The organism is Streptomyces sp. CA-135486, assembly GCF_050936555.1.
In the GTDB taxonomy this organism is placed as follows: domain Bacteria; phylum Actinomycetota; class Actinomycetes; order Streptomycetales; family Streptomycetaceae; genus Streptomyces.
In genome coordinates this window covers 2,052,332-2,279,025 of sequence record NZ_JBNJMM010000001.1, presented here as the reverse complement: position 1 = coordinate 2,279,025, position 226,694 = coordinate 2,052,332, and the positions used below count along the sequence as shown (strand labels likewise).

The window sequence follows — 226,694 nt, the reverse complement described above, 5'->3', positions numbered from 1 at the left end:
CTGCCGAGCACCGCGCTCGGCGGGCCCGTCAGCCATGCCGTCTCCCGGGTCGCCCGGCTGCACCGCATGGCCGCCGGCAGAGTGCTCAAGGGCCTCGGGCTCTACCCCGGCCAGGAATTCGTGATGATGCATCTGTGGGACGCGGGCCCGGTGCGCCAGTCGGAGCTGATCAAGGCCGTCGAGCTCGACCCGTCCACCGTGACCAAGATGCTCCAGCGCCTGGAGCAGGCCGGGCACGTCCGCCGCCGCCCCGACCCGGCCGACGGGCGCGCGGTTCTCGTCGAGGCCACGGACGAGAGCTGCGCGCTGCACTCGGCGGTGGAGGCGGCGTGGGCGGAGCTGGAGGAACACACGCTGACCGGGCTGGACGCGGACGAGCGCCGTGAGCTCACCAGACTGCTCGCCAAGGTCGAGGCGAGTCTGTGCACCCGGACGGCGGACTGCCCGGAGCTGGCCCGCCGGGCCGCGGCCGAGGTCTGACGGGACGGCGGGCCGGGATCAGCGGGACAGGAGTTCCAGCACCCGGTCCACGTCCGCCGACGAGTTGTAGAGGTGGAACGCGGCCCGCAGATTGCCCGCACGGTCCGAGAGGATGACCCCCGCAGCGGCCAGTTCCGGGGCGCGATGGCCAAGCTCCGGCACGGCGACGATGGCCGAATCGCCCGGCACCGGCGCGTACCCCAGCTCCGTCAGGCCCGCCCTGAACCGCGCGGCGAGCGCCGTGTCATGCGCGTGCACCGCGCCGATGCCGATCTCTTCGAGCAGCGCGAGCGACTCCTTGGCCCCGTGGTACGAGGGGAAGGCCGGGGGTTCGTCGTACCGGGTGGCCGAGCGCGCCAGTTCCTCGATCGGACCGTACGTGCTCGCCCACAGATCCCGCGCGGCGAAGGTACCGGCGTGGATCGGCGCCACGGACGCCTGCGCCTCCTCGCTCAGCGTGAGGAACGAGACGCCGCGCGGGCAGAGCAGAAACTTGAAGCCGCCGGTGACCGTGAAGTCCCACGCGCCCGCGTCCAGCGGCAGCCAGCCCGCCGACTGGCTGGCGTCGACGAGCGTACGGGCCCCGTGCGCGGCCGCCGCGGCGCGCACCGCCGCCAGATCGGCGATCCGGCCGTCCGCGGACTGCACCGACGAGAACGCCACCAGCGCGGTGCCCGGACGCACCGCGTCGGCCAGGCGCTCCAGTGGCGCGTACCGCAGCTTCAGATCGCCGCGCACGAGGAAGGGCGTGATGACCGAGGCGTACTCCCCCTCCGGAAAGAGGACTTCCGCGCCCGGAGGCAGTGAGGTCGCGATCAGTCCGACATGCACCGAGACCGAACCGCCGACGGCGACCCGTCCCTCGCCCACGCCGGTCAGCCGGGCGAAGGACTGCCGGGCGGCAGTCACCGTCGAGTAGTCGCCGGCGCCGCCCGGTCGCCCTGCGGCGAGCTCGTCGGCAAGCAGCTTCACTGCCGCGACGGCCCGGCGGGGCAGCAGCCCGCAGCTGGACGTGTTCAGATACGTCATCTCCGGCGCGAACTCCGCGCCGCCCAGGGTCTCCATATGATCACCCTGCGGTGCCCTCAACGGCAGGTCAATCGAGAATCGTTGAGGGACACCTCTCAGCAACGCTTATGCATGGGCCCCGGGCGGGACCTCGCAGGCTCCGTCGGCGTCACAGGCGGCGGCATCCGCGCCGATGGGAGCCAGGACCCGGCCCTGCCACGCCTGCTGCAGCGCCTGGGTGAACAGCTCGGCCGGCTGCCCGCCCGAGACCCCGTACCGCCGGTCGAGCACGAAGAACGGCACCCCGGTCGCGCCCAGCTCGGCGGCCTCGCGCTCGTCGGCCCGCACCTCGTCGGCGTACGCGTCCTCGTCGGCGAGCACCGCGCGCGCCTCGTCCGCGTCCAGACCCGCCTCGACGGCGAGATCCACCAGGATCTCGGCGTCGAAGACGGACCGCTCCTCGGCGAAGTTTGCCCGGTAGGCGAGGTCCAGCAGCTCGTTCTGGCGGCCGCGGGCCCTGGCCAGGTGCAGCAGCCGGTGGATGTCGAAGGTGTTGCCGTGGTCACGGCCCTCGGTGCGGTAGTCGAGCCCCTCGGAGCGCGCGTTGGAGGCGACGTGCTCCTCCATCGACCGGGCTTCCTCGATGGTGCGCCCGTACTTCTTCGCCAGCATGGGGACCACCGGGCCGGTCTCGCCCTTGGCGCGGTTCGGGTCGAGCTCGAAGGAGCGGTGCACGACCTCGACCTCGTCGCGGTGGGCGAAGGCGGCGAGCCCCTTCTCGAAGCGCGCCTTGCCGATGTAGCACCAGGGGCAGGCGATATCGCTCCAGATCTCGACGCGCATGATCATTCTCTCCAGTGGTTCGTATGATGCCGGATTGCGGAGGCAACCTCCGCAATGAGTCAACACGGTCGCGGGCCCCGTCATTCCGCCGGGACGCGGCGAGGTCGGCCCGAGGTGGCGATCGCGGCCGGTGGTGGCGACGGCGCGGCTGCGGCTCAGCCGTTCAGGCGACGGTACTGGCCCGGTGCCATCCCGTACTCCCGCTTGAACGCCTTGGCGAAGGCGAACTCCGAGGTGTAGCCCGCGCGCTCGGCCACCGTGCGCAGCGGGGCGTCGCCCGCCCTGAGCAGCCTCCCGGCGCACGTCATGCGCCACCAGGTGACATAGGCCAGCGGGGGCCGGCCGACGAGCGAGGTGAACCGGCGGGCGAAGGCGGCGCGCGACAGACCGGCCGCGGCGCCCAGCTCCCCGACGGACCAGGGCCTCGCCGGATCGCGGTGGATGGCGTGCAGCGCGGCGGTGACGGCGGGATCGTTGAGGGCCCCGGCCCAGCCCGTCCGCTCGTCGGCGCGCTCCCGGAGCCACCAGGCGCGCAGCAGATACAGCAGCAGGGTGTCGAGGAGGGCGGGCACGATCGCGTCGGATCCCGGCTGCGGGTCGGCGAGTTCGGCGCCGAGCAGCTCGACGGCGGAGCGCAGCGATGCATGCCGGCCGACCCGGGCCGGGAAGTGGATCACCGGGGGCAGATCGGTGAGCAGCGGATGGGCCCGCGCCTTGCTCAACTGGTAGGCGCCGCAGAGCATCACGGTCGCCGGGCGCCCATTGCCGGATCGCGGCTCAGGGGCGGCGGGCCAGCTCCCGTCGGGCTCCAGCTCCACAGGGTCGAGCGGCGAGTCGGGGTGGTCGGCGAGGGCATGGTGGCAGCCGTGGGCGAGGAAGACCACATCGCCGGGGCCGAGCAGGAGGGGATCGGCGCCTTCCGGGGGCAGCAACCACGCCGAGCCCTGGAGTACGACATGGAAGCCCGCACCCTCGCCGGCCGGGAACCGGTCGCCCCAGGGCGCGTACTTGACGGTCCGCGCGGAGTGGGGTCGCCCGGTGCGCATCGCGGCGATCGCATCGCTGAGTACGTCCATGTCCGCACCGTACACAGGCAAGACGATCGGACATGAACCCGATGGTCTGAGACATGGATCGTCCCGGAACTGCTCCATAGCGTCGTACCCATGACAACCACCCCCTTGACCAGGGCAGTTCTTTTCCATGAGCTCGGCGGCCCCGACGTTCTGACGATCGAGGACGTCGCACTGCGCGAGCCCGGCCCGGGCGAAGTCCGCTTCCGTGTAGAGGCGATCGGTCTCAACAGGGCCGAGGCACTCTTCCGCGCGGGCACCTACTACTACCCGGCGACCCTGCCCGGCTCCCGGCTCGGCTACGAGGCGGCCGGTGTCGTCGACGCGGTCGGTGCAGGCGTGACCGGGTTCGCCTCGGGCGACCTTGTGATGGCCGTCGCCAACTTCGACTTCGGTGTGCACGGCGTGTACGGGGAGCGGGTCGTCCTGCCCGTCGATTCGGTGGTCCGCCGTCCCGAGGGGGTGGATGCGGTGACATCGGCGGCCGTGTGGCTGACGTACTCCACCGCCTACGGCGGCCTGCTGGAAACCGGCGGACTGCGCCCCGGCGACCATGTGGTGATCACCGGCGCCTCCAGCGGCGTCGGCACGGCGGCGATCCAGACCGCCGCCCGGATCGGCGCGATCCCCATCGCCACCACCCGTACCGAGGCCAAGAAGCAGCAGCTGCTCGACCTGGGCGCGGCCCATGTCATCACCACCGGGAGCGAGGACCTGGTGAAGGAGGTCAAACGGATCACCGGCGGGCGCGGTGCCGATCTGGCCTTCGACGCGATCGGCGGGCCGGGCTTCCGGGCGGTGGGCGACGCGGTCGTGCCCGGTGGCACGGTGGTGCTCTACGGCTGGCTGGACCCGCGGCCGATCGAGTTGTCGTTGAACTGGCCGCTCACGGTGCACACCTACAACAACGGCGTGCCCGCCGGCACCGAGGGGTACAGGCGCCGGGCCTCGGCCTTCATCGGCTCGGGTCTGCGCGACGGTTCACTGGCTCCGGTGATCGCCGAGACCTTCGACGGTCTGGAGCGGATCGTGGACGCCCACCGGCTGATGGAGACCTGCACCCATACCGGCAAGATCGTGGTGCGTCTCTGATCCTCAGCTGCCGTCGCGCAGCCCTTGTGGCCAGCCCGGCCGGAACTCGATCCGGTCGAACGTCACCACACAGCCCTCGCCCACCGGCGACTGCGCCAGGAAGCCGACCAGCGCGGCCCCGGCCTGCTCCTCGGTACCCAGCGCGAAGATCCGTACGAAGGTCCACCGCTCGCCGTCCGTCGACGCGTGGAAGGCGAAGGCCTTGCCGGTGCGGCTGATCCGCAGCCACACGCTGTCGCCGTCGACCACAAAGGAGTTGGCGTCGTCGGAGTGGCCACGGGTGACGACCGTGCAGATGGTCGGCGTGTCCGGGGAGAGCTCCAGGCAGAGCTTGGCCCACTCCCGCTCACCGACCTGCAGATAGAGCACGCCCGCGTCGAAAGCCGCGGCGAAGCCCACCGTGACCCGCGCGATGAGCTGGAAGTCGCCCTCCGGCGCGCCGAGCAGGCGCGGCGCGTCGGAGGCGGGATCCAGGGCCTCGCCCGCGGGCGGCACAAAGCGGTCCTGCCGGGCGCCGGCCCAGCCGGTCAGCACGCCCTCGTCGTACGACCAGTTGGCCTCGGGGCCGTACGGCCGCAGCGGGAAGGGGAGTTCGGGCAGTTCGATCTGGTCGCTCACATCGCTCAGCTTCGCGGAGTCTCCCGGCGGCCGTCCACCCGACGCGGCAGGGAGAGCGGATTGCCGTCGCGCAGCTCGGGCGGGAGCAGCGCCTCAGGGGTCGTCTGGTACGTCACCGGGCGCAGCCAGCGCTCGATGGCGGTGGCCCCGACCGAGGTGGAGGTGGAGGTGGTCGCCGGGTAGGGGCCGCCGTGGTGCTGGGCGGGGGCGACGGCGACGCCGGTCGGCCAGCCGCCGACCAGGACGCGGCCCGCGAGCGGGGTGAGCTCGGCGAGCAGCTCGGCGCCCCGGCCCTCTCCCGCGGCCTCGCCGGCGGAGAGGTGCAGGGTGGCGGTGAGATTGCCGGGCAGCCGGCCGAGTACCGCGGTGATCTCGGCGTCCGACTCGTAGCGTGCGACGACGGTGACCGGGCCGAAGCACTCCTCGAGCAGCAGGTCGTGCGGGCCTTCGGCGGCCAGCAGCCGGGCGGGTACGGACAGGAATCCGGCGCTCACGGTGTGCTCACCGCCCGCGCCGGGGGTGATCGGGGCCTGCACGTCCGGCAGTGCGGCCCTGGCCCGTACGCCCTCGACGAAGGCGGAACGCATCCGCCGGTCGAGCATCACACCGGGCTCGGTCTCGCTGACCGCGGCCGTCAGCGACGTGAGGAGCCGGTCGCCCGCGTCGCCCGCGGGGGCGAGCACAAAGCCGGGCTTGGTGCAGAACTGGCCCTCCCCGAGGGTCATCGAGCCCGCGAGCCCGGCCCCGAGCTGTTCGGCGCGCTCCCCGGCCGCCGCCTCGGTGACGACGACGGGGTTGAGGGAGCCGAGCTCGCCGTGGAAGGGGATGGGCACGGGCCGGGCGGCCGCGGCGTCGAAGAGCGCGCGCCCGCCGCGTACGGATCCGGTAAAGCCCGCCGCGGCGACCAGCGGGTGCCGGACCAGCTCGACGCCCGCGTCGAAGCCGTGCGCGAGGATCACGACGTCGTCGGGCAGGCCGACGCGGCGGGCGGCCCGACGCAGGACGGAGGCGCACAGTTCGGAGGTGGCGGGGTGGTCGGGGTGCGCCTTGACGACGACCGGGCAGCCGGCCGCGAGGGCGCTCGCGGTGTCGCCGCCGGGCACGGAGAAGGCGAGCGGGAAGTTGCCGGCGGCGTAGACGGCGACGACACCGAGGGGGAGCTTGTAGCGGCGCAGGTCCGGCCAGGGCGGGGTCCGCGTGGGATCCGCGTGGTCGATGTGGATGTCGAGGAAGGCGCCCTCGTCGACGACATCGGCGAAGGCGCGCAACTGGGCGGTGGTGCGGGCGAGTTCACCGGTGAGGCGGGTGGGGCCGAGCGCGGTCTCGGCGTCGGCGGCCTCGATGACGTGCTCGCGGGCCTCGTCGAGCAGGTCGGCGGCGGTGCGCAGCAGCAGCGCGCGTACACTCCGGTCGGCGAGCGCGGGGCGGGCGGAGTCTGCCGCGCGGACCGCGCGGTCGATCTCTTCGGCCGTGGACTCCACCGCAACCTGCTCACGCGGGTTCCCGGTTCGGGGGTCGACACTCCAGACTGGTGCTGCTGCCACCGCGGCTTCCTTCCCGGTCTACTGCCACCCAGGAGTTGTTCGGTATTCTGAACAGCGTTCCCGATGGTGAATGTGTGGGGACTCTATTTCCGGGCGTTCTGCGCGGTCAAGAAGGTCAGCGGGTCACGAAGGGGCGAAGAGCAATGTCGACTGCCGATTCCGGTGGGGCACAGGTCAAGTCCGCGGTGCGGACCGTGGAGTTGCTCGAGTATTTCGCCGGGCGCCCCGGCATGCACTCGCTCGCCGCGGTCCAGGAGGCCGTCGGCTATCCCAAGTCCAGCCTCTACATGCTGCTGCGCACGCTGGTCGAGCTCGGCTGGGTGGAGACGGACGCGACGGGCACGCGGTACGGCATCGGCGTACGGGCGCTGCTCGTGGGCACCTCGTACATCGACGGCGACGAGGTGGTGGCGGCGGCCCGCCCCACCCTGGACCGGCTCTCCGACGACACCACCGAGACCATCCACCTCGCCCGCCTCGACGGCACCAATGTCGTCTATCTCGCCACCCGCCAGTCGCAGCACTATCTGCGCCCCTTCACCCGCGTCGGCCGCCGGCTGCCCGCCCACTCCACCTCGCTGGGCAAGGCGCTGCTCGCCACCCACAGCGACGAGCAGGTGCGCAAGATGCTGCCGGAGACCCTGGCGTCGCTGACCGAGCACACCATCACCGACCGCGAGCAGCTCATCGAGGAGCTGCAGGTGATCCGCGAGCAGGGCTATGCCGTGGACCGCGAGGAGAACACGCTGGGGCTGCGCTGCTTCGGGATCGCGATCCCGTACCGCACGCCGGCCCGCGACGCGATCAGCTGCTCGGTACCCGTGGCCCGGCTCACCCCCGGCCACGAACAGATGATCAAGGACGCGCTCTTCGACGCACGCGACCGGCTCACCCTCGCGACCCGGAGGCTCTGACCCGGTCTCCTGCGATCGCCGGCGTCCCGCTCCACCGTGCGCGTGTCCTTCTCCGCCGCGCGGGGGAGGGCAATCGTCGCGACGCAGGAGGCGCGGGCGGGGCCGTGGACGGAAGCGTGGGTGTCATGACACAGACACCGCTCGCACCTGGTGCTCCCGCCGCCCTTCCGGAACATCCCGGGCGCGCCCGCGTGGTGCTGCGCACTCTCGCGATCGCCTCCTGCGTCCCGTATCTCTCGCTCAAGACCGCCTGGATCGCCGGCAGCCGGATCGGCATCCCCGACGACAGCGTGCTGCTCGACAACCGGGCCCTGATGGCCGTCGCCAACAGCGTCACCGTCCTGATGGACGGCGCCGTCATCGTGCTGGCGCTGCTGCTCACCCAGGGCTGGGGCAGACGGGTGCCCGCCTCGCTGCTGGCGGTCCCCATGTGGGTGGCGGGCGGGCTGCTGCTCCCGATCATGGTCGGCTTCCCGGTCCAGCTGCTGGTCAATGCCTTCTCCGGCGGCGGGATCGAGCGCTCCACGAGCGAGCCCTTCCTCGACGAGTGGGTCTTCGGCGTCGTCTACTGCGGCTTCATCGTCCAGGGGCTGACCCTCGGCACGCTCTTCGTGCTGTACGCGAGGGAGCGCTGGAGCCATGTGTGGCGGGGCCGGGTCTGGGACCTGCCAGTGGCCGCCGCCGGCCGGCTGCTGAAGGTGTGCGCCGTGGCCGCCGCGGTGCTCGCGCTCCTCCCCGCCACGATGCGTCTGCTCTGGGCGTGCGGCGCGACGACCGGCCTGAGCCGGACGCGCATCGAGCAGCGCGCAGCCGACTTCTACGTACTCGAAGGCGTAAGCGCCCTCTTCGTGGTCGTCGCCGTTGCGGGAGCACTGCTCATCGCCTTCCGCCCAGCCCCCGCACTGCCGCTGAAGACGCCGCTGGCCATGGCCTGGCTGGGCTCCGGCGCGGTGGGCTGCTGGGGCATCTGGCTGCTGATCGCTGCCGTACTGCCCGGGCCCGAAGATGGCGAGCGGGCAACGGGGTTGATGGCTCTGACCTACGCTGTGGGCATGATCGTCGGGCTGCTCGTCGTCACCGGCACGGCCTCCTTCCTGCGCCGGCGCTGCGCGTGAGGAGAGTGCTCGGTGCGCTGTTCGGGGCCCGGGCCAGGCTGCGCTGGATCCATCTGATCCTGGGCGGTGCGCTGTTGATGCCGTACTGGCTTCTCGCCACCGTCTTCGTCGGCCCGGCCGTCAACGCCGGCGGCATGTTCTCCAACTCGCTGAAGGTGCAGTTCGGCTCGTACGCGGTCGCTCTGCCGCTCGCCGCGGTGACCGCGTACTTCCCGCTGACCCGGCCGATGTCGGTGGCAGCCGCGCGAGTGCTGTGCGGGGTGCCCGCCGACCGGTTCGCCGACGGCCCGGCGCGCTCGCGCACGGCGCGGCTGCGGACCTCGGCCTGGTTCACGCTCCATGTGGGCCTGGGCGCCCTGATCAGCGGGGCCACCCTCGCGCTGCCGCCGTTCGCGGTGAGCCTGATCGTGGTGCCACTGCTCCCCCCAGTGCGGGACCTTCTCCGTATGCCCCACTACCCGGCCTGGCAGCTGGCCCTGTTCCCGGTCGCCGGGATCGCCATGCTGATCGCGCTCGCGGCGTGCGCCGCCGCGGCCGGGGCACTGCTGGCCCGCCAGGCCCCGGTTCTCCTCGGCCTGACCCCCTCGGACCGGCTGGCCGCCGCCGAGCGCCGGGCCACCGAGCTGGCCGAGCGCAACCGTCTCGCCCGCGAGCTGCACGACTCGGTGGGCCATGCCCTGAGCGCCGTCACTCTCCAGGCGGGTGCGGCCCGCAGGGTCCTGGACAGCGATGCGGAGTTCGTGCGCGAGGCCCTGGCCGCGATCGAGGAGACCACTCGGCGCACGGTGGGCGAACTCGACTCCGTACTGGGCCTGTTGCGCCAGGACGAGGAGGGAGCGGCCCGGCTCACCGGGCCGACCCTCGAGACCCTGGACGGTCTGATCGCCCGCAGCGGCGTGCCGGTCTCACTCACCGCCGACGGCGACCTGATCGCCATCCCGGCGCCCGTCTCGCGCGAGGCGTACCGCATCGTCCAGGAGGGGCTGAGCAACGCCCTGCGCCACGCCGGGGCGTCCCCGGTGTCCCTGTGGATCGCCCTGCACGGCGAGGAGTTGGAGATCACGATGGAGAATCCGCTGCCCGACAGTGCCCCGGTGGTCCGCCCGGGAGGCGGCCGCGGAGTGCGCGGCATCGCCGAGCGGGCCGCGCTGCTGGGCGGACAGGCGCAGGCGGGACCGCGGGAGTCGGTGTGGCGGCTGTCCGCGCGCCTCCCCCTGGGCGGCGGACGGTGAGCGCGATCCGGGTCGTCCTCGCCGACGACGAGCGGATGGTCCGTACGGCGCTGCGCGTGATCCTCGACGCGGAGCCCGACCTGGAGGTCGTCGGCGAGGCGTCGACCGGCGCCGAGGCGGTGTCGGTGGTGCGCGAACTGCGCCCCGACGTGGTCCTGATGGATGTGCGGATGCCTCAGATCGACGGCATCCGGGCCACCGAGCAGATCCTCGGCACGCTCGCCGAAGCGCCGCGGATCGTGGTGGTGACGACCTTCGAGAACGACTCGTACGTGTACGACGCGCTGCGTGCCGGAGCCGCCGGCTTTCTGCTCAAGCGGGCCGCGGCCGAGGAGCTCGTCCAGGCGGTGCGGCTGGTCGCCCGCAGCGATTCGCTGCTCTTCCCGTCGGCGGTGCGTTCGCTGGCCGCCGAGTACAGCAGCCGCCGCCCCGCCGCTCCCCCGCCCTGGGCCTCCCGGCTCACCGAGCGCGAGGCCCAGGTGCTGCGGCTGATGGCGACGGGTCTGACGAACGCGGAGATCGCCGGGCGGATGGGCGTGGGTCCGGCGACGACGAAGACGCATGTGGCGGCGGTGCTGGCGAAGACGGGCGCCAGGGACCGTACGCAGGCGGTGATCGCGGCGTACGAGTCGGGGTTCATCTCGCCGGGCTGACGCGGGGTCGGCGCGGGGTCGGCGCGGGGACGGCGCAGGGACCGCGCAGGGACCGCGCCTTTCCCGGATGAAGGCCCTGAGGTCCTGACCCCCGGACCCCGGCCCCTCGCCGCCGCGTTCAGACCAGGCCCGACAGGGCGTCCGCCACCGTCGCAAGGTCCGCGTCGGACGCCAGCCCCGCGTGGTAGAGCCTCAGTTGGTTCGCGCCGAGCCCGGCGGCCCGGGCCGCGTCCTCCGCCAGTGTGCCGGGGCTGCCGCCCATGCCCCGCACGACGGTGAGGTTGGCGGCCAGCACCGCCCCCTCCACCCGGCGCTCCGCGAAGGGGGTGAGCAGCTGGGCGCCGCCCGTGCAGGGCACTACCACGCCGTCCGCGACGGACAGGATGTGCGCGGGGTCGACGCCCGCGTTCGCCCCGCAGTGGTACGCGACGGGGTCGGCGTGCAGCAGTACCTGGAAGCCGTCGGGAGCCGCAGCCCGCACCGCCGCGACGGCCGCCTCCTGCAGGCTACGGGCCGTGCGCGTCCGGAACTCCAGGGTGGCTGCGGTCAGTTCGGCGCCGAGCAGCTTCTCGACCGGCGCGTCGGCCGGCACCGTGCCCGCCCAGACCGGCTCCAGCCCGCTCCGTACCGCGGCGGCCAGCAGGTGCGGTTCCAGGCCCTGCCGGCCGTACCCCTGCCGGCAGGCGGGGCAGAAGCACAGCGACATCAGATACTGCGCGGCCTCGCCGATGCCGACACCCGCGATCTTGTCGTGTGCGTGCGGATGCGCGAGGCCGTACCAGCCGCAGGACTCCAGCTCGGTGCCGTGCGCGCCCTGCCTGGCCGCGGCCTCGGCCGCGAGGTCCACCAGCAGGGCGCGGACCGCGCTCTGGGCGATGCAGGGCGCCCAAGGGTAGCGGTCGCCGTAGGCGTTGACGACGGAGGTGTCCGGATGCTCGGCGCCCAGGCGGGAGTTGTGGGCGAGGACCACCCAGCTGTGCACCTCGAGTCCGGCGGCGGTCAGGGCCGCTGCGGCTTCCGCGTAGGCGTCGCCGGGGGCCCAGTCCCCTGCGGGATACGGCCGCAGCTCGCGGCCCGCCCAGCGCTCCTCGTCCATTTCGTAGAGCACGGCGGCGTGCTGTGCGGTGACGATCCGGTGCCGGGGGTGGCGCGGGGTCAGGGCGCGCGTCGAGTGGTAGGCGGCGGCCAAAGTGACCTGCTGGACGCCGAGGTCAGCGATACGGGCCGCGGCGTCCGGGTCCCCGGTGATGTCCCAGGGGTAGAGGAACGCGGAGACCTTCACGCGCCCTCCTCCAGCAGGGCGCGGCCGCGCTCGATCAGCGCCGCGAGTGCCGTGATGTGGATGTCGAGGGGCTCGCTCAGCGGCGGCCGCACCTCGCCCACCTCCAGGCCGCCGAGGCGTACGCCTGCCTTGACGAGCGATACGGCGTAGCCGCGGCCGAGTCCGCGCAGTTCGACGAGCGGCACGAAGAAGCCGTCGAGCAGCCGGCCAACGGTCTTGTCGTCACCCGTGGTCAGGGCGCGGTGGAAGGCGAGCGCGATGTCGGGGGCGAAGGCGAAGACGGCGGAGGAATACAGGGTGATGCCGATGGCGCGGTAGGCGAGGCCGGTGAGCTCGGCGGTGGGCAGCCCGTTGAAGTAGAGGAAGTCCTGATCGGGCAGTTCACGGCGGACGGCGCTGACGATGCGCTGCATCAGATCGAGGTCGCCGTAGCCGTCCTTGAGGCCGATGATGCCGTCGACCTGGGCGAGTTCGACGACGGTCTCGGGGGTGAAGACGGCGTTGTCGCGCTGGTAGACGATGACGTCGAGGGAGGTGCCCTCGGCGAGCGCGGTGTAGTGGCGCAGAAGTCCGGGCTGGTCGGCGACGACGAGGTAGGGCGGCATGGCGAGCAGCCCGTCGGCGCCCGCGGCCTCGGCGATCCTCGCGTACTGGAGGGCGAGCGCGATGCCGTAGCCGGCTCCGGCGACGACGGGGACCTCGCCGGCCGTCTCGGCCACGGCCGCGGCGACGCATTCGCCGAACTCCTCGGGGGTCAGGGCGTGGAACTCGCCCGTTCCGCAGCACGCGAAGACCGCGGCCGCGCCGGCGTCGATGCCGTTTCGCACATGGGCGCGGAAGGCATCGAGGTCGAGGGCGCCGTCCGGTCCGTACGCGGTGACGGGGAAGAACAGTGGTCCTTGGACCCGGGTGAGCCGGGCGGCGAGCGGGGCTGAGGTCACGGGCGCTCCCTGGGCCGTGCACCGAGCCTGCAGACTCGTGCACAATTCTGATCGATGTCCATATCTCTGAACGACTGTCACGCTAGGGCAGCCACACGGGGCGGGTCAAGACGGAACGCCGCAACTCAGAGGCGGATTCGACCCCTCCGCGGGACACTTGACGGTGTCCGGACCCCTCCCTAGCGTGTCCATGTATGTGAATGCCGTCTACGGACCTGAGCAGCTCAAGGAGATCCATCCATGCCCGCTCCCCGCACCGTCCTGCTGACCGGCGCCGCCGGCGGTCTCGGCACACTGATGCGGGGGCTGCTGCCCGCGTACGGCTACGAGCTCCGCCTCTTCGACGCCACCCCCATCGAGGGAGTACCGGACGCGATCACCGCCGACCTCTCCGACAAGGAGGCACTGCGCGCAGCGGTACGGGGCGTCCACGCGATCATCCATCTCGCGGGCATCTCCCTGGAAGCCCCCTTCGACAAGATCCTCCGCGCGAACATCGAGGGGACCCACAACCTCTACGAGGCGGCCCGCGAGGAGGGCATCGCACGCATCGTCTTCGCCTCCAGCAACCACGCAGTCGGGTTCACCCCCCGCCCGCACGGGCAGCCGCCCTTCGCGCCGGAGCAGCTGATCCCGATCGACACCCCGCGCCGCCCCGACACGTACTACGGCCTGTCCAAGTGCTTCGGCGAGGACCTGGCCCAGCTCTACTGGGATCTGCACGGCCTGGAGACCGTCTCCGTCCGGATCGGGTCCTGCTTCATGGAGCCGACGTCGGTACGGATGCTCTCGGTGTGGATGAGCCCGGGCGACGGCGCGCGCCTCTTCCACGCGGCCCTCACCGCCGAGAACGTCGGCCACAGCGTCGTCTACGGCTCCTCCGCCAACACCCGGCTGTGGTGGGACCTCACGACGGCACGCACCCTCGGCTACGAGCCGCAGGACGACTCGGAGCAGTACGCGGAGAAGCTCGTCGCGGAACAGGGCGAACTCGACCCGGACAATCCGGACCACGCGTATCTGGGCGGCCACTTCACGACCAACCCGCCGCGGTGGCCGCACTGAACGCCGAAGGGGCGGCAAGACCGAGCCGCAAGGTAAGGGAACGGTAAAGCGCCCTCGCTCGTTACGTCTGGCATGACAGCTATGACCCCCGGCTCGAACATCCCTCTCTCGGCCGCCCGCGTGGCGGTGGACGTCGCCGCCCCGGTGCGGCTCGACGTATCGGGCCTGCTGCTCACCGCCGACGGCAAGGTGCGCTCAGACGACGACTTCATCTTCTACAACCAGCCGGCGGGCCCCGGCGTCAGCTATCGCTCGGGCGGCGGCACCGCCCCCGACGCGATCGTGGTGGACACCGCCGCCGTCCCGCCCGGCATCGAGAAGATCGTCGTCACGGCGAGCCCGGACGCCGCGGGCCAGACCTTCCAGGGCATCGAGCCCACCGCCACCATCCGCAACGCCGACGACGGAAGCGCGCTCGCCACCTTCACCCCGCCGCGGCTCGGCGCCGAGACCGCGCTGGTCGTCGTGGAGATCTATCTGCGGGGTGGCGCCTGGAAGGCCCGCGCGGTCGGCCAGGGCTATGCGAACGGCCTGGCGGGCATCGCCACGGACTTCGGCGTCTCGGTCGACGAGGAGCCCGCCGCCTCAGCCGCTCCGGCCGCACCCCCGGTCCCCGCGGCCGCTCCGGCCGCGCCCCCGGCCCCCGCGGCCGCGCCCGCCGATCCGCGGATCGCCGCTGCCACACCGCCCGCACCCGCCGCGCCCCCGGCCACGCCCGCCCCCGGTGCCGGGAAGATCAACCTGGACAAGGGCCGGGTCAGCCTGCAGAAGAACCAGACGGTCTCGCTGGTCAAGGGCGGCCGCCCGCTGCTCTCCCAGGTCAAGATGGGCCTCGGCTGGGAGCCCGCCTTCCGCGGCAAGGACATCGACCTCGACGCCTCCGTCATCGCCTACGGCCCGAATCGCAACCATCTGGACAGCTGCTACTTCGGCAAGCTCTCGATCCTGAACGGCGCGATCAAGCACTCCGGTGACAATCTGACGGGCGAGGGCGCGGGCGACGACGAGGTGATCGTCGTCGATCTGGGCCGGCTCCCGGCCGATGCGACGGGCCTGGTCTTCACCGTCAACTCCTTCTCGGGACAGAAGTTCACCGAGGTCGCCAAGGCCTACTGCCGACTGCTCGACGCGGCGACCGGCGAGGAGCTGGTCCGCTTCGACCTGACCAGCGCCGAACCGCAGACCGGCGTGATGATGGCCAAGCTGATCAAGCAGTTCTCGGGTGAATGGGAGATGACCGCCCTGGGCGACTTCGTGAAGTCCCGCACCGTGCGCGGCATGGTGAAGCCCGCCGCCCAGGCGCTGTGACCCACGCCGCCGGGCCCCCCATCGACCCGATTCAGGTGATGGCGGGCCCGGTGGCCACGGTCCTCAGAGTTTGGCCAGCTTCGAGTAGGGGCTCAGGATTCTTCCCTGACGCCCGGAGAAGTCGACCAGCACGGCGGCATTGTCACCTTCGACTGCGATGACTCTGCCGAGCCCGAACTGGTCGTGCGAGACCCGGTCACCCACTTCGTACTGCTCGATCGGCGGCGCAGCCGCGGCCGGTCGGTTGAAGGGGCTGGAGGGCAGATGGCGGCGGGATCCGGCTGATTTAGTCATTACCTGGAGTATGGGGCCTCGGGCCCCCGCCACGCCACGTCAGAACAGCGAGCTGTAGGCATTGAGTGCGGGCCGCCCGCCGAGATGGGCATGAAGCACCCTCGCCCCGGAGCCGATCTCACCGCGTGTGACCAGGTCGATCGGCCCCGCCATCGACTTTCCCTCGTGGACGGGGTCCGTCACCATCCCCTCCGTACGGGCCGCGAGCCGCATCGCCTCCAGCGTCGTTTCGTCCGGAATGTCGTACGTCCCCGCGTGGTGGCGCTCGTCCAGTTCGATGTCCGTATCCCGCAGCTCACGCTCCACTCCGATGAGTGAGGCGGTGTTGCGTGCGATACGCCCGATCTGCTCCCTGGTGCGCTCCGGCGCGGCGGACGCGTCGATGCCGATCACCCGCCTCAGCCGGCCACCCGCCGATGCCGGCCGGACGCGGGTCGGACGCGGGTCGGACGCGGGTCGGACACGGGTCCGGGGCCGCGGCTCATCCCCAGGGCCAGTCGGCGTCCCGGCCCCGTTCGAGCAGCGGCACCATGCGGAAGGCCGCATCCGTGAGGCCGCCGAAGGTGTGCCGGTTCGGCTTCCCCGACGGCGCATGGCCCGCCCGGTAACCCGCCAGGTTCCAGGTGTAGACCGGGATGTGCGCCGGGATCTGCTCGGTCGGGTCCCCGTGGTAGCTGTACGCCGCCTGCTCGTCGGTGACGATCAGTACCCGGTCGTGACCCCGGTAGTGGGCCCGTACCGCCGAGGTCGTGTCGGTGCCGCCGAGGTCGCCGAAGCGGCCCAGGACCCTGAGCACCGACTCGCCCTTGGGGTACGTCACACGCGAGCTGGTCGTACCGAACTGCACCAGGTCGGCGTCGGCCGCCCGCATCGCCACGGCCGTGCCGAAGATCGCGGCCGCGTCCGCGCGGTTGAGCTCGGAACGGTCCGAGAGCCGCGCCCACATGGAGCCGGAGCGGTCGACCAGGACCAGCGTGCGGCCGGGCAGCGCGGGCACATTGGCCAGCGAGTGGCCGAGCGCCTGCTCCAGCGCGTACGACCAGCGCAGCGAGGGGGCGTGCTGGTACGCGGCGAGATAGCGGAACGGGAACTGCCGCGACCTCAGCACGGCTTCCGGGTCCGAGATCTTCGCCGCGACCTCTGCCGCGACCCTGTCCGAGATTCCGGCCTCGTCGAAGTTCCGCAGATTGCGGACCAGCGCCATCGCACCCATGGACGGGATCACGGCCTCCCAGGCCGTCGCGTCCATGGGGCCCTGCAGCCAGCCGGCGAGCGCCTCCCAGGTCATTGACGCCTCGGCGAGGCGCGCGGCCCCGTCGGGCGCGGTGATCACCGCGCGCCGCCCGGCGGCCGGCACCGCCATCAGCGCCCGGTGGGCGGCGAGAGCGGGGATCGCGGCGGGCGGCTCGGCCGTGTCCGGGTGGTGCCGGCGGTCGAGCGCGTACTGGAACAGCGCGCCCTGCCACGGCTTGTCCGGGTCGGGCGAGGCGTGCACCAGATTGAGGATGTCGCCGAAGCGGTAGCCCTTGGAAGCCGTGTCGTACTTCAGCAGCGACGTGCCGCTGTACAGGCGCGCCACGGCGTCGGCGATGCCGCGCTTGACGGGCTTGGGCACGGCGCGGCCGTACTGCGAGGTCCAGTAGCCGAGCAGTTCGCCGGGCTCGTCGGCGCGGCGCAGCACGGAGTCGACGACCTGACGGTTCGACGGCCCTTCGGTGGCGCCGGCGTCAAGGCGCGCCTTGACGTACTCGGCGGCGCCGACGATGGCGGCGGTCCGCATATTGCCCTCGCCGCGCAGCCAGCCGAGCAGACCCGCGGTCCACTCCGGGTCCTCGACGGCGAGCTCCCGTACGAGAGTGGTGAAGCGGTCGTCGCGGTCACCGCCGGACTCGTAAAAGGTCTGCTGCGAAACGAAATTGGCTACCGCGAGCAGAAAGAGCTCGGAGCGTGCCTCGCGCTCGGCACCCATGCCGTTCTGGTGAGTACGCAGGGTGCGACCGGTCGAACGCACGGGAGAAGTCGCTCCCGCCGTGGCCTTGCGGACATTGAAACGTGCCATGGAAATCCCCCGAATTCCTGGGGAAGCACAGCAAAGGAGTGCCCGAGATCAGAGGTCGGCGACGGACTGTAGCCGGGCGAGCTTCCAGACTGCTCCACATCGCCGAAGCTGGGCGGGATTCGAACCCGCGACCTCCCGGTCCCAAGAAGTAACCGTTGCCTGCGCACCGGGCACCCCATGCTGAGCCTCCCGAGATCAAGATTGGCGGCGGCGTGATTTCGTAAGAGGAAGTAGCCGCAGCCTGCGCACCGGGAGGTGCATAAAGCTTTCGTCGAAGACTCTAGGAGCCCAACCCCACGGCGCGCCAAGGGTTTTCCGGGGCCCAGGGGCCTACGTTCCGGATCTTGTTCAGTCGCGCTGCGAGTGGCGCTTCCAGGGGCCCGTGATCGCGAGCATGATGCCGGGGGTCTGGATGTTGGCGTACAGCGTCTTTCCGTCGGGCGAGAAGACGACGCCCGTGAACTCGCTGTCGTTGAGGTCGTTACGGGCTATCGGGTAGGTGCGCCCGCGCTCCGTCGCGCCGAAGAGGTGCTGGACGCCCTCGCCGTCCTCGGCGATGACCAGACCGCCGTACGGCGAGACGGTGATGTTGTCGGGGCCGTCGAAGGCGCCGTCCTTGGCCGGGTCCGGGTTGACGCCCAGCAGCACCTTCAGGGTGAGGGTGCGGCGCTTGGGGTCGTAGAACCAGACCTGGCCGTCGTGTTGGACAGGGCTCTCCTCGCGGGCGTACGAGGAGACGACGTATACGCCGCCGTCACCCCACCACATGCCTTCGAGCTTGCGGGCACGGGTGATGTCCTTCTCGGCGAACTGCTTGCGTACGGGCGCGGTACGGCCGTCGCGGTCGGGTACGTCGACCCAGTCGACGCCGTAGACCGTGCCGATCTTCGTGGCGCGCGAGAGGTCGTCGACGAACCGGCCGCCGGAGTCGTAGCACTTGGTCGCCTGGAGTACGCCCGCGTCGTCGGCGAGCGTCCTCAGCCGTCCGCGACCGTGCTTGAAGCCGTGCGGCGGGACCCAGCGGTAGAGCAGGCCGTTGGGGCCGGAGGCGTCCTCGGTCAGATAGGCGTGGCCGCGCTTGGGGTCGATGACGACGGCCTCGTGGGCGTACCGGCCGAAGGCCTTGACGGGCTTCGGGTCCTGGTTGGCGCGCCGGTCGCAGGGGTCGACCTCGAAGACATAGCCGTGGTCCTTGGTCATGCCGTTCTTGCCGGCCAGGTCCTCGGTCTCCTCGCAGGTGAGCCAGGTGCCCCAAGGGGTGCGGCCGCCGGCGCAGTTGGTGGAGGTGCCCGCGATGCCGACCCACTGGGCGACCTCGCCGCTGTGGTGGACCTCGACGACCGAGCAGCCGCCGGACGCGGCCGGGTCGTAGACGAGTCCTTCGATGAGCGGGACGGGGTACTTCCAGCCGGAGCGGGGGCCCTTGAGCTCGTGGTTGCTGACCAGGAGCGTCGCTCCGCGCGGGCCTTCGAAGGTGGCGGTGCCGTCGTGGTTGGAGGGGGTGAACTCACCCGACTCCAGCTTGGTCACGCCGCTCTCGGTGATGATCCGGTACGTGAATCCGGCGGGCAGTGCGAGGATGTTCTCGGGGTCGGGGAGCAGCGGACCGTAGCCGGGCTCGTGGTGGTGGCCGGCGGTGTCGGCGGTCTCGGCGGTGTCCTCCGCGGCGAGGGCGCCGGGCGCGGTGGCGAACGCGCCGACGGCGCCGGTGAGGGCGACTCCAGCGCCGGTGATCGCGGACTGTCTGGCGAATTCCCTGCGGGTGAGCGGCATCGAGTACTCCTGAAGGAACGCTTCCGGCTGGCTGATGACGGCCACAGACTCCCGCCCGCGCACAAACGGCACTTGAACGCAGACCGAAAACGAGAGGCCCCGCTGCCGCACGGTGTGTCCGGGCGCCCCGGGACCAGGGTGCGCGCCGCGGAGCCGTGCTCAGGGCCGGCCCCTGGTGCAGGCGACCCTCAACCCCCTGACCGCGACCGCGCCTTGAACGCCGCCTTGCGCGCTTCCTTCGCCGCCCTCTTGTCCCGGTGCAGCCTGCCCATCGCCTCCAGCACATCCGCCGTCGCCGGGTGCTCCACCCGCCACGCCGCGTCGAAGAACCCGCTGTGCTGGCCGACCAGCCCCTCCACCAGGCCCTGAAGCTCCTCCAGCTCCCCCTCCGCGTCCAGCTGCGCGGCAATCGTGTCGATCGCCAGCCAGAAGATCATCGACTCCGGCGGCGCCGGCACATCACTCGCGCCGCGCTCCGCCAGCCACACCCTCGCCAAGCCGCCGAGCTCCGCGTCGTCGAGGACCGCCCGGACCTCCGGCTCGGCCTGCGGGCCCACCACGGCCAGCGCCTGCTGGCAGTGCAGGCGGCGCAGCGGGCCGCCCGCGTCCGAGCCCCTCGCCGACGCGAGCAGTTCGCGCGCGGCGTCGGCCGGGCCCCGCCGGGCCAGCCACTGCTCCGTCTCCGCCCGCGCCGCCAGCTCCGGGAAGTGCGCAAGACCGTCCAGCAGCACATCCGCACCCTTGTGCGCCAGCTCCCCCACCGCCGGCGCGCCGATCCCCGCCTCCAGCATCCGCGCCCTGATGCCGTAAAGGCCGAGCGGGGTGAGCCTGACCATCCCGTACCGGGACACGTCCTCGTCGTCCACGGGCGGTGCGGGCTCTTCGCCCTCCTCGGCCATCAACGCCTCGTCCACCGGCCGGTATTCGACCAGGCCCACCTGCTCGAACAGGCGGAACTGGTCGTCCAGCCGCATCATCGCCTCCGACACCTGCTCCAGCACGTCGTCCGTGGGCTCGCCCATGTCGGCCGGCACGATCATCGACGCCGCGAGCACGGGCAGCGGCACCGGCCCCTCCGCCCCGCCCTCCGTGACGGTCAGCAGATACAGATTTCCCAGGACCCCGTCGAGGAACTCCGCCTCCGCGTCCGGGTCCCAGTCCAGCGCCCCGTAGTCGATCTCGCCGTCCTCGCCGATCGCGTCGGTCAGGTCGGCCAGGACCGGCGCGATGGCGTCGGCGTGCACGACCTCGAGCGCGTCCAGCCAGATGGCGAGGATGTCCTGCGGCCCGCCGGAGGTGATCACCGCGAGGGTCTCCCCCGCGGCGGCCGTGCCGTACTCGGAGTCGTCGTCGGCCGGGTCCTGGACCTCCACCAGCCCGGTGTCGACGGCGGCACGCCATGCCTCGCTCGCGTACGCCGGGCCGTCGTCGTCGGCCCCGAGGCCCAGCTCTTCGGCGGCCGCGGGCAGCTGCTCGTCGACGAGTTCGCCCCCCGGGCCGACCCGTGTGTCCGGCCCCGCCCAGCGGGCGAGCCGTACGGCCCTGGTCAGCAGCGGCGTGGCGAGCGCCTCCCGCGCCAGTTCCGCGTCCGAGTGCAGCCGCACCGGCGGCAGGATGGGGCGGTCTTCGGGCATCTGGTGGTTCTCCTCGGCGCGTACGGGGTTCCGGGCGGCGGCCCTGTGGGCGGCCCCAAGCGTAGACGCATTTCACCGGGTTTCGCCGCCGCCGGCCGCGGTGCGCAAGCAGCCAGGTCGGCCGGCCCGCGCACGCTGCGCAGGACAGCCCGCCCTCGCTGCGCAAGACAGCCCGCGCACGCTGCGCACGACAGCCCCGCCCTGCGCGCCCCCCGGCGCGGGCAGGCCGGTTCACCCGCCCGTCGGTCGGTGTACACCCGTCAACTCTTGACAACTCCCCTGTGGAACCAAGAGATTGACGCGCGTAGACCAAATGCACCGCACTGCATCACCCTCATCCCTCACACTTCCGGAGTTCCTTGATGCCTTCCTCCGTCGTACCGAGAACGGCCGCCGTCGCGGCTGTCGCCGCCGCCGCGCTGGCCGCCGGCCTGCTCGCCGGATCGTCCGCCGCCTCCGCCGACTCCGTCGCCGAGGTCCGGATCCATGACATCCAGGGCACCACCCGGATATCCCCGCTGGCCGGACAGCAGGTGACCGGCATCCCCGGCATCGTCACGGGCGTACGGACCTACGGCTCCAAGGGCTTCTGGTTCCAGGACCCGCAGGCCGACGCCGACCCGGCCACCAGCGAGGGCATCTTCGTCTACACCGGCTCCAGCCCGACCGTCGCCGTCGGCGACAGCGTGCTCGTCTCCGGCACCGTAGGCGAGTACATCCCCGGCGGCACCTCCTCCGGCAACCAGTCGCTCACCCAGATCACCAAGCCGGCCGTCACCGTGGTCTCTTCCCAGAACCCGCTGCCCGCGCCGGTCACGATCACCGCACGGTCGGTGCCCGCCGCCTACGCCCCGTCCGGCGACGCGGCGGCCGGCAGCAGCATCAACGCGCTCCCGCTCGACCCCCGTGCGTACGCCCTGGACTACTACGAGTCCCTGGAGGGCACGAACGTCCGTATCGGCACTTCGCGCGTCGTCGGCGCCACCGACCCGTACGCCGAGCTGTGGGTGACGGTGAAGCCGCACGAGAACCCGAACCGCCGCGGCGGCGCCGTCTACGGTTCCTACACCGCCCAGAACACCGGGCGCCTGCAGATCCAGTCGCTCACCCCGCTCGCCCAGCAGCCCTTCCCCAAGGCGAACGTCGGCGACGTCCTCGCCGGGACGACCGAAGGCCCCCTGGACTTCAACCAGTTCGGCGGCTACACGATCACGGCACGCACCCTCGGCACGGTCACCGACCGCGGCCTGAAGCCCGAGGCGACGTGCAAGCAGGGGCGCGGCGAACTCGCGGTCGCCACGTACAACGTGGAGAACCTCGACCCGACCGACCCGCAGGAGAAGTTCGACGCGCTGGCCAAGGCCGTCGTCGACAACCTCGCCTCGCCCGACATCGTCGCCCTGGAGGAGATCCAGGACAACAACGGCGCCAAGAACGACGGCACCGTCGCCGCCGACGAGACGGTGAAGAAGTTCACCGCCGCGATCGCGGCGGCCGGCGGCCCGGCCTACGACTGGCGCTCGATCAACCCCGAGAACAACAAGGACGGCGGCGAGCCCGGCGGCAACATCCGCCAGGTCTTCCTCTTCAACCCTGAGCGGGTCTCGTTCACCGACCGCGCGGGCGGTGACGCGAAGACGGCGACCGGTGTCGTGGCGGAGAAGGGCCATGCGGCCCTCACTCTCTCCCCCGGCCGGATCGACCCGGCGAACTCCGCCTGGGAGAGCAGCCGCAAGCCGCTCGCGGGCGAGTTCACCTTCCGCGGCCACACGGTCTTCGTGGTCGCCAACCACTTCGGCTCGAAGGGCGGCGACGAGGGGCTGACCTCGCACCACCAGCCGCCGAACCGTTCCTCCGAGACCAAGCGCCTGCTGCAGGCGCAGGCCGTGAACGCCTTCGTCAAGGACGTCCTCAAGACCGACCGGCGCGCCGACGTCCTGGTCCTCGGCGACATCAACGACTTCGAGTTCTCGGCGACGACCAAGGCGCTCACCGACGGCGGCGCGCTCTACCCGGCGGTCAAGTCCCTGCCGCGCAGAGAGCGTTACTCGTACGTCTACCAGGGCAACAGCCAGGTCCTGGACCAGATCCTGATCAGTCCGTCGATCGACGACTTCGCGTACGACAGCGTGCACATCAACGCGGAGTTCGCGGACCAGAACAGCGACCACGACCCGCAGGTGCTGCGCTTCCGTCCGTAACCGGCTTGACTGCTACCCGCCCGCGCTGAAGCTCAGCGCGGGCGTGTAGCGGTTCACGCCGCCGCCGGTCACGCCCGGGTAGTTCCGCACCTTCGCCCACTGTGGCGTGGGCGAACCGACCCCGGCGCCGGGCGCGGCCAGGGCCTCGCGGTGTGCGTCGGCGCTCTCCCACTCGGCGTAGTTGAGCACCCGGGTGCCGTCCACGCCCAGGTGGAAGTGCCCGGAGACCCCGCCGGGGTGTATGTCCGGGTCGCTCTGCAGAGCGTCGAAGACGCTGTCCACCCATTCCCGCTGCCGCCCGGCGTCCGGCCCGTCGAACTCGACGTCGACGATGACGACACAGCCGGGGATCCGGCTGTCGTCCTCGTTCAGCGCTCCGCTGCGATAGAGCTCGTACGAGTGGAGGCCGAGCCGCTCGATGCCGGGCACCGCGGCGTCGATCTCCGCGTCCCTGTCGTCCCGGAAGCCGCGCAGGAACTTTTCGTGGGCGTCCTCGTCCGTCCACTGCGTGTAGTGGAGCAGGGTCCTGCCGTCCTCACCGGTGTGAACGGTGTAGGACAGCAGCCCCTCGTACGGCCAGACCCGGCTCTGCCACACGGTGGAGATGGCGTCGACGGTGGCCCGCTGCCGCTCGGGTGTGCCGACGTCCCATCGCGACACCTTGATGACGCCGACGCCAAGGCGGCGGAGGTCGGGACGGGCGTCGGGCTGCACGGTCAACTTCAGGTTTGCGTTCATGGCACCATCGTGAAACGTCAACCATGGTTGAGGTCAACTGCCCAGGCGGTGGCGTCCAGTTCGGCCATCCACGTCACCACTGGTGATCACTGTTCAGTCTTGCTTTCCCCTCACCCCAAGAAGAACTAAGTAGACCTTCACAGTCGGAGGGTCGAGACTGCGGAGCATGACCACACCACGCCCTTTCGGCCGCGCGCTCTGCGCGATGATCACGCCCTTCAGCCCCGCCGGTGAACTGGACTCGGAGGCGGCCGGGCGGCTCGCCGTCCGCCTGGTGGCCGAAGGCTGCGACGGACTGGTCCTGAGCGGCACCACCGGCGAGTCCCCGACGACCGACGACGCCGAGAAGACCGCGCTGGTACGGGCCGTGCGCGAGGCGGTCGGAGAGAGCGCGTACGTGGTGGCGGGTGTCGGTACATCCTCCACTCGCCACACCGTCGAGCTGGCCCGGGCGGCCGAAGAGGCGGGCGCGGACGGACTGCTGGTGGTCACTCCGTACTACAGCCGCCCGCCGCAGGACGCGGTCGAGGCACACTTCAGAACCGTCGCCGATGCCACCGGACTACCCGTGATGCTGTACGACATCCCCTGCCGCACCGGCACGCGTATCGAGGTGGAGACCCTGCTGCGGCTGGCGGACCATCCGCGCATCGTGGCCGTCAAGGACTGTTCGTACGACCTGCTCGGCTCGGCCAAGGTGATCGCGCGCACCTCGCTGGCGTACTACTCGGGCAGCGAGGAGCTTAATCTGCCGCTGTACGCGGTGGGCGGCGCGGGCTTTGTGAGCACGGTGGCGAATGTGGCCGCGCGGCAGTTGCGCGCGGTGCTCGACGCGTACGACAAAGGTGCCACCGCCGAGGCCGCGCGGCTCCATCAACTCACGCTCCCGCTGACCGAGTTGATGATGGCGTCGGGACTGCCGGGCACGGTGACGGCCAAGGCGCTGCTGGCCGCGGGCCCGGTCCGGGAACCGCTGCAGCCCGTCGGCCGCGAGGCGGTCGACGGGCTGCGGAATGCGTACGAGGAGCTGCTCAAGGCGTACGAGGAGCTGCTCAGCGCCTAGTTGTGGTGGTGCAGGACGTCGTTGAGACCGCCCCAGACCGCGTTGTTCGGGCGGGCCTCGACCGCGCCCGTGACCGAGTTGCGGCGGAAGAGGATGTTGCCGGCGCCGGAGAGCTCGCGGGCCTTGACGATCTGCCCGTCGGGCATGGTGACGCGGGTGCCGGCCGTGACGTACAGGCCGGCCTCGACGACACACTCGTCGCCGAGCGCGATGCCGACGCCCGCCTCGGCGCCGATCAGGCAGCGCTCGCCGATGACGATGCGGACGTTGCCGCCGCCGGAGAGGGTGCCCATGGTGGACGCGCCGCCGCCGATGTCCGAGCCGTCGCCGACGACGACGCCCGCGGAGATGCGGCCCTCGACCATCGACGTGCCGAGCGTGCCGGCGTTGAAGTTGACGAAGCCCTCGTGCATGACGGTGGTGCCCTCGGCGAGGTGCGCGCCGAGCCGGACGCGGTCGGCGTCGGCGATGCGTACGCCCTTGGGCGCGACGTAGTCCGTCATCCGCGGGAACTTGTCGACGCTCGTCACGGCGAGGTGCAGACCCTCGGCGCGGGCGTTCAGCCGCACGGTCTCCACCTGGTCGACGGCGACCGGGCCGAGCGAGGTCCAGGCGACATTGGCAAGCAGCCCGAAGAGGCCGTCCAGGCTCTGGCCGTGCGGCTTGACCAGCCGGTGGCTCAGCAGGTGCAGCCGCAGATACGCGTCGTGGGCGTCCAGCGGCTTGTCGTCGAGTGAGGCAATGACCGTACGGACGGCGACGACCTCGACGCCGCGGCGGGCGTCCGGGCCGATCGCCTTGGCGGCGCCCTCGCCGAGCAGCTCGACGGCCCGCTCGGCGGTCAGCCGCTCGGTCCCGGCGGGGCCGGGCTCGGCGACGAGCTCGGGGGCGGGGAACCAGGTGTCGAGGACGGTGCCGTCGGCGGCGAGGGTGGCGAGTCCGGCGGCGACGGCGCCGGTGGTGCGAGTAGCAGTGGTGCTGTCGGGCGAGTCAGTCATGGTCGAACGCTAACCGCCCGGGGCCCGCGGGGGCGAACCGGTCTCAGTTCCCGGTCGCCCCCGGCGCGCGCGGCCGCCTCCGCCGAGGGCCCCGTGCCGGGGGCCGACGACCTGGCGCCGGGGTGTCACCCCCGCCAGGCGGGCCCCGCACGGCGCGTCCCGTCAGGCGCTCGCGTCGATGATCCGCGCCAGCATCTCCCGCGCGTACTCCTCTTCGTACCGCGCATCCGTCAGCAGCACCTGCAGACAGATCCCGTCCATCAGCGCCACCAGCGCCCGCGCCGTGACCGGATCGGTCCGCCTGGCCAGGGGCTCCGCGAGCCCCTCGCACCATTCCGCGGCGACCGGCCGCAGCGCCGGCCGCCGCAGGCCCGCCAGGTAGAGCTCGTACTCCAGCTCCACCCCGGTGCGCTCGCCCGCGAGCCATTCCCCCATCAGCCGGGCGAGCTCCCCGGCGAGGTCGGCTTCCGGGTCGGCGAGCGCGCCGCTGTTGCGCACCGCCGCCGCGAAGCCCTCATTGGTCTGGCGCAGCGCGGCGACCAGCAGTTCGTCGAGCGAGGCGAAGTGGTACGTGGTCGAACCGAGTGGCACATCCGCCTCCGCCGCAACCGAGCGGTGGCTGAGCCCGGCGATCCCCTTGCTGCCCACCACCCGGATCGCCGCGTCGATGATCCGTTGCCGCCGCTCGGGGTCGTACCGCCGGCCCATCAGTGCGCACCGCCCATGTTGAGCACGACGACCCCGGCGATCACCAGCGCGATGCCCGCGATCTTGGCCAGGCTGGTCGACTCACCCAGGAAGAGCATGCCGATCGCGGCGATCGCGGCTGTGCCGGCACCGGCCCAGATCGCGTACGCGGTGCCCACCGACAGCGTCTTCAGCGTCTGCGCGAGCAGCGAGAAGGCGAGCACATAGCCCGCGACGGTCAGCAACGAGGGCCAGAGCCTGGTGAAGCCCTCGCTGTACTTCATGGCCGTCGTCCCGGCCACCTCCGCCGCGATCGCCGCAGCCAGCAGTCCGTATCCCATGCGTACGAGTGTACACATCGTTGCGTACATGCGTACACAACTCGTCGGCGACTCGGAAACCGGACTAACCTTGCTTGCATACATGCAATGGACGGGATGGAGTGTCATGTCCAACCAGGACCAGGACCGCGGACCGCTGCTCGGGCGGCTCGCGGACGTCTACCGCGGCTATCTGACCGCCGTCGTCCTGCACGGCCAGGCGGCCGCCGACACCCTCGGGCAGAACCCCACGGATGTGTACGCCCTCAACGCCCTGGAGCTCGCGGGCCCCCTCACCACCGGCGCACTCGCCGAACGCATCGGCCTCTCGCAGAGCGCCACCACCCGGCTGGTCGACCGGCTGGAGCGGGCCGGCTGGGTCCGCCGCGGGCCCGACGCGGCGGACCGCAGGCGCGTCGTCGTCGAGGCCGTGCCGCTCACACGCGAACAGGACGAGGCCGCCTTCGGCGCTGCCCGCAGCCGGATGGCCGAGGTCTTCGAGGGCTTCGGCCCCGACGAACTGCGCGTCCTGCTCCGCTACTTCGAGCAGGCGACGCCCGCACTGCGCGAGGCGACGGCGCAGACAAGGAGCGAGACGCGGCGGGAAGCGAAAAACGAGGCGGAAAACGAGCCGAGGAACGAGGCGCGGGGGCCGCGGTGACCCCACCGGCGCCGCCCCGCTACGGTGTCCCGTCCGATCAGGCACCCCAGACATACGACGCACGGGAGACACCTCAGTGGCTTACGGAAACATCCCCCCGGCCGGACCTCCTCCCGGCTGGGGCGGCTGGATGCCCCCGCCGCCGCCCAAGCCCGGGGTGATACCCCTGCACCCGCTCGGCCTCGGCGACATCCTGGGCGGGGCGTTCGCCACGATCGGCCGCCACTGGAAGCAGCTGCTCGGCACAGCCCTGGCCGCGTACGGAGCGGCGGCAGCCGTCGCCGGCGTGGCCCTGGCGATTGCCTACGCCCTCGTCGGCGACCACCTCGACAGGATCAAGCACCTCGACGAAGGGCAGGCCCCGGCCTGGGAGGACATCCGGCCGCTGCTCTTCGCGTTCCTCGCCGTATGGGGCGTCGCCATGATCACGATGCTGCTCGCCACCGCGATGCTCCATGCCGCCTGCCCGGCGACTCTCCAGGACGCCGTGCTGGGCAGGCCCACCACCTTCGGCGTGGTCTGGCGACGGGCCGCGGCGGGCGCACCGGCCGTCATCGGCACGGTGTTCCTCACCTCTCTGATCTTCCTGATCCCGCTCGCGCTGTTCCTCACGGCCTTCGTCACCCTGGTGATCGCGCTCATCGCGATGGACTCCGGGCCGCTGATCGTGCCCCCGCTGGCCTTCCTCGGCGCCCTGGCCACCGCGCCGGTGGGCGTCTGGCTCTGGGTGAAGTTCAGCCTCGCCCCCGCGGCCGCCGTCTTCGAACGCCAGGGCGCCCTCGCGGCGATGCGCCGCTCCTCGCACCTGGTCCGCGGCGACTGGTGGCGGATCTTCGGCACCGCACTTCTCGCCGCGGTCATCGCGGGCGTGGCGAGCTACCTCATCCAGCTGCCGGTCAACCTGCTGGGCATGTTCCCCGGCACGGTGGGCACTTCGGACCTCGGCCCCGACCCGACGGCTTCACAGGTCCTGGTCTCCCTCGGCGGCGTGCTGATCGTGGTGATGGTGAGTCAGCTGATCGGCCAGATCTTCGTCGCCGTGTTCCCTCAGCTGGTGACGAGCCTGCTCTATGTCGACCAGCGCATCCGCAAGGAGAACCTGGCCCCGGCCCTGGCGGAGGCGGCGGCCACCGCGCCGCCCTCGTACCAGTCGAGCTAGTCGAGCAGCGTCTTCTTCGGCCGCAGCACGCAGAACTCATTGCCCTCGGGATCCGCCAGCACCACCCACGTCGCGTCCTCCCCCTGCCCGACGTCCGCCCGTCGCGCGCCGAGCGCCAGCAGCCGTTCGACCTCCGCGGCCTGGTCGTCGGGCGTCAGGTCGAGATGCAACCGGTTCTTGACCGTCTTCGGCTCGGGTACGGGGAGGAAGGCGATCCCCGGCAGGGCGGTCTCGCTCGAGCCGATGACGACCTCGTCATCGGCCTCGTAGACGACCTTCCAGTCCAGGACCTGGCGCCAGAAGCGCGCCAGGCCCTTCAGGTCGTGTGCGTCGACGGCGATCTGATACAGCTTCAGCCCCATGCCCACAGGGTGGCACGCACACATGCGCGTAGGGCCCCCGGCTCACCGCCGGGGGCCCTACGCGCATCAGTACACAGACTCAGACGTTGAAGCCCAGCGCGCGCAGCTGCTCGCGGCCGTCGTCCGTGATCTTGTCCGGGCCCCACGGCGGCATCCAGACCCAGTTGATCTTCAGCTCATTGACGATGCCGTCCGTCGCCGACTTCGCCTGGTCCTCGATGACGTCGGTCAGCGGGCACGCCGCGGACGTCAGCGTCATGTCCAGGGTCGCGACATTGGAGTCGTCGATGTGGATGCCGTAGATCAGGCCGAGGTTGACCACGTCGATACCCAGCTCGGGGTCGACGACGTCGTACAGCGCCTCGCGGACCTCCTCCTCGGAAGCCGGCTTCACCGTGGCGGTCTCGTTGTCAGTCATGCCGTTTTCCCTTCGGACAGCGCCTGCGCCGTCGCGTCCTTCCATGCCATCCAGCTCAGCAGCGCACACTTCACCCGGGCCGGGTACTTGGAGACACCGGCGAACGCGACCGCGTCCTCCAGCACCTCTTCCATCGCGTCGTCCGGCTCGATCTGGCCCTTCGACTGCATCAGCTCCAGGAAGGTCGCCTGGATCTTCTGCGCCTCGGCGAGCTCCTTGCCGACCAGCAGCTCGTTCAGTACGGAGGCGCTGGCCTGGCTGATGGAGCAGCCCTGGCCCTCGTACGAGACGTCCGCGATCAGCGAGCCCTCGTACTTCACACGGAGTGTGATCTCGTCGCCGCACGTCGGATTGACGTGGTGCACCTCGGCATCGCCATCCCGCAGACCACGCCCGTGAGGGTGCTTGTAGTGGTCCAGGATGACTTCCTGGTACATCGAATCAAGCTTCACCAGTCACCCAACCCTCAGCCGAAGAAGTTCCGGACGTGCTCCAGCCCGTCGATCAGCGCGTCGACCTCCGACGGCGTGGAGTACAGATAGAACGACGCTCGCGTGGTCGCAGGAATTCCGTACCGCAGGCAGACGGGCCGCGCGCAGTGGTGACCGACCCGGACCGCGATGCCCTGCTCGTCCAGGACCTGGCCCACGTCGTGCGGGTGGATGTCTCCCAGCGTGAAGGAGATCGCCGCGCCGCGCTCCTCGGCCGTGGTGGGGCCGATGATGCGCAGGTCGGGGACCTCGAGCAGCCGCTTCACCGCGTACTCGGTGAGGGCGTGCTCATGCTGGGCGACCTTGTCCATGCCGATCGAGGTGAGGTAGTCCACGGCCGCGCCGAGGCCGACGGCCTGGGCGATCGGGGGCGTACCGGCCTCGAACTTGTGCGGCGCGGGGGCGTACGTCGACGAGTGCATCGACACCGTCTCGATCATCTCGCCGCCGCCGAGGAACGGAGGAAGATCCTCGAGCAGCTCCTGGCGGCCCCAGAGCACGCCGATGCCGGTCGGGCCGCACATCTTGTGGCCGGTGAAGGCCACGAAGTCGGCGCCGAGCGCCTGGACGTCCATCGGCATGTGCGGCGCGGCCTGTGAGGCATCGAGCAGCACCAGGGCGCCGACGTCCTGCGCACGGCGGACGATGGCCTCGACCGGGTTGACCGTGCCCATGATGTTGGAGACCAGCGTGAAGGAGACGATCTTCGTCTTCTCGGTGATGATCTCGTCGAGGTTGGACAGGTCGAGCCTGCCGTCGTCGGTGAGGCCGAACCACTTCAGCTTCGCGCCGGTGCGCTGCGACAGCAGCTGCCACGGAACGATGTTGGAGTGGTGCTCCATCTCCGTGATGACGATCTCGGTCTCGCGGTCCACGCGGTAGGGCTCGTCGGCCCAGCCGAGCATGTTGGCCACCAGGTTGAGCGACTCCGAGGCGTTCTTCGTGAAGATCACCTCGTCGCGGCTCGGCGCGTTGATGAAGGCCGCGACCTTGTCACGGGCGCCCTCGTACAGCGCCGTGGCCTCCTCGGCGAGCACATGAACACCGCGGTGGACGTTGGCATTGTGCTGTTCGTAGTACTCGCTCAGCACATCGAGCACCTGGCGCGGCGTCTGTGACGTCGCCGCGTTGTCCAGGTACACGAGCTTCTTCCCATCGTGGATCAAACGGTCCAGGATCGGGAAGTCCTTGCGGATCGCCTCGGTGTCGAGGAGGCCCGGCAGCTGTGTCACGCGGATACGCCACCCTTCGTGTATGCCTCGTAGCCCTCGGCCTCGAGCTTGTCGGCGAGCTCGGCGCCGCCGGACTCGGCGATGCGGCCGTTCGCGAACACGTGCACGAAGTCGGGCTTGATGTAGCGCAGAATGCGCGTGTAGTGCGTGATCAGCAGGGTGCCGACCTCGCCGGTCGCGTGGACGCGGTTGACGCCCTCGGAGACCTGGCGCAGCGCGTCGACGTCCAGGCCGGAGTCGGTCTCGTCGAGGATCGCGATCTTCGGCTTGAGGAGCTCCAGCTGAAGGATCTCGTGGCGCTTCTTCTCACCGCCGGAGAAGCCCTCGTTCACATTGCGCTCGGCGAAGGCCGGGTCCATCTGGAGCTGCTCCATGGCGGTCTTGACCTCCTTCACCCACGTACGGAGCTTGGGGGCCTCGCCGCGGATCGCCGTCGCCGATGTACGCAGGAAGTTGGAGACCGAGACGCCGGGGACCTCGACCGGGTACTGCATGGCCAGGAACATGCCGGCGCGGGCGCGCTCGTCGACGGTCATCTCGAGGACGTCCTCGCCGTCGAGGGTCACGGTGCCGCTGGTGATCGTGTACTTGGGGTGGCCCGCGATGGAGTACGCGAGGGTCGACTTGCCGGAGCCGTTGGGGCCCATGATGGCGTGGGTCTCACCCTGCTTCACGGTCAGGTCGACGCCCTTGAGGATCTCGCGGGGGCCGTTCTCGGCCTCGACGGAGACGTGCAGGTCGCGGATTTCAAGCGTTGCCATGGGTGACTCAGGACTCCTGGGTGACGGAGACGAGCACATCGTCCCCTTCGATCTGTACGGGGTATACGGGGACGGGGCGCGTCGCGGGCAGGCCATTCGGCTTACCGGTACGGAGGTCGAAGCTGGAGCCGTGCAGCCAGCACTCGATGGAGCAGTCCTCGACCTCGCCCTCCGAGAGCGAGACGTTCGCGTGCGAGCAGATGTCGTTGATCGCGAACACCTCCCCCTCGGTGCGGACGACGGACACGGGCGTGCCGTCGAGTTCCACCCGCTTGGGGGTGCCCTCCTCCAGCTCGCTCAGCCCACAGGCTCGGACGAAGGCCATCAGACGGATGCCTCCAGCTCCGCGTCGATCTTGGCGAGCAGGCGCTCCTCGACGTCGGGCAGGCCGATCTTCTGGACCAGCTCGGCGAAGAAGCCGCGGACCACCAGACGGCGGGCCTCGTCGGCCGGGATGCCGCGGGACTGCAGATAGAAGAGCTGCTCGTCGTCGAAGCGGCCGGTGGCGGAGGCGTGACCGGCACCGACGATCTCACCGGTCTCGATCTCCAGGTTCGGCACGGAGTCGACCCGCGCGCCGTCCGTGAGGACGAGGTTGCGGTTCATCTCGTAGGTGTCCGTGCCCTCGGCCTTGGCCTCGATCAGGACGTCGCCGATCCACACCGCGTGCGCGTCCTGGCCCTGCAGCGCGCCCTTGTAGGCGGCGTTGGAGCGACAGTGCGGGGCGTTGTGGTCCACCAGGAGGCGGTGCTCCTGGTGCTGGCCGGCGTCGGTGAAGTACAGACCGAGGAGCTCGGCCTCGCCGCCGGTGCCCGCGTACTGCACGCGCGGGTGGAGACGTACGACGTCGCCGCCGAAGGTCACGACGATCGACTTGAAGGAGGCGTCCCGGCCGACCAGCGCATTCTGCTGGGAGACATGGACGGCCTTGTCGTCCCAGTCCTGGACGGAGACGACGGTGAGTTTCGCGCCGTCGCCGAGCAGATAGTCGACGTTGGCGGCGAGCACCGCGTCACCGGTGTGGTCGATGACCACGACGGCCTCGGCGAACGCGCCGAGCTCGATGATCTGGTGGGCGAAGGCGGTGCCGCCCTCGCCGTGCACGGCGATCCGGACCGGCTCGGTGAGCACCGTCTCCTTGGGCACGGTGACGACCGAGGCCTTCTCGAACGAGGAGTACGCCTGGGCGGCGACCCGGTCCACCGGGGTGCCGGCCCTGCCGAGCCGCGCGTCGTCACGGCCGACGGTCTCGATGACGACGCCCGTGGGCGCGTCGATGTCGACCTTGATGCCGTTGCCGGTCGCGATCGCGGTGCCGTCGTGCAGACCGCGCAGCCGCTCCAGGGGAGTGAAACGCCACTCCTCCTCGCGGCCGTGCGGCACCGGGAAATCCGCCACGTCGAAAGACGGGGGCGCACTCATGCGGGTGGCGACGGTCGACTCGGCGGCCACCGCGACGGCTCCCGCCGTGATGGAGCCGGAGGTGGTGGCACCCGCCGGGATGTTCTGGGCCTGAGCCATGGCTGTCGTACTGCTCGCTTTCTGCCTCGTCGTACTCGCCCGCCGTCGGCGGCCGGGGGGCGGCGCCTTTCGGCGCTGCCCTGCCCTGCCGCCGTGCGGCGCGCTCGGGGCTCAGCGGCTGAGCCCGGGGTCGTTGGTCGTCGCTGCCGGGCGCTCAGCCCACAGAGCCCTCCATCTGCAGCTCGATCAGCCGGTTGAGCTCCAGCGCGTACTCCATCGGCAGTTCCTTGGCGATCGGCTCGACGAAGCCGCGCACGATCATCGCCATCGCCTCGAACTCGGTCATGCCACGGCTCATCAGGTAGAAGAGCTGGTCCTCGGAGACCTTGGAGACGGTCGCCTCGTGGCCCATGGACACGTCGTCCTCGCGGACGTCCACGTAGGGGTAGGTGTCCGAGCGGGAGATCGTGTCGACCAGCAGCGCGTCACAGAGCACATTGGACTTCGCGCCCGGCGCGCCCTCACCGATCTCGATCAGACCACGGTAGGAGGTGCGGCCGCCGCCTCGCGCCACCGACTTGGAGACGATGTTGGAGGAGGTGTTCGGGGCCATGTGGACCATCTTGGCGCCGGCGTCCTGGTGCTGGCCCTCGCCCGCGAAGGCGATGGACAGGGTCTCGCCCTTGGCGTGCTCGCCCATCAGGTAGACGGCCGGGTACTTCATCGTCACCTTGGAGCCGATGTTGCCGTCGACCCACTCCATGGTCGCGCCCTCGTAGGCCACGGCCCGCTTGGTGACCAGGTTGTAGACGTTGTTCGACCAGTTCTGGATCGTCGTGTAGCGGCAGCGGCCGCCCTTCTTGACGATGATCTCGACGACGGCGCTGTGCAGCGAGTCGGAGGAGTAGATCGGGGCCGTGCAACCCTCGACGTAGTGGACGTAGGCGTCCTCGTCGACGATGATCAGCGTCCGCTCGAACTGACCCATGTTCTCCGTGTTGATACGGAAGTAGGCCTGCAGCGGGATGTCGACGTGCACGCCCTTCGGCACGTAGATGAACGATCCGCCGGACCACACGGCCGAGTTCAGCGAGGCGAACTTGTTGTCGCCGACCGGGATGACCGTGCCGAAGTACTCCTGGAAGAGCTCAGGGTGCTCCTTCAGCGCGGTGTCCGTGTCGAGGAAGATGACGCCCTGCTCCTCCAGGTCCTCACGGATCTGGTGGTAGACGACCTCGGACTCGTACTGGGCGGCGACGCCGGCGACCAGGCGCTGCTTCTCCGCCTCGGGGATGCCGAGCTTGTCGTAGGTGTTCTTGATGTCCTCGGGCAGGTCCTCCCAGGACTCCGCCTGCTTCTCCGTGGAGCGCACGAAGTACTTGATGTTGTCGAAGTCGATGCCCGACAGGTCCGAGCCCCAGCTCGGCATGGGCTTCTTGTCGAACAGCCGCAGCCCCTTCAGGCGCAGCTTCAGCATCCACTCCGGCTCGTTCTTCTTCGACGAGATGTCGCGTACGACGGCTTCGGAGAGACCGCGCTTGGCCGCGGCGCCTGCCGCGTCGGAGTCGGCCCAGCCGAATTCGTACGTACCCAGACCCTCGAGTTCGGGGTGGGCAGTCTCCGTGGGGAGAGTCATGCGGGGTTCCTCCCGGCCGTGCTTTCAGATGCTGGTGGTGTGGTGGTCTGTGGGGCGCCGTGCGGGATGAACGTGGTGCAGACGCCGTCGCCGTGGGCGATGGTGGCCAGACGCTGCACATGCGTTCCCAGGAGGCGGGAGAACGTTTCCGTCTCCGCCTCGCACAGCTGTGGGTACTGCTCGGCGACATGGGCGACCGGGCAGTGGTGCTGGCAGAGCTGTTCGCCGATCGGTGCGCTACGCGCCGTAGCAGCGTACCCGTCGACGCTCAAGGCCTTGGCCAGCGCTTCGGTGCGCTCCTCGGGTGGCGCGGCGTCGATCGCCGCGCGGTAGGCCACCGCCTGTGTCTCGAGCCGGGCCCGGGCGAAGGCGGCGACGGCCGCCTCTCCCGCTGCCCCGCCGCCGGCGGTCCGCTCGATCCAGCGGAGCGCGTCGACGGCCAGCGTGTCATAGGACTGGTCGAAGGCGTCCCGCCCGCAGTCGGTGAGGGCGAACACCTTCGCGGGCCGCCCCCGCGTGCGCGCGCCGTAGATCCGCTGCTCGCGGGGCTCGATCACATTGTCGGAGACGAGCGAGTCGAGATGGCGGCGTACGGCTGCCTGGGTGAGGCCGAGCCGGGTCGCGAGATCGGCGACGGTGGAGGGGCCGTGGTCCAGGATGGAGCGCGCGACACGGTTGCGCGTAGAACGCTCACCGGTCGCGAGTTCCTCGTGGGGAGCCTCGCCAACGTTTTTCACAACACCATTGTTGCGTAATTCCTCTGGCGCTGACAACTGCCGTCCAAGGCGTGAGCCGGTGCGCTTCATCACTAAGGGTCACCTAAGCTCAGGGCCCGCCGGCTTTCGCCGGACGGGCCCTGACCAGGTATTTCCCTGCGAATCAGCCCACAAGATCGGGGCGGTCGGTAACCCTGATCGAATTCACCAGAGTCTTGCCGGAATTCGCCACGAATCGCAGGTTGAGCTGGCCGTCCGTCACCTGGACCGTGAAGGCGCGGTCGTGCGCGGTCCGGACGCCCGCTTCAAGCGCCAGATCGAGGTTCGGTACGTACTGCGTCCCCTCGGCCATCACGTCGAAGACCCGGTCCGTCGGGTCCTTGGAGCTGAGCTCGGCAAAGCCCAGCTCGATCCGGTAGGTGCCGGCCGGCAGCCCGTCGAAGCGGTATTCGTACATGCCCTGCCGGGCGGTCCGGTAGAGCTTCGGGTCGGCAGCCCCGGTGATCGCCCGGCTGGTGGAGAGCTGACTGGCGCTGCCCAGATATCCGTACGCGCCGGCGGCGTGCTTGCGGTCCGGGCTCCAGGTGTCACCCAGCGCGTCCACCGAGGACGTGGCCGTGCCGGTGTCGATGGCCGTCCGGTAGGCGGGAACGACCACCTTCACCGGGATGTCGATCACGGGCCTGCGGCCGCTCTCGGACTTCAGCTGCAGGGTCCCGGTCAGGACCGTGCCGGGAGCGGCTCCCGTGGTGTCGACGCTCAGAACCACCTTCTGGGTTGCCCCGGCGGCCAGCTGTCCGGTGCCCGGCGCCACCTTGATCCAGCTCTTGCCGTCCTTCTCGGCGATCGTGAAGGGCGTGTCGGAGCCGGTGTTGGCGAGGGTGAGCGTGCGGGTGCGCTGCTGGGCCGCCGGTGCGACGACGGTCAGCGAGGCGCTGTCGGCGGCCACCCGGCCTGTCTTGAGCACGGCGTCGGACACCGCGATCTCGCCGGACTTCGGGGTCTGCCGTGCGCTCGCCCCGGTGTAGGCGGGGGCGGAGACGGCGATGTCGTACGGAGCGTCGGCGGGCACCTGGAGGAGATAGCCGCCGTCGGCGCCGGTGGTGTCGCTGCCGGTCGCCGCGCCGCCGCTGCTCACGGCCACGGATGCGCCCGCGACCGGCTTGCCGTCGTTGGCGTCGGTGATCCGTCCGGCCACGACTGCGCTCTTGGTGGTACGGAAGCCGATGCTCAGGCCGTCGCGAACGGTGCCCTCGTTGAAGGAGTAGAGCAGCGCGTCGGTGCCGGTCGCGTTCTCGGCGCCGATGGTCGCGCCCGAGCCGTTCTCGAAACCGGTTCCGGAGATGTCCTTGTAGTGGAAGGACGCGGAGCCGTCCTCGCCGAGGACCGCCGCGAAGGAGACCCGCTCGGAGGTGGTCGCCGCGATCAGCGCATTGCGCCACTCGACGACGATCTTCCGGTGCGGGGCGGTACCGGTCGCGGACCAGTACACGCCCGCGTCGGCGTCGACCGTGAGGTTGTCCCAGAACGGATAGAGCGAGCCGTTCGGGGCGAAGCTGGTGGGCAGGGTGCTGTTGCTGCTGGATGTGGAGGCCGTCCCGAAGGAGAGCACCCCGTCGATGGACGCGGTCGCCGCCCGGTAGGTGCGGCCGTAGAAGGCCACCGGCAACGGCAGCTCGAAGGAGGCCGTGCCGAAGGTGGTGCTGGTGTACGCCAGCTTGGTGGCGCCGGCCGGGAAGTCGCCGCCGCCCAGCGCGCAGGCGGTGCCGAAGGCGTCGGTCCGGTCGGGCAGCACGATGTCCTTCGCCGTATTGCCGCTGACCTCGACGCGCACGCTGGTCGCCGATGCGCAGCGGTGGCCGGGGGTGACGGCGAGGTCGTACGTGCCGACCGGGAGGCGCAGCGTGTAGCTGCCGTCGGCGGCGGACCTGGTGGTGACCGGGGTGCCCTGGGCGGTGACGACGGCGCCCGGCTCGGCACCGGCGTAACCGGTGACCTTGCCGGTGACATCGGCGAAGGCCGCCTCGTCGAGCGCGAAGTCCCTGACCGTGCTGCCGTTCTCGACGACGGTGACGGAGCCCTGCGCGGTGACGTATCCGAACTTGGCGACACTCACCTTGTACTCGCCGACCATCAGCTTCGGCAGGGCGTAGCCGCCGTCGGCGCCGCTGGTGAGTGTCGTCTCCATCGGGCCCTCGAAGCGCAGGGTGGCGTCGGCGAGCGGGCCGGCCGCGGTGGTGACCTTGCCGCTGACCGAGCCGAGCGCGCCGCGCGGGGTCGCCGTGACGGCGGCGTACGCGTCGAGGCGGCCCTCGCCGAAGACGTTGTTGTCGGCGGCCGTGCCGCCGCAACCGGTGTTGTCCACGTCGACGGCGGTGGCGTCGAGGAGTTTCTCGGTCTCGGCGACATTGCCGCGGATCGCGGGCGAGGCCGACCACATCAGCGCCACGGTGGCGGCGGTGTGGGGTGAGGCCATCGACGTACCGGAGATGGAGTTGTAGCCGCCGCCGGTCCATGAGGAGCGGACGTTGACGCCCGGGGCGGCCAGATTGGGCTTGGGGCCGCCGGCCTCACCGGTGCCGCGCGAGGAGAACGACGCGATGGTGTTGTTGATGTCGAAGGCGCCGGAGGAGTACGAGTTCGTGTACGCGCCGGGCGATCCGGAGGTGTTGCAGCCCGGACCGCTGTTGCCGTTGGAGAAGGCCGGGAAGATGCCCGCGTCCCGCCAGGACTGCACGACCTCCTTGTACCAGGGGTCGATGACGGCGCTGCCCCAGGAGTTGTTCACCACATCGGGTGCGAGGTCGGGGCGGGGGTTGGCGCCCGCGGGGTCGGTGGGGGCGACGATCCACTGGCCGGAGCGGAGCAGCGAGTCGCGGCTGCAGGAGCTGGTCTCGCAGCCCTTGGCGGCGATCCACTTGGCGCCGGGGGCGACGCCAATCTGGTTGCCCGCGCCGTCGTCGCCGACCATGGTGCCCATGGTGTGGGTGCCATGGCCGTTGTTGTCGCAGGGCGCGGCGGTGGTGCAGATCTTGGCCGGGTCGAACCAGTTGTAGGCGTTGTCGAGGCTGCCGTCCGGCTTCAGCCCGCGGTACTTGGCCTTCACGGCCGGGTGGTCGACCTGCACGCCGGAGTCGATGCTGGCGACGACCACGCCCTCGCCGCGTATGCCGAGTTCGGACCAGACCTTGGGGGCGTTGATCCGGTCGATGTTCCACTCGACGGCGTCCGGACGCGCTTCGTTCCGGCCCGGCAGCGGGTCGGGGATGGTGATCGGGTCGTCGGCCTCCAGCGCTGCGACGTCCGAGCGGGCCGCGATCTTCTCGGCGAGCGCCTTGCCGGCGGTCACCTTGAGTGTGTTGGCGATCCAGAAGGACTCGTAGCGGGCGCCTGCGCCGTTCAGCAGGGCCCGCAGCCCGGCCTGGGACTTCTTCGCGTACGCCAGCTTCGTTTCGTACAGGGTGCGCGCCTTGGCGGTCTTGCCCTTGGCCCTGCGGGCCGCGGATGTGTCGGCCTCATGCGTCAGGGCGACCCAGAAGGTCGCCCTGTCCTTGGCGTCGAGCTGCGCGAGGACGCCGGCCTCGGTCTTGGTCCGATACGCGGACGGTGCGGCGGATAAGGCCGCGTCGGGTTGCTGTGCCTGGGCCGGGGCGGCGCCGAGGGCGATGGGCAGGGCCACGGCCGCTGCGGTCAGGGCGGCGAAGGCTCTGCGCCGTCCCGGGGTGCGTCTAGCCACGAACTCTCCTTCGTGAGTGGGTCCGTACCGACACTCGATCGTGAAGGAATTGGCAGGTTCATGTGAAGAACGCCTCAGGAGCCAGTTCAGGCCATTCCACCCCCGGCCCCCCATGCGTCCCGGCCCCGCTCCTCAGGGGCCTTCGACCCCCGCCTAGACTTCCCGGCATGCGAAGCGAGTCCGTCGTCCAGATCCGTGGCCTGGTCAAGCGATACGGATCCAAGACGGCCGTGGACGGGCTCGACCTCGAGGTCCCCCACGGCTGCGTGACCGCCGTCCTCGGCCCCAATGGAGCCGGCAAGACCACCACGATCGAGACCTGCGAGGGATACCGCCGTGCCGACGCGGGCACCGTGCGGGTCCTCGGCGTCGATCCCGTCGCCGACGCGGCGAGGCTGCGGCCCAGGATCGGTGTGATGCTCCAGTCCGGCGGGGTGTACTCGGGCGCCCGCGCCGACGAGATGCTCCGCCACACGGCGAGGCTGCACGCCCACCCCCTCGATGTGGACACGCTCATCGAACGGCTCGGCCTCGGCAACTGCGGCCGCACCACCTACCGGCGGCTCTCCGGCGGCCAGCAGCAGCGGCTCGCACTGGCGATGGCCATCGTCGGCCGCCCCGAGCTCGTCTTCCTGGACGAACCGACCGCGGGCCTGGACCCGCAGGCCCGCAGATCCACCTGGGAGCTGGTCCGCGAGCTCCGCGCCGACGGCGTCTCCACCGTCCTGACCACGCACTTCATGGACGAAGCCGAAGAACTTGCGGACAATGTCGCGATCATCGACGCGGGCCGGGTCATAGCCCAGGGCAGCCCGGAGCAGCTCTGCCGCGGCGGCGCCGAGAACACCCTGCGGTTCACCGGCCGGCCGGGCCTCGACGTCGGCTCACTGCTGAAGGCGCTGCCGGACGGCACGGAGGCGGCGGAGCTCACGCCCGGCGCGTACCGCATCACCGGTCAGGTCGACCCGCAGCTGCTGGCGACCGTGACGTCCTGGTGCGCGCAGCACGGCGTGATGCCGGACGGCATCTCGGTCGAGCGCCACACCCTTGAGGACGTGTTCTTGGAGCTGACCGGTAAGGAGCTGCGGTGATGGCGCGGGACGACGCCGGTCTCGGCCGGGGGTCCGGCCCGCGGCGAAGCCGCTATGCGGCACAGTGCCCCCCGGGAAGGCACAGCTTGGAGCTGACCGGTAAGGAGCTGCGCTGATGAGCGCCGGTACGTACACGCCGAACCCCGGGGCGGCTCCGGTCGGGCGGATGATCGCGGCGCAGGCGGCGTTCGAGACGAGGATGCTGCTGCGCAACGGCGAACAGCTGCTGCTCACCGTGATCATCCCGTCGCTCCTGCTGGTGCTGTTCTCGACGGTCGACATCATCGACACGGGAGCAGGCAAGGCGGTCGACTTCCTGACCCCCGGTGTCCTCGCCCTCGCCGTGATGTCCACCGCCTTCACCGGCCAGGCCATCGCGACGGGATTCGAGCGGCGGTACGGCGTACTCAAGCGGCTCGGTGCATCGCCGCTCCCCCGCTGGGCGCTGATGACCGCGAAGACCCTCTCCGTGCTGGTCACCGAGGTGCTGCAGATCGTCCTGCTGACGGTCATCGCCTTCGCGCTCGGCTGGTCCCCGCACGGCAACCCACTCGCCGTGCTGCTGCTGCTCGTTCTCGGCACGGCCGCCTTCTCCGGCCTCGGGCTGCTGATGGCCGGGACGCTCAGGGCCGAGGCGACGCTGGCCGCCGCCAACCTGGTCTTCCTGCTGCTCCTGGTCGGCGGCGGAGTGATCGTGCCGCTGGACAGGTTCCCGGACGGCGTCCAGTCGGTCCTCGCACTGCTGCCGATCTCGGCGCTCTCGGACGGTCTGCGCGATGTGCTCCAGCACGGTGCCGCGATGCCATGGGGCGATCTCGGCATCCTCGCCGCCTGGGCGGTGCTCGGCCTGGGCGCTGCTGCCCGGCTGTTCCGCTGGGAGTGAGCGGCGCGGAGTCCGCAGGTCTTCCGCCGGTCCAGGTGTCTTCCGTTCGCACTGACCAACGGGCCAGTATGAGCCTCCCAAGATCCGCCCGGGATCCGCACGGTGGGAGGCCTCGATGGAGCGGACTGCCGCACTGCGACTGGACGCGGAATGGGCCAAGGTCAGGTCCGGCAGGCCCGGCGTCTCACCCCGCGCACGCGAGCGCATGCTGACGGAACTGATCGCCGCGCTCGCCCCGCACGCCGAGGACGACCTCTCGCTCACCGCGAGGCTCAGCATGCGGTACGGCGATCTGGCGCGCCACCACTTCGACACCGGCCGCCGCACGGAGGCTCTGACCGCCGTCGGCGAGGCGGTCCTGCGCTGCGAGGAGCCCGCCCGGCACGACCCGGAGCACGCCCGCTGGTACGCCAGGGCGCTGATCAGCCAGGCCGTCTATCTCGCCGAGCCGCTGAGCGACGAGCTGGGTCTGCCGCGGTACGCGTTCCAGCCGGAAGGTGAACAGCCACCGCCCTGCGATCGCGAGGACGGGCTCGCAGCGCTGGCGGCCACCCGTCGGGCCATCGAGGTCTGGGAGGGTCTTGACCCGTCGGACCCGCACAACCGGGAGGGTCTTGCCCAGGCCCATGTCTTCCTCGGCGACCGGCTGGAGGAGCTGGGGCAGCCGGTGGAGGCCGCGGCCTGGGCGGTGCGGGCGGAGCGGGAGTTCCATGGCCTGTGGCCGGGCTCCGAGGCGAGCGAGTCCAGGCATGCCGCCGCCCTGGAGCACCTCGGCGACCAGCTGGAACGCCGGCTGCGGCGCTGCCCCTTCGACGAGGGCCTGATCCGGCTGCGTGCCCAGGAGCTGCTTCCGGCACGGCTGCTGCCGCTCGCCGTGGTGGCTGCGCGCATCGAGGGCGTGGAGCCGGATGCGATCGCCGAGGGGCTGCGGCTGGAGGGCGCGGAGGTCCGCAGGATCCTGCGGGCGCGGTCCTGGCGCGCGGTGTGGCGGTTCGACATACGGGATGCGGCGGACGGGACCTGGCGTCCGATGACGTATCCCTGGCGCGGCATGGACGCCGTCACTGACCGCAGCGCGGCGGCGGTCGGGGCGGAGCTGACGGACGCGTTCCTGAACTCGCCGTACCGGCCGCCGACCTCGGCGCACTGGCGGATCGCGGTGTGGTGGGAGGAGGAGGACCATCTGGACGGCTCGTGCTTCCGAAGGACGTACGCGCCGTCCTGACCCCGGACCGAACGGAACCCGGCCCGGGAACCGACCCAGGAACCGAACGGAACCCGGCCCGGGAAGCGGCCCCGAACGGCCGGGACCGACCCCTCGTGAAAACGTGCACAATCGCCGCCCTACGATAGAGCCCGTGCAAACCCCCCTCGCCCACATCGCCAAGCGCTGGACGCCCACCCCTGAGACGGTGCGGCGCGCCGCGCTCTCCGCCGTCGTCATGAGCGTGGTCATCATCGTCACCGGCGGCGCGGTCCGGCTGACCGGCTCCGGTCTCGGCTGCGACACCTGGCCCAAGTGCACGGACGACAGCCTCTTCGCCACGCCCGCGCAGGGCATCCACGGCGCGATCGAGTTCGGCAACCGGATGCTGACCTACGTCCTGTCGGCCGCCGTCGGCTGGACGATCGTCGCGGCGAGCGCGGCCAAGCCGCGGAGACGGCGGCTGACCCGGCTGGCCTGGGCGCAGTTCTGGATCGTGATGGGCAACGCCGTTCTCGGCGGCATCACGGTCATGGCGGGCCTCAACCCCTGGACCGTGGCGGGTCACTTCATGCTCGCCACCGGGCTCCTCACGGTCGCCACCGTCACCTGGCAGCGGGCCCGCGAGGGCGACGGCACACCGCGCCCGCGCGTCCCGCGCCCGGTCCGCAAACTGTCGTGGGCGATCGTCGTCACCTCGGCACTGCTCATCGCCCTGGGCACCTCAGTGACCGGTTCGGGCAAGCACGCCGGCGACAGCAGCGAGGTGCCGCGGATGCCGTGGGACTGGGTGGACGCCGCACATGTCCACGCGGCCGCCGCCTGGGTGGTCTGCGCACTCGCCGTCGCGATGTGGCTGGTGCTGCGGGTGGTCGACGCCCCCGACGACATCCGGGCGCGCGCCCGGGACCTGCTGCTCGTGCTGCTCGCCCAGGGGGCGGTGGGCTATGTGCAGTACTTCACGCATGTCCCGGAGGCACTGGTCGCCGCCCATATGCTCGGCTCCGGGCTGATGTGGATCGCGGTGGTGCGGCTCGCGCTGAGCCTGCGCGAGCGCCCGGAGGAGACCGCGGAGGTCCCGGCCCAGGCCGACCCGGCGCTGTCGAACGCCTGACAGCCGCGTCCGGCACCCGGCGCGCACCCGTTGGTCACCCGTCGGACAGTCCGTAGATACGGCGTGCATTGCCCGCCGCGATCATCGCGGCGACCCGGTCCGCGTCCGCACCGGCCCAGGCCCCGTCGCCGACCCAGCCTCCGAGCACCCGCGCGAGCGCCTCGCGGAAGATCCGCGCGCCCACCACATGCAGCTCGGGCAGCCCGCGCGCACCGCTGGAGAAGAGCAGCTTCCCGAACGGCGCGAGCTCCAGGATCTCCGCGAGGACGGCCGCGGCCCGCGCCCCCGTATGCACGAGGGCGGGTCCCAGATCCGCGTACACATGCGGAAAGACGCTCGCCAGATGTGCGGCATGGCGGTGGTACGGATAGCCGTGCAGCAGCACCAGATCGGTGCCGAGTCCCGCAGTGGCGGCCGCGAAGCCGGCCATCAGCATCGGGTCCTCCACGCCGACGTGCAGCTGGAGCGGCAGCCCCGACGCGACCGCGATCCACAGGACGTGCCGCACCAGTACGGGGTCGGTGAGCGGGCCGCCGACCTGCCGTCCGGCCAGCCAGCGTCCGGCCGCCCCGCGGACCTCCCCCGGGCCGGGCGGCTCGGGGGCGAGGGCGAGCCCGTGTCCCACGGCTGCGACGGAGGTGAAGGCGACGGCGGACGCGGCGGCTCCGTGGACGCCCTCGGCGAGGTTGGCGAGGAAGCTGTCGACCGTGCCCGAGGTGTCGGCGACCTGTTCCGCGACCAGTTCCAGGCGCACGATCTCCCGCGCCTCGGCCGCACCCGCCGCGGCGATCTCGGGCGGCCCGGTCAGATCTCCCGGCAGCCCGGTGTCCACCAGATAGGTGGAGATTCCGCTGCCCCTGAGCAGCCGCCTGCCCGCCTCCAGCACACCCAGCTCACGGCGGCGGGCGAGATAGCGGGCGGGCGGGCAGTGCGGCTCAAGACCCAGCAGCGGCGGGCACCAGCGCCGTACCGCGAAGCCGGTCTGGGTGTCGAAGAAGGTGGTGCCCGGGGCGGGCGGTCCCGCGGTCCTGCCAAGGTGCGCCTCGAAGGTGCCGAGGCCCAGCTCCGTACGGAGCACTCCGTGGCAGTACTGGTCCACGAGGGTCGGTGTGTCGATCATCCGGGCTCCCAGTCATGGACTGTGTTTCCACAGTCCTAACGGGGGACACCCGGGTGAGGTGTTGCTCAGCCGTTGGACGGGCCTCCGAGCTGGATGCCTGCCATCCGGGTCCACTCGTACGGACCGGTGCGGACCTTCGCCGCGAAGTCGCCGTCGAACGACTCGTGCAGCGTGATCCCGGCCTTCTTCGCGGCGCCCTCGGCGATGGCGTTGCTCGGCGCGACGAGGTCGCCCCAGCTGCCGTCCTCGCCGACGAGCACGATGCGGGTGCCCATCTGACCGATGTACGCGAGCTGCCCCTCGGCACCGCCGTGCGCCTTGGCGAAGGCGCCGATCTGCTTGGCGAGCCTGGCCGCCTTCCGCTCCGCGCGGGCTGCCTGCTTCTCGTCAACCTGGGTGTCTGCCATACCCAGGATGCTACCGATGGGTAGATCGTCTGGCGATACCCGGCTGCGTGGCGTGAGCCACTGGGGCTCCGCCCCAGACCTCGATTGAGGCCAGAAAAAGTGCTACCGCAGGAAGGGGTCCACCGCGACCGCCACGAAGAGCAGCGAGACATAGGTGATGGACCAGTGGAAGAGCCGCATCTCCTTGAGCTTGCCGCCCGTCACCCCGCTCTTCGCGCGGTTCTGCAGGGAGTGCGCCTCCCACAGCCACCAGCCGCCCGTCACCAGCGCCACCGCGGTGTAGAACCAGCCGGTGTAGCCGAGCGGCGTCAGCAGCAGGGAGACCGCGACCATCACCCAGCTGTAGAGGACGATCTGGCGGGCCACGACCCTGTTGGAGGCGACGACGGGGAGCATCGGGACGCCCACGCGCGCGTAGTCCTCCTTGACCTTCATCGACAGCGGCCAGTAGTGCGGCGGCGTCCAGAAGAAGATGACCAGGAAGAGGATGACCGCCGCCCACGACATCGAGTTGGTGACGGCGGACCAGCCGATCAGCACCGGCATACAGCCGGCGATGCCGCCCCAGACGATGTTCTGCGAGGTGCGGCGCTTGAGGATCATCGTGTAGACGACGACATAGAAGAGCAGTGCGCCCAGCGACAGCGCTGCCGACAGCCAGTTGACCAGCAGGCCGAACCAGAGGGTGGAGACGACCGCGAGCACAAGGCCGAAGACCAGGCCCTCTCGCGGGGAGACCATCCCGGTGACCAGAGGGCGCTGCGAGGTGCGGTCCATCAGGGCGTCGATGTCGCGGTCGATGTACATGTTGAGCGCGTTGGCGCCGCCGGCGGAGAGATAGCCGCCGACGCACGTGGTCAGCACGAGCCAGAGGTCGGGCACATCCTGGGCGGCGAGGAACATCACCGGAACGGTGGTGATCAGCAGCAGCTCGATGATCCGCGGCTTGGTCAGCGCCACGAATGCCTTGACGCGGGCCCCGAACGGCCGATGGCCCCCCGGGCTGGGAGTCAAGACGACCCCTGCGGGTCGGGACTCGACGGCCGTCACGCACACCCCTGACAGAGAAATCCCAGCAAGCTCCGGGAGTGAAGACCCGGTAAAGACTTGCGCGTACCACGCCACTCTAGACGTTGCCCAGACGCCGATCTTCGCGGGGGTGGACTCGTGTTGAGCCGTCGCCGCACGGCGCACGTATACATCGCCGGGAGGCGAGGATCCGGCCGGGACGGCACCCTGGCTGTGTCCGGCGTTTTGAATGGCGAACACTCGAAAAGTTGCCCATTGCTCCGGGGGTAGGCTCGACAACGCCCGGTGCTTCCGTCGTCACCGGGATACGAACATGTGGAGAGGAGCCCTGACACAGGGTGAGCACCAAGCCGACCACCACAGACCTCGAGTGGACCGATCTGGACCAGCGGGCTGTTGACACCGTCCGCGTCCTGGCCATGGATTCCGTACAGAAGGTCGGCAACGGCCACCCCGGTACGGCCATGAGCCTCGCGCCCGCCGCGTACGTTCTGTTCCAGAAGCTGATGAAGCACGACCCCGCCGACCCGGACTGGACCGGCCGTGACCGGTTCGTGCTGTCCGCGGGCCACTCGTCGCTGACGCTCTACATCCAGCTCTACCTGGCCGGGTACGGCCTGGAGCTCGACGACCTCAAGGCCTTCCGGACCTGGGGCTCGAAGACCCCCGGCCACCCGGAGTACGGGCACACCCCGGGCGTCGAGACGACGACCGGGCCGCTCGGCCAGGGTGTCGCCAACGCGGTGGGCATGGCCATGGCCTCCCGCTACGAGCGCGGCCTGTTCGACCCGGACGCCGCCACGGGCACCTCCCCGTTCGACCACACCATCTGGGTCATCGCCGGTGACGGCTGCCTCCAGGAGGGCATCTCCGCCGAGGCCTCCTCGCTGGCCGGGCACCAGAAGCTCGGCAACCTGGTGATGCTGTGGGACGACAACCACATCTCCATCGAGGGCGACACCGAGACGGCCGTCTCGGAGGACACCCTCAAGCGTTACGAGGCGTACGGCTGGCACGTCCAGCGCGTCGAGCAGCTGCCCAACGGCGACCTCGACCCGGCCGGGCTCCACCGGGCGCTGAAGGCGGCGCAGGCCGAGACCGAGCGCCCCTCCTTCATCGCGGCCCGCTCGATCATCGCCTGGCCCGCGCCGCACGCGCAGAACACCGAGGCCGCGCACGGCTCGGCGCTCGGCGACGAGGAGGTCGCGGCCACCAAGCGTGTCCTCGGCTTCGACCCGGAGAAGTCCTTCGAGGTCTCCGACGAGGTTCTCGCGCACACGCGTGAGGCGCTCGACCGCGGCCGCGAGGCCAAGGGCGAGTGGGAGAAGACGTTCGCCGCCTGGCGCACCGCCAACCCGGAGCGTGCGGCCGAGTTCGACCGGATCCGCTCGACCGAGCTGCCCGCGGGCTGGGAGGACCAGCTGCCGGAGTTCGAGACCGGCAAGAGCGTCGCCACCCGCGCCGCCTCCGGCAAGATCCTGCAGGCGCTGGGCGCGGTCATTCCCGAGCTGTGGGGCGGTTCCGCCGACCTCGCGGGCTCGAACAACACGACGATCGACAAGACTTCGTCCTTCCTGCCCACGGGCAACCCGCTGCCCGGGGCCGACCCGTACGGCCGCACGATCCACTTCGGCATCCGTGAGCACGCGATGGCCGCGTCCATGAACGGCATCGCGCTGCACGGCAACACCCGCGTCTACGGCGGCACCTTCCTGGTGTTCTCCGACTACATGCGCAACGCGGTGCGGCTCTCGGCGCTGATGCACCTGCCGGTGACGTACGTCTGGACGCACGACTCGATCGGTCTCGGCGAGGACGGCCCGACCCACCAGCCGGTGGAGCACCTGGCCTCGCTGCGCGCCATCCCTGGCCTGAACATCGTCCGCCCCGCCGACGCCAACGAGACCGCGATCGCCTGGCGGGAGATCCTCAAGCGCTACACCAAGAAGTTCGGTGTCGGCGCCCCGCACGGCCTGGCGCTGACCCGTCAGGGTGTGCCGACGTACGAGCGCAACGAGGATGCGGCGAAGGGCGGTTACGTCCTGTTCGACGCCGAGGGCGGCGACCCGCAGGTCGTGCTGATCGGCACCGGCTCCGAGGTGCACCTCGCCGTCGAGGCGCGTGAGCAGCTGCAGGCGGCGGGCATCCCGACCCGGGTCGTCTCGATGCCGTCCGTCGAATGGTTCGAGGAGCAGGACCAGGGGTACCGGGACTCCGTGCTGCCGCCCGCCGTGAAGGCGCGGGTGGCGGTCGAGGCCGGTATCGGTCTGACCTGGCACCGTTTCGTCGGCGACGCGGGCCGCATCGTTTCGCTGGAGCACTTCGGCGCTTCGGCCGACGGCAAGGTCCTCTTCCGCGAGTTCGGTTTCACTGCCGAGAACGTGGCCGCCGCCGCGCGGGAATCTCTTGAAGCCGCCGCGCGCTGACGCCGGTATACGACTAGTAGGAGATGCAATTCTCATGACAGACGCACTCAAGCGCCTCTCCGACGAAGGCGTCGCGATCTGGCTCGACGACCTGTCCCGCAAGCGGATCACGTCCGGCAATCTCGCCGAACTCATCGACCAGCAGCACGTCGTGGGCGTCACCACCAACCCTTCGATCTTCCAGAAGGCGATCTCGCACGGTGACGGTTACGAGCAGCAGCTCACCGACCTCGCCGTGCGCAAGGTGACCGTCGAGGAAGCCGTACGGATGATCACGACGGCGGACGTCCGCGACGCCGCCGACATCCTGCGGCCGGTGTTCGACGCCACCGGCGGCCAGGACGGCCGGGTCTCCATCGAGGTGGACCCGCGCCTGGCGCACAACACCCCGGCGACCATCGCCGAGGCCAAGCAGCTCGCCTGGCTGGTGGACCGCCCGAACACGCTGATCAAGATCCCGGCGACCAGGGCCGGCCTGCCGGCGATCACCGAGGTCATCGGCAAGGGCATCAGCGTCAATGTCACGCTGATCTTCTCGCTTCAGCGCTACCGCGAGGTCATGGACGCCTACCTGGCCGGTCTGGAGAAGGCGAAGGCCGCCGGACTGGACCTCTCCAAGATCCAGTCCGTGGCGTCCTTCTTCGTGTCCCGCGTGGACACCGAGATCGACAAGCGTCTGGACGCCCTGGGCACGCCCGAGGCCAAGGAGGCCCGCGGCAAGGCGGCTGTCGCCAACGCCCGGCTGGCGTACGAGGCGTTCGAGGAGGTCTTCTCCTCCGACCGCTGGGCCGCGCTGGACAAGGCGCAGGCCAATAAGCAGCGTCCGCTGTGGGCCTCGACGGGCGTCAAGGACCCGGCGTACAAGGACACGCTGTACGTCGACGAGCTCGTCGCCCCCGGCACGGTCAACACCATGCCGGAGGCCACCCTCGATGCCACCGCCGACCACGGCGGGATCACCGGTGACACCGTGCGCGGGAGGTACGAGCAGGCCCGCGCCGAGCTCGCCGCCGTGGAGAAGCTCGGTATCTCCTACGACGAGGTCGTACAGCTGCTCGAGGACGAGGGCGTCGAGAAGTTCGAGGCGTCCTGGAACGACCTGCTCAAGTCGACCGAGGCCGAGCTCGAACGCCTCGCTCCTTCGGAGGGCTGAACACTGCCAAGCAGCAATCCGCTGCGTGACCCCGCAGACCGACGGCTCCCGCGTATCGCGGGGCCGTCGGGCCTGGTCATTTTCGGTGTCACGGGCGATTTGTCACGTAAAAAGTTGATGCCTGCCATCTATGACCTGGCCAATCGCGGCCTGCTGCCGCCGGGCTTCTCGCTCGTCGGATTCGCCCGCCGCGAGTGGCAGCACGAGGACTTCGCGCAGGAGGTCCACGACGCCGTCAAGGCCCATGCCCGTACACCGTTCCGCGAGGAGGTCTGGCAGCAGCTCATCCAGGGGATGCGCTTCGTCCAGGGCGACTTCGACGACGACAACGCCTTCGAGACGCTGAAGAAGACGATCGCGGAGCTGGACGAGGTGCAGGGCACCGGGGGCAACTTCGCCTTCTATCTGTCCGTACCGCCGAAGTTCTTCCCCAAGGTCGTCAAGCAGCTCAAGAAGCACGGACTGGCCGAGCAGCAGGGCTCCTGGCGCCGCGCGGTCATCGAGAAGCCCTTCGGCCACGACCTGGCCTCCGCCATGGAGCTCAACCAGGTGGTGCACGACGTCTTTCCGGCCAACGAGGTCTTCCGGATCGACCACTATCTGGGCAAGGAGACCGTCCAGAACATTCTGGCGCTGCGCTTCGCGAACACGCTGTTCGAGCCGATCTGGAACCGGTCGTACGTGGACCATGTGCAGATCACCATGGCCGAGGACATCGGCATCGGCGGCCGGGCCGGCTACTACGACGGCATCGGCGCCGCCCGTGACGTCATCCAGAACCACCTCCTCCAGCTGCTCGCACTGACGGCGATGGAGGAGCCCGCCTCCTTCGAGGCGGACGCGCTCGCGGCCGAGAAGACCAAGGTGCTGGGCGCGGTGAAGCTGCCCAAGGACCTGGCCGCCGGAACGGTGCGCGCGCAGTACGCCTCGGGCTGGCAGGGCGGCGAGAAGGTCGTCGGCTATCTCCAGGAAGACGGCACCGACCCCAAGTCGAAGACCGACACGTACGCGGCCATAAAGCTGGAGATCGACAACCGCCGCTGGGCGGGCGTCCCGTTCTACCTCCGTACCGGCAAACGGCTCGGCCGCCGTGTCACCGAGATCGCGGTCATCTTCCAGCGCGCCCCGCACTCCCCCTTCGACCACACGGCCACCGAGGAACTCGGGCAGAACGCCCTGGTCATCCGGGTCCAGCCGGACGAGGGCGTAACGCTGCGGTTCGGCTCGAAGGTGCCGGGCACCTCGATGGAGGTCCGGGACGTCTCGATGGACTTCGCGTACGGCGAGTCCTTCACGGAGTCCAGCCCCGAGGCCTACGAGCGGCTGATCCTCGACGTCCTGCTCGGTGACTCCAACCTCTTCCCGAGGCTGACGGAGGTCGAGCTGTCCTGGAAGATCCTCGACCCGATCGAGGAGTTCTGGGACAAGCACGGCAAGCCCGCGCAGTATCCGGCCGGTACGTGGGGGCCGGTCGAGGCGGACGAAATGCTCGCACGAGACGGACGGAGCTGGCGTCGGCCATGAAGATCGACCTTACGGACACCACCTCCAGCAAGATCAACAAGGCCCTGGTGCAGGGGCGGCGGGCGATCGGCACGCCGGCCGTCGGCATGGTGCTCACCCTCGTCATCGTCACCGACGAGGAGAACGCCTACGACGCGCTGAAGGCGGCCAACGAGGCGTCGCGCGAGCACCCTTCGCGCAAGCTGGTCGTCATCAAGCGGGTCTCGCGCTCCCCGCGCGACCGCGCGAAGCCGCGCCTGGACGCCGAGGTGCGGGTCGGCGCGGACGCCGGCACCGGCGAGACGGTCGTACTGCGGCTGTACGGCGAGGTCATCAACCACGCCCAGTCGGTGGTCCTGCCGCTGCTGCTGCCGGACGCGCCCGTCGTGGTCTGGTGGCCGGTGAACGCTCCGACCGACCCGGCCAACGATCCGCTGGGCTCGCTGGCTCAGCGCCGCGTTACGGACACCTACGCCTCCGAGCAGCCGGTGCACGAGCTGACGGCGCGCGCCGAGACCTACACGCCGGGCGACACCGACCTGGCCTGGACCCGGATCACGCCGTGGCGCTCGATGATCGCGGCAGCCCTCGACCAGGTCGACTGCAAGGTCACCTCGGTCGAGGTGGAGGGCGAGGAGTTCAACCCGAGCTGCGAGCTGCTCGCGATGTGGCTGGCGGACCGGCTGCATGTGCCCGTGAAGCGGTCGCCCTCGTCCGGTCCGGGCCTCACGGCGGTGCGGATGCAGACCGACAACGGGCCGATCGGGCTGGACCGGGCGGACGGCTCACTGGCGACGCTGTCCATCCAGGGACAGCCGGACCGGGCGGTGGCGCTGAAGCGGCGTGAGACGGCCGAGCTGATCGCGGAGGAGCTGCGGCGGCTGGACCCGGACGACACATACGCGTCGGCGCTGCGGTTCGGCGTGGACCGGCTGGCGGACGGGGACCCGTCGGCTGCGGATGCGAAGTCCGGGGCCGATGCGAAGTCCGCTCCGGAGGCCTCCCCGGCGAAGAAGGCCGCCCCGGCCAAGAAGGCGGCCACGAAGTGAGTGCGCCACAGCTCGTCGTCCACCGCGACAAGGAACTGATGGCACAGGCCGCGGCGGCCCGGCTGATCACGAAGATCGTGGACGCCCAGGCCGCGCGCGGCGCGGCGTCGGTGGTCCTGACGGGCGGCCGCAACGGCAACGCCCTGCTGGCCGCGCTCGGAGCCTCCCCGGCCCGGGACGCGATCGACTGGCCGCGGCTCGACCTGTGGTGGGGCGACGAGCGGTTCCTGCCCGAGGGCGACCCGGAGCGCAATGTCACACAGGCCCGCGAGGCCCTGCTGGACAGCGTGCCGGTGGACCCGAAGCGGATGCATGCGATGCCCGCGTCGGACGGTCCGTACGGCAACGACGCGGACGCCGCGGCGGCGGCGTACGCCGCCGAACTCGCCGCGGCGGCAGGGCCGGAGGACCACGGCCCGGTGCCGACGTTCGACGTCCTGATGCTGGGCGTCGGCCCGGACACGCATGTGGCGTCGCTCTTCCCCGAACTCCCCGCGGTCCGCGAATCGTCCCGCACGGTGGTCGGCGTCCACGGCGCCCCCAAGCCCCCGCCGACCCGTACCTCCCTGACTCTCCCGGCGATCCGGGCGGCACGCGAGGTATGGCTGCTGGCGGCGGGCGAGGACAAGGCGAAGGCGGTGGCGATAGCCCTGTCGGGCGCGGGCGAGGTCCAGGCCCCGGCGGCGGGGGCGTATGGCCGGAGCCGGACGCTGTGGCTACTGGACGCGGCGGCGGCGTCCCAACTGCCGAGGGGCCTGTACCCACCTGCGTCGCCCTGACGGGGCTCCGCCCCGGACCCCCGAACGCGAACTTCCGGCGCGTGTCCTCAATCGCCGGACGGGCTTGATATGCCCCGGCACATCAAGCCCCGCCGGCGTTTGAGGCGCGGGGCCCGGGGCGGAGCCCCGGTTACGGGATGGGGGTACTCCCCCTGGCTGCGCCGGGGGCACCCCCACCCAGGCGAAGCTCTGGGGGGAGGGCGGGGTGGGGAACAGGCCCGCCGCAGGCGCTCACCCGGCCCGGTTCCCCAGGCGGCGGACGAACTTCAGGCCCGACCAGTCCTCCCCCAGCGCCGCCACCTTCACATCCACCACCCCCAGCGGCAGAAACACCTCCCGCAACCCGTTCTCGGTGATGTCGCTCTCGTGACCCCCGGCCTTACGCGGCCACGCGATCCAGAACATCGCCCGGTCCGCCAGGCCTTCGACGAGCGTCGCCGCCTCGGCCGCCACATCCCCGTGCGTACGGTAGAACGCGAGCGTCACATCGGCGTCCCGCGAGCCACGCTCCCCCACCGTGACCCCCTCGGGCAGATCGGGGATCGCCCAGCCCGGGGGCCGGTGCCTGAGCACCACGCGCTGACCGGGTTTGATGCCGATCTTCTTGGCCAGCGGAGTGCCCGAGTACCCGGATGCGGTCATACGGGGATTGTCGCGCCGCCCCCGGACGCACCGCATCCCGTCACCCGGTCGTCCCGTACAAGGAACCGTTCCAGCAGCCCCGGCACCGCCTCCGCCGCGAACTCCAGCCCCTCACCCTCCGCCGCGTCGTACACCGAGTACGCCCCCGCTCCCGCCGCCGTCGTTGCCGTCAGGGTCACGACTCGCGCGCGGCGCTGGAAGACCGACTGCTTCACCGTCCAGCCGATGACACCGCCGCGCTGGAGCGCGACCGTCGCGCGCCGGACCGTGCCGGAGCGGGCCAGGAGGTAGCCGCCGCTGATGCCGTGGCCCAGGCTGCGGTATGCGTCCAGGGCGAGGATGACCGCGACCGGCAGTGCGACGACCGCGCAGGCACCCGCGATGTACAGCAGTACGGGAGTGAGCCAGGCACCCAGAGCGGCCGGCGTCAGCAGGGGCAGCAGCGCCGAGGCGAGCGCCCAGCGCAGGCGGCGGGTGCGGGCTGCCGAGGGGTGGGCGGTCAGGCGGGCCGCGCTCGTCGGGGAGACGGCCTCCCGCAGCACCTGCGCGGCCACCTCGTCCGCCACCGCACGCGGGGCGGGTGGCAGCAGCACCTTGAGGTCGGCGTGCTTGTCCTGCTCGTCGTCGCTGAGGCCGGTGGCGACCGCGTCGAGGCGGGCGGCGCCGAAGAGTCTGATGCCGAGCGGCTCGACGAGTTCCACTCCGCGCAGACGGCGCTCCTCCATGGATATCGAGCGCGCGGTGAACAGGCCTCGCCGCACCCGGAGTGTGCCGCCCGGCTCCCGCTCCAGGCGGTAGTTCCACCACATCTCGATCCAGAGACCGAGCGCACCGACGACACCTGCGGCCACGGCCGCGACCACGAGCACCACGACCATCCAGGCGAGGGGAGTGTCCTGGAAGCGGTCCCGCACCCAGTCGATGACCTTGCCCTGCGCCCCGAACCACTCGCTGACCTGCATCACGCCACCGACTGCCGCGCCGCCGAGGAGGGGGGCCACGAACGAGACCGGTGCGTAGCGGATCCAGGACGGGTCGAGGGCGGCGAGCTCGCCCTCCCGGTGCGTGCCGGCAGCGGTCGCCGTGCGGGCGAGCAACTCCGTACGCAGCCGCTCGCCCTCCACCTTGCCGACCGCGTCGAGCTCCAGCGTGGACTCGCCGCCGGTGTGCTCGCCGGTGCCGATGCGCACCTTGACCAGACCGAGTATCCGCAGCAGCGGATTGGCGGACAGGTCGACGCTGCGGATCCGTTCGCGGGCCAGCGAACGGCGTTTCACCACCAGCAGTCCCGTATGAAGTTCGGCGCGCTCGGGGCCGATGCGGTAGCGGGTCCTGCGCCACCGTACGTAATCCGCGGCGCTGCCGGCCGCGATCAGCAGCACGGCTCCGGCCAGCACCCAGCCGAATGCCTGCCACAGCGGCATGCCGCCCGCGAGGCCGAAGGCGGTGGGCAGCGCGCCGCCCGCGGCGGCACCCGCCATCACGCACGCGGTGACCAGGACCGTACGCCGGTCCAGCCGCCGCCACTCCGCCGCCAGGGGCTCGCGGGGCGCAGGAACCCCCGACGCCCCGCCGGGCTGGCTCATGTCGCGTCCCCGGGCGTCGCCCGGGTTATCCGGGTCAGCCGCTCCGCCAGCTCCGCGGCGAGCTCATGGTCGAGGCCCTCGATCCTGATCGCGCCCTTGGACGAGGCGGTCGTGACGGTCACCGTGGCGAGCCGGAACGCCTGCTCCAGCGGTCCGCGCACCGTGTCCACGGTCTGGATCCGGGACATGGGCGCGATCCGCCACTCCTGCCAGAACGCCCCCGTACGGACGTACACCGCTTCGTCCGTGACCTCCCAGCGGTGCAGCCGGAACCACCACGCGGGGAGGAAGGCGGTGCCGGTCAGACCCAGCACCGCCAGCGCTCCGGCGATGGTCAGCAGCCAGGAGCGCGCGGGCGCAAGGAGCGCGCCCAGCACGGCCAGGACCGCCACCGGTACAGCGGTCGTCAGCAGCAGCTGAACCCGCCACCAGCCGACAACCCGCTCATTCAGCGCCTGGTTGGGCGGCCTCAGCCGAACGGCGCCCTCCCCGCTCTCCCCCGTCATCGGCTCAACGACCGCGCAGCGTGCGGTATGTGTCCACCAGCGTCGCCGTCGAGCTGTCCAGCTGCTCGCCACCTGTCCCTGCCGTCAGCACCGGCTCGATCTTCTTGGCGAGCACCTTGCCGAGCTCGACCCCCCACTGGTCGAAGGAGTCGATGTGCCAGACGGCTCCCTGGACGAACACCTTGTGCTCGTACAGCGCGACCAACTGGCCCAGCACGGACGGGGTCAGCTCGTTGGCGAGGATCGTGGTCGTCGGGTGGTTGCCCTGGAACGTCTTGTGCGCCACCAGTTCCTCGGGCACGCCCTCCGCCCGCACCTCCTCAGGCGTCTTGCCGAAGGCGAGTGCCTGCGTCTGCGCGAAGAAGTTGGCCATCAGCAGATCGTGCTGGGCGGCCGGGCCCGGCGACAGATCCTGGACGGGATTCGCGAAGCCGATGAAGTCCGCCGGGATGAACCGGGTGCCCTGGTGGATCAACTGGTAGTACGCGTGCTGCCCGTTGGTGCCCGGCGTGCCCCAGACGACGGGACCGGTCTGCCAGTCCACCCGGTTGCCCTCGCGGTCCACGGACTTGCCGTTGGACTCCATGTCGAGCTGCTGGAGATAGGCGGTGAACTTGCTCAGATAGTGGGAGTACGGCAGCACGGCATGCGACTGCGCGTCGAAGAACTCGTTGTACCAGACCCCGATCAGGCCGAGCAGCATCGGCGCGTTGGCCTCCGCCGGGGCGGTGCGGAAGTGCTCGTCGATCAGATGGAAGCCGTCCAGCATCTCCCGGAAGCGGTCCGGGCCGATCGCGATCATCAGCGAGAGCCCGATGGCGGAGTCGTACGAGTACCTCCCGCCGACCCAGTCCCAGAACTCGAACATGTTCGCCGTGTCGATGCCGAAGTCGGCGACCTTCTCGGCGTTCGTGGACAGCGCCACGAAGTGTTTGGCGACGGCCTCCTGGCCGGCCCCCAGCTCGGTGAGCAGCCAGTCGCGTGCCGAGGTGGCGTTGGTGATGGTCTCGATGGTGGTGAAGGTCTTGGAGGCGATGATGAACAGCGTCTCGGCCGCGTCCAAGTCCCGTACGGCCTCGTGCAGATCGGCCCCGTCGACGTTCGAGACGAAACGGAACGTCAGATCGCGCGCGGTGTAGGAGCGCAGCGCCTCGTACGCCATGGCGGGGCCCAGGTCGGAGCCGCCGATGCCGATGTTGACGACATTGCGGATGCGCTTGCCGGTGTGGCCGGTCCACTCGCCGGACCGGATCCGGTCGGAGAAGGCGCTCATCCTGTCGAGCACCGCGTGCACGGCCGGCACCACGTTCTCGCCGTCCACCTCGATCACGGCGTCCCGCGGCGCGCGCAGCGCCGTGTGCAGGACGGCCCGGCCCTCGGTGGTGTTGATCTTCTCGCCGCGGAACATCGCGTCCCGCAGCCCGGCGACGTCGGTGGCCACGGCCAGCTCGCGCAGCAGCGCCAGGGTCTCGTCGGTCACCAGATGCTTGGAGTAGTCCAGGTAGAGATCGCCGACCTGGAGGGTGTACGCCCTGCCGCGGTCCTGACCGGCCGCGAACAGCTCCCGCAGATGCGTCTGTCCCAGCTGCTCGCGGTGCTTGCCGAGAGCGATCCATTCCGGCGTCCGGTTGAGCCTGGTGCCTTCTGCGTTCATCTTGGACATCAGCCCACTTCTTCTCGTACCTGCCTGCGTGCCCCGCTGCGGTTCCCAACCTAATTGATCAGCGGGGTGGGGGACGCGACTGCCGGCATGAAGAATCCGCGCTGCGCTTCGGCACGACGGCGGCCGCAAAGGAGCCATGGAAAGCCGAGGAAGCCGGTCGAGGAGGCAATGACCGTCAACGAAAAAGTCCGGCCGCGCACCCTTGGGTGTCCGGCCGGACCACAACTTCTAGATCTCGCCCCGCAGTTTGGCAAGTGCCTCGGCGAGGATCGCTTCGCCGTCCGCGTCGCTGCGCCGCTCACGCACATAGGCGAGATGCGTCTTGTACGGCTCCGTACGCGGCGGGTCCGGCGGATTGTCCCGATCCTGACCGGCCGGGAAGCCGCAGCGCGGGCAGTCCCAGCTGTCCGGGACCTGTGCGTCACTGGCGAAGCTCGGCTGCGTCTCGTGCCCGTTCGAGCACCAGAAGGAGATGCGCAGGCGCGGCGCGGACTCGCCCCGCTCGGCCTCACCCATCGGCCCCGCTCCGACCCGGCTTCCCCGGATCGCGTTGCCACTTGCCACGGTCGTAACTCCCTGCGTGATGGTGCTGCACAGCGTCTCACAGCGGCTGCGCCGCGGTGCCCCAGTCTACGTAAGGCCCAACGCTCGTCCAGTGATTGGAGTTACACCCCAGCCCGGAACGGGGAAGGCTTGGGTCAGCTGTCCAGCTTCAGCAGCAGACCAAGTACGACAATGCACGCAAACCACAGCAGACCGATCACCACGGTGATCCGGTCGAGGTTGCGCTCGGCGACCGACGAGCCGCCCACCGAGGACTGCATTCCGCCACCGAACATGTCGGAGAGGCCGCCGCCCTTCCCCTTGTGCATCAGCACCAGCAGCATCATCAGCAGGCTGAAGACGATCAGGGCAATCGAGAACCCGACAATCACGGCTGGACCAACTTCCTAGGACTGATATGGACGACGGGGGCCGGGCTCCGAGCCTCGGCCCCCGCAAGGGTACGACGGATCCGCGCTACCGCATACTCACTGGTCGCGGAACCGGACGATCTTGACGAACTCGTCGGCGTCCAGCGACGCACCGCCCACCAGCGCCCCGTCCACATCGGGCTGCGCCATGATCGAGGCGACGTTGCCGGCCTTCACCGAGCCGCCGTACTGGATGCGGACCTTGTCGGCCAGCTCCGGCGAGTACAGCTCGGCAAGGCGCCCGCGGATCGCACCGCAGACCTCCTGGGCGTCCCCGGGGGTCGCGACCTCGCCGGTGCCGATGGCCCACACCGGCTCGTAGGCGATCACGATGGACTCGGCCTGCTCGGCCGGGATGTCCTTGAGGCCGCCGTCGAGCTGCGCGAGCGTGTACTCGACCTGCTGTCCGGCCTTGCGGATGTCCAGGCCCTCGCCGATGCAGAGGATCGGAGTCAGGCCGTGCTTGTACGCGGCCTTCACCTTGGCGTTGCAGACCTCGTCCGTCTCGGCGTGGTACTGCCGGCGCTCGGAGTGGCCCACGGTGACATAGGTGCACTTCAGCTTGGCCAGCATCGAGCCCGAGATCTCGCCGGTGTACGCACCGGAGTCGTGCGCCGAGAGGTCCTGGGCGCCGTACTTGATCTTGAGCTTGTCGCCGTCGACCAGGGTCTGCACGGACCGCAGGTCGGTGAAGGGCGGCAGGACGGCGACCTCGACGGCCTCGTAGTCCTTGTCCGCCAGGGCGAAGGCGAGCTTCTGGACATGGGCGATGGCCTCGAGGTGGTTGAGGTTCATCTTCCAGTTGCCCGCCATCAGCGGGGTACGGTCACTCACGGTGTTCAGTCCTCCAGTGCGGCGAGGCCGGGGAGCGTCTTGCCCTCGAGATACTCGAGGCTGGCGCCACCGCCGGTGGAAATGTGGCCGAATGCGTTCTCGTCGAAGCCGAGCGTACGGACGGCGGCGGCCGAGTCGCCGCCGCCGACGACGGTGAAGCCGTTGCCGTCGAGCAGCGCCTGGGCGACCGCCTTGGTGCCCCCGGCGTAGTCGGGGTGCTCGAAGACGCCGACCGGACCGTTCCAGAAGACGGTCCGGGCGTCTGCGATCTTGGCGGCGAACAGTTCGCGCGACTTCGGGCCGATGTCCAGGCCCTCCTTGTCGGCGGGGATCTTGTCCGCGTCGACCGTGATGAAGTCGGCCGGGGCCTTGGTCTTCAGGTCGGGGAACTCGCCCGCGGCCAGCACGTCGACCGGCAGGACCAGCTCGACGCCGTTCTTCTCGGCGCGCTCCATGTACTCGGTGACGGTCGGGATCTGGTCCTCCTGAAGGAGGGAGATGCCGACCTCGTACCCCTTGGCCTTGAGGAAGGTGTAGGCCATGCCGCCGCCGATGAGGATGCGGTCGGCCTTGCCCAGCAGCTCGTCGATGACGCCGAGCTTGTCGGAGACCTTGGCGCCGCCGAGTACGACGACGTACGGGCGGTTGACCTCCTCGGTGAGCTTCTTCAGGACCGCGACCTCGGTGGCGATGAGGTAGCCGGCGGCGTGCGGCAGCCGGGCTGGGAGGTCGTACACCGAGGCGTGCTTGCGGTGCACGGCCCCGAAGCCGTCGCCGACGTACAGATCGGCGAGCTGCGCGAGCTCGTCGGCGAAGGCGCCGCGCTCGGCGTCGTCCTTGCTGGTCTCGCCGGCGTTGAAGCGGAGGTTCTCGATGACGGCCACCTGGCCGTCGGCGAGGCCCGCGACGACGGCCTTGGCGGACTCGCCGACGGTGTCGGTCGCGAAGGCGACCTCGGCGCCCAGCAGTTCGCCGAGCCGCCCGGCCACCGGGGCGAGCGAGAACGCCGGCTCCGGGGCGCCCTTGGGGCGGCCCAGGTGGGACGCGACGACGACGCGCGCGCCCGCCTCGGCGAGCTTGGCGATCGTCGGCTGGACGGCGCGAATGCGGCCGTCGTCGGTGATGGCGGTGCCGTCGAGCGGCACATTGAGGTCGGCGCGGACGAATACCCGCTTGCCGGCGACCCCTCCGGCGAGAAGTTGATCGATCGTCTTCATGGAATTACGGCTCCTCAGAGGGGCTGGGACGTGCGACAGGGCTCGAACCGCGCGGCGCTGCGCTGCCCGAGCCCTGTCGCTCACATCGTGGTGCTCTGGTTGCAGATCAGACGGTGCAGATCAGAGCTGGCCGCCGACGAAGACCGTGAGGTCGACGAGGCGGTTGGAGTAGCCCCACTCGTTGTCATACCAGCCGATGACCTTGACGTTCTTGCCCTGGACCATGGTCAGGGAGGAGTCGAAGGTGCAGGACGCGGGCCAGTTGACGATGTCCGAGGAGACGATCTGGTCCTCGGTGTAGTCCAGGATGCCCTGGAGCTGGCCCTCGGCGGCCTTCTGGAACGCGGTGTTGACCTCGTCCTTGGTGACCTCGCGCTCGAGCTCGATGACCAGGTCGGTCACGGAGCCGGTGGGAACCGGGACGCGCATCGCGATGCCGTCGAGCTTGCCCGACAGCTCCGGGATGACCAGCGCGGTGGCCTTCGCGGCACCGGTGGTGGTCGGGATGATGTTCTCGGCGGCGGCGCGGGCGCGGCGCAGGTCCGAGTGCGGGAAGTCCAGGATGCGCTGGTCGTTGGTGTACGCGTGGACCGTGGTCATCATGCCCTTGACGATGCCGAAGTTCTCCAGGAGAACCTTGGCCATCGGCGCCACACAGTTGGTGGTGCAGGAGGCGTTGGAGATGACGTGGTGGTTGGCCGCGTCGTACTTGTCCTGGTTGACGCCCATCACGATGGTGATGTCCTCGTCCTTGGCCGGAGCCGAGATGAGGACCTTCTTGGCGCCGCCCGCAATGTGCTTCGCGGCGTCGGCCTTCTTGGTGAAGATGCCGGTCGACTCGATGACGATGTCGACGCCCAGCTCACCCCACGGAATGTCGGCGGGGTTGCGCTCGGAGAGCACCTTGATGGTGTGGCCGTCGACCGTGATCGTGTCGGCGGTGTGGGTTACCTCTGCCTTCAGACGACCCAGGATGGTGTCGTACTTCAGCAGGTGAGCCGTGGTCGCGGTGTCACCCAGGTCGTTGACAGCCACGATCTCGATGTCTGCACCCTGCTCCAGCAGCGCGCGGAAGTAGTTACGACCGATGCGGCCAAAGCCGTTGATGCCTACGCGGATCGTCACGAACCGATCTCCTCGTTGGTACGCCGGGTTTCGACGCCGGCGAGCTGTATGGGATGTCCCCGACCGCCTACGACCCTACCCCCCTGGAGGCGCTTCGGTGACATCGAGAGTGCTCGTGCGTGGCACGGCGGCCCGTACCCCTCAGTAGGGTTCGCGGGCCGCCGGAACCATCGGCCGGGAGCAAGATCCCGACTACTCAGCGTCAGCGCCGCAGGGCGCTGAGCGCCTTTCCGATCAACTGCTTGCGGTCGGCCGCGCCGGGCACATGCTCCAGGCCGAAGCCGATGAGCACGGTGTCCCGTGTGGTGATCGCGCCCGCGGACGGGAACAGGTCCTGGCTGCGGGCCCAGTTTCCGCGCAGCGCCGGGCTGCCGTCCGGCGGACCGGACGCCGTCCAGGGCCCCAGCGAGGCCTCGAAGCCCTCGGCGCCCAGCTCGGCACCGCCGACGACCAGCTTGGTGTCGTCCACGAAGATGCCGCGGCCGCCGTCACCGGGGTCGGTGATGTACGAGACGGAGACCTCGATCTGCTTGCCCGCGTACGCGCTCAGATCGAACGAGGCGGCCTTCCAGCCGTCGGATGCGCCGGTGAACGAGTTCCAGCTACCGCTGGTGCCGCTCGGGGTGCAGGCGCTGGAGCCGACGGTGAGGTAGTGCCGCAGGAACGGGTGCTGGTTGACGTAGAAGCCCTCGTCGCACTGGGTCGGCACGGTGGTGCGCGTGCCGCCGTTGGCGTCCGGCAGCGTGGTCCAGTCGTCCTGGCCGACGGTGTGGACCTCGACGACCGCGTTGTCGTAGCCGGGCTCGGTGTTGAAACTGATCCGCAGGTTCAGGGCGGGCCTGGCGGCTGCCCCCACGGCGGTCAGGTCGAGCGGACGGGACAGCCGCATCCAGGAGCCGTTGCTGTGCGAGGCCGCCGCGTACCACTGGCCCTCGTACGGCGAGAAGGGCATCCGGACACCCGGGTAGTCGCCCGCCGCCTTGCTGCGGAACTGCGGGAACTGCGCGGGCGGCAGCGTGTCCGAGGTGATCGTGTACGCACCCGCCGCGTCCAGCGGATTGTCCGGCGCGCCGGACAGCCCTGCGGATGCGCCGGACAGCCCTCCCGTACCGAGGAAGTTGTTCACTCCGGCCAGCGATGCGCGGCCGGACGCACCGAGGTAGTACTGGGCGAAGTCGTCGCTCAGCGCACCACCGAGGTTGGCGTTGCCGCCGGCCCGTTCACCGGTGGTGATGAGCTTGCCGCCTTCGTTGACGTACTCCCGCACGGCCTGGGTGGTGGCCCAGGAGGGGGCGGCCGCGCCGGTGTACCAGAGGGCCGTCCTGAAGTGGCTGAGCACGCCGAGCCGGTGCGGGGCGCCCTGCGTGGCGACGTCCCAGACCGCGGACCTGCGGCCGTTGTCGGCGAGTGCCTTGGTGTAGGCGACGGGGTTCTTCGCCGGAGTGGTGCCGCCCTCTTCGGCGATCACCAGCGTGTCCCCGCGCGGCCGTTCGGCGACCGTGTAGGTGAAGTGTTCGCTGGAGGTCGGGCTCCCGTCCCTGGTCTCTCCGGTGAACCAGACCTCGACCTTGTCGCCGACGTCGCCGTCCTGGACCTTGGCCCGGTACTCGTCGAAGCGGATGTTGTCGTCGCCGCCGTAGGTCTCGCCGCCCTTGAAGGGCCTCAGCGTCTGGTCGTGGACGGTGCCGCCGTTGACGCGGTACTTGAGCTCCTTGTCGCGTACGGACTTACGGGCGGTGACGGCGACTTCCTGGTCGCCCCCGCGTGCGTAGGAGACGGTGAAGGGGTCGGGGGTGAAGTCCGCGGCCTTCAGACCGAGCGCGGAGGACGGCTGGTCGGGATGGGCGGAGGTTTCGGCGACGGAGAGCGCGAACGGGATGTTCTTGGCGAACTCCTGCTGGATCAGCTTCTCGTCGTCGGGGAAGGTGAAGATGGAGGCGCAGTCGGCCGCGTTCCAGGCGTCGTTGGGGTCGAGTCGGGAGGCGGTGGCGCAGGTCGACATCTCCGGGGTGTACATCATCATGCCGTTGACGTTGGCCGCGTGCCCGTCGGCCTCGCCGTTGGTGGTGTAGAGCTCGGAGGAGACCTGGGGACGGTAGCCGGGGATCGCGGAGTTGCCGGGCGTACCGGCGAGCGACTTGTAGAGGACGTCGTCGGGGGTCGGGGTCGCGACCTGCCAGCCGACTCCGTAGAGGAGCAGTTCGGCGGCGGAGTGGTAGTTGATGCCGTACTCGAAGCCGATGCGCTTCTCGAAGGCGTCGAGGGCCCTGGTCTCGGGCTCGGAGGCCGGAGCGGCGCCTCGATAGGTCTCGTCGAACGGGTCCGGGGACGAGCCCTCGTTGTCGTAACCCCACTTGTAGGTGAAGTTGCGGTTGAGGTCGACGCCGTCGCCGGGGGCGATCTTCCCGTCACCGTTGTTGTCGTGGAGGTTCTTGCGCCACTGGCGCTCGGCGGTGCCGGTGAAGGTGTAGTCGTACCCGTCGGGGTTCGCGGAGAGCACGAACCACAGCTCGCCCGAGTCCACGATCTTGGTGACTCGCGGGTCCTTGCCGTAGTTCGCGAGGTAGTAGTGCATCAGCCGCCGGGTCATCTCCGGGGTGATCCACTCGCGGGCGTGCTGGTTGGACAGATACAGCGTTGCGGGCTTGGAGCCGTCCCGGTACTTCTTGGCACCCTTGCTGACCTTGAGGGCGAGGATGTCCTGCCCCTTGAAGGTCTTGCCGATGCTGACGACCTTGGTGAGGGCGGGGTTGGCCTGCGCGGTGGCGAGGATCTCGCGCTGCAGGCCCTTCTCGCCGCTGTACGGGCGGAAGACGCCGTCACCCGCGGCCGCCACGCGATTTTGCGCCCTGGTCGAAAGCGTGTGCTCGGTGATGCCGATGCCCTGCTCGCGCAGTTCGCCGGCCTGCTTCCTGGTGAGGTAGAGCTCGACGGTGGCGGTGCCCTTGTCGGGCACCTGTTCGCTCAGTTCATGACCGTCGGCTCCCGCGGCGAGGATCAACGGGACCTGGGCCTTGGTGACTTGGGCGTGCCACACGGATAGTCCGTCGTCGCCGGCGGGTTGCGCGTGGGCGAGCGGCACGGCCGCCAGTCCTGCGGTCAGCAGTGAAATAGCGGCGAGGATCGATCTCGCTCTGCGTCTCATAAGCCCCCCTTGCTGGTTTCTGCCAGGAAAGTGAACAGACGCCAGACTCATCACACCCCATGGTCATGTCAAGACAGCCACGCCGGGCGTACGGGTACAACAAGCCGCTGCCGGTGTCCGTGGGACACCGGCAGCGGTGGAAAAGGCGGGTGACGGCGTGTCAGCCGACGAGGCCGTCGGCCATCTCCTCGGTGAGGTTGGATTCCGTACCGGGGATGCCGAGGTCCTGGGCCCGCTTGTCGGCCATCGCGAGCAGACGGCGGATACGGCCCGCGACCGCGTCCTTCGTCAGCGGCGGGTCGGCGAGCGCGCCCAGCTCCTCCAGAGACGCCTGCTTGTGCTCCATCCGCAGCCGGCCGGCCGCGGCGAGGTGCTCGGGCACCTCCTCGCCCAGGATCTCCAGCGCGCGCTGCACCCGGGCGCCCGCGGCGACCGCGGCGCGCGCCGAGCGACGGAGATTGGCGTCGTCGAAGTTGGCCAGGCGGTTGGCGGTGGCGCGCACCTCGCGCCGCATCCGCCGCTCCTCCCAGGCCAGTACGGACTCGTGCGCACCCAGCCGGGTCAGCAGCGCGCCGATCGCGTCACCGTCGCGGACGACCACGCGGTCCACACCCCGCACCTCACGGGCCTTGGCCGCGATGGAGAGCCGGCGGGCCGCGCCGACCAGGGCGAGGGCGGCCTCCGGACCCGGGCAGGTCACCTCCAGCGAGGACGAGCGGCCCGGCTCGGTCAGCGAGCCGTGCGCGAGGAACGCGCCGCGCCAGGCGGCCTCCGCGTCACATGTGGCGCCGGAGACGACCTGCGGCGGCAGTCCCCTGATCGGGCGGCCCCGGCCGTCGACCAGACCGGTCTGGCGGGCCAGCTGGTCACCGCCCGCCACCACCCGTACGACGTAGCGCGAACCCCGGCGCAGTCCCCCGGGCGCCATCACCATGAGCTCGGAGCCGTGCCCGAAGATCTCCAGGATGTCCCGCTTCAGCCGGCGCGCCGCGATTCCGGTGTCCAGCTCCGCCTCGATCACGATGCGGCCACTCACCAGGTGAAGGCCGCCCGCGAACCGCAGGATCGCCGAGACCTCTGCCTTTCTGCAGCAGGTCCGGGTGACGGGAAGCCGGGAGATTTCGTCCTTCACCGCTGCCGTCATCGCCATGGGCCGATCCTTCCATGCATCCGAAAAATACGGTCGTACGCGGCGGCCAACAGCTCCGGGTCGTGCTTCGGAACGCCGTCGGTCGAGGCCACGGGGGCCAGCTCGACCGCGGCGCCGAACCGCTCTGCGGCTTCGGCGAGGGACTCGCGGTCGGGCACGGCGGCCTCGTCGGCCAGCACCACGTCCAGGGCGAGTTTAGGCGCGTGTCGTCCCAAAACCTCCAAATGACGCTGCGGTGAGAAGCCTTCTGTTTCACCGGGCTGGGGGGCGAGGTTGAGCGAGAGGACCCGGCGGGCCTTCGTCTCGGTCAGCGCGTCGAGCAGCTCGGGCACCAGCAGGTGCGGGATCACCGAGGAGAACCAGGAACCCGGGCCGAGCACCACCCAGTCGGCGTCCAGGACGGCGGCGACGGCCTCCGGGACGGCGGGCGGGTCGTGCGGTACGAGGTGCACGGACTGCACCTCGCCCGGGGTGAGCGCCACGGTCGCCTGGCCGCGCACCGTGTCCACCTCGTCCGGGCGCGCCGGGTCGTGGCCCCGTACCAGCGCCTGCAGCTCAAGTGGCACGGCGGACATCGGCAGCACCCTGCCGTGCGCGCCGAGCAGCTTGCCGACCAGGTCCAGGGCCTGCACATGGTCGCCGAGCTGCTCCCACAGGGCGACGATCAGCAGATTGCCGACCGCGTGCTCGTGCAGCTCGCCGTGGGACTGGAAGCGGTGCTGGATCACCCGGGCCCAGGTCTGGCCCCAGTCGTCGTCACCGCACAGCGCCGCCAGGGCCTTGCGCAGATCGCCGGGCGGCAGCACGCCGAGCTCCTCCCGGAGCCGGCCGCTGGAGCCGCCGTCGTCGGCGACGGTGACCACCGCGGTCAGGTCGCCGGTGATACGGCGCAGGGCCGTGAGCGACGCGGACAGGCCCCTGCCGCCGCCGAGCGCCACGACCTTGGGCTGCGCGCCGCGTTTCCGACCTGTCGGAGCGTGCGTGGTGGACCTGCGCAGGCGCCGCAGCCGAAGGTTGCGTCCGGTCACTCGCGCCCCATGTCCCGGTGGACGACGACGGTCTCGATCCCGGCGGAGGAGAGCCTGGCGGCCAGCTTTTCGGACGTGGCGACGGAGCGGTGCTTACCGCCGGTGCATCCGACGGCGATGGTGACGTACCGCTTGCCCTCGCGGCGGTAGCCCGCGGCGATCAGCTGGAGCAGCTCGGTGTAGCGGTCGAGGAACTCCTTGGCGCCGGGCTGGTTGAAGACGTAGTTCGACACCTCTTCGTTGAGACCGGTGAACGGGCGCAGCTCCGGCACCCAGTGCGGGTTCGGCAGGAACCGCATGTCGACCACGAGGTCCGCGTCCACGGGAAGTCCGTACTTGAAGCCGAACGACATCACCGTGGCGCGCAGCTCCGGCTCCTCGTCACCCGCGAACTGGGCGTCCATCTTGGCGCGCAGCTCATGGACGTTGAGGCTGGAGGTGTCGATCACCAGGTCGGCGTCGCCGCGCAGCTCGCGCAGCAGATCGCGCTCGGCCGCGATGCCGTCGACGATCCGGCCGTCGCCCTGCAGCGGGTGCGGGCGGCGGACCGACTCGAAGCGGCGGACCAGGGCCTCGTCCGAGGACTCGAGAAAGACGATCCGCCGCGTGACCTGCTTGGCGTCCAGGTCGGCGAGGGAGTCCCGAAGGTTGTCGAAGAACCGCCGGCCGCGTACGTCGACGACGACGGCGATCCGCGCGACATTGCCCTGCGAGCGGGCACCGAGCTCCACCATGGTGGGGATCAGCGCGGGCGGCAGGTTGTCGACGACGAACCAGCCGAGGTCCTCCAGACACTTCGCCGCCGTGCTGCGCCCGGCGCCCGACATTCCGGAGATGATCACCAGCTCGGGGATGGCCGCCTCCGCGGCCCCCGCGGGCTCGGTCGTGGTGCCCGTACTCACGTCTGCTGCTCCGTCTCCGTCGTGCTCAGTCATCTCGTGCTTCCCCCGTCGTTCTCTTCAATGATCTCTCCTGTTGCCGTATTCACGGCAGGGGCGGCCGGAGCCGCCTGGGCGAGGGCCACGACCACGGACTCAGCCGTCTTGCGGCCCATGCCGGGAACCACGCAGATCTGCTCGATTGTCGCCTGCTTCAGCCGCTTCACCGAGCCGAAATGCTTGATCAGCGCCTGTTTACGGGTCTCGCCGAGACCGGGAACCGCGTCCAGTGGGCTGGTCCTGATGCGTTTGGTCCGCTTGGAGCGCTGGTAGCGGATGGCGAAGTCGTGAGCCGTGTCACGCACCCGCTGCAGGAGATACAGCCCCTCGCTGGAGCGCGGCAGGACCACCGGGTCGTCGTCGTGCGGCAGCCAGACCTCTTCGAGGCGCTTGGCGAGCCCGCAGACCGCGACATCGTCGATGCCGAGCTCGTCGAGGGCGCGCTGGGCGGCAGCCACCTGGGGCTGTCCGCCGTCGACCACGACGAGCTGCGGCGGATACGCGAACCGCTTGGGCTTGCCGTCGTCCTCGGGGGCGTCCTCGCCGATCCACTCACCCGTCCGGTCCTTCTCGGCCAGATAGCGCTTGAAGCGACGGGTGATCACCTCGTGCATCGACCGGGCGTCGTCCTGCCCCTCGAAGCCCTTGATCTGGAAGCGGCGGTACTCGCTCTTGCGCGCAAGACCGTCCTCGAAGACCACCATGGAGGCCACGACGTCCTCGCCCTGGAGGTGCGAGATGTCGAAGCACTCGATCCGCAGCGGCGCGGAATCGAGGCCGAGGGCCTCGGCGATCTCCTCCAGGGCGCGGGAGCGGGTGGTGAGATCGCTGGCGCGCTTGGTCTTGTGCAGGACGAGTGCCTGCTGGGCATTGCGCTGGACCGTCTCCATGAGGTCCTTCTTGTCGCCGCGCTGCGGAATGCGGAGCGAGACGTTCGAGCCGCGGCGGCCGCTCAGCCACTGGCTGACCGCGCCGGTGTCCTCGGGGAGGGCCGGGACAAGGACCTCCTTGGGGACGGCGTCGCCGCTCTCCTCTCCGTACAGCTGCTGCAGGGCGTGCTCGACCAGGCCAGCGGTGTCGACGGCCTCGACCTTGTCGGTGACCCAGCCGCGCTGGCCACGCACCCGGCCGCCGCGGACGTGGAAGATCTGTACGGCGGCTTCCAGCTCGTCCTCGGCCACGGCGATCAGATCGGCGTCGGTGGCGTCCGTGAGCACGACGGCGTTCTTCTCCAGGGCACGCCTGAGGGCTTCTATGTCGTCGCGCAGCCTGGCCGCCTTCTCGTACTCCATCTCCTCGGCCGCCGCCATCATCTGCTTCTCCAGACGGCGGATGTAGGTGCCGGTGCGGCCGGCCATGAAGTCGCAGAACTCTTCGGCCAGTTCGCGGTGCTCCTCAGGGGTGACCCGGCCCACGCAGGGCGCCGAGCACTTGCCGATGTAGCCGAGCAGACAGGGGCGGCCCTTCTGCTGGTGGTTCCTGAAGACCCCGGCGGAGCAGGTGCGTACGGGAAAGACGCGCAGCATCAGGTCGACGGTCTCGCGGATGGCCCAGGCGTGGCCGTAGGGACCGAAGTAGCGCACGCCCTTCTTCTTGGCGCCACGCATGACCTGGACCCGCGGGAAGTCCTCGTTGAGGGTGACCGCGAGATACGGATAGCTCTTGTCGTCCCGGTACTTGACGTTGAACCGGGGGTCGAACTCCTTGATCCAGGAGTACTCCAGCTGGAGCGCCTCGACCTCGGTGGCGACGACGGTCCACTCGACGGAGGCCGCCGTGGTGACCATCGTGCGGGTGCGCGGGTGCAGACTCGCCAGGTCCTGGAAGTAGTTGGCGAGCCGCTGGCGCAGGCTTTTCGCCTTCCCGACGTAGATCACCCGGCGGTGCTCGTCGCGGAATCTGTAGACCCCCGGCGAGTCGGGGATCTGTCCCGGCTTGGGGCGGTAGCTGGAGGGGTCTGCCATGCCGTCCACCCTACTGGCGGGCGGTGACAGTGCGGACGTCTGCAGCCCTCGTCGGGCTCCGCCCCGGACCCCGCGTACGGGGTCCGGGGCGGAGCCCCGGGACGTCAGGCGCGGCGGCGTCGCCGAGCCGCCGTGCCGGCCAGGGCCAGCGCCGCCAGCGCACCCGCGCCCGCCGCCGCCGAGGCGGCCGTGATCTCCGGGTCGTCATGCGGCGTCGCAGCCGCCGGTGCGTAGCCGCCCGCGGCGCCCTTCTTGGCGTACGCAGAGCCGGGGAGCTTGTCCGCGTACGCGGCACGGACCCGGGCCCGGTAGGCGGCGAGCGTGGTGCCGCGGCTGCCCACCGCCCGTATCGCGTCCGCGTCGAGCGGTAGCACCCGGGTGCCCTTGCTGACGTACCAGGCGTCGATCTGCGGTTCGCGGAATACCGTGCCGCCGGGGAGCTTCCGGGCGCCCAGCTGCGTGAACCGGAACTCGTCGTCGCCGGTGGCGATGTTGACCACCTGCCACTTCCCGCCCAGGCGGGCCGTCCACAGCGAGGCCTGCCGACCGTCCGACGAGACCGCCTTGGTGGCCAGGAACTCCGTCCGGGCGACGGCAGCGCCCGGCTTTCCACTCACGAACTCGGGCGCGAGCGTGTAGACGGGAACGGTCTCGCCCTCGACGCGGGGTGCGGCCGCCGCCATGGTGACGGCACCGTCGCGGGCGAAGAAACGGGACAGGGTCTGGGCGGTCGCGGGGGCCGTGGCCGCGCGCCGGGCTGCCGCCCGGTCCGCCGCGGAGGGGTCCCCGACGGTGCCTGCCGCGGTGGCGGTGCCGACCGCACCGAGGGAGAAACAGGCAGCGACCGCGGCGGTGACCGCGACCCGTGCGGTGCTCTTCATCGCGTTCATCGCGCGCTCACGCCCCGATCCGGTAGAGCGAGTGGGTCCAGGAGAAGGAGTCGTTGCCGACGTACCAGGCGTGGGAGGCCCAGTTGTAGCGGTAGCTGGAGGGCCATGGATCGCCCCAGTAGACCCAGCTGTTGGCGGTGTCGTAGCCGTAGATCACATGCATGTGCCCGCCACCGCTCGACCACTGGATACGGGACTCGATGGGGCGGCCCGAGTCGATCTCGGTCTGGACGGTCGGGTAGCCCAGCCAACCGGTGACATACGAACCGGAGTTGACGCCGGCCCAGTTCAGTGCGGTCTGGACATTGCCGAGCGTGGCCTGCGAGTTGGGGCACTCGCTGCCCTGCGCCCGGTTGAAGGCGGCGTTGCAGAACTGGTTCTGCGAGTAGTTGCGGCCGTAGTACGTGGCGATGGTGTTGCCACTGGCCGCCCAGCACCAGTTGGTCTTCTGCTGCTCCTGCATGGTGATGCCGAGGCGATTCCAGGCGAAGGCGGCGGGGGCATGGGCCGGTGCGGCGTCGGCCGGAGCGGTGGCGACAGGGGCGTCGACCGCTGCGGCGGCGGCCGTCGGCCCGGTCAGGGTCGTCAGGGTGGTCAGGGTGAGTAGTGCGGCGAAGAGGGCGGCTGCGGCTGAAAGCCGTCTCTTGGTCTTGCGCATCGCGTTCCTCCCGAAGAGGTGGGGGTGGAAGGATCGCGTCCGGACGCTGCGGATGAGCATCAGTCCTTGTCGAGCGCAGGTCAACACGCTTCAATGCGGGGTGACAGGGCGCTGTGAACACGGTGGCCGGAATGTGAACACCTCCGTCCCGCTCCACCAGGCCGCCTGTCGCCGCCCACCCTCAGCGGCTCGGCCCTCGCCGTGAACGTTCACTCGCATCTGCCGTCCCATCAGCCGCTGGAGGAACAATGGGGCACACCGAGGCCGATCTGGCACAGGTGCTGCACACCGGCCCGTTCCATCTGGCGCTGCGTGCCGCCCTCGCGGTGCGCGGACTGCCGCTCCAGCGCGTCCAGCACCATCTCGCACACCGCGGCATCAAGGTCGGTGTAACCAGCCTCAGTTACTGGCAGCAGGGTGCGCGCCGTCCACAGCGCCCCGAGTCGCTGCGCGCCGTGCGAGCCCTGGAGGACGTACTCGAACTGCCGGGTAACTCGCTGATCCGGCTGCTCGACGTCGGCGAGGGCGGCGTGCGCGGTGATGTCGAGCGCCCCGCCGCCCGCTCGTACCGCTCACTGACGGAGGCCTCCGGCGCGGTGGAGCAGCTGCTCCACGAGCTGGAGTCGCCGACCGACGGCGGGCTGCACACGGTGGGCCACCACGAGCGGGTACGGATCGGGGCGCGGCGGGAGCTGATGGGACGGGACTCGGCCCAGGTCGTCCGCGCCCACCGCGACGGCGTCGACCGGTATCTGGCCATCCACCACGGCGACCCGGGCTGCGACCCCGCGCGGGTGGAGGTCAGCGCCCTGGAGAACTGCCGCACGGGGCGGGTGCGATGGCATCGCGGGACCGGGGTGCTGATCGCGGAGCTGCTCTTCGATGCCCGGCTGCGCGCGGGTGAGACGTATCTCTTCGGCTACGGCTTCGAGGACGGGACCGGCGGGCCCAGCGGTGAGTATGTGCGCGGCTTCAACTTCGCCGGTGGGCAGTACGTACTGCAGGTGCACTTCGACGAGGGTGCGCTGCCCGTGCGGTGCCGGCGGTTCGCCCAGGCCACGACGGGGCTGCCGCGCGGGGCCCGGACGGATCTGACGCTGAGCGGCAGGCATCGCACGGTCCATCTGGTCGAGCAGGGCGTACGGCCGGGGATTCTGGGCATCGACTGGGACTGGGAGTAGGGCGCGGCGCTATGTGTGGAGGCTCTATGCGTGAGGGCTCTGTGCGTGGGGGCCGGCGACGAGCTGGCCGCCCTCCGCCGTGATCGGCACCTCGGGGAGCGGCACGGTCGCCGGGCCCTGGACCGCCTTGCCGGTGGTGACGTCGAAGCGGCTGCCGTGGCAGGGGCAGTTCCCCACCGTGCCCTCCAGCTTGGCCAGGACACAGCCCGCGTGTGTGCACTGCGCGCTGAACGCCTTGTACTGGCCCTCGGCGGGGCAGCTCACGACGAGACGCTGCTCTCGGTAGAGCTTCGCGCCGCCGACCGGGACGGCGTCGGCCGCGCCGAGCTCGACGGGCGCGGTCGGGGTGGGGTTCTCGGCGTGACCGAGCTTCGATTCGGTGGAGCAGGCGGCGACCCCCAGCCCGGCGGCCCCTGCGAGGGCGGCGCCTTTCAGCACGGTGCGGCGGGCGGCTGGCTGGCCGGGCATGGGGAACTCCACGGTTCAGTGCGTCTGGGCGGGGTGTGTGTTACTGACAGACCCGACGATACCGGCGGAGATCGGCGGCCCGGAGAGCGGGCCCCTGTCGCCCTCGCAGGCGATGGGTTACGTTCGGGCCGTGATCGTCGTCGCCGGAGAATCCTTGATCGACCTGGTCCCGCAGGGGGACGGCGCGCCCCTGCCGGCGCTGCTGCCGCGGTTCGGCGGCGGCCCGTACAACACGGCTGTCGCGCTCGGGCGGCTGGGCACATCGGTCGGTTTCTGCTCCCGTGTCTCGACGGACGGCTTCGGCGATGCGCTGCTGGCCGGGCTGCGTAGGGCGGGGGTCGATACCTCTCTCGTACAGCGCGGCCCCGAGCCCACCACACTGGCCGTCGCGACCCTCGGCGCGGACGGCTCCGCCCACTACGGCTTCTATGCGCAGGACAGCGCCGACCGGCTCTTCGAGCTGCCGCCGCAGCTGCCCGACTCGGTACGGGCACTGGCACTCGGGACCTGCTCGCTGGTGCTTGAGCCGGGCGCGAGTGCGTACGAGGCGCTGCTGCGGCGGGAGGCGGGGCGCGGGGTGTTCACCCTGCTCGACCCGAACATCAGAGCCGGTCTGATCCAGGACGCGGACGCGTATCGGGCGCGGTTCGCCGGCTGGCTGCCGCATGTGTCGCTGCTGAAGCTCTCGGAGGACGACGCCGACTGGCTCGGCGGGGTGCCCGAGGGGCCCTCGGCAGTGGTGCTGACGCGGGGCTCGGAGGGTCTTACGGTACGGACACGGTCCGGCCTCGAGGTCTCGGCCCCGGCCACGCCTGTGAACATCGCGGACTCGATCGGTGCGGGCGACACGGTGAACGCGGCGCTGCTGCATGGCCTTGCGGCCCGGGATGCGCTGTCGGCGGACGCGCTGGGCGAGCTGGACGCGGACGGCTGGCGCGATGTGCTGCGCTTCGCGTCCCGCGCGGCGGCGGTGACCTGCTCCCGGACGGGGGCGGAGCCGCCATACGCGTGGGAGCTGTCCTAGCCCCCCGCCCCGACGCCTGCGGGCGTGTCCTCAATCGCCGGACAGGTTTGATTTCCGCCGGCGATTGAGGCGCGGGGGGCCAGGGCGGAGCCCCGGCGGCCCGGGCTCAGGCCTTGCGGGCCCGGGCCGTCCTCGCCGTGGCCGTCTTCTTCACCGGGGCCGACTTCGCCGCAACCGTGTTCTTCACGGCGACCGCCTTCTTCGCCGCCGCCTTCTTGGCGGCCTTGCGCGCCGCCGGCACCACCGCGTCGCTGATCCGGTCCGCGTCCAGGATGTCCCGCAGGAACTTGCCGGTGTGACTGGTCGGCACGCCCGCGACCTGCTCGGGGCTGCCCTCGGCGATGACCAGACCGCCGCCGTTGCCACCCTCCGGGCCCATGTCGATGACCCAGTCCGCGGTCTTGATGACGTCCAGGTTGTGCTCGATGACGATGACCGAGTTGCCCTTGTCCACCAGCCCGGACAGCACCTTGATCAGCTTGCTGATGTCCTCGAAGTGCAGACCGGTCGTCGGCTCGTCCAGGACGTAGACCGTGCGGCCGGTGGAGCGCTTCTGGAGCTCCGAGGCCAGCTTCACCCGCTGGGCCTCACCGCCCGAGAGCGTCGGCGCCGACTGGCCGAGCCGGACATAGCCCAGGCCCACCTCGTGCAGGGTCTTCAGATGGCGGGCGATCGTCGGGACGGCCCCGAAGAAGTCCAGCGCCTCCTCGATCGGCATGTCCAGCACCTCGGCGATGGACTTGCCCTTGTAGTGGACCTCCAGCGTCTCCCGGTTGTAGCGCGCCCCGTGGCACACCTCGCACGGGACATACACATCCGGCAGGAAGTTCATCTCGATCTTGATGGTGCCGTCGCCGGAGCAGTTCTCACAGCGGCCGCCCTTGACGTTGAAGGAGAACCGGCCGGGCAGATAGCCCCGGACCTTGGCTTCCATCGTCTCCGCGAAGAGCCTGCGGACATGGTCGAAGACGCCGGTGTACGTCGCCGGGTTGGACCGGGGCGTACGTCCGATGGGCGACTGGTCGACGTGCACCACCTTGTCGACGAGGTCGTCGCCGTCGACGCGGGTGTGGCGTCCCGGCACCGACTTGGCGCCGTTCAGCTCGCGGGCCAGGTGGGTGTAGAGGATGTCGTTGACCAGCGTCGACTTGCCGGATCCCGAGACGCCGGTGACGGCCGTCAGCACCCCGAGCGGGAAGGAGACGTCGATGTCGCGCAGATTGTTCTCACGGGCACCGTGGACGGTGAGCCGGCGTCCCGGGTCCACCGGCCGGCGGATGTCCGGCGTCGGGATGGACCGCTTTCCGGACAGATACTGACCAGTGATCGAACCCTTGTTGGTCAGCAGCTCCTTCAACGAGCCGGAGTGCACGACCTTGCCACCGTGCTCACCGGCGCCCGGGCCGATGTCGACGACCCAGTCGGCCACCTTGATGGTGTCCTCGTCGTGCTCGACGACGATCAGGGTGTTGCCCATGTCGCGCAGCCGGACCAGGGTCTCGATGAGCCGGTGGTTGTCGCGCTGGTGCAGTCCGATCGACGGCTCGTCCAGCACGTACAACACGCCGACCAGGCCGGAGCCGATCTGTGTCGCGAGCCGGATGCGCTGTGCCTCGCCGCCGGAGAGCGTGCCGGCCGCGCGGTTCAGCGAGAGGTAGTCGAGGCCCACGTCGACCAGGAACTTCAGCCGTTCGTTGACCTCCTTGAGCACCCGCTCGGCGATCTTCTTGTCGCGGGCGTTGAGCCTCAGCTCGCCGAGGAACTCCGCGCACTCGCTGATCGACATCGCGGCGACCTCGGCGATGGACTTCCCCATCACCGTGACGGCGAGAACGATCGGCTTCAGCCGGGTGCCCTCACAGGTGGGGCAGGGCACCTCGCGCATATAGCCCTCGAAGCGCTCCCTGCTGGAGTCGCTCTCGGCCTCGCTGTGCCGCCGCTTGACGAACTGCACGGCACCTTCGAAGGCGGGCGTGGTGTACGCCCGCTCCCGTCCGTACCGATTGCGGTAGCGGACCTCGACCTGGGTCTTGTGTCCGTACAGCAGGGCCTTCCTGGCACGCTGCGGCAGTCCGGCCCAGGGCATGTCGGTGGAGAAGCCGATGGCCTGGGCGAGCCCGCCGATCAGCCGCCCGAAGTACTCCTTGGTGTGGCCGTGCGACCAGGGGTGGATCGCGCCCTCGTCGAGGGACCTCTCCTCGTCCGGGACGATCAGCTCGGCATCCACCTCCATGCGCGTGCCGATGCCGGTGCAGTCGGGGCAGGCGCCGAAGGGAGAGTTGAAGGAGAAGGAGCGCGGCTCCAGCTCCTCGAAGGACAGGTCGTCGTAAGGGCAGTACAGATGCTCCGAGTACATCCGCTCGCGCTCGGGGTCGTCCTCGGGGAGATCGACGAAGTCCAGGACGACCATGCCGCCGGAGAGGCCGAGGGCGGTCTCCACGGAGTCCGTCAGGCGCCGCTTGGCGGAGTCCTTCACGGTGAGGCGGTCGACGACCACCTCGATGGTGTGCTTCTCCTGCTTCTTCAGCGTGGGCGGCTCGGCGAGCTGGATCGTCTGTCCGTCGACCCGCGCCCGGCTGTACCCCTTGGTCTGGAGATCGGCGAAGAGATCGACGAACTCGCCCTTGCGCTCGCGCACGAGGGGCGAGAGAACCTGGAAACGGCTGCCCTCGGGCAGCTCCAGGACCTTGTCGACGATGGCCTGCGGCGACTGGCGCGAGATGGGCCGGCCGCACTCGGGGCAGTGCGGCTTGCCGATCCGGGCGAACAGCAGCCGGAGGTAGTCGTAGACCTCGGTGATGGTGCCGACCGTCGAGCGCGGGTTGCGCGAGGTCGACTTCTGGTCGATGGAGACGGCAGGCGACAGACCCTCGATGAAGTCGACGTCCGGCTTGTCCATCTGGCCGAGGAACTGCCGGGCGTACGAAGAGAGCGATTCGACGTACCGACGCTGGCCCTCGGCAAAGATCGTGTCGAACGCGAGGGACGACTTGCCCGACCCCGAGAGCCCGGTGAAGACGATGAGGGAGTCACGCGGGAGGTCGAGCGAGACGTTCTTGAGATTGTGTTCGCGAGCGCCACGGATGATGAGACGGTCGGCCACGCCGGTCCGCACCTTTCTTGAGAGAAGCGGGGGCACAGCCCCCGTCTCAGACTCTTCCAGCCTATGGGGGGCCGCCAGATCGATGAATGCCTAACAACCAAGGATGCCTCCACTGAGCCTATAGCACGCGCATTCGATTTTCGGCCGCCCTCTGACACCTTCACCCGATCGTGTGGCGGGACTATCGTCGGCCCCATGATCGATCCACTGCGTGACCTGGCCTCTCTACGCGAAGCCACCGACCGGCTCCTCACCGCAGCCGCCGCCCTGGACGACGGTGTCGTCGCCGGCCCCTCACGGCTGCCGGGCTGGAGCCGCGGCCATGTGCTGGCCCATCTCTCCCGTAACGCCGACGCGCTCGTGAATGTTCTCGAGGGCCGCCCGATGTATGCCGGCGCCGAGGCACGCGAGGCTGACATCGAGCGGGACGCGCCCCGCCCCCTCGCGGCCCAGCTCGACGACGTACGCGAGTCCGCCGCCCGCTTCCAGGACGCGGGCGCGGTCCCCGCCGACTGGAGCCGCACCGTCGAGCTGCGCAACGGCATCACCGACGCCGCGGCCCGCGTCCCCTTCCGCCGTCTCGTCGAGGTCGAACTGCACCATGTCGACCTCGACATCGGCTACGAGCTGGAGGACCTGCCCGAAGAGTTCACCGACCGGGAGATCACCTTCCTCGCCGAGCGTTTCTCCGGCCGCCCGGACGTCCCGCCGACCCGGATCGTGGCGAACGACCGGTCCGCCGATGGCGGGGACACAGTTGCCAGGGACGCCGGCGACTGGCACACGGGCGGCACGGACGGCGCCCCGGTGACGGTCACAGGACCCGCCGCCGCACTGCTCGGCTGGCTCGCGGGACGCCGTGACGGGACAGATCTGGACACCGCGGGCGCCCTGCTGCCGAAGCTGCCCCCGCTATAGGCTGAGCCCATGACGTACAGCGGAGTGGTGAAGGTCGGCGGCCGGGCTGATGTGCACGAACTGACGTCTCTGATGATCTCCAAGGTCGCGGTCGGCCCGGCGGACAACAACAGCTATCTGCTGCGCTGCAGGACCACCGGCGAGCAGCTGTTGATCGACGCGGCCAACGAGCCCGAGACCCTGCTCCATCTGATCGGCGACGACTCCATCGCGTCCGTCGTCACCACTCACCGCCACGGCGACCACTGGCAGGCGCTGGCCGCGGTCGTCGAGGCGACCGGCGCCCGCACCTACGCCGGACGGTACGACGCGGAGGGCATCCCCGTCCCGACCGATGTGCCGGTCGAGGACGGGGACACGATCCGGGTCGGCCGGGTCGAACTGACCGCCCGTCATCTCGTCGGACACACCCCCGGCTCGATCGCGCTGGTCTACGACGACCCGCACGGCCCGCCGCATGTCTTCACCGGCGACTGCCTCTTCCCGGGTGGGGTCGGCAACACCTTCAAGGACCCCGAGGCCTTCGCCAGTCTCATCCACGACGTCGAGACCAAGCTCTTCGACGTGCTGCCCGACGAGACCTGGGTCTACCCCGGCCACGGCAAGGACACGACGCTGGGCGACGAACGGCCGCATCTGCCGGAGTGGCGCGAGCGCGGCTGGTAGCGCGGGCGGGCCTCGGCCTGGCCGGTGGCGGACGACCCGTTCCCGTACGCCGCCCTCAGCCGGGCAACCCCTCCCCGTACGCCGCCCCTCAGCCGCCGTCCAATGACGGGACGTCGCTCCGACCCAGGTCGTCGAAGCGGTCCGCCACCGTCGGCGGCAGCGGCCCCAGCCGCAGCAGCCCGGTGACCAGCCGGGTGGTGAGCGCGTGCCAGGCGCCGGCCCGGCGGAGCATCGCATGGTCGCCGCCCGGCATCCGCAGCGCGCAGGACTCGGCGCCCGCGGCGCGTGCCCTGGCAGCCAGCTCCCAGGATCCGCGCGGGTCGGTCACCCGGTCGCGGTCGCCGTGCACCAGGACGATGCGTTTGCCCGTCAGATGCTCCACCGGCTCTCCGTCGGGGCACCACGGGGCGAGGCCGACGACCGCCTCGACCAGGGGATGACTCGCGGCGCGCAGGGCCGCTCGTCCTCCCATCGAGTGCCCGACCAGGACGACGGGCACGGGCCCGGCCAGCAGGGCCAGTTCGTCCAGGGCCCGCAGCGCGTCCTGGGCCGCGTCGGCACGTACGCCGTTCCAGCCGCGATGGCGGTAGCGGACCACGCCGAGCACCACGTCGTCGTCGATGGTGGCGCGTGCGATGGCCCGGGCGAAGGGGCGCATCCGGGCCCCGGGCAGATTCAGTTGCGGAGGGGGCTCCAGCGCGTCGGCGCGGCCGCCGTGCAACAGCACCACGGCGGCCCGTGGCGGCTCGGCGGCCCGGTCGAGCCGCAGGGCGGAGGCGGCTTCCCGTGTGCGTATGGCGGTCACGTCCTCGTCGAATGGTCCGGGACAATCCATTGTCCCGGACTGCCGGTGCCCGGCTACGCACCGATCATGACGCACGGCGGGACGGTTCGCGTTCACGGGCCCGGTCGGCGCATCACGGTGACGTACTGATGGATCCGCGCGAGGTCGCGGCCGCGTACGGACTCGGCGATGTCACGGGGCCCGTGCGGCCGTTGCGCGGCGGGAGCTCCAGCGGGGTGTGGGCGCTGGACAAGAGTCGCGGCCGGTTCCCTGCGCCGCGACCTGGACCGGCTGCCCGACTGGATTCCCCTGACTGCTTGAGCCCCTTCGTCAGGACGGCAGCGTGGCCGTCACCACCAGCCCGCCGCCCTCTCGGGGGCGGGCCGTGACGGTGCCGCCGTGCGCGCGGGTCACCGCGCGGACGATGGACAGGCCGAGGCCCGCGCCCTTGGCGGTGACGAGGCGGTCCGTACCGAGGCGGCGGAACGGTTCGAAGAGGGCCGGGATGTCGTACGGGGGCACTGTGGGCCCGGTGTTGCTCACCTCGACCTCGGCCCGGCCGTCCTCGTGGGTGCGGCTGGTGACGTCGACCCGGCCGCCCCGGCCGACGTTGTGCCGGATGCCGTTCTCGACGAGGTTGTGCACAAGTCGTTCAAGCAGCAGGGCGTTGCCCCTGGTGAGCGCCTCGGACGCCTTTTCGTGCACGGTGATCCCGGTCTGCTGCGCCTCAGGCGCCGCCTGGGCGACGACATGACCCACGATGTCGGCCAGGTCGACCGGGAGCCGTTCGGTGATCTCGTTCTCCGAGTCGGCGAGCAACAGCAGCTGGGTGATCAGCCGTTCGTGCCGGGTGTTGATCTCCAGGAGGTTCTCGCCGAGCTGTTTGACGTCCTCGGAGGCCGCTCTGCGGTGCATGGCCACTTCGACCAGTGCGCGGCCGAGCGTGAGCGGGGTGCGCAGTTCGTGCGAGGCGTTGGCGACGAACCGGCGCTGGCCGTCGAAGGACCGGTCGAGCCGCTCGACCATGGTGTCGAAGGTGTCGGCGAGTTTCTTGACCTCGTCGTCGGGACCGCGCAGGGCGATGCGCTCGTGCAGACCCCGGTCGGCGGCGGGGGCCTTCGCGATACGACGGGCGGTGTCGGTGACCCGGTGCAGCGGGGCGAGCACCCGTCCGGCGACCAGCCAGCCGAAGCCGGCCGCGGTGCCGCCGACCACGAGGAGCGCGATACCGCCCTGGGTGATGAGGGAGGTGGTGGCGGCGTCGTGCAGCCGGTCCTCCTGCTGCTTCAGCCACTTGTCGGCGTCGGCCCCGGTGTACGTCTTGCCGTTGATGCCCGCCACGGTCTTGTTCTTCTTCGGCGGCGGGAGAGCCCCCGGAGCGGGCGGGGTGCCCTCGTCATGGTTGACGCTGACACCCATGGCCCCGTGAAGCTGCTGGTTGAACAGCGCGTACGTGACGCCGAGCAGCACCACCCCGGCGGCGAGGAAAAGCCCGCCGTAGATCAGGGTGAGCCGGGAGCGCAGGGTGAGTTTCATGAAATGCGGTATCCCACTCCGGTGACCGTTTCGACGACCGGCGGGTCGCCGAGCTTTCGGCGCAGTTTCAGGATGGTGAGCCGGACGGCCCCGGTGAACGGGTCGGCGTACTCGTCCCAGGCCTTCTCGAGAAGGCTCTCGGCCGGGACCGCGGCCCCGTCGGCGCGCAGCAGCTCGGCCAGCACCGCGAACTCCTTCTTCGACAGCGGTACGTAGCGCCCGTCCCGGAACACCTCTCTGCGGGCCGGGTCCAGCGTGATGCCTGCCCTGCGCAGCACGGGTGGCGCGGCCGGGCGGGAACGCCGGCCCAACGAGTGGACGCGGGCGGCGAGTTCGGGGAAGGCGAAGGGTTTGGTGAGGTAGTCGTCGGCGCCGAGCGTGAGCCCGGCGACGCGATCGGCGACCGCGGCGGAGGCGGTGAGCATCAGCACACGCGGGGCCGCGCCGAGGGCGACCAGCTCGCGGCAGACGTCGTCACCGTGCACGGCGGGCAGGTCCCGGTCGAGGACCACCACGTCGTAGTCGTTGACGGTCAGCCGCTCCAACGCCGCGCCTCCGTCGTACGCGACGTCGACGGCGTGCGTCTCCTCGCGCAGCCACTCCGCGATCGCGTCGGCCAGCAACGGCTCGTCCTCGACCACCAGCACCCGCATCTGTTCCCTCCCCGTCCATGTGCCCCGGACCATCGTCGTGATCGGCCTGTTTCCTTTCCGTTAGTGATCGTTCAAGCCGGCCGTGGGCTCTGACAACACAAACGCGGAAACGGCGGAGAAACGCGCGGTCGCCTTGCATCGCCTCGTACCGGCCGGATATCGGGGCCGGTCGCAGCCAAGAGGAGACAACGCGATGAGCGGACGTATTCGCGGCCTGACCGCGGCCCTTCCGCTGGCACTGACCCTGGTCCTGACCGGGTGCAGTTCCGGGGACGACAGCGGCAAGGTGGCATCGGCGAACAGCGGGAGCAAGGACGGCGGGAGCAAGGACGGCGGCAGCTCGAAGCCGAGCCTGAGCACAGATGAGATGGCGCTCAAGTTCGTGCAGTGCCTGCGCAAGCAGGGCCTGGACGTGGAGGACCCGAAGCCGGGCGGGGGCATAGGCATCAAGGCCGACCCCCAGCATCCGATGAGCAAGGAGCAGGTGGACAAGGCCACCGCGGCCTGCCGCAAGTACGAGCCCCAGGGGCAGGGCCCCAGGGCCAAGGACCCCAAGGCGGCCGAGAAGATGCGGGAGTACTCCCAGTGCATGCGCAAGAACGGCGTGGAGGATTTCCCCGACCCCAAGCCCGGGGGCGGAATCCAGATCGAAGGCCCGCTCATGGATGACCCGGACTTCAAGAAGGCCGAGAAGAAGTGCAACCACTTCATGGGCGGTGGCGGCCAGCTGCATTCGGAGCAGGACTGATGAGCGAGTCGGCCGTCGACCATCCGACGGACCACTCGACGGACAATCCGGCGGAGGAGCCGGCGGACGGGATTTCCGGGACTGGCCCCCTCCCCCGCAGGAGGCGCGGCGGCCGCGGCAGGAAGAGCGCCATCGCCCTCCTCGTCCTTCTGACGGGCGGCGCCGCCTCCGTCGCCACCCTTGGCCTGGGTGGCGGGGACTCCGGCGGTACGGCGGCGAGCGAACTGCCGCCCAAGACCGCCGAGGTGACCCGGCAGACCCTCAAGGACGTCCAGAGCGAGGACGGGGAGCTGGGCTACGGCCCGACGACCACCGCGGCCGGACGGCTGCCCGGAACGCTCACCCGGGCGCCCCGGGCCGGCGACACCATCACCCGCGGCAAGGCGCTCTACGAGGTGGACGACCGTCCGGTGGCGCTGATGTACGGCTCGGTCCCCGCGTACCGCGCCCTCAGGAAGGGTACCGAGGGCACGGACGTGCGCCAGCTGGAGAAGAACCTCAGAGCGCTCGGCTACACGGGCTTCACCGTCGACGACGAGTACACCGCAGCAACAGCCGACGCGGTCACGGAGTGGCAGGAGGAGTTGGGTCTCGACGAGACCGGGACGGTGGAGCTCGGCCGCGTGGTGTTCGCGCCCGGCGCGGTCCGCGTCGACAGCGTCGCGGCCGGGAAGAGCGATCCCGTCACACCGGGCGCCAAGGTGCTCACGTACACCGGCACCGCCAAGGCCGTCACGGTGGAACTCGACCCGGTCGACCAGCGGCTGGCCAAGAAGGGCTCGGCAGTCGGCGTGCGGCTGCCGGACGGCAGCACCGTCCAGGGCAGGGTCGACGAGGTCTCGACAGTGATCGAGCCGGGCAGCGGCGACACCCCGGCGAAGACCAGGGTCAAGGTGATCGTGAGCCTCAAGAGCAAGAAGGCGGCGCGGGCTGCCGAGGCGTACGCACTGGCCGCGGTCCATGTGGACTTCACCTCCGGAACCCGCAAGGACGTGCTCACCGTGCCGGTCGCCGCGCTGCTGGCGCTGGCCGAGGGCGGGTTCGGCGTGGAGGTCGTCGAGGGCTCGACGTCGAGGTATGTCCCGGTCACCACGGGCCTGTTCGCCGACGGCCGGGTGGAGATCTCCGGGAACGGAATCTCGGCGGGTACGAAAGTGGGGATGCCGAAGTGATCTCCCTGACGGATGTGACCAAGACCTATCCGGGCGGGGTCACCGCGCTCGACGGCGTCTCACTGCGCATCGCCCGCGGTGAACTCGTCGGCATCGTCGGCCCGTCGGGGTCCGGCAAGTCGACGATGCTGCATGTTCTCGGCACGCTCGACCGGCCCACAACGGGGAGCGTGCACATCGAGGAGTACGACGTCGGCGCGCTCTCCGACGCCAAACTGTCCGCGCTGCGGGCGAGCCGGATCGGCTTCGTCTTCCAGCAGTTCCATCTCGCCACCGGCACCTCGGCGCTGGACAACGTGGCTGACGGGCTCCTGTACTCGGGGCTGCGGCCCGCCGAGCGGCGCCGCCGTGCCACGGCGGTGCTGCGCCGGGTCGGGCTCGGGCACCGCCTGGACCACGAGCCGCACGAGCTGTCCGGCGGCGAGCGTCAGCGCGTCGCCATCGCACGCGCCGTGGCCGGCGAACCCTCGCTGCTGCTGGCCGACGAGCCGACCGGGGCGCTGGACTCCGTCTCGGGCGCCGGGGTGATGAGGCTGCTGCGCGAGTTGCACGCCACCGGCACCACCGTCGTCATCATCACGCACGAACGGGAGATCGCCGCAGGTCTGCCCCGTCAGGTGCAGATGCACGACGGCCGCGTGGTCGCCGACACCGTACGGCACGACGTCACCGCACCGGCGGTGAACTGATGGCTACGGATGTGCTGCCCGCGGGCGAGCTGCAGCCGGCCCGGTTGTGGCCGCGAGACGTGGTCAAGGTGGGCGCTGTGGGACTGCGCACGCGCCCCCTGCGGGCCTTTCTCTCGGCGCTGGGCATCGCCATCGGCATCGCGGCGATGGTCGCCGTGGTCGGTATCTCGTCGTCGTCCCGCGCCGAACTGGACCGCACACTCGCGGCGCTGGGCACCAATCTCCTCACCGTCTCCCCCGGCACGACGCTGGGCGGGGGGCATGCCCGACTGCCCACCACGGCCGAGGAGATGGTCTCCCGGATCGGCCCGGTCTGGTCGGTCTCGGCCATCGGCGCACTCGATGATGCGAAGGTCTACCGCACCGGCAGGATCCCTCGGGCGGAGACCAACGGGCTCGCCACCTACGCCGCCCGCACCGACCTGCCCTCCACCACCGGTGCCGAGCTGCGCAGCGGCACCTGGCTGAACGCGGCCACCAGCAGGTATCCGGCGACGGTGCTCGGTGCCTCGGCAGCGGAGCGGCTGGGCATCGGGCACCTCGGTCCCGACACCCAAGTGCTCATCGGCGGGCGGTGGTTCACCGTTGTCGGCGTCCTGCGGCCGGCGCCACTCGCGCCGGAACTGGACACCGCGGCGCTCGTCGGCTGGTCGGCGGCCAGGACCCATCTGGGCTTCGACGGGCACCCCACCACCATCTACACCCGCTCCGACGACGCGGCCGTGCCCTCGGTCCAGTCGGTCCTGGGTGCCACGGCCAACCCCCAGGCACCGGGCGAGGTGGAGGTGTCGCGCCCCTCCGACGCGCTCGCGGCCCAGCAGGCCGCGGGCAAGGCCTTCACCGGGCTGCTGCTCGGACTGGGCGCGGTGGCGCTGCTCGTCGGCGGGGTGGGGGTCGCCAACACCATGGTGATCTCGGTGCTGGAGAGGAGGCCGGAGATCGGACTGCGCCGCTCGCTGGGGGCGACCCGGGGCCAGATCCGTACGCAGTTCCTCGCCGAGTCGCTGCTGCTCTCCGCCCTGGGTGGAGTGGGCGGTGCCGTGCTGGGCGTCGGCGTCACCGCGGGCTATGCCCTCTACCAGGGCTGGCCCGCGGTGGTCCCGCCGTGGGCGATGCTCGGCGGCATCGGCGCCACCCTCGCCATCGGCGCGCTGGCCGGCCTCTATCCGGCCGTCCGTGCCTCACGTCTCTCCCCCACCGAGGCACTGGCTACGCCGTAACAGGCCGCTGCGGGAGCGCCGACGGGGGGGCGCTCCCGGAGGGGAGGGCCGGCGGGGTGCGGCGGCAACGCCGTCCGCACCCCGCCGGTGAGGTGCGTCAGGCCTCGACGCTGTCCTTCTCGGACCCTCCGGCCGACTCGACCGAATCGGCCGTCTCCGGTGTCCCGGCCTCTCGGGCCGACTCCGCCGCCTCCCGCTCCGCCTGCTTCTTCGACGCGATCAGGCTGGTGATCGTGGTGACGATCAGCACGCCGCAGATGACCGCCAGCGAGAACGGAATCGAGATCTCGGGGACATGCACCCCGCCCTCGTGCAGGGCGTGCAGCACCAGCTTGACGCCGATGAAGCCGAGAATCACCGACAAGCCATAGCTGAGGTGGACCAGCTTCCTGAGCAGTCCGCCGATGAGGAAGTACAGCTGGCGCAGCCCCATCAGCGCGAAGGCGTTCGCGGTGAAGACGATGTACGGATCCTGGGTCAGGCCGAAGATCGCGGGGATGGAGTCCAGCGCGAACAGCACATCGGTGGTGCCGATGGCCAGCATGACCACCATCAGCGGCGTCAGCACACGCTTGCCGTTATTGCGTATGAAGAGCTTGGTGCCGTGGTACCTGTCGGCGACGCCGAAGCGGTTCTCGATGGACTTCAGCAGGCGGTTCTCCTCGAACTCCTCTTCCTCGTCGCCGGAGCGCGCCTCCTGGATGAGCTTCCAGGCGGTGTAGATCAGGAACGCCCCGAAGATGTAGAAGACCCACGAGAAGCTGGCGATGATCGCGGCGCCTGCGGCGATGAAGACGGCGCGCAGGACCAGGGCTATCAGTACGCCGACGAGCAGCACCCGCTGCTGCAGATGGGACGGCACCGAGAACTTCGCCATGATCAGCACGAAGACGAAGAGGTTGTCGACGCTGAGCGATTTCTCGGTGATGAAGCCCGCGAAGAACTCGCCCGACATCTGGCTGTTGCCGAAGATCAGCAGGCCGAGGCCGAAGAGGGCGGCCAGGACTATCCAGACGACTGTCCAGATTCCGGCTTCCTTGATCGACACATCATGGGGCTTGCGCCCGATGAAGAAGTCGACAGCGATCAAGGCGCTGAGACCAAGAATGGTCAGCGCCCACAGGGTCAATGAAACGTCCACTGCGCCTCCGGCGTCGTACGGCTACTGATCAGCGTCGTCGCTGCCGGAGGTCTCCTCCACCCGTGCGGCCTCTGCCGCCACGGGCCGGCGCCCCGGGACCGATGTCGGTCCGTACTGACGGGAACGCCGCAGCCGGGAGTACTCCCCTCCGCCCAAAGAACGGTACAGGAAACCCCAAGGGAAGGTAAAGAGCTTGGTAAAGCGAACTTCAAGTACGCAGGTCAGCGCCGCCAGTTGCGACGGGCGGCCACCATCTGGTCCAGCACCTGGCGGAGCACGGCGCTGCCCGCCGGTACGGTCAGCGGCTCGTACGTCCAGGCGTGCCGCACCCACGGATCGGCCAGATGGTCGTCCGGGACCGGCGTGAGGCGCAGCAGGGAGCGCCACAGCGGGTCGAGTACCGGGCCGTAGGCACTCGCGTCCTCGCGGTCCGCGACCATCAGCAGATGGACGCCGACCGCCGGGCCCTCGTCGGCGAGATAGCGCAGCTGGTTGACCGCCCGGTCGTCGAAACCGTGCGGGAAGTCGTTGACGATCAGCAGCTGCTCGCCCGTGTCCAGATCCGGCGGCAGCGCGTCCGCCGCGCCACCGCGCACCGCCATCGTCACCAGGTCGACCCGCTGGGTGAGCGTGGCGAGCGTGGCGCTCACACCCTGGGCGCCGGCCGCGGGCGGCCCGGCCAGGGCGCCGGATTCGACCAGCGGGGCGAGCGAGGCGGCCGCGGCACCCGCCGGATCGATGACATGGATGGAGAAATCGCCCGGCGGGTAGACCGCCAGCAGCCTGGACGCGTGCGCGACGGCCGAGTCCATGGCCAGCCTGCGCAGCTGTGCGTCGTCCAGCGCCATCGCGACCTCGGAACCGGTGCGTCCGCTGTCCACCCACAGCCCGCGCTCCAAGGGCAGCCGCACCAGCAGCGGGATGCGCAGCTCGGGGCTCTCGGGCAGCTGGAGATCGCCGAGGCGCACCGCCATCGGAACCTCCATCGGGACGCGGTACGCGTGCCAGACGGGGTTGTCCCAGCGGGCGAATGCGGGCGGCAGGGCGGGCTCGACGACGGCCGACTCGGCGGTGAGCTGGGCCAGGTCCCGGTCGAGGGCCTGGCGGGCCCGGTCGGTCAGCTCCTCACACTTGCCGCGGGCCGCCTCGCGGGCCGCGTCCCCGGCGCCGCCGATGCGGCTGCGCGGGTCGGACAGCGCCTGGTCGAGCTCCTGGTCCAGCCGGGTCTCGGCGAAGTCGACGGCGCTGCGGTACGCGGCGACCGCGCGGGCCAGATCCTCGAACATGCCCCAGATCTGGTTGTAGAGCCGCTCCTCCATGGACCAGCCGGTGGCATCGCCCGCGACGGGCGGGGCCGGCTGACCGGGCTGGGCCGGTGGCACTGCCGGGGGCGGCGGCGGAGGCGCGACGGACTGCCGGCGCGGATGCGAGTAGTCGATGGGCCCGCCCGGTGCCGGCGGAGCGTCGGGCGTGGGGGTCTGCTGGGGACCCGTGGAGCCGGACTGCTGGCCGGGGGACGCGATGCCGTCGGGAAGCGTGGCGTCCGGTCCGGGCGCGGGCTGGTCGGGACGCGGCATGTCCGGCCTGATGTACGCGGCGTCGGCGGCGCTCGTCCGCAGCTGTGCCGGTTCCGCCCGCGGCGTGCGCAGAGTCCCCGCCGACCCCTGGATGTCCGCGGCCGTCTCCAGGGCCTTGGTCAGCCCCTGGTCGGCCAGCAGCTGCGCGAGTCCGCCCTCGTACCCCTGGCCCACCGCGCGCACCTTCCAGGCGCCCTGGCGGCGGTAGAGCTCGACCGCGACCAGCGCGGTCTCGCTGACCAGGCCGGTGATGGTGAAGCTGGCCAGCTCGGCCTCGTCCCGGCCGGTGACGGCGACAAAGGGGGCAGCGGTGGCGCCGAAGTGGGCCGGGCCGCCGGGCCCTTCGGGGAGTGCGAGCAGCGCATTGACCTGGTGCACCGCCTCCGGCACCGCGTCCAGGTCGACGGTGAACCGGGGCGCTTCGGTGGCCCGCCGGGAGACCTCGACCCCGGACAGCGTGGGCGCGCCGGGATGCGCGATCCATTCGTCGCGTACGGTCCCCTGCGCGTCGGAGCAGGTGGCGCAGGCCACGACGGGGTGGCCGGCCGACACCCGGATCTCCAGGCGGGTGTCGGGCAAGGGGTGGTTCTGCCCCCGGACCAGCTCGGCCGTCATCGCTCTGTCCCCTTCAGTGCTGTGCGGTGGTGTTGAGCGGGGCAGCTCCCGGTGGCCTGGTGCCTCCGGGAGCTGCATGTCTTCCGTACGAGCCGTGCCGCAGGTCCGTACGAGCCCGCGCCTACAGGTGCGGCAGGATCGCCGGCATCAGGTCCTGGAAGGTACGGCCGTTGGCGGGGTTGCCGAGGGCCGTCATCTGCCAGCCGCCGCCCACCCGGTGCACCTTCGCCATGATCTGCGCGGTGTAGTTGCCGCCGCCGTCCAGCGTGTAGCGGGCGAGCTCCTGGCCGTTGGTCTCGTCGACGATGCGGCAGAAGGCGTTCTGCACTTCCTGGAACGTCTGGCCGGTGAAGGAGTTCACCGTGAAGACGATCTGGTCGATGTGGACCGGCACGCGCTGCAGGTCGACGAGGATCGCCTCGTCGTCGCCGCCCGAGCCCGCGCCGCCGACCAGGTTGTCGCCGGTGTGCTTGACCGAACCGTCGTCGCTGACGAGGTGGCGGAAGAAGACCACGTCCACCGGCTGCTTGTCGGCGAACAGCACCGCCGATGCGTCCAGGTCGATCTCCCTGGTGCGCGAGCCGAAAAGACCGCGGCGCGGCGCCGCCTGCCAGCCGAGCCCCATCCGCACCGCGGTGAGGGTTCCCCCGTCGCTCTTCTGCAGGCTGATGGCCTGACCCTTGGTCATGTTGACCGTCACGCGCTGTCCCCTTCTCCCGAATAGCTGCCGCCCATATGTGCGGTTGTCCTGCACCCTACGCAGTGGCGCCAATGGCGCAGCACAATTGGCTGGTTTTTGTGTCGGTCTTGAGACACACCACGGGGAACACACCAGGTCCCCGGCTCAGGCGAGACCGGCCTCCTTCATCTGGCGAAGCTCCTTCTTCAGCTCGCTCACCTCGTCACGCAGCCGCGCGGCCACCTCGAACTGCAGCTCGGCGGCCGCCGCCCGCATCCGATCGGTCATCTCCTCGATGATCCCGGCCAATTCGGTGGCAGGACGGTCGCTGAGCACGTCGCCCGCCTTGCCGGACCGGCCGCCGAGCACCGGGACCGGGGCCTTGGCGCCCTTGCCCTGCTTGTCGGCCTTCGTCTGCCGGTAGCCGGTGCCGAGCAGCTCCTCGGTGTCGACCTCCTCGCGCGCGATGGTCGCCACGATGTCGTTGATCTTCTTACGGAGCGGCTGCGGGTCGATACCGCGCTCGGTGTTGTATGCGATCTGCTTCTCCCGGCGGCGGTTGGTCTCCTCGATGGCCTTCTCCATCGCCTTAGTGATCTTGTCCGCATACATATGGACTTGGCCGGAGACATTGCGGGCCGCGCGGCCGATGGTCTGGATCAGCGAGGTGCCCGAGCGCAGGAAGCCCTCCTTGTCCGCGTCGAGGATCGCGACCAGCGACACCTCGGGCAGGTCGAGGCCCTCCCGCAGCAGGTTGATGCCGACGAGGACGTCGTACTCACCGGCGCGCAGTTCGCGCAGCAGCTCGACCCGGCGCAGGGTGTCGACGTCGCTGTGCAAGTACCGGACCTGGATGCCCAGTTCGAGGAAGTAGTCGGTGAGGTCCTCGGCCATCTTCTTGGTGAGCGTGGTGACCAGGACGCGCTCGTCCTTCTCGGTGCGCTCGCGGATCTCGTGCACCAGGTCGTCGATCTGGCCCTCGGTGGGCTTGACGACGACCTCCGGGTCCACGAGTCCCGTGGGGCGGATGATCTGCTCGACGAAGCCGTCGCCGCGGGAGAGTTCGTAGGTGCCGGGGGTCGCGGACAGATAGACCGTCTGGCCAATGCGCTGCTGGAACTCCTCCCACTTCAGCGGGCGGTTGTCGAGGGCGGACGGCAGCCGGAAGCCGTGCTCGACCAGGGTGCGCTTGCGCGATGCGTCCCCCTCGTACATCGCGCCGATCTGCGGCACGGTGACGTGCGACTCGTCGATGACGAGGAGGAAGTCCTCGGGAAAGTAGTCGAGGAGGGTGTTGGGGGCGGAGCCCGGCGCGCGGTCGTCGAAGTGCATCGAGTAGTTCTCGATGCCGGAGCAGGAGCCGATCTGGCGCATCATCTCGATGTCGTACGTGGTGCGCATGCGCAGCCGCTGGGACTCCAGCAGCTTGCCCTGCTTGTCGAGCTCGGCCAGGCGCCCCTCGAGCTCCTTCTCGATGCCGTTGACCGCCTTCTCCATACGCTCAGGTCCCGCCACATAGTGGCTGGCCGGAAAGACGTACAGCGACTCGTCCTCGCTGATGATCTCGCCGGTGAGCGGATGGAGGGTGGACAGCGCCTCGATCTCGTCGCCGAACATCTCGATGCGGACGGCGAGCTCCTCGTAGACCGGGAAGATCTCGATGGTGTCGCCGCGGACCCGGAAGGTGCCGCGCGCGAAGGCCACGTCGTTGCGCGTGTACTGGATGTCGACGAAGCGGCGCAGCAGCTGGTCGCGGTCGATCTCGTCGCCGACCTTGAGGGGGACCATCCGGTCGACGTACTCCTGCGGGGTGCCGAGGCCGTAGATGCACGAGACGGAGGCGACCACGATCACATCACGCCGGGTGAGCAGCGAGTTCGTCGCGGAGTGGCGCAGCCGCTCGACCTCCTCGTTGATCGAGGAGTCCTTCTCGATGTAGGTGTCCGACTGCGGGACGTACGCCTCGGGCTGGTAGTAGTCGTAGTACGAGACGAAGTACTCCACCGCGTTGTTCGGCAGGAGCTCGCGGAACTCGTTCGCCAGCTGGGCGGCCAGGGTCTTGTTCGGCGCCATCACCAAGGTGGGGCGCTGAAGCTTCTCGATCATCCAGGCGGTGGTCGCCGACTTGCCGGTGCCGGTCGCGCCGAGCAGGACGACATCCTTCTCACCGGCACGGATACGCCGCTCCAGGTCGGCGATGGCCGTCGGCTGGTCGCCGCTGGGCTGGTAGGGACTGACGACCTCGAAGGGCGCCACCGTACGTTCGATCTTGGAAACGGGCCGCATGGATCCACCGTACGACCCACCACTGACAACCGGGTCCCGGCCGGAGGATCAGGCGGTGGTCACCAGTCCCGGCAGGGATCAGGCGGTCACCAGTCCCGGGCCCGCGGCTGCTCCCGGCGTGCCGACCGGTCCGCCGCCCAGCCCACCGGCGCCCTGAGCGGCCCCTGGGCCCGCTGGGCGGGAACCCCCGGGCGGGCGGGCTCCCCGTCGGCGGGCCGCCGCCAGTCCGGCTCGCCCATCACCAGCAGCGGATCGAACATCACCACGACCCCGGCGAGCAGCAGGCAGACCACCGGCCCGATCATCATGGGCGCGAGCAGAGTGGTGGCCGAGTCCCCGGTGCCGGCGGATCCCGCGACTCCGTGCAGATGGACGCTGACCGCCGCCATGCCCGTGTAGTGCATGCCGCTCACCGCGATACCCATCACAAGGCTGGCTCCCAGGCTCGCCAGGAAGCCATGGACGGATACTGCCGCCCACAGGGCCGTCGTGGCGGCGACGACAGCGATCACCACCGAGAGAGAGACCGTCAGGGTGTCGTACTCGAGGCGCCCCTGGAGTCGCATTCCGGCCATGCCGAGGTAGTGCATTGAGGCCACGCCGAGGCCCGTGATGGTGCCGCCGGTGACCAGGGCCATGGGCGTCGCACCGCGGTACCCCACTATGAAGATCCCGATGCCGACCATGACGATCGCGACAACGAGGCTGGCGAAGGTGGTCGGCCGGTCATAGCCGATCGGAGCCTCGGCGACGGTGAAGCCCATCATCGCGAGGAAGTGCATGGTCCAGATTCCCGAGCCGATCGCGATCGCGCCCAGGGCGAGCCAGCCGGGCTTGAAAGAGCGCCGGTTGCGGACGGATCTGGTCGTGCAGCGCAGGCCGAGGGCCCCGCCGAGGCAGGCCATGGCGTAGGCCGCCACCGGTGTGACGAGGCCGTAGGTGAATCCGTCGACAGTCCCCTGCATGTCGATACGCCTCTCGCTCCTTGTGATCCCCGTGATCCCTGACGGAACGTCTGGTCAGGGGCGAGAGTATGGCTCTCGCCACGCCAAGCAAACATCTGAACGGAGATTTATCGACACAGAAACGGTCAGGTGATGCGTTCCGGGCCGATGCGTTCCCGTTCTGGCCATCCTTCGCCTCTTCCTCGTTGGTTGTCGACTGTCCCCTCGGCCGTCTGCACGGCATCGTCACCAGCCACCCGGACGTGGTACGGGACGCGCCGGGCTGAAACCGGCGCTTGACCAGGCACGGGACCGGCACTGTCAGTGGCCGGTCGTACGGTGGTGCGCATGAAGAGCTTCGAGTGGACCGTCATGGGCACGGACATCGGACCGCTGCTGCTCGCCGCGACCGAGGAGGGTCTGGTGAGCGTGGTCTTCCATGCCGACGCGGCCGTGCGGGACAAGGCGCTCGGGCGGCTGGCGGGCCGTCTTGCCGCCGAGCCGGTGGAGGACTCGACGGGCCTGCTGGCCGAGCCGATACGTCAGATGGAGGCGTATTTCGCGGGCGGGCGCCGGCAGTTCGACCTGCCGCTGGACTGGTCGCTGTCCGGCGGGTTCAACCGGAAGGTGCTGGGGGAGCTCGCGCACGGCGTGCCGTACGGCTCGGTCGTCGGCTACGGCGATCTGGCGGCCCGGGTGGGCGAGCCGGGCGCGGCGCAGGCCGTGGGCGCGGCGATGGGATCCAATCCGCTGCCGGTGGTCGTGCCGTGCCACCGCGTGGTGGAGACGGACGGCGGGCTCGGCGGCTTCGGGGGCGGTCTGGAGACGAAGCGGAAGCTGCTGGCGCTGGAGGGGGTGCTGCCCGAGCCACTGTTCTGACCGGAGGGCCGGACGAGGACGAACACCCCGGCGGACCGGCGAGCACCCGGGCGGACCGGCGGACGGACGGACCGGCGGGCGGCCTGACGCCGGGGAACACGGTTTCGTACGCGCGTACGGGCTGGCACACTGCGCCAGTGACCACCAGCCCTGACGCCCCTGACATACCCCCTGCGCCCAGCACCACGGCCCTAGCTCACGCACCCGGGCCCGCTCGGTGACCTCGATCGACAAGGCCGCGGCCCGCGCGCCCGTTTCGGTGGACGAGTTGCCCGCGCTGCGGCGGCGTATCACCGCGGTCCTCATCGCCGGCCAGATCTTCGGCGGACTCGGCGTCGCCACCGGGATCGCGCTCGCCACCGTGCTGGCACAGCAGGTGAGTGGGACCGAGGCGCTGTCCGGGCTGGCGCCGACCGCGACCGTGGCCGGGACCGCGCTGCTGTCCATGCCGCTCGCCGCGCTGATGGCGGCGCGCGGACGGCGGCCCGGGATAGTACTCGCCTATCTGCTCGGTGCGTTGGGCGCGGGCGTGGTCGTGCTCGCCTCGGTCGTGGAGAACTTTCCGCTGCTGCTTGTCGGCATGGCCCTCTTCGGCGCCGCTTCGTCGGCGAATCTGCAGTCACGCTTCGCCGCCGCCGATCTGGCCGAGCCCGAGCGGCGAGGACGGGCGATCTCCAATGTCGTGTGGGCGACCACGATCGGCGCGGTGCTCGGCCCCAATATCGCCGCGCCCGCGGGCCGCAGCGTCGCCGGGCTCGGCATACCGGCGGCAGCGGGGCCGTTCCTCTGGGCGGCCGGGGTCTTCCTGATCTCCGCGGTCCTGGTGCTCGTCCTGCTGCGCCCCGATCCACTGCTCACCGCCCGGGCGCTCTCCCCTGCCGACCGTTCCCCCGAGGGGCGCTCGCTGCGGGCCGGGCTGCGGGCCGTACGCAAGTCGCCGATGGCCCGGCTCGCCCTGGTCACCGTCGCCGTCTCACACACCGCCATGGTGTCGATCATGTCGATGACCCCACTGGCGCTCAGCCACCACGGCGCGGGCATCGAGCTGATCGGCCTGGTGATCAGCGGTCACATCGCGGGCATGTATGCCTTCTCGCCGGTCATGGGCTGGCTGGCGGACCGCATCGGGCGGCTCGCCGTGATCGGCCTCGCGGTGGGGCTGCTCTGCTCGGCCGCGCTGCTTGCCGGTACGGCGGGCGCCGACCACGGACAGACCGCCGCCGGGCTCTTCGTACTCGGTCTCGGCTGGTCGGCGGGTCTGGTGTCCGGTTCGACCCTGCTCACCGACTCCGTGCCGCAGCCCGCCCGCGCGGCAGTGCAGGGCCTGTCCGACCTGACCATGAACACATCGGCAGGCATCGGCGGCGCGGCCGCCGGACTCATCGTGGCGCAGGCGAGCTACGGCTGGCTGAATGCCGTCGGCGCCTGTCTGCTGCTGCCGATGGCGGCCCTCGCGGTACGCAGAGCGCTCGGCTGACGGGAGCCGGCGACGAGGGCGGGGGCGGACCGGCCGCCCTCTTGCCCGGCGTGTGGGTGGGGGTTTGGGCGCGGCGCCTGTGTGCCAGAGATGGGACATGCTGCTGACCGAAGTCACCGAGGAAGTACAGGAAGCGCTGGCCGCCCACCGGCCCGTCGTCGCCCTGGAGTCGACGATCATCGCGCACGGGCTGCCCCGTCCGCGCAATCTGGCCGTCGCCGAAGAACTGGAAGGGCTCGTACGGTCCGGGGGCGCCGTCCCCGCGACCATTGCCGTGCTGGACGGGAAGGTCCAGGTCGGCCTGGACAAGCGCCAGTTGGAGCGGGTCGCAGGGGACGACGACGTACGCAAGCTCGGGCACCGGGATCTCGCACCCGCGCTGGCGGCAGGGGTGAGCGGAGCCACGACGGTGTCGGCGACCGCGTTTTTGGCTTCGCGGGCCGGGATCCGGGTCTTCGCGACCGGCGGGCTCGGCGGAGTGCACCGCGAGTGGACCGAGACGCAGGACGAGTCGGCGGACCTGCGGGTCCTTGCGCAGACCCGGATCGCGGTGGTGTGCGCGGGGGTGAAGTCGGTGCTGGACGTACCGGCGACGCTGCAGCGGCTGGAAACGCTGGGCGTCGGGATCGTCGGCTATGGCACGGACCGGTTCCCCGGCTTCTATCTGACCTCCTCCGGGGAGCCGGTCGACTGGACGGTCCATACGCCGGAGGAGACGGCGGAGGTGATCCGGGCCCAGGATGCGCTCGGCGGGCCGGACGCGGCGCTGATTGTCGCGAATCCGGTGCCGGAGGCCGATCAGCTGGATCCGGCGCTGCACGACCGGGTGCTCGGCGAGGCGCTGGACGAGTGCCGGGAGCGGGGCATCGTGGGACAGGCCGTGACCCCGTTCCTGCTCGACTATCTGATGCGGCTGACGGAGGGGGCTTCGCTGGAGGCCAATGTGGCGGCGGTACGCGGGAATGTGCGGTTGGCGGCGCAGATCGCGGCAGCCTTGTGCGCCGGGACGCACTGGGTGGGGACCGTGTGAGCCGGGACGCACTGGGTGGGGACCGTGTGAGCCGGGACGCGCTGGGGCGGGACCGAGGGAGCGAGGGCGACACGAGCCGGAACGCCGCGAGCCGGGGCGCGCTGCTCGTCATCGGTGACGTCGTCACCGACGTCGTCGCCCGCCATCACGCACCGCTCGCCCGGGGTACGGACACGGCGGCCCGGATTCGTATCCTGCCGGGCGGCGCGGGGGCCAACGCGGCCTGCTGGGCGGCGCGCCGGGGCTGCCCGGACGTACGGCTCCTGGCGCGCGTCGGTACCGACGAAGCGGCCTGGCACGACGCACGGCTGCGCGCCGCGGGCGTACGGCCTCTCCTCGTCCCCGATGCCGAGGCGCCGACGGCCACCGTCATCGCGTTCGTGGACGCGAGCGCCGAGCGGACGTTCCTCACCGACAGCGGCGCGGTGCTGCGCCTCTCCCCCGCCGACTGGTCGCCGGTGCTGCTCGACGGCGTGGCTCATCTGCACATCTCCGGCTATCTGCTCTTCGCCGACACCAGCCGCCGACTTGCCCTGCTGGCCATGGAGTCGGCGCGTGCCCGCGGCATTCCGGTGAGCGTGGACCCGGCCTCGGCCGGCTTCATCAAGGAGCTGGGCACAGACCGCACCCTGGCGGCGCTCGCAGGCGCTGATGTCCTCTTCCCGAACGCCGACGAGGCCCGACTTCTCACCGGCCTGCCCGACCCGGCCGACGCCGCCGCGAAACTGAGCCGCCATGTCCCCCTGACCGTCGTGACGCTGGGCGGCGCAGGCGCGCTCGTCGCGGAGTCGGGCACGGTCACGGCCCGCGTCCCGCCGGTGCCGGCGGACGCGGTGGACTCCACGGGCGCGGGCGACGCGTTCACGGGCGCGTTCCTCGCCGCCCGTCTTGCGGGGGCGGACGCGGCGACGGCAGCGGCCGAGGGCTGTCTCGCGGGCGCGCAGGCCGTGACACTGATCGGCGGCCGTCCGGATCAGCGCAGGCCGCCCCACGCGGGATGACGCGGATCGTCGGCCCGTACGACCACATCCGCGGCCGCGTCCGGTTCCACCTCGTCCTCGTACCGCTGATACGCGGGCAGTGTCCACCGCTCGCTCTCCGGCGTCGCCCGCCGCAGTGCCGCGGGCGACAGCCGCAGACGCACGGTGAGATCGAACGGGAACCAGTGCCCGAGCAGAAAAGGCCCGTGCAGCAACAGCACTCCGCCGGGCGGGAGTTCGACGTGCGGGCTCCTGGTGGCCCGGTCGGTCACGGGATCCCACAGATCGGGCAGCACCCGCCCGCTGCCGCCCGCCTCCAGCGGCCCGAAGACCTCCCGCCACAGCGCTCCGGTGTCGAACCAGCCGCTGTAGTACGTGTCGGGGTCCTCGCGCCCGTACTCGTACCGCAGCGAGGCGGGCCGCAGAAATCCGCCGGTCCCGACCACAAGGACACTCCGTCCGCGCAGCCGGAGCGCTTCCCCGACCCGCCCGGCGAGCTCCCCGCCCGGCGCGACGGGCGCCCCGTCGAAGCCGATCCGCAGCCAGGGGCTGCCGTCCTCAACCCCGGCCGCCATGACCCGGTCGACAAGGGCCTCGGTCAGCCGCTCCCAGGTGATCGCTTCGACTCGCACCCGTCCATCATCCACTTGGCTTGACCGTCGCCGCCGAAGGGCCGACCGGCAGCCCGTCCGCTACTTCCCGGCGCAGGCCGGCGCGTCCGCGTCGTCGGACAGCGGACTGCCCTTGGGCAGCAGATATGTCACGTACAGCACCACCGGCTCGGTGCCCAGGTTGCGCCCGATGTGCCGGTGCCGCGGCCCGGACGGCTCGACAAAGGCCGTGCCCGCAGGGGTCACCTCGACCGAGCAGTCGTCCAGAGTCCGCGTCAGCGTCCCGGACTTGACGACGGCGAGCAGCTGGCCGGCGTGCGAGTGCCAGCCGGTGGAGCCGCCCGGGGCGATCGTGATCGTCCGTACGACCACGTCGGTGCGGCCCTTGGCCTTCAGCTTCAGGGTTCCCTCCGAAACGCCCTGCGCGAGGACCGTGCCCGACACGCCGCTGCCGGGCGTGGCGTTCGCCGCGGACGGCACCGTCGCGAGTGCCGCGAGGCAGCCGATCAGAACCATCGACGTGCGTGTTCTGTCCTTGAACCCCATGGAAGCCCTCCACCTCACCGATGTCGCCAAAACGGCCTCAACGTACCGGAGGAGGGGGCGGTTCCGGGTCGGAAGACGGGAGCGGGCCCGGAGGCGTAGCCGGCCTCCGGACCCTGTGATGCCACCCATGTCGCACGCCGGCACGCTTGAGGGTCCGGGTCAGTCGTTATGTCGCCGCGTCCTGCCTTTGGACCACCGCGTATCGAGCTACGCGGGCCGGACTTGAACCGGCATCTCGACGCACCAGGGCCCGGGCCCGGTCGATCCGGCGATCGGCGGCGAATGCTGAGTCTGGAGCAATAGTCTGAGATTGATCGCGGTCTGCCTCTGCCGAATTGGGCTACCGCGGCCCGTACGTACGGAAAATGCCGCGGGGAGGAATCGAACCTCCACTGGAACCGCTCAGTCACGACAAGCTTCAGTTTCAGCTTGCGCTCCTCGCGCACCCCGCCCGCACACAGGCGGACGGGGAGTCATTGAGGCTACCCGAACAGGTAGCCGAAGACGGCGTCACCCACCCGCTGGTCGGTGACCTCCGTGCCATTGGCCTCCTCGCGGGCGAACTTCACCGCCTGCTGCAGCTTCTCCACCCGCTCGAGCAGTTCGTTCACCCGCCGCGCCGGCAGCGCACCGGAGAACTTCAGGGTCGTCCAGTAACCGACCGGAATGTCCTCGTAGTACACCTCGACCTGCGCCGGGTGCTTCTCGGTCGCCTCGGCCTTCACATGGTTGCGGGGCACCTTCTTCGTACGCAGCGTGCGCACCGCCTCCGTCTTCCAGGCGTCCGTCGACGGGTCCTGGGACCATGACTCGGAGGCGTCCAGCACCGGGAGCTTGCGCACAAAGGTGTTGATGTCCGTCAACTGCTTCTCCAGGAAGAGGAGATACGCAACCGGCACCTCGCTCACCAGAACGCGCCCGTCCACCGTCACATCGGCCCGCGCGGTGCAGTTGGCCCAGTCCTTGGTGGCGGTCACGTCGAACAGCCGCGTCAGCGTCTTCGCCGTCTCGCGCAGCACGTCCTCGGCCTTGACCTGGACCCGCGTGGATTCCGGCGGCAGTTGCTCGCCCTCCTCGTCCTTGGGCTGGTACGTACGCGAGATTCCGGCCAGCAGCGCAGGCTTCTGCAACCCGTGATGGGCCGCCGTCAGGTCCTGGTGCGCCTTGGACTTGACGCCTTTCTCGACTGCGATGATCTGATTGAGTTTCGCCACGTCGATCAAGCTACCAAGACCGCTCACGCGCGCTCGAACGATTAATCAGATGCCTCGTTCAAGTCCTCTGGGGAGTACGCACCATGGAGACAGCTGTCATCGCGGTCATCGGCACTTTGCTCGGCTCGGTGGCCACCCATTACTTCCAGCGTCAGACGGCCGAGCGCGCGGCTGTCCTCAGCCGTGCCGAACAGCTGCGCCAGGAGCGGATCTCCGCGTACAGCGCCTTCGCGGGCGCGCTCGTCGACTACCGGCGCGGCCAGAACGACCGCTGGCACCGTGCGCAGCAGGCGCCGGGCAGCATGACGGCCGAAGAGGCGCGCATCGACTCCTACCGGCTGCGCTCAAGTGCTCATCAGGCCCTGATCCGCGTCCAGTTGGTGTGCGACGACTCGCAGGCGCTGGACCTTGCGGCGGCCGCCTTCGAGGTGACGAACTGCATGCACGAGGCGCCGGACGAGTCGGACCGCTCGCAGCGTTCGGAGCAGGCGCGCGAGACGCTGTCGGAGTTCATCGGGGCGGCGGCGCCGGGGGTGCGCTGAGGGTGCGCAGGGGGCTGCCACCGAGGTACGCGGCGATGTCCTCGACGGCCTGCCGGAAGTAACCCTCGTAGTTGCGCCGGGTGACATAGCCGAGGTGCGGCAGCCCGAGGAAGTGCGGAGCGGTCCGCAGCGGGTCGTCGGCGGGCAGCGGTTCGTGCTCGAAGACGTCCGATCCGGCGCCGGCGATCCAGCCGTCGTGCAGAGCCCGTACGAGAGCGGCCTGGTCGACGATCGCGGCGCGCGATGTGTTGACGAGGTAGGCCGTACGCCGCATCCTCTTCAGCTCGCTCGCCCCGATGAGACCGCGGGTGCGGTCGCTGAGCTGGAGATGTACGGAGACGAAGTCACCGGCTTCGAGGAGCTCTTCGAGGGAGTGCGCGCGTACGACACCGTGCTCGGCGGCCCGCTCGTCGGTGAGGTTCCGGCTCCAGGCCATGACCTCCATGCCGAAGGCCCGGCCGACCCGGGCGACCTTTGCGCCAATCTTCCCGAGGCCGAGGAGCGCGAGGCTGCGGCCGTGCAGATCGGCGCCGATCGTGGACTGCCAGGGACCGCACGCGCGCAGGGACGAGGCCTCCTGCACCACACCGCGCGCAAGGCCGAGGATCAGCGCCCAGGTCAGCTCGGCGGGCGGTTCGGAGCTGCTGGCGGTACCGCACACGGTGACGCCGTGCCGGGCGGCTGCTTCGAGGTCGATGGAGGCATTGCGCATACCGGAGGTGATCAGCAGTCTGAGCCGCGGCAGCCGCGCGAACATCGACTCGGGGAAGGGAGTCCGCTCCCGCATCACGACGAGGATCTCGCAGTCGCCGACGGCTTCGGCCACCTCCTCCTCCGTGGTGAAGTGGCTCTGCAGTGAACGGACGTCAATGTCCTTGGCGACCGCCGACCAGTCGGCCATGGACAGCGCGACGTCCTGGTAGTCGTCGAGAACGGCGCAGCGCAGCTTCATGGGAGCGGAGCGTACATGGATCTGGTGGTGATCCAGCCACTGAAAGGGCGGCACTGCGCGGAGTGCCGTCAGGGGCCGCTGTCCATGCATCTGCTGGAGTTCAACGCGCCGGTCTGCCTGGACTGCGCCGACATCGCCCATCTCGTTTTCCTGCCGCGCGGCAGTGCCGCGCTCACCCGCCGTGCCCGCGAGGCGAGTTCGCTGTGGGCGGTCGTGGTCCGCTTCAACCGCCGGCGGAGGCGGTACGAACGCCAGGGGATCCTCGTCGAGGAGGCGGCGCTGGCCCGCGCCGAGTCGGCGTGCCTGGCGGACGCGGATGCGCGGGCCCGGCGGCGCGAGCGGGACGCGGTGCGCCGTGCGGCCGATGACATACGGTTCACGGCCGCTCTGACGGCCGAGATACTGCGGCTGTTCCCGGGCTGTCCGCCCGCCCGCGCCCAGGACATCGCCGCCCACGCCTCGGTGCGGGGCAGCGGCCGGGTGGGCCGCACCGCGGCGGGCCGCTCCTTGACGCAGGGGGCGGTCACGGCCGCGGTGCGGGCCTCCGTACGGCATCTCGACACGGACTACGACACCCTGCTGACCGCCGGGGTCGCCCGCCACTGAGGCGCGGGCGCGGGTGGCGGCGGTGATCGAGGGGGTGCTGGCGTCCTGGCATGGGCCGACGGACCGCTAGGACCCGGAGGCGGGTGACTGGGGGACCCGTGGGCGCCAGGACTGGCGAGCGGTGACCAGGACCGGCGAGCGGCCGCTAGGACTCGCGGGCGGGCCGGAAACGGCGGTAGAGGACGGTACCGCCGAGCAGCAGTGCGGCACCGGCGGGCACGGCGAGGCCGACCGGCCCGGAGCCGGTGTGGGCGAGGGACTCGTCCGGTCCGGGCGCCTGGGGGCGCGGCGCCGGAGCGTGGGGCTTCGGCGGGGTGGCGGGCCGCGCGCTGGTCTCGTCGCCTTTGCTACCCGTCGTAGTCCTGGATTCGGCGCCCCTTGCGGCGCTCGGTCAACGCGGGCAAATGCTCGGCCAGTTCGGCGACGACGGCGGGCACATCCAGGGTCAGCAGCCTCCGGTCCCGCATCAGAATCCGCCCGTCGACGACGGTGGTGCGTACGTCGCCGGAGCGGGCGCTGTGCACAAGGGTCGCGGCAATGTCGTGCAGCGGCTGCGTGTGCGGCCCGCTGAGATCGACCAGAATCAGATCGGCCCGCCGCCCGGGGGCGAGCGCACCGATCCGGTCGCCGAGCCCGATGGCCGGCGCGCTCTGGGCGGTCGCGTGATCGAGCGCCTGGCGGGCGGTCAGCCAGGTCGGGTCGTTCTCCACGGACTTCTGTACGAGCGCGGTGAGCGCCATGCTCTCCCACACATCGAGCGTGTTGTTCGACGCGGCCCCGTCGGTGGCGAGTCCGACCGGAATCCCCGCGGCGGCCAGCGCCCGGAGCGGCGTGGTGTCCCAGCCGAACTTGAGATACCCCCGGGGCGCAGTGGCCACCGCGATCCGCCCGGCGCCCCGCTGCAGCACCGCCAGATCCTTCTCGGTGATCCCGGTCCCGTGCGCGATGAGCAGATCCACGTCCAGCAGTCCGGTCCGCTCGAGCACCTCGATGGGTGTACGCCCGTACCGTTCAAGGCTGTTCTCCGTCTGCGTCCTGTTCTCGGCCGCGTGAATGTGCACCAGCAGCCCATGCTGCCGGGCCAGCTGAGCGGTCACCGCCAGATCGGCGTCGTCGACGGTGTACGGCGCATGGGGAGCGAGCGAGGTACTGATCCGCCCGTGTGCCGCCCCCCGCATCCGCAGCGCGAAGTCGAGTGACCGCTCCCGCCCCTCGGCGCCCTGACTGGAGAAGTAGGCCAAGCCGAGATTGGCCCGCAGCCCGCTCTCCACCACGGCTGCGGCCACCTTGTCCATCGAGAAGTAGTGGTCGGCGAAGGCGGTGACCCCGCCCCGGATCATCTCGGCACACGCCAGCCGCGCCCCGAGCTCCACGACATGCTCGGTCAGGTTGGACTCGATGGGCCAGATCCAGTCGTTGAACCACTGCTCGACGGGCATGTCCTCGGCGATCCCGCGCAGGGCGACCATCGGCGAGTGGGTATGGCAGTTGATCAGCCCCGGCATGGCGAGCTGCCCACGCCCGTCGATCCGCTCGACGGCGGGGAGCCCGGCCACGGCACGCTCGGAGGTGACGGCCTCGATGAGCCGGCCGCGTACCACGACGGCGGCGTCCTGGAGGAAGCCGATCCCCGTCTCTTCGTCGTGTACGAGGGCGATGCACCCGTCAATGACCAGATCCGCGGGCCGCTCGGCGTCCGCAGCAACCATGTGGTCCTCCTCCTGACGTCCTCGGGCTCCCAGTCTGTCGGTCCGGCTCTGCCCGCGGACACATCGAGGGATGCGCTCGTGTGGGTGGTTTCTGGACGAATTCGGCGTCCCGGCGCACTGTTTCGTGGCCCCCTTGGTGGCGTCGCGACGCACGTGGCAGCCGCCCTGCGGCCCCCGATGGAAGGACCCGCTCCCGTGCCCACCTTGAAGCAGCGCACTCTCCTTGCCGCCGCCGGTGCCACCGTCGCCGTACTGGCAGTGGGTGCGCCCGCCTCCACCGCCGCGCTCGGCGGTGAACACGCGAAGGCACCCAGGGCCGTGTCCGCTGCGGCGCGTGGGGCGGCGTACATCGAGACGCGGCTGTTCTTCGGTACGGAGCGTCCCGACGGCGGCCCCGATGTGACCGACCGGGAGTTCATGGCGTTCATCGACCGGAGTGTCACGCCGGGTTTCCCGTCCGGGCTGACAGTCCAGGACGGCCGCGGACAGTGGCGGGACTCCAACGGCACCATCGAACGGGAGCGTTCGTACGAGCTGATCCTGCTCTACCCGGCCGCGGAGGCACACGTGCGCGACCCGCAGATCGAGCGGATCCGCGAGGCCTACGTCGCGGCGTACGCACAGGACTCGGTGGCCCGGCTGGACGAGCCGACGCTCGCCGACTTCTGAGAGCGCGGCCTTCCTGCGCGGCCGCCTGATGAGCGCCCCGGCTCAGTAGCGCACGGGCAGGGAGAGCAGACCACGGGCACGCAGCGAAGGCCGCCACCGCAGTTCGCCGTACGGGACGTCGAGATCCAGCCGTGGAAACCTCTCCAGCAGCGCGGCCAGCGCGATCTCCGTCTCCATCCGGGCCAGGGGGGCGCCCAGGCAGTAGTGGATGCCATGGCCGAGCGCGAGATGGCCGGTGGCGTCGCGGCCGATGTCGAGGCGGTCGGGGTCGGTGAAACGCTGCGGATCGCGGTGGGCGGCCGCGAGTGAGAGCAGGACGGTCTCACCCGCCGGGATCGTGACGCCACCGATGGTGATGTCCTCGACGGGGAAGCGGCGGATGGCCAGCGGGGCTGGGCCGTCGTAACGGGCGAACTCTTCGACGGCGCCGCCCAGTCGGCCAGGGTCGGCGCGGAGCGCGGCCAGTTGGTCGGGGTGGCTGAGCAGGGCCAGGGTGGCGTTGCCGATGAGGTGGACGGTGTTCTCGTATCCACCGAACAGGATGACGAAGGCCAGGGACATGAGCTCGTCCTCGCTCAGCCGGTCTTCCTCGTCGCGTACCGCGATCATGGCGGAGAGCAGGTCGTCGGCCGGCTCGGCGCGCTTGCGGGCGATGAGCTCGGTGAAGAACGCCAGCATGGCACCGACCGCTTCCTTCGCCCGTGACGGCTCCGCAGGGTCCGGGGCAACAAGGGCGTCGGTCCACGCCCGGAAATCGCGCCGGTCTTCAGGGGCCACGCCGAGCAGATCACAGATGACGTTGATCGGCAGAGGCGCGGCGTACGAGGCGATCAGGTCGGCGCGTCCGTGCGGGGCGATGGCGTCCAGCAGCTGATCGGCTGTTTTCCGGATCGGCTCGCGCAGCTGCGCGACGCGACGCGGGGTGAACGCCTGGGACACCAGACGCCGGATGCGGGTGTGGTCCGGCGGGTCCATGTTGAGCAGATTCGCGTCCAGCGCCGGCGGCAGCGCCATCCCCCGGTAGCCGCCGGGTGCCGCGTTGCGCTTGTCCAGGGAGAGCCGGGGATCGGCGAGTGCCTGGCGTACGTCGTCGTAGCGGGTGACCAGCCAGGCCGGCAGCCCGTCCGTCCCAGCGATGCGGTGTACGGGCCCGGCCTCGCGGAGCCGCGCGTACACGACGTAGGGGTCGGCCATCAGCTCGCTCGTCGGATCTTGGAGTGCCATGACTCCACCCTAGACAGAGGCGAGCAACACAGGCTCGGTCAGGCGAAGTTCTCGCTGAGGTAGCGGGTAAGGGCGTCGCTGGTACGGGACAGCTCGGCGGCCTGCTCGGAAACGCTGTCGCGGATCTCGCGGATCTTCGCCAGCAGTGTGGGGCAGACCTCGGGCTGCCGTCCCGCCGCGCCTTCGCAGGGCAGGATGTCGCGGATCTTGTCAGTCGGCAGTCCGATGGCCAGCAGCGCACGGATGCGGAGGACCACTTCGGGTGCTTCAGGACCGTAGTCGCGATACCCATTGGCCCGGCGTTCGGACGTGAGGATGCCCTGCTGCTCGTAGTAGCGCAGCGAGCGGGTGCTGACGCCGGTCGCTCGACTCAACTCGCCGATCGTCATGCTTCTCCACTCGCAGTCGCTTACCGCTCGGACGCTTCCTTGACCTTGACACTGATGTCAAAGTTTAGCGTCGGCGCATGAGCACTCGTTCTCCCCGATTTCCTGCCTTCTCATGGTCCACCGATGACATGCCCGACCTGGCCGGACGTACCGCCGTCGTCACTGGCGCCGCAAGCGGTCTCGGACTGGCGATCACAAGAGCGCTTGTCGCCCACGGCGCACGAGTCGTCATGGCGGTGAGGAACACAGCCAAGGCCGAACTCGTGCGCGCCGAACTGCCCCAGGGTCCGGGTGAAGCGGTGGTGATGGAACTCGACCTGCTCGACCTGGCCTCGGTGCGCCGGTTCACGGCCGCGTTGCACGACCGGTTCACGGCGGTCGACCTGCTGATCGAGAACGCCGGGATCAGCAGCCAGTCGCTCACGTTGAGCGCCGAGGGCGTGGAGAGCCAGTTCGCGACGAACCACCTGGGCCACTTCGCGCTGACCGGTCTGCTGCTGGATCTGCTCGGCAAAGGCCATGATCCGCGGATCGTCGTCGTCGCGTCCGCGCTGTATACGAGCGCCGACTTGGACCTGGACCGTCTCGACGGTAGTGGCACCTACTCACCGGGCCGGGCCTACAACCGCTCGAAGCTCGCCAACGTACTCTTCGGCCGCGAACTCCAAAGTCGCCTGCAAGCGACTGGCTCCACGGTCAGAAGCTTCGTCGCCCACCCGGGCATGGCGAAGACACCGCTGCACACCACCTACCCCTCACCCGCGCTGCGGCTCGTGACGAAAACGGTGGCGGCGCTGATCGGACGGCCCGCAGAACAAGCTGTCGTTCCGATCCTCTACGCCGCCACCTGCCCCGACGCGGTGCCGGACAGCTTCTACGGCCCGACCGGCCCCAAGCTCCACGCGCGCGTGCAGCGCGCGGCGTTCACCGGCCCAGGCCTCGACCACGACACAGCCTGGGCCCTATGGGAGAAATCACAACAACTCGCCGGTGTCCACTACCTCAACGGCTGAGCGGCAGGACCCCCGTCCTCCTGGACGGTTCACGGGCGGGCGGCGCAAGCGACGGCGCCCGCCGTATTCCGGCCCCGCAATGGGCAGTTCTCCCCCATGACGGATCGCCCACTGCTCCTTCTGGACGTCGACGGCCCCCTCAACCCGTACGCGGCCCGCCTCCCCCGCCTGCGCGGCTACGCGACACACCGCCTGCACCCCTCGTACTGGCTGACACGTACGGATCTGCGGCGCGCCCCTCGACCACGAGGCGATCGTCATCGACCGGCGGATCGCGATCCTCGCCGGAACACCGGCCGACGGAACACGGACCTACACGGTGGTACGGGCCCCGGCCGTCGTCGACGGCGTCAGGTCGCTGTTCCGTGCGGCCTGGGAGAACGCCACCGACCTGGCCGACTTCCGGCACAGGCGGCCGCACGCACTGGGCGACGAGGCGCGCCGGATCCTGCGGATGCTCAGCGAAGGACACACCGACGAGACCGCGTCGCGCCAACTCGGCATGTCTCTGCGGACCTACCGCCGACGTGTCGCCGAACTCATGGCGCTCCTTGGCGCCACATCCCGTTTCCAGGCCGGCATCCGCGCCCGGGAGTTCGACAGCGGGATCTGACGCCACGGGCTGGTGCCGATGCGGGCCCGGCCACCCGCGCTGTGGTGGGTTCGCCGGGTCCGCCCAGGCTGCTGCGGCTGTTCGTCACCTGCCCAGCAGCGCCGTGAGTGCGCCCACCGGGTCGGCGTCGGGGGTGCCGCGGGGCCACCAGTCCTCGCGGTCCGGGTCCGACTCATAGCCGTACCAGAGGCCGTCGCGGCCGAAGCGGAGCTGGAGGGAGCTCGTGGAGAGGTGGTTGTGCCAGGGGCGGAAGTGCGGAAAGTCCGCTGCGATGAGGGCGGGGCGGGCGCGGTCGAACGGCCCCGCGGGCGGGTCCCAGGGCTCTTCGAGTACGGCGAGGGCCGCGAGGCCGCCCTGCCGCCAGGCGGCCACCGCGCGGGCCAGGTCGGTGGGGGTGCGGTCGGTGGCGGCGGCGAGATCGCGGTAGAGGGCACGGGTGGAGGCCGTCAGACCGGAGCCGGGGTGGGCTGCGGCCAGGCGGACCGCGTCCTGCCAGCGGGTCAGCCGGGCGGTGGGGTCGGCGCCTGTGGTGAGGAGGGTGTGGGCACGCGAGGCCGCCTCGGTGGCGAGGAGGTCCAGGGCAAGAGGGTCGGGCGCGCCGGTCAGTTGGGGATAGGCCGGTGGGCGGCCCGGATGGGCGGGCGCGGGGAACGGGGGCGGCAGGGCCGGGAGCGAGCGCGGGGCGAGCGCCTCGCCGGCCGGGACAGTCGGCACGGGCGCGGCGGTCGCGGCGCCGGCGCGCTCGGCCGCCGACCGGGTGGCGTTGCGATGGGAGAGGTCGGCGAGGATTTCGCGCTCGCCGCGGCCGCGCAGCAGAAAGAGCGCGAACGGGTCCTCGTCGAGCAGCCTGGCCGTCTGGTAGCAGAGAGCGGCCGCGTGCTTGCAGGGGTAACCGTCGTCCGGGCAGGAGCAGTCGGGGATCAGGTCGCCGGGCGTGGGCAGCAGGTCCGCCACGGTCGCAAGCGCGTGCGGCACGTCCTTGTCGAGCAGCGCGGCGATATGGTCGGGACGGGCCGCCGCCGCGGCCAGGAAGTCGTCCCAGTCGTCGTCGCCGAGGGTCCGGAGCCGGATCTCCGTACGGTACGGGCGCGGTCTGCTGCCGTGGACGTACGCCATGACCCGCCCGGGCGTGACGGTGATCGCGTCGACATGGCCACGGGCCGCATACGCGCGCCCCCGGGCGAGCCGGGCCCGGTCCAGCGCGGTGTCCTCCAGTGCCTCCACCCAGGCGTTGCCCCACCAGCTGGAGGCGAACTCCTCGCCGCCCAGGGGCTCCAGGGCGGGGAACGTCCGCCGGCGGTCGTCGTGGCGGGGACGGGTGGGTTGGGAGCGCGGGGTCATGACGGCCTCCGCAGCGAGACGAGGTCGGCCAGCTCACGGTCGGTCAGCTCGGTCAGGGCGGCCTCGCCGGAGCCGAGGACCGCGTCGGCCAACGCCTGCTTGGACGCGAGCATTTCGGCGATCCGGTCCTCCACCGTGCCCTCCGCGATCAGCCGGTGGACCTGCACCGGCTGCGTCTGGCCGATGCGGTACGCCCGGTCCGTCGCCTGTTCCTCGACCGCCGGGTTCCACCAGCGGTCGAAGTGGATCACATGGCCGGCCCGGGTCAGATTCAGACCTGTGCCGGCGGCTTTGAGGGAGAGGATGAAGACCGGGATCTCGCCGGACTGGAAGCGGTCCACCATGCGTTCGCGCTCCGCCACGGGGGTGCCGCCGTGCAGGAGCTGGGACGGGATCGCCCGGGATGTGAGGTGCGCCGACAGCAGGCGGGCCATGGAGACGTACTGGGTGAAGATCAGGACCGAGCCGTCCTCGGACAGGATCGTCTCCACGAGCTCGTCGAGGAGGGCCAGTTTGCCGGAGCGGCCCGCCAGCCGGACGGCGCCGGCGCCTGCCGCGGCGCCGTGCTCTTTCCGGCTGTGCTCCTTCAAGCTGTGCTCGTTCAAGCTGTGCTCTTTCAAATACTGCGCGGGATGGTTGCAGATCTGCTTGAGCCCGGTCAGCAGCTTCATCACCAGGCCGCGTCGCGCGATGCCCTCCGCCCCCTCGATCGCCGCCATCGTCTCCCGTACGACCGCCTCGTACAGCGACGCCTGTTCGCGGGTGAGGGCCACGGGGTGGTCGGACTCCGTCTTCGGCGGCAGCTCGGGCACGATGCCGGGATCTGACTTCTTCCGGCGCAGGAGGAAGGGGCGGACCAGCCGGGCCAGCCGCTCGACCGCGTCCTCGTCCTCGCCGTTCTCCACCAGGCGCGCGTGGCGGGAACGGAAGGCCTTCAGCGGGCCGAGCAGTCCCGGCGTCGTCCAGTCCAGCAGAGCCCACAGTTCGGAGAGGTTGTTCTCCACGGGGGTGCCGGTCAGCGCGACCCGGGCGGGGGTGGGGATGGTGCGCAGAGCCTTGGCCGTCGCCGAGAACGGGTTCTTGACGTGCTGCGCCTCGTCGGCGACGACCATCCCCCAGGTGTGCGCGGCAAGTCGGTCCGCACTCGTGCGCATGGTGCCGTACGTGGTGAGGACGAAGCCACCGTCCAGCTCGGGCAGGGTGCGGTCGGCGCCGTGGAAGCGGCGCACCGGCACGTCGGGGGCGAAGCGGGCGATCTCCCGCTGCCAGTTGCCCAGCAGCGAGGCCGGGCAGACGACCAGTGTCGGGGCCTCGCGGTCGCGGTGGAGGTGCAGGGCGATCACCGTGACCGTCTTGCCGAGGCCCATGTCGTCGGCCAGGCAGCCGCCGAGCCCGAGCGAGGTCATCAGGTCCAGCCAGGCGAGGCCCCGCAGCTGGTAGTCCCGCAGGGTGGCGGCCAGCCCCGCCGGGGGTGCGACGGGGGCCGAGGCCGCTGTGAGCCGGTCACGCAGGCTCGCCAGCGCGCCGGTCGGCACCGCCTCCACCGTCTCGCCGTTCACCTCGGCCGTGCCGGTCAGGGCCACGGCCAGCGCGTCGACCGGCTGCAACAGCCCCAGTTCCCGCTTGCGCGCCTTGCGTACGAGATCGGGGTCGACCACCACCCACTGGTCCCGCAGCCGCACGATCGGGCGGTGCGACTCGGCCAGCGCGTCCATCTCGCGCTCGGTCAGCGGTTCGCCGTCGAGCGCCAACTGCCAGTTGAACTTGAGCAGTTCCGCGCTGTCGAAGAACGGGGTGCCGTCCGTCGCCGAGCCGGGCGCCGACCGCACGACGGCGGCGGCCGAGAGCGTACGCGCCAGCTCCTTCGGCCAGTGCACGGCCACTCCGGCGGCGGCCAGCCGCGCCGCCCCCGGCCCGAGCAGTTCGTACAACTCGTCCTCGGTGAGCGGCAGCACATCGGGCGCCTCCCGCTCGAGCAGCCGGGCCAGCGGCGGCCAGACCCGGGCCGCGCGGCGCAGCGCAAGCACCGCGTCGATCCGGGCGCGCGGCCCGAAGTCCTCGTCCCCGTCCCCCGCCCACAGCCGGGCCGCGTCGATCACGAGCGTCGGGTCGGCCAGGCTGTGCACCTGGACGACTGCCGCGCCGGCACTTCGCTCCGCACCGTCCTCCTCCGCCATGTCGAAGAGCTCGTACGCGGACAGGTCGAGGCGCAGCGAGACCCGCACCCCCGCGTCCATGCCCGCCGCGGCCTCCGCGGCCCACTCGCGCGCCCCTGGCAGATGCTGGGCGCCCGCGGCCGCGAACGGCGCCCCCGCGGCATACGCGGCGGCGGGCGTGCGGGGCAGCGTGTCGGCCACCGCGTCGAAGAAGGACCGCACCAGCGCCTCGGGGTCGGGCAGCCGCAGCGGCCGCAGCCCTGGGACCGGGGCGGCATGCGCCTCGTACGGCATGGCTGCGGCGACGGCCCGCAGCTGGGCGATGTCGTCCGCGTCCAGCGGGCCCGCGCGCCAGGCGTCATGGTCGGTCGCGGTCAGCCCGGGCAGCAGTCGGCCGCGCGCCGCCAGGTGGAGAGCGTGCAGCGCTGCCGCCCCCCAGCAGGCCGCTGCGGGGTGCGCGGCCGGGTCGTGACGGGCGCGGGTCAGCAGCGGCAGGGCCTCGGAGACCGGCAGCAGCACGGCGGGCACGGCGCGGCTGCGGATGCCGGTGCCATGGCGGTACACGACGGTGAGCTCACCGGTCGCATCAGGTGACCGCTCTCCGGTCGCATCCAGTGACCGGTCGCCGTCCGGGTCCCAGAAGGCGACCTTGCCCTCGCGCGGGAGGGCGGCCGGGACGAAGACCGCGGCACAGGTGTGCAGCGCCTCCCACGGCATGGGTCACCTCCTCCCGTCGATCGCGTACGAACCGTGGCGTACGAACCACTGGAACCACGACCTTACGGGTGGGGTCTGACAATGGGCTCCGGTGACAGCCCTCGCGGGTCCGCCACCGCCCTGGCCGCGTCGTACGGAGCCCAGCCCGGGACCCGCGTCGGGGGCAGACACCACCCACGGGCTCCGGCTCGACGGCCGCCCCCGGCGCTCCACCGCCTGCTCGGCAGGCTCGGCAGGCTCGGCAGGCTCGGCAGGCTCGGCAGGCAGCTCAGGCTGCGGGCGGCAACGGCACCACCGGCGGCGGCTCCTCGGCCGTCCTCCGGCCCACCGCCTGCTCGGCAGCCGGACCCTCCGCGGGCTCCTCGACGGCCGCATCGGCGGGCGCCCCCGCCACCGTCGGGTCCACGCCTGCCGGCACGGCCGGGGCCACGCCCGGCTCCAGGGCCGGTTCCTTGGGACGGGCCAGTTCCTCGGGCCGCGACTCGCCCTGCACGCCCTGCTCGCCCCGCGCCGACTGCGCGCCCTGCACCGACTGCGTCGGCTGTTGCCCCGCGGGCTGCTGGGCCCGCTCCAGGAAGCGGAGCAGTTCCACCGGGAACGGCAGCACCAGCGTGGAGTTCTTCTCCGCCGCGACCGCGACCACGGTCTGCAGCAACCGCAGTTGCAGCGCCGCGGGCTCCTTGGACATCACGCCGGCAGCCTCGGCCAGCTTCTTCGACGCCTGCAGCTCCGCGTCCGCGTTGATGACCCGGGCCCGCCGCTCACGGTCCGCCTCGGCCTGCCGCGCCATCGACCGCTTCATGGCCTCGGGCAGGGACACATCCTTGATCTCCACCCGGTCGATCTGCACACCCCACCCGATCGCCGGACTGTCGATCATCAACTCCAGCCCCTGATTGAGCTTTTCGCGGTTCGACAGCAGATCGTCCAGATCGCTCTTGCCGATGATCGACCGCAGCGACGTCTGCGCCATCTGCGAGACCGCGAAGCGATAGTCCTCCACCTCGATGATCGCGTTCGCCGCGTCGATCACCCGGAAGTAGACGACCGCGTCGACGCGCACCGTGACGTTGTCCCGGGTGATGCCCTCCTGGGCCGGCACGGGCATGGTCACGATCTGCATGTTCACCTTCCGCAGCCGGTCCACGGCCGGAATGATCATGGTGAAACCGGGGCCCCGGATGCCGCCGCGCAGCCGCCCGAGGCGGAAGACCACACCCCGCTCGTACTGCTTGACCACCTTGGCGGCCGCCATCGTGTACACCACAACGGCAGACGCGGCCCCTATGCCCGCAACCACCAGCTCTTCGACCATCGGGCACCCCCTACCGTCCGAGCCGGATACCAATTACCACGGTATGCCCGATATACCCCGCCGGTCGAGCCTCAAGCCTCGCCGGCACCCGGCACCCCGCACCCGCCCGCGACCGCGACCGCGACCGGGCGGAACGCGGCAAGACCGCCCCCTCTCGCCGGGGGCGGTCTCTCCCGGACCAGGCGCATCTGGTGCGGCGGCCCCTAGAGGCGCTTGCGTACGAGCGCGACGAGCTCGGCCGTGTGGTTGCGGCGCACCCAGGCGATCCCGCCGAAGATCACGAACAGGATCACGGGTGTGATCGCGTACTGACCGTCGAAGACGGTCAGCTGCGTGATGAAGGCGCCGATCATCAGGCCCATGAAGGCAAGCGCCGAGAGTCCGGAGAGAATGGGGATCACCAGCGCGATCGCACCGGCCAGCTCCAGGCCGCCCGTCAGATACATGAACCAGTCGCCGAAGCCGATCTTGTCGAAGCTCTCCGCCGCGGACGAGTGGGCGACAAGCTTGGGTCCGGCGCTCGCGATGGCCATGAACAGCGCGAGCACGATCTGGAGGGTGCGCACCGCGAGATGCGAGCGGCGGCCCAGCGTGGTTCCGGTAGCGGTGACGGCAGCGGCGTTGGCGGTGTCGGCGGCGGTCGTTGCGGACATGGTGGTCTCCTCCGGTATGCGTTCCTCGGTGCTTTCGGAGAGGTAGACCGGGACGTGGCCCGGGACTCATCGCGGTCCCGGGCCCCAATTTCAGCTTCTTGCGCCCAGCGGCAGGCGCCCGTACCCCGGCCTACAACTCGAACCAGCCGTGCCCGCAGTACCAGTGGCGGCCCGCCCGCAGATGGTCGCCGATCGCCCGCTCCAGCGTGGTGCGGCCAGGCAGCGCATCCAGCGGTAGCTCCGGATCGCCGAACACAAAGGCGACCGGATCGCCGTCGGCGGCCTCCTTCTTCTCGTATCCGATCCGGAAGCGTTCCTGGAAGCGGACGATATTGGAGTCGTTCGGCAGATACCCGGCGAGCTGCGGGTCGAGCAGCCAGGAATGGCACATGGCGACCCGGTACGTCTCCTCGGGAAAGTGGCGCGCGAAGAACTCCCTGGCCAGTGCCAGCGAGCGGTCGCATGCCTGGGGCGTGATCGGCCCGAGGAAGTCGGGGACATGTATGTCGAGGGCGAAGTCCTCGGACCCGAGCGGCAGTCCGGCCGCCCGTACGGCCTCACCGGTCCGCCCGCCCAGCCGGGAACGCTGGAACTGCAGCCGTCCCAACTGGTAGAGCTCGCCCCGGAAGTGCAGCCCGAGCCAGCCCGGAATCAGCAGCCCGCCCGTGCCCCGGCGCCTGCGGTGCACGGCCATCTGCCGGCCGAGGTCGGCGAGCGTACGCCGTGATACGTGGTCCTGTACGGAACGCTCCCGGTGGTACGCCCGTACATACGGCAGCGCCGCGACGAAGACGTAGACCGGGAACAGGCGGCCCAGGGCGCCCGAGTCCTCGGGCATCCGCGGCAGTTCCCCGCTGCCGTCGGTCTTCCCGATGTCCTGAACCAGCTCCTGGACACCCTTCTCCAGCAGCCGGCGCAGCCCGGGGTCGGCCGCCAGCGGGGCGCGCAGCGCAAGGAGTTCATTGATGTCCTCGTGCGGCACCGCCAGATCCAGCAGCGTCCCGGCCAGCTCGTCCGCTTCCGGCAGCTCCACCAACGCGGTTGTCACCAGCGACTCCTCCGGTACGTGGGGAACGGGTGCATCCTGGAGTAGGAGAGGGGATCGCCATGCGCACTGGGAGTGAACCGACGACTGCACGCAGTCCCCTGCGGCTGCGGTTCTGGCTGAGTGTATGGGGGCTGATCTGGGCCGCGGCGGGTACGGCAGGCTTCGCCCTCGCGGCGCGGCCCGGCTGGGCGGCCGTGTGCGGGGCGCTGATGCTGATCGTCACGGTCGATCTGTTCATGGTCCTGCGCCATATCCGCCAGGGCCCGCACTTCCAGCCCGGCCCGGATGTCCCGCCGTACGATCCGGTCCGCGGCAGCGGCCGCCCGCGGCACGGTCATTAGACGTGGTCAACGGTCATGAGGGGGTGCCGCGAGGGCATCTCGCGCCTCACGCCTCCGCGTCGAAACGCGCGGCCTTCAGATACTCCGGCTTCGGGTCCAGCGCCGCCGCCAGGCGGAAGTGCCGCCTGGCATGTTCGGGGCGGCCGGACCGCTCGAAGGTGCGGGCGAGCGCGAAATGGGCGAAGGCATTGTCCGGCTCGCGCTCCAGGACCAGCTCGAACTCGAGCTCGGCCGGGCGCAGTTGGGCGGCGGCGAAGAAGGCGCGAGCACGCAGCAGCCGGGCCGCGGTGTTCTCGGGGTGGGCGGCGATGACCGAGTCCAGCAGCTTCACGGCACCGCGCGGGTCCCTCGCGGCGAGCAGCTGCTCCGCCGCGCGGTAGTCGATGATGTGCGTTTCCGGATTGCTATGGGGCACGGTCGCATCCTTCCCCTCGCTCCACGGTTCCAACACCGGTTACGGCAGTCGGTATTCCGATCAGCAGTCGGTATTCCAATCAAAGGACGAGCCCTCCGCGGGCACCGGCTTCCTCGACCGCGCGGCGCGGAGCATCAGCTCCCGCCCGACTCCGCGGCGGCGCGCCGGCTCAGCTCCGCCCAGACCTTGCGTACCTGCGGCTCGAGCTGCTCAAGCGGCCCGTCGTTGTCGATGACAAGATCGGCGATCGCACGCCGCTGCTCGCGCGTGGCCTGTGCGGCCATCCGGGCACGTGCCTCGGACTCCGCCATTCCACGCAGCCCCACCAGCCGGTCCAGCTGAGTCCCGGGCGACGCGTCGACGACGACCACCAGGTCGTAGAGCCCGGCCAGGTTGTTCTCGGTGAGCAGCGGTACGTCGTGGATGACGACGGCGTCCGGCCCGGCCGCCGCCTCCAGTTCCCTGGAGCGGGCTCCGACCAGCGGGTGGACGATCGCATTGAGCGTCGCCAGGCGCTCGGGGTCGGCGAACACGATCGAGCCGAGCTTCGGCCGGTCCAGGGTGCCCTCGGGGGTCAGGACCTCGGGGCCGAAGGCCTCGAGGAGGGCCGCGAGCCCGGGTGTGCCGGGCTCCACGACCTCGCGAGCGATCTTGTCGGCATCGATCAGCACAGCTCCGTACGACGCGAGGAGACGGGAGACTTCGCTCTTGCCGGCGCCGATTCCGCCGGTCAGGCCCACCTTCAGCATGGCCCGCAGCCTACGCGAGCACTCTTTTGCGGCACCCTCCCGGTTGCACTCCCTACGCCTCGCCCTCCCGCTCGGCGAGGAAGCGCTCGAATTCCTGGCCGAGCTCGTCCGCGGACGGCAGGTCCATCGGCTCCGCGACCAGACTGCCCCTGGTCTCGGCGCCGGCCACCGCGTCGTACTGGTGCTCAAGCCCCTGCACCAGCGACACCAGCTCCTCGTCGCCCTCGCCGATCTGCCGCTCGATCTCGGTCTGGGTGCGGTGTGCCTCCGTACGCAGGTTGTGCGCGATGCCCGGCAGCACCAGACCCGTCGCGGCCGTGATCGCCTCGAGAGCGGTCAGCGCGGCATCCGGGTAGGAGGAGCGGGCAACATAGTGCGGTACGTGCGCGGCGACACCCAGGACGTCGTGGCCCGACTCCATCAGCCGGTACTCGACCAGCGACTCGGCGCTGCCCGGCACCTGAGCCTCGTCGAAGGGGCTGCGGTGGCCCGGCATCAGGTCCGTGCGGTTGCCGTGCGGGGTGAGGCCCACGGGACGGGTGTGCGGGACGCCCATCGGGATGCCGTGGAAGTTGACCGAGAGCCGGACGCCGAGCCGTTCGACGATCTGACCGACCGCGGCCGCGAAGCGCTCCCACTCCACGTCCGGCTCGGGGCCCGACAGCAGCAGGAAGGGCGCGCCGGTGGCGTCCTGGACGAGCCGGACGTCGATGCTGGGCGTCTCGTACGCGGTCCAGCGGTCGCGCCGGAAGGTCAGCAGCGGGCGGCGGGCCCGGTAGTCCACAAGCCTGTCGTGGTCGAAGCGGGCCACCACCTGGTGGGGCAGCGAGTCCAGCACACTGTCGACGATCTGCTCGCCGGCCTCACCCGCGTCGATGTATCCCTCGAAGTGGTACAGCATGACCAGTCCGGCCGACTCCTGCGCGAGCGCCATGTCGACGACGGCGAGGCCCTTCGGCTCCCATTCGTACAAACCCTGCGGATCAGGCACGATTACCGCTCCTCCTCGTGTTCATAGGGAAGAACGTCCGGTGACTGACAGGCATTCCCGCCGTACGGAGATGAACACCACGTAAGCAAGGCCCAGTTCACCTCGGCGGGTGCACCGCGAACCGGTCCAGACCTTGACACGCCCCCCTGAGACCACCCTGGAAGAAACAAGTAAGGCCCGCTCCCCAGGGGGAGCGGGCCTTACTTTCAGCTAGCTGTCAGCTGTGGAGGCAGAGCGTCAGCTCTGGCCACCCGCCAGCTTCTCGCGCAGCGCCGCCAGGGCCTCGTCCGACGCCAGGGCGCCGGAGTTGTCGTCCGACTCCGAGGAGTACGAACCGCCACCACCGGCGGGCGCAGCGGCCGGAGCGGCGGTGCCACCCTCGGCAGCGGCGGCCTCGTCGGCCTCGCGGGACTTGATGACCTGGGCCTGGTGCTGCTCGAAGCGCTGCTGCGCCTCGGCGTACTGGCCCTCCCACGCCTCGCGCTGGGTCTCGAAGCCCTCGAGCCAGTCGTTGGTCTCGGGGTCGAAGCCCTCGGGGTAGATGTAGTTGCCCTGGTCGTCGTACGACGCGGCCATGCCGTACAGGGTCGGGTCGAACTCGACCGAGGCCGGGTCGGCACCGAAGGACTCGTTGGCCTGCTTCAGCGAGAGGCTGATGCGACGACGCTCGAGGTCGATGTCGATGACCTTGACGAAGATCTCGTCGTTGACCTGGACGACCTGCTCCGGGATCTCCACGTGGCGCTCGGCCAGCTCGGAGATGTGGACCAGACCCTCGATGCCCTCGTCGACGCGCACGAACGCACCGAACGGAACGAGCTTGGTGACCTTACCCGGGACAACCTGACCGATCTGGTGGGTCCGGGCGAACTGCTGCCACGGGTCTTCCTGCGTCGCCTTGAGCGACAGCGAGACACGCTCGCGGTCCATGTCGACGTCGAGAACCTCGACGGTGACCTCCTGGCCGACCTCGACAACCTCGGAGGGGTGGTCGATGTGCTTCCAGGAGAGCTCGGAGACGTGGACGAGACCGTCGACGCCACCCAGGTCCACGAAGGCACCGAAGTTGACGATCGAGGAAACGACGCCGGAGCGGACCTGACCCTTCTGCAGGGTGGTAAGGAACGTCTGGCGGACCTCGGACTGGGTCTGCTCGAGCCAGGCACGGCGGGACAGGACCACGTTGTTGCGGTTCTTGTCCAGCTCGATGATCTTCGCCTCGAGCTCCTTGCCCACGTAGGGCTGGAGGTCGCGGACGCGGCGCATCTCGACGAGGGAAGCCGGCAGGAAGCCACGGAGGCCGATGTCGAGGATGAGACCACCCTTGACGACCTCGATGACGGTACCGGTGACGATGCCGTCCTCTTCCTTGATCTTCTCGATGGTGCCCCAGGCACGCTCGTACTGGGCGCGCTTCTTCGAGAGGATCAGGCGGCCTTCCTTGTCCTCCTTCTGGAGAACAAGGGCCTCGATCTCGTCGCCGACCTTGACGACCTCGTTCGGGTCGACGTCGTGCTTGATCGAGAGCTCGCGGCTCGGGATGACACCTTCGGTCTTGTAACCGATGTCGAGCAGGACCTCGTCCCGGTCGACCTTCACGATGACGCCGTCGACGATGTCGCCGTCGTTGAAGTACTTGATCGTCTCGTCGATCGCGGCGAGGAAGGCTTCCTCGTTACCGATGTCGTTGACCGCAACCTGCGGGGTGGTGGCGGTGGTCTCGGTGCTGCTCGTCATGTGGGAAAGGGCTCCGGTACGGACATTGAAGTCGTAGGTACTGCTACGCCGAGAGCCCGTATCGCAGCTGCAGAAGCCGGACAGCCTAGGAAGCGCCACCCAGAAGACGGGGGGCGCCTCGTGAACCGAGGGGACATACATACAGATGCGAGCGCGGCCTGCTCCGTCTGAGGCGCGCAGGCCCGCAGCGCAACTTGTAGCATACGGGGGCAGCCGGACACGGTCAATGCGCGAAGGCGCACACCCGGGGCGGAACGGCTCATACCCGGCACTAATAATGTTTGCCGAGGCCAAACCGGCCACCATTGGCCGCGCTGAACGCAAACTACAACGACGGTGGCGATGTTCCAAGATTTCGAGCCGGAAGCGACCCGACGTGATGCCGGGGACGCGGAGAGCAGCCATGCCAGCCGCGGCTGGTGGGACCGCAACGCCGATGAGTACCAGACGGAACACGGCGCGTTTCTCGGCGACGACCGCTTTGTCTGGGGGCCCGAGGGGCTCGACGAGTCGGACGCCGGCCTGCTGGGACCTGCCTCCTCACTCAAGGGGCTCGACGTCCTGGAGATCGGCGCGGGCGCGGCGCAGTGCTCCCGCTGGCTGGCCGCGCAGGGCGCTCGCCCGGTGGCGCTGGACCTCTCCCACCGTCAGCTCCAGCACGCGCTCCGGATCGGCGACGACATCCCGCTGGTCGAGGCCGACGCGGGAGCGCTGCCCTTTGGGGACGGCTCCTTCGACATCGCGTGCTCCGCGTACGGGGCGGTGCCCTTCGTCGCCGACCCGGTGCAGGTCTTCCGTGAGGTACGGCGCGTCCTGCGGCCGGGCGGGCGGTGGGTCTTCTCCGTCACGCACCCGATCCGGTGGGCGTTCCCCGACGAGCCGGGGCCCGAGGGTCTGTCGGTGGCGGCCTCGTACTTCGACCGCACTCCTTATGTCGAACAGGACGAGCAGGGGCGCGCCGTATATGTGGAGCACCACCGGACGATCGGCGACCGGGTGCGGGACGTGGTGGCGGGCGGTTTCCGGCTGGTGGATCTGGTCGAGCCGGAGTGGCCCGCCTGGAACAGCCAGGAGTGGGGCGGCTGGTCCCCGCTGCGCGGGCATCTGATCCCGGGAACGGCGATCTTCGTCTGCGAGCGGGACTGAGCCGGGTCTCTTGCGAGACTGGGGCCGTGATCCGCGACGACGCCCTCGGGGGCCTTCCTGTACGCAGCGCCGTACCCGCGCTGATGCGTGCTCTCGACGAGCACGGGTGCGCGGTGCTGTGCGCGCCGCCGGGGACCGGCAAGACGACGCTCGTACCGCTGGTGCTGTCCGGTCTGGTCGGCGGCGGTCCGCTGCGGCGCGTGGTGGTCGCCGAGCCGCGGCGGATCGCGGCGCGGGCGGCGGCCAGGCGGATGGCGTGGCTGCTCGGCGAGAGGGTCGGCGGGAAGATCGGCTTCACCGTGCGCGGCGAGCGGGCGGTGTCGGCGCAGACGGTCGTCGAGGTGGTCACCACGGGAGTGCTGCTGCAACGGCTGCAGCGCGACCAGGAGCTGGCCGGGGTCGATGTCGTCGTCCTCGACGAATGCCACGAACGGCATCTGGACGCGGACACGGTCGCCGCCTTCGTACTGGACGTAAGGGCGGCGCTGCGGCCAGAGCTGCGACTGGTGGCGGCATCGGCGACCACCGACGCCGAGGGCTGGGCACGGCTGCTCGGCGATGCGCCCGTGGTGGCGGCCGAGGGTGTCGCGCATCCGGTCGAGGTGGTGTGGGCGCCTCCCGCGCGCCCGGCGCGGCCGCCGCACGGGATGCGGGTCGATCCGGCCCTGCTCAGCCATGTGGCCGCAGTGGTGCGGCGTGCGCTGGCCGAGCGCACGGGCGATGTGCTGTGTTTTCTGCCCGGCGTCGGTGAAATCGGCCGGGTGGCGGGGCAGTTGAACGACGTCGACGCCGAGGTGCTTCAGGTGCACGGCCGGGCGCCCGCCGCGGTGCAGGACGCCGTGCTGTCCGGCGGTCCCGGCCGCCGGGTCGTGCTCGCGACCTCGGTGGCCGAGTCCTCGCTGACCGTGCCCGGTGTACGGGTGGTGGTGGACTCCGGTCTGGCCCGGGAGCCGCGCACCGATCACGCGCGGGGTCTGAGCGCGCTGACGACGGTACGGGCCGCGCAGGCGGCTGCCCGCCAGCGCGCGGGCCGGGCCGGCCGCGAAGCCCCCGGCGCCGTGTACCGCTGCTGGTCCGAGACGGAGGATGCGCGGCTGCCGCGGTTCCCCAACCCGGAGATCAAGGTCGCGGACCTGGCGGCGTTCGCGCTGCAGGCCGCCTGCTGGGGCGACCCGACGGCCGCGGGACTGGCGCTGCTCGACGCGCCCCCGGCCGGTGCGCTGGCCGCGGCGCGCTCGGTCCTCTCCGCGATCGGCGCGGTGGACGCGACGGGCCGGGCGACCGAGCGCGGCATACGGATGGCCCGGTTGGGTCTGCACCCCCGGCTGGCCAGGGCCCTGCTGGACGGCGCGCACGAGGTGGGCGCACGCCGGGCCGCCGAGGTGGTGGCCCTGCTCAGCGAGGAGCCGCCGCGGGAGTACGGCGACGACCTGGCCGCGGCGTGGCGCTCGGCGCGGCGGGGCGGTGACGGGTACGCGGGGCGGTGGCGGGCGGAGGCGGGGCGGCTGGCGTCGTCGCTGTCGTCCGTTCCCCACCCCGCCCCTTCCCGTAACGGGGGGCTTCGCCCCCGGACCCCCACTCCTCAGTCGCCGGACGGGCTTGAAAATCCGGACGACGCCGTCGCCGGGCTCGTCGCCGCGCTCGCCTTCCCCGAGCGGGTGGCCAGAGCCCGCGGCGAGGGGGCCTTCCTCATGGCCTCCGGGACCGGGGCGGAGCTCACCGCTGTGTCGCGGCTGCGCAGCGCGCCCTGGCTGGCCGTCGCCGTCGCGGACCGGCCCGCGCACGCCGCATCCGCGCGGGTGCGGCTCGCCGCCGTCATCGACGAGGAGACCGCTCGTGCCGCCGCCTCGCATCTGCTCGGCCAGGGCGACGAGGTGCACTGGGAGAACGGCGATGTCGTGGCCCGACAGGTGGAGCGGCTGGGCGCCGTCGAACTCTCCGTACGCGCCCTCAAGGACCCGGACCCCGCTCTTGTACGGGAAGCCCTGCTCGAAGGGCTTCGGCGCGAGGGGCTGGGACTGCTGCGCTGGACGCGGGAGGCGGAGGGCCTGCGCGAGCGGCTCGCCTTTCTGCACCGGGAGCTGGGCGCGCCCTGGCCCGATGTGTCGGACGCGGCGCTGCTCGACCGTACCGGGGAGTGGCTGGAACCCGAGCTGTCGCGGGCGCGCAGGCGGTCCGATCTCGGCCGCGTCCAGGCCGGCCAGGCCCTTCAGCGGCTGCTGCCGTGGGCGACGGGCGACGCGGTCCGGCTGGACGAACTGGCCCCGGAGCGCATCGAAGTGCCGAGTGGCTCCCGCATCCGCGTCGAGTACGGCGGGGAGCAGCCCGTTCTCGCGGTGAAGCTCCAGGAGCTGTTCGGCCTGCGCGAGACGCCCACGGTCTCGGGCGTGCCGGTGCTCGTCCATCTGCTCTCCCCCGCCGGGCGCCCCGCGGCCGTCACCGCGGACCTGGCGTCGTTCTGGCAGGACGGATACACGTCCGTACGGGCACAGTTGCGCGGCCGCTACCCCAAGCACCCCTGGCCGGAGGACCCTTCGACCGCGGAGCCCACCCGGCACACCAAGGCGCGTCCCGGCCGGGGCGACGACCCGGTCAGGCGCTGACGGGCTCGGGTTCGCGCTCCGCGGCGGGTGCCTGCGGCCGACGGCCGCGGGCCTCCAGCCACAGCGAGCCGGCGAGCAGGCCCGTGCCGAGGAGCAGGGAGCCCCACGGCAGATACGACGTCATCAGCAGCACCAGCTGCCGCTGGGACGTGACCAGATCGACGGTGTGGTCGATGTAGTCCGGGCGCATCTTCACATGGCCCGCGAAGGCGGTGACCTTGTCCCGGCCGCCCAGGAGCGAGCCGCCGCGCAGCTCCTCCTGGTGGATCTCCTCGCCGTTGACGGGTGCGCCGGTGACCGGGTCGACCCAGAACATCCGCTTGGTGGTGTACCAGCGCGTCGTGCCGGTCTGCTTCTCCAGCTTCGTCGCGTCGATCCCGGGGATGGGCATTTTCTTCGGGTACGGCACCTTGGTCCACGGGATCGTCTGCTCGAAGTAGTAGACGTCGAGCCCGCGGAACTTCTGCGTCCCCTTGTAGTGGATGGGCGCGGACGTACGGGCCTGGGCGTCGAAGTACCGGTAGTCCCGCTTTTCGGTGAGGAACGGCCACTTGAACTCGATGCCCTCGCGCCGTACCGCGTCGCCGTCCACCATCTCGCCGGTCGCGTGCACGGGCGCCTGGCTGTGGGCGTCGAAGATGTACCGCTCGGGGATCTGGGAGACCATCCTGCCGTCGGGGCCCTGGACGTAGGAGAGCGAGTCCCATACGACGACGTCGCGGCCCGCGCTGCGCTCGATCTTCTCGGACTCCGCCACATTGCCCTTGAGCGTCTGCACGATGGTGACCTTCTCGACCTGCTTCGCCTCCAGGGAGCCGTAGTCGAGAAGGGTCGCGGGCTTCGCCTCCAGGACCATCTCCTGATACTGGCTGGGCGGGATCTTCGCGAGGCGCGGGAAGGCATACCAGCGCAGCATCGGCGCGAGCGCGGCGAAGAAGACGGCGAAGGCGAGGAGAACGAGGCTCGCGCGGCGGCGCATGAGGGCGGCCCTCCTACTTCTTCGGGCCGGGGACGGTGGTCAGCAGCGGCTTGGGCGATGTCTGACCGGGCGGCGCGCCGATGGCCGTGATGGTGAGGACGAGGGCGAGTGCGGCGGCCAGCCCGATGGCGGCGGCGACGAGGGCGCGCATGCTCGGCCTCCCGGGGGCTCGGATCCGGCCGGATCTGATAGGGCGTCAGGGCTGGGGCACCGTAGCAATGGAGCCGCGAGATGAGAACACGTTGCACCGCCCCTCTGCCGACGAGCGGCAAAGGGGCGGTGCGCGAGCGCTGTGCTGCCCGGTCAGGCGGGCGGGGCGGCGACCTTCAGCTCGATGGTGAGGGTCGCGCCGCCCTCGGTGGTGAGGCGGAGCAGGAAGGTGCCCGTCTGGTCGTCCGCGAAGATCTTCGGGAGTTTCAGCACGCCGTTGGCATCGGTCTTCAGATCCGTGAGTGTGCGGATCGTCTTGCCTTCGGCATCCTTGAAGTAAGGGCCCTTGTCGTTCGGAGCCGGGTCGTCCGCTGACTTGATCATGGTGGCGGTGACCGCGACACCCGAGGCGATGGCGCCCTTGTAGGTGGCCTTGACCTCGACGGCGTCCGCGAACTCCGTGCCGGGGGCGGCCGTCAGGACCTTGTCTTCGGTCCGGGCGATCGCGTCGGCGGCGCGGGGGGTGACGGTAGCGGCGAAGCTGACAGGCGGCAGCGCGCGGCCGCCCTCCACCGTGGCCCGCACGGTGAACGCACCGGCCTTCTCACCGGCCTGCAGGGCGGGCGAGGCAACCGTCCCGTCTGCGCCGGTGCTCAGGACGACGCTCGCCTTCCCGCCGGTGAAGCGGGCCTCGGTGTCGCCGACGATCTCGAACCGGACGGGCTGCTGCGGGACGGTCCGCCCGGCGGCGTTCTTCACACGCACCGTGGGGCGCCCGGTGAACTGGCGGCCTGCCATGGCGGTCAGCTCGCCGGTGCCCACGTCCTCGATGCTGCTGACGGGGGACGGAGTCGGCGTGGGTGTCGGCGTGGGCGTCGGCGTAGGCGTCGGCTTGGTCGTGCCGCCACCGGGCTTCGGCGTGTTGGGCTTCGGGCCGGGGGTGACGGTGCCGCCCGGCTCCGGGGTGGGTGGGGCCGTGGGCGTGTGGCCCGGCACAGGGCCGGAGCCCGACTCGGAGTCGGCACTGTCGGGCCCATTGGTGATCGGCAGCACGCCGGTGCCGTCCGGGACCTCGTGCGTGCCGCGCTTGTAGTACTCGAACCAGGACAGGACCGTACGCAGATACTCCTGCGAGTGGTTGTAGCCGAGGATCGCCCGGTCCAGATCGGACCTGACCGCCAGATCACGGCCGTCGGCGCAGAGATAGCGCCCGGCGGCGAGTGCGGCGTCGTAGATGTTGTTGGGGTCCCTGCGGCCGTCGCCGTTCGCGTCCTGGCCCCACTTCTCCCAGGTGGAGGGGATGAACTGCATCGGGCCGACCGCGCGGTCGTGCACCGCATCGCCGTCGTACGCGCCGTGGTCGGTGTCCGAGATGTTGGCGAAGCCGACGCCGTTGAGCACCGGGCCGAGGATCGGGGAGAGCGTGGTGCCGTTGGCGTCGACGCGGCCGCCGCGCGCCTGACCGGACTCCACCTTGCCGATCGCGGCGAGCAGTTGCCAGGGGACGTGGCAGCCGGGGTCCGAACCCGCGATGGTCCGCTCGGCCTGCTTGTACGCCGCGAGAACGGAGGCCGGAATGCCCGATTCGGTAGGCCCGTTCGCGGGCAGATCTATGGAAGTGTCCGGTTTGTTGGGGGTGTTCAGCGGCGGCAGGTCCGTGTAGTACGGGGAGTTGCCGGTGACCGGGGTGCCGGGCGGCGGGGTGGCGTCGGAAGCACCCTGGCTGTCGCCCGAGATGGCATGCGTGATGCCGGGCGCCTGCGACGCGGAGAGTGCGGCCACGGCAGCCGCGGCTACCGCAGTGGTGGTCGCTCCCCTGCGCAGTCGGCGGCCGAAATGCGCTGCCATACGTCTTTTCCCTCCCCGTAGGCGGCTGCCCGCGCTCCCCAGCGCGGGACTCAGGCGACCCTACGGCAACTCGGGACCACGGCACACCGGCCCCTGACCGGTTTTCACCAGTTCGCCACCTCCTGGTCGCCGCAATGCGGAGTTCAAACCCGGAGTTCGAACGTCACGCATACTGGGCGTCGTTGATCGACAGAGATTGCAAGGGTCCCGAGGGTTCGAACGGATCCGAGGATTCCCGAGGATTCCGAGGGTCTCGAGGGTTCCCGGGGACGACCATCATCAGGGGGGCACGACCATGCCGTTCACGCTGAGCCATGCCGCCGCGGTGCTGCCGGGCATCCGCCGGGACGGGTCCGCGCGCGGACCGCTGCTCGCATCGGTGCTCGTGATGGGCTCGTTCTCACCGGACATGACGTACTTCGCGGCCACGGCCGTTCCGGGGGCGATGGAGTTCGGGAATGTCACCCACGCCCCGCTCGGGCTGCTGACCGTCGATGTGGCCATCACGGCCGCGCTGCTGGCGGTGTGGCTGATGGTGCGCGAGCCATTGGTGGCTCTGGTGCCCGCCCGTCGGCAGGGGCGTGTCCACGCCTTCCTGCGCGGGCGGGGGCGGCCCGCGGGCGGACCTCTGGTGCTGGCGCTGCGCTTCTATGTCTCGGCGGTCATCGGCGCGGGCACGCATATCGTCTGGGACGCCTTCACCCACCACGACCGGTGGGGTACGCACGTGCTGCCCGTCCTGAACGAGAAGGTGGCCGGGCTCCCCCTTCATCACTACGCCCAGTACGGCACTTCGGCACTGGCCCTGGTGGCGCTGGTGTGGTTCGTGGCGTCGGCACTCCGGCTCCGGCCCGCGGCCGGGACGCCGGCCGCCCCGGCGTCCGCGCCGACGCTGAACGGGCGGGGGCGGTGGCTGGCAGGGATACTGCTGGGGCTGTGCGTGCTGCTCGGCGTCGTACAGCGGTGTGCGCGCTGGTACGCGTACTACGGGCGGGTGGACTCGCCCCTCGACCTCATCCCGACGGCATGCTTCGGCGCGGGCGCGGGCCTCGCGGTGGGCCTTCTGCTGTACGGGTCGGTCATGCGACTGCGCGGCCTGACGGCGGAACGCGCCTGATCCGCGCCGTGGCCGCTCGACGCGGAGAGGCCGAGCCTCACATGCGCGGGCCTGGGCGCGGAAACCGACCCCCTGCGCACCGCCGGGCCGGCGAGGCACCGGTCGCCCGGACGCGGCCACCTCACCGCGTCGGCAGAGCCCTGCGCACCCAGGGGCGCAGGGCTCGTCGGGTCAGTGCGCCGCGGACTCCCAGTCGGCACCCGCGCCCACCGAGACATCCAGCGGAGCGCGCAGCTCAACCGCGCCCGCCATCTCGCGGCGGACGATTTCCTCCGCCCGCTCCCGCTCGCCGGGCGCGATCTCCAGCACGATTTCGTCGTGGACCTGCAGCAGTATCCGGGACTTGAGCCCCGCCTCCGTCAGCGCCCGGTCCACGTTCAGCATCGCGATCTTGACGATGTCCGCCGCCGTGCCCTGGATCGGCGCGTTGAGCGCCATCCGCTCGGCGGCCTCCCGGCGCTGACGGTTGTCACTGTTGAGGTCGGGGAGATAGCGGCGACGGCCCAGCATCGTCTCCGTGTAGCCGGTGGCGCGGGCCTCGTCGACGACGCGGCGCAGATAGTCGCGCACGCCGCCGAACCGTTCGAAGTACGTGTCCATCAGGGCCCGCGCCTCGCCCGCCTCGATGTTCAGCTGCTGCGAGAGGCCGAACGCCGAGAGGCCGTACGCCAGTCCGTACGACATGGCCTTGATCTTGCGGCGCATCTCCGCGTCGACCTTGGACCGCTCCACCGCGAACACCTGGGAGGCGACGGTGGTGTGCAGATCCTCGCCGGAGGTGAACGCCTCGAGCAGGCCTTCGTCCTCCGACAGATGGGCCATCACCCGCAGCTCGATCTGGCTGTAGTCCGCCGTCATCAGCGACTCGAAGCCCTCGCCGACGACAAAGCCATGGCGGATCGCGCGGCCCTCGTCCGTGCGCACCGGCACATTCTGCAGATTCGGGTCGGTGGAGGAGAGCCGGCCGGTCGCCGCCACGATCTGGCTGAAGCTGGTGTGGATACGGCCGTCGGCCGCGATCGTCTTGATCAGGCCCTCGACCGTGGAGCGCAGCCGGGCCTGCTCGCGGTGGCGCAGCATGATGACCGGCAGCTCGTGCTCGGTCTGCGCGGCGAGCCATGCCAGGGCGTCCGCGTCCGTGGTGTAACCGGTCTTGGTCTTCTTGGTCTTGGGAAGGTTCAGCTCGCCGAAGAAGACCTCCTGCAGCTGCTTGGGCGAGCCCAGGTTGAACTCGTGCCCGACGGCGGCGTGCGCCTCCTTCACCGCCTGCTGCACTGCACCCGCGAACTGCTGCTCCATGGCCTCCAGATGGGAGCGGTCCGCGGCGATGCCGTGCCGCTCCATCCGTGCCAGCAGCTCGGAGGTGGGCAGTTCGACCTCGTGCAGCAGGTCGGCCGCGCCGACCTCGATCAGCCGCGCGGTGAACGCGTCGCCGAGGTCGAGCACCGCGCGGGCCTGCGCCATCAGGGCGTCGGCCTCGGCCTGTTCGTCCGCGCCGAAGGCGAGCTGCCCGTCGGCGGCGGCCGGGGCCAGCTCACGGCCGAGATATTCGACGGAGAGCGCGTCCAGCGCGAAGGAACGGCGGCCCGGCTTGACCAGATAGGCGGCCAGCGCGGTGTCCATGGTGACGCCGTCGACGCTCCAGCCGTGCTCGGGGAAGACCCGCATCGCGCCCTTGGCGTTGTGCATGACCTTGGGCTTGTCGGGGTCGGCGATCCAGTCGGCGAAGGCCCGCTCGTCGGCCTCGTTCAGCTGGGTGGTGTCGAACCAGGCGGCAGGTCCCGCGGCCGTGGCGAGCGCGACCTCGGCGACGCTGCCGGTGCCCAGTGCCCAGGTGTCGACGGTGGCCACGCCGAGCGGCTGCCCGCCGTGCTCCTTGAGCCAGGGGGCGAGCTCGCCGGTGCCGAGCACCGTGCCGTCCAGCTCAACGCCGGCGGCGGGGGCCGGGGCCTCCTCTTCCTCAGCGCCGGGGTCGACCGCCAGGAGCCGCTCGCGCAGGCTCGGGTTACGGATCTCCAGCACCTCCAGGAACCCCTTCAGCGCGGTCCTGTCGTACGGAAGGCGCTGAAGGTCGGCGACGGACTTCGGCAGCTCCACGTCCCGCACCAGCTCGGTCAGGTGGCGGTTGAGCTTGACGGATTCCAGGTGGTCGCGGAGGGCCTGCCCGACCTTGCCCTTGACCTCGTCGGCGCGCTCCACCAGCTCCGCGAACGAACCGAACTGGCTGATCCACTTCGTGGCGGTCTTCTCACCGACGCCGGGAATGCCCGGCAGATTGTCCGAGGGGTCGCCGCGCAGTGCGGCGAAGTCCGGATACTGCTCAGGGGTGAGTCCGTACTTCTCCCGGACCTTCTCCGGCGTGAAGCGGGTGAGCTCGGAGACGCCCTTGGTGGGGTAGAGCACGGTGGTGTGTTCGCTGACCAGCTGGAAGGAGTCCCGGTCGCCGGTGACGATCAGCACCTCGAAGCCGGCGGCCTCGGCCTGCGTGGCGAGGGTGGCGATGATGTCGTCCGCCTCGAAGCCGTCCACCGCGAACCGCACGGCGTTCATGGTGTCGAGCAGCTCGCCGATCAGCTCGACCTGACCCTTGAACTCGTCCGGGGTCTTGGAGCGGTTCGCCTTGTACTCGGGGAAGTCCTGCGAGCGCCACGTCTTGCGGGACACGTCGAACGCCACCGCGAAATGCGTGGGCGACTCGTCGCGCAGCGTGTTCGCCAGCATCGACGCGAAGCCGTAGATGGCGTTGGTCGGCTGGCCCGTCGCGGTGGTGAAATTCTCCGCGGGCAGCGCGAAGAACGCCCGGTACGCCAGGGAATGCCCGTCCATGAGGAGCAGGCGCGGTCGGTTGTCTGCCGTCTTCTTCGATGCCGTCTCAGCCACGTCCCCGATCCTGCCACGTACCACTGACAATCCCGACCGTGGCAGGATCGGGGGTAGGTACGCAGATACAGGCTCGAGGGAGAGCGCCATGGCCAGAAAGCCGCCCACCGGTGACCCGGTCCAGGACGCACCCCAGGTTTCGGCCCCGCATCATGCAGCCGCAGGGCTTCCCGCCATCGGGCACACGCTGCGGATGGCCCAGCAGCAGATGGGTGTGCGCCGTACCGCGCAGACCCTCCTCAAGGTCAACCAGAAGGACGGCTTCGACTGTCCGGGATGCGCCTGGCCGGAGGAGGACAAGCGGCATACGGCGGAGTTCTGCGAGAACGGCGCGAAGGCGGTGGCCGAGGAGGCCACGCTGCGCCGCGTCACCCCCGACTTCTTCGCCGCGCACTCCCTGGCCGACCTCGCCTCGCGCAGTGGGTACTGGCTGGGGCAGCAGGGACGCATCACGCAGCCGATGTATCTCCCCGAAGGGGCGGACCGGTACGAGGCGGTGACCTGGGAACGGGCCTTCGCGATCATCGCCGAGGAGCTGACGGCGCTGGCCTCCCCCGACGAGGCGCTCTTCTACACCTCGGGCCGCACCAGCAACGAAGCCGCCTTCCTGCTCCAGCTCTTCGCCCGCGAATTCGGCACCAACAATCTCCCCGACTGCTCCAACATGTGCCACGAGTCCTCCGGCTCGGCACTCACCGAGACCCTGGGCATCGGCAAGGGCAGCGTCTCGCTGGAGGATCTCCACCAGGCGGACCTGATCATCGTGGCGGGACAGAACCCCGGCACCAACCACCCCCGGATGCTCAGCGCCCTGGAGAAGGCCAAGAACGCGGGCGCGAAGATCATGTCGGTGAATCCGCTGCCCGAGGCCGGCCTGGAGAGGTTCAAGAATCCGCAGACCCCACAGGGCATGATCAAGGGGACGGCCCTCGCGGATCTCTTCCTGCAGATCCGCATCGGCGGCGACCAGGCCCTGTTCCGGCTGCTGAACAAGCTGATCCTCGAGGCTGGCGCGGCCGGCAGCGCCATTGACGAGGAGTTCATCCGCGAACACACGCATGGCTACGAGGAGTTCGTCGCCGCGGCCGCGGCCGCCGACTGGGACAAGACGCTGGCCGCGACCGGCCTTCAGCGCGCCGAGATCGAGCGGGCGCTCGCCATGGTCCTCGCCTCCCAGCGCACCATCGTCTGCTGGGCGATGGGCCTGACCCAGCACAAGCACGCGGTGCCGACCATCCGCGAGGTGGTCAACTTCCTTCTGCTGCGCGGCAACATAGGCCGCCCCGGCGCCGGCGTCTGCCCGGTGCGCGGGCACTCCAATGTCCAGGGCGACCGCACCATGGGCATCTTCGAGCGGCCCGCCCCGGCCTTCCTGGACGCCCTGGAGAAGGAGTTCGGCTTCGCGCCGCCGCGCCACCACGGCTTCGACGTCGTACGTTCCATCCAGGCGCTGCGTGACGGCAAGGCGAAGGTCTTCTTCGCGATGGGCGGCAACTTCGTCAGCGCGACGCCCGACACCGAGGTCACCGAGGCGGCGATGCGCCGGGCCCGGCTCACTGTCCATGTGTCGACCAAGCTGAACCGTTCACACGCGGTCACCGGCGCGCGGGCGCTGATCCTGCCCACCCTCGGCCGGACCGACAAGGACGTCCAGGCGGGCGGCCGGCAGGTGGTGACGGTCGAGGACTCGATGGGCATGGTGCACGCCTCGCGCGGCAATCTGCCCCCGGCGAGCCCCCATCTGCTCTCCGAACCGGCCATCGTGACCCGGATGGCGCGTGCGGTGCTCGGTCCCGCGTCGACCACGCCCTGGGAGGACTTCGAGAAGGACTACGCAACGATCCGCGACCGCATCGCGCGCGTGGTGCCCGGTTTCGAGGACTTCAACGCGAAGATCGCCCGCCCCGGCGGCTTCACGCTCCCGCACGGCCCCCGCGACGAGCGCCGCTTCCCCACCGCCACCGGGAAGGCCCACTTCACTGCCGCGCCGGTGGAGTTCCCCGAGGTCCCCGCGGGCCGGCTGCTGCTGCAGACGCTGCGCTCGCACGACCAGTACAACACCACGATCTACGGCCTCGACGACCGCTACCGCGGCATCAAGGGCGGCCGCCGGGTCGTCCTGGTGAACCCCGAGGACGCCCGGGAGCTGGGCCTTGCGGACGGCTCGTACACCGATCTGGTCAGTGAGTGGAAGGACGGCGTGGAGCGGCGGGCGCCCGGATTCCGAGTCGTGCACTACCCCACCGCGCGTGGCTGCGCCGCCGCGTACTACCCGGAGACCAATGTGCTGGTGCCGCTGGACTCCACGGCCGACGTCAGCAACACCCCGGCGAGCAAGTCCGTGGTGGTGCGGTTCGAGCCCGGGCAGTGAGGGCCCCTGGGAATGGAGACACCCGGCTAAGCGTTCGCTCAGGCATCTGATAAGACGGTGCACACAGCACGCAACGTACTGAGATCGGAGCCGGGCCCCATGGGCGAGCAGAGAACCGTGAAGTTCCCGCAAGAGGTCATCGACGAATACGCCGCGCTCGGGGTCGATCTGCCCGCGCTCTTCTCAGCCGGGACGCTGGGCGACCGCATGGGCGTGGAGATCACCGAGGCGTCGGCGGAACGCGTCGTCGGCACGATGCCGGTCGCGGGCAACACCCAGCCGTACGGACTGCTGCACGGCGGCGCGTCCGCCGTGCTCGCCGAGACGCTCGGCTCGGTCGGCTCGATGATGCACGGCGGGAGCACCAAGGTCGCCGTCGGCGTGGACCTCAACTGCACGCACCACCGTGGCGTCCGCTCCGGCCTGGTCACCGGGGTGGCGACCCCGGTGCATCGCGGCCGCTCCACGGCGACGTACGAGATCGTGATCACCGACGAGCAGGACAAGCGGGTCTGCACCGCCCGGCTGACCTGTCTGCTGCGGGATGCGAACCCGGGCGGCACGGCGGGCTGACCTGCACAGCGCGGGGGGTGCCGCCGGACCGCACGTCCAGCGGCACCAAGCGCACCATTGCCCTCTCCCGTCACCCCCGCTAGCGTCGCGGCATGGGGTCCCGACCGCCACGCCGAGCAAGGCACTTCGCGGTGTTCGCTGTCGCGCTGCTGGCCGTCCTCACCGGCTGCCGGGGCCCTGCCACCGACTCCGCCGCACCGGCCCCGCGGGCCACCCCACCGAAGGAACTGTGCGAACGTCTCATCTCCCACTGGGCGCGGGTCGTGCTCGACGGCGGGAAGCAGGCCAACCTCGACTACCAGGCCATGGGTCTGTCCGGCGGACAGAACCAGATCCTGCTGGACGTGGTGGCCGCCGCCCGCGCCGAGCAGAAGCGTCTGGGGACGGACGCCGCACGGAAGTTGATCGACAGTCAGGCCACACTCCGGTGCACTGAGCGCTACCGCAGCGGGACTCCGACCGGAGGCCCCTGGCAATGAGCGGAGTGGGCCCGGTCGAGCCGGGCGAAGGCACCTACGCACCGGACGACGCCCCCGCTCCCCGCGCGGCACGGCCCCGGCAGCGCCGGCTCACCGACTTCGCCGCGCGTCATCGCCCCGCGGCCATCGCCGCCACCTCGACCGCCCTCCTCGCCGCCGGCACGTCGTACCTCTATGTGACCCGGCCGAAGCCGCCTCCGCCGCCCCCGACGCCATGGCCGGCGCAGGCGGTCGCCCTGGCCTACCAGGCACCCGCCCGGCCGGTCGCCGGACACGACTCGTTCGATTTCACCGTCACGGTCACCACCACCTCCGGGCCACCGGTCACGATCGAGCGGATCACCCAGACCTCGGCCGGCCTGCGGGTTTCCACCAGGCCGGCGGCACCGTTCACCGTGAGTTCCGAAAGACCACGCAAAGTACTCGTCCAGGTCCACGTGTCGGATTGCCAAAAAGTGGCACGGAATGCCGGTCTCCCTTTCCTCGACGTAACACTGCGTAATGCGCGGGCAATGCAAGTACAGAGTTACATTCTGGGCGATCGGTATGCCCGAGACCTGGCCAGAGCGGTTGGCACTGCGTGCCCCGAAGATCAAATGACAGGACTCAAACCACCGGACGGTCCTGCACGTTCTCAGCATGCGGACAAGACGAACCGGCCGGAATTCCCCCGTTCCACCCGCACAAATCCGCTATGCAGTACGCCGCGGCATAACAAGAGCGTCACATCCTTGCCCAGACCACTCCACCTCCCCCAATACCGCGCTTAGAGTCACGCCCAGTCACCGCGCCGCCGGATTACCTTCAGTTCGGTTCCAGCGCTCGACTCGGTACGTCCCATGGGGGGCGGCCGTGCCAGGTGAAAGGACTGATCGTGCGTCAACGTTCGCTCATAGCCATGACGGCTGCGCTCACCGCGGGAGCCCTTGCGCTCACCGCCTGTGGCTCTCGCGACGACAGCAAAAGTGGGGCCGAGGGCGGCGGTACCACGGTCGTCATCGGCATCGACGCCCCACTGACCGGTGAGCTCTCCGCTCTGGGTCTCGGCATCAAGAACTCCGTCGACCTCGCGGCCAAGCAGGCCAACGCGAAGAAGTACGTCGACGGCATCACCTTCAAGGTCGAGGCCTTCGACGACCAGGCCCAGCCGTCCTCCGGACAGCAGAACGCCACCAAGTTCGTCGCCAACAAGGACGTCCTCGGTGTCGTCGGCCCGCTGAACTCCTCCGTGGCCGAGTCCATGCAGAAGGTGTTCGACGACGCCAAGCTGGCCCAGGTCTCGCCCGCCAACACCAACCCGGCCCTGACCCAGGGACCGAAGTGGAACAGCGGCGAGAAGGCCCGCCCGTACAAGTCGTACTTCCGCACCGCGACCACGGACGCCATCCAGGGCCCGTTCGCCGCGCAGTACCTCTTCAACGACGCCAAGAAGAAGAACGTCTTCATCATCGATGACAAGAAGACGTACGGCGCCGGTCTCGCCGCCACCTTCAAGGCGGAGTTCGAGAAGCTCGGCGGCAAGGTCGCCGGCACCGAGCACGTGAACCCTGACACCAAGGACTTCGCGGCCGTCGTCACCCAGATCAAGAGCTCCAAGGCCGACGTCGTCTACTACGGCGGCGAGTACCCGGTCGCGGGCCCGCTCAGCAAGCAGATCAAGAAGTCCGGTGCCGCGATCCCGCTCGTCGGCGGCGACGGCATCTACAGCGCCGACTTCATCAAGCTCTCCGGCAAGGAGGGCGTGGGCGACCTCGCCACCTCCGTCGGTGCGCCGGTCGAGACGCTCCCCTCGGCCAAGGACTTCGTGGCCAACTACAAGGCCGGCGGCTACAAGGAGGCCTACGAGGCCTACGGCGGCTACTCCTACGACTCCGCCTGGTCGATCATCGAGGCCGTGAAGAAGGTCGTCGAGGGCAACGACGGCAAGCTTCCCTCGGACGCCCGCGCCAAGGTCGTCGAGGCCCTGCAGGGTGTCTCCTTCGACGGTGTGACCGGCAAGGTCGCCTTCGACGAGTTCGGCGACGCCACCAACAAGCAGCTCACGGTCTACAAGTACGAGGGCGCTGCCTGGAAGGCCGTCAAGTCCGGCACGTTCGCCGGCTGATCCTCACTCCGTAACACCTCACCTGCCGCGCGGGGCGCCGCAAAACCGGCGCCCCGCGCGGTGTCACATCCGTCGAAAGACTCGGAGGACCTGCGGTGCACGAACTGCCGCAACAGCTGGTCAACGGCCTGCTACTGGGATCCATGTACGGGCTCGTCGCCATCGGCTACACGATGGTTTATGGCATTGTCCAGCTCATCAACTTCGCCCATGGCGAGATCTTTATGACCGGAGGGTTCGGGGCCCTCACGGTCTGGCTCATCCTTCCCACCGGCACCACCATGTGGCTTGCCCTGCCACTCATGCTCATCGGCGCGATCATCGTCGCCACCACCATCGCGGTCGGGGCGGAACGCTTCGCCTACCGACCGCTGCGCACCGCGCCCCGCCTCGCACCGCTCATCACCGCCATCGGCCTCTCGCTGGCCCTCCAGCAGGCTGTGTGGGCCTGGTACCCCGAGGCGAAGTCCTCCCGCACCTTCCCCGAAATCCCCGGTGGCCCCTTCCACCTCGGCAGCATCACCATCCAGACCGGTGACATCTTCCTGCTGATCGCCGCTCCCATATGCATGGCGATCCTCGCGTTCTTCGTCATGAAGACCCGCACCGGACGCGGTATGCAGGCCACCGCCCAGGATCCGGACACGGCCAAGCTCATGGGCATCAACACCGACCGCATCATCGTGGTCGCGTTCGCCCTCGGCGCCGCGTTCGCGGCCGTCGGAGCCGTCGCGTACGGCCTCAAGTACGGCGAAGTGAACTTCCGCATGGGCTTCATCCTCGGCCTCAAGGCGTTCACCGCAGCCGTCCTCGGCGGTATCGGCAACATCTACGGCGCCATGCTGGGCGGTCTCGCCCTGGGCATCGCCGAAACCATGGCCACGGCCTACATCAACGACATCCCCGGCATGCAGCAGCTCGGCGGCCAGTCCTGGGCCGACGTCTGGGCCTTCGTACTTCTCATCGTCGTGCTCCTCGTCAGGCCACAGGGCCTCCTCGGCGAGCGCGTCGCGGACAGGGCGTGACACCGATGACGACACAGACCACCACCGCGGAAACCCCGCGGACCCCGGCCGACACCGCACAGTCGGGCCTCATTGCCCTCCCGCCGCACATCGCGCGAGCGGTCGCAACCGGCGGCGGCGCCCTCACCGTCATCTCCGCGTTCCTCGCCTGGACCTGGACGGCCGCCTTCCCGGGCGACCTCACCGTCTACGGCTACCCCGGCGGACTCCAGTGGCTCGTCCTCATCGCGGGCGCCCTGACCACCCTGTTCGGACTCTCCTCGTACGGCGTCAAGGGGCTGAAGTGGCTCACCCCCGCCGGTGCCGACCCGGCGATCAGGCTCTCCGCCTACGCCGCCTACGCAACCACCTGGTTCACGCTGATCGCGATCAGCAAGGAGCTCGGCGGCCTCGCCAACCTGGAGCCCGGCGGCTTCTTCGCGGGCATTGTCAGCCTCGTCGCCCTCATCGGCGCACGGTCGCTGCCCTTCGAGCGCCCCGCGCTCGACCCGGCGGACCCCGATGACAACTGGTGGGACCGGTTCAATCACAACCGGCGCAACCGCATGGCCGTAGCCAAGGCCGCCTACGTCACCGGCACCGCGGCACCCGCCCGCAAGCTGCCCTCCTACGTCGAGATCCTGATCATCGTCGCGGCACTCAGCTTCGGCCTGGTCGTCTTCACGTACGGCATCGGCACCGAGTACGACGAGCTCTTCATCGGCTTCCTCATCACCGCCGGTTTCGGGTTCGGCGCGCTCTTCAAGTCCGGCCTGGTCGGACGGGTGTCCGCGATCACCGCCAAGCACCGCAATGTGACGATGGCCGGCGCGTTCGCTGCCGCCGCGGCCTTCCCCTTCACCCAGGCCGACGACCAGTACGCGACCATCGGGGTCTACATCCTGATCTTCGCCACCGTCGCCCTCGGTCTGAACATCGTCGTCGGCCTCGCCGGACTCCTCGACCTCGGTTACGTCGCCTTCCTCGGCGTCGGCGCGTACGCCGCGGCCATGGTCTCCGGATCGCCGTCCTCGCCGTTCGACGTCCACTTCCCCTTCTGGGGAGCGGTCCTCGTCGGCGCCACCGCGTCCATGGTCTTCGGCGTCCTCATCGGCGCCCCGACCCTGCGACTGCGCGGCGACTACCTCGCGATCGTGACGCTCGGCTTCGGTGAGATCTTCCGGATCACCGTCAACAACCTCGACGGCACCTCCGGCCCCGACATCACCAACGGGTCCAACGGCATCTCGTCGATCCCGAACCTGCAGATGTTCGGCTTCGACTTCGGACTCGAGCACAGCCTCTTCGGCGTCACCATCGGCCGGTTCGCGAACTACTTCTTCCTGATGCTGCTGATCACCCTGATCGTCGTGGTGGTCTTCCGCCGCAGCGGAGACTCCCGCATCGGCCGCGCCTGGATCGCGATCCGCGAGGACGAGACCGCGGCGCTCGCCATGGGCATCAACGGCTTCCGGGTCAAGCTCATCGCGTTCGCCCTCGGTGCGACCCTCGCCGGCCTGGCCGGTACGGTCCAGGCCCACGTCACCTACACCGTGACGCCGGAGCAGTACCAGTTCGCCCACGTCGTCCCGCCGAACTCGGCCTTCCTGCTGGCCGCGGTCGTCCTCGGCGGCATGGGCACCATCAGCGGACCCCTCGTCGGCGCCGCGCTGCTCTACCTGATCCCGGCCAAGCTGCAGTTCCTCGGCAACTACCAGCTCTTCGCCTTCGGCCTCGCGCTCGTACTCCTGATGCGTCTCCGGCCCGAGGGACTCATCCCCAACCGGCGCCGCCAGCTCGAGTTCCACGAATCCGCGGAAGCGCCCGCAGTCCTCAGCAAGACAGGGGCCTGATCCATGACCACCGACACCACAACGAAGGACACCGCCCCGGCCACGGCGCCCGGCGAGACGGTCCTCGACGCCCGCGGCGTCACCATGCGGTTCGGCGGCCTCACCGCCGTACGCTCGGTCGACCTCACCGTCAACAGCGGCGAGATCGTCGGCCTCATCGGCCCCAACGGCGCAGGGAAGACCACCTTCTTCAACTGCCTCACCGGTCTCTACATCCCCACCGAGGGCGAGGTCCGCTACAAGGGCACCGTCCTCCCCGCCAAGTCCTTCAAGGTCACGGCAGCGGGCGTCGCGCGCACCTTCCAGAACATCCGCCTCTTCGGCAACATGACCGTCCTGGAGAACGTGCTCGTCGGCCGCCACACCCGCACCAAGGAAGGCCTCTGGTCCGCCCTCCTGCGCGGCCCCGGCTTCCACAAGGCCGAAGCCAAGTCCCGGGCACGAGCCATGGAACTCCTCGAGTTCATCGGCCTCGCCGGCAAGGCCGAACACCTCGCCCGCAACCTCCCCTACGGCGAGCAGCGCAAGCTCGAGATCGCGCGCGCCCTGGCGAGCGACCCGGGTCTGCTCCTCCTGGACGAGCCGACGGCCGGCATGAACCCGCAGGAGACCCGGGCCACCGAGGAACTCGTCTTCGCCATCCGGGACATGGGCATCGCCGTCCTCGTCATCGAGCACGACATGCGCTTCATCTTCAACTTGTGCGACCGCGTCGCCGTGCTCGTCCAGGGCGAAAAGCTCGTCGAGGGCGACAGCGAGACCGTCCAGGGAGACGAGCGAGTCATCGCCGCCTACCTCGGCGAACCCTTCGAAGGCGCCCCCGGCGACGAAGAAGTCGCGGAAGTGGAAGCGGCAGAAACCGGCGCAGCGGAGTCCACCGGACCCGCCGAGTCCGCCAGCAAGGAGAACGACTGATGACCGCACTTCTCGAAGTCGAGGACCTGCGCGTCGCCTACGGCAAGATCGAGGCCGTCAAGGGCATCTCGTTCAGCGTCGAAGCCGGCGAGGTCGTCACCCTGATTGGCACCAACGGCGCCGGCAAGACCACCACGCTGCGCACCCTCTCGGGCCTTCTCAAGCCCGTCGGCGGCCAGATCAAGTTCAACGGCAAATCGCTCAAGAAGGTACCGGCCCACCAGATCGTCTCGCTCGGACTCGCCCACTCCCCCGAGGGGCGGCACATCTTCCCGCGCATGACGATCGAGGACAACCTGCGCCTCGGCGCCTTCCTCCGCAGCGACAAGGCCGGAATCGAGAAGGACATCCAGCGCGCCTACGACCTCTTCCCCATCCTGGGTGAGCGGCGCAAGCAGGCCGCGGGCACGCTCTCCGGCGGCGAGCAGCAGATGCTCGCCATGGGGCGCGCGCTGATGTCGCAGCCCAAGCTGCTCATGCTCGACGAGCCCTCCATGGGTCTCTCCCCGATCATGATGCAGAAGATCATGGCGACGATCGTCGAGCTCAAGGCCCAGGGCACCACCATTCTGCTCGTCGAGCAGAACGCCCAGGCCGCGCTGTCGCTCGCGGACCAGGGCCATGTCATGGAGATCGGCAACATCGTGCTCTCGGGCACGGGCCAGGACCTGCTCCACGACGACTCGGTCCGCAAGGCATACCTCGGCGAGGACTGAGCCGTACGCATACGGAGAGGCCCGCACCCCGAGCTCGGGGTGCGGGCCTCTCCGTATGTACCGCGCAATGCCCTATGTACCGCGCAATGCCCTACTCGCCCTTCGCGGCCTTCTTCTCCTCGGCGTCCTCGATGACCGCCTCGGCCACCTGCTGCATCGACAGCCGCCGGTCCATCGACGTCTTCTGGATCCAGCGGAACGCGTTCGGCTCGGTGAGCCCGTACTGCGTCTGCAGAATGCTCTTCGCCCGGTCCACCAGCTTGCGCGTCTCCAGCCGCTGCGAGAGGTCCGCGACCTCCTGCTCCAGCGCCTTGAGCTCAGTGAAGCGGGAGACGGCCATCTCGATGGCGGGCACCACATCGCTCTTGCTGAACGGCTTCACCAGATACGCCATGGCTCCGGCGTCCCGCGCCCGCTCGACGAGATCGCGCTGCGAGAACGCGGTCAGCATCAGAACGGGGGCGATGGACTCCTCGGCGATCTTCTCGGCCGCGGAGATCCCGTCCAGGACGGGCATCTTCACATCGAGGATGACCAGATCGGGCCGGTGCTCCCGGGCCAGCTCGACGGCCCGCTGGCCGTCTCCGGCCTCGCCGACGACCGCGTACCCCTCTTCCTCCAGCATCTCTTTGAGGTCGAGCCTGATGAGGGCCTCGTCCTCGGCGATGACGACGCGGGTCGTCAGCGGAGGGACGTGCGACTTGTCGTCATCGGCGGTGGGCTGGGGCGACTCGGGGGCGGTCACGCGGGCTCCTCATTTCAAGGCAGGGTGCTCCCCATGAGCCTACCCAGCAGCAGCGGCGCGCGGTGACCCGGTACACTTCCCGGCAGCTCCCTGACTTGCCCGGTTGGAGGAACTGGTCAGACTCGCGGCACTCAAAATGCCGTGCCCTTGGGCATGTGGGTTCGAATCCCACACCGGGCACCTCGAAAGCGGATGTTCACCTTCTCGTGAACATCCGCTTTCTGCTACGTGCAGCCACTTGACGTAACGCAGAGTGTTGGGATGACCTTCCATGGAACTGAAGTGCGCCAGAAGGCGCTGACGCTACTGAGGGACGGCACGAAGAATGCCGAGGTGGCCCGTCGGCTGAATGTTCCGGCTGGCACCATCGGCTACTGGCTGCATGTGGACCGCGTCAAACGCGGCGAGTGCCCCGGAGCGCACCAGTCCGTCTGCCCTCGATGTGACGGAATGCTGAATACCCGGGCGTACGCCTATCTCCTTGGCCTGTACCTCGGCGATGGGCACATCATCCAGAACCGGGCCATGCGCTCGCCCAGTCTCTCGGTCTTCTGCGCCGATTCGTGGCCCGGCCTCATAGACGAGTGCGAACAGGCCATGCTCTCGGTGTTCCCCAAGAACTCCGTGTGCAGGGTTCGCCGCAAGGGATGTCGCGAAGTGAAGATGTACTCCAAGCACCTCTGGTGCCTCTTCCCACAGCACGGCCCGGGCAAGAAGCACGAGCGGAGGATCGCGCTCGAACCGTGGCAGCAGGAGATCGTGGATGCGCACCCCTGGGAGTTCATCCGCGGGCTGATCCACTCCGACGGCTCCCGGATCACCAACTGGACCGAGAAGATCATCGGCGGCCGAAGGAAGCGCTACGAATACACCCGATACTTCTTCTCGAACGTCTCCGCCGACATCCTCAGCCTCTTCACTGACACTCTCGACAGAGTCGGCGTCGAATGGAAGTCGGCCAACCAGAGCCGAGCCGTCCAGAACATCTCGATCGCCCGGAATGCCTCCGTCGCCCTCATGGACCTGCACGTCGGGCCGAAGTACTAACACCCCGGCCCGAGCGGCACACCCCGACGCCTACTTGGGGCTGTCGTCCTCGCCGATGTGATGCACCCGCACCAGGTTCGTGGAGCCGGGCACTCCGGGCGGTGAGCCGGCCGTGATCACCACGATGTCACCCTTCTCGCAGCGGCCGATCTTCAGCAGCTCCTCGTCGACCTGGGCGACCATCGCGTCCGTGGATCCGACGTGCGGACCGAGGAAGGTCTCCACTCCCCAGGTGAGGTTGAGCTGGGAGCGGGTGGCCGGGTCGGGGGTGAAGGCCAGCAGCGGGATCGGCGAGCGGTAGCGGGACAGGCGCCTGACGGTGTCGCCGGACTGGGTGAAGGCGACCAGGAACTTCGCGCCCAGGAAGTCACCCGTCTCCGCCGCCGCACGGGCCACGGCGCCGCCCTGGGTACGGGGCTTGTTGCGCTCGGTCAGTGGCGGCAGGCCCTTGGCGAGCACGTCCTCCTCGGCCGCCTCGACGATGCGGCTCATCGTCCGCACCGTCTCCATGGGGTACTTTCCGACGCTCGTCTCGCCCGAGAGCATTACGGCGTCGGTGCCGTCGATCACGGCGTTGGCGACGTCGGATGCCTCGGCGCGCGTGGGGCGGGAGTTCTCGATCATCGAGTCGAGCATCTGGGTCGCGACGATCACCGGCTTGGCGTTGCGCTTGGCGAGTTTGATCGCGCGCTTCTGGACGATCGGTACCTGCTCGAGGGGCATCTCGACGCCGAGGTCGCCGCGGGCGACCATGATCCCGTCGAAGGCGGCCACGATGTCCTCGATGTTCTCGACGGCCTGCGGCTTCTCGATCTTGGCGATGACCGGGAGGCGGCGGTTCTCCTCGGTCATGATCCGGTGGACGTCCTCGATGTCGCGTCCGCTGCGTACGAAGGAGAGCGCGATGATGTCCGCGCCGATGCGCAGCGCCCAGCGGAGGTCTTCGATGTCTTTCTCCGAGAGTGCCGGTACGGAGACGGCGACGCCGGGGAGGTTGAGGCCCTTGTGGTCGGAGACCATGCCGCCTTCGATGACGACGGTGTGGACCCGGGGGCCGTCGACCGCGGTCACTTCGAGGGCGACCTTGCCGTCGTCGACGAGGATGCGCTCACCGGGAGTGACGTCTTCGGCGAGGCCGGGGTAGGTGGTGCCGCAGATTTCGCGGTCGCCTTCGACCGGCTCGACGGTGATGGTGAATTCATCGCCGCGTTCAAGGAGTACGGGTCCTTCTTGGAAGCGTCCCAGACGAATCTTCGGACCTTGAAGGTCGGCGAGGATGCCGACGCTGCGACCCGTTTCGTCCGAGGCTTTGCGTACGCGCTGATAGCGCTCCTCGTGCTCGGCGTAGGTGCCGTGGCTGAGGTTGAGGCGGGCGACGTCCATTCCGGCTTCGACCAGTGCCTTGATCTGGTCGTATGTGTCGGTGGCGGGCCCCAGAGTACAGACGATCTTTGCTCGGCGCATACTTTGAGCCTAGGCCTTACCGGCCAGTAGAGAATTGGTCCCGCATGACTACTCAACAACCTTTGCGTGAAGGGTTATTGACAAGTGTTGAATTGTGCGAGGGGTTGCTCCGATGAGCGTATCGGCGTTTCGGAGTTGTCTCCCTAGAGCTTCGGCGGCGTCATCGTAAAGCGGGCGTTGACCTGCGCGTACACGGTCTGTCGTTGCGGCTCCAGGTCAAGGGCGGGGGCCATTTCGGCGGACTCGTCGGATCCGTATGCGGCCATCCGCATGCCGCCGGGGGCGGGCGGCATTCCGTATGCAACGGCGTTCTCGGCGCCGAGATCGGCCAGCTCCACCAGTGCGGCCAGTCGCGCACCCAGCGCCTCGGCGTATTCGCGGGCCCGCTGGACCGCTTCCTTCACCGCCTGGCGGCGGGCCTCGCCATGGGCGGGTGAGTCCGGGCGCAGCGCCCACCAGGGGCCGTCCACCCGGGTGAGTTCGAGGTCGGCGAGTCGGGTGGTGAGCTCGCCGAGCGCGGTGAAGTCGCTGAGCTCGGCGGTGATGTGGACGCGTCCGTAGTAGGCGCGGACGCGTTCGCCGCGGCCGTGCCGGGTGAGTTCGGGGGTGATGGAGAAGGCGCCGGTCTCCAGCTTTTCCACCGATTCGCCGTACGACTTGATCAGTTCCAGGACGGTGGAGTTGCGCCGGGTGAGGTCCTCCAGCGCGCTGCGCCGGTCCGTGCCGCGTGCGCTGACGGTGACACCGATCCTGGCGATCTCCGGGTCGAACTCGAGGCGTGCCTCGCCGCGCACGGCGACCCGCGGCGTCTCGGGGGTGCCGTACGGCGCGGCGGTGGCGGGTGCGTCGGTGGTCACGGGAGGCTCCCTCGTACGTCTGCGGCAGTCGTCGTGCACCCACTCTCGCATCCGCCTGCGACAACTGGCAGTCACCAGATAGAAACCGGCGAGGGGTGTTGCCGGGCGGCGCTCCTGGGTCAGAATCTACGCGCGTTGTGCACCGAAACGAGGGAGACGAAATGCCGCTGAACCGAAGGACGTTCCTGGAGCGGTCGGCCGCCGCCGGGGCCGGAGTGGCCATCGCGGGCGCCACCGCCCTGCCCGCCGAGGCCGCGGGGACCATCCCCGGCCAGGGACGTCCGCCGAAGCGGTACTCCTTCACCGTCATGGGCACCACCGATCTGCACGGCAATGTCTTCAACTGGGACTACTTCACGGACAAGGAGTTCGACGACAAGGCGCACAACGACGTGGGCCTGGCGAAGATCTCCACGCTGGTGGAGAAGATCCGGGCGCAGAAGGGCCGGCGCAACACGCTGCTCATCGACGCGGGTGACACCATCCAGGGCACCCAGCTCTCGTACTACTACGCCAAGGTCGACCCGATCACGGCCGCGCGCGGTCCGGTGCACCCCATGGCCCAGGCCATGAACGCCATCGGATACGACGCGGCGGCGCTCGGCAACCACGAGTTCAACTACGGCATCCCGGTGCTGCGCAAGTTCCAGCAGCAGTGCCGCTTCCCGCTGCTCGGCGCGAACGCGCTGGACGCCAGGACGCTCCGCCCGGCCTTCCCGCCGTACAGCATTCACCGGCTGTGCACCCGGCACGGTCGTGACGTCAAGGTCGCGGTCCTGGGTCTGACCAACCCCGGCATCGCGATCTGGGACAAGGCCAATGTCCAGGGCAGGATGGTCTTCCCGGGCCTGGAGGAGCAGGCCGCGAAGTGGGTGCCGAAGCTGCGCTCCATGGGCGCGGACGTCGTGATCGTCTCGGCCCACTCGGGTTCCAGCGGCACTTCCTCGTACGGCGACCAACTTCCGTACGTCGAGAACGCCGCCGCGCTGGTCGCCGAGCAGGTGCCGGGCATCGACGCGATACTCGTCGGCCACGCGCACACCGAGATCGCCGAGTACTTCGTCGCCAACAGGCAGACCGGCCAGAAGGTCGTGCTCTCCGAGCCGCTCAAGTGGGGCCAGCGGCTGACCCTGTTCGACTTCGGCCTGGTCTGGGAGAAGGGCCGCTGGACGGTGGAGACGGTCGGCGCGCAGGTCCTCAACTCCAACACGGCCGAGGAGGACCCGAAGATCACCAAGCTGCTCGGCGACGAGCACCAGAAGGTCGTGGCCTACGTCAACCAGGTCATCGGCACTTCCACCGCCTCGATGACCACGGCCGATGCGCCGTGGAAGGACGAGCCGATCATCGATCTGATCAACCAGGTCCAGGCGGAGACGGTGAAGGCGGCGCTGGCCGGCGGCCCGTACGCGGCGCTGCCCGTTCTCTCGCAGGCCTCCTGTTTCTCGCGCACTGCGGCGATCCCGGCGGGGCAGGTGACCATCAGGGACGCGGCCGGTCTCTATGTCTTCGAGAACACCCTGGAGGCGCGGCTGCTGACCGGCGCGCAGATCAAGGACTATCTGGAGTTCTCGGCGCGGTACTACGTGCAGACGCCGGCCGGCGGCCCCGTCGACACCGCCAGGCTGACCAACGCCGACAACACCCCGGACTACAACTACGACGCGATCTCGGGTCTGACGTACGAGATCGACATCGCCAAGCCGGCCGGTTCCCGGATCGCCGGTCTGTCCTTCGACGGCAGGCCGGTCGACCCGGCGGCGCAGTTCGTGCTGGCCGTCAACAACTACCGGGCCGCCGGTGGCGGGAACTTCCCGCATGTCGCCAAGTCCCAGCAGCTGTGGGCCAATTCGGAGGAGATCCGGAACACGATCATCAACTGGGTGAAGGCGAAGGGCACGGTCGACCCGGCGCAGTTCGCGACGGTGGGCTGGAAGCTGACCCGGGACGGTACGCCGGTCTTCTGATCGGGGCTGTCAGGTCTGTTCCACCAGCGGCAGCAGGCCCGCCGGCATCTGTGCCGGGCGGGCCTGTTCGCGGTCCAGGCCGAAGCTGGTGAAGGCGGTGCGGCGCGGCAGCGGATAGGGCTCCTTGCCGGTCAGGGAGTTGAGGATGCCGGCGCTGCGCCACGCCGCGAGCCCGAGGTCGGGCGCGCCCACACCGTGTGTATGGTGCTCCGCGTTCTGTACGTACACCGAGCCGCGCACCGATTCGTCCAGCCGCAGCCGGAACTGGTCGTCGATGAGCGGCCGCCCGGCCGAGTCCCAGCGCATGTAGCGGTCGAGGCCGACGAGCATCCGGTCCACCGGACGCTCGCGGTAGCCGGTGGCCAGCACCACGGCGTCGGTGGTGAGCCGGGAGCGGCTGCCCTGCCGGGTGTGCTCCAGGTGGAGCTCGATCTTGGTGGTGCCGACCCGGCCCGCGGTGCGGACGGTGACGCCGGGAGTGAGGACGGCGTCGGGCCAGCCGCCGTGCAGGGTGCGGCGGTAGAGCTCGTCGTGGATCGCCGCGATGGTGTCGGCGTCGATGCCCTTGTGGAGCTGCCACTGGCGCGGGACGAGATCGTCGCGCGTCTGCTCCGGCAGGGAGTGGAAGTAGCGCATGTAGTCGGGGGTGAAGTGCTCCAGGCCGAGCTTGGAGTACTCCATCGGCGCGAACGCCTCCGTACGGCCCAGCCAGTGGATCTTCTCGCTCCCCGCGGGGCGGGCCCGCAGCAGGTCGAGGAAGACCTCCGCGCCCGACTGCCCGGAGCCGATGATCGTGATGCGCTCGGCGGCCAGCAGCCGGTCGCGGTGGTGGAGATAGTCGCAGGAGTGGATGACCGGGACGGTGACGGCGTCGGCGAGCGGTTTGAGCGGCTCGGGGATGTACGGCTCGGTGCCGACGCCGAGCGCGATGTTCCGGGTGTATGCGCGGCCCAGGGCCTCGACCTCGCCCTCGGCGTCGAGCTGGGTGAAGTCGACCTCGAACAGGGCGCGTTCGGGGTTCCAGCGGACGGCGTCGACCTGGTGGCCGAAGTACAGACCGGGCAGCTTGTCGCTGACCCAGCGGCAGTAGGCGTCGTACTCGGCTCGCTGGATGTGGAACTTCTCGGCGAAGTAGAAGGGGAAGAGCCGCTCCTGGGAGCGCAGATAGTTGAGGAAGGTCCAGGGGCTGGCCGGGTCGGCGAGGGTCACCAGGTCCGCGAGGAAGGGGACCTGGATGGTCGCGCCGTCGATCAGCAGGCCGGGATGCCAGGCGAAGGAGGGCCGCTGCTCGTAGAAGGCGGTGGCGAGTCCGCCCGGGACGCCGTGCGCGAGCGCGGCGAGGGAGAGGTTGAACGGCCCGATGCCGACGCCCACGAGGTCATGGGGCTGGGAGTCCCCCCACGCCCCCAGGGCGTAGGGGGTGGGTTCGGTTGCAGGCGTTCCGGTCATCGGGGGGTGCTGCCTTCCACGAGTTCGATCAGGGATTCCAGGTCGCCCAGGGTGGCGTGCGGGTTGAGAAGGGTTGCCTTGAGCCAGAGACGGCCGTCGGCGCGGGCCCGGCCGAGGACGGCGCGGCCCTCGGCGAGGAGGGTGCGGCGGATGGCGGCGGTCTGCTCGTCGGTGGCCGCGGCGGGGCGGAACAGGACGGTGGGGAGGGTGGGCCGCTCGTACAGCTCCAGGCGGGGGTGCTGCTCGATCAGGTTGGCGAACCGGTGGGCGGCGGCGCAGCTGCGGTCGACGAGCGCGGCGAGACCGGTGCGGCCCAGGGCCCGGAGGGTGACGGCGATCTTGAGGATGTCGGGGCGGCGGGTCGTCCGCAGGGAGCGGCCCAGCAGGTCCGGCAGGCCGGCCTTGGTGTCGTCGGCGGCGTTGAGGTAGTCGGCGCTGACGGCGAGGGGCGCGAGGCGGGCCCGGTCGGGTACGGCGAGCAGGCCCGCCGCGACCGGTTGCCAGCCCAGTTTGTGCAGATCGAGGGTGACGGTGTGGGCGCGCTCCAGGCCGGCGAGCTTGCCGCGGTGTTCCTGGCTGAACACGAGGGGTCCGCCGTAGGCGGCATCCACATGGAGCTCGGCGCCGTGACGGTCGCACAGGTCGGCGATCTCGGGGAGCGGATCGATTTGCCCCAGGTCGGTGGTGCCGGCGGTGGCGGCGACGAGGAGCGGGCCGTGCGCCTGCGTGAGGGCCGCGTCGAGCGCGGCGGGGTCGAGAACGCCGGAGGGGCTGGGTACGGTCACCGGCTCGGGCAGGCCGAGCAGCCAGGCCGCGCGGTGTACGGAGTGGTGGGCGGCGGCCCCGCAGATCACCTGGACCGCGCCGTGATGTTCGCGGGCGAGCAGCAGACCGAGCTGGTTGGACTCGGTGCCGCCGGTGGTGACCAGGGCGTCGGGGTCGGGCCCGTGCGGATAGACCTCGGCGGCGAGCGCGCGGCAGACCGTGGCCTCCAGCTCGGAGGCGGCCGGGGCCTGGTCCCAGGAGTCCAGCGACGGATTGAGCGCGCAGGCGGCGAGGTCGGCGGCGACGGCGAGCGCGAGGGGCGGGGTGTGCAGGTGGGCGGCGCACAGCGGGTCGGCGGGGTCGGCGGCGCCGCGCGCGACGGTGTGGACGAGGGTGCGCAGGGCGGGCTCGGCGCCGGTGCCGAGGTCGGGGAGCACGGGTTCGGCGGCCTCGCGTACGCGCGCGGCGACGGCGTCGGGGCCGCCTTTGGGGAACGGCCCGCCGCGCGCCGCCGCGCCTTCGGCCAGGGCGTCGAGCACGACGGCGAGCAGCGGCCGCAGGGCGTCGGGGCCTGTGGTCCCTCCGGCGAGGGGCGGGCCGGGCGGCGTACTCATGCGGGTCCTTCGGGTGAGCGCGGGGTGTCGCGTACCTCAACGATCGGAACCCGAAGGTGGTATTGGCTGGGGCCCGCCCCCAGACCCCCGAAAGCGGCCGTCGGCCGCTTGTCCTCGTGTGAGGCGCGGGGGCCCGGGGACGGAGCCCCCGAGTGGTTACCCCGCGCGCACCCTCAATGCGCGGCGGAGGTCGTCGAGCTGGTCCACCAGCTTGCGGCGCAGTGCCGGGATCATCTCGGCGTCGCGCAGACACTCCTCGCCCTGGCTCAGCGTCTGCGCGTCCACCGCGTGCAGCGGGAAGGCGTACCGGCCCGCGGCCTCGGCGATGGCCGGGCCCCGGCGGGCGGCGACCGCCACCGAGTCCGGGTAGTAGCGGGGCACGTACTCCCGTACCAGATCGGCCTGCTCGGGCTGCCAGAATCCCTGCGCAGTGGCCGTGAACAGGTAGTTGGACAGGGAGTCGGTGGTGAACAGCCGCTGCCAGGCGGCCGCCTTCGCCTCCGCGGTCGGCAGCGCCGCACGGCAACGGGCGGCGCCCTCCTGGCCGGTGGCGCTGGGGTCGCGGTCCAGTTCCGCGGCGATCGCCGCGTCGTCGGTCGCGCCGAGAACGGCGAGGCGGTAGAGGATGCGCCAGCGCAGCTCGGGGTCGAGCTCCGGCCCGCCGGGCACGCTGTCGTCGCCGAACCATTCCTGGAGCGTCTCGGGCTGTGCGGCGGAGTCGATGAAGTGGCGTACGGCGGTGAGGCGCAGGCCGGGGCTGCTCCCGTCCTCGGTGCGACGCAGCAGATCGCGGCAGATGCCCCTGAGTACGCCGAGGGCGGCGGGCCGCTCGTCGGCGGGGAGGTAGCGGTCGGCGAGCTGGATCGCGGCGAAGGCGAGGACGCCCTGGACGACGGCGAGGTCCGACTCGCGCGGGAGGTGGGCGCGGGCGGCCTCCAGATAGGCGGCGGGGGCGAGTTCGCCGTCACGGACCATGTCGCGGGCGGCGTTCCACACGACGGTGCGGGTCAGCGGGTCCGGGATGCCGGAGAGGGACCGTACGGCCGTGTCCCAGGAGGTGGCGTCGAGGCGGACCTTGGCGTAGCTGGCGTCGCCGTCGTTGAGGACGACGAGGGCGGGACGGCGGCCCGCGTGGACGCCGTCGTTCCCGTTCTGCGGGATGTCCATGTCGACGCGGGTGCGCAGCACAAGCCGCTCGGGGTCCACCGGGTCGATGTCGTACGCGCCCACCGCGATGCGGTGCGGGCGGCTGCCGTCCTGGGCGATCCGGAGCGACCAGCTGCCGCCGGACTCGGCGACCGTGGGGGTGAGGGTGTCCACGCCGGTCGTACGCAGCCAGGACTCGGCCCATGCGTGCACATCGCGGTCCGTGGCCTGCGCCAGGGAGTCGATGAAGTCGGCGAGCGTCGCATTGCCGAACTTGTGCCGTGCGAAATGGGTGTTGATGCCGGCGAGGAAGTCCTTCTCGCCGAGCCAGACGACGAGCTGCCGCAGCGCGGACGCGCCCTTGGCGTACGAGATGCCGTCGAAGTTGAGCATCGCGGACGCGGTGTCCGGGACGGCTTCCGGGTCGGGCGCGACGGGGTGGGTGGAGGGCCGCTGGTCGGCGTCGTAGCCCCAGGACTTGCGGCCGATGCCGAAGTCGACCCAGGTGTCGGTGAAGCGGGTGGCCTCGGTGAGGGTCTGGTATCCCATGTACTCGGCGAAGGACTCGTTGAGCCAGATGTCGTCCCACCACGTGAGCGTGACGAGGTCGCCGAACCACATGTGGGCCATCTCGTGGGCGATGACCATGGCGCGGGTCTGCCGCTCGGTGTCGGTGACGGCGGAGCGGTAGACGAACTCGTCACGGAAGGTGACCAGGCCCGGGTTCTCCATGGCCCCGGCGTTGAACTCGGGTACGAAGGCCTGATCGTACGAGTCGAAGGGGTACGGCTCTTCGAACTTCTCGTGGTACCGGTCGTAGCACTGGCGCGTGATCTCGAGGATCTCGTCGGCGTCGGCGTCCAGGTGGGGGGCGAGCGAGCGGCGGCAGTGAATGCCGAAGGGCAGCCCGGCGTGCTCGGTGCGCACGGAGTGCCAGGGTCCTGCGGCGACGGCGACGAAGTAGGTGGCGAGCGGCGGGGTCGGCGCGCAGGTCCACCTGCCGTGGCCGTCGTGCGTGGCGACACCGTTGCCGAGGACGGTCCAGCCGTCGGGCGCGGTGACCGAAAGCTCGAACACGGCCTTGAGATCGGGCTGGTCGAAGGCGGCGAAGACGCGCTGGACGTCCTCCATGAACAGCTGGGTGTAGACGTATGTCTCGCCGTCGGTGGGGTCGGTGAAGCGGTGCATGCCCTCGCCGGTACGGGAGTAGCGCATGTCCGCCTCGATGCGCAGCTCGTGCTCCCCCGCACTCAGTCCGGTGAGCGCGAGCCGGTTCTCGACGAGCGACTCGGGGTCGAGGGGCTGTCCGTCGAGGGTGACGGAGCGCAGTGCGTCCGGCTTGAGCTCGACGAAGGTGTCCCCGTCCACGCGAGCCGTGAAGTGAAGGACGGTGCGTGAGTCGAAGGTCTGCTCCCCGGTGGTGAGATCAAGGTCGATCGTGTACCGGTGGACGTCGAGGAGCTGGGCTCGGGTCTGCGCTTCGTCGCGCGTCAGTACGGACATGAGGGCCATGCTGCCTGATGGGACCTGTCCCGCACACGGGGTATCGGTTGCGCTGTCAGCGCACGGGACTCAAGCGTCGGGTGAGACCTGCGGGTTGGCCGCGATCGTCTCGTGGTGCCGGATCACCTCGGCGATGATGAAGTTCAGCAGCTTCTCGGCGAACGCCGGGTCCAGTTTCGCGCTCTCCGCGAGCTGCCTCAGCCGCTCGATCTGGCGGGACTCCCGCTCCGGGTCGGCCGGTGGCAGGTGGTGCTGCGCCTTGAGGTGGCCGACCTGCTGGGTGCACTTGAAGCGTTCGGCCAGCATATGGACGACTGCCGCGTCGATGTTGTCGATGCTCTCGCGCAGTCGGCTCAGCTCGGCGCGCACGTTCTCGTCGATGTCCCTCGTGGTCATGGTCAGCGAGCTTACGTCGGTCCGGTGGCGATCGTCGGAGGGTGTTCGGGATCCGGGATCCGGTCGCTCCAGCCGCCGGGGACCGTACGGCCCTGCTGCTCGCGAAAGCGGATGGGGGCGGAGCCGACGCGACGGGTGAAGAGCCGGGAGAAGTAGGCCGGGTCCTCGTAGCCGACGCGGCGGGCGACCGCGGCGACCGGGAGCTCGGTGGCCGCGAGGAGTTCCTTGGCGCGGCCGAGACGGATGGCGAGGAGGTAGTCCTTGGGGCTGCAGCCCGCGCCGCGGCGGACCGCGGTGCGCAGCTCGGCGGGGGTCATACCGTGGCGGGCCGCGTGTTCGGCGACGGAGAGCGGCCGACAGGCGTCCCGGGCGAGTGCGCTGAGCACCGGGTCGCCGTCGGCGTTGGTGTCGGCGCGGGCGCGGCGCAGGGCGACCAGGAGTTCATGGACGGCGGCGGCCGTCTCGACCTCCAGGAGCGGGTTGCCGCGGCGTGCGGCGCGGGCGATGCGGCCCACCGCGGCGCGGGCCCCGGCGGCGTCGGACAGCGGGACGACGGGACGCTCGGGCTCTATGTAGCCGAGTTCGGTGTATGTGGCGGTGGCGGGCCCGGCGAAGTCGACGAAGCTCTCGTCCCAGCCGCGGGCCGGATCGGGGCCGTAGTGGTGCGGTACGCCTGGGGTGAGCCAGATCAGTGCGGGCGCGGTGACGGCGGTGCGCCGCCCGTCGGTGCCGAGGAACCAGCCGCTGCCCGCGCTGATCACGACGGCGACATGGTGGTCGAGGGTGCGGGGCCCGACGGTGGGCAGGACGCCGTGCTGGAGGCCCACGCCGAGACAGACGAGGCCGAGCCGGTGATGGACCGGGCCGGGGGTGAAATAACGCATCCAGGTGTGATACATCCGCTTCCGCCCCTTCCTCGGGCGCCGAGTGCCTGCGCTCCTGCCTGTGCCTGTGCCGCGTGCCTGTGCCTGCGCCGCGTGCCCGCGCCGCGTGCCCGCGCTGCGTCCAAACAGCGCCGATCTTTGTCCATGGACCCGCTCGCCGCCAGGGGGCGATGGTTGGTCGCGGTAGGTGACCGAGTGAGGGGCGATACGTGACTGAGTTCACGGTGGGTGACCAGGATTTCCTTGCGAACGGGCGGCCCGTACGACTGTTGTCGGGAGCGCTGCACTACTTCCGGGTACACGAGGCGCAGTGGGACCACCGGCTGGCGATGCTGCGGGCCATGGGCCTCCACTGCGTCGAGACGTACGTCCCCTGGAACCTCCATGAGCCGCGGCCCGGCCGGAACGCCGACGACGACGCGCTCGGCCGCTTCCTCGACGCCGCGCACGCCGCAGGGCTGTGGGCGATCGTGCGGCCCGGTCCGTACATCTGCGCCGAGTGGGACAGGCGGGCTGCCCCACTGGCTGACCGGCCGCCTCGGACGGCGCGTACGCACGGAGGACGCCGAATACCTGGGGCATGTGGAGCGCTGGTTCACCCGGCTCCTGCCGCAGGTCGTCGAGCGGCAGATCACCCGCGGCGGCCCCGTGATCATGGTGCAGGTCGAGAACGAGTACGGCAGCTACGGCTGTGACCAGGGCTATCTCCGCCATCTCGTGGACCTGCTGCGCGGCTGCGGCGTGAGCGTCCCGCTGTTCACCTCCGACGGGCCCGAGGACCATATGCTCACCGGCGGCTCGGTCCCCGGATTGCTCGCGACGGCGAACTTCGGGTCGGGAGGCCGCGAGGCCTTCGCGACGCTGCGCCGCCATCGGCCCACCGGACCGCTGATGTGCATGGAGTTCTGGTGCGGCTGGTTCGACCACTGGGGCGGGGACCGTGCCGTACGGGATCCGGCGGACGCGGCGGCCACGCTGCGGGAGATCCTCGAAGCCGGCGCCTCCGTGAATGTGTACATGGCGCACGGCGGGACCAGCTTCGCGGGCTGGGCGGGGGCGAACCGCGCGGGCGAACTGCACAACGGGGAGTTGGAACCGACCGCGACCTCGTACGACTATGACGCGCCGATCGACGAGTACGGGCGGCCGACGGAGAAGTTCTGGCTGTTCCGGGACGTGCTCGCGCCGTACCGCGACGGCCCGCCGGCCGAGCTGCCGGCCACGCCCGCCGCGCTGGGCGCGCCGGTACGCGCAGAGCTCACCGAGTGGGCACGGCTCGACGACGTACTGGAGGCGCTCGGCGACGAGGAATCGGAAGGCCCCATAACGCCCACGTTCGAAGAGCTCGGCGTCGACCGCGGTCTGGTCCGCTACCACGTCCGCGTCCCCGGCCCGCGCCGCCCGTATCCGCTGAGCGTCCTGGGTCTGCGGGACCTGGCCGTCGTCTACGTCGACGGGGTACGCGCGGGCGTACTGAGCGGCGAGAACGCCGCCCTTGAGGAACCGGTGGCCGGGCCCGCCGAGGTGGAGCTCTGGGTCGAGTCGCTGGGACGCGTCAACTACGGCCCGAGGACGGGCGAGCCCAAGGGCATCACCGGCGGCGTGCTGCACGAGTGCCAGTTCCTGCACGGCATACGGGCCCGGGCACTGCGGCTGACCACCCTCGAGGAGGAGGGCGCGGTCGCGAAGGTCCCCTTCCGCACCGCCGAACGCGGTGCCGCGGGGCTCTACCGCGGCGTACTGGAGGTACGGGGCGCCGGCGACGCGAAGCTCGAACTGCCGGGCTGGCGACGGGGGTTCGTCTGGGTGAACGGCTTCTGCCTGGGGCGCTACTGGTCGGCGGGGCCGCAGCGGGGTCCGTATGTCCCGGGGCCGGTGCTGCGGGAGGGGGCGAATGAGGTGTGGGTGCTGGAGCTGGAGGGGGCGGGCGCGGGGGTCTGCCTGGGGTGACTTTCCAAGTCACCGAGGTCGTGGTTGCCGTGGGCCAGGGGGCGTTGGTGGCTGCTGTCCCATGGGTGGTTTCGCGGGCGAACCGCAGCGGGGTCCGGGCGGAGCCCCGAATTCAGCCTCGCCGGCGATTGAGGCGCCGGGGTCCCCCCGCGCCCGCAGGGCGTAGGGGGCAGGTCCAGGGGCGAAGCCCCTGCACTGAGGTCCGAAGCCGCAGCCCCCGGCGTGGAAGCCCGCCCCCGGACCCCCGGCTCGGGGGTCCGGAACCGAGCCCCGGGTATTACAGGTTCGCCGCCGCGGACTTGATCGCCGCCGCGAACGTGGACACCTCGGTGTACACACCCGGGAAGTTGGGCCGCGCACAGCCCTCGCCCCAGCTCACGATGCCGACCTGGATCCACGCGTTGTTGTTGTCCTTGCGGAACATCGGTCCGCCGGAGTCACCCTGGCAGGTGTCGACCCCGCCCTGCTGCAATCCGGCGCAGATCTCCTCGCCGGCCACCAGCTCGGGGTACGCCTGCTGACAGCTGGCGTCGGAGACGAAGGGCACCTGCGCCTTGAGAAGGTACCGCTGCTGGCCGCCGCCCTCGCGGGCCGCGCCCCAACCGGCCACCGTGAAGGTGCCGTTGTCGTACGCCTTCGTGTCGGCGATCTTCAGGGTGGGCAGGTCGATCGGCTTGGCGAGCTTGATCAGCGCCCAGTCCTTGCCCGTGCCGTTGTAGCCCGGGGCCTGGAGCACCTTGGTCGACTTGACCTTGATGGCGCTCGAGCTCTGCAGGTCGACGACGCCCGCGGTGGCGGTGATGCTGGTGTTGTTGCCCGAGCCGCTCACACAGTGCGCGGCGGTCAGCACGATCTGCTTGGTGTACAGCGCGCCGCCACAGCCCATGGAGAGCCGGACCATGAACGGGAACTCGCCCTGGGCGGCGCGGGTTCCGCCGACAACGGGCGGGGCGGCGGCCGAGGCCGAGGTGGGCTGGAGGCTGATCGCCGCGAGCACGACGGCACCTGCTGCGGCACATCTCTGGAGCACACGAATGAACTGCTTCAACGGACTGCCTTTCGTGGGGGGTTGAGATTTACGCCCCGCCGTTTCCAGGTACAGCCCTACGCGCGCTGACATGGGCCCGACAAGGCGTGACCCGGATTATGGAGAGCGGATCACTCGGGCCACAAGGGGCAGTTTTCGGCCTGTTCACCGGCGCGAATTCGCGCCCACCGCCCCGTAGAGTTGAGTCGGGCCGACCGTCGTGCATGGGGGGTACGGAACGTGGTGGCGAAGGGCAGTGAGGTCGTACACGGCTATCCGCACCTCGACACCGTGCGTGCGGCGATCACCGCGGTCCACCGACGGCTGTCGGCGGAGGGCGTGCACTCCTACGCCCCCAGCGTCCTGCCCGCCGATGTGACCTTCTCCGACCACGACGATCTCCACCTCGGCGCCCAGCGCGTGGCCCGCGCCCTGGTCCAGCACCTCCATCTGCCGGACGCCCGGATGATCGTGAGCTTCCGCGAGATGCACCATGCGGCGAGCGTCGAACTCACCGCGGGCCCCGAGTACTTCATCGAGCTGAACGACCGCTTCCGCACCCACCGGAGGGACATCGGCGCCGCCCTCGCCCACGAGATCATGCATGTGCTGCTGCACCGGCTCGATCTGTCCTTCCGCGGCACCCGCGACAACGAGATCCTCACCGACACGGCGACCACCTATCTCGGCGCGGGCTGGCTGCTGCTCGACGCGTTCCGCGAGGACGACGTCTCCAGCCAGAAGCTGGGCTATCTCACCCCTGAGGAGTTCGGCTACGTACTCGCCAAGCGGGCGATCGCGTTCGACGAGGACCCCTCGCCGTGGTTCACCAGCCCGCAGGGCTACACCGCGTACACCAAGGGCCGCGCCAAGGCGCTGCACGACGCCCAGCAGCCGCCGCTCACCACCGCGGGCTGGGCGGGTCGCCACCGCTACGCCAAGGAGCGGCGCCATGCGATGGAGCGCCCCGGCCAGGCCGCCGCCCAGCGTCCGGGCGCCGAGTCGTCCTCGTACTCCTTCGAGCGCGGGCCCGACGGGCCGCGCGTCTCCTTCCCCTGCCCCACCTGCCACCAGCGCATCCGCGTTCCCGTGCGGGGGCGGGTGCGGGTCCGCTGCGGGCTGTGCCGCACGATTCTCGAATGCGACACCTGACCGATCTTCCGTAGGCTCGAAATATGACGAAAGAGCCGGCTGCGGAAGTCCGCGAGCTGTTCCGGGCGGTGTACAGCGGCACGGACGACGCCGTCGTGGCGCTGCTCCGCAGGGGGATCCCCGCGGACACGACCGATGAGGAAGGGCAGACGCCGCTGTACCGGGCGGCGGTGAGCGCCGAAGCGGGCATCGTGCGGCTGCTGCTGGCCGCGGGCGCCGACCCCGGGCGCGGCAGCGGTCCCGAGGGCGGGGATCTGCCGCTGTGCGGGGCGGCGGTCGGCGGACACACCGAGGTTGTGCGGGCCCTGCTGGCCGCGGGCGCCCGGCCCGATCAGCAGGAGGCGTACGGCTTCACGGCGCTGCGGTGGGCGGTGACGCTCGGCCATGCCGCGACCGCGGAGGTGCTGCTGGAGCACGGCGCCGATCCCGATCTGCCGGGGCCCGGCGGCGAGCTGCCGCTGGTGCTGGCGGCCCGCCGCGGCTCCCCGTCGACCGTGCGGGCCCTGCTGCGGCACGGTGCCGGCGCCGGAGCCAAGAAGGCGGCACTCGCCGAGGCCCGGCTGTGGCTCGGCCGGGATGTCGAGCAGGAGCTGCGCGAGGGGCTGCTCAGCGCGTGCGAGCAGGGCGAGGAGTACGAGACGGTGGCACGCCGGGTCGCCGAGGACGGAGGGGAGACCGTCATCGTCGAGGTGCTGCAGGCGGACGGCACGCCGCGGGCGGGCAATGAGCAGCAGACCGGTCATGCGGCGATCGTGACGCTCCTGGAGCGGGAGTTGGGGGTGTTGACGCCGTACGCCGACCTGGCCGAGCGGGCACTGCGCTGCGGGGATCCCGACCAGGACGACTGGGTCGAAGCGGTGCTGGCGCTGTGGGCGCGCGGCGACGAGGAGACCTTCCAGGCGGCGGCCGCATGGTGCGCGAGCGACGACCCGATGCGCCAGGCGTTCGCGGCGGACGTGCTGGCCCAACTGGGGTTCGGGAACGAGGGCTTGGGGCCGTTCGCGGCCCGGACGCTGCCGCTGCTGCGCGAGCTGTCCCGTGAGGCGCGGGAGCCGGAGCTGATCCAGGCGGTCGTCCTCGGGCTCGGACACCACGGGGATCCGGCCGTGCTGCCGGAGATCCTGCGGCATGCCGGCCATCCGGACGCGGTGGTGCGCAACCAGGTGGCGCTCTCGCTGTTCGGGCTCGTCCCCGGCGATCATGCCGAGGGCATCGACACGCTGATCGCGCTGAGCCGGGACGCGGACCCCCATGTCAGGGACTGGGCGACCACGGCGCTGGCGGACGTGGACGCCGACACGGACGAGATCCGCGAGGCGCTGGCGGCGCGGCTCACCGACCAGGACGTGGAGACCTCGGCGGAGGCGGCCCGGGGTCTGGCGATCCGTCAGGATCCGCGTGCGGAAGCGGCCCTGGCGCGGATTCTCGCGGACGAGGACCCGGACGGATACGCCCGCGGGGCGGCCGCGGACGCCGTGCAGCACATAAGGGACGAGAAGCTCAAGCGGCGGCTCGAGCAGACCCTGCCGCGCTGGCGCTGACCCTCGTCGCCCCTGTCAGAGCAGTCGCAGCGCGCCCGGCCGCTCCTCCATGATCTCCACCAGCCAGTCGAACGCGGTCGGGCCGAGGCCGGCCCTCGCCAGGTCCAACTGCTCCTGGACCGTGGCCCTGCTCAGCGGATGGCTCCGCCGCAGCCGGAGCTCCAGCTGCCGTACGGTCTCGTCGCGCCCCAGCGCAGCACGGGAACGCTCGTGGTCACGCCATTCGAAGGCGAAGTCGCCGTCGTCCGGAGTCCCCATGCCGCCGCTGAGGCAGTCGGCGAAGGAGTCGAGATTGCGGCCGAAGTATCCGCCGGGCCCGTTCACGGCTTCGCCGATCACCCGCCAGAAGCTGTCCAGGCCGGTGACCTCCGCCCCGTCGATCACGTAGGTCCTGGTCACGGGGCGGAGGATACCGGCTCAGCAGCCGTAGTCGACGAGGTCGAACGTGGCGTAGTGGTCGGCGGTGTAGTAGTCCTCGGCGGATGCCTGGCCCGTGACGATGCGGCGGGCGCCGCGGGTCGAGGAGCCCGGCGTCTTGACCGTGTACTCGTGGTAGTAGGCGGACGAGTGCGAGGGCAGGACGCCCTCGCGGTTCGAGAAGACGGTGCCGTCCTGCTTGTACGGGAACGGCCCGCCCTGCTCGATCAGATCGAGGGTGTCGTGCGCCTGGGAGGGGAGGTCGGAGTAGCAGATGTCACCGACAGCGGCCGCGGCCGTGGGGGAGGCCGTGGCCTGTCCGCCGATGACGAGCGTGGATACCAGGGCGGCGATGCCGCCGAGCATGGCGATTCGTGGGGGGATTCGCATACGGACATCATGACGCGCGTAGACATGAACGCGTCAAGCCCAATGCCCCTTAGTTTTCTACGAGTTAACCTGAGTGGCCGGCCGGCTCCGCGGGGGTGAAGCTCAGCGCGCTCCGTACACGGGTTGCGGAGACTCGGCGTCCGCGAGGAGCCTGCGTGCGGCCTCGCCCGCTTCGGCGGGAGTCCAGCGCGTGCCCTTGTCCGCGGTGGGGCCCGGCCGCCAGCCCTCCATGACGGTGATACGGCCCGCCTCGGCCTCGAAGACCCGGCCGGTCACGCCCGCGCTCCCGGCCGAGCCGAGCCAGACGACGAGCGGCGAGACATCCTCCGGCAGCGCGCGGAGCCCGGCGAAGGTCTCCTCGGTCATCCGTGTACGGGCCGCGGGTGCGATGGCGTTGACCTGGACGCCGTACCGGCCCAGCTCCGCCGAAGCGACCAGCGTCAGACCGATGATCCCGGCCTTGGCCGCGGCATAGTTGCCCTGGCCGACGCTGCCCAGCAGCCCCGCCCCCGACGTGGTGTTGATTACCCGGGCCGACACGGGACGCCCCGCCTTGGCCTCGGCGCGCCAGTGTGCGGCGGCGTGTTTCAACGGCAGGAAGTGGCCCTTCACATGGACTCGCACGACCGCGTCCCAGTCGTCCTCGTCGAGGTTCACGAGCATCCGGTCGCGCAGAAAGCCCGCGTTGTTGACGAGGGTGTCGAGCCGCCCAAAGGTGTCGAGCGCCGCGGCGACGAGACAAGCCGCGCCGTCGGTCGTCGCGATGTCGCCGCCGTGCGCCACCGCCTCGCCGCCGGCCGCCGTGATCTCGTCGACGACCTGGCGGGCCGGGCTCGCCGACGAGCCCGCCCCGTCCAGGCCGACGCCCAGGTCGTTGACGACGACCCTCGCTCCCTCGGCGGCGAAGGCGAGCGCATGGGCCCGCCCGAGACCGCGGCCGGCACCGGTGACGATGACGACGCGTCCTTCGCAGATCCGGGTCATCTCACTCCTCCTTGTTGACAGTTGCGGCATCGAGAAAGGCGGGGCGCTCCCCGCCGCCGTGGACGAGCAGTGCGGCCCCGCTCACATAGGCCGCGCGGTCCGAGGCAAGGAACACGGCCGCGTCCCCGATCTCCGAGGGCTCGGCCAGCCGTCCCAGCGCAACCGTGCGGCCGACCGCCGCGATGCCCTCCTCGTCCCCGTAGTGCAGTGAGGAGAGCTCGGTGCGGACCATGCCGAGGAGGAGCGTGTTCACCCTGACCTCGGGCGCCCACTCGACGGCCATGGAGCGGGCCAGGCTCTCCAGTCCGGCCTTCGCCGCCCCGTACGCAGCCGTGCCGGGAGAAGGGCGGCCGCCGCTGACGCTGCCGATCATCACGATCGAACCGCGGGAGGCCCGCAGATGTTCGTGGGCCGCGAGGGACGCGGTCAGCGGCGCGGTGAGATTGAGCTCGATCACCCGCGCATGACGGGCCGCGTCGCCCTCGCCGAGCAGCCGGTAGGGCGTCCCGCCCGCGTTGTTGACGAGGGTGTCCAAGCGGCCGTGCCGCGAGAGGACGCCGTCGAAGAACTCCCCCACGGCGGCCGCATCGCGCAGGTCCAGCGGTACGAACTCGGCACCGGGTACCGGGACTTCGGGCCTTCTCCGGGCACAGATCACCACCGTGGCGCCCGCCCGCAGGAACGCCCGGGCGATCCCGGCGCCGACGCCGCGCGTGCCGCCGGTGACGACGGCGACCCTCCCGTCCAGCTCCATCGGCTGCTACCTTCCTCACCTAACAAATGTTTGGTGGAAAGGTAGCTGATCCGCCCATGGGTGTCTCCACCGCACGCCCCGAGAAAGGCATCGCTCTCGTCACGGTCGACTTCCCGCCCGTCAACGCCCTTCCCGTACAGGGCTGGTACGACCTCACCGACGCCCTGGGCACGGCGGGCCGCGACCCCGAGGTCCGCTGTGTCGTCCTGGCCGCCGCGGGCCGCGGCTTCAACGCGGGTGTCGACATCAAGGAGATGCAGCGCGATGCCGGGCACGACGCACTGATCGGCGCCAACCGCGGCTGCTCCGAGGCCTTCGCCGCCGTGTACGAGTGCGAGGTGCCCGTCGTCGCGGCGGTGCACGGCTTCTGCCTGGGCGGCGGCATCGGCCTCGTCGGCAACGCGGACGCGATCGTCGCCTGTGACGACGCGGTCTTCGGGCTGCCGGAGCTGGACCGGGGCGCGCTCGGCGCGGCCACCCATCTCGCCCGGCTGGTCCCCCAGCATCTGATGCGCGCGCTGTACTACACCTCGCGCACCGTGACCGCCGCCGAACTGCACGCCCACGGCTCGGTCTGGCAGGTCGTCCCACGCGATCAACTGGCCGATGCGGCGCTGGGGCTGGCCCGTGAGATCGCGCGGAAGGACGGCCGTCTCATCCGGCTGGCCAAGGCAGCCATCAACGGCATCGACCCCGTCGACGTGCGCCGCAGCTACCGCTTCGAGCAGGGCTTCACCTTCGAGGCCAACCTCAGTGGGGTCGCCGGCCGCGTCCGCGACACCTTCGGCAAGGACACCGTCGGCAACGACACCGTCGGCAAGGAGGACCGAGCGTGACCGACAAGACGATGACGCCCGAGGAGGTGGTGTCCCGGCTGAGCAGCGGGATGACGGTCGGCATCGGCGGCTGGGGCTCGCGCCGCAAGCCGATGGCGCTGGTGCGGGCACTGCTCCGGTCCGAGATCACTGATCTCACCGTGGTCTCCTACGGCGGCCCCGACGTCGGCCTGCTCGCCGCCGCGGGCCGCATCCGCACACTCGTCACGGCCTTCGTCACACTCGACTCGATCCCGCTCGAACCGCACTTCCGCGCCGCACGCGAGCGCGGCTCGCTCGAACTGACGGAGATCGACGAGGCGATGTTCATGTGGGGTCTGCACGCCGCCGCGAACCGGCTGCCCTTCCTCCCCGTGCGGGCGGGTATCGGCTCCGATGTGATGCGGGTCAACCCCGGGCTGCGCACGGTGACTTCGCCGTACGACGACGGGGAGGAGTTCGTCGCCGTACCGGCCCTGCGGATGGATGCCGCACTCGTCCACGTGAACCGCGCCGACCGGCTCGGCAACGGCCAGTACCTGGGACCCGACCCCTACTTCGACGATCTGTTCTGCGAGGCCGCCGACACCGCGTACGTCTCCTGCGAGCAGCTGGTGGAAACCGCCGAACTCACCAAGGACGCACCGCCCCAGTCGCTGCTGGTGTCGCGCCACAGCGTCAGCGGCGTCGTCGAGACCCCGAACGGCGCGCACTTCACCTCCTGCGTCCCCGGCCACCACCGCGACGAGGCCTTCCAGAAGCTGTACGCGACCACCCCGTGGCCCGAGTTCGCCGCGCGCTTCCTGTCCGGCGCCACCGAGCACGACTACCAGTCGGCCGTCCAGGCATGGCACAAGGAGCAGCAGTGACCATCAGCCGTTCCGAGTACTGCGTCATCGCCTGCGCCGAGGCATGGCGCGACAACGGCGAGGTGCTGGCCAGCCCCATGGGACTGATCCCGTCCTTCGGGGCCAGGCTCGCCAGGCGCACGTTCTCGCCCGATCTGCTGCTCACCGACGGCGAGGCGATGCTGGTCGGCCTCGGCGGGGCGGTGGAGGGCTGGCTGCCGTACCGCAGGCATCTGACGATGGTCACCGGCGGGAAGCGGCACGTGATGATGGGCGCCAGTCAGCTCGACCGCTTCGGCAACCAGAACATCTCCTGCATCGGCGACTGGGCGCGCCCCAGGCGGCAGCTGCTCGGGGTGCGCGGCGCGCCCGTCAACACCCTCAACAATCCGGTCAGTTACTGGGTGCCGAGGCACTCGACGCGGGTCTTCGTCGAACGCGTCGACATGGTGAGCGGCGTCGGCTACGACCATGCCGCGGGCGCCCGCTACCACCGCATTCCACGCGTCGTCTCCGATCTCGGCGTCTTCGACTTCGAGACCGGCAACCGCTCGATGCGGATCGCGTCCGTGCACCCGGGGGTCACGGTCGAGCAGATCCAGGACGCCACCGGCTTCGATCTGGCGATCGGCCCGGACGTCCCGTACACCCGCGATCCGAGCGCAGACGAACTGCGGCTGATCCGCGAGGTGATCGACCCGACGGGAGCGCGTGAGCGCGAGGTCCCGGCGTAATGGAGACGGCACTGACCAGACTGGTCGGGGTCGAACACCCCATCGTGCAGACGGGTATGGGCTGGGTCGCGGGGCCCCGGCTGGTCTCGGCCACCGCCAACGCAGGCGCGCTCGGCATCCTCGCCTCCGCGACGATGGGCGTCGACCAGCTGCGCCGGGCCGTCCGCGAGGTCGCGTCCCGCACGGACGCGCCCTTCGGGGTCAATCTCCGCGCCGACGCCGGTGACGCCCGCGAACGGGTGCGGATCATCATCGACGAGGGCGTACGGGTCGCCTCCTTCGCCCTTGCGCCCTCCCGCGAGCTGATCACCGAGCTCAGGGACGCGGGCGTGGTCGTGATCCCCTCGATCGGGGCCCGCCGCCATGCGGAGAAGGTCGCGGCGTGGGGCGCGGACGCGGTGATCGTGCAGGGCGGCGAGGGCGGCGGGCACACCGGCGATGTCGCAACGACCGTGCTGCTGCCGCAGGTTGTGGACGCGGTCGACATCCCGGTGATCGCGGCGGGCGGCTTCCACGACGGGCGGGGTCTGGCCGCCGCGCTCGCCTACGGTGCGGCGGGCATCGCGATGGGCACGCGTTTTCTGCTCACGTCCGACTCGACCGTCCCGGCCGCGGTCAAGGCGAAGTACCTGGCCGCGACGGTCAAGGACGTCACGGTCACCACCGCGGTCGACGGTCTGCCGCACCGGATGCTGCGTACGGAATTCGTCAACTCCCTGGAGCGGGCGGGCCGTACGAGAGCGCTGGTGCACGCGGTTCGGCGGGCGTCGGGGTTCCGGAAGCTCTCGGGCCTGTCGTGGGCCGCCATGATCCGCGACGGACTGGCGATGAAGCACGGCAAGGACCTGAGCTGGAGCCAGGCCCTGCTCGCCGCGAACACCCCGATGCTGCTGCGGGCATCGATGGTGGAGGGCCGAACGGATCTGGGCGTGATGGCGTCGGGGCAGGTGGCGGGGCTGATCGAGGATCTGCCGAGCTGCGCGGAGCTGGTGGAGCGGGTGATGTCGGATGCGATGGGGGTGCTGCGCGGGCTTGTTCCCCCATCGCGCCCCTTCCCGTAACCGGGGGCTCCGCCCCGTCCCCGGACGCCCTTCGGGCGTTGTCCTCAATCGCCGGACGGGCTCAAAATGAGCCCCTCCGGCGATTGAGGAGCGGGGTTCGGGGCGGAGCCCCAGAAAGACACCCCAGGCACCGGCTACGCCGCCGTACGCCGTCCGCCCTGCGCGCCGCTGCCCCGTGCCGGGCGCCCGCCCTGACGAGCCTGCCCCGTCTGCGCCCCCTGGCCACCGTTGCCCTGCCCGCCACGACGACCGCGGCTTCGGCCGCCGCCACCGCCCTGCGCGCCCTGCCCCGGCACCTGCGCGCGACGGCGCTGCGGCCGCTGCTGCTGCACGGCCGGCTGCGGGACCTCGATCGTGACCGCGATCCCCGACGGCTCGCGCGCCCCGGTAAGCCGGGCCAGCTCCTCGTCGCTGGACTTGATCCTGGCGGTGCGCGGGCTGATGCCCGCGTCCGACATCAGCCGCGTCATCTCACGCCGCTGCTCGGGCAGCACCAGCGTGACGACGCTGCCGGACTCGCCCGCCCGCGCGGTGCGGCCGCCGCGGTGCAGATAGTCCTTGTGGTCGACGGGCGGATCGATGTTCACGACCAGGTCGAGATCGTCGACATGGATGCCCCGGGCGGCCACATTCGTCGCGACCAGCGCGGTGACCAGGCCGTTCTTGAACTGATCGAGCGTGCGGTTGCGCTGCGGCTGCGAACGCCCGCCGTGCAGCGCCGCGGCCCGTACGCCGCTGGCCAGCAGCCGCTTGGCGAACCGGTCGGCGGACCGCTTCGTGTCGACGAAGAGGATCACCCGGCCGTCGCGCGCCGCAATGCGCGTGGCCACGGCCTTCTTGTCGGTCTCGTCCACGACGTGCAGCACATGGTGCTCCATCGTGGTCACCGCGCCCGCGGACGGGTCGACCGAGTGCACGACGGGGTCGGTGAGGAACATCCGTACGAGCCGGTCGATGTTCTTGTCCAGCGTCGCCGAGAAGAGCATCCGCTGGCCGTCCGCCTCGACCTGCTTGAGCAGCGCGGTGACCTGCGGCATAAAGCCCATGTCGGCCATCTGGTCGGCCTCGTCCAGGACGGTGATCGCCACCCGGTCCAGTACGCAGTCGCCGCGTTCTATGAGGTCCTTGAGCCGGCCGGGCGTGGCCACGAGCACCTCGGCGCCGCGCCGCAGCGCGCCCGACTGCTTGCTGATCGACAGACCGCCGACGACCGTGGCGAGCCGCAGCTGCACGGAGGTCGCGTACGGCGACAGCGCGTCGGTGACCTGCTGAGCGAGCTCGCGGGTCGGTACGAGGACGAGTGCGAGCGGTGCCTTCGGCTCGGCGCGCCGGCCGGCGGTGCGCGCGAGCAGCGCCAGCCCGAAGGCGAGGGTCTTGCCGGAGCCGGTGCGCCCGCGGCCGAGGATGTCGCGGCCCGCGAGGGAGTTCGGCAGGGTCGCGGCCTGGATCGGGAAGGGCTCGGTCACGCCCTGCGCCGCGAGGGTCTTGAGCAGTGCGGCCGGCATGTCCAGCTCGTCGAACGCGCCGGCGGCCGGCAGCGCGGGGGTGACGGTTTCCGGCAGCGTGAATTCCTGCGGGGGCGCCACCTTGCGGGCGGCAGTCTTGCCGGAGCCCTTCACAGGGCCCTTGGCGCGGACCGGGCGCCTGCGGGCCGGACGGGCGGCGGCCGGGCGTTCGGAGCGAGTCATTCGGAGTTTGCCTTCCTTGGCCTGAGAACAGCACAAACCGGGGCCCGCACCACGACGGTGCGGGCCCCGGCTGCGAGATACGCGTCCAGCGATTAGGCCGGGACGATGTTCTCCGCCTGCGGGCCCTTCTGGCCCTGCGTGACGTCGAAGGAGACCTTCTGGCCTTCCTGGAGCTCACGGAAGCCGGAGGTCGCGATGTTGGAGTAGTGGGCGAAGACGTCGGCGCCGCCGCCGTCCTGCTCAATGAAGCCGAAGCCCTTTTCCGAGTTGAACCACTTCACGGTTCCAGTAGCCATGTCATTCTCCTAAAACAGGGGCAAGCCGAAAACTCACACCTCGTGAGTTTCCCGTCGCTGCATGGACCCCCATCCGGAAAAGCCGGAAACAATAATGTGCGCCTGAGGAAGCATTCCCGTCAGGCGCACACAAAGTTCATGGGTACCAAAACTGCAACGTGGCCAACCGTAGCACGCCGCGTCCCAAAAGGCTCGTGATCACAGCCGTTCGATGATCGTGACGTTGGCCTGACCTCCTCCTTCACACATCGTTTGCAGTCCGTACCGGCCTCCCGTGCGCTCCAGTTCATGAAGCAGCGTCGTCATCAGCCTGACGCCCGTGGCGCCGAGTGGATGGCCCAGCGCGATGGCTCCGCCGTTGACATTGACCGTGTCCGGGTCCGCGCCGGTCTCCTTCAGCCAGGCGAGCACCACGGGCGCGAAGGCCTCGTTGATCTCCACCAGGTCGATGTCGTCGATCGACAGGCCGGTCTTCTTCAGCGCGTACGCCGTCGCGGGGATCGGGGCCGACAGCATCCGGATCGGGTCCTCGCCGCGCGCGGAGAGATGGTGGATACGGGCCCGCGGCGTCAGGCCGTGCCGCTCGACGGCCCGTTCGCTCGCGATCAGCATCGCCGCCGCGCCGTCCGAGACCTGCGAGGAGCACGCGGCCGTGATGGTGCCGCCGTCCAGGACCGGCTTCAGGGCCGCCATCTTCTCCAGGGTGGTGTCGCGGCGCGGACCCTCGTCGACGGTCATTTCGCCGTACGCCACGAGTTCCCGCGCGAAGCGCCCCTCGTCGATGGCACGGATGGCCCGCCGGTGGGAGAGCAGCGCGAACTCCTCCATGTCGCGCCGTGAGATTCCCCACTTCTCGGCGATCAGCTGTGCGCCGTGGAACTGGTTGACGGGCTGGTCGCCGTACCGGGCACGCCAGCCCTCGCTGCCCGCGAACGGGCCACCGGTCAGCCCGAGCGGTTCGGCGGCCTGCCGGGACGCGAAGGCGATGGGGATCTGCGTCATGTTCTGCACGCCGCCCGCGACGACCAGGTCCTGGGTGCCCGACAGCACGCCCTGTGCCGCGAAGTGCACCGCCTGCTGGGAGGAGCCGCACTGGCGGTCGATCGTCACGCCCGGCACCTCCTCGGGCAGTCCCGCGGCCAGCCATGCCGTGCGGGCGATGTCGCCGGCCTGCGGGCCCACCGTGTCGAGGCAGCCGAAGACGACGTCCTCGACGGCGGCGGGGTCGATCCCGGAGCGTTCGACCAGGGCGGTCAGGACATGCGCGCCCAGGTCGGCCGGGTGCACCCCGGCCAGCCGGCCCCTGCGCCTGCCCACCGGAGTGCGCACTGCATCGACTATGTAGGCCTCGCCCATGACAACTCCTTGATCGGTTATCTGCGTACGGCGATTCCGTCCAGCACCATCGACAGGTACTGCCGGGCGATCTCGTCGGGGCTGTGCTGTCCGCCCGGCCGGTACCAGGACGCCGCGACCCACACGGTGTCGCGCACAAACCGATAGGTGAGCCGGATGTCCAGATCGGCGCGGAACGCCTGCTCCCTGACCCCGCGCTCCAGCGTCCCGAGCCATGCCTTCTCGAACTTCTGCTGCGAGTCGGTGAGGTAGTGGAAGCGGGGCTGGGCGGCCAGGTGCCTGGACTCCTTCTGGTAGATCGCGACCGCGGCGCGGTGCCGGTCGATCTCCCGGAAGGACTCGATGACCAGGGCCTCGATGGTCTCCCTGGGCCCGAGTCCGGCGGCGAGCACGCTGTCGTAGCCCTGCCAGAGCTCGTCGAGGAAGGTGGAGAGGATCTCGTCGAGCATCGACTCCTTGGAATCGAAGTGGTAGTAGAGGCTGCCGGCGAGCATCCCCGCCTCGTCCGCGATCTTGCGGACGGTGGTGGCGTTGTACCCCTGGGCGGCGAACACCTCGGCGGCGGTGTCCAGGAGCTCGCGGCGGCGCGCGGGTGAGGGGGTCACCTGGTTCTTCTTCTTGTTCGGCTGGTTCGGCACACGGTCATTCTCCGTCTACGCATGCTGACTGCTGATGGAGACGACCTCGCCGGTGAGATACGAGGAGTAGCCGCTGGCCAGGAAGACGATGGCGTTGGCGATCTCCCACGGTTCGGCGTAGCGCCCGAAGGCCTCCTTGGTGATCAGCTCATCGAGCACCTCGGGCGATGTGACCTTCACCAGATGCGGGTGCATGGCGAGGCTGGGGGCGACGGCATTGACGCGTACGCCGTACTCCGCCGCCTCGATCGCCGCGCAGCGGGTGAGCGCCATGACTGCGGCCTTGGCGGCGGCGTAGTGGGCCTGGCCGGCCTGGGCGCGCCAGCCGACGACGGAGGAGTTGTTGACGATCACTCCGCCGCGGCCGGTCGCGCGGAAGGAGCGCAGGGCGGCGCGGGTGCAGCGGAAGGTGCCGTTCAGGGTGACGTCGATGACCTTGTCCCACTGTTCGTCGCTCATGTCGACGAGGGCGGCGGTGCCGCCGAGGCCCGCGTTGTTGACGACGATGTCGAGGCCGCCGTGTTCCTGTACAACGGCCTCGAACAGGGCCTGGACCTGGCTCTCGTCGGTGACGTCGCACGGCAGTGAGGCCACGGCGTCGGGCCCGAACTCCTCCGCGAGTGCCGCCCGGGACTCCTTGAGCCGGCGGGCGTGGGCGTCGCTGATGAGGATGCGGGCGCCCTCCTCCAGGAATTTGCGGGCGGTCGCGCCGCCGATGCCGGCGCCTGCCGCGGCGGTGATGACGGCGGTACGGCCCTTCAGCAGGCCGTGGCCCGGTACGTACTGCGCCCTGTTGTCCGTCACAGCAGCACGTTAACCTACCAAACACTTGTTAGGGAAGGAGGTCCGGATGGATCTGGACCACTCCGCCGACGACGAGGCGCTGCGGGCCGGGGCCCGCGCCTGGCTCGCGGCCCATGTGCCCGCCGAGCCGCTGCCGTCGCTGGAGACGCCGGAAGGCTTCGCGGCGCACCGGACGTGGGAGGCACAGCTGCACGCGGACCGCTGGTCGGTCGTCTCCTGGCCGCGCCGGTACGGCGGGCGGGACGCCGGCATCTTCGGCTGGCTGGCCTTCGAGGAGGAGTACTACGCGGCGGGCGCGCCGGGGCGGGTCTCGCAGAACGGCATCAATCTGCTGGCCCCCACGCTCTTCGACCACGCGACGGACGAGCAGCGCGCGCGGGTGCTGCCTCCGATGGCGAGCGGCGAGGTGATCTGGGCGCAGGCCTGGTCGGAGCCCGAATCCGGCTCCGACCTCGCGTCGCTGAAGTCCCGTGCGGTGCGCACGGCCGGCGGCTGGCTGCTGAGCGGCCAGAAGACGTGGTCCTCGCGGGCCGCCTTCGCTGACCGGGCGTTCGGCATCTTCCGCACTGACCCCGATGCGCCGACGCCGCATCAGGGGCTGACGTATCTGATGTTCGACCTGTCGGCGGACGGGGTGACGGTCCGCCCGATCGGCCGGCTGGACGGCAAGCCGGCGTTCGCCGAACTCTTTCTCGACAATGTCTTCGTCCCGGACGAGAACGTGATCGGCGAGCCGGGTCAGGGCTGGCGGATCGCGATGTCCACGACGGGCAACGAGCGCGGGCTGATGCTGCGCTCCCCCGGCCGTTTCCTGGCCGCCGCGGACCGTCTCGTACGGGAGTGGCGTGAGCGGGGCGAGGACCTGGGGGTACGCGACCGGGTGGCGGACGCGGTGATCGGGGCGCGGGCGTATCAGCTCTTCACCTACGCGGGGGCCTCGCGCTTCGCGTCGGGCGCGAGCATCGGTGCGGAGTCCAGCCTGAACAAGGTCTTCTGGTCCGAGTACGACATCGCCCTGCACGAGACGGCGCTCGATCTGCTCGGCCCGGACGGCGAACGGGCCGACACCGGCTGGGCCGAGGGCCATGTCTTCGCGCTGGCGGGTCCGATCTACGCGGGCACGAACGAAATCCAGCGCGACATCATCGCCGAGCGGCTGCTCGGCCTTCCGAAGGGCCGCCGCTGATGCGTTTTCTCCTCAACGATGAACAGCGGGCGTTCGCGCGGTCCCTGGACGCGATGCTGACGGCTTCGGACCCCACGCCGGCGGCCCGCGCCTGGGCGGCGGGGGACCAAGCGCCGGGTCTGGCCCTGTGGTCCCGTCTGGCCGAGGCCGGGATCTTCGCGCTGGCGGTGCCGGAGCCGTACGAGGGCGTCGGCCCGCTGCCGGTCGAACTGACCGTGGCCTTCGTGGAACTGGGCCGCCACGCGGTTCCGGGCCCTGTGGTGGAGACGGTCGCGTCGGCGGCGCTGCTGACACGGTTGTCGGACCGGGGCGACTCGAGCGCGGCGAAGCGCCTGCTGCCGAGCCTGGCCTCGGGCGAGGCAGTGGCGACGCTGACGACGGGGGGCGGCCACGCGCTGGACGCGGATGCGGCGACGGTGACGCTGGTGGTGGCCGCCGACGACTCGGCCCTGCACATCGCTCCCTCCCACGGCCCCGTTCGCGCGTCCCTCGATCCCGTACGGCGGTTGGCCGTTCCCGCGCAGGGGGGCGAGGTGCTCGCCGAGGGCGCACATGTCGGGGACGCCGCCGCCCATGCCCGAGACGTCGCGCGGCTCGTCACCGCCGCGCAAGCCCTCGGCGTCGGGCTCGCGCTGCTGGAGCGGACCGTCGCATACGTCAAACAGCGCACCCAATTCGGCGTCGCCATCGGGTCGTTCCAGGCGGTCAAGCACCGGCTTGCCGACGTCCTCGTCGGGCTGGAGTTCGCCCGGCCGCTGCTCTACGGGGCCGCCCTCTCGTTGTCCCCCGCCGACGTCGCCGCCGCGAAGGTCGCCGCGGGTGAGGCCGCGTACGCCGCCGCCCGGGCCGCGCTCCAGCTGCACGGCGCGGTGGGGTACACGGACGAGCTCGACCTTTCGCTCTGGCTGCGCAAGGCGAGGCCGCTGCGCGACGCCTGGGGCACCCCCGCCCAGTGCCGGGCGCGGGTGCTCGGCGGCTGACCCGCGGACTCAGCGGCGCCGGTGCTCGCGGACGCCTGCGCCCGGGCGCCAGGACCGTACGACCAGCTCGTCGCCGTCGACGTACGTCCGCACCACCTCGCCGATCTCCACCCGGAAGAGGTGGTACGGCTCCGGCGGGCTGACCTCCGCCATGAAGCGGGCCTTCGCTTCGGAGTCGGTCACCTCCACCGCGCGCCCCGCGATCCGGACGTCGCCGCCGTCCATCGAGTCGTCCGGCCCCGGGTTCGCGTGGAGCGCGAAGCGCGGATCGCGCTGGAGGTCCTGCGCCTTGCGGGAGCCCGACATCATGCCGAGCCACAACTCACCGAAGCGGAAGTCGGCTTCGAGCCCCGTCACCCGCGGGGACCCGTCCTTGCGCACGGTCGCCAGGACATGGTGCTTGTAGCGACCGAAGCGTTTCTGTACGGCCTCGGCGAAGGCGGGCTCCGCCGCCAGGAAATCCGCCCACGAACACGTTGTCATGAGGCCATCGAACCGCCAAACTGCGACATCCGCTGTCGGGTTTTGCCCTCCGTGTGCCGATCCACGGCGAACGTGCCCCCTGGGCCCCGCTCAGGCACTCCGCAGCGTGACGAGGGCCGCGTGCCCCTCCGTACGCAGCAAGCCGGGCGACTCGTCGAGCACCACGGCGTCGTACTCGCCGAGCGTCACCCCCGCCTCCTTGAGGACCGTGGGCCCGTCCAGCGCGACGATCACTATGGTCGAGCCGTACGGCACGACGACCAGCTGCCCTCCCCGCACCACCGAGGTCAGACATGCCGTACGGCCCTTGCGGTACATGACGTTGAAGTTGACGACGGGCCCGGCCAGGAGCCTGCCGTCGGCCTCGACGTCGCCGGGGAAGTCGTAGGGCAGGTACCGCTCGGCGGCCAGTGTCTGCTGCCCGCCGACCGTGAGGTCCATCCCCGCGCCCTCGACCACGGTCAGCGTGCGCGCGATCCCGGGGAAGGCGGAGAACGGCCCGTCCGCGGCGACGTCCGCGAGGCTGATGCGCCAGTCGAAGTCGTCCGTCCCAGCCCCCTCGGGCCAGAGGGCGATCTCACGGGTGACCCCGCCGCCGTTCTTCCACGGCACGGCGGTACGGTCCGCCGCCCGCAGCACTCGCATCGTCATCGCACGATCCCCTGCGCGCGGGCTGCGGCCAGCCACTGCGGGAATTCGGCGACCAGCCGGTCGTACAGCTCCTCGTCCGGGACCTTGCGCGGGTCGAGCCCGGCGTGGAAGAAACCGGCGTTGTCGACAACGCGTTTGCCGGGCACGGCGAGCTCGTCGAGCTTGTGCAGGAAGTCGAACTGCGTGCTGCGCTTGTTGCCGAAGCCGATGAACTGCCAGAACAGCGGCAGCTTCGCCGCCTTGCACAGATAGCGCTCCGCCGCGTGCTTGCTGATCGGGCCGCCGTCCGTCTGGAAGACGACGAGCGCGGGCGCGGTCGAACCGCTGTCGATGTAGTGGTCGATGACCGCGTCCATCGCCAGGTGGTAGCTGGTCTTGCCCATGTGGCCGAGGCCCGCCACGATCTCGTCGACCCGGCCCCGGTGGTTCTCCAGGGCGATGTCGGTGACCGCATCTATGTCCGTGGAGAAGAAGACGAGGGGTACGGAACCGTCGTCGTCGAGGTTGGCCGAAAGACCGAGCACCCGGTCGGCAAGCGCCTGCACACTGCCGTCCTTGTAGTAGTCCTTCATGGAGCCCGAGTAGTCGAGCACAAGGTAGACGGCGGCGCGCTGCCCGCTCAGACCGTGCTTCTGCAGCGATACGCCCGCGCTCTTGTAGAGGCTGACGAGCGCGGGCGCCTTCTCCTCGACCTTGGCGAGGCTGATGGCCGCCATGCGGGGCTCCGTTCGTACGAGGGGACGGGAGAGTTGAGGCTACGTCACCGCAACCGGACCGGGCCGGTCCCCCGTCAAGAGGGAGAATCCGGCCCGGCCGCCCCGTCTCCTCAGAGCGCCGGCCACACCGCGGTGTCGCTCGGCAGCCGGTCACCTTCCAGCGTCCCGCTGGTCAGAAGTACCTCGCTGTGGGCGGGCAGGGCCACCGGCTCGTCGGAGAAGTTCACCACGCACCGGAAGCCGGGCTCACGGCGGAACGAGAGAACGTCGCTGTCCGGGGCGCTCTCCCAGCTGAGCGTTCCGGTGAGCACCGTGGTGATGCCGGCCACGAGCAGGCTGTTGAGCAGCGCCCGCCCGAAGCCCGTCCCCGGCCTAAGCACCGCCCGGTAGTTCTCCAGCGACCACGGCGAGGGGATCGGGGACTTGTCGAACAGAGCGGAGCTGCGCCGCGGGCTGGAGACGACCATCCGGTAGAACGGCGCCGGTGAGCAGACGCACCGCGGCGCCCACCCATCGTCCGGTCGGGGACAGGGCAGGCGCCGCAGTGCCGGGGAGCCGGGAGATGTCCCCCGGAACAACCCAGCCCGTACGCCTTTGTACGGGACGATTCAGGTGGACTCAGACCATCAGCGCACGGTCCGTCGGGCGGATCGGAGCCGGAAGCTGGCTCGCACCCGTCAGATAGCGGTCCACACCGCGCGCCGCCGAGCGGCCCTCGGCGATCGCCCACACGATCAGCGACTGGCCACGGCCCGCGTCACCGGCGACATACACACCGTTGACGTTCGTCGCGAAGTCCGCGTCCCGCGCGATGTTGCCCCGCTCGTCCAGCTCCAGGCCGAACTGCTCCACCAGGCCGTTCTCCTGGTCCGTGCCGGTGAAGCCCATGGCGAGGGTGACCAGCTGCGCCGGGATCTTCCGCTCCGTACCGGGCTTCTGCTCCAGCTTGCCGTCCTTGAACTCCACCTCGACGAGGTGCAGGAACTGGACATTGCCGTCCTCGTCGCCCTCGAAGTGCGTCGTCGAGACGGAGTAGACCCGCTCGCCGCCCTCCTCGTGCGCCGAGGTGACCTTGTAGAGCATCGGGAAGGTCGGCCACGGCTGACCCGCCGGACGGTCGTCGCCCGGCCGCGGCATGATCTCCAGCTGCGTGACGGAGGCCGCGCCCTGCCGGTGCGCCGTGCCCACGCAGTCCGCGCCGGTGTCGCCGCCGCCGATGACCACCACGTGCTTGCCCTCCGCCGTGAGCGGCGGGGCCACGAAGTCGCCTTCCTGCACCTTGTTGGCGAGCGGCAGGTACTCCATCGCGAAGTGGATGCCGTTCAGCTCACGGCCCGGGACGGGCAGATCGCGCGAGACGGTCGCACCGGCCGCGATGACCACCGCGTCGTACCGCTTGCGCAGCTTCGCCGCGTCGATGTCGCGGCCGATCTCCACGCCCGTACGGAACTTCGTGCCCTCCGCCCGCATCTGCTCGATACGGCGGTTGATGTGGCGCTTTTCCATCTTGAACTCGGGGATGCCGTACCGCAGCAGACCGCCGATGCGGTCCGCGCGCTCGTACACCGCGACCGTGTGGCCCGCCCGGGTCAGCTGCTGGGCCGCGGCCAGACCCGCCGGGCCCGAGCCGATGACCGCGACCGTCTTGCCGGAGAGCCGTTCCGGGGCCTGCGGCTTGACGTCATTGGCGTCCCAGGCCTTGTCGATGATCGAGACTTCGACGTTCTTGATGGTGACGGCCGGCTGGTTGATGCCGAGCACACACGCGGACTCGCACGGCGCCGGGCACAGCCGCCCGGTGAACTCCGGGAAGTTGTTGGTCGCGTGCAGCCGCTCGCTCGCCGCCGCCCAGTCCTCGCGGTAGGCGTAGTCGTTCCACTCGGGGATGAGGTTCCCCAGCGGACAGCCGTTGTGACAGAACGGGATACCGCAGTCCATGCAGCGCCCGGCCTGCTTGCTGATGATCGGCAGCAGCGAGCCGGGAACGTAGACCTCGTTCCAGTCCTTGAGGCGCTCACCCACCGGGCGGGTCTTGGCGACCTCGCGCCCGGTGGTCAGGAAGCCCTTGGGGTCAGCCATTGGTCGCCGCCTCCATCATCTTCTCGGTGGTCTCCTGGTCGGAGAGACCGGCGAGCTCAGCGGCGTCCTTGGCGGCGAGCACTGCCTTGTACGTGGTCGGAATGATCTTGCTGAAGCGGTCCACGGCGACGTCCCACTCGGCGAGCAGCTTCGCCGCGACGGTCGAGCCGGTCTCCTCCTGGTGGCGGCGCACGACATCGTGCAGCCACTGCTTGTCGGCGTCCGACAGGGCCTCGACGGCATCGACATTGCCGACGTTGACGTTGTCCCGGTCGAGGTCGATGACGTACGCGATACCGCCGGACATGCCGGCCGCGAAGTTGCGTCCGGTCTCGCCGAGCACCACCGCGTAACCGCCGGTCATGTACTCGCAGCCGTGGTCGCCCACACCCTCCGAGACGACCGTGGCGCCGGAGTTGCGGACGCAGAAGCGCTCGCCGGTGCGGCCGCGCAGGAACAGCTCGCCGCTGGTGGCGCCGTAGGCGATGGTGTTGCCCGCGATGGTGGAGTACTCGGCGAGGTGGTCGGCGCCGCGGTCCGGGCGGACGATGACGCGGCCGCCGGAGAGGCCCTTGCCGACGTAGTCGTTGGCGTCGCCCTCCAGCCGCAGGGTGACGCCGCGCGGCACGAAGGCACCGAAGGACTGGCCGGCCGAGCCGGTGAAGGTGATGTCGATGGTGTCGTCGGGCAGGCCCGCACCGCCGAACCGCCGGGTCACCTCGTAACCGAGCATCGTGCCCACGGTCCGGTTGATGTTCCGTATGGCGATCTGGCCGCGGACCGGCTGGGCGTCCTCGGCGGACGCCGCGTTCAGCGCCTCGGCGGCGAGCTCGATCAGCTCGTTGTCGAGCGCCTTCTCCAGACCGTGGTCCTGCTCGATCAGCTGGTGGCGCACGGCGCCGTCCGGCAGTTCGGGGACGTGGAAGAGGGGCGCGAGGTTGAGGCCCTGGGCCTTCCAGTGGCTCACGGCCCGCTCGGTCTCGAGGAGTTCGGCGTGACCGACGGCCTCCTCGATCGTACGGAAGCCCAGCTCGGCGAGGAGCTCACGGACCTCCTGGGCAATGAACTCGAAGAAGTTGACGACGTACTCGGCCTTGCCGGAGAACCGGTCCCTCAGAGTCGGGTTCTGCGTGGCGATGCCGACCGGGCAGGTGTCCAGGTGGCAGACGCGCATCATGATGCAGCCGGAGACGACGAGCGGCGCGGTCGCGAAACCGAACTCCTCGGCGCCCAGCAGCGCGGCGATGATGACATCGCGGCCGGTCTTCAGCTGGCCGTCGGTCTGTACGACGATCCGGTCCCGCAGTCCGTTGAGCAGCAGGGTCTGCTGGGTCTCGGCGAGGCCGAGCTCCCAGGGGCCGCCGGCGTGCTTCAGCGAGGTGAGCGGCGAGGCGCCGGTGCCGCCGTCGTGGCCGGAGATGAGGACGACGTCCGCGTGCGCCTTGGAGACACCGGCGGCGACCGTGCCGACGCCGACCTCGGAGACCAGCTTCACGTGGATGCGGGCGGCCGGGTTGGCGTTCTTGAGGTCGTGGATCAGCTGAGCCAGGTCCTCGATGGAGTAGATGTCGTGGTGCGGCGGCGGCGAGATCAGCCCGACGCCCGGGGTCGAGTGCCGGGTCTTGGCGACCCAGGGGTAGACCTTGTGGCCGGGCAGCTGGCCGCCCTCGCCGGGCTTGGCGCCCTGCGCCATCTTGATCTGGATGTCGTCCGCGTTGACCAGGTACTCGCTCGTCACACCGAAGCGGCCGGAGGCGACCTGCTTGATGGAGGAGCGGCGCTCCGGGTCGTACAGACGGTCCGCGTCCTCGCCGCCCTCACCGGTGTTGGACTTGCCGCCCAGCTGGTTCATGGCGATGGCGAGGGTCTCGTGCGCCTCGCGGGAGATCGATCCGTACGACATCGCGCCGGTGGAGAAGCGCTTGACGATCTCGGAGGCCGGCTCGACCTCGTCGATGGAGATCGGCTGGCGGTCCGACCTGAAGCCGAACAGGCCGCGCAGCGTCATCAGCCGCTCGGACTGCTCGTTCACCCGGTCCGTGTACTTCTTGAAGATGTCGTACCGCTTGGTGCGCGTGGCGTGCTGGAGGCGGAAGACCGTCTCCGGGTCGAACAGGTGCGGCTCGCCCTCACGGCGCCACTGGTACTCGCCGCCGATCTCCAGCGCGCGGTGCGAGGCGGCGATGCCGGAGGCCGGGTAGCCCTTGGCGTGCCGGGCGGCGACCTCCTTGGCGATGACCTCGAGACCGGCGCCGCCGATCTTCGTGGCGGTGCCGTTGAAGTACTTGTCGACGAAGGCCTCGTCGAGGCCGACGGCCTCGAAGACCTGGGCACCGCGGTAGGAGGCGACGGTGGAGATGCCCATCTTGGACATCACCTTCAGAACGCCCTTGCCCAGCGCGTAGATCAGGTTGCGGATGGCCTTCTCGGGCTCCAGGCCCTCGATGAAGGTGCCGGCGCGGACCAGGTCCTCGACCGACTCCATCGCCAGGTACGGGTTGACGGCGGCGGCGCCGTAGCCGATGAGGAGCGCGACATGGTGCACCTCGCGGACGTCACCGGCCTCGACCAGCAGACCCACCTGGGTGCGCTGCTTGGTGCGGATGAGGTGGTGGTGCACGGCGGAGGTGAGCAGCAGCGACGGGATCGGCGCGTGCTCGGCGTCCGAATGCCGGTCGGAGAGAACGATCAGGCGGGCGCCGTCCTCGATGGCCGCGTCGGCCTCGGCGCAGATCGCCTCGATACGGGCCGCGAGGGCGTCGCCGCCGCCGCTGACCCGGTACAGACCCGAGAGCGTCGCGGCGTTCATGCCCGGCATGTCGCCGTCGGCGTTGATGTGGATGAGCTTGGCCAGCTCGTCGTTGTCGATCACCGGGAAGGGCAGGGTGACGCTGCGACAGGACGCCGCGGTCGGCTCCAGCAGATTGCCCTGCGGGCCGAGCGAGGAGTACAGCGAGGTGACGAGCTCCTCGCGGATGGCGTCCAGCGGCGGGTTGGTGACCTGCGCGAACAGCTGGGTGAAGTAGTCGAAGAGCAGCCGGGGGCGCTGGGACAGGGCCGCGATCGGGGAGTCCGTACCCATGGAGCCGAGCGGCTCGCCGCCGGTCCTGGCCATGGGCGCGAGGATGACGCGCAGCTCCTCCTCGGTGTAGCCGAAGGTCTGCTGGCGGCGGGTGACCGAGGCGTGGGTGTGGACGATGTGCTCGCGCTCGGGCAAGTCCTCGAGCTCGATCTCGCCGGCCTCCAGCCACTCCTGGTACGGCTGCTCGGCGGCGAGGGCCGACTTGATCTCGTCGTCCTCGATGATGCGGTGCTCGGCGGTGTCGACGAGGAACATCTTGCCGGGCTGGAGGCGTCCCTTGCGGACGACCTTGGCGGGGTCGATGTCGAGGACGCCGACCTCGGAGGAGAGGACGACGAGGCCGTCGTCGGTGACCCAGTAGCGACCGGGGCGCAGGCCGTTGCGGTCGAGGACCGCGCCGACCTGGACGCCGTCGGTGAAGGTGACACAGGCCGGGCCGTCCCAGGGCTCCATCATCGTGGAGTGGTACTGGTAGAAGGCGCGCCGGGCCGGGTCCATGGAGTCGTGGTTCTCCCACGCCTCGGGGACCATCATCAGCACGGAGTGCGGCAGCGAGCGGCCGCCGAGGTGCAGGAGCTCCAGGACCTCGTCGAAGGAGGCGGAGTCGGAGGCGTCCGGCGTACAGACCGGGAAGATCCGGTCCAGCGTCTCGCCGCCGAAGAGATCGCTGACCAGCTGCGACTCACGGGCGCGCATCCAGTTGCGGTTGCCCTTGACCGTGTTGATCTCGCCGTTGTGCGCGACGAAGCGGTACGGGTGGGCGAGCGGCCAGCTCGGGAAGGTGTTCGTCGAGAACCGCGAGTGGACGAGCGCGACGGCCGTGGCGCAGCGCCGGTCGGAGAGGTCCGGGAAGAAGGGCTCCAGCTGGCCGGTGGTCAGCATGCCCTTGTAGACGATGGTGCGGGTGGAGAGCGAGGGGAAGTAGACCCCGGCCTCGCGCTCGGCGCGCTTGCGCAGCAGGAAGGCCTTGCGGTCGAGCGCGATGCCCTTGCTCTCGCCGTCCGTGACGAAGAGCTGCGAGAAGGCGGGCATGGTGGCGCGTGCGCCGCTGCCGAGCAGATCCGGGGTGACGGGGACCTCGCGCCAGCCGAGGACGGTCAGGCCCTCCTCGGCGGCGATCGTCTCGATCCGTGAGACAGCCTGGGCGGAGTCGTCGGCCGACAGGAAGGCGATGCCGACGGCGTACGAGCCGGCCTCGGGGAGCTCGAAACCGCTGACCTCGCGCAGGAACGCGTCCGGGACCTGAAGCAGAATGCCTGCGCCGTCACCCGAGTCGGGCTCGGAGCCGGTGGCGCCCCGGTGTTCGAGATTCCGCAGTACGGTCAGCGCCTGCTCGACCAGCTCATGGCTGGCAACACCGGTGAGGGTGGCCACGAACCCGACACCGCAGGCGTCGTGTTCGTTACGGGGGTCGTACATCCCCTGGGGGGCGGGGCGACCGTCCATGGGCGACCAGGCGTCGAAACGCATCGGCACTCCCGTCGTCGTCGTGGCATGTGTAACTGCCGAGGGACGACGTTGGCCCTCCGCGAAATTTCGTGCAGGTTACATGATGGAGTGCTTCTCGGAAAGCGGATAGCCCATTCCAGCATGCGGACACCGCGCAAAGCGGTGAGAGTGGGTCACAGCCGGACAGATCGATATCCGCTGGCCCGTCGCGGAGCAGGCTTCATTGCCCACAGCGCCTACGGCTCATGCCCGGTGGTTAAGGACTCGAAACCACGGGGTAACGGCTACTTATGTAGTCCCTCGCATAGTGTCTCACCCAGGGCGGACTTCGTGGAGAGGACGTTCGTCACAACCTTGCCGACCGCCGGGGGAAACACAAGGACGCACCGGTTCCCCGAGGGAGCCGGTGCGCCGTGTGCCGGGTATGCGCCGGGCATATCGTGCCCGCGTCAGACGACGGCGCCGAACAGCGTCCCGAGCCCGAAGGTGACGGCCGCGGCCGCGCCGCCGAGGACCAGCTGGCGCAGTCCGCTGTACCACCAGCTGCGCGCGGTCACCCGGGCGACAAGCGCACCGCAGCCGAAGAGCCCGACCAGCGCGAGCAGCACCGCGGGCCACAGGGCGGTCGCGCCGAGGAGATACGGCAGTACGGGCAGCAGCGCGCCCAGCGCGAACGAACCGAACGACGAGACCGCGGCGACGGTCGGCGACGGCAGGTCGTCCGGGTCGATACCGAGCTCTTCGCGGGCGTGGATCTCCAGGGCCTGCTCGGGGTCCTTGGAAAGCTGCATCGCGACCTCACGGGCGAGCGCGGGCTCGACGCCGCGGGCGACGTAGAGGGCGGCGAGCTCCTCCATCTCGTCGACGGGGTGCTTTCGCAACTCGCGCCGCTCGACGTCGAGTTCGGCCTGGACAAGCTCGCGCTGGGAGGCGACGGAGGTGTACTCGCCGGCGGCCATGGAGAACGCGCCCGCGGCGAGACCGGCAAGACCGGTGATCACGATGGTCTGCTGGGACACAGCGCCGCCCGCCACACCGGTCATCAGGGCAAGGTTGGAGACAAGGCCGTCCATCGCACCGAAAACGGCGGGGCGCAGCCAGCCACCGTTGACATCGCGGTGGGTGTGGTTGTCGCGGTGCGCGACGTGCAGCGTCGCCCCGGTTTCGATGATGGACACAGCTCTCCCCTTCTCCGGCAGCGGACTTGGTGCGCCCGCTCCCCCTCAACACCCTCGAAAATACGCGCGACGTAAGGGGCGCGCCAGCAAGGCAGGCCGTACTTACCTGGAGTCGAGCGGGTGACAGGGGCGTTTCTCAGACTCGTTGTCCGCCGCGCGTGGCACAGATCCAGGAACAGGCTCGGCGCGCATGAAAGGGGCCCGCCCCATGGAGTTGATCGCATGCGATCCCGCTGATCCTGCCGGTAAGGCGTCCGCACTTCGCGAGCGGGCCTGTGGCGCACTGCTGGGCCTCGCGGTGGGCGATGCGCTGGGGGCGCCCGCCGAGAACATGCGGCCGTCCGAGATCCGCCGGCGGTGGGGGCGTATCGAGGGCTTCGTGAGCGAGGACCCGGCGGGCACGGACGACACGGAGTACGCGATCTTCTCCGGTCTGCTGCTCGCCAGGCACGGCTCGGCGCTGACCGTCGCCCATGTCGAGAACGCGTGGCACCACTGGATCGCGGACCTGGACGAAGGCTCGTTCCGCGGGGCGGGTTTCAGTGAACGCGGCACCCTCGAAAACCTCCGCCGTGGGCTCGAGGCCCCCATCTCCGCGCAGCACCGGCACGCATGGAGCGACGGGCTGGCGATGCGGGCGGCCCCGTTCGGCGTCTTCGCGGCGGGCCATCCGGCGGAGGCGGCGCGGCTGGTCGCCATCGACGGCAGCGTCAGCCACGACGGGGAGGGCATCTACGGCGGCCAGGCGGTCGCGGCCGGGGTGGCGGCCGCGATGGCGGGCGGCGGCCCCGCCTCGGTCATCGGCGCCGCGCTGTCCGTCGTACCCATGGACTCCTGGACGGCGCGCTCCCTGCGCCGCGCGGTGGTGGCCGCGCAGCGCACCCACGCGGACACGCTGGCGATGGAACGCGCGGTCCGCTCGGCGGTCGTCATCGGCGGCTATCCGTGGACGGACCTGGCCCCGGAGGCGGTGGGCCTGGCCTTCGGAGCGTTCGCGGCGGCCCGCGGAGACTTCCGTACGTCGGTGCTCACCGCGGTCAACATGGGCCGCGACGCGGACACCACGGCGGCGGTGGCGGGTGCTCTCGCCGGCGCGGTGTCGGGCGCCTCGGCGATCCCCGCGATCTGGTCCACGGCCATCGGCCCGGTCCGCGGCAGCTGCCTCCCTTCGATGGCGGGCTACCACATCCTGGACATCGCGGAACTGCTGACCCCGGACGACGACAGCCAGGCGGCGTCATGAACGAGGCACCGGGCTTCGGGACCGGGGACACGGACCTCGGGGGTGCCGGGGACGCGGTGCCGGGGAGCGCGGACGCGGTGCTGGGGAGCGCGGATGCCGCGGACGTCGCATCCGCCGGGTGCGAGGCGCCCGCGCCCGGGCCGGAAGCAGACACACACCGCGCCACCCGCTCGTGCGAAGCGACGGCGCCGAACACCGCACCCGCCGGGGGCCGCCCCCGCCCCGCCGCGCCCCGCACCCCGCCGCGGCCCATCGAAGGGCTCCTGCTCGGGCTCGCCGCCGGCGACGCCGCCGGGTGGCCCGCCGCGCGGCACCGCGCCGCCCGGATGCCCGAGTGGACCCGCCGTCTCACCCGCGAGCTCGACACCTTCGCCGAGCAGAACGCCACCACCACCCTCCCCGTCCCCATCGCGCTCAACCAGCCCCCCGAACCGCTGCGCCTCGGCCCTTCCGACGACGCCGAATGGGCCGCCTTCTCCGCCGAGACCGTGCTCACCGCCGCGGGTGACCTCTTCGCCGGGCTCGCCCCCGCCCGCCGTATGCGCGCCGCCGTCGACCTCGCCTGGAACTCCCTCGCCAGCGAAGTCGCCGCCGCGGCCGACCGCGCCCCCGAGGTCGAGTCCGCCGTACTCCCCCTCCGCGCCCGCATCTCCGTACGCGCCGGGCTCGGCAACCTCGCCACCGGACTGCGCCCACCCGCCACCGGCCACGACAACCCGCACTACTTCGACGACGCCGCCTGCATCCGCGCCGCCGTCCTCGCCGTCGTACACCCCGGCGACCCGGCCGCCGCCGCCGCGCTCGCCGAGTTCGACGCGCGCTACAGCCAGGACGGCGACGGAGTGCACGGGGCCCGCGCCATGGCCGCCGCCGTGGCCGCCGCCCTCGGGGGCGCACCTGTCGACGACGCGGTGGACGCCGCCCTCGCCGAACTCCCCGACACCACCGAGATCGGCCGCAACGCCCAGCACGCCGTCAAGCTCGCCCGCGACGCGCACGGCGCCTTCGAACTGGTCCCCCTGCTCGAGCACCAGATCGTCGACCACGTCTACAGCTACGGCATCGCCGCCGCCGAGACCGTCCCCGTCGCCCTCGCCGTCGCGACCGCGGCCCTCGGCCGGGTCGCCGAAGCCGTACCCGCCGCCGCGTGTCTGTCCCGCGTCGCCGACTCCGCACCCGCTCTCGCCGGCGCGCTGACCGGCGCGCTCGGCGGCGGCGATTCGGTCCCCGGCACCTGGCGCGAGGCCTGCCGTACGCTCGCCGGCTGCGCCCTCCCCCGCCTCGCCGGCACCGATCTCGTGGAACTCGCCGGGCTGCTCGCACACACGGAACTGACCGCCCCGGGTGGACAATTCCGACATGACGACGACACTCGCGACGCTCGCACTCGATGACCGGATCACCGGCAGCCTGCTCGGCGCGGCGGTCGGTGACGCGCTCGGCGGCCCGGTCGAGGGCTACACCCCGGAGCAGATCGTGGAGCGGCACGGCGGCCGTGTCCACGGCATCGTCGGCCCGTGGCACGGCTCCGACTGGCGCACCGCCCGCCCCATCGCGCCGTTCCACAAGGGCGACGGGCACATCACCGACGACACCCTGATGACGCACGCGCTGATCCGCGTGTACGCCACCGTCCGCGACCACCTCGGCGCGTACGCCGTCGCCGACCACCTGGTCCCGGACCTGATCTCGAACCCCCGCTGGATCCCCGAGCTGGAGGCGGAGGCGCTGCCTTTGCAGCGTGTCTTCCTCGCCGAGAAGTGGATGGTCGCGCGCCTCCACTACGGGCACAACGACCCTCGCGAGGCGGGCGTCGGCAACATCGTCAACTGCGGCGCTGCGATGTACATGGCTCCGGTCGGCCTGGTCAACGCGGCGAATCCCGCGGGCGCCTACGCCGAGGCGGTCGACATCGCGGGCGCGCACCAGTCCTCGTACGGGCGGGAGGCGGCGGGCGTCTTCGCGGCGGCGGTCGCCGCGGCCTGCGTGCCCGACGCGACACCGTCCTCGGTCGTGGACGCGGCGCTGTCCCTGGCCAAGGACGGCACCAACGCGGCGATCGAGGAGGTCGCCGAAGTCGCCGTGCGCCACACGGACTTCGACTCGGCGCTCGCCCCGCTGCGGGCCGCGGTCGCCCCCTTCGACACCGTGGGCCCGGACTACCGCGCACCGTCCCTCGCGGCCCGCCGCCCCTCCCGGCTCCACTCGATCGAGGAGCTGCCCATCGCCCTCGGCATGCTCGTGGTCGGCGGTGGCGACTACCGCCGTACGGTGCTCGGCGCCGTCAACTACGGCCGCGACTGCGACTCGATCGCCACGATGGCCGGGGCGATCGCGGGCGCGCTCCACGGCGAGTCCGCCGTCCCCCAGGACTGGGCGAAAACGGTCGCCGAAGCCAGCCGCATCGACCTGCACGCCCCCGCGAGGGAACTGGCCGAGGTCACCCGCGAAGTCTTCGCCCGCGACACTGCCCGCCGACGCGCCCACGAGTCGGCTTTCGCCCTCCTGACGGACACACGATGACGGGCCTGCGCCTCACCTGGGTCCAGCCGGAGGACCTGCTCGGCCACGAACTGCGCCAGGCGGCGGAGGACGGCCGCGACGCCTGGTCGGTCCGCACCCGCTGGACCGCGGCGGGCGGATCCCTGGCCCCACCGAGCGCGGGCGCGTCCCCCGCTCCGGCGCCGCCCCATCTGCGCGCCCTCGCCCGCGACCTCCTCGACGAACTGGCCGTACTCCCCTGCCCCTTGACGGAGTCCGAGCCCACCGCACTCCCCTTGATCAAGGCAATCTGCCCCGCCTGGCCCTCGGCCCCGCCGCACAAAGCGCCCATGCCCGGCGGGTCCGGGGACCCACCCCCCACCGCGCGCGAAGCACCGCCCCGAGGCCGGTCCCCGGCCGGGGCAGCCGGCTCCCACGCCCTCCACGCGGCCTGGCTCGGCCGGGCCGTCGGCTGTCTCCTCGGCAAGCCCGTCGAAAAGCTCCCTCTCCACGCCATCCGCGCCCTCGCCCGCGCCACCGGCAACTGGCCGCTGAGCAGCTGGTTCACCGCCAAGGGTCTGCCCCCCGAGCTCGCCGCCGCCCACCCCTGGAACCGGCGGTCCGCCACCACCTCGCTCGCCGAGAACATCGACGGCATGCCCGAGGACGACGACCTCAACTACCCCCTGCTGAATCTGCTGCTCCTCCAGCGCCACGGAAAAGCGTTCACCACCGCCCAGCTCGGCGGGCTCTGGCTCGATGAACTCCCCGCCGGCCGCACCTTCACCGCCGAGCGCATCGCCTACCGCAACCTCCTCGAAGGCATCGAGCCGCCCTGCACCGCCGCCCACCACAACCCCTTCCGGGAGTGGATCGGCGCCGCCATCCGCGCCGATGTGCACGGCTGGACCCACCCCGGCGACCCCGCGGCCGCCGCCGCCCAGGCGCATCGCGACGCGTCGCTGACGCACACCGCGAACGGCGTTTACGGCGCGATGTTCATCGCCGCCGCCATTGCCGCCGCGGCCACCCGCACCGCCGATGTGCACGACGCGGTCGCCGCCGGCCTCACCGTCGTCCCCCCTTCCTCACGCCTCTCCCGAGCCATCCGCTTCGGCATCGACACCGCCCGCGCGGAGCCCGACTTCGACACCGTCGTGGACCGCATCCACTCGGTCCTCGGCCACTACCACTGGGTCCATGTCGTCCCCAACGCCGCCCTGCTGACCGCCGCCCTCACCCACGCCGACGGCGACTTCACCGGGTCCATCTGCCGCGCCGTCTCCGGCGGACTCGACACCGACTCCAACGGCGCGACCGCGGGCTCCCTCGCAGGTCTGCTCGCCGGACATCCCGATGAGCTCCCCGACCACTGGACCGCACCGCTCAAGAACCGTCTCGCCACCTCCGTCGCCGGTTTCGACGGCATCGGCTTCGACACCCTCGCCCACCTCACACATCAGGAGGCACTGCGCCCATGACCGCCATCGCCGTGCTCGGCAGCACCAACATGGACCTCGTCGCGTACGTAGCCCACGCGCCGAAACGCGGAGAGACAGTCACGGGGCGGGAGTTCCGGACGATCCCCGGTGGCAAGGGTGCCAACCAGGCCGTCGCCGCCGCCCGTGCCGGCGGCGAGGTCTCGATGATCGGCGCGGTCGGCTCGGACGACTTCGGCGCCCTGCTCCGCCACACGCTCGTCTCCTCCGGCGTCGACACCGACCTCCTGCGCACCGCGGACGGCCCCTCCGGCACCGCGCACATCGTCGTCGACGACGAGGGCGCCAACTCCATCGTCGTGATCCCCGGCGCGAACGGCACCGTCACCGCACTCGCCCCCGGCGACGAAGCCCTCATCCACACCGCCGACATGCTGCTCCTCCAGCTCGAACTCCCCCTCAGCGCCGTGCTCGACGGCGCCGATGCGGCCCGCCGCCACGGCGTGCGAACCGTCCTCACCCCCTCCCCCGCCCAGCCCCTGCCTCCCGAACTCCTCGCCGTCATCGACCTGTTGGTGCCCAATGAGCACGAGGCGGCCACCCTGACCGGCGTCTCCGACCCGCACACCGCTGCCGAGGAACTGCTGCGGCTGGTCCCCGAGGTCGTGATCACGCTCGGCTCGGCGGGCAGCCTGTACGCGGCCCGGGGCGCGGCCCCCCTCACCGTCCCCGCCCCCGAGGTCATCGCAGTGGACACCACCGGCGCCGGTGACACCTTCGTCGGCGCCCTCGCCGTCGCCCTCGGCGAGGGCAAGCGCATGCCGCAGGCCCTGGGCTGGGCCGCCGCGGCCGCCGCCCTGTGCGTCCAGCGCCCGGGAGCCTCCACGTCGATGCCGTACCGCTCCGAGATCGACGCCTCATGACGCCGGCGCCCACTCCGCTGCGAGGGCTGCGCGTCCTCGACCTGGCCACCCTCTTCGCGGGACCGCTCGCCGCCACCATGCTCGGCGACTTCGGCGCGGAGGTCATCAAGGTCGAGCACCCCACCAGACCCGACCCCTCCCGGGGCCACGGCCCCGACAAGGACGGCATCGGCCTGTGGTGGAAGCTGCTCGGCCGCAACAAGCGCACCATCACTCTCGATCTGTCCACGCCCGGCGGCCGCGAGACCCTCCTCCGGCTTGCCGCCACCGCCGATGTGATCATCGAGAACTTCCGCCCCGGCACCCTGGAGAAGTGGCAGCTCGGCTGGGAGGAGCTGAGCCGTGCCAACCCCCGCCTCGTCCTGACCCGCGTCACCGGCTTCGGACAGTTCGGCCCCTACTCCCACCGCCCCGGCTTCGGCACCCTCGCCGAGGCCATGAGCGGCTTCGCCTCCATCACCGGCGAGCCCGAAGGCCCGCCCACCCTGCCGCCGTTCGGCCTCGCCGACTCGATCGCGGCGCTCGCCACCTCGTACGCCGTCATGACGGCACTCGCCGCCCGCACCGCCACAGGCAGCGGCCAGGTCGTCGACATGGCGATCATCGAGCCGATCCTGACCGTACTCGGCCCCCAGCCGCTCTGGTACGACCAGCTCGGTTACGTACAGCCGCGCACCGGCAACCGCTCCCGCAACAACGCCCCGCGCAACACCTACCGCACGGCCGACGGCTCCTGGCTGGCCGTCTCCACCTCCGCCCAGTCCATCGCCGAACGCGTCATACAGCTGGTCGGCCGGCCAGACCTGATCGACGAGCCGTGGTTCGGCACCGGCAGCGGCCGCGCCGAGCACGCCCATGTGCTCGACGAGGCGGTCGGCGGCTGGATCGCCCGCCGCACCCGCGCCGAGGCCATGGCCGCCTTCGAGAAGGCCGAAGCGGCGATCGCCCCGATCTACGACATCCGTGACGTCATGGAAGACCCCCAGTACCAGGCGCTGGACACCATCACCGAGGTCGCCGATCCCGAACTCGGCCCCCTCCGTATGCAGAACGTCCTCTTCCGCCTCTCCGAGACCCCCGGCGCCATCCGCTGGGCGGGCCGCCCGCACGGCGCCGACACGGACGCGGTCCTCACCGAACTCGGCCTGTCCCGGGCCGACATCACCGCACTCCGCACCCAGGGCGCCCTATGAAGACCCCCCTCACCTATCTGTACGCCCCCGGGGACCGCCCCGAGGTCGTGCACAAGGCACTCGCCTCCGGGGCCGACGTCGTGATCGTCGACCTGGAGGACGCGGTGTCCCCCGACCGCAAGACCTACGCCCTGGCCGCCACGGCCGAACTTCTCGCTTCCCCTCAGACTCTCCCTGTCCATGTCCGCATCAACACCCCCCATGACATCGAGGCCCTCATCGCACTCCCCGGCCTCTGTGCTCTGCGTATCCCCAAGGTCGCACACGCCACTGACATTCGGCGGATCGCAGCCAGCGCCCCCGGCGTCCCCCTCTATCCGCTTCTCGAATCGGCGCTCGCCATCGAGCACGCGTACGCGATCGCCACCGCCCATCCCGCCGTCCACGGCATCGCACTCGGCGAGGCCGACCTCCGCGCCGACCTCGGCGTACGGGACGGCACATCCCTCGACTGGCCGCGCACCCGCATCGTCATCGCCGCCCGCGCGGCCGGTCTCGCACCCCCGGCCCAGTCCGTCTTTCCCGACATCCGCGACCTGGACGCCCTCTACGCCTCGTGCACCCACGGCCGCGCCCTGGGCTTTCTCGGCCGGGCGGCCATCCACCCCCGCCAACTCCCAGTCATCGAGCGGGCGTTCCGCCCCACGCCCGAGGAGATCGAGGCGGCGGAGGAGATCGTCAAGGCGGCCGCCACGGGCGAGGGCGCGCTGGCCCTGCCGGACGGCCGCTTCGTCGACGCCGCGATCGTGGCAGCGGCGCGGCGGACACTCTGCCTCGCCCAAAGGGCGTGCGGGTAGCACAACGCGAGGCCGCCAGAACCTTTCGGTCCTGGCGGCCTCGTAGCAGGTGCCCCAGCAGTGCCCGCGGTCAGCCCTTCTTGGCCGACTCCGCGTCCGCCTTCTCGTCGCCGTCGGCCGCGTCCTTCGCCGGGGTGTCCTCGTCCGCGTCCTTCGCCGAAGCCGAGGTGTCCTCGGCAGCGCCGTCGGCGGAAGCGTCGTCCGCGTCCTCGTCGGCGGCGTCCGCGGGGCCGTCATCGGCGGCCTTGTCCTCCGGGTCCGCCACCGTCTCGGACTGCTCGGACTTCGCGGAGGCCTCGGGCCGCTCCGGCTCGACGATCTCCTCGCGCCCCGGCCGCACCCGCGACGAGATCACGATGTACGCCACCGCCAGCACGAAGACCACGATCGAGGTCCATACGTTCAGACGCAGCCCCAGTACATGGTGCGCCTCGTCGACCCGCATGTACTCGATCCAGCCCCGGCCCAGGCAGTACGCCGCGACGTACAGCGCGAACGCCCGCCCGTGCCCGAGTTTGAAGCGCCGGTCGGCCCAGATGACCAGCAGCGCGACGCCGATGCACCACAGGGACTCGTACAGGAACGTCGGGTGGTAGAAGCCCGCCTCGCGGTTCGTACCCTCGGTGATCTTGAGGGCCCACGGCAGATCCGTCGGCTTGCCGTACAGCTCCTGGTTGAACCAGTTGCCCCAGCGGCCGATCGCCTGTGCGAAGGCGATCGCGGGCGCGAGGGCGTCCGCCCAGGCAGGCAGCGGGATCCCGCGGCGGCGGCAGCCGATCCAGGCGCCGACCGCGCCCAGCGCGATCGCGCCCCAGATACCGAGGCCGCCCTCCCAGATCTTGAAGGCGTCGACCCAGTTCTCACCCTCGCTGAAGTACAGCTGGTAGTCGGTGATCACGTGGTAGAGCCGACCGCCGACGAGACCGAAAGGCACGGCCCAGACGGCGATGTCGGCCACGGTGCCGGCTTTGCCGCCCCGCGCGATCCAGCGCTTGTTGCCGTACCAGACGGCGACGAAGACGCCGATGATGATGCAGAAGGCATAGCCGCGCAGCGGGAGGGGTCCGAGATGGATCACTCCGGTCGACGGGCTGGGAATGTAGGCAAGTTCCATGGCAGGACCGACGCTACCCTGCCGGGTGGGAGGCACGGCAACCCACCCGGCAACGTATGAATAACGAGCCGCGCTTCGTCGTACGGCGGGAACCGCACCTGCGGCGGGAAGCCTTCGTCGTACGACGGCAAGCCGTCAGGAGGCCCCGGCGCTCGGGATCGGCGTGGACGTGCCCGGCTTCTTGCCCTTGTTCGCCGCTTCGACCCACTTCTTGAGGTTCGCCACGGAGAGCTGCTCACCGCCCTTGTTCGGGAAGATCGACTCCCCGTTGAGCAGCAGGGTCGGCGTGCCACGGAAGCCGCCGTTGACGAAGGCGGTGTTCGACTTGGCCACCCAGGCGTCGTGCTTCCCCTCCTCCACACAGCTGCGGAATGCGGGGGTGACGAGACCTTCGACCTTGCCCGCGAGCTCGATCAGCCTGCTGTTCTCGCCGAAGGCGTCCTCCTGTTCCGGCGGCTGGTTCTGGTAGAGGACATCGTGGTACGGGCCGAACCTGCCGACGTCCTGCGCGCAGGCCGCGGCGTTCGCGGCGCGGAGGGAGCCGCTGCCGCCCATGTTCCCGTCGATGATGGTGGCCAGGTGGTACTCGACCTTCAGCTTGCCCGCCTCCTCCAGCTCGTGGATGGTGGCCCGGAAGACGTTCTCGAACTGCCCGCAGACCGGGCAGCGGAAGTCCTCCCACACCGTGAGCGTGGCGGGGGCATCGCTCGCGCCCACCGGGATGGCGAGCTGGTCCTTGCCCTGCGCCCCCGCGGGCGCGAGGAGCGGACCGGCGTCGGAGCCGTCCTTCGACGCGTTCTTGCCGGCATTGGCGGCGATCACGCCGACGACGGCGGCGAGGCCGAGTACACCGACGACCGCTGCGGTGATGATCAGCGTCCGCCGGCGTTTCTCACGGGCTTTCTGCGACGCACGTTCCTGCTGGAGCCGCTCACGCGCGGTCCGCTTCCGTTCCTGATTCTCGCTCACGTCCCGCAAACGAACCGGGGAGGCATGTCGCATGCCTCCCCGGTCCGAGATCCACTCGTACGAGCTACCGGTCCCGGCGCACGCCCCGGGCGAGATCGGCCGCGAGTTCCCGTACGGCCAGCAGGCCCGCGGAGCGGTCGGGTGCGTCGAGGAGCCGCTTGACGAAAGCGGACCCGACGATCACGCCGTCGGCGAAGCCGGCGACCTCCGCGGCCTGATCGGGGTTGGAGACGCCGAGGCCCACGCAGACCGGCAGGTCGGTGGCGGCGCGGGTACGCCGTACCAGGTCCTGAGCCTGCGCACCCACCGACTCACGGGTGCCGGTGACGCCCATCAGCGATGCCGCGTACACAAAGCCGGAACCGGCCGCCGTGATCTTCGCCAGCCGGGCGTCCTTGCTGCTCGGCGCGACGACGAAGACCGTGGCGAGGCCGTGCTTCTCGGCGTGCTCGCGCCACACACCGGCCTCCTCGACCGGCAGGTCGGGCAGGATGCAGCCCGCGCCGCCCGCCTCGGCGAGCTCGGCGGTGAAGCGCTCGATGCCGTACCGGTCGATCGGATTCCAGTACGTCATGACGAGCACCGGTTTCCCGGTGGCCTCGTGCGCCTCGCGGACCGTACGCATCACATCGGCGATCTTCACGCCGCCGCGCAGCGCGATGTCGTCGGCGGTCTGGATGACCGGCCCGTCCAGGACGGGGTCGCTGTGCGGCAGTCCGACCTCGACCACGTCGGCGCCGCCGTCCAGGGCGGCCTTGACCGCCTCGATGCCGCCGTCGACGCTCGGGAAGCCGGCCGGGAGATACGCGATGAGCGCGGCCCGGTTCTCGTCCCTGGCCTGCGCCAGGGTCTCGTTCAACAGCTTGATGTTCCCGCTCACTTCGCGTCCCCCTCGCCGTCGTAGAGCCCGAAGTACCGGGCGGCCGTGTCCATGTCCTTGTCGCCGCGGCCGGACAGATTGACCAGGATCAACCCGTCCTTGCCGAGCTCCTTGCCGAGCTCCAGCGCTCCGGCGAGCGCGTGCGCGGACTCGATCGCCGGAATGATGCCCTCGGTACGGGACAGCAGCCGCAGCGCCTGCATGGCCTCGTCGTCGGTCACCGCGCGGTACTCGCCGCGGCCGATGTCCTTGAGGTACGAGTGCTCGGGGCCGATGCCCGGGTAGTCGAGTCCGGCGGAGATCGAGTAGGGCTCGGTGATCTGGCCCTCCTCGTCCTGCAGGACGTACGAGCGTGAACCGTGCAGGATGCCGGGCTCGCCCGCGGTCAGGGTGGCCGCGTGCTCGCCGGACTCGATGCCGTGCCCCGCGGGCTCGCAGCCCACGAGGCGTACGTCCGCGTCCGGGATGAAGGCGTGGAACAGTCCGATCGCGTTGGATCCGCCGCCGACGCAGGCGACGGCCGCGTCCGGCAGCCGGCCGGCCCGCTCCAGGATCTGGCGGCGGGCCTCGACGCCGATGACCCGGTGGAAGTCGCGGACCATCGCGGGGAAGGGGTGCGGTCCGGCGACCGTGCCGAAGAGATAGTGCGTACGGTCCACATTGGCGACCCAGTCGCGGAAGGCCTCGTTGATGGCGTCCTTCAGGGTCCGGCTGCCGGAGGTCACCGGGATGACCTCGGCACCGAGGATCCGCATCCGCGCCACGTTCAGGGCCTGGCGCTGGGTGTCGATCTCGCCCATGTAGATCGTGCACTCGAGGCCGAAGAGGGCGCAGGCGGTCGCGGTGGCGACGCCGTGCTGGCCGGCGCCGGTCTCGGCGATGACGCGGGTCTTGCCCATGCGCTTGGTGAGCAGCGCCTGGCCGAGAACGTTGTTGATCTTGTGCGATCCCGTGTGGTTCAGGTCCTCCCGCTTCAGGAAGACCCGGGCACCGCCGGCGTGCTCGGCGAACCGGGGCACCTCGGTGAGCGCGCTGGGGCGGCCGGTGTAGTTGACCATGAGCTCGTTGAGCTCGGCGACGAAGGCGGGGTCGGCCTTTGCCTTGTCGTACTCGACGGCGACCTCGTCGACGGCGGCGACGAGGGCCTCGGGGATGAACTTGCCGCCGAAGGCGCCGAAGTAGCCCTCGGGGGTGGGAACTTGACCCTCCGGGTCGGGAATGAAGAAGTCAGAAGACATCCGACGTACTCCTCAGAAGGGGCTGACGCCCCAGAAGTCTGGTGTGCAGGGGACACGGTATGCGCGCGTCGTGGGTGACCGGGCGGGGATTTCCCCAACCCCGCCCTCCCCCAGAGCTTCGCCTGGGTGGGGGTGCCCCCGGCGCAGCCAGGGGGAGTACCCCCATCCCGTAACCGGGGGCCGGCCCCCGGACCCGCACGGGGCTGATTTTCCGCCGGTCGGCCTGAGGCTTCAGGCCGACCGGCGAGAAATGCAAGCCCCGTCTGGGGTCCCCCCGGACGAAGTTTGGGGGAGATCGAGGACATGCGGCCGAAGGTCGCATACGGGGTTCGGGGCGGAGCCCCGATTCGGGAAGGGGCGGGTAGGGGAACAGCCCCGCGCAGCGGGACGCCTAGCGCGCGCAGGCCCCGCGCCATCGCATGCCGTTGACCTGGCCCGGCTCCGAGCCGATGACATACCGCACCCGCCGGCCGTGCACCCGCCTGGCCGGGGCCCGGCAGCCGCGCGGCTTGCAGCCCCGCGCGAGCGGTGCGTGCGGGTCCCGCGCGGGCAGTCCGGCGCGCACACCGGCCGGCCGCGGACGGCGGCCCGCGGTGGTCGGTCGGCAGACGCAGCGGACGGTCATCGAGGGGTCAGCTCCGCCCGTGCCGCAGGGCCGGGTGCGCCCCCGCCGCCACCAGGTCGGCGACTGCCGACTTGGGGTCGCGGCCGGTGACCAGGGACTCGCCGACGAGCACCGCGTCGGCGCCCGCGTTGGCGTAGGCGATCAGGTCGTGCGGACCGCGCACACCGGACTCGGCGATCTTGACGATGTGCGCCGGGATCTCGGGCGCGACGCGGTCGAACGTCGCCCGGTCGACCTTGAGCGTCTTCAGGTCGCGCGCATTGACACCGATGATCTTCGCACCGGCCTCCACCGCCCGCTCGACCTCGTCCTCGTCGTGCACCTCGACCAGCGGGGTCAGCCCGATCGACTCCGCGCGCTCGATCAGCGAGACCAGCGCCTCCTGCTCCAGCGCGGCGACGATCAGCAGCACGAGGTCGGCGCCGTACGCCCTGGCCTCCCACAGCTGGTACGCGGTGACGATGAAGTCCTTGCGCAGCACCGGGATGTCCACCCGGGCGCGGACGGCCTCCAGGTCCTCGAGCGAACCGCCGAAGCGGCGCTGCTCGGTCAGTACGGAGATGACGGCCGCGCCGCCCGCCTCGTAGTCCGCGGCGAGCCCGGCCGGGTCGGCGATCGCGGCGAGCGCGCCCTTCGACGGGCTGGAGCGCTTGACCTCGCAGATCACATGGACGCCCTCGCCACGCAGCGCGGCGACGCCGTCCTTGGCCGCGGGAGCCTTGCCGACGCGCTCCTTGAGCTCGTCGAGGCTGACACGCGCCTGCCGCTCTGCGAGGTCGGCGCGCACGCCTTCAATGATCTCGTCGAGCACACTCACGCGAGCAGCCCCCTTCCGGGACGGTGATGGTTCAGGATCAGCCATGTCGATGGTATCCGCAGGAGGGCCCCGGGCTCGCATCCGGTTGACGGCTGTCCCACTACCTGGGACTTCACGGAGCCAGGGCAGAGCCGAACGGAAGGTTCCGCACCACGCTGAAGATCAGCCCGAGGCCGCCGAGCGCCCACCACCACACCGGTGCCACGGCGATCCGGACGGGCACGCCCCGTACCGCGCGAATCAGCCACACCACCCACACCACGGCGAAGACTCCGTAGCCCACGACGGCCATGGCATTGGACCCGAGCGCGGTCGTCAGATCGCCGTGGATGAAGGCATGCGCGCTGCGCAGGCCGCCGCAGCCGGGGCAGTAGATCCCGGTGAAACGGAGCAGGGGGCAGACCGGGTAGTGGCCCGGTTCATTCGGGTCGACCGTGCCGACGAAGGCGAAGGCCGCCGCGACTCCGGCAAAGGTGACCAGGGGCGCGGCAAGACGCCGCGTGAGCGGCCCGGGACCGGGCTCGCCGGGAAAGGGGGCAGGAGGCGAAGGGGGCGGGGAAGGCATGGCGTCCACGCCGTGATTCTGCCCGTTCACACGGAAAGGCGCATCCCGGTGGGAACGGGGCTGCGCCTCGCGTACGGCAGGGCCGCGGCGGACGTCGGGCGGGACGACGTCAGGCGGACGTCTCCGCCGTGGCCGGCTGCGCCGTGGCGGTCGCCGCGGCCGGCTGCGTCCGGAGCTGCGCTGACTCCTTCGGCATGCCCAGGCCCGCGGCCTTCATCGCACCGCCGACAACGCCGCCGAGGAGGATGACGACGATGCCGCCCCAGAAGCCGAGCGGATTGGCGGCCACCATGAAGACGCCGGCGATGCAGAAGCCGATGAAGACGATGGTGACGCCGGTCCAGGCGGCCGGGGTGTGTCCGTGGCTGCTGCCCGCCATGTGTGTGCTCCTCCGTGATGTTCTGTGGCTGATTGCTCTGTGGTGAGCCGGACGCTCGCCCATCATTGTCCCGTACGCCGTGCATCGCGGTGACGTGGGGTCTGTCACGTAGGCCGTGTCTCCGGCCGGGGTACCTCACGCTTCTTGCGTCGGGTCCTCGCCTCGGTCCAGGGCCTTCCAGAGGTCCTCGGGCCGGTCCGGGTCCACGACCGCGGCCTTACGGGGCCTCGGGTTGCCGTCGCGCTCGTACCGGCCGGACATCGCGGGCCACAGCTTGCCGTAGCGCAGCGCGAGCAGGCCCGCGAGCAGGATCAGCACGCCGCCGGCCACGGTCACGTACGGCCAGGGCGTGTGCGTGAGGGCGTCGACGGTGGCGGAGCTGTCGCCGGTGGTCTTCGCCGCCTTCTCGTCGAGTGCCGCGCTGTCGGAGGCCCCCAGGAACGCGGCGAACGCCGCGCCGGCGCCGCTGAGGGCGAGCAGTACGGAGACGAGCAGCCGGCCGGCCCTGCGGACCGCGAAGACGGCGACGAGGGCGGCCAGGCCGACGATCGCGAGCGCCGTCGGGACGCCGGTGACATCGCTGCCCCGGGCGTCGAGCGGCAGGCTGCCGCCGCCGACGGCCGCCGTGCCCTCGGCCCAGATCTGGCCGGCGGCGAGCAGGACGACGGTCGCGCCCACGGCGCCGAGGAACAGGGCGGCGGCGAGGCTGCGCCGGCTGCTCAGGGCGGCGGACGCGGCTTCGGCGCGTGGCTGGGGTACGGGTACAGCGCTCACATACCCCACTATCCCTTACCGCCGATTCAACCGCCCAGGCGGTTCGCCGTGTGTACGGCGCGGAGCACCGCGGCCGCCTTGTTGCGGCACTCGGTGTCCTCGCCGACCGGGTCCGAGTCGGCCACCACACCGGCTCCGGCCTGGACGTATGCCGTGCCGTCGCGCAGCAGCGCGGTGCGGATGGCGATCGCGGTGTCGGAGTCCCCGGCGAAGTCGAGATAGCCGACGCAGCCGCCGTACAGCCCGCGCCGCGAGGGCTCCAGCTCGTCGATGATCTGCATCGCGCGGGGCTTGGGCGCCCCGGACAGCGTGCCCGCGGGGAAGCAGGCGGTGAGCACGTCGAACGCGGTACGGCCCTCGGCGACCTGGCCGGTCACGGTCGAGACGATGTGCATGACGTGGGAGTACCGCTCGATCGACATGAAGTCGACGACCTCGACGCTGCCGGGCGCGCAGACCCGGCCCAGGTCGTTGCGGCCGAGGTCGACGAGCATCAGATGCTCGGCGCGCTCCTTGGGGTCGGCCAGCAGCTCGTCGGCGAGCGCCTGGTCCTCCTGCGGCGTCGCACCGCGCGGCCGGGTGCCGGCGATCGGGTGCACCATGGCGTGCCCGTCCTCGACCTTGACGAGAGCTTCGGGGGAGGAACCCACCACGTCGAAGCCGTCGAAGCGGAAGAGGTACATGTACGGCGACGGATTGGTGGCCCGCAGCACGCGATAGACGTCCAGCGCGCTTGCGCGGCAAGGGGTTTCGAACCGCTGGGACGGCACGACCTGGAAGGCCTCGCCCGCCCGGATGCGCTCCTTGATGTCGTCGACCGCGTCCTGGTAGGCCTTGCCGCCCCACAGCGCGGAGAACTCCGGCAGCTCGGAGGGCGGCAGCGCGGCGGGCTCCGATGCGAGCGGCCGCGCGAGGTCGCTCTCCATGGCGTCGAGACGGGCGACGGCGTCCGCGTACGCCTCGTCCACGCCGGTGTCGAGGTCGTTGTGGTTGATGGCGTTGGCGATCAGCAGGACGGTGCCGTCCCAGTGGTCGAGCACAGCGAGGTCCGAGGTGAGCAGCATGGTCAGCTCGGGGAGCTTCAGGTCGTCGCGCTCGCCGGGGCCGATCTTCTCCAGCCTGCGGACGATGTCGTACCCGAGATAGCCGACCATGCCGCCGGTGAAGGGCGGCATACCGGAGGCGAGGTCGCGGGGAGTGTGCAACGCCTCGACGGTCGTGCGCAGGGCCTCGAGCGGGTCGCCGTCGACCGGGACGCCGACCGGCGGTGTGCCGAGCCAGTGGGCCTGGCCGTCACGCTCGGTGAGCGTGCCCGCGCTGCGGACGCCCACGAAGGAGTAGCGCGACCAGGAGCGGCCGTTCTCGGCGGACTCGAGGAGGAAGGTGCCGGGCCGCTCGGCGGCGAGCTTGCGGTAGAGCCCGACCGGGGTGTCGCCGTCCGCGAGGAGGCGGCGGCTGACGGGGACGACACGGCGGTCGGCGGCCAGCTTGCGGAACGTCTCGAGATCCATGGCGCCCGACCCTACTTGTCCAGCAGGACGTCGGCGTCGAAGCAGGTGCGGTCCCCTGTGTGGCAGGCGGCGCCGATCTGGTCGACCTTGACGAGGATCGCGTCGGCGTCGCAGTCCAGGGCGACCGACTTGACGTACTGGACATGGCCTGAGGTGTCGCCCTTGACCCAGTACTCCTGGCGGCTGCGGGACCAGTAGGTACAGCGGCCGGTGGTCAGGGTGCGGTGCAGGGCCTCGTCGTCCATCCAGCCCAGCATCAGCACCTCACCGGTGTCGTACTGCTGGGCGATGGCCGGGAGCAGGCCGTCGGCGCTGCGCCTGAGGCGGGCGGCGACGGCGGGATCGAGGGAGTTTGCGGGGACACTGCTGGTCATACGGCCATTGTGCCGTGCCCGACGAGAGTGACGGTCGGTGCGTCCACTGGGCGGACCGGGTGCCCCGGCCGTACGCTGGCGGGCATGTCGACCCATGCCAAGCGTGAACGACTTATGCTCGCCGACCTGTTGGAGATGGTGGGCCCCGAGGCCCGGACTCTGTGTGCCGGCTGGACGACCTGGGATCTCGCCGCCCATGTGGTGGTGCGCGAGCGGCGGCCCGACGCGGCCGGCGGGATACTGCTCGGCGTGCTCCGGGACCGTCTGGAGCGGGTGCAGGCAGAGTTCGCCGCGAAGCCGTACGAGGAGCTGATCCAGCTGATCCGTACGGGGCCACCGCGGATGTCGTTTTACGGGATCAAGCAGATCGACGAGGCGGCGAACACCGTCGAGTTCTTTGTGCACTCCGAGGATGTGCGGCGGGCGCAGCCGGAATGGACGCCGCGGCAGCTGGACCAGGTGTTCGAGAACGCGCTGTGGTCGCGTCTTGAGAAGGCGGCCCGGCTGCTGGGCCGCAGGTCGCCGGTGGGTCTGGTGCTGCGGCGTACGGACGGGCAGACGGCGGTGGCCCACCGCGGCACCCCGGTGGTGACCGTGACCGGGGAGCCGAGCGAGCTGACGATGTTCGCGTTCGGGCGGCAGGACGTGGCCCAGGTGGATCTGGAGGGCGACAAGGAGTCGATCGCCCGGCTGCACGAGGTCAGCCCGTTCGACATGTGACCCCGGCTCCGGCGCGGCAGCCGGGCTTCAGCGGACCGGGTGCCCGGCCTCCCGCAGGGTGTCCTTCACCTGCGAGATGCGCAGGTCGCCGAAGTGGAAGACCGAAGCCGCGAGCACCGCGTCCGCGCCCGCAGCGATCGCGGGCGGGAAGTCCGCAAGCCTGCCCGCACCACCGGAGGCGATGACCGGGACGGTGACGTGCTTCCGTACCGCCGCGATCATCTCCGTGTCGTAGCCGTCCTTCGTGCCGTCCGCGTCCATCGAGTTGAGCAGGATCTCGCCCGCGCCGAGATCGGCGGCCCGGTGCGCCCATTCGACGGCGTCGATGCCGGTGCCCTTGCGGCCGCCGTGCGTCGTCACCTCGAACGAGCCCGACTCGGTACGGCGGGCGTCGACCGACAGCACCAGCACCTGGCGGCCGAAGCGCTCGGCGATCTCGCGGATCAGCTCGGGTCGGGCGATCGCCGCGGTGTTCACCCCGACCTTGTCGGCGCCCGCGCGCAGCAGCTTGTCCACATCGTCGGCGCTGCGTACGCCGCCGCCCACGGTCAGCGGGATGAACACCTGCTCGGCGGTGCGGCGCACCACGTCGTACGTCGTCTCCCGGTTGCCGGACGAGGCCGTGATGTCGAGGAAGGTCAGCTCGTCGGCGCCCTCGGCGTCGTACAGCTTGGCCATCTCGACGGGGTCGCCGGCGTCGCGCAGATTCTGGAAGTTGACGCCCTTGACGACCCGGCCGTTGTCCACGTCCAGGCAGGGGATGACTCGGACCGCGAGGGTCATGACTGCTCTGCTCCTCGGAAGGCTTCGACTTCTACTTCGACCAGGATGCGCGGGTCGACGAAACCCTCGACCACCAGGAGGGTCGCGGCTGGGCGCACGGAGTCGAACAACTCCTTGTGTGCCCGGGACACCTCGTCGACATCGCGCGCATGGGTCAGATACATCCGGGTGCGGATCACCGACTCGGCACCGAGCCCGAATTCCTTCAGCGCTTCAAGCGCGTTGCCGAAGGCCACCCGTGTCTGCTCGTACGGATCGCCCTCGCCGTACAGCACCCGGCCCTTGAAGGACGTGGTACCCGCCACGAGTACCCGGTCGCCCGCCGCGACAGCGCGCGCGAAGCCGATGGTCTCTTCCCAGGGACTGCCGCTCTGCACGCGCCGTACGCCGGTCATTCGGACACAGCCTCCAGGGCCTCTTCCAGGGTGAACGCCTTCGCGTACAGCGCCTTGCCCACGATCGCGCCCTCCACACCCTGCGGCACAAGAGACGCGATCGCTCGAAGGTCGTCGAGCGACGAGACGCCGCCTGAGGCGACGACGGGCTTGTCGGTGGCCGCGCAGACGTTCCGCAGCAGCTCCAGGTTGGGGCCCTGCAGCGTGCCGTCCTTGGCGATGTCGGTGACGACGTAACGGGCGCAGCCCTCGGAGTCGAGGCGGGCCAGCGTCTCGTAGAGGTCGCCGCCGTCGCGGGTCCAGCCGCGGCCGCGCAGCGTCGTGCCCCGTACGTCCAGGCCTACCGCGATCTTGTCGCCGTGCTCGGCGATGACCTTGGCGACCCACTCGGGGGTCTCCAGCGCGGCCGTGCCCAGGTTGACCCGGGTGCAGCCGGTGGCCAGCGCGGCCGCGAGCGAGGCGTCGTCGCGGATGCCGCCGGAGAGCTCGACCTTGATGTCCATGGCCCTGGCGACCTCGGCGATCAGCGCCCGGTTGTCGCCGGTGCCGAACGCGGCGTCCAGGTCGACCAGATGCAGCCACTCGGCGCCGGCGCGCTGCCAGGTCAGGGCAGCCTCCAGCGGGGAGCCGTACGAGGTCTCCGTACCGGACTCGCCATGTACCAGGCGGACGGCCTGGCCGTCGCGGACGTCGACTGCGGGCAGGAGTTCAAGCTTCGGCATTACAGCGTCTCAATCCAGTTGGTCAGCAGCTGGGCGCCGGCGTCGCCGGACTTCTCGGGGTGGAACTGCGTCGCCCACAGCGCGTTGTTCTCCACGGCGGCGACAAAGCGCTCGCCGTGCGTGGCCCAGGTGACGTGGGGCGCGCGGATGGCGGGGTTGGTGATCTCCAGCTCCCACTCGTGCACGGCGTAGGAGTGCACGAAGTAGAAGCGGGCGTCGGGCTCGACACCGGCGAAGAGCCGGCTGCCGGCGGGCGCCTGAACGGTGTTCCAGCCCATGTGGGGGACGATCGGGGCCTTGAGGGGGCCGACCGTGCCGGGCCACTCGTCGAGGCCCTCGGTCTCCACGCCGTGCTCGATGCCGCGCGCGAAGAGGATCTGCATGCCGACGCAGATGCCCATGACCGGGCGGCCGCCGGAGAGGCGGCGGCCGACGATCCACTCGCCGCGGGCCTTCTTCAGGCCCTCCATGCAGGCGGAGAAGGCGCCGACGCCGGGCACGAGGAGCCCGTCGGCGTTCATGGCGGCGTCGAAGTCGCGGGTGATCTCGACGTCCGCGCCGACGCGCGCCAGAGCGCGCTCGGCGGAGCGGACGTTGCCGAATCCGTAGTCGAAGACGACGACCTTCTTGGGTGCGCTCATTCCCAGATCCCCTGAATCCGCAGGACACCGGCGACGAGGCACATCACGGAGCCGATGCCGAGGAGCACGATCAGGCCCTTGGGCATGTCCTGCTTGACGAACGAGTAGACACCGCCGGCGAGAAACAGCCCGACGACGATGAGGACGGTGGAGAGGCCGGTCATGAAGTTACAGGGCGCCCTTCGTGGAGGGGAGGATGCCGGCGGCGCGCGGGTCGCGCTCACTGGCGTAGCGCAGGGCCCGGGCCAGCGCCTTGAACTGGCACTCCACGATGTGGTGCGCGTTGCGCCCGTACGGGACGTGCACGTGCAGCGCGATCTGGGCCTGCGCGACGAAGGACTCCAGGATGTGCCGGGTCATCGTCGTGTCGTACGAGCCGATCATGGGCGCCATGTTCTCGGGCTCGGTGTGCACGAGGTAGGGGCGTCCCGAGAGGTCCACGGTGACCTGGGCAAGGGACTCGTCCAGCGGCACGGTGCAGTTGCCGAATCGATAGATCCCCACCTTGTCGCCGAGCGCCTGCTTGAAGGCGGCGCCCAGAGCGAGGGCGGTGTCCTCGATGGTGTGGTGCGAGTCGATGTGCAGATCGCCCTCGGTCTTCACGGTGAGGTCGAACAGACCGTGGCGGCCGAGCTGGTCGAGCATGTGGTCGTAGAAGCCGACCCCGGTCGACACATCGACCTTTCCGTGGCCGTCGAGGTCGATCTCGACGACGACGGACGTCTCCTTGGTGGTGCGTTCGACACGGCCAACCCGGCTCATGCGTCGTACTCCTTCTTCAGCTCACGAACCGCGTCGAGGAACGCGTCGTTCTCTTCGGGGGTGCCGGCGGTGACGCGCAGCCACCCGGGCACTGAGTTGTCACGGACCAGGACGCCGCGGTCCAGGATCTTCTGCCAGGCCTCGTGGCTGTCGGTGAAGCGGCCGAACTGGACGAAGTTCGCGTCCGATTCGGTGACCTCCCAGCCGATCGCCCGCAGCTCGGTGACCAGCCGGTCCCGCTCGGTCTTCAGCTGCTCGACATACCCGAGCAGCGTATCGGTGTGCTCCAGCGCGGCGAGCGCGGTGGCCTGGGTGACGGCGGACAGGTGATACGGCAGCCGCACCAGCTGGACGGCGTCGACCACGGCGGGGTGCGCGGCCAGATAGCCCAGGCGCAGACCGGCCGCGCCGAAGGCCTTGGACATGGTGCGCGAGACCACCAGGTTCGGCCGGCCCTCGATCAGCGGCAGCAGCGAGGGGCGGTGGCTGAATTCGACGTACGCCTCGTCGACCACGACTATCGCCCCGGCATGAGCAGCCCTGGCGGCCTGGGCGGCCTCGTACAGCGCGAGAACCGTTTCGGCCTCGACCGCGGTGCCCGTGGGGTTGTTGGGCGAGGTGATGAAGACGACGTCCGGCGCGTTCTCGGCGATGGCCTGCTCGGCCGCCGCGAGGTCGATGGTGAAGTCGTCGTTGCGCGGGCCCGAGATCCAGCCGGTGCCGGTGCCGCGCGCGATGAGCGCGTGCATCGAGTACGAGGGCTCGAAGCCGATCGCGGTACGGCCCGGGCCGCCGAAGGTCTGCAGCAGCTGCTGGATGACCTCGTTGGAGCCGTTGGCCGCCCATACGTTCTGGATGCCGACCGGGTGCTTTGCGGTGCGGGTCAGATACGCGGCCAGCTCGGTGCGCAGCTCCACCGCGTCCCGGTCGGGGTAGCGGTTGAGCCCGCGCGCGGCCTCGGTGACCCGCTCGGCGATCCGCTCGACGAGCGGCTCGGGCAGCGGATACGGGTTCTCGTTGGTGTTCAGTTGTACGGGAACGTCCAACTGGGGCGCGCCGTAAGGGGACTTGCCCCGCAGCTCGTCCCGTACGGGAAGGTCGTCGATGCCGGTCATGCCTTCGGCACCTTCCACCCGAAGCGCGCCTTCATCGCGGCTCCGTGCGCGGGCAGGTCCTCGGCCTCCGCGAGCGTCACCACGTGGTGGGTGACCTCGGCGAGCGCGTCCCGCGTGTAGTCCACGATGTGGATCCCGCGCAGGAAGGACTGTACGGACAGGCCGGAGGAGTGGCAGGCGCAGCCGCCGGTCGGCAGGACATGGTTGGAGCCCGCGCAGTAGTCCCCGAGTGAGACCGGCGCCCAGGGGCCGACGAAGATCGCGCCGGCGTTGCGGACGCGGGCGGCGACCGCGGAGGCGTCGACGGTCTGGATCTCCAGGTGCTCGGCTCCGTAGGCGTTGACGACCCGCAGGCCCTCCTCGACGCCGTCGACCAGGACGATTGCGGACTGCTTGCCGCTCAGTGCGGGGACGATCCGGTCCTCGATGTGCCTGGTGGCCGCGATCTGCGGCTCCAGCTCCTTCTCGACCGCGTCCGCCAGCTGGGTGGAGTCGGTGACCAGCACGGCGGCGGCCATCGGGTCGTGCTCGGCCTGGCTGATCAGGTCGGCGGCGACGTGCACCGGGTCGGCACTCTCGTCGGCCAGGATCGCGATCTCGGTCGGTCCGGCCTCGGTGTCGATGCCGATACGTCCGGTGAAGTACCGCTTGGCCGCGGCGACCCAGATATTGCCCGGGCCCGTGACCATATTGGCCGGGGCGCACTCCTCAGTGCCGTACGCGAACATGGCGACGGCCTGGGCGCCGCCCGCGGCGTACACCTCGTCGACGCCGAGCAGCGCGCACGCGGCCAGAATCGTCGGGTGCGGCAGTCCGCCGAACTCCTTCTGCGGCGGCGAGGCGAGCGCGATGGACTCGACGCCGGCCTCCTGCGCCGGTACGGCGTTCATGATCACGGAGGAGGGGTAGACGGAGCGGCCGCCCGGTGCGTACAGACCGACGCGCTCGACCGGGACCCACTTCTCGGTGACGCTGCCGCCGGGGACGACCTGGGTGGTGTGCTCGCTGCGACGCTGCGCCCGGTGCACAATCCTGGCGCGCCGGATCGACTCCTCCAGGGCGGCCTTGACCTGGGGGTCCAGCTGCTCCAGGGCGTCGGCAATGGCAGCCGCGGGCACCCGCACCCGCTCCAGCTTGACGCCGTCGAACCGCTCCGCGTAGTCGATCAGTGCCGCGGTGCCCCGATGATGCACGGCCTCGCAGATGGGCCGCACCTTCTCCAGGGCGGCTTCCACGTCGAACTCGGCACGGGGCAGCAGGTCGCGCAGAGCGCCACCCTCCGGGAGGGCGTCGCCGCGCAGATCGATTCGTGAGATCACGGAACCAATTCTCTCAGACCGGAATCGGCCTGTGGTCGTCCGTATCACTGGCTGATATGAGTCCCGCAACATGACCATGACCACTAGCGTTCAGTCCGTTACTGAGCGGGAAGAACATCTGTACGAACGAAGGAAGCGGAGGAGCGGCAGTGACCGAGCCGCTGGACGGCGGGCCGCCGGACGGACTGAGCCCGACCGAGCTGCGCATGTGGAACGCCTTCAAAAACGGGAGTACGTACGACCTGAGCGATCCCAACCCCTTGCTGAACGATCCCTTCTCGCCACGCCCCTGGGGCGAGGAGCGCAGCGTCCGTGCGAGCATCGTCGCCCGGCTGCTGCTCAGCGGACCGCCCGCGCGGCCCGGCCGGGTCGCGGCCCTCAAGCTCCGCGGAGTGCAGATCACCGGCACCCTCAAACTCGCGGGCGGCAGCATCGCCCCGTACGTCGAGCTGAACGGCTGCCGCTTCGACAGCGAACTGCTGATGCCCGAGGCCCACTTCACCACGGTGCGCATGGTCGGCTGTGCGATCCCGCGGATCGAGGCGGCCCGGCTGCGCACCGAGGGCGATCTCCATCTGCCGCGCTGCCGGGTCGAGCACGGCATCCGGCTCACCGACGCGCAGATCGGCACCGATCTGCTGCTCAACCAGATCCATGTCCGGCCGGACCGCCGGGGCCGGGCGATCACCGCCGACGGGATGTCGGTGGCGCAGGACTTACAGGCCGAACTGATAGAGACCTACGGCGAGTTCAGCCTGCGCGGCGCGAAGGTCGGGGTCTCGCTCAGCCTGCGCGGCAGCCGGCTGCGCGCGGCCGCCGAGCGGCGGGCGCTCAACGCCCCGCAGCTGAGCGTGGAGCGGACGCTCTATCTGACGGGCGCGTGGGTGAGCGAGTCCACGGGCAACCAGGGCTCCACTCCCCCGTTCGGCATCGCCACCAATGCGGGCACACCGACGCGCGGCACCCGGCTGCAGCCCTTCGAGTGCCATGGCGGGGTGCGGCTCGACGACGGGCGTTTCGGTGACGCGGTCGATCTGCACCGGGCACGCTTTGTGCTGAGCTCGCGCGAGGAACTGTCGCTGCGCCGGATCGCCACCCCGGAGCTGCGCTTCAACGCCGAGCGCCCCGAGGAGGGGCGTGTCGTGCTGAACGGCGCGAAGGTGGTGACGCTGATCGATCTGGCGGCGAGCTGGCCGGGGCCCGGCGGGCTCGCGATGGGCGGCTTCGTCTACGAGAACCTCGTTCCGTACGAGGCCTTCCCGCTCAGCCGCCGGCTGGAGTGGGTGGCTTCGGCGACCCCGGAGTACTCCCCGGAGCCGTACGAACGCCTCGCGACCGTGCTGCGCAACAGCGGCGAGGACGCGGACGCCCGCCAGGTGCTCCTCGCCAAGCAGCGCCGCCGCCGTGAGACGCTGCCGCTGGCCGCGAAGCTCTGGGGCTATCTCCAGGACTGGACGGTGGCGTACGGCTACCGCCCGGGCCGGGCCGCGCTGTGGATGGCGGTGCTCTGGGCGATGGGCGCACTGGCCTTCGCCCAGATCGATCCGGCGCCGATCAAGGCCGACGAGCACCCGCAGTGGAACGCGGCGCTCTATGCCCTGGATCTGCTGGTGCCGGTGATCAATCTCGGCCAGGACGGGTACTGGCAGCTCGACAGCCGCTGGCAGTGGGCGTCGGCAGCGCTGGTGCTGCTCGGCTGGATCCTCGCGACGACGGTCGCGGCCGGCGCATCCCGTCTGCTGCGCCGCGGTTGAAGTTCTTTACCCTCTCTTGACTTTTGCCAGGACAACCATTGCGCCGCTACGAAAGCTTCACAGCTGCCCCTCTGGCGCGCCTTCCGACCTGCGGTTTTCAATGGTCCGCACCATGTCATTGCTCCGTGCTCTGATCCGTACCGCGCGCATGATCCGGCATACGCCGCGGCTCGCCGACGGCCTGCCGGCCGCCGAGGCGGTACTGCTCGACGCCCCCGACGAGCGGCTGGGCCCGGCGCTGGTCGCGGCTGCGCTCGGGGAGTACGAACCGGCCGCCAAGCTGCTGGCGACCACCCGGGAATCGGCCGAGTGGGAGAACCGCGACCGGTATGTGATGCGGCTCGTCACGTTCGCGTACCACCGCGACGAGTGGCTGACGACCTGGCTCGCCGCGGCACCGCGCGACCCCGACGCACTGGTCGTCAAGGCCGAGCTCGCGGTCCGCAGGGCGTGGGAGTCACCGGCCAGGGCGGAGCGGCTGCGTGAACTGGGACCGCTGATCGACGCGGCGGCGGAGGGCGATCCGAACGATCCGGTGCCGTGGCGGATCGCTCTGGACCACGCGCGCGGCACGCATGCCGCGCACACGGCCTTCGAGTCGCTGTGGGAGCAGGCAGTGCGCCGCTCCTCGCACCACTACGGCTGTCATGTCGCGGCCCTGCAGTATCTGTCCGCGCAGTGGTACGGCTCGCACCGCGAATGCTTCGACTTCGCCGAGCAGGCGGCGGCGGACTCGCTGCCGGGCTCGCTGGTCCAGGCGCTGCCGGTGCGGGCGGCGTTCGCGCAGTTGCTGAACGGCGACACCAACTCCGTACAGGACGACCGGATCGACGCGGCGGCGGATCTCGCCATCACGCTCTCGGGCGACTACGCGGCCGCGGACCCCTGGCCGGCCGAGGTGCGCAATCTGCTGGTGTACGTGCTGGTGGCCCGAGGACGATGGGCGGATGCGCTGGAACAGTTCCGGCTGATCGGGCCGCATGCGACGTCATTTCCGTGGACATCGGTCACCGATGATCCGCTGGGGCAGTTCCTCGAAGCACGGGACGGCGTACGGATCCAGATCGCATCGACGATGCCTCTGCGCCCAAGGGCCGGACGAAGCGGGTCCGTGGGCCATTAGGCTAGACCGTTGTGACAACCGCACGTCTGCCTCTCTTCCCGCTGAACTCGGTACTGTTCCCGGGCCTCGTCCTGCCCTTGAACGTCTTCGAGGAGCGATATCGCGCCATGATGCGCGAGCTGTTGAAGACGGACGAGTCCGAGCCGCGCCGCTTCGCCGTGGTCGCCATCCGCGACGGCCGCGAGGTCGCGCCGACCGCGCCCGGCATGCCGGACCCGACCTCGCTGCCCGAGCGCGGTCCCGCGGCGGGCTTCGGCGCCGACCCGATCCAGGCGTTCCACCGGGTGGGCTGTATCGCGGACGCGGCGACGATCCGCGAGCGTGACGACGGCAGCTTCGAGGTGCTCGCCACCGGAACGACCCGGGTCAAGCTCCTCTCGGTCGACGCGAGCGGCCCGTATCTGACGGCGGAAGTCGAAGAGATTACGGAGGAGGCCGGAGACGGCGCGGGCGCCCTCGCGGAGGGTGTGCTGCGGGCCTTCCGCAGCTACCAGAAGCGGCTGGCGGGGGCCCGGGAGAGGTCGCTGTCCACGAACGCGGACCTGCCGGACGATCCGTCGGTGGTGTCGTATCTGGTGGCGGCCGCGGCGGTGCTGGACACCCCGTCGAAGCAACGCCTGCTCCAGGCGCCGGACACGGCCACCCGGCTGCGGGAGGAACTGACGCTGCTGCGGGCGGAGACCGCGGTGATCCGCCATCTGCCGTCGCTGCCCGCGGTCGACCTGACCCGGGCGCCGACGAGCCCCAACTGACAGGAGCAGCCTGCCGTGCCGAAGAAGCCCAAGAAGTCCGGCGGCACGCCCGCGACGGTCGCCCTGACCACGGCGGGCACGGCCTTCACGGTGCATGCGTACGACCACGACCCGGCGTCGCCCTCCTACGGCGAGGAGGCGGCCGTCGCGCTCGGTGTCTGTCCCGACCGGGTCTTCAAGACCCTGGTCGCGGACGTCGACGGCGAACTGACGGTGGCGGTCGTCCCGGTGGCGGGCCAGCTGGACCTCAAGGCACTGGCGGCAGCGGTGGGCGCGAAGCGCGCGACGATGGCGGACCCGGTGGCGGCGGAGCGCACGACGGGCTATGTCCGCGGCGGCATCTCCCCGCTGGGCCAGCGCAAACGCCTGCGCACGGTCCTCGACGCGTCGGCGTCCGGCCATCCGACGATCTGCGTCTCGGCGGGCCGGCGCGGCCTGGAGGTCGAACTGGCGCCCGCGGATTTGGCGGCGCTGACGGGGGCGGTGCTGGCGCCGATCGGCCGCGCGTAGGGGGTCGACGGCGGGGCGGTACTCGGCTACGACCGTAGGAACCGAGGGGAATGAGGACGGTCATGTCCAAACGCACCCGCAAGCGCAAGTGGCGCATCCGCAAGCACCGCGCAAACCACGGCCGCCGCCCGGCCTGACGGCGCGGGGGTACGCCTGCGGCGCTTTTCCCCGCCCCGCCCCTTCCCGAACCGGGGGCTCCGCCCCCGGACCCCCGCGCCTCAATCGCCGGCGGGGCTGAAATTCAGCCCGTCCGGCGATTGAGGACACGCGCGAAGCGCGTCCCGGGGGCCCAGGGGGCGATGCCCCCTGGCTACGGGATGGGGGTACCTCCCACGGCCGCCAGGCCGTAGGAGGAGGGCGGGGCCGGGACAAGGCCCGCCGCAGGCGTCAGGCCGGTCCGCCGGGCCCCGGACCGTACCCCGTTGGCCACTCCGGCTCCGGATCCCGCGGCCCGAACAACGCCGTCAGCGCGAGGTGAACCACCATCGCCGCCACCGGCCAGGCCAACACCGCCCCCGTCGCCTTGAGCTCCAGCGGCGCGTCGAACGTCACGCCCTCCCCCACCGCCCGCGCATGCGCCACCACGTCGTCCATCGGGCCGAACCACTCCCCGATCCCCCACGCCAGCAGCGAACCCAGCAGGCCGCCCAGGGCCAGCGCGGCCACCAGCGCGATGCCCCCACGCCTGCGGAGCCAGAACACGGCCGCCGCGCTCACCGCGCCGAAGGCGAGGGCCAGCAGCACGAACGTACCGTCCGCCCCCACCGCCTCCTCGCCCTCCGTGTCCTTGAGGAAGACCGCCTTGCCGTTCGAGATCAGCGGCACCCGCGGCGCCAGCCACAGCCACAGCAGCCCCAGCGCGACACCGGCGATCGCCACGGCCGCCAGCACCACGGCCGCGTCCCGCAGATCCGTCCTCAGATCGGCACCGCCGCCCTTCGCACCCGGTACGTAGTAGGGCGCGGGAGGCGGCGACTGCCACGGGTCGTCGTTGTTCGGCGAAGGCTGGTGCGGCGGAGTCAGAGGTGCGGTCACCCCGCCATCGTGCCAGGCGGGCCCGGACGGTGCCTCACCGGACTGCCGCCCGCCGGTACGCCCACGTCGCGACCGTCAGCGAAACCACACCGACCGCCGCGCAGACGGCGAGGTCGAGACCCACCACCGCCCAGTCGGGACGCGCGTCAAAGGTTCTGGCGAGCGCCTCGACTCCGTATGTCGACGGCAGTAGATCCCGCGCGTACGAGACGGGACCGGGCAGCCGGTCGGCCGGCAGCACCCCGAGCAGCAGCGCCGCGGACATGCCCAACTGCCCGAGCAGCGTGGCCAGTTCCTGGCGCGGCGCGAGCAGCCCGAGCGCCGCGCCAAGACCGGCGAGGGCCGCCCCCGCGAGCGGGATCACCGCGGCGAGCACCCACAGATGCGTCAGCGGCAGCTGGAAGAGCACGCTGCCGGCGATCGCCGTGACGACCGTCCCGGGCACCGTGAAGGAGGCGTACGCCCCCGCCGCACCGAGCACGACCGCCGCGGGCGGCACCGGCAGCGTGGCGTAGTGGTCGAGGCCGCCCCCGGCCCGCAGCTGTCCGAAGTACTGGGCGAGGAGATTGAGCGCGACGAACGCGACGACGAGGACGCTCGACCCGGCGACGACGGCCCGCGCCTCGCCGCCCCCGTCGACGACCCCGCGCATCAGCACCATGATCCCGATCGACTGGAAGGTCGCCACGAAGAGCAGCGGGATCCGGGCGACCCGCGCCCGCGACAACTGCGCGCGGTACACGGCGCCCAGCGACGGCAGCAGCCGCGCCCGTGGCGCGAGCGGCGCGACGGCCGCGGCCCGGCTCTCCACTGAGACCTTCGCGGACACCACCTCCGCGGGCACGATGCTCACGCCTTGACCAGCCCCCTCGTCGCGTTCCCGCCGAGCGCCAAGTACACGTCCTCCAGGCTGGGCGTGGCCAGCGTGAAGTCGTCGAGCGCCGCGAAGGCCGCACCGCCCGTCACCGCCGCCACCGCCGCCCGCGCCTCGTCCGGCGCCAGCCTGAGCACCCAACGGCGCCCGGACTCCTGCGCCAGTGCGCGCAGCGCGGTGACCTCGGGCACCTCCAGCGGCGCCCGCTCGCGCCACACCAGCTCGACCCGCACCTCGCCGGCGATCCGCTCCTTGAGCCCCGTCGGGGTGTCGCAGGCGATGACGCGGCCCCGCTCCAGCACGGCCACCCGGTCCAGTACGGTCTCGGCCTCGATGACATTGTGAGTGACGAGCAGCACGGTGACCCCGTTCTCGGCCCGCCGCCGGTCGACGGCGGCCCACACCGCGCGCCGCGCGACGGGGTCCATGCCGGTGGTCGGCTCGTCCAGTACCAGCACCGGCCGCTCTCCCACCAGCGTCGTCGCGAAGCAGGCCAGCCGCCGCTGCCCGCCGGACAGCTTCTTCAGCGGACGCGCGGCGAGCTCGGTGAGACCGAGCTCGTCCAGTACGGCGTCCCGTTCGGCCCGCGCCTCCCGCACGGAAAGGCCGCGCAGCCGTCCCGTGGTCTCGGCGGCGAGCGCGACGGTCAGTTCGTCGAGTGCGGTGGACTGCTGGCCGAGGTAGCCGATGAGCCGGGCGGCCCGCTCCGGGTGGCGTACAAGATCGTGGCCCAGCACCTCGACGCTGCCGGCGTCCGGGCGCATCAGCCCGGTGAGCTGTCGTACGAGAGTTGACTTGCCGGCGCCGTTGGGCCCGAGCAGACCGAAGATCTCGCCACGCCGCACCTGGAGGGAGATCCCGTCGGTGGCGCGTACCTCCGGCGTTCCCGGAGCCCCGCGGCGACTGCGCACGGCGGGGTACGTTTTGACCAGATCCCGCACCACGCACACCGTACTCACAAGGGACGAGCCTACGGGGTCGGCCGGGCTACTCCCCCGCGGGGGCGTGTTCCGCGGCCGCCCGCACATCGATCTCGCGCCAGAATCCTGCCCGGATCGCATAGCGGTCGTGCTCGTCGATCTGGTCGTCCTTGTGCGCGAGCAGCCCGAAGCGCGCGGCGTAGCGCAGCAGTTCACCGTCAATGCGGTGCGGGATGCGCGGATACATGGTGCTCAGCTTCTGCACATGGCTGGACTCCGCCAGCCGTTCCATCCAGCGCCGGGCGAAGACCTGGCCGACCTCGAAAGGGTCGCCGCCGACCGTGGTGATGTCCTCCTCCCGGTCGGCCCAGCGCTGCTCGGCAGTGGTGAGCTGGGCCAGTGTCGGCAGCGAAGCGGTCTCCGCCGGCTCGCCCAGCGCCCCGGCACCGGGGCGCTCGACCCAGCCCTTGTCGGAGGACCAGCGCAGGGTGGCGCTGGCGGGGTGCGGCGCCGGGTGCTGGCCGGGGGCACGCAGGCCTGCCAGGTCCTTGGGGGTGGGCACGCCTTTCGCCGCGGGAGCCGGGACCTGCTCGGAGCAGTTCTCCGAGGGGGCCGGCTGCGAGCCGTTGCGTACGGCCTCGGCGGCGCGCTCCTGCGAGGCGGCCAGCGCCGACTCGGGCAGCGGCGCGGAGAGGATCGCCGCGATCTCGGGGCGGGGCACGGGCGGTGGCGCGCAGATGCCGGTGAGTTCCTTGGCCCGTACGGCACGGGTGATCCAGGCACGGTCGAGCACCCGGCGCTCGTCGGCCTCGGCCACCAGGTCCTCGGACTGGTTGTAGTCGCCGTCGGCGGCCTGCACCGCCCAGAGATGGACGGCGACTCCGTGCTCCTTGGCCGACATCAGACCGGGCAGCAGATCCCCGTCGCCGGTCACCAGGACCACATCGGAGCAGGCACGGTTTCTGGCCAGTTCGGTCAGCTCGGCGTGCATGGCCGCATCCACCCCCTTCTGCGCCCAGCGGCCGTCGCTGCGGGTCAGGGCGCCGAGCCGGACCGTCACCCGTGGCATGACGCGCAGCCGCCGGTGTTCGGGTTGCGGTACGCGGTCGGGGGCGCCGTCGAACCAGTAGATACGCAGCAGTGGGCGCTGCGTGTCGGTCTCGGCGAGTTCGCGCAGGCCCTGGATGAGGGCGGCGTGGTCGACGGTGATCCGGGAGCGCGCCGGTTCCCCGGCGAGGAGACTCGCGGCGGCGCCCAGCAGATATCCGGCGTCCACCAGGACTACGCAGCGGTCCACGCGTTCCACCCTCTTTCGGGAACCTCGGGATCGGGGAATCGAGGAAATATCCGGATCAGGGAAGAGTCCGGATCGGGGATTGTTCCGGGTTTCCTTCGAGTCTGCCCGACCGCGGGAGGGTTAACGGCCGGAACTCGATCATCGGCGTGGCGGATCCACGGACCGCGCCGCACAAACGCCCGTTACGCACTGCAATGATCCAAAATGCGGCGGTTTATCCCGTATGTGAGTCTGACAGCGGCCCTGGCCCCGAGATCCCCACAGGAGGAATCACCATGGCCAAGAACAAGAACCGCAAGCAGAGTGGTCAGCAGGACCGCGCGTCGTCACCGGAGCACGGCCCCGAGCAGGCCGCCAAGTCGACCGCGTACGAGTCCCAGGCGCAGGCCCGCCCCCAGTCCCAGGCTCAGGGCAGCCCGGCGGACGTGGCCCGCAAGCACCAGAAGCGCTTCGGCCACAACTGATCGCCCTACCAGCGCTCTCACGCCACAGGGGCGCGCCCGTGACGACGGGCGCGCCCCTTGCGTATGCGTACAGAAGTCTTCGCCGCGTACGAAAGTTTCCGCTGCGTACGAAGGTCTCAGCCGGCCAGGCAGGACGGGCCGAGCAGCACCTTCAGATCGCCGAAGAGCGCCGGGTCGGGCTGGACCCGGTGCCGGTCGAGCCGTAGCACCGTGGTCTTGCGGGGACCCTGCAGCTTGATCCGCACCTCGGTGTTGCCCTTGTGGTGGCTGAGGATCTCGCCGAGCCTGCTGATCATCGGAGGGGTGACCTTGACCGTGGGGATGGTGACGACCACCGGGGCGTTGGTGCCCGCCGACGAGAGGTCGGGGACCATCAGCTCCATGGCGACAAGACGCGGGATGTCCTCGCGCTTGTCGAGCCGTCCCTTGACGAAGACCACGGTGTCCTCGACGAGCTGCGTCGACACCAGTTGGTAGGTCGCCGGGAAGAACATGCACTCGATGGAGCCGGCCAGATCCTCGACGGTGGCGATCGCCCAGGCGTTGCCCTGCTTGGTCATCTTGCGCTGCAGGCCGGAGATGATGCCGCCGATGGTGACGACCGCGCCGTCCGCGTGCTCCCCGCCGGTGAGCTGGGAGATGGCCGCGTCCGTCTTGTCGCTCAGGACATGCTCGATGCCGAAGAGCGGATGGTCGGAGACATAGAGGCCGAGCATCTCGCGCTCCTGCGCGAGCAGATACGACTTGTCCCATTCGATGTCGGAGAACTCGACGTCGAGCCCGAAGCCCGGCTCGTCGTTGTCCTCCTCGCCCATCCCGCCGAACAGGTCGAACTGGCCCTCGGCCTCCTTGCGCTTGACCGCCACCACGTTGTCGATCATCGGCTCGTGGTGGGCGACCAGGCCCTTGCGGGTGTGGCCCATCTCGTCGAAGGCGCCTGCCTTGATGAGCGATTCGACGGTCCGCTTATTGCAGACGACGGCCTCGACCTTGTCGAGGAAGTCGGGGAAGGTGGTGTACTTCCCCTTGGCCTTGCGGCTGCGGATGATCGATTCCACCACGTTCGTGCCGACATTACGAACGGCGGAGAGGCCGAAGAGGATCACGTCGTCGCCCTGCGCGGCGAAGTTCGACTGGGACTCGTTCACATTGGGCGGCAGCACCTTGATGCCCATGCGGCGGCACTCGTTCAGATAGACCGCGGACTTGTCCTTGTCGTCCTTCACCGAGGTGAGCAGCGCGGCCATGTACTCGGCGGGGTAGTTCGCCTTGAGATACGCGGTCCAGTAGGTGACCAGGCCGTACGCCGAGGAGTGTGCCTTGTTGAACGCGTATCCGGCGAACGGGACCAGCACGTCCCACAGCGCCTGGATCGCCTGGTCCGAGTAATTGTTCTTGCGGGCGCCTTCCTGGAACAGAACGAAGTTCTTCGCCAGCTCCTCGGGCTTCTTCTTGCCCATCACCCGGCGGAGGATGTCGGCCTCGCCGAGCGAGTACCCGGCGATGATCTGGGCGGCCTTCTGCACCTGCTCCTGGTAGACGATCAGGCCGTAGGTGACGCCGAGGATCTCCTTGAGAGGCTCCTCGAGCTCCGGGTGGATCGGCGTGATCTCCTGCTGGCCGTTCTTGCGGAGCGCGTAGTTCGTGTGCGAGTTCATGCCCATCGGGCCCGGCCGGTACAGGGCCGAGACGGCGGAAATGTCCTCGAAGTTGTCGGGCTTCATCAGCCGCAGCAGCGAACGCATGGGGCCGCCGTCGAACTGGAAGACGCCGAGCGTGTCACCGCGGCAGAGCAGTTCGTACGTCTTGGGGTCGTCCAGCGGGAGGGAGAGCATCTCCAGGTCGACGCCCTTGTTGGCCTTCACCATCTTGATGGCGTCGTCCATGATCGTGAGGTTGCGCAGGCCGAGAAAGTCCATCTTCAGCAGGCCCAGCGACTCGCACTGCGGGTAGTCCCACTGCGTGATGGTGACGCCGTCGGTGTGCCGCACCCAGATCGGGGCGTGGTCGACAATGGGCTCGCTGGACATGATGACGCCGGCGGCGTGCACGCCCATCTGCCGGACCAGGCCCTCGACGCCCTTGGCGGTGTCGATGACCTTCTTCACGTCCGGCTCGTTCTCGTACATCCCGCGGATCTCGCCGGCCTCGCTGTAGCGAGGGTGCGAGGAGTCGGTGATGCCGGAGAGGTCGATGCCCTTGCCGAGGACGTCGGCGGGCATGGCCTTGGTGAGGCGGTCGCCCATCGCGTACGGGTAGCCGAGGACGCGGGCGGAGTCCTTGATCGCGTTCTTCGCCTTGATCTTTCCGTACGTGCCGATCATGGCGACCTTGTCGGCGCCGTACTTCTCGGTGACGTACCGGATCACTTCCACGCGCCGGCGCTCGTCGAAGTCGATGTCGACATCGGGCATGGAGACGCGCTCGGGGTTGAGGAACCGCTCGAAGATCAGGCCGTGCTCGATCGGGTCGAGGTCGGTGATGCCCATCGCGTACGCCACGATCGAACCGGCTGCGGAGCCTCGGCCGGGGCCCACCGCAATGCCGTTGTTCTTGGCCCACATGATGAAGTCGGCGACCACGAGGAAGTAGCCCGGGAACCCCATCTGGATGATGACGTCCATCTCGTACTCGGCCTGCTTCTGGCGGTCGTCGGGGATGCCGGCCGGATAGCGGCGCTCCATGCCGCGCCGGACTTCCTCCTGGAACCAGGTGATCTCGGTGAAGCCCTCGGGGATCTCGAACTTCGGCATGAGGTTCTTCGCCTCGAACATGCCGGTGGTGTCGATCTGCTCCGCGACGAGGAGGGTGTTGGCGCAGCCCTCCTGCCAGGCGTCCGAGGAGTCCACGGCGTACATCTCGTCGGTGGACTTGAGGTAGTACCCGGTGCCGTCGAAGCGGAAGCGGTCCGGGTCCGAGAGGTTCTTGCCGGTCTGGATGCACAGCAGGGCGTCGTGCGCGCCGGCCTCGTGGGCGTAGGTGTAGTGCGAGTCGTTGGTGACGAGCGGCGGGATGCCGAGCTTCTTGCCGATCTCCAGCAGGCCGTCGCGGACCCGGCGCTCGATCTCGATGCCGTGGTCCATCAGTTCCAGGAAGTACCTGTCCTTGCCGAAGATGTCCTGGTACTCGCTGGCCGCCTTGAGGGCCTCGTCGAACTGGCCGAGGCGCAGCCGGGTCTGGAGCTCGCCGGAGGGGCAGCCGGTGGAGGCGATGAGCCCCTCCGACCACTGGGCGATGGTCTCCTTGTCCATCCGGGGCCACTTCTGCAGCCAGCCCTCGGCGTACGCGTCGGAGGAGAGCCGGAAGAGATTGTGCAGACCGGTCTTGTTCGCCGCCCAGATCGTCTTGTGGGTGTAACCACCGGAACCGGAGACGTCGTCCCGCTTCTGGTGCGGCTGCCCCCACTGGATCTTCCGCTTGTTCCGCCGGGACTCCGGGGCGACATACGCCTCGATGCCGATGATGGGCGTGACGTCCGCCTTCTTCGCCGAATGGAAGAAGTCGTACGCGCCGTGGAGGTTGCCATGGTCGGTCATGGCGATGTGCGTCATGCCCATCTCATTGCAGGCGTTGAACATGTCCTTGAGCCGCGCGGCACCGTCCAGCAGGGAGTACTGGGTGTGGACGTGAAGGTGCGTGAAAGGCGGCTTGGTCACGGCGGAGGCCTCCAGCGAAAACGGCGGATGACAGGCTGCGGGCAGTCTGGGGGAACAGCGTGGAAGTCTACGTCGCCGCACTGACAGTCGGCGGGCACTCCCGGGTACCTTCGTGCGTTGGAGGGGCGGAACACCGCTCCTCATTTGTCAGGCACCAGGAGGCACCCAGCGATGTCGGTACCGCGCCCCGCCGAGGTCACAGCCGAAGAGCGTGGCGAGCAGATTCTCGCCGTCTTCGACACCGCTTTCGGCCAGCTGCTGGCCGCCGATCCCGCTGCCTTCCAGGTCAAGTTCCGGAAGATGGCCGCCTCGGCGTTCGCGTTCTACCGGGGCACGGCCTGCCTCTTCTACAACGACCTGGAGCGGGAGCAGCACGGCGGCCCGTTCCTGGACGAGCGCACCGGCCGGGTCTGGATCCACGGCGATCTGCACGCCGAGAACTTCGGCACGTACATGGACGCCAACGGCCGTCTGATCTTCAACGTCAACGACTTCGACGAGGCGTACGTCGGCCCCTTCACCTGGGACCTGAAGCGGCTGGCCGCATCGCTGGCGCTGATCGGCTACACCAAGGCGCTCAGCGACGAGCAGATCACCGAGCTGGTACGGATCTACGCCGCGTCCTACCGCGAGCGCATCCACGCCCTGGCGACGGGCGCGAAGAACGACGAGGTGCCGCCCTTCACGCTGGACACCGCCGAGGGCCCGCTGCTGGACGTACTGCGCGACGCCCGCTCGCTGACCCGCTTCTCGCTGCTCGACTCGATGACCGAGATCCGCGACTTCGAGCGCCGGTTCGCGCCCGGCGGCGGCTCGATCGAGCTGGACGCGGCCACCCGGTACAAGGTGCTGGCCGCCTTCGACGGCTATCTGGAGACGCTGCCCGAGTCCAGCCTGACCCGGCCCGACTCCTATCGCGTCAAGGACGTGGTGGGCCGTCGCGGCATCGGCATCGGATCCGCGGGCCTGCCCTCGTACAACATCCTGCTGGAGGGCAACAGCGACGCCCTCGAGAACGACGTCATCATCTATATGAAGCAGGCGCAGACCCCCGCGGTCTCCCGGCACATCACCGACGGCGCCGTGCGGGAGTACTTCCAGCACGAGGGCCACCGCACGGTGATCTCGCAGCGCGCGCTGCAGGACCACGCCGATCCGTGGCTGGGCTGGACCGAGCTGGACGGCGCCGGCCAGCTGGTCGCCGAGGTCTCTCCGTATGCCGTGGATCTGGACTGGTCCGACATCGACGACCCGGAGGAGATCACGGCGGTCGTCGCCGACCTGGGCCGGGCCACGGCCACAATGCACGGCGCGGCGGACTACGAGAGCGGGCACTCGCTGGTGCCGTTCTCCACGGAGCGGGCCATCGACGCGGCGATCGCGGCCGACGAGGAGGCCTTCCCCGAGCTGCTGGTCGAGTTCGCGCACAGCTACGGCGCGCGGGCGCGGGCGGACCACCAGATCTTCGTGGACCTGTTCCGCAACGGCCGGCTGGGCTGAGCGTCGGCGGAACTTAGGGACCGCTTACCGGCAGGCATGGGACACTCCCGGGTGATGGACATATCAGGGATGCAGCTCAGGGGGCTGCGGGCAGCGATCTTCACGGCACTGGTCGTGACGCTGTCCGTGGCTTCCCATGTGCTGCTCTCCCGGGCTCCGCTGCCGCTGACCACCGTCGCGGGTCTGTCGGCGGGCGTCTTCGGCGTCGTGTACGCCCTGTCCGGCCGCGAGCGGGGCTACTGGCGGATCGCGAGTCTGCTCGTCCCGCTGGAGCTGGCCGCGGACACCGTGTTCACCACCGGCCAGGACGTCTGCTACGGCCCCGGCGGCGGGCCGGTCGCCGGTTCGCTGCGCTCGGTCGGCTTCGACGTGCTGTGCGGCGACAGCGTCGGCGCACAGCTGCCGGGTGTGTCCACCGGCCATGGCGCGTTCCCCCTGCTCCACTCCACCGATCCCGCCCTGCCCTGGCTGCTGCTCGCCGCCCATGTGTCGGTGGGCCTGCTCGCCGCGGCCTGGCTGCGGCGCGGCGAGTCCGCGCTGGCCACTCTGGTGCGGGCGGTGGGCGCCTTCGCGTTCCGGCCGCTGCTGCTGGCGGTCGCGGCGTCGGGGACGGCGCACCGGTCCGTACGCCGGGGGGCGGGCCCCGCGCTCGGCCGCCCCCGGATCTCCCGCACCCGCCTGCTGGTGCACTCCGTCGGACGGCGGGGACCGCCACGCTCGGCCGCAGTTTTCGCCTGAGCCCGCAGTCCCCCTTTTCCGTATCTCTCGATACGACATCACACGGAGTGAATCAGCATGAGTGCACGCAACAGCCAGGCCAACAAGGCGGCGGCCCGTGAGCGGCTGCGCCAGGAGCGTGAGCGCCAGGCCAAGAAGGACAAGACCCGCCGGCAGCTTGTCGTCATCGGCTCGACGGTCGTGGTCCTCGCGATCGCGGGCGGCATCGGATACGCCGTCATGCAGGCGAACAAGCCGGGCCACTGGGAGTCGGTGAAGGACGAGAAGAACATCTCCGCGCCGAAGAACACCGAGGGCGAGAACGGGACGACCGTCGTCATCGGCAAGGCGACGGCGAAGAAGACGCTGGAGCTGTACGAGGACTCGCGCTGCCCGGTCTGCGCGAACTTCGAGCAGTCGGTGGGCGCGGCGGTGAAGAAGGACGCCGACGCCGGGAAGTACAAGATCAAGTACATAGGCGCGACCTTCATCGACAACGCTGACCAGGGCGAGGGCTCGAAGAACGCGCTGAGCGCGCTGGGCGCGGCGCTGAATGTGAGCCCGGAGGCGTTCTCGGAGTACAAGGCCGCGCTGTACTCGGCGAAGTACCACCCGCAGGAGAGCGACGACAAGTTCGCGAAGGACGCGTACCTCCTTGAGGTCGCGGACACGGTCCCGGCGCTGAAGAACAACGCGGAGTTCAAGAAGAACGTGGAGGCCGGGACGTTCGACGCGTGGGCGATGAAGATGTCGGCGACCTTCGACAAGAGCGGGGTCCAGGGCACGCCGACGCTGAAGATGGACGGCAAGAAGGTCACGGCGCAGGGCTCGGACAGCCCGCCGATGACGGTGGCCGAGTACAACGCGGCGATCGCCAAGGCCCTCAAGGGCTGACCTCGCCGACCGGGTGCGCCGCCGCGCGCTGGCGCACCCGGCCCGCGCCCCAGCCCCACCCGGTCCTCCCTCCGGACAGACGGCGGAGCACCCGGGCATCCCGTGGCAACCCGACGCGCCCGACGGGCTGGGCCGCCGGCCCCCGGCGGAGCCGACGGCCCGCGACGCTGAGGCGGAAGTCCCCCTCACGGTGGAGCCGTCGGCGGACGGGAGGGAACGCGCCGGTGGACCGTTACCGATGGGTCGGCGAACTTTCCCCGTTCGCCCGCGCATTCGGTTTACCGGTCAGTAGTCTGATCGGCCGTGACCAGTCGATTCTCCTCAACTCCCAGTCGCCGCACGGTCGTCAAGGCCGCCGCCGCCACCGCTGTCGTCGCCGCGCCCGCCCTCGCGGTCGCCACCACCGCCACCGCCGCCTCCGCCGAGGAGGCCTCCGTCTTTCAGCACGGCCTCGCCTCCGGCGATCCGTTGCCCGACGGGGTGCTGCTGTGGACGCGCATCACCCCCGCCCCCGAGGCCGTGCCCGGCTCGGGCAAGGGCCCTGACACCGCGGTGGGTTGGGAGGTCGCGGAGGACAAGGGCTTCACCCGTATCGTCGCCCGCGGCAGCACGACGTCGAAGGCCGCCTCCGACCACACCGTCAAGGTGGATGTAAGGGGCCTGCGCCAGGCGACCGCCTATTACTTCCGCTTCACCGCCGGCACGAGCGTCTCTCCCGTCGGCCGTACCCGCACCGCGCCCGCCACCGACGCCTCGACGCCCGGCGTCCGCTTCGGCGTGGTCTCCTGCGCCAACTGGGAGTCCGGCTACTTCTCCGCGTACCGCCATCTCGCCGCCCGTGCCGACCTGGACGCGATCCTCCATCTCGGCGACTACATCTACGAGTACGCGACCGGCGGCTACCCCGAGCCCAAGTACGTCGTACGGCAGCACTCGCCCAAGAACGAGATCATCACGCTCGCCGACTACCGCACACGGCACGCCACCTACAAGACGGACGCCGATCTGCAGGCGCTGCACGCCACCCACCCGGTGATCGCGATCTGGGACGATCACGAGTTCGCGAACGACACCTGGTCGGGCGGGGCCCAGAACCACACGCCGGGCACCGAGGGCGACTGGGCCGCGCGCGCCGCGGCCGCGCGCCAGGCCTACTTCGAGTGGATGCCCGTACGCGCCTCCACCGAGGGCACGGTCTACCGCCGGCTCCGCTTCGGCAAGCTCGCCGATCTGCACCTGCTGGACCTGCGCTCCTTCCGCTCGCAGCAGACGACGATCGGCAACGGCAGCGTCGACGACCCCGAGCGCACGATCACCGGCCGCGCGCAGCTGGACTGGCTGAAGGCCGGTCTCGCCGGATCGGACGCGTCCTGGAAGCTCGTCGGCACGTCGGTGATGATCTCGCCGGTGGCCTTCGGTTCGCTGCCGGCCCATCTCCTGGAGCCGATCGCGGAGTTGCTCGGCCTGCCCAAGGAGGGCCTCGCGATCAACGTCGACCAGTGGGACGGCTACACGGACGACCGCAAGGAGCTGCTGGCGCATCTCACGCAGCGCGGCATCGAGAACACCGTCTTTCTCACCGGGGACATCCACATGGCGTGGGCGAACGATGTGCCGGTCAAAGCGGCGACGTACCCGCTGTCGCGGTCCGCGGCGACCGAGTTCGTCGTGACGTCGGTGACGTCCGACAACCTGGACGACATCCTCCATGTCGCGCCCAACACGGTCTCGCTGGTGGCCGAGACGGCCGTCAAAGCGGCCAACCGCCATGTGAAGTGGCTGGACATGGACAACCACGGCTATGGAGTGCTCGACATCACCGCCGAGTACTCCCAGATGGACTACTACGTCATCTCCGACAAGACGAAGCAGGACGCGACCACCAAGTGGAGCCGCTCCTACCGGACGCTCAGCGGAACGCAGAAGGTCGAGCGGGTGAACCAGCCGGTGCGCTGACCCCCGCCCCGACGGCGAATTCCAGCCACTCCGCGATGTGTTAACTCAAGATCACATCGCCGCGACGGGTGGCGTGATCCGCACCATAAATGCGGACACACCACCCGTCGCTTCAACCCCACTTGTTACGCGCACATCTCAATCCCCGGACGGCCCAGGCGGTTTCATCCCCCATGTCCCCGGGTCTACGCGAGTCAATTGGGCCTGATCAGCTCTCATCCAGTCATGTCATGCACCCGTAATCTCCCCGCGGTGGCCAAAAAAAGGCCCTCCCCCACACCCCCACGCGAGGAGACCCTGTGCGTACTCTTGCCCGAATATCGCCGCGTTTGCGCAACCGCGTAGTCGGCACGGCAATCATGGCCGGAACCCTGGCCCTCTCACCGCTCTCCGCCCCCGCGGGCATCGCCGCCGCCAAGGCGCCCGGCACCAAGGCAACCGCCGCCACGTCCGCCTCCGACAAGTGCGCCGAGGACACCGGCACGAGCGCCGCCGCCCGCAAGTCCCGCCCCGTCGGCGGCACCCAGGCCCACGAGCCCAACGAGGTCACCGCCGCCAAGGCCAAGGCCATGGACGCGGATCTGAAGAAGAGAGTCGAGGCGGCCCGGGCCGACGGCCGCAGACTCTCGGCCGCCGCCACGACCACGATCCCGGTCTACTTCCACGTCATCCACAGCGGTTCGACCGGCAAGCTCACCGCCACCGACATCTCCAAGCAGATCTCGGTCCTCAACGCGGCCTACGCCGGCCAGGGCACCGGCAACACCAACTCGAGCTTCCAGTTCTCGCTGGCCGGCACCGACTACACGGACAACGCCACCTGGTACAACGGCATCGAGCCCGGCTCCTCCGCCGAGACGGCCATGAAGTCCACGCTGCGCAAGGGAGGCAAGGGCGCGCTGAACTTCTACACCGCCAGCCTCGGCGGCGGTCTGCTCGGCTGGGCCACCTTCCCGTCCTCGTACGCCTCCGCCCCGTCCGACGACGGTGTGGTCGTCCTCGACACCTCGCTGCCCGGCGGTTCGGCGACCAACTACAACGAGGGCGACACCGCCACCCACGAAGTCGGCCACTGGATGGGGCTGTACCACACCTTCCAGGGCGGCTGCTCCGGCAACGGCGACTATGTCTCGGACACCCCGGCCGAGAAGACCGCGGCGACGGCCTGCCCGACCGGCCGTGACACCTGCACCAACAAGACCGGCGTGGACCCGATCCACAACTTCATGGACTACACCTACGACCCGTGCATGTACCAGTTCACCGCGGGCCAGGTGCAGCGCATGAAGGACAGCTGGACCGCCTACCGGGCCGGCTGACGCCGGGCTGCCCGCCGCACCCGCGGCGGGCAGCCACCCCCTCTAGCCCTGCTCGAGCGTCGACAGGAAGCCCAGCGCAATCCGCCAGGTCTGCTCGGCCGCCGACTCGTCGTAGTCGGGCAGCTCCGGGTCGGTGTACAGATGCCCGGCACCCGGGTAGCGGTAGATCTCCACATCGGCTCCCGCCCGCTGCATCTGCAGATACCAGGTGTTCAGCCAGTCGTGCGGCTCGAAGGGGTCGGGATCGGCGACATGCAGCTGTACGGGCAGCTCGTCCACGCTCGCGCCCTCGGCGATGTCGGACGTGCCGTGCACCAGCAGCAGCCCGCGCGCCTTCTCGTCGCCCAGCGCGAGGTTCTGCGCGATCGAGCCGCCGAGCGAGAAGCCCGCGTACACCAGACCCCGCTCCGAGTACGGCGCGGCGGCCAGGATCGCCCGGCGCAGCAGCTCCTCCTTGCCGATCTTGTCCTTGAGCTCCCTGCCCTCCTCGACACTTTCGACGGTTTGTCCGTCGAAAAGGTCGGGCACGTGAACCTGGTGCCCGGCTTCGCGCAGCCCGTCGGCTGCCGCGTGCACAGCCGGGCGCAGACCGTAGACCGAATGGAAGAGCATGATGTTCATTCGGCCATCCTGCCAGTTGACGTCGAAGTCCAGTTAGCGTCGGAGTCATGGAGAACGTACTGCGCCCGTTGATCGTCCTCGGTGGTTCGATCGTGCTCACGCTGCTGCTCGGCTGGGTCCTTGACCTGCTGTTGCGCCGCGTGGACGACCGCCACCCCGAGACCCCGCTGTGGGGGCTGCTGCGCCGCTGCCGGCTGCCGTTCCAGGTGGTGCTGCTCACCGCGCTGCTGAGAGGGAGTTTCCGGGAAACCGGCTGGCAGCCCATCGAGGTTCACGAGGCGGGCATCGGCCATGTGCTGTCGCTGGTGCTGATCGGCGCCGGGGCCTGGCTGGTGACCCGTAACGTGTCCGCCGTCGTGGAGTCCTCGTACGCCCGCTATGCGTCGTCGACCCGCGACCCGGCCCGGGTGCGGCGGGTGCGTACGCAGGTCACGCTGATCATGCGGATCGTCACCGCGATCGTCGTGGTGGTGGCGGCCGCGGCGATGCTGCTGACCTTCCCCGGCATGGAGAAGCTCGGCGCCTCGATGCTGGCCTCCGCGGGCATCATCGGCATCGTCGCCGGTGTCGCCGCGCAGTCCACACTGGGCAATCTCTTCGCCGGCTTCCAGATCGCGTTCGGCGACATGGTGCGGATCGGCGACACGGTGGTCGTGGACGGGGAGTGGGGTGTGGTCGAGGAGGTCACGCTCACCTTCCTCGCCGTACGGACCTGGGACGAGCGCCGGATCACGATGCCTGTGTCGTACTTCACCGGCAAGCCGTTCGAGAACTGGTCGCGCGGCGGGGTGCAGATGACCGGGACGGTCTTCTTCCATCTGGATCACTCGGCTCCGGTGGGTCTGATGCGCGAGAAGCTGCCGGAGATACTGCGTGACTGCGCGGCATGGGACGGCCGGGACTGGAGTCTGGCGGTCACGGACACCACGCCGACCACGATTCAGGTGCGGGCTGTGGTGACGGCGAAGGATGCGGACGACCTCTGGACGGCGCGGTGTGCCGTACGCGAGCAGATGATCGCCTGGCTGTACGAGAAGCATCCCTACGCGCTGCCGCGGGTCTCGACGTCCCCGGCTGCTCGTGACGGCGCGTCCATCCCGCCCCCGCGGGACGAGACCTACGAGGGCGACGCCCAGGCCCGCACGGGCCGCGGCTGACACATCGTCATCGCAGGCTGTGGACGTCCAGGTGCCGCAGCACCCGGTCCACGACTTCGGGGTCCGCGCCGGGTTCGTTGCGGGCCGAGAGGACCTCGTGCCGTGCCGCCGACAGCATCTCCCGCTGGATCCGCTGGACCGTCCGCATCCGGTCCACGCGCCTGGCGAACCACTCGCGCCGCTCCTCGTCCACGATGTCCGGGCTGATCCGCACCCCGATGTCGTACGCCCTGCGCAGCAGCCGTTCGCTGATGTCCTCCGGCAGTTCCTCCACCGCCTCGATCTCCCGCAGCCGGTGCTTCGCCGCCTTGGCTGCGCGCAGTGCCAGGCGCCGTTCCAGTTCGCGTTCGGCGTCCGCGTCCGCGCGGACGCCGAGCCGCCGGACCAGCCAGGGCAGTGTCAGCCCCTGGAGGACGAGCGTGGCGAGGATGACCGCGAAGGCGATGAAGACGATCTCGTCCCGGGCGGGAAAGTCCGCCCCGCTGTCCGTCTTCAGCGGGATCGCGAGCGCCAGCGCGACCGACACCACGCCCCGCATCCCCGACCACCACATGACGACGGTCTCCCGCCAGCTGACGGGGATTTCCTCGTTGTAGTCCCGCAGTGTGTGCAGCCGCTTGGCGAGCCAGGTCGCGGGCATCAGCCACAGCAGCCGTACGACCACGACAACGCCGGTGATCGCCGCGCCCCACCCCAGCATCTGCGCCTCGCGTCCGTCGGCCGTGCCGAAGACGTTGTGGAGTTCGAGTCCGATGAGCCCGAACGCGACTCCGGTCACAAGGGTGTCGACGATCTCCCAGAAGGTGTTCCCGGCGAGCCGCCCCATCACGTCGTCGGCGTCGGCGGCGTGCTCGGCCAGGAAGAGGGCGGTCGTGAGGACGGCGAGAACACCCGACCCTTTCAGCTCCTCGGCCAGTACGTAGCTGACGAACGGCACCATCAGCGACAGGCCGATCTGCAGCGTCGCATCGCCGAGGAGCCCCATCAGCTTGTTGGAGAGCCAGCCGAGCGCAAGTCCGACCGCCACGGCCACCACGGCCGACAGCACCAGTTCACCGGCCGCGGTGGGCCAGGAGAACGACCCGCTCACGGCCGCCACGATCGCCACGTGGTAGAGCACGATCGCGGTGACGTCGTTGAACAGCCCTTCCCCTTCCAGGATGGAGACCAGCCGTCGCGGCAGTCCGAGCGAACCGGCGACCGCGGTCGCCGCCACCGGGTCGGGCGGCGCGACCAGCGCGCCGAGCGCGACCGCCGCGGCGACCGGCACCCCGGGAACGATCGCGTTGGCGACGGCCGCCACCGCCGCCGTCGTCACGAATACCAACGCGACCGCGAGCAGCAGGATCGGCCGGATGTTGGCGGTGAACTGCCGCCAGGAGGTGCGCTGCACGGATGCGTACAGCAGCGGCGGCAGCAACAGCGGCAGGATGAACTCGGGCGGCACGTCGACATTCGGCACGATCGGCACAAAGGCCAGAACGATCCCGGCCAGCGTCATCAGCACGGGCGCGGGCAGCCTGAGCCGCTCCCCCAGGGGCACCGTCACCACGGCCCCGAGCAAC

204 protein-coding genes, 1 tRNA gene and 3 pseudogenes (2 of these 208 running past the window's edge) are annotated in these 226,694 nt (G+C 70.6%); 81 read left to right on the top strand and 127 right to left on the bottom strand.

Features of this window, described 5'->3' with window-relative positions; genetic code table 11:
• Nucleotides 1-480 carry the 3' portion of a MarR family winged helix-turn-helix transcriptional regulator gene (locus tag ACQEVG_RS10325; protein WP_432980327.1) on the top strand. It extends 42 nt beyond the left edge of the window, so 480 of the gene's 522 nt are visible here — the last part of the coding sequence; its start codon lies off the left edge, out of view; it ends in the stop codon at nt 478-480.
• An 18-nt stretch (nt 481-498) separates the two neighbouring features.
• Here the strand turns inward: ACQEVG_RS10325 and ACQEVG_RS10320 are convergent, their stop codons facing one another.
• The 3 genes from ACQEVG_RS10320 to ACQEVG_RS10310 form a co-directional block, all read right to left on the bottom strand.
• Entirely contained in the window at nt 499-1,545 is a 1,047-nt protein-coding gene (locus tag ACQEVG_RS10320) for an aminotransferase class V-fold PLP-dependent enzyme (RefSeq protein WP_432980324.1), read from the bottom strand.
• Nucleotides 1,546-1,614: 69 nt separating this feature from the next.
• Complete coding sequence (locus ACQEVG_RS10315) at nt 1,615-2,331, bottom strand: DsbA family oxidoreductase (protein ID WP_432980321.1); 717 nt, start codon at nt 2,329-2,331, stop codon at nt 1,615-1,617.
• A 155-nt stretch (nt 2,332-2,486) separates the two neighbouring features.
• On the bottom strand, nt 2,487-3,407 hold the full coding sequence (locus ACQEVG_RS10310) for an AraC family transcriptional regulator (RefSeq protein WP_432980318.1): 921 nt from the start codon (nt 3,405-3,407) through the stop codon (nt 2,487-2,489).
• Between the two features lie 90 nt (nt 3,408-3,497).
• On the opposite strand from ACQEVG_RS10310, the gene ACQEVG_RS10305 reads away from it, so the two are divergent.
• Complete coding sequence (locus tag ACQEVG_RS10305) at nt 3,498-4,496, top strand: zinc-dependent alcohol dehydrogenase family protein (RefSeq protein WP_432980315.1); 999 nt, start codon at nt 3,498-3,500, stop codon at nt 4,494-4,496.
• Nucleotides 4,497-4,499: 3 nt separating this feature from the next.
• Here ACQEVG_RS10305 and ACQEVG_RS10300 read toward each other — a convergent pair whose 3' ends face one another.
• A complete protein-coding gene (locus ACQEVG_RS10300) occupies nt 4,500-5,114 on the bottom strand; it encodes a DUF1349 domain-containing protein (protein WP_432980312.1) in 615 nt (204 codons plus the stop codon).
• Between the two features lie 5 nt (nt 5,115-5,119).
• Nucleotides 5,120-6,658: an aldehyde dehydrogenase (NADP(+)) gene (locus ACQEVG_RS10295; protein WP_432980309.1), complete on the bottom strand. Its 1,539-nt coding sequence runs from the start codon at nt 6,656-6,658 to the stop codon at nt 5,120-5,122.
• Nucleotides 6,659-6,801: 143 nt separating this feature from the next.
• Between ACQEVG_RS10295 and ACQEVG_RS10290 the strand changes: the two genes are divergently transcribed.
• The 4 genes from ACQEVG_RS10290 to ACQEVG_RS10275 all read left to right on the top strand — a co-directional run bounded on the left by ACQEVG_RS10290 (nt 6,802) and on the right by ACQEVG_RS10275 (nt 10,572).
• Nucleotides 6,802-7,572 (top strand): IclR family transcriptional regulator, encoded by a 771-nt coding sequence (locus tag ACQEVG_RS10290; RefSeq protein WP_432980306.1) that lies wholly within the window; start codon nt 6,802-6,804, stop codon nt 7,570-7,572.
• Nucleotides 7,573-7,697: 125 nt separating this feature from the next.
• Nucleotides 7,698-8,687 (top strand): hypothetical protein, encoded by a 990-nt coding sequence (locus ACQEVG_RS10285; RefSeq protein WP_432980303.1) that lies wholly within the window; start codon nt 7,698-7,700, stop codon nt 8,685-8,687.
• Entirely contained in the window at nt 8,684-9,919 is a 1,236-nt protein-coding gene (locus ACQEVG_RS10280) for a sensor histidine kinase (protein WP_432980300.1), read from the top strand. Before ACQEVG_RS10285 ends, ACQEVG_RS10280 begins: the two co-directional genes overlap by 4 nt.
• A 35-nt stretch (nt 9,920-9,954) precedes the next feature.
• Nucleotides 9,955-10,572 carry a response regulator gene (locus tag ACQEVG_RS10275; protein ID WP_432985222.1) on the top strand — a complete coding sequence of 206 codons (618 nt, stop codon included), beginning with the start codon at nt 9,955-9,957 and terminating at the stop codon, nt 10,570-10,572.
• 118 nt (nt 10,573-10,690) lie between these two features.
• Here the strand turns inward: ACQEVG_RS10275 and ACQEVG_RS10270 are convergent, their stop codons facing one another.
• Both ACQEVG_RS10270 and ACQEVG_RS10265 read right to left on the bottom strand, forming a co-directional pair.
• Complete coding sequence (locus ACQEVG_RS10270; protein WP_432980297.1) at nt 10,691-11,854, bottom strand: hypothetical protein; 1,164 nt, start codon at nt 11,852-11,854, stop codon at nt 10,691-10,693.
• On the bottom strand, nt 11,851-12,795 hold the full coding sequence (locus tag ACQEVG_RS10265; RefSeq protein ID WP_432980294.1) for a 5-dehydro-4-deoxyglucarate dehydratase: 945 nt from the start codon (nt 12,793-12,795) through the stop codon (nt 11,851-11,853). The genes ACQEVG_RS10270 and ACQEVG_RS10265 overlap by 4 nt, the downstream gene beginning before the upstream one ends.
• A 240-nt stretch (nt 12,796-13,035) precedes the next feature.
• Here ACQEVG_RS10265 and ACQEVG_RS10260 point away from each other — a divergent pair, with 240 nt between their 5' ends.
• The gene (locus tag ACQEVG_RS10260; RefSeq protein WP_432980291.1) at nt 13,036-13,860 is read left to right on the top strand and encodes an NAD-dependent epimerase/dehydratase family protein; all 825 of its coding nucleotides are present in this window, start codon (nt 13,036-13,038) and stop codon (nt 13,858-13,860) included.
• Nucleotides 13,861-13,932: 72 nt separating this feature from the next.
• On the top strand, nt 13,933-15,168 hold the full coding sequence (locus ACQEVG_RS10255) for a TerD family protein (RefSeq protein WP_432980288.1): 1,236 nt from the start codon (nt 13,933-13,935) through the stop codon (nt 15,166-15,168).
• 63 nt (nt 15,169-15,231) lie between these two features.
• On the opposite strand, the gene ACQEVG_RS10250 is transcribed toward ACQEVG_RS10255, so the two are convergent.
• The 5 genes and pseudogenes from ACQEVG_RS10250 to ACQEVG_RS10230 form a co-directional block, all read right to left on the bottom strand.
• Nucleotides 15,232-15,462 carry a hypothetical protein gene (locus tag ACQEVG_RS10250; protein WP_360883843.1) on the bottom strand — a complete coding sequence of 77 codons (231 nt, stop codon included), beginning with the start codon at nt 15,460-15,462 and terminating at the stop codon, nt 15,232-15,234.
• 39 nt (nt 15,463-15,501) lie between these two features.
• A pseudogene (locus ACQEVG_RS10245) lies at nt 15,502-15,876 on the bottom strand (pyridoxal-phosphate dependent enzyme); the annotation flags it as partial.
• Between the two features lie 67 nt (nt 15,877-15,943).
• A complete protein-coding gene (locus tag ACQEVG_RS10240) occupies nt 15,944-17,521 on the bottom strand; it encodes a TROVE domain-containing protein (RefSeq protein WP_432980284.1) in 1,578 nt (525 codons plus the stop codon).
• Nucleotides 17,522-17,869: 348 nt separating this feature from the next.
• A complete protein-coding gene (locus tag ACQEVG_RS10235; protein ID WP_432985219.1) occupies nt 17,870-19,294 on the bottom strand; it encodes an alkaline phosphatase PhoX in 1,425 nt (474 codons plus the stop codon).
• Between the two features lie 188 nt (nt 19,295-19,482).
• A complete protein-coding gene (locus ACQEVG_RS10230) occupies nt 19,483-20,928 on the bottom strand; it encodes a hypothetical protein (RefSeq protein ID WP_432980281.1) in 1,446 nt (481 codons plus the stop codon).
• 362 nt (nt 20,929-21,290) lie between these two features.
• Here ACQEVG_RS10230 and ACQEVG_RS10225 point away from each other — a divergent pair, with 362 nt between their 5' ends.
• Entirely contained in the window at nt 21,291-23,129 is a 1,839-nt protein-coding gene (locus tag ACQEVG_RS10225) for an endonuclease/exonuclease/phosphatase family protein (RefSeq protein WP_432980278.1), read from the top strand.
• A gap of 12 nt (nt 23,130-23,141) precedes the next feature.
• On the opposite strand, the gene ACQEVG_RS10220 is transcribed toward ACQEVG_RS10225, so the two are convergent.
• On the bottom strand, nt 23,142-23,867 hold the full coding sequence (locus tag ACQEVG_RS10220) for an antibiotic biosynthesis monooxygenase (protein WP_432980275.1): 726 nt from the start codon (nt 23,865-23,867) through the stop codon (nt 23,142-23,144).
• A 166-nt stretch (nt 23,868-24,033) separates the two neighbouring features.
• Between ACQEVG_RS10220 and dapA the strand changes: the two genes are divergently transcribed.
• Nucleotides 24,034-24,930, top strand: coding sequence for a 4-hydroxy-tetrahydrodipicolinate synthase (dapA, locus tag ACQEVG_RS10215; RefSeq protein WP_432980271.1), 897 nt, complete (start codon nt 24,034-24,036; stop codon nt 24,928-24,930).
• Here dapA and dapD read toward each other — a convergent pair.
• From dapD to ACQEVG_RS10200, 3 genes are all read right to left on the bottom strand, one after another.
• Nucleotides 24,927-25,928: a 2,3,4,5-tetrahydropyridine-2,6-dicarboxylate N-succinyltransferase gene (gene dapD / locus ACQEVG_RS10210; protein ID WP_432980267.1), complete on the bottom strand. Its 1,002-nt coding sequence runs from the start codon at nt 25,926-25,928 to the stop codon at nt 24,927-24,929. The two genes, dapA and dapD, sit on opposite strands and share 4 nt — an antisense overlap.
• Nucleotides 25,929-26,090: 162 nt before the next feature.
• On the bottom strand, nt 26,091-26,636 hold the full coding sequence (locus ACQEVG_RS10205) for a TetR/AcrR family transcriptional regulator (RefSeq protein WP_432980264.1): 546 nt from the start codon (nt 26,634-26,636) through the stop codon (nt 26,091-26,093).
• Nucleotides 26,636-26,974 carry a DMT family transporter gene (locus ACQEVG_RS10200; protein ID WP_432980261.1) on the bottom strand — a complete coding sequence of 113 codons (339 nt, stop codon included), beginning with the start codon at nt 26,972-26,974 and terminating at the stop codon, nt 26,636-26,638. The genes ACQEVG_RS10205 and ACQEVG_RS10200 overlap by 1 nt, the downstream gene beginning before the upstream one ends.
• Nucleotides 26,975-27,062: 88 nt before the next feature.
• Here ACQEVG_RS10200 and ACQEVG_RS10195 point away from each other — a divergent pair, with 88 nt between their 5' ends.
• Together ACQEVG_RS10195 and ACQEVG_RS10190 are read left to right on the top strand one after the other, a co-directional pair.
• Nucleotides 27,063-27,596 (top strand): MarR family winged helix-turn-helix transcriptional regulator, encoded by a 534-nt coding sequence (locus ACQEVG_RS10195; protein ID WP_432980258.1) that lies wholly within the window; start codon nt 27,063-27,065, stop codon nt 27,594-27,596.
• Nucleotides 27,597-27,672: 76 nt separating this feature from the next.
• Nucleotides 27,673-28,755 (top strand): hypothetical protein, encoded by a 1,083-nt coding sequence (locus ACQEVG_RS10190; RefSeq protein WP_432980255.1) that lies wholly within the window; start codon nt 27,673-27,675, stop codon nt 28,753-28,755.
• Here ACQEVG_RS10190 and ACQEVG_RS10185 read toward each other — a convergent pair.
• From ACQEVG_RS10185 to ACQEVG_RS10140, 10 genes are all read right to left on the bottom strand, one after another.
• A complete protein-coding gene (locus ACQEVG_RS10185; protein ID WP_432980252.1) occupies nt 28,752-29,117 on the bottom strand; it encodes a VOC family protein in 366 nt (121 codons plus the stop codon). The genes ACQEVG_RS10190 and ACQEVG_RS10185 overlap by 4 nt on opposite strands.
• Before the next feature lie 79 nt (nt 29,118-29,196).
• Nucleotides 29,197-29,535: a metal-sulfur cluster assembly factor gene (locus tag ACQEVG_RS10180; RefSeq protein ID WP_360873700.1), complete on the bottom strand. Its 339-nt coding sequence runs from the start codon at nt 29,533-29,535 to the stop codon at nt 29,197-29,199.
• Complete coding sequence (gene sufU / locus ACQEVG_RS10175) at nt 29,532-29,987, bottom strand: Fe-S cluster assembly sulfur transfer protein SufU (RefSeq protein ID WP_404726103.1); 456 nt, start codon at nt 29,985-29,987, stop codon at nt 29,532-29,534. Before sufU ends, ACQEVG_RS10180 begins: the two co-directional genes overlap by 4 nt.
• A gap of 14 nt (nt 29,988-30,001) precedes the next feature.
• Nucleotides 30,002-31,258 (bottom strand): cysteine desulfurase, encoded by a 1,257-nt coding sequence (locus ACQEVG_RS10170; RefSeq protein WP_432980247.1) that lies wholly within the window; start codon nt 31,256-31,258, stop codon nt 30,002-30,004.
• Nucleotides 31,255-32,019, bottom strand: a complete 765-nt coding sequence (gene sufC / locus ACQEVG_RS10165; protein WP_360873709.1) for a Fe-S cluster assembly ATPase SufC — start codon at nt 32,017-32,019, stop codon at nt 31,255-31,257. The genes ACQEVG_RS10170 and sufC overlap by 4 nt, the downstream gene beginning before the upstream one ends.
• A 7-nt stretch (nt 32,020-32,026) precedes the next feature.
• Entirely contained in the window at nt 32,027-32,344 is a 318-nt protein-coding gene (locus tag ACQEVG_RS10160) for a bifunctional 3-phenylpropionate/cinnamic acid dioxygenase ferredoxin subunit (RefSeq protein ID WP_432980244.1), read from the bottom strand.
• Nucleotides 32,344-33,540 carry a Fe-S cluster assembly protein SufD gene (gene sufD, locus ACQEVG_RS10155; RefSeq protein ID WP_432980241.1) on the bottom strand — a complete coding sequence of 399 codons (1,197 nt, stop codon included), beginning with the start codon at nt 33,538-33,540 and terminating at the stop codon, nt 32,344-32,346. The genes ACQEVG_RS10160 and sufD overlap by 1 nt, the downstream gene beginning before the upstream one ends.
• 154 nt (nt 33,541-33,694) lie before the next feature.
• Nucleotides 33,695-35,116, bottom strand: coding sequence for a Fe-S cluster assembly protein SufB (sufB, locus tag ACQEVG_RS10150; protein WP_432980238.1), 1,422 nt, complete (start codon nt 35,114-35,116; stop codon nt 33,695-33,697).
• Nucleotides 35,113-35,853, bottom strand: coding sequence for a helix-turn-helix transcriptional regulator (locus tag ACQEVG_RS10145; RefSeq protein WP_432980235.1), 741 nt, complete (start codon nt 35,851-35,853; stop codon nt 35,113-35,115). Before ACQEVG_RS10145 ends, sufB begins: the two co-directional genes overlap by 4 nt.
• Nucleotides 35,854-35,995: 142 nt before the next feature.
• Nucleotides 35,996-39,568 (bottom strand): S8 family serine peptidase, encoded by a 3,573-nt coding sequence (locus ACQEVG_RS10140; RefSeq protein WP_432980232.1) that lies wholly within the window; start codon nt 39,566-39,568, stop codon nt 35,996-35,998.
• A 167-nt stretch (nt 39,569-39,735) separates the two neighbouring features.
• On the opposite strand from ACQEVG_RS10140, the gene ACQEVG_RS10135 reads away from it, so the two are divergent.
• From ACQEVG_RS10135 to ACQEVG_RS10120, 4 genes are all read left to right on the top strand, one after another.
• Entirely contained in the window at nt 39,736-40,659 is a 924-nt protein-coding gene (locus ACQEVG_RS10135) for an ABC transporter ATP-binding protein (protein ID WP_432980229.1), read from the top strand.
• 115 nt (nt 40,660-40,774) lie between these two features.
• On the top strand, nt 40,775-41,542 hold the full coding sequence (locus tag ACQEVG_RS10130; protein ID WP_432980226.1) for an ABC transporter permease: 768 nt from the start codon (nt 40,775-40,777) through the stop codon (nt 41,540-41,542).
• Between the two features lie 115 nt (nt 41,543-41,657).
• Nucleotides 41,658-42,767 carry a hypothetical protein gene (locus tag ACQEVG_RS10125; RefSeq protein ID WP_432980223.1) on the top strand — a complete coding sequence of 370 codons (1,110 nt, stop codon included), beginning with the start codon at nt 41,658-41,660 and terminating at the stop codon, nt 42,765-42,767.
• A 133-nt stretch (nt 42,768-42,900) separates the two neighbouring features.
• Nucleotides 42,901-43,860, top strand: coding sequence for a COX15/CtaA family protein (locus ACQEVG_RS10120; protein WP_432980220.1), 960 nt, complete (start codon nt 42,901-42,903; stop codon nt 43,858-43,860).
• Nucleotides 43,861-43,894: 34 nt separating this feature from the next.
• On the opposite strand, the gene ACQEVG_RS10115 is transcribed toward ACQEVG_RS10120, so the two are convergent.
• From ACQEVG_RS10115 to ACQEVG_RS10105, 3 genes are all read right to left on the bottom strand, one after another.
• Nucleotides 43,895-44,980, bottom strand: coding sequence for an amidohydrolase family protein (locus tag ACQEVG_RS10115; protein WP_432980217.1), 1,086 nt, complete (start codon nt 44,978-44,980; stop codon nt 43,895-43,897).
• A 65-nt stretch (nt 44,981-45,045) separates the two neighbouring features.
• Nucleotides 45,046-45,387 (bottom strand): hypothetical protein, encoded by a 342-nt coding sequence (locus ACQEVG_RS10110; RefSeq protein WP_432980214.1) that lies wholly within the window; start codon nt 45,385-45,387, stop codon nt 45,046-45,048.
• A gap of 102 nt (nt 45,388-45,489) precedes the next feature.
• Nucleotides 45,490-46,437 (bottom strand): heme o synthase, encoded by a 948-nt coding sequence (locus ACQEVG_RS10105; protein ID WP_432980211.1) that lies wholly within the window; start codon nt 46,435-46,437, stop codon nt 45,490-45,492.
• 317 nt (nt 46,438-46,754) lie between these two features.
• Between ACQEVG_RS10105 and tkt the strand changes: the two genes are divergently transcribed.
• The 5 genes from tkt to pgl are packed head-to-tail and all read left to right on the top strand — an operon-like array spanning nt 46,755 to nt 53,326.
• Complete coding sequence (gene tkt, locus ACQEVG_RS10100; protein ID WP_432980208.1) at nt 46,755-48,842, top strand: transketolase; 2,088 nt, start codon at nt 46,755-46,757, stop codon at nt 48,840-48,842.
• 34 nt (nt 48,843-48,876) lie between these two features.
• Nucleotides 48,877-49,995 carry a transaldolase gene (gene tal, locus ACQEVG_RS10095; RefSeq protein WP_432980205.1) on the top strand — a complete coding sequence of 373 codons (1,119 nt, stop codon included), beginning with the start codon at nt 48,877-48,879 and terminating at the stop codon, nt 49,993-49,995.
• A gap of 3 nt (nt 49,996-49,998) precedes the next feature.
• A complete protein-coding gene (gene zwf, locus ACQEVG_RS10090; RefSeq protein ID WP_432985216.1) occupies nt 49,999-51,519 on the top strand; it encodes a glucose-6-phosphate dehydrogenase in 1,521 nt (506 codons plus the stop codon).
• Nucleotides 51,516-52,547: a glucose-6-phosphate dehydrogenase assembly protein OpcA gene (gene opcA, locus ACQEVG_RS10085; RefSeq protein WP_432980202.1), complete on the top strand. Its 1,032-nt coding sequence runs from the start codon at nt 51,516-51,518 to the stop codon at nt 52,545-52,547. Before zwf ends, opcA begins: the two co-directional genes overlap by 4 nt.
• Complete coding sequence (pgl, locus tag ACQEVG_RS10080; RefSeq protein WP_432980199.1) at nt 52,544-53,326, top strand: 6-phosphogluconolactonase; 783 nt, start codon at nt 52,544-52,546, stop codon at nt 53,324-53,326. Before opcA ends, pgl begins: the two co-directional genes overlap by 4 nt.
• A gap of 231 nt (nt 53,327-53,557) precedes the next feature.
• On the opposite strand, the gene ACQEVG_RS10075 is transcribed toward pgl, so the two are convergent.
• From ACQEVG_RS10075 to ACQEVG_RS10000, 16 genes are all read right to left on the bottom strand, one after another.
• Entirely contained in the window at nt 53,558-53,968 is a 411-nt protein-coding gene (locus tag ACQEVG_RS10075; protein WP_432980196.1) for a DUF3052 domain-containing protein, read from the bottom strand.
• Entirely contained in the window at nt 53,965-55,554 is a 1,590-nt protein-coding gene (locus tag ACQEVG_RS10070; protein WP_432980193.1) for a PH domain-containing protein, read from the bottom strand. Before ACQEVG_RS10070 ends, ACQEVG_RS10075 begins: the two co-directional genes overlap by 4 nt.
• Complete coding sequence (locus tag ACQEVG_RS10065; RefSeq protein ID WP_432980190.1) at nt 55,551-56,060, bottom strand: PH domain-containing protein; 510 nt, start codon at nt 56,058-56,060, stop codon at nt 55,551-55,553. The genes ACQEVG_RS10070 and ACQEVG_RS10065 overlap by 4 nt, the downstream gene beginning before the upstream one ends.
• A 4-nt stretch (nt 56,061-56,064) precedes the next feature.
• On the bottom strand, nt 56,065-57,714 hold the full coding sequence (gene pgi / locus ACQEVG_RS10060) for a glucose-6-phosphate isomerase (protein WP_432985213.1): 1,650 nt from the start codon (nt 57,712-57,714) through the stop codon (nt 56,065-56,067).
• Nucleotides 57,715-57,951: 237 nt separating this feature from the next.
• Nucleotides 57,952-58,287: an RNA polymerase-binding protein RbpA gene (locus ACQEVG_RS10055; RefSeq protein WP_078503510.1), complete on the bottom strand. Its 336-nt coding sequence runs from the start codon at nt 58,285-58,287 to the stop codon at nt 57,952-57,954.
• A gap of 134 nt (nt 58,288-58,421) precedes the next feature.
• The gene (gene secG / locus ACQEVG_RS10050; protein ID WP_360873765.1) at nt 58,422-58,658 is read right to left on the bottom strand and encodes a preprotein translocase subunit SecG; all 237 of its coding nucleotides are present in this window, start codon (nt 58,656-58,658) and stop codon (nt 58,422-58,424) included.
• Between the two features lie 96 nt (nt 58,659-58,754).
• Nucleotides 58,755-59,531 (bottom strand): triose-phosphate isomerase, encoded by a 777-nt coding sequence (gene tpiA, locus ACQEVG_RS10045; RefSeq protein ID WP_432980185.1) that lies wholly within the window; start codon nt 59,529-59,531, stop codon nt 58,755-58,757.
• Nucleotides 59,532-59,536: 5 nt separating this feature from the next.
• Nucleotides 59,537-60,748 carry a phosphoglycerate kinase gene (locus ACQEVG_RS10040; RefSeq protein ID WP_432980182.1) on the bottom strand — a complete coding sequence of 404 codons (1,212 nt, stop codon included), beginning with the start codon at nt 60,746-60,748 and terminating at the stop codon, nt 59,537-59,539.
• 120 nt (nt 60,749-60,868) lie between these two features.
• Entirely contained in the window at nt 60,869-61,873 is a 1,005-nt protein-coding gene (gene gap, locus ACQEVG_RS10035) for a type I glyceraldehyde-3-phosphate dehydrogenase (protein ID WP_432980179.1), read from the bottom strand.
• A 202-nt stretch (nt 61,874-62,075) separates the two neighbouring features.
• The gene (locus ACQEVG_RS10030; protein WP_432980176.1) at nt 62,076-65,018 is read right to left on the bottom strand and encodes a M14 family zinc carboxypeptidase; all 2,943 of its coding nucleotides are present in this window, start codon (nt 65,016-65,018) and stop codon (nt 62,076-62,078) included.
• A 160-nt stretch (nt 65,019-65,178) separates the two neighbouring features.
• Nucleotides 65,179-66,168 carry a DNA-binding protein WhiA gene (whiA, locus tag ACQEVG_RS10025; RefSeq protein WP_360873779.1) on the bottom strand — a complete coding sequence of 330 codons (990 nt, stop codon included), beginning with the start codon at nt 66,166-66,168 and terminating at the stop codon, nt 65,179-65,181.
• Nucleotides 66,159-67,196 carry a gluconeogenesis factor YvcK family protein gene (locus ACQEVG_RS10020; RefSeq protein ID WP_432980172.1) on the bottom strand — a complete coding sequence of 346 codons (1,038 nt, stop codon included), beginning with the start codon at nt 67,194-67,196 and terminating at the stop codon, nt 66,159-66,161. Before ACQEVG_RS10020 ends, whiA begins: the two co-directional genes overlap by 10 nt.
• On the bottom strand, nt 67,193-68,131 hold the full coding sequence (gene rapZ, locus ACQEVG_RS10015) for an RNase adapter RapZ (RefSeq protein WP_432980169.1): 939 nt from the start codon (nt 68,129-68,131) through the stop codon (nt 67,193-67,195). The genes ACQEVG_RS10020 and rapZ overlap by 4 nt, the downstream gene beginning before the upstream one ends.
• Entirely contained in the window at nt 68,128-70,098 is a 1,971-nt protein-coding gene (gene uvrC / locus ACQEVG_RS10010) for an excinuclease ABC subunit UvrC (protein ID WP_432980166.1), read from the bottom strand. Before uvrC ends, rapZ begins: the two co-directional genes overlap by 4 nt.
• A 104-nt stretch (nt 70,099-70,202) precedes the next feature.
• On the bottom strand, nt 70,203-70,988 hold the full coding sequence (locus ACQEVG_RS10005; RefSeq protein ID WP_432980163.1) for a hypothetical protein: 786 nt from the start codon (nt 70,986-70,988) through the stop codon (nt 70,203-70,205).
• A 7-nt stretch (nt 70,989-70,995) separates the two neighbouring features.
• A complete protein-coding gene (locus ACQEVG_RS10000) occupies nt 70,996-71,646 on the bottom strand; it encodes a papain-like cysteine protease family protein (RefSeq protein ID WP_432980160.1) in 651 nt (216 codons plus the stop codon).
• Nucleotides 71,647-71,894: 248 nt separating this feature from the next.
• On the opposite strand from ACQEVG_RS10000, the gene ACQEVG_RS09995 reads away from it, so the two are divergent.
• A complete protein-coding gene (locus ACQEVG_RS09995; protein ID WP_432980157.1) occupies nt 71,895-72,827 on the top strand; it encodes a hypothetical protein in 933 nt (310 codons plus the stop codon).
• Between the two features lie 24 nt (nt 72,828-72,851).
• Here ACQEVG_RS09995 and ACQEVG_RS09990 read toward each other — a convergent pair whose 3' ends face one another.
• The gene (locus ACQEVG_RS09990; protein ID WP_432980154.1) at nt 72,852-73,295 is read right to left on the bottom strand and encodes a Rieske (2Fe-2S) protein; all 444 of its coding nucleotides are present in this window, start codon (nt 73,293-73,295) and stop codon (nt 72,852-72,854) included.
• A 130-nt stretch (nt 73,296-73,425) separates the two neighbouring features.
• On the opposite strand from ACQEVG_RS09990, the gene ACQEVG_RS09985 reads away from it, so the two are divergent.
• On the top strand, nt 73,426-74,319 hold the full coding sequence (locus tag ACQEVG_RS09985; protein WP_432980151.1) for a carbohydrate kinase family protein: 894 nt from the start codon (nt 73,426-73,428) through the stop codon (nt 74,317-74,319).
• Nucleotides 74,320-74,425: 106 nt separating this feature from the next.
• On the opposite strand, the gene uvrA is transcribed toward ACQEVG_RS09985, so the two are convergent.
• Nucleotides 74,426-77,422, bottom strand: coding sequence for an excinuclease ABC subunit UvrA (uvrA, locus tag ACQEVG_RS09980; RefSeq protein ID WP_432980148.1), 2,997 nt, complete (start codon nt 77,420-77,422; stop codon nt 74,426-74,428).
• A gap of 195 nt (nt 77,423-77,617) precedes the next feature.
• On the opposite strand from uvrA, the gene ACQEVG_RS09975 reads away from it, so the two are divergent.
• Nucleotides 77,618-78,340: a maleylpyruvate isomerase family mycothiol-dependent enzyme gene (locus ACQEVG_RS09975; RefSeq protein WP_432980145.1), complete on the top strand. Its 723-nt coding sequence runs from the start codon at nt 77,618-77,620 to the stop codon at nt 78,338-78,340.
• 9 nt (nt 78,341-78,349) lie between these two features.
• Nucleotides 78,350-79,006: an MBL fold metallo-hydrolase gene (locus ACQEVG_RS09970; RefSeq protein WP_432980142.1), complete on the top strand. Its 657-nt coding sequence runs from the start codon at nt 78,350-78,352 to the stop codon at nt 79,004-79,006.
• 88 nt (nt 79,007-79,094) lie between these two features.
• Here ACQEVG_RS09970 and ACQEVG_RS09965 read toward each other — a convergent pair whose 3' ends face one another.
• The 3 genes from ACQEVG_RS09965 to ACQEVG_RS09955 form a co-directional block, all read right to left on the bottom strand.
• A complete protein-coding gene (locus tag ACQEVG_RS09965; RefSeq protein WP_432980139.1) occupies nt 79,095-79,811 on the bottom strand; it encodes an alpha/beta hydrolase in 717 nt (238 codons plus the stop codon).
• Between the two features lie 309 nt (nt 79,812-80,120).
• Nucleotides 80,121-81,326 (bottom strand): ATP-binding protein, encoded by a 1,206-nt coding sequence (locus tag ACQEVG_RS09960; protein WP_432980136.1) that lies wholly within the window; start codon nt 81,324-81,326, stop codon nt 80,121-80,123.
• On the bottom strand, nt 81,323-81,979 hold the full coding sequence (locus ACQEVG_RS09955; protein WP_432980133.1) for a response regulator transcription factor: 657 nt from the start codon (nt 81,977-81,979) through the stop codon (nt 81,323-81,325). The genes ACQEVG_RS09960 and ACQEVG_RS09955 overlap by 4 nt, the downstream gene beginning before the upstream one ends.
• Before the next feature lie 193 nt (nt 81,980-82,172).
• Here ACQEVG_RS09955 and ACQEVG_RS09950 point away from each other — a divergent pair, with 193 nt between their 5' ends.
• From ACQEVG_RS09950 to ACQEVG_RS09935, 4 genes are read left to right on the top strand one after another with little or no spacing between them, the layout of a single operon-like run.
• Nucleotides 82,173-82,727, top strand: a complete 555-nt coding sequence (locus tag ACQEVG_RS09950; protein WP_432980130.1) for a hypothetical protein — start codon at nt 82,173-82,175, stop codon at nt 82,725-82,727.
• The gene (locus ACQEVG_RS09945) at nt 82,727-83,899 is read left to right on the top strand and encodes a peptidoglycan-binding protein (protein ID WP_432980127.1); all 1,173 of its coding nucleotides are present in this window, start codon (nt 82,727-82,729) and stop codon (nt 83,897-83,899) included. The genes ACQEVG_RS09950 and ACQEVG_RS09945 overlap by 1 nt, the downstream gene beginning before the upstream one ends.
• Nucleotides 83,896-84,588, top strand: coding sequence for an ABC transporter ATP-binding protein (locus tag ACQEVG_RS09940; protein ID WP_432980124.1), 693 nt, complete (start codon nt 83,896-83,898; stop codon nt 84,586-84,588). Before ACQEVG_RS09945 ends, ACQEVG_RS09940 begins: the two co-directional genes overlap by 4 nt.
• Nucleotides 84,588-85,808 carry an ABC transporter permease gene (locus tag ACQEVG_RS09935; protein WP_432980121.1) on the top strand — a complete coding sequence of 407 codons (1,221 nt, stop codon included), beginning with the start codon at nt 84,588-84,590 and terminating at the stop codon, nt 85,806-85,808. Before ACQEVG_RS09940 ends, ACQEVG_RS09935 begins: the two co-directional genes overlap by 1 nt.
• Before the next feature lie 97 nt (nt 85,809-85,905).
• Here the strand turns inward: ACQEVG_RS09935 and ACQEVG_RS09930 are convergent, their stop codons facing one another.
• The 5 genes from ACQEVG_RS09930 to ACQEVG_RS09910 form a co-directional block, all read right to left on the bottom strand.
• Nucleotides 85,906-86,949: a TerC family protein gene (locus ACQEVG_RS09930; protein WP_432980118.1), complete on the bottom strand. Its 1,044-nt coding sequence runs from the start codon at nt 86,947-86,949 to the stop codon at nt 85,906-85,908.
• A 221-nt stretch (nt 86,950-87,170) separates the two neighbouring features.
• On the bottom strand, nt 87,171-89,141 hold the full coding sequence (locus ACQEVG_RS09925; RefSeq protein WP_432980115.1) for a TerD family protein: 1,971 nt from the start codon (nt 89,139-89,141) through the stop codon (nt 87,171-87,173).
• Nucleotides 89,142-89,262: 121 nt separating this feature from the next.
• The gene (locus tag ACQEVG_RS09920) at nt 89,263-89,841 is read right to left on the bottom strand and encodes a TerD family protein (RefSeq protein ID WP_360873824.1); all 579 of its coding nucleotides are present in this window, start codon (nt 89,839-89,841) and stop codon (nt 89,263-89,265) included.
• A 144-nt stretch (nt 89,842-89,985) separates the two neighbouring features.
• On the bottom strand, nt 89,986-92,106 hold the full coding sequence (gene uvrB, locus ACQEVG_RS09915; protein WP_432980111.1) for an excinuclease ABC subunit UvrB: 2,121 nt from the start codon (nt 92,104-92,106) through the stop codon (nt 89,986-89,988).
• Nucleotides 92,107-92,192: 86 nt separating this feature from the next.
• Nucleotides 92,193-93,071, bottom strand: coding sequence for an MHYT domain-containing protein (locus ACQEVG_RS09910; RefSeq protein ID WP_432980108.1), 879 nt, complete (start codon nt 93,069-93,071; stop codon nt 92,193-92,195).
• Between the two features lie 327 nt (nt 93,072-93,398).
• Between ACQEVG_RS09910 and ACQEVG_RS09905 the strand changes: the two genes are divergently transcribed.
• The 4 genes from ACQEVG_RS09905 to ACQEVG_RS09890 all read left to right on the top strand — a co-directional run bounded on the left by ACQEVG_RS09905 (nt 93,399) and on the right by ACQEVG_RS09890 (nt 97,437).
• A complete protein-coding gene (locus ACQEVG_RS09905) occupies nt 93,399-93,929 on the top strand; it encodes a methylated-DNA--[protein]-cysteine S-methyltransferase (RefSeq protein WP_432980105.1) in 531 nt (176 codons plus the stop codon).
• 217 nt (nt 93,930-94,146) lie between these two features.
• On the top strand, nt 94,147-95,406 hold the full coding sequence (locus ACQEVG_RS09900) for an MFS transporter (protein WP_432980102.1): 1,260 nt from the start codon (nt 94,147-94,149) through the stop codon (nt 95,404-95,406).
• A 97-nt stretch (nt 95,407-95,503) separates the two neighbouring features.
• Nucleotides 95,504-96,436, top strand: coding sequence for a pseudouridine-5'-phosphate glycosidase (locus tag ACQEVG_RS09895; protein ID WP_432980099.1), 933 nt, complete (start codon nt 95,504-95,506; stop codon nt 96,434-96,436).
• A gap of 41 nt (nt 96,437-96,477) precedes the next feature.
• Nucleotides 96,478-97,437: a carbohydrate kinase family protein gene (locus ACQEVG_RS09890; RefSeq protein WP_432985210.1), complete on the top strand. Its 960-nt coding sequence runs from the start codon at nt 96,478-96,480 to the stop codon at nt 97,435-97,437.
• Here the strand turns inward: ACQEVG_RS09890 and ACQEVG_RS09885 are convergent.
• From ACQEVG_RS09885 to ACQEVG_RS09875, 3 genes are all read right to left on the bottom strand, one after another.
• Entirely contained in the window at nt 97,410-98,048 is a 639-nt protein-coding gene (locus ACQEVG_RS09885) for a uridine kinase (RefSeq protein WP_432980097.1), read from the bottom strand. The genes ACQEVG_RS09890 and ACQEVG_RS09885 overlap by 28 nt on opposite strands.
• A gap of 60 nt (nt 98,049-98,108) precedes the next feature.
• Nucleotides 98,109-98,573 (bottom strand): cupin domain-containing protein, encoded by a 465-nt coding sequence (locus ACQEVG_RS09880; protein ID WP_432980095.1) that lies wholly within the window; start codon nt 98,571-98,573, stop codon nt 98,109-98,111.
• A 482-nt stretch (nt 98,574-99,055) separates the two neighbouring features.
• Entirely contained in the window at nt 99,056-99,787 is a 732-nt protein-coding gene (locus ACQEVG_RS09875) for a hypothetical protein (RefSeq protein ID WP_432980092.1), read from the bottom strand.
• A gap of 83 nt (nt 99,788-99,870) precedes the next feature.
• Here ACQEVG_RS09875 and ACQEVG_RS09870 point away from each other — a divergent pair, with 83 nt between their 5' ends.
• Nucleotides 99,871-100,329, top strand: a complete 459-nt coding sequence (locus ACQEVG_RS09870) for a hypothetical protein (protein ID WP_432980089.1) — start codon at nt 99,871-99,873, stop codon at nt 100,327-100,329.
• Here ACQEVG_RS09870 and ACQEVG_RS09865 read toward each other — a convergent pair.
• Nucleotides 100,298-101,281: a D-2-hydroxyacid dehydrogenase family protein gene (locus ACQEVG_RS09865; protein ID WP_432980086.1), complete on the bottom strand. Its 984-nt coding sequence runs from the start codon at nt 101,279-101,281 to the stop codon at nt 100,298-100,300. The genes ACQEVG_RS09870 and ACQEVG_RS09865 overlap by 32 nt on opposite strands.
• Nucleotides 101,282-101,296: 15 nt before the next feature.
• On the opposite strand from ACQEVG_RS09865, the pseudogene ACQEVG_RS09860 reads away from it, so the two are divergent.
• Nucleotides 101,297-101,957 (top strand): annotated as a pseudogene (locus ACQEVG_RS09860) (DUF2293 domain-containing protein).
• Nucleotides 101,958-102,234: 277 nt separating this feature from the next.
• Here ACQEVG_RS09860 and ACQEVG_RS09855 read toward each other — a convergent pair.
• A complete protein-coding gene (locus ACQEVG_RS09855) occupies nt 102,235-103,596 on the bottom strand; it encodes an amidohydrolase (protein WP_432980083.1) in 1,362 nt (453 codons plus the stop codon).
• 177 nt (nt 103,597-103,773) lie between these two features.
• Between ACQEVG_RS09855 and ACQEVG_RS09850 the strand changes: the two genes are divergently transcribed.
• Complete coding sequence (locus ACQEVG_RS09850; RefSeq protein ID WP_432985207.1) at nt 103,774-104,265, top strand: DUF3574 domain-containing protein; 492 nt, start codon at nt 103,774-103,776, stop codon at nt 104,263-104,265.
• Nucleotides 104,266-104,307: 42 nt separating this feature from the next.
• On the opposite strand, the gene ACQEVG_RS09845 is transcribed toward ACQEVG_RS09850, so the two are convergent.
• Together ACQEVG_RS09845 and ACQEVG_RS09840 are read right to left on the bottom strand one after the other, a co-directional pair.
• Nucleotides 104,308-105,489, bottom strand: a complete 1,182-nt coding sequence (locus ACQEVG_RS09845) for a cytochrome P450 family protein (RefSeq protein WP_432980080.1) — start codon at nt 105,487-105,489, stop codon at nt 104,308-104,310.
• Between the two features lie 38 nt (nt 105,490-105,527).
• Nucleotides 105,528-105,878 carry a MerR family transcriptional regulator gene (locus tag ACQEVG_RS09840; protein ID WP_432980077.1) on the bottom strand — a complete coding sequence of 117 codons (351 nt, stop codon included), beginning with the start codon at nt 105,876-105,878 and terminating at the stop codon, nt 105,528-105,530.
• Between the two features lie 77 nt (nt 105,879-105,955).
• On the opposite strand from ACQEVG_RS09840, the gene ACQEVG_RS09835 reads away from it, so the two are divergent.
• Both ACQEVG_RS09835 and ACQEVG_RS09830 read left to right on the top strand, forming a co-directional pair.
• Nucleotides 105,956-106,891: an SDR family NAD(P)-dependent oxidoreductase gene (locus ACQEVG_RS09835; RefSeq protein ID WP_432980074.1), complete on the top strand. Its 936-nt coding sequence runs from the start codon at nt 105,956-105,958 to the stop codon at nt 106,889-106,891.
• A gap of 319 nt (nt 106,892-107,210) precedes the next feature.
• Nucleotides 107,211-107,504 (top strand): DNA-binding response regulator, encoded by a 294-nt coding sequence (locus ACQEVG_RS09830; protein WP_432985504.1) that lies wholly within the window; start codon nt 107,211-107,213, stop codon nt 107,502-107,504.
• 84 nt (nt 107,505-107,588) lie between these two features.
• On the opposite strand, the gene ACQEVG_RS09825 is transcribed toward ACQEVG_RS09830, so the two are convergent.
• From ACQEVG_RS09825 to ACQEVG_RS09805, 5 genes are all read right to left on the bottom strand, one after another.
• On the bottom strand, nt 107,589-108,845 hold the full coding sequence (locus ACQEVG_RS09825; protein WP_432980071.1) for an SWIM zinc finger family protein: 1,257 nt from the start codon (nt 108,843-108,845) through the stop codon (nt 107,589-107,591).
• The gene (locus ACQEVG_RS09820) at nt 108,842-111,718 is read right to left on the bottom strand and encodes a DEAD/DEAH box helicase (protein WP_432980068.1); all 2,877 of its coding nucleotides are present in this window, start codon (nt 111,716-111,718) and stop codon (nt 108,842-108,844) included. Before ACQEVG_RS09820 ends, ACQEVG_RS09825 begins: the two co-directional genes overlap by 4 nt.
• Nucleotides 111,719-111,986: 268 nt before the next feature.
• The gene (locus ACQEVG_RS09815; protein ID WP_432980065.1) at nt 111,987-113,033 is read right to left on the bottom strand and encodes an SPFH domain-containing protein; all 1,047 of its coding nucleotides are present in this window, start codon (nt 113,031-113,033) and stop codon (nt 111,987-111,989) included.
• Nucleotides 113,034-113,236: 203 nt separating this feature from the next.
• On the bottom strand, nt 113,237-113,686 hold the full coding sequence (locus ACQEVG_RS09810; protein ID WP_432980062.1) for a DoxX family protein: 450 nt from the start codon (nt 113,684-113,686) through the stop codon (nt 113,237-113,239).
• A gap of 130 nt (nt 113,687-113,816) precedes the next feature.
• Nucleotides 113,817-114,734 carry an acyltransferase domain-containing protein gene (locus ACQEVG_RS09805; RefSeq protein WP_432980059.1) on the bottom strand — a complete coding sequence of 306 codons (918 nt, stop codon included), beginning with the start codon at nt 114,732-114,734 and terminating at the stop codon, nt 113,817-113,819.
• A gap of 59 nt (nt 114,735-114,793) precedes the next feature.
• Here ACQEVG_RS09805 and ACQEVG_RS09800 point away from each other — a divergent pair, with 59 nt between their 5' ends.
• Entirely contained in the window at nt 114,794-115,075 is a 282-nt protein-coding gene (locus tag ACQEVG_RS09800; protein ID WP_432980056.1) for a DUF6343 family protein, read from the top strand.
• Nucleotides 115,076-115,121: 46 nt separating this feature from the next.
• Here the strand turns inward: ACQEVG_RS09800 and ACQEVG_RS09795 are convergent, their stop codons facing one another.
• The 4 genes from ACQEVG_RS09795 to rpsA all read right to left on the bottom strand — a co-directional run bounded on the left by ACQEVG_RS09795 (nt 115,122) and on the right by rpsA (nt 118,967).
• The gene (locus tag ACQEVG_RS09795; RefSeq protein WP_432980053.1) at nt 115,122-115,490 is read right to left on the bottom strand and encodes a tetratricopeptide repeat protein; all 369 of its coding nucleotides are present in this window, start codon (nt 115,488-115,490) and stop codon (nt 115,122-115,124) included.
• Between the two features lie 134 nt (nt 115,491-115,624).
• Nucleotides 115,625-116,239: a dephospho-CoA kinase gene (gene coaE, locus ACQEVG_RS09790; RefSeq protein WP_432980050.1), complete on the bottom strand. Its 615-nt coding sequence runs from the start codon at nt 116,237-116,239 to the stop codon at nt 115,625-115,627.
• A gap of 52 nt (nt 116,240-116,291) precedes the next feature.
• Complete coding sequence (locus ACQEVG_RS09785) at nt 116,292-117,230, bottom strand: PAC2 family protein (RefSeq protein ID WP_432980047.1); 939 nt, start codon at nt 117,228-117,230, stop codon at nt 116,292-116,294.
• 237 nt (nt 117,231-117,467) lie between these two features.
• Nucleotides 117,468-118,967: a 30S ribosomal protein S1 gene (gene rpsA / locus ACQEVG_RS09780; protein ID WP_432980044.1), complete on the bottom strand. Its 1,500-nt coding sequence runs from the start codon at nt 118,965-118,967 to the stop codon at nt 117,468-117,470.
• Nucleotides 118,968-119,309: 342 nt separating this feature from the next.
• Here rpsA and ACQEVG_RS09775 point away from each other — a divergent pair, with 342 nt between their 5' ends.
• Nucleotides 119,310-120,113: a class I SAM-dependent methyltransferase gene (locus ACQEVG_RS09775; RefSeq protein WP_432980041.1), complete on the top strand. Its 804-nt coding sequence runs from the start codon at nt 119,310-119,312 to the stop codon at nt 120,111-120,113.
• Nucleotides 120,114-120,139: 26 nt separating this feature from the next.
• Nucleotides 120,140-122,716, top strand: a complete 2,577-nt coding sequence (gene hrpB, locus ACQEVG_RS09770; RefSeq protein ID WP_432980038.1) for an ATP-dependent helicase HrpB — start codon at nt 120,140-120,142, stop codon at nt 122,714-122,716.
• Here the strand turns inward: hrpB and ACQEVG_RS09765 are convergent.
• The 3 genes from ACQEVG_RS09765 to ACQEVG_RS09755 form a co-directional block, all read right to left on the bottom strand.
• Nucleotides 122,706-123,695, bottom strand: a complete 990-nt coding sequence (locus ACQEVG_RS09765) for a DUF3068 domain-containing protein (RefSeq protein WP_432980035.1) — start codon at nt 123,693-123,695, stop codon at nt 122,706-122,708. The two genes, hrpB and ACQEVG_RS09765, sit on opposite strands and share 11 nt — an antisense overlap.
• Before the next feature lie 13 nt (nt 123,696-123,708).
• Complete coding sequence (locus ACQEVG_RS09760; RefSeq protein ID WP_432980032.1) at nt 123,709-123,846, bottom strand: SPW_0924 family protein; 138 nt, start codon at nt 123,844-123,846, stop codon at nt 123,709-123,711.
• Nucleotides 123,847-123,998: 152 nt separating this feature from the next.
• Entirely contained in the window at nt 123,999-125,693 is a 1,695-nt protein-coding gene (locus ACQEVG_RS09755; protein WP_432980029.1) for a lytic murein transglycosylase, read from the bottom strand.
• 295 nt (nt 125,694-125,988) lie between these two features.
• Here ACQEVG_RS09755 and ACQEVG_RS09750 point away from each other — a divergent pair, with 295 nt between their 5' ends.
• Entirely contained in the window at nt 125,989-126,810 is an 822-nt protein-coding gene (locus ACQEVG_RS09750) for a DUF4184 family protein (protein ID WP_432980026.1), read from the top strand.
• Between the two features lie 171 nt (nt 126,811-126,981).
• On the opposite strand, the gene polA is transcribed toward ACQEVG_RS09750, so the two are convergent.
• Entirely contained in the window at nt 126,982-129,636 is a 2,655-nt protein-coding gene (gene polA, locus ACQEVG_RS09745) for a DNA polymerase I (protein ID WP_432985204.1), read from the bottom strand.
• Between the two features lie 142 nt (nt 129,637-129,778).
• Between polA and ACQEVG_RS09740 the strand changes: the two genes are divergently transcribed.
• The 3 genes from ACQEVG_RS09740 to ACQEVG_RS09730 all read left to right on the top strand — a co-directional run bounded on the left by ACQEVG_RS09740 (nt 129,779) and on the right by ACQEVG_RS09730 (nt 133,113).
• Entirely contained in the window at nt 129,779-132,061 is a 2,283-nt protein-coding gene (locus tag ACQEVG_RS09740) for an FdhF/YdeP family oxidoreductase (RefSeq protein ID WP_432980023.1), read from the top strand.
• Nucleotides 132,062-132,160: 99 nt separating this feature from the next.
• Complete coding sequence (locus ACQEVG_RS09735; RefSeq protein ID WP_432980020.1) at nt 132,161-132,634, top strand: PaaI family thioesterase; 474 nt, start codon at nt 132,161-132,163, stop codon at nt 132,632-132,634.
• A 92-nt stretch (nt 132,635-132,726) separates the two neighbouring features.
• On the top strand, nt 132,727-133,113 hold the full coding sequence (locus ACQEVG_RS09730; protein WP_432980017.1) for a hypothetical protein: 387 nt from the start codon (nt 132,727-132,729) through the stop codon (nt 133,111-133,113).
• A gap of 241 nt (nt 133,114-133,354) precedes the next feature.
• Here the strand turns inward: ACQEVG_RS09730 and ACQEVG_RS09725 are convergent, their stop codons facing one another.
• Nucleotides 133,355-133,507 carry a hypothetical protein gene (locus ACQEVG_RS09725; protein WP_432980014.1) on the bottom strand — a complete coding sequence of 51 codons (153 nt, stop codon included), beginning with the start codon at nt 133,505-133,507 and terminating at the stop codon, nt 133,355-133,357.
• A 480-nt stretch (nt 133,508-133,987) separates the two neighbouring features.
• Between ACQEVG_RS09725 and ACQEVG_RS09720 the strand changes: the two genes are divergently transcribed.
• From ACQEVG_RS09720 to ACQEVG_RS09700, 5 genes are all read left to right on the top strand, one after another.
• On the top strand, nt 133,988-135,217 hold the full coding sequence (locus ACQEVG_RS09720; protein ID WP_432980011.1) for a branched-chain amino acid ABC transporter substrate-binding protein: 1,230 nt from the start codon (nt 133,988-133,990) through the stop codon (nt 135,215-135,217).
• Nucleotides 135,218-135,312: 95 nt separating this feature from the next.
• Nucleotides 135,313-136,242, top strand: coding sequence for a branched-chain amino acid ABC transporter permease (locus ACQEVG_RS09715; RefSeq protein ID WP_355832226.1), 930 nt, complete (start codon nt 135,313-135,315; stop codon nt 136,240-136,242).
• 5 nt (nt 136,243-136,247) lie between these two features.
• A complete protein-coding gene (locus ACQEVG_RS09710; protein WP_432980007.1) occupies nt 136,248-138,074 on the top strand; it encodes a branched-chain amino acid ABC transporter permease in 1,827 nt (608 codons plus the stop codon).
• Nucleotides 138,075-138,077: 3 nt separating this feature from the next.
• A complete protein-coding gene (locus ACQEVG_RS09705; protein WP_432980004.1) occupies nt 138,078-138,989 on the top strand; it encodes an ABC transporter ATP-binding protein in 912 nt (303 codons plus the stop codon).
• Nucleotides 138,989-139,705 (top strand): ABC transporter ATP-binding protein, encoded by a 717-nt coding sequence (locus ACQEVG_RS09700; protein WP_405808959.1) that lies wholly within the window; start codon nt 138,989-138,991, stop codon nt 139,703-139,705. Before ACQEVG_RS09705 ends, ACQEVG_RS09700 begins: the two co-directional genes overlap by 1 nt.
• A 91-nt stretch (nt 139,706-139,796) precedes the next feature.
• On the opposite strand, the gene ACQEVG_RS09695 is transcribed toward ACQEVG_RS09700, so the two are convergent.
• Nucleotides 139,797-140,450, bottom strand: a complete 654-nt coding sequence (locus ACQEVG_RS09695; protein WP_432980001.1) for an ANTAR domain-containing response regulator — start codon at nt 140,448-140,450, stop codon at nt 139,797-139,799.
• Nucleotides 140,451-140,547: 97 nt separating this feature from the next.
• On the opposite strand from ACQEVG_RS09695, the gene ACQEVG_RS09690 reads away from it, so the two are divergent.
• Both ACQEVG_RS09690 and ACQEVG_RS09685 read left to right on the top strand, forming a co-directional pair.
• Nucleotides 140,548-140,630: transfer RNA gene (locus ACQEVG_RS09690), tRNA-Leu, on the top strand.
• An 81-nt stretch (nt 140,631-140,711) separates the two neighbouring features.
• Nucleotides 140,712-141,497: a helix-turn-helix domain-containing protein gene (locus ACQEVG_RS09685; RefSeq protein ID WP_432979998.1), complete on the top strand. Its 786-nt coding sequence runs from the start codon at nt 140,712-140,714 to the stop codon at nt 141,495-141,497.
• Between the two features lie 30 nt (nt 141,498-141,527).
• Here the strand turns inward: ACQEVG_RS09685 and pyk are convergent, their stop codons facing one another.
• On the bottom strand, nt 141,528-142,961 hold the full coding sequence (gene pyk / locus ACQEVG_RS09680) for a pyruvate kinase (protein ID WP_432979995.1): 1,434 nt from the start codon (nt 142,959-142,961) through the stop codon (nt 141,528-141,530).
• Nucleotides 142,962-143,104: 143 nt separating this feature from the next.
• Nucleotides 143,105-143,818 carry an SIMPL domain-containing protein gene (locus tag ACQEVG_RS09675; RefSeq protein ID WP_432979992.1) on the bottom strand — a complete coding sequence of 238 codons (714 nt, stop codon included), beginning with the start codon at nt 143,816-143,818 and terminating at the stop codon, nt 143,105-143,107.
• A gap of 161 nt (nt 143,819-143,979) precedes the next feature.
• Between ACQEVG_RS09675 and ACQEVG_RS09670 the strand changes: the two genes are divergently transcribed.
• Nucleotides 143,980-145,785, top strand: coding sequence for a bifunctional metallophosphatase/5'-nucleotidase (locus ACQEVG_RS09670; RefSeq protein WP_432979989.1), 1,806 nt, complete (start codon nt 143,980-143,982; stop codon nt 145,783-145,785).
• 9 nt (nt 145,786-145,794) lie between these two features.
• On the opposite strand, the gene ACQEVG_RS09665 is transcribed toward ACQEVG_RS09670, so the two are convergent.
• The 5 genes from ACQEVG_RS09665 to ACQEVG_RS09645 all read right to left on the bottom strand — a co-directional run bounded on the left by ACQEVG_RS09665 (nt 145,795) and on the right by ACQEVG_RS09645 (nt 152,557).
• Nucleotides 145,795-147,234 (bottom strand): lysine N(6)-hydroxylase/L-ornithine N(5)-oxygenase family protein, encoded by a 1,440-nt coding sequence (locus ACQEVG_RS09665; protein ID WP_432979986.1) that lies wholly within the window; start codon nt 147,232-147,234, stop codon nt 145,795-145,797.
• Nucleotides 147,231-148,613 (bottom strand): pyridoxal phosphate-dependent decarboxylase family protein, encoded by a 1,383-nt coding sequence (locus ACQEVG_RS09660; RefSeq protein WP_432979983.1) that lies wholly within the window; start codon nt 148,611-148,613, stop codon nt 147,231-147,233. The genes ACQEVG_RS09665 and ACQEVG_RS09660 overlap by 4 nt, the downstream gene beginning before the upstream one ends.
• A 156-nt stretch (nt 148,614-148,769) precedes the next feature.
• Complete coding sequence (pepN, locus tag ACQEVG_RS09655) at nt 148,770-151,262, bottom strand: aminopeptidase N (RefSeq protein ID WP_432979980.1); 2,493 nt, start codon at nt 151,260-151,262, stop codon at nt 148,770-148,772.
• Nucleotides 151,263-151,331: 69 nt separating this feature from the next.
• Entirely contained in the window at nt 151,332-151,658 is a 327-nt protein-coding gene (locus ACQEVG_RS09650; protein WP_432979977.1) for a chorismate mutase, read from the bottom strand.
• A gap of 11 nt (nt 151,659-151,669) precedes the next feature.
• On the bottom strand, nt 151,670-152,557 hold the full coding sequence (locus tag ACQEVG_RS09645) for a helix-turn-helix domain-containing protein (protein WP_432979974.1): 888 nt from the start codon (nt 152,555-152,557) through the stop codon (nt 151,670-151,672).
• A 194-nt stretch (nt 152,558-152,751) separates the two neighbouring features.
• On the opposite strand from ACQEVG_RS09645, the pseudogene ACQEVG_RS09640 reads away from it, so the two are divergent.
• Nucleotides 152,752-154,492 (top strand): annotated as a pseudogene (locus ACQEVG_RS09640) (glycoside hydrolase family 35 protein).
• Nucleotides 154,493-154,769: 277 nt separating this feature from the next.
• Here the strand turns inward: ACQEVG_RS09640 and ACQEVG_RS09635 are convergent.
• The gene (locus ACQEVG_RS09635) at nt 154,770-155,489 is read right to left on the bottom strand and encodes a S1 family peptidase (RefSeq protein ID WP_432979971.1); all 720 of its coding nucleotides are present in this window, start codon (nt 155,487-155,489) and stop codon (nt 154,770-154,772) included.
• 273 nt (nt 155,490-155,762) lie between these two features.
• Between ACQEVG_RS09635 and ACQEVG_RS09630 the strand changes: the two genes are divergently transcribed.
• A complete protein-coding gene (locus ACQEVG_RS09630; protein ID WP_432979968.1) occupies nt 155,763-156,671 on the top strand; it encodes a hypothetical protein in 909 nt (302 codons plus the stop codon).
• Nucleotides 156,672-156,694: 23 nt separating this feature from the next.
• On the top strand, nt 156,695-158,212 hold the full coding sequence (locus ACQEVG_RS09625) for an ankyrin repeat domain-containing protein (RefSeq protein ID WP_432979965.1): 1,518 nt from the start codon (nt 156,695-156,697) through the stop codon (nt 158,210-158,212).
• A 15-nt stretch (nt 158,213-158,227) separates the two neighbouring features.
• Here the strand turns inward: ACQEVG_RS09625 and ACQEVG_RS09620 are convergent, their stop codons facing one another.
• The 4 genes from ACQEVG_RS09620 to ACQEVG_RS09605 form a co-directional block, all read right to left on the bottom strand.
• Nucleotides 158,228-158,611, bottom strand: coding sequence for a barstar family protein (locus tag ACQEVG_RS09620; RefSeq protein WP_432979962.1), 384 nt, complete (start codon nt 158,609-158,611; stop codon nt 158,228-158,230).
• Between the two features lie 18 nt (nt 158,612-158,629).
• A complete protein-coding gene (locus tag ACQEVG_RS09615; protein ID WP_432979959.1) occupies nt 158,630-159,019 on the bottom strand; it encodes a ribonuclease in 390 nt (129 codons plus the stop codon).
• A gap of 102 nt (nt 159,020-159,121) precedes the next feature.
• Nucleotides 159,122-160,003, bottom strand: a complete 882-nt coding sequence (locus ACQEVG_RS09610; RefSeq protein WP_432979956.1) for an SDR family oxidoreductase — start codon at nt 160,001-160,003, stop codon at nt 159,122-159,124.
• Nucleotide 160,004: 1 nt separating this feature from the next.
• Nucleotides 160,005-160,757, bottom strand: coding sequence for an SDR family oxidoreductase (locus ACQEVG_RS09605; protein ID WP_432979953.1), 753 nt, complete (start codon nt 160,755-160,757; stop codon nt 160,005-160,007).
• 56 nt (nt 160,758-160,813) lie between these two features.
• On the opposite strand from ACQEVG_RS09605, the gene ACQEVG_RS09600 reads away from it, so the two are divergent.
• From ACQEVG_RS09600 to ACQEVG_RS09585, 4 genes are read left to right on the top strand one after another with little or no spacing between them, the layout of a single operon-like run.
• Nucleotides 160,814-161,593 (top strand): enoyl-CoA hydratase family protein, encoded by a 780-nt coding sequence (locus tag ACQEVG_RS09600; RefSeq protein WP_432979950.1) that lies wholly within the window; start codon nt 160,814-160,816, stop codon nt 161,591-161,593.
• A complete protein-coding gene (locus ACQEVG_RS09595; protein WP_432979947.1) occupies nt 161,590-162,441 on the top strand; it encodes a CoA transferase subunit A in 852 nt (283 codons plus the stop codon). The genes ACQEVG_RS09600 and ACQEVG_RS09595 overlap by 4 nt, the downstream gene beginning before the upstream one ends.
• Entirely contained in the window at nt 162,420-163,154 is a 735-nt protein-coding gene (locus ACQEVG_RS09590) for a CoA-transferase subunit beta (protein ID WP_432979944.1), read from the top strand. The genes ACQEVG_RS09595 and ACQEVG_RS09590 overlap by 22 nt, the downstream gene beginning before the upstream one ends.
• Nucleotides 163,154-164,215: an NAD(P)H-dependent flavin oxidoreductase gene (locus ACQEVG_RS09585; protein ID WP_432979941.1), complete on the top strand. Its 1,062-nt coding sequence runs from the start codon at nt 163,154-163,156 to the stop codon at nt 164,213-164,215. Before ACQEVG_RS09590 ends, ACQEVG_RS09585 begins: the two co-directional genes overlap by 1 nt.
• 134 nt (nt 164,216-164,349) lie before the next feature.
• Here the strand turns inward: ACQEVG_RS09585 and ACQEVG_RS09580 are convergent, their stop codons facing one another.
• From ACQEVG_RS09580 to ACQEVG_RS09560, 5 genes are all read right to left on the bottom strand, one after another.
• The gene (locus ACQEVG_RS09580) at nt 164,350-165,903 is read right to left on the bottom strand and encodes a DEAD/DEAH box helicase (RefSeq protein ID WP_432979938.1); all 1,554 of its coding nucleotides are present in this window, start codon (nt 165,901-165,903) and stop codon (nt 164,350-164,352) included.
• 92 nt (nt 165,904-165,995) lie between these two features.
• Nucleotides 165,996-166,199 (bottom strand): cold-shock protein, encoded by a 204-nt coding sequence (locus ACQEVG_RS09575; RefSeq protein WP_003969786.1) that lies wholly within the window; start codon nt 166,197-166,199, stop codon nt 165,996-165,998.
• A gap of 198 nt (nt 166,200-166,397) precedes the next feature.
• Nucleotides 166,398-167,555 (bottom strand): acetyl-CoA C-acetyltransferase, encoded by a 1,158-nt coding sequence (locus ACQEVG_RS09570; protein WP_432979934.1) that lies wholly within the window; start codon nt 167,553-167,555, stop codon nt 166,398-166,400.
• Nucleotides 167,556-167,572: 17 nt separating this feature from the next.
• Nucleotides 167,573-168,193 (bottom strand): TetR/AcrR family transcriptional regulator, encoded by a 621-nt coding sequence (locus ACQEVG_RS09565; RefSeq protein ID WP_432979931.1) that lies wholly within the window; start codon nt 168,191-168,193, stop codon nt 167,573-167,575.
• 15 nt (nt 168,194-168,208) lie between these two features.
• The gene (locus tag ACQEVG_RS09560) at nt 168,209-168,997 is read right to left on the bottom strand and encodes an SDR family oxidoreductase (protein ID WP_432979928.1); all 789 of its coding nucleotides are present in this window, start codon (nt 168,995-168,997) and stop codon (nt 168,209-168,211) included.
• Between the two features lie 46 nt (nt 168,998-169,043).
• On the opposite strand from ACQEVG_RS09560, the gene ACQEVG_RS09555 reads away from it, so the two are divergent.
• Both ACQEVG_RS09555 and ACQEVG_RS09550 read left to right on the top strand, forming a co-directional pair.
• Nucleotides 169,044-170,183 carry an acyl-CoA dehydrogenase family protein gene (locus ACQEVG_RS09555; RefSeq protein WP_432979925.1) on the top strand — a complete coding sequence of 380 codons (1,140 nt, stop codon included), beginning with the start codon at nt 169,044-169,046 and terminating at the stop codon, nt 170,181-170,183.
• A complete protein-coding gene (locus ACQEVG_RS09550; protein ID WP_432979922.1) occupies nt 170,183-171,163 on the top strand; it encodes an acyl-CoA dehydrogenase family protein in 981 nt (326 codons plus the stop codon). Before ACQEVG_RS09555 ends, ACQEVG_RS09550 begins: the two co-directional genes overlap by 1 nt.
• A 9-nt stretch (nt 171,164-171,172) precedes the next feature.
• Here the strand turns inward: ACQEVG_RS09550 and ACQEVG_RS09545 are convergent, their stop codons facing one another.
• The 7 genes from ACQEVG_RS09545 to ACQEVG_RS09515 all read right to left on the bottom strand — a co-directional run bounded on the left by ACQEVG_RS09545 (nt 171,173) and on the right by ACQEVG_RS09515 (nt 180,801).
• On the bottom strand, nt 171,173-171,646 hold the full coding sequence (locus ACQEVG_RS09545) for a pyridoxamine 5'-phosphate oxidase family protein (RefSeq protein ID WP_432979919.1): 474 nt from the start codon (nt 171,644-171,646) through the stop codon (nt 171,173-171,175).
• Nucleotides 171,647-171,736: 90 nt separating this feature from the next.
• A complete protein-coding gene (locus ACQEVG_RS09540; protein WP_432979916.1) occupies nt 171,737-172,297 on the bottom strand; it encodes a HutD/Ves family protein in 561 nt (186 codons plus the stop codon).
• Nucleotides 172,294-173,013, bottom strand: coding sequence for a vWA domain-containing protein (locus ACQEVG_RS09535; protein ID WP_432979913.1), 720 nt, complete (start codon nt 173,011-173,013; stop codon nt 172,294-172,296). Before ACQEVG_RS09535 ends, ACQEVG_RS09540 begins: the two co-directional genes overlap by 4 nt.
• Nucleotides 173,014-173,123: 110 nt before the next feature.
• Entirely contained in the window at nt 173,124-173,480 is a 357-nt protein-coding gene (locus ACQEVG_RS09530; protein WP_432979910.1) for a DUF3459 domain-containing protein, read from the bottom strand.
• 151 nt (nt 173,481-173,631) lie between these two features.
• Nucleotides 173,632-175,092, bottom strand: a complete 1,461-nt coding sequence (locus ACQEVG_RS09525) for a glutamate synthase subunit beta (protein ID WP_432979907.1) — start codon at nt 175,090-175,092, stop codon at nt 173,632-173,634.
• Complete coding sequence (gene gltB, locus ACQEVG_RS09520; protein WP_432979904.1) at nt 175,085-179,644, bottom strand: glutamate synthase large subunit; 4,560 nt, start codon at nt 179,642-179,644, stop codon at nt 175,085-175,087. Before gltB ends, ACQEVG_RS09525 begins: the two co-directional genes overlap by 8 nt.
• Before the next feature lie 428 nt (nt 179,645-180,072).
• Nucleotides 180,073-180,801, bottom strand: coding sequence for a VIT1/CCC1 transporter family protein (locus ACQEVG_RS09515; protein WP_432979901.1), 729 nt, complete (start codon nt 180,799-180,801; stop codon nt 180,073-180,075).
• Nucleotides 180,802-181,009: 208 nt separating this feature from the next.
• On the opposite strand from ACQEVG_RS09515, the gene ACQEVG_RS09510 reads away from it, so the two are divergent.
• The 7 genes from ACQEVG_RS09510 to ACQEVG_RS09480 are packed head-to-tail and all read left to right on the top strand — an operon-like array spanning nt 181,010 to nt 188,877.
• Nucleotides 181,010-182,044, top strand: coding sequence for an ADP-ribosylglycohydrolase family protein (locus tag ACQEVG_RS09510; RefSeq protein WP_432979898.1), 1,035 nt, complete (start codon nt 181,010-181,012; stop codon nt 182,042-182,044).
• Nucleotides 182,041-183,438 carry an ADP-ribosylglycohydrolase family protein gene (locus ACQEVG_RS09505; protein WP_432979895.1) on the top strand — a complete coding sequence of 466 codons (1,398 nt, stop codon included), beginning with the start codon at nt 182,041-182,043 and terminating at the stop codon, nt 183,436-183,438. The genes ACQEVG_RS09510 and ACQEVG_RS09505 overlap by 4 nt, the downstream gene beginning before the upstream one ends.
• Nucleotides 183,404-184,567, top strand: coding sequence for an ADP-ribosylglycohydrolase family protein (locus ACQEVG_RS09500; RefSeq protein WP_432979892.1), 1,164 nt, complete (start codon nt 183,404-183,406; stop codon nt 184,565-184,567). The genes ACQEVG_RS09505 and ACQEVG_RS09500 overlap by 35 nt, the downstream gene beginning before the upstream one ends.
• The gene (locus tag ACQEVG_RS09495) at nt 184,564-186,006 is read left to right on the top strand and encodes an ADP-ribosylglycohydrolase family protein (protein WP_432979889.1); all 1,443 of its coding nucleotides are present in this window, start codon (nt 184,564-184,566) and stop codon (nt 186,004-186,006) included. The genes ACQEVG_RS09500 and ACQEVG_RS09495 overlap by 4 nt, the downstream gene beginning before the upstream one ends.
• Nucleotides 186,003-186,887, top strand: coding sequence for a ribokinase (rbsK, locus tag ACQEVG_RS09490; RefSeq protein WP_432979886.1), 885 nt, complete (start codon nt 186,003-186,005; stop codon nt 186,885-186,887). Before ACQEVG_RS09495 ends, rbsK begins: the two co-directional genes overlap by 4 nt.
• The gene (locus tag ACQEVG_RS09485) at nt 186,884-188,080 is read left to right on the top strand and encodes a CaiB/BaiF CoA transferase family protein (RefSeq protein WP_432979883.1); all 1,197 of its coding nucleotides are present in this window, start codon (nt 186,884-186,886) and stop codon (nt 188,078-188,080) included. The genes rbsK and ACQEVG_RS09485 overlap by 4 nt, the downstream gene beginning before the upstream one ends.
• On the top strand, nt 188,077-188,877 hold the full coding sequence (locus tag ACQEVG_RS09480; RefSeq protein WP_432979880.1) for an HpcH/HpaI aldolase/citrate lyase family protein: 801 nt from the start codon (nt 188,077-188,079) through the stop codon (nt 188,875-188,877). Before ACQEVG_RS09485 ends, ACQEVG_RS09480 begins: the two co-directional genes overlap by 4 nt.
• A 70-nt stretch (nt 188,878-188,947) precedes the next feature.
• Here ACQEVG_RS09480 and lgt read toward each other — a convergent pair whose 3' ends face one another.
• The 11 genes from lgt to hisI all read right to left on the bottom strand — a co-directional run bounded on the left by lgt (nt 188,948) and on the right by hisI (nt 198,123).
• The gene (lgt, locus tag ACQEVG_RS09475) at nt 188,948-189,991 is read right to left on the bottom strand and encodes a prolipoprotein diacylglyceryl transferase (protein WP_432979877.1); all 1,044 of its coding nucleotides are present in this window, start codon (nt 189,989-189,991) and stop codon (nt 188,948-188,950) included.
• Between the two features lie 135 nt (nt 189,992-190,126).
• Nucleotides 190,127-190,993 (bottom strand): thioredoxin domain-containing protein, encoded by an 867-nt coding sequence (locus ACQEVG_RS09470; RefSeq protein ID WP_432979874.1) that lies wholly within the window; start codon nt 190,991-190,993, stop codon nt 190,127-190,129.
• 31 nt (nt 190,994-191,024) lie between these two features.
• Complete coding sequence (trpA, locus tag ACQEVG_RS09465; RefSeq protein WP_432979871.1) at nt 191,025-191,840, bottom strand: tryptophan synthase subunit alpha; 816 nt, start codon at nt 191,838-191,840, stop codon at nt 191,025-191,027.
• Complete coding sequence (gene trpB / locus ACQEVG_RS09460) at nt 191,837-193,078, bottom strand: tryptophan synthase subunit beta (protein ID WP_432979868.1); 1,242 nt, start codon at nt 193,076-193,078, stop codon at nt 191,837-191,839. Before trpB ends, trpA begins: the two co-directional genes overlap by 4 nt.
• A gap of 391 nt (nt 193,079-193,469) precedes the next feature.
• The gene (trpM, locus tag ACQEVG_RS09455) at nt 193,470-193,703 is read right to left on the bottom strand and encodes a tryptophan biosynthesis modulator TrpM (RefSeq protein ID WP_432979864.1); all 234 of its coding nucleotides are present in this window, start codon (nt 193,701-193,703) and stop codon (nt 193,470-193,472) included.
• A gap of 7 nt (nt 193,704-193,710) precedes the next feature.
• The gene (gene trpC / locus ACQEVG_RS09450) at nt 193,711-194,520 is read right to left on the bottom strand and encodes an indole-3-glycerol phosphate synthase TrpC (protein WP_432979861.1); all 810 of its coding nucleotides are present in this window, start codon (nt 194,518-194,520) and stop codon (nt 193,711-193,713) included.
• Nucleotides 194,521-194,632: 112 nt separating this feature from the next.
• Nucleotides 194,633-195,085, bottom strand: a complete 453-nt coding sequence (locus tag ACQEVG_RS09445) for a DUF2752 domain-containing protein (RefSeq protein WP_432985201.1) — start codon at nt 195,083-195,085, stop codon at nt 194,633-194,635.
• Between the two features lie 109 nt (nt 195,086-195,194).
• Nucleotides 195,195-195,464 carry an HGxxPAAW family protein gene (locus ACQEVG_RS09440; protein WP_432979858.1) on the bottom strand — a complete coding sequence of 90 codons (270 nt, stop codon included), beginning with the start codon at nt 195,462-195,464 and terminating at the stop codon, nt 195,195-195,197.
• Nucleotides 195,465-195,599: 135 nt separating this feature from the next.
• Nucleotides 195,600-196,247 carry a TIGR02234 family membrane protein gene (locus tag ACQEVG_RS09435; protein WP_432979855.1) on the bottom strand — a complete coding sequence of 216 codons (648 nt, stop codon included), beginning with the start codon at nt 196,245-196,247 and terminating at the stop codon, nt 195,600-195,602.
• A gap of 17 nt (nt 196,248-196,264) precedes the next feature.
• The gene (locus tag ACQEVG_RS09430; protein WP_432979852.1) at nt 196,265-197,749 is read right to left on the bottom strand and encodes an anthranilate synthase component I; all 1,485 of its coding nucleotides are present in this window, start codon (nt 197,747-197,749) and stop codon (nt 196,265-196,267) included.
• Nucleotides 197,750-197,760: 11 nt separating this feature from the next.
• Nucleotides 197,761-198,123: a phosphoribosyl-AMP cyclohydrolase gene (gene hisI / locus ACQEVG_RS09425; protein WP_432979849.1), complete on the bottom strand. Its 363-nt coding sequence runs from the start codon at nt 198,121-198,123 to the stop codon at nt 197,761-197,763.
• A gap of 84 nt (nt 198,124-198,207) precedes the next feature.
• Between hisI and ACQEVG_RS09420 the strand changes: the two genes are divergently transcribed.
• Nucleotides 198,208-198,843: a TIGR03085 family metal-binding protein gene (locus tag ACQEVG_RS09420; protein WP_432979846.1), complete on the top strand. Its 636-nt coding sequence runs from the start codon at nt 198,208-198,210 to the stop codon at nt 198,841-198,843.
• Between the two features lie 27 nt (nt 198,844-198,870).
• On the opposite strand, the gene hisF is transcribed toward ACQEVG_RS09420, so the two are convergent.
• From hisF to hisD, 8 genes are read right to left on the bottom strand one after another with little or no spacing between them, the layout of a single operon-like run.
• Nucleotides 198,871-199,626 (bottom strand): imidazole glycerol phosphate synthase subunit HisF, encoded by a 756-nt coding sequence (hisF, locus tag ACQEVG_RS09415; protein ID WP_360881646.1) that lies wholly within the window; start codon nt 199,624-199,626, stop codon nt 198,871-198,873.
• A complete protein-coding gene (locus tag ACQEVG_RS09410) occupies nt 199,623-200,021 on the bottom strand; it encodes a RidA family protein (protein WP_432979842.1) in 399 nt (132 codons plus the stop codon). The genes hisF and ACQEVG_RS09410 overlap by 4 nt, the downstream gene beginning before the upstream one ends.
• Complete coding sequence (priA, locus tag ACQEVG_RS09405) at nt 200,018-200,743, bottom strand: bifunctional 1-(5-phosphoribosyl)-5-((5-phosphoribosylamino)methylideneamino)imidazole-4-carboxamide isomerase/phosphoribosylanthranilate isomerase PriA (protein ID WP_432979839.1); 726 nt, start codon at nt 200,741-200,743, stop codon at nt 200,018-200,020. The genes ACQEVG_RS09410 and priA overlap by 4 nt, the downstream gene beginning before the upstream one ends.
• Complete coding sequence (hisH, locus tag ACQEVG_RS09400; protein WP_432979836.1) at nt 200,743-201,384, bottom strand: imidazole glycerol phosphate synthase subunit HisH; 642 nt, start codon at nt 201,382-201,384, stop codon at nt 200,743-200,745. The genes priA and hisH overlap by 1 nt, the downstream gene beginning before the upstream one ends.
• Nucleotides 201,381-201,548, bottom strand: a complete 168-nt coding sequence (locus ACQEVG_RS09395; protein WP_432979833.1) for a hypothetical protein — start codon at nt 201,546-201,548, stop codon at nt 201,381-201,383. The genes hisH and ACQEVG_RS09395 overlap by 4 nt, the downstream gene beginning before the upstream one ends.
• Nucleotides 201,549-201,552: 4 nt before the next feature.
• Nucleotides 201,553-202,146 carry an imidazoleglycerol-phosphate dehydratase HisB gene (hisB, locus tag ACQEVG_RS09390; protein ID WP_142216534.1) on the bottom strand — a complete coding sequence of 198 codons (594 nt, stop codon included), beginning with the start codon at nt 202,144-202,146 and terminating at the stop codon, nt 201,553-201,555.
• A complete protein-coding gene (locus tag ACQEVG_RS09385) occupies nt 202,143-203,261 on the bottom strand; it encodes a histidinol-phosphate transaminase (protein WP_432979829.1) in 1,119 nt (372 codons plus the stop codon). The genes hisB and ACQEVG_RS09385 overlap by 4 nt, the downstream gene beginning before the upstream one ends.
• Nucleotides 203,258-204,580: a histidinol dehydrogenase gene (gene hisD / locus ACQEVG_RS09380; protein WP_432979826.1), complete on the bottom strand. Its 1,323-nt coding sequence runs from the start codon at nt 204,578-204,580 to the stop codon at nt 203,258-203,260. The genes ACQEVG_RS09385 and hisD overlap by 4 nt, the downstream gene beginning before the upstream one ends.
• Before the next feature lie 149 nt (nt 204,581-204,729).
• Between hisD and ACQEVG_RS09375 the strand changes: the two genes are divergently transcribed.
• The 4 genes from ACQEVG_RS09375 (at nt 204,730) to ybaK (ending at nt 208,719) form a co-directional block, all read left to right on the top strand.
• Nucleotides 204,730-206,334: an oxidoreductase gene (locus tag ACQEVG_RS09375; protein ID WP_432979823.1), complete on the top strand. Its 1,605-nt coding sequence runs from the start codon at nt 204,730-204,732 to the stop codon at nt 206,332-206,334.
• A gap of 100 nt (nt 206,335-206,434) precedes the next feature.
• On the top strand, nt 206,435-207,457 hold the full coding sequence (locus ACQEVG_RS09370) for a hypothetical protein (protein ID WP_432979820.1): 1,023 nt from the start codon (nt 206,435-206,437) through the stop codon (nt 207,455-207,457).
• An 11-nt stretch (nt 207,458-207,468) separates the two neighbouring features.
• Nucleotides 207,469-208,209: an LON peptidase substrate-binding domain-containing protein gene (locus ACQEVG_RS09365; RefSeq protein WP_432979817.1), complete on the top strand. Its 741-nt coding sequence runs from the start codon at nt 207,469-207,471 to the stop codon at nt 208,207-208,209.
• Nucleotides 208,210-208,224: 15 nt separating this feature from the next.
• Nucleotides 208,225-208,719: a Cys-tRNA(Pro) deacylase gene (gene ybaK, locus ACQEVG_RS09360; protein WP_432979814.1), complete on the top strand. Its 495-nt coding sequence runs from the start codon at nt 208,225-208,227 to the stop codon at nt 208,717-208,719.
• Between the two features lie 387 nt (nt 208,720-209,106).
• On the opposite strand, the gene ACQEVG_RS09355 is transcribed toward ybaK, so the two are convergent.
• Genes ACQEVG_RS09355 through ACQEVG_RS09340 form a run of 4 tightly spaced genes read right to left on the bottom strand, consistent with a single transcriptional unit; the run spans nt 209,107 to nt 212,845 of the window.
• Nucleotides 209,107-209,754 carry a DUF2567 domain-containing protein gene (locus ACQEVG_RS09355; RefSeq protein ID WP_432979811.1) on the bottom strand — a complete coding sequence of 216 codons (648 nt, stop codon included), beginning with the start codon at nt 209,752-209,754 and terminating at the stop codon, nt 209,107-209,109.
• Between the two features lie 34 nt (nt 209,755-209,788).
• Nucleotides 209,789-210,607 carry an ABC transporter permease gene (locus tag ACQEVG_RS09350; RefSeq protein ID WP_432979808.1) on the bottom strand — a complete coding sequence of 273 codons (819 nt, stop codon included), beginning with the start codon at nt 210,605-210,607 and terminating at the stop codon, nt 209,789-209,791.
• Complete coding sequence (locus tag ACQEVG_RS09345; protein ID WP_432985198.1) at nt 210,604-211,569, bottom strand: ABC transporter ATP-binding protein; 966 nt, start codon at nt 211,567-211,569, stop codon at nt 210,604-210,606. The genes ACQEVG_RS09350 and ACQEVG_RS09345 overlap by 4 nt, the downstream gene beginning before the upstream one ends.
• Nucleotides 211,570-211,615: 46 nt before the next feature.
• The gene (locus ACQEVG_RS09340) at nt 211,616-212,845 is read right to left on the bottom strand and encodes an NYN domain-containing protein (protein WP_432979805.1); all 1,230 of its coding nucleotides are present in this window, start codon (nt 212,843-212,845) and stop codon (nt 211,616-211,618) included.
• 275 nt (nt 212,846-213,120) lie between these two features.
• Between ACQEVG_RS09340 and ACQEVG_RS09335 the strand changes: the two genes are divergently transcribed.
• A complete protein-coding gene (locus tag ACQEVG_RS09335; protein ID WP_432979802.1) occupies nt 213,121-213,309 on the top strand; it encodes a hypothetical protein in 189 nt (62 codons plus the stop codon).
• Between the two features lie 116 nt (nt 213,310-213,425).
• On the opposite strand, the gene dnaE is transcribed toward ACQEVG_RS09335, so the two are convergent.
• Nucleotides 213,426-216,965 (bottom strand): DNA polymerase III subunit alpha, encoded by a 3,540-nt coding sequence (gene dnaE / locus ACQEVG_RS09330; RefSeq protein WP_432979799.1) that lies wholly within the window; start codon nt 216,963-216,965, stop codon nt 213,426-213,428.
• A 171-nt stretch (nt 216,966-217,136) separates the two neighbouring features.
• Here dnaE and ACQEVG_RS09325 point away from each other — a divergent pair, with 171 nt between their 5' ends.
• The 5 genes from ACQEVG_RS09325 (at nt 217,137) to ACQEVG_RS09305 (ending at nt 223,351) form a co-directional block, all read left to right on the top strand.
• Entirely contained in the window at nt 217,137-218,465 is a 1,329-nt protein-coding gene (locus ACQEVG_RS09325) for a DUF2252 domain-containing protein (protein WP_432979796.1), read from the top strand.
• 54 nt (nt 218,466-218,519) lie between these two features.
• Nucleotides 218,520-219,203 carry a hypothetical protein gene (locus tag ACQEVG_RS09320; RefSeq protein WP_432979793.1) on the top strand — a complete coding sequence of 228 codons (684 nt, stop codon included), beginning with the start codon at nt 218,520-218,522 and terminating at the stop codon, nt 219,201-219,203.
• A gap of 57 nt (nt 219,204-219,260) precedes the next feature.
• Nucleotides 219,261-220,076: a DsbA family protein gene (locus ACQEVG_RS09315; protein WP_432979790.1), complete on the top strand. Its 816-nt coding sequence runs from the start codon at nt 219,261-219,263 to the stop codon at nt 220,074-220,076.
• A 303-nt stretch (nt 220,077-220,379) separates the two neighbouring features.
• Nucleotides 220,380-222,032, top strand: coding sequence for an alkaline phosphatase D family protein (locus tag ACQEVG_RS09310; RefSeq protein WP_432979787.1), 1,653 nt, complete (start codon nt 220,380-220,382; stop codon nt 222,030-222,032).
• Between the two features lie 359 nt (nt 222,033-222,391).
• Nucleotides 222,392-223,351, top strand: coding sequence for a zinc metalloprotease (locus ACQEVG_RS09305; RefSeq protein WP_432985195.1), 960 nt, complete (start codon nt 222,392-222,394; stop codon nt 223,349-223,351).
• Between the two features lie 42 nt (nt 223,352-223,393).
• On the opposite strand, the gene ACQEVG_RS09300 is transcribed toward ACQEVG_RS09305, so the two are convergent.
• Nucleotides 223,394-223,972 carry a dienelactone hydrolase family protein gene (locus tag ACQEVG_RS09300; RefSeq protein WP_432979784.1) on the bottom strand — a complete coding sequence of 193 codons (579 nt, stop codon included), beginning with the start codon at nt 223,970-223,972 and terminating at the stop codon, nt 223,394-223,396.
• Between the two features lie 47 nt (nt 223,973-224,019).
• Between ACQEVG_RS09300 and ACQEVG_RS09295 the strand changes: the two genes are divergently transcribed.
• On the top strand, nt 224,020-225,129 hold the full coding sequence (locus tag ACQEVG_RS09295) for a mechanosensitive ion channel family protein (protein WP_432979781.1): 1,110 nt from the start codon (nt 224,020-224,022) through the stop codon (nt 225,127-225,129).
• Between the two features lie 7 nt (nt 225,130-225,136).
• Here the strand turns inward: ACQEVG_RS09295 and ACQEVG_RS09290 are convergent, their stop codons facing one another.
• Nucleotides 225,137-226,694, bottom strand: the 3' portion of a protein-coding gene (locus ACQEVG_RS09290; protein ID WP_432979778.1) for a Na+/H+ antiporter. Its footprint extends 29 nt past the window's final position; only the last 1,558 of its 1,587 coding nucleotides appear in the window; its start codon lies off the right edge, out of view; the stop codon is at nt 225,137-225,139.

Coding starts and splice junctions, on each gene's coding strand:
- ACQEVG_RS10320 (WP_432980324.1), bottom strand. CDS start 1,545: ATGGAGACCCTGGGCGGCGCGGAGTTCGCGCCGGAGATGACGTATCTG.
- ACQEVG_RS10315 (WP_432980321.1), bottom strand. CDS start 2,331: ATGCGCGTCGAGATCTGGAGCGATATCGCCTGCCCCTGGTGCTACATC.
- ACQEVG_RS10310 (WP_432980318.1), bottom strand. CDS start 3,407: ATGGACGTACTCAGCGATGCGATCGCCGCGATGCGCACCGGGCGACCC.
- ACQEVG_RS10305 (WP_432980315.1), top strand. CDS start 3,498: ATGACAACCACCCCCTTGACCAGGGCAGTTCTTTTCCATGAGCTCGGC.
- ACQEVG_RS10290 (WP_432980306.1), top strand. CDS start 6,802: ATGTCGACTGCCGATTCCGGTGGGGCACAGGTCAAGTCCGCGGTGCGG.
- ACQEVG_RS10285 (WP_432980303.1), top strand. CDS start 7,698: ATGACACAGACACCGCTCGCACCTGGTGCTCCCGCCGCCCTTCCGGAA.
- ACQEVG_RS10275 (WP_432985222.1), top strand. CDS start 9,955: ATGGTCCGTACGGCGCTGCGCGTGATCCTCGACGCGGAGCCCGACCTG.
- ACQEVG_RS10260 (WP_432980291.1), top strand. CDS start 13,036: ATGCCCGCTCCCCGCACCGTCCTGCTGACCGGCGCCGCCGGCGGTCTC.
- ACQEVG_RS10255 (WP_432980288.1), top strand. CDS start 13,933: ATGACAGCTATGACCCCCGGCTCGAACATCCCTCTCTCGGCCGCCCGC.
- ACQEVG_RS10250 (WP_360883843.1), bottom strand. CDS start 15,462: ATGACTAAATCAGCCGGATCCCGCCGCCATCTGCCCTCCAGCCCCTTC.
- ACQEVG_RS10240 (WP_432980284.1), bottom strand. CDS start 17,521: ATGGCACGTTTCAATGTCCGCAAGGCCACGGCGGGAGCGACTTCTCCC.
- ACQEVG_RS10235 (WP_432985219.1), bottom strand. CDS start 19,294: ATGCCGCTCACCCGCAGGGAATTCGCCAGACAGTCCGCGATCACCGGC.
- ACQEVG_RS10230 (WP_432980281.1), bottom strand. CDS start 20,928: ATGCCCGAAGACCGCCCCATCCTGCCGCCGGTGCGGCTGCACTCGGAC.
- ACQEVG_RS10225 (WP_432980278.1), top strand. CDS start 21,291: ATGCCTTCCTCCGTCGTACCGAGAACGGCCGCCGTCGCGGCTGTCGCC.
- ACQEVG_RS10220 (WP_432980275.1), bottom strand. CDS start 23,867: ATGAACGCAAACCTGAAGTTGACCGTGCAGCCCGACGCCCGTCCCGAC.
- dapA (WP_432980271.1), top strand. CDS start 24,034: ATGACCACACCACGCCCTTTCGGCCGCGCGCTCTGCGCGATGATCACG.
- dapD (WP_432980267.1), bottom strand. CDS start 25,928: ATGACTGACTCGCCCGACAGCACCACTGCTACTCGCACCACCGGCGCC.
- ACQEVG_RS10205 (WP_432980264.1), bottom strand. CDS start 26,636: ATGGGCCGGCGGTACGACCCCGAGCGGCGGCAACGGATCATCGACGCG.
- ACQEVG_RS10200 (WP_432980261.1), bottom strand. CDS start 26,974: ATGTGTACACTCGTACGCATGGGATACGGACTGCTGGCTGCGGCGATC.
- ACQEVG_RS10195 (WP_432980258.1), top strand. CDS start 27,063: ATGTCCAACCAGGACCAGGACCGCGGACCGCTGCTCGGGCGGCTCGCG.
- ACQEVG_RS10185 (WP_432980252.1), bottom strand. CDS start 29,117: ATGGGGCTGAAGCTGTATCAGATCGCCGTCGACGCACACGACCTGAAG.
- ACQEVG_RS10180 (WP_360873700.1), bottom strand. CDS start 29,535: ATGACTGACAACGAGACCGCCACGGTGAAGCCGGCTTCCGAGGAGGAG.
- sufC (WP_360873709.1), bottom strand. CDS start 32,019: ATGGCAACGCTTGAAATCCGCGACCTGCACGTCTCCGTCGAGGCCGAG.
- ACQEVG_RS10160 (WP_432980244.1), bottom strand. CDS start 32,344: ATGGCCTTCGTCCGAGCCTGTGGGCTGAGCGAGCTGGAGGAGGGCACC.
- sufD (WP_432980241.1), bottom strand. CDS start 33,540: ATGGCTCAGGCCCAGAACATCCCGGCGGGTGCCACCACCTCCGGCTCC.
- sufB (WP_432980238.1), bottom strand. CDS start 35,116: ATGACTCTCCCCACGGAGACTGCCCACCCCGAACTCGAGGGTCTGGGT.
- ACQEVG_RS10135 (WP_432980229.1), top strand. CDS start 39,736: ATGCGAAGCGAGTCCGTCGTCCAGATCCGTGGCCTGGTCAAGCGATAC.
- ACQEVG_RS10130 (WP_432980226.1), top strand. CDS start 40,775: ATGAGCGCCGGTACGTACACGCCGAACCCCGGGGCGGCTCCGGTCGGG.
- ACQEVG_RS10125 (WP_432980223.1), top strand. CDS start 41,658: ATGGAGCGGACTGCCGCACTGCGACTGGACGCGGAATGGGCCAAGGTC.
- ACQEVG_RS10115 (WP_432980217.1), bottom strand. CDS start 44,980: ATGATCGACACACCGACCCTCGTGGACCAGTACTGCCACGGAGTGCTC.
- ACQEVG_RS10110 (WP_432980214.1), bottom strand. CDS start 45,387: ATGGCAGACACCCAGGTTGACGAGAAGCAGGCAGCCCGCGCGGAGCGG.
- tal (WP_432980205.1), top strand. CDS start 48,877: ATGACAGACGCACTCAAGCGCCTCTCCGACGAAGGCGTCGCGATCTGG.
- opcA (WP_432980202.1), top strand. CDS start 51,516: ATGAAGATCGACCTTACGGACACCACCTCCAGCAAGATCAACAAGGCC.
- ACQEVG_RS10075 (WP_432980196.1), bottom strand. CDS start 53,968: ATGACCGCATCCGGGTACTCGGGCACTCCGCTGGCCAAGAAGATCGGC.
- ACQEVG_RS10070 (WP_432980193.1), bottom strand. CDS start 55,554: ATGAGCCAGCCCGGCGGGGCGTCGGGGGTTCCTGCGCCCCGCGAGCCC.
- ACQEVG_RS10065 (WP_432980190.1), bottom strand. CDS start 56,060: ATGACGGGGGAGAGCGGGGAGGGCGCCGTTCGGCTGAGGCCGCCCAAC.
- pgi (WP_432985213.1), bottom strand. CDS start 57,714: ATGAACGCAGAAGGCACCAGGCTCAACCGGACGCCGGAATGGATCGCT.
- ACQEVG_RS10040 (WP_432980182.1), bottom strand. CDS start 60,748: ATGAAGACGATCGATCAACTTCTCGCCGGAGGGGTCGCCGGCAAGCGG.
- ACQEVG_RS10030 (WP_432980176.1), bottom strand. CDS start 65,018: ATGAGACGCAGAGCGAGATCGATCCTCGCCGCTATTTCACTGCTGACC.
- whiA (WP_360873779.1), bottom strand. CDS start 66,168: ATGGCGATGACGGCAGCGGTGAAGGACGAAATCTCCCGGCTTCCCGTC.
- rapZ (WP_432980169.1), bottom strand. CDS start 68,131: ATGACTGAGCACGACGGAGACGGAGCAGCAGACGTGAGTACGGGCACC.
- uvrC (WP_432980166.1), bottom strand. CDS start 70,098: ATGGCAGACCCCTCCAGCTACCGCCCCAAGCCGGGACAGATCCCCGAC.
- ACQEVG_RS10005 (WP_432980163.1), bottom strand. CDS start 70,988: ATGAACGCGATGAAGAGCACCGCACGGGTCGCGGTCACCGCCGCGGTC.
- ACQEVG_RS10000 (WP_432980160.1), bottom strand. CDS start 71,646: ATGCGCAAGACCAAGAGACGGCTTTCAGCCGCAGCCGCCCTCTTCGCC.
- ACQEVG_RS09995 (WP_432980157.1), top strand. CDS start 71,895: ATGGGGCACACCGAGGCCGATCTGGCACAGGTGCTGCACACCGGCCCG.
- ACQEVG_RS09990 (WP_432980154.1), bottom strand. CDS start 73,295: ATGCCCGGCCAGCCAGCCGCCCGCCGCACCGTGCTGAAAGGCGCCGCC.
- ACQEVG_RS09975 (WP_432980145.1), top strand. CDS start 77,618: ATGATCGATCCACTGCGTGACCTGGCCTCTCTACGCGAAGCCACCGAC.
- ACQEVG_RS09970 (WP_432980142.1), top strand. CDS start 78,350: ATGACGTACAGCGGAGTGGTGAAGGTCGGCGGCCGGGCTGATGTGCAC.
- ACQEVG_RS09960 (WP_432980136.1), bottom strand. CDS start 81,326: ATGAAACTCACCCTGCGCTCCCGGCTCACCCTGATCTACGGCGGGCTT.
- ACQEVG_RS09955 (WP_432980133.1), bottom strand. CDS start 81,979: ATGCGGGTGCTGGTGGTCGAGGACGAGCCGTTGCTGGCCGACGCGATC.
- ACQEVG_RS09950 (WP_432980130.1), top strand. CDS start 82,173: ATGAGCGGACGTATTCGCGGCCTGACCGCGGCCCTTCCGCTGGCACTG.
- ACQEVG_RS09945 (WP_432980127.1), top strand. CDS start 82,727: ATGAGCGAGTCGGCCGTCGACCATCCGACGGACCACTCGACGGACAAT.
- ACQEVG_RS09935 (WP_432980121.1), top strand. CDS start 84,588: ATGGCTACGGATGTGCTGCCCGCGGGCGAGCTGCAGCCGGCCCGGTTG.
- ACQEVG_RS09925 (WP_432980115.1), bottom strand. CDS start 89,141: ATGACGGCCGAGCTGGTCCGGGGGCAGAACCACCCCTTGCCCGACACC.
- uvrB (WP_432980111.1), bottom strand. CDS start 92,106: ATGCGGCCCGTTTCCAAGATCGAACGTACGGTGGCGCCCTTCGAGGTC.
- ACQEVG_RS09910 (WP_432980108.1), bottom strand. CDS start 93,071: ATGCAGGGGACTGTCGACGGATTCACCTACGGCCTCGTCACACCGGTG.
- ACQEVG_RS09905 (WP_432980105.1), top strand. CDS start 93,399: ATGAAGAGCTTCGAGTGGACCGTCATGGGCACGGACATCGGACCGCTG.
- ACQEVG_RS09895 (WP_432980099.1), top strand. CDS start 95,504: ATGCTGCTGACCGAAGTCACCGAGGAAGTACAGGAAGCGCTGGCCGCC.
- ACQEVG_RS09880 (WP_432980095.1), bottom strand. CDS start 98,573: ATGGGGTTCAAGGACAGAACACGCACGTCGATGGTTCTGATCGGCTGC.
- ACQEVG_RS09870 (WP_432980089.1), top strand. CDS start 99,871: ATGGAGACAGCTGTCATCGCGGTCATCGGCACTTTGCTCGGCTCGGTG.
- ACQEVG_RS09865 (WP_432980086.1), bottom strand. CDS start 101,281: ATGAAGCTGCGCTGCGCCGTTCTCGACGACTACCAGGACGTCGCGCTG.
- ACQEVG_RS09855 (WP_432980083.1), bottom strand. CDS start 103,596: ATGGTTGCTGCGGACGCCGAGCGGCCCGCGGATCTGGTCATTGACGGG.
- ACQEVG_RS09850 (WP_432985207.1), top strand. CDS start 103,774: ATGGAAGGACCCGCTCCCGTGCCCACCTTGAAGCAGCGCACTCTCCTT.
- ACQEVG_RS09845 (WP_432980080.1), bottom strand. CDS start 105,489: ATGGCACTCCAAGATCCGACGAGCGAGCTGATGGCCGACCCCTACGTC.
- ACQEVG_RS09840 (WP_432980077.1), bottom strand. CDS start 105,878: ATGACGATCGGCGAGTTGAGTCGAGCGACCGGCGTCAGCACCCGCTCG.
- ACQEVG_RS09835 (WP_432980074.1), top strand. CDS start 105,956: ATGAGCACTCGTTCTCCCCGATTTCCTGCCTTCTCATGGTCCACCGAT.
- ACQEVG_RS09825 (WP_432980071.1), bottom strand. CDS start 108,845: ATGACCCCGCGCTCCCAACCCACCCGTCCCCGCCACGACGACCGCCGG.
- ACQEVG_RS09820 (WP_432980068.1), bottom strand. CDS start 111,718: ATGCCGTGGGAGGCGCTGCACACCTGTGCCGCGGTCTTCGTCCCGGCC.
- ACQEVG_RS09815 (WP_432980065.1), bottom strand. CDS start 113,033: ATGGTCGAAGAGCTGGTGGTTGCGGGCATAGGGGCCGCGTCTGCCGTT.
- ACQEVG_RS09810 (WP_432980062.1), bottom strand. CDS start 113,686: ATGTCCGCAACGACCGCCGCCGACACCGCCAACGCCGCTGCCGTCACC.
- ACQEVG_RS09800 (WP_432980056.1), top strand. CDS start 114,794: ATGCGCACTGGGAGTGAACCGACGACTGCACGCAGTCCCCTGCGGCTG.
- coaE (WP_432980050.1), bottom strand. CDS start 116,239: ATGCTGAAGGTGGGCCTGACCGGCGGAATCGGCGCCGGCAAGAGCGAA.
- rpsA (WP_432980044.1), bottom strand. CDS start 118,967: ATGACGAGCAGCACCGAGACCACCGCCACCACCCCGCAGGTTGCGGTC.
- ACQEVG_RS09775 (WP_432980041.1), top strand. CDS start 119,310: ATGTTCCAAGATTTCGAGCCGGAAGCGACCCGACGTGATGCCGGGGAC.
- ACQEVG_RS09765 (WP_432980035.1), bottom strand. CDS start 123,695: ATGCGCCGCCGCGCGAGCCTCGTTCTCCTCGCCTTCGCCGTCTTCTTC.
- ACQEVG_RS09760 (WP_432980032.1), bottom strand. CDS start 123,846: ATGCGCGCCCTCGTCGCCGCCGCCATCGGGCTGGCCGCCGCACTCGCC.
- ACQEVG_RS09755 (WP_432980029.1), bottom strand. CDS start 125,693: ATGGCAGCGCATTTCGGCCGCCGACTGCGCAGGGGAGCGACCACCACT.
- ACQEVG_RS09750 (WP_432980026.1), top strand. CDS start 125,989: ATGCCGTTCACGCTGAGCCATGCCGCCGCGGTGCTGCCGGGCATCCGC.
- polA (WP_432985204.1), bottom strand. CDS start 129,636: ATGGACGGGCATTCCCTGGCGTACCGGGCGTTCTTCGCGCTGCCCGCG.
- ACQEVG_RS09740 (WP_432980023.1), top strand. CDS start 129,779: ATGGCCAGAAAGCCGCCCACCGGTGACCCGGTCCAGGACGCACCCCAG.
- ACQEVG_RS09735 (WP_432980020.1), top strand. CDS start 132,161: ATGGGCGAGCAGAGAACCGTGAAGTTCCCGCAAGAGGTCATCGACGAA.
- ACQEVG_RS09730 (WP_432980017.1), top strand. CDS start 132,727: ATGGGGTCCCGACCGCCACGCCGAGCAAGGCACTTCGCGGTGTTCGCT.
- ACQEVG_RS09710 (WP_432980007.1), top strand. CDS start 136,248: ATGACGACACAGACCACCACCGCGGAAACCCCGCGGACCCCGGCCGAC.
- ACQEVG_RS09705 (WP_432980004.1), top strand. CDS start 138,078: ATGACCACCGACACCACAACGAAGGACACCGCCCCGGCCACGGCGCCC.
- ACQEVG_RS09700 (WP_405808959.1), top strand. CDS start 138,989: ATGACCGCACTTCTCGAAGTCGAGGACCTGCGCGTCGCCTACGGCAAG.
- ACQEVG_RS09685 (WP_432979998.1), top strand. CDS start 140,712: ATGACCTTCCATGGAACTGAAGTGCGCCAGAAGGCGCTGACGCTACTG.
- pyk (WP_432979995.1), bottom strand. CDS start 142,961: ATGCGCCGAGCAAAGATCGTCTGTACTCTGGGGCCCGCCACCGACACA.
- ACQEVG_RS09670 (WP_432979989.1), top strand. CDS start 143,980: ATGCCGCTGAACCGAAGGACGTTCCTGGAGCGGTCGGCCGCCGCCGGG.
- ACQEVG_RS09665 (WP_432979986.1), bottom strand. CDS start 147,234: ATGACCGGAACGCCTGCAACCGAACCCACCCCCTACGCCCTGGGGGCG.
- ACQEVG_RS09660 (WP_432979983.1), bottom strand. CDS start 148,613: ATGAGTACGCCGCCCGGCCCGCCCCTCGCCGGAGGGACCACAGGCCCC.
- pepN (WP_432979980.1), bottom strand. CDS start 151,262: ATGTCCGTACTGACGCGCGACGAAGCGCAGACCCGAGCCCAGCTCCTC.
- ACQEVG_RS09650 (WP_432979977.1), bottom strand. CDS start 151,658: ATGACCACGAGGGACATCGACGAGAACGTGCGCGCCGAGCTGAGCCGA.
- ACQEVG_RS09645 (WP_432979974.1), bottom strand. CDS start 152,557: ATGTATCACACCTGGATGCGTTATTTCACCCCCGGCCCGGTCCATCAC.
- ACQEVG_RS09625 (WP_432979965.1), top strand. CDS start 156,695: ATGACGAAAGAGCCGGCTGCGGAAGTCCGCGAGCTGTTCCGGGCGGTG.
- ACQEVG_RS09615 (WP_432979959.1), bottom strand. CDS start 159,019: ATGCGAATCCCCCCACGAATCGCCATGCTCGGCGGCATCGCCGCCCTG.
- ACQEVG_RS09610 (WP_432979956.1), bottom strand. CDS start 160,003: ATGACCCGGATCTGCGAAGGACGCGTCGTCATCGTCACCGGTGCCGGC.
- ACQEVG_RS09605 (WP_432979953.1), bottom strand. CDS start 160,757: ATGGAGCTGGACGGGAGGGTCGCCGTCGTCACCGGCGGCACGCGCGGC.
- ACQEVG_RS09600 (WP_432979950.1), top strand. CDS start 160,814: ATGGGTGTCTCCACCGCACGCCCCGAGAAAGGCATCGCTCTCGTCACG.
- ACQEVG_RS09590 (WP_432979944.1), top strand. CDS start 162,420: ATGGCACAAGGAGCAGCAGTGACCATCAGCCGTTCCGAGTACTGCGTC.
- ACQEVG_RS09585 (WP_432979941.1), top strand. CDS start 163,154: ATGGAGACGGCACTGACCAGACTGGTCGGGGTCGAACACCCCATCGTG.
- ACQEVG_RS09580 (WP_432979938.1), bottom strand. CDS start 165,903: ATGACTCGCTCCGAACGCCCGGCCGCCGCCCGTCCGGCCCGCAGGCGC.
- ACQEVG_RS09575 (WP_003969786.1), bottom strand. CDS start 166,199: ATGGCTACTGGAACCGTGAAGTGGTTCAACTCGGAAAAGGGCTTCGGC.
- ACQEVG_RS09570 (WP_432979934.1), bottom strand. CDS start 167,555: ATGGGCGAGGCCTACATAGTCGATGCAGTGCGCACTCCGGTGGGCAGG.
- ACQEVG_RS09555 (WP_432979925.1), top strand. CDS start 169,044: ATGGATCTGGACCACTCCGCCGACGACGAGGCGCTGCGGGCCGGGGCC.
- ACQEVG_RS09550 (WP_432979922.1), top strand. CDS start 170,183: ATGCGTTTTCTCCTCAACGATGAACAGCGGGCGTTCGCGCGGTCCCTG.
- ACQEVG_RS09545 (WP_432979919.1), bottom strand. CDS start 171,646: ATGACAACGTGTTCGTGGGCGGATTTCCTGGCGGCGGAGCCCGCCTTC.
- ACQEVG_RS09540 (WP_432979916.1), bottom strand. CDS start 172,297: ATGACGATGCGAGTGCTGCGGGCGGCGGACCGTACCGCCGTGCCGTGG.
- ACQEVG_RS09535 (WP_432979913.1), bottom strand. CDS start 173,013: ATGGCGGCCATCAGCCTCGCCAAGGTCGAGGAGAAGGCGCCCGCGCTC.
- ACQEVG_RS09530 (WP_432979910.1), bottom strand. CDS start 173,480: ATGGTCGTCTCCAGCCCGCGGCGCAGCTCCGCTCTGTTCGACAAGTCC.
- ACQEVG_RS09525 (WP_432979907.1), bottom strand. CDS start 175,092: ATGGCTGACCCCAAGGGCTTCCTGACCACCGGGCGCGAGGTCGCCAAG.
- gltB (WP_432979904.1), bottom strand. CDS start 179,644: ATGCGTTTCGACGCCTGGTCGCCCATGGACGGTCGCCCCGCCCCCCAG.
- ACQEVG_RS09510 (WP_432979898.1), top strand. CDS start 181,010: ATGGAGTTGATCGCATGCGATCCCGCTGATCCTGCCGGTAAGGCGTCC.
- ACQEVG_RS09505 (WP_432979895.1), top strand. CDS start 182,041: ATGAACGAGGCACCGGGCTTCGGGACCGGGGACACGGACCTCGGGGGT.
- ACQEVG_RS09500 (WP_432979892.1), top strand. CDS start 183,404: ATGACGACGACACTCGCGACGCTCGCACTCGATGACCGGATCACCGGC.
- ACQEVG_RS09495 (WP_432979889.1), top strand. CDS start 184,564: ATGACGGGCCTGCGCCTCACCTGGGTCCAGCCGGAGGACCTGCTCGGC.
- rbsK (WP_432979886.1), top strand. CDS start 186,003: ATGACCGCCATCGCCGTGCTCGGCAGCACCAACATGGACCTCGTCGCG.
- ACQEVG_RS09485 (WP_432979883.1), top strand. CDS start 186,884: ATGACGCCGGCGCCCACTCCGCTGCGAGGGCTGCGCGTCCTCGACCTG.
- ACQEVG_RS09480 (WP_432979880.1), top strand. CDS start 188,077: ATGAAGACCCCCCTCACCTATCTGTACGCCCCCGGGGACCGCCCCGAG.
- lgt (WP_432979877.1), bottom strand. CDS start 189,991: ATGGAACTTGCCTACATTCCCAGCCCGTCGACCGGAGTGATCCATCTC.
- ACQEVG_RS09470 (WP_432979874.1), bottom strand. CDS start 190,993: ATGCGACATGCCTCCCCGGTTCGTTTGCGGGACGTGAGCGAGAATCAG.
- trpB (WP_432979868.1), bottom strand. CDS start 193,078: ATGTCTTCTGACTTCTTCATTCCCGACCCGGAGGGTCAAGTTCCCACC.
- trpM (WP_432979864.1), bottom strand. CDS start 193,703: ATGACCGTCCGCTGCGTCTGCCGACCGACCACCGCGGGCCGCCGTCCG.
- ACQEVG_RS09445 (WP_432985201.1), bottom strand. CDS start 195,085: ATGCCTTCCCCGCCCCCTTCGCCTCCTGCCCCCTTTCCCGGCGAGCCC.
- ACQEVG_RS09440 (WP_432979858.1), bottom strand. CDS start 195,464: ATGGCGGGCAGCAGCCACGGACACACCCCGGCCGCCTGGACCGGCGTC.
- ACQEVG_RS09430 (WP_432979852.1), bottom strand. CDS start 197,749: ATGGATCTCGAGACGTTCCGCAAGCTGGCCGCCGACCGCCGTGTCGTC.
- hisI (WP_432979849.1), bottom strand. CDS start 198,123: ATGACCAGCAGTGTCCCCGCAAACTCCCTCGATCCCGCCGTCGCCGCC.
- ACQEVG_RS09420 (WP_432979846.1), top strand. CDS start 198,208: ATGTCGACCCATGCCAAGCGTGAACGACTTATGCTCGCCGACCTGTTG.
- hisF (WP_360881646.1), bottom strand. CDS start 199,626: ATGACCCTCGCGGTCCGAGTCATCCCCTGCCTGGACGTGGACAACGGC.
- ACQEVG_RS09410 (WP_432979842.1), bottom strand. CDS start 200,021: ATGACCGGCGTACGGCGCGTGCAGAGCGGCAGTCCCTGGGAAGAGACC.
- priA (WP_432979839.1), bottom strand. CDS start 200,743: ATGCCGAAGCTTGAACTCCTGCCCGCAGTCGACGTCCGCGACGGCCAG.
- hisH (WP_432979836.1), bottom strand. CDS start 201,384: ATGAGCGCACCCAAGAAGGTCGTCGTCTTCGACTACGGATTCGGCAAC.
- ACQEVG_RS09395 (WP_432979833.1), bottom strand. CDS start 201,548: ATGACCGGCCTCTCCACCGTCCTCATCGTCGTCGGGCTGTTTCTCGCC.
- hisB (WP_142216534.1), bottom strand. CDS start 202,146: ATGAGCCGGGTTGGCCGTGTCGAACGCACCACCAAGGAGACGTCCGTC.
- ACQEVG_RS09385 (WP_432979829.1), bottom strand. CDS start 203,261: ATGACCGGCATCGACGACCTTCCCGTACGGGACGAGCTGCGGGGCAAG.
- ACQEVG_RS09370 (WP_432979820.1), top strand. CDS start 206,435: ATGGTCCGCACCATGTCATTGCTCCGTGCTCTGATCCGTACCGCGCGC.
- ACQEVG_RS09335 (WP_432979802.1), top strand. CDS start 213,121: ATGGCCAAGAACAAGAACCGCAAGCAGAGTGGTCAGCAGGACCGCGCG.
- ACQEVG_RS09325 (WP_432979796.1), top strand. CDS start 217,137: ATGTCGGTACCGCGCCCCGCCGAGGTCACAGCCGAAGAGCGTGGCGAG.
- ACQEVG_RS09320 (WP_432979793.1), top strand. CDS start 218,520: ATGGACATATCAGGGATGCAGCTCAGGGGGCTGCGGGCAGCGATCTTC.
- ACQEVG_RS09315 (WP_432979790.1), top strand. CDS start 219,261: ATGAGTGCACGCAACAGCCAGGCCAACAAGGCGGCGGCCCGTGAGCGG.
- ACQEVG_RS09305 (WP_432985195.1), top strand. CDS start 222,392: ATGGCCGGAACCCTGGCCCTCTCACCGCTCTCCGCCCCCGCGGGCATC.
- ACQEVG_RS09300 (WP_432979784.1), bottom strand. CDS start 223,972: ATGAACATCATGCTCTTCCATTCGGTCTACGGTCTGCGCCCGGCTGTG.
- ACQEVG_RS09295 (WP_432979781.1), top strand. CDS start 224,020: ATGGAGAACGTACTGCGCCCGTTGATCGTCCTCGGTGGTTCGATCGTG.